This is a genomic window from Bradyrhizobium sp. MI1.11, assembly GCF_055811255.1.
Genome location: NZ_JBVVPM010000003.1, coordinates 57,672 through 276,490 on the forward strand (window position 1 = coordinate 57,672; position 218,819 = coordinate 276,490).

Here is a 218,819-nt window from a genome sequence, read left to right on the forward strand (position 1 = left end):
GGTCGCTGCGCTTTTTGGGCTGGCGTTCGGTCAAAGCGTCTCCGGTGCAGGCCGTGAGGCCATATCCTTGGAATCGAAAGAGGCTTCGGACTGGATGGCCGGTCCAGCTCCGGCGTCTCGTCCAAGGCTCGCGCCGGCGTTTGCCATCCCATGGCCGCGCGCTGCTCTGGCGGTGCTTGGAATAGCGCTGATCATACAGACGATATGGATGGTCCTCCCTGGCCGGTATCTCGGAGGTCAGTCTTCTTTGTCGGCAGCTGTTTCGGCCGCAGCAGCATGGCCAAACGGGATCTCGAAACCAGTTTCAGCTGCGGCAGCGCATGAAGACCTTTGGATCCGAGGGGAATCACGATCCCGTGGAGATCCGGCTCTCGCCGCGGACGAGCAAAAAACGGAACTTCCGGCAGCGTCGAATGCGTTTGCCCGCGCGCTGCGCTCGTCGCCGCTCCGCGGCGACATTTGGCTCATGCTCGCGGCGGCGCCGAAACAGAATTCGATCCAGACGGCAGCCATGCTCAAGATGTCGTACTATACTGCGCCGAACGATCTGGATCTGCTTCCGTTGAGGCTGTCCGTCGCGCTCGCTACAGATGCTGTGGTACGCGAGCTTGAATTTCGGGACTTGATCAAGCGCGACGTCAGCCTCGTCGTTACGCGTCGACCTGCTATCAGACCAGCGCTTGTGGCCGCGTACCGGTCAGCCTCGGCCGAGGGGAAGATCTATCTCGAGAACTTAATTTCGGAGCTCGATCCGACCTACCTCGACAACATGCGCGCGCGGAATTCCCGACAGGGATCTCGATAGGATCCTCTGAGCAGTGCGACATATTAAATGGCGGGAACCAGGATTTTTCTCTTGATAAATCGGATTAATTAATAATATATTAAATATTAACTCGCGGGTGTCCCGACAATGAATTTCGTGAACCGACATTTCCCCGATCGGGAAGTTACGGATCGTGTCAGTCCCGGGCCGATAGTATCCCGCCAGCACAAATGGCCTCTCCGTTACGACTCGATCGAATACGTGGCGCTCTGTGCGGATATTGCGACCGTTGTTTTTGCGAGCGTCGTTTCGACGTGGCTGTGCCAAGCTCAGGATGGGTGGGCCGCAGGCGACTTAAGCAACGCACTTGGCCTGGCGCTAGTCAGCGCAACATGTCTCGTTTGCCTCTTGAAGACGCACGGCCTTTATCGGCCAGCCGAGCTCCTCGTCCTGCGAAGTCAGATGCGCGCCGTCTGGATTGCATGGGCGTCATTGTTGTTCTTGATATGGGCCGGGTACGGTTTTGCAATTGGTTCGGGCTCTTCTCACCAAGCGGGCACACTTTTCGCTGTCCTGGGCCTGGGCTTGCTTATGGCCGAGCGGTGGGGAGTGAGAGCGCTTCTCGGGAAGGGCCTGAGCGGCAGAAAATTCGCCAGCACAAACATTGTTCTGGTCAGCGACCAGCCGCTATCGAAAAACGCCGGACTGTCTGAAACGCTGGCGATGCATGGTTATTGTGTCCGAGGCCGGTTCAGCTTGCCCCCAATCGGCTTCGGTCCTGCCTGTCGAAGGCGGCTCACGGCTCGCGTGATTGACTACATTCGCAGCTCCGAGCTCGACCAGGTGGTTGTGGAAGCGAACCCGGAACGATGGCCCGAACTCCGGGCCTTCGTTGCCGATTTGCGGGTCTTGCCGCTACCGGTTGTGTTCGTGCCGGTCGGTACGGCATCCGAATTGCTTCGACACCCGACGCGAAGCCTTGGAAGTGCGGTTTGTGTTGAACTCCAGCGTGGGCCGCTTACGCAGCTGGACTGTGCGACCAAACGAATCATTGATCTTTTCGGCGCCGCGCTCGCCTTGACGATACTTGCCCCGCTGCTTGTGCTGGCCGCACTTGCAATCAAGCTGGACTCGCCCGGCCCCATATTCTTTCGACAACAACGCTGTGGTTTTAATGGCCGGATCTTCCAGATCCGCAAATTCCGGACGATGCATGTGCTCGAGGACGGACCGGCGATCCTTCAGGCCCATCGCCTCGACCGACGGGTGACGCGCGTCGGCAAATGGCTGCGTCGAACAAGCTTCGATGAACTGCCACAGCTGTTAAATGTTCTCGACGGCAGCATGTCGCTGGTCGGTCCGCGTCCTCATGCCCTGGCTCACGACGGAGAATTTGACAAGCTCGTGCGGAACTACGCCCTACGCCGCAGGGTTAGGCCAGGACTGACCGGATGGGCCCAAGTCCATGGCTGCCGCGGTCCAACCCCCACAGCCATCACGGTCGAAACACGCGTACAATACGATCTCTGGTACATCGACAATTGGAGCCTTCGGCTTGATCTCGTAATCCTGCTGCGAACTCCCCTCGAAGTGCTGCGGGGACGCAACGCCTATTAGGCGCACAGCATCACAGCGCTGCGCGGGCCATTTGACCGCAACCATCCCACGATCAATGCAGATTAGGTCACGCGCGCTGACGAAGCTTCGGAGTTGCATCCCCTATGCGAAAGTCCTCAATCCTCCGGCCAGACTTCACGGCAGCAACCAACCACCGCGGCCGCTTGCCACGCCCCGACCAAGTCTCGGAGGTCTGGGGGTTCCGGTATTTCGGCAGCACCCGCGGATATTTGCGTCTCGCTTTGGCAGTCGGAGACACGCCCGGTCCGCTTGAGTCCGCCAAAACAGCCACCCCGCCCCCGAGAACCGCCAAGCGCTTCTCCAGTTCGTGCTTTTCTGCCTTAATCCGGTCCGATAAGATCCCGCTAATTTCCTCATGAAGCGACCAGAGATCGTCAAGGGACATTGATTCTAACTCGAGTTTCTTAGCTGGCATGCTCGCACCCTGTAGTTGCGCCAAACTTAATATGCCCCAGATCGACATTTATCAAGATGGTGAACTCGATTTACCCAAGAAAATACATGGAACCGAACTGAAATCCGCAGTTCCAGATAACTGCGTCGCAACAGTCAATCAAGCCGAAAAAATGGACTATCCGCATAATTTAATCGCGGACGGGGTAAATTCACACGCCCTGCGTGCAGCCACGCAACCATTCAAGCGAGACCCGACGTGACGGACCACATCAAGTGGCCGCACGGGAATCTGCAACGCAGTATTCTCCATGAATATGGTTGGGCGTAGGCTGTCCCTCGTTCTAGTCTCGTATTGCAGGGCTTCGGATATGCATAACTCGACGCGGATAAACTCAATATCCCTCAGCGCTAGGTTCTGTACCTATAACCATTGAGCGTTTGCGTTTGTCGTGATTCAAGCGTCCTAGGAGGACCTTGATCATGGCCCGGTACGATGTTTCGGACACCGAGTGGCGTTTGATCGCACCGCTGCTGCCCAACAGACCGCAGGGCGTGGCACGGGTGGATGGACCGACGGATCATCAATGCGATCTTTTATGTTTGAGGACGGGCTCGCCCTGGCGCGATCTACCCAGTCGTTAAGGGCCTCGACTGCTATAATCGCGACAATCGCTGGTCAAAAGCTGGCGTCTGGCTACGGATTTTTCACTTGCGGCGCAATCACCCGGATCCCTGCACCTCATAGACGCCTCGATCATTCGCGCTCACCAGCATGCAGCCGGTGGTAAAAAGGGGGCCCGGATCACGCCATTGGCCGTTCTCGTGGAAGACCGAGCACCAAGATCAATGCCGTCGTGGACGTGAATGGCCTTCCATTGCGGATCGTGCTCTCCGCCGGCCAGGCATCCGACAAGACCGCCGTGGCAGCCCTGCTTGAAGGACTGCCGCCCGCCCGCGCTCTCATTGCCCATCGCGGCTCCCAGGCCATTGTCGCGAGCATGGCGGCGAGGCGCACATCCCGACCCAGCGGGAGGGTAGCGTTCAGCGCTCGGTCGACCCTGGCCTTTATCGCCAGCGCAACATGATCGAGCGCTTCTGCTGCAAAATCAAACACTTCCGCCGCGTTGCTACGCGCTTCGACAAACTCGCTAGAAACTTCCTCGCCGCTGTTCTGCCGGCATCAACTAGACCTTGGCTCAGAGCTTATGAGTCCACCACCTAGTCGCCTGAGCTCGATTTGAGCCTTCAGGTCCCCAATGTCCGACCGTGCAGCCGCGGGAAGAACGCTCCGAATGTATCTTGAAAAGTTGAAAATGCCCAAGAGGAACTCGATTGTGATTTCCTCTTTGTTCTTGCCCTGCAGCAAATCATTGGATCTGCCCGTCCCATTTAATGAAATAACCCTCGCAATAACTATTAAATAATATATTATTTATTTATTGTAGCGTAAATTTGAAGCACTGACTTTGCTCTATCGTTGATCCGCTGCTCGGGCAACGATGCCTCGAAAGCTGAGGATGACAGATGCATCAGGCGTCGATCGAACGGTGACGAGAATGCTGCGTCGGCAAGATCTCGAAGCCATGGACTTTGAGGAACTTTGGCTCCTTCACGAAGAGCTGACAAAGATACTTGCCGAAAAAATCACAGTCGAGAAGCGGGAGCTCGAAAAACGTCTTGCGCAACTCAACCAGCCGGACCAATTCGGTGAAACTGAAAGCCGGGCCGCCAGCGCCGGAACGAGCGAGCCGCCGCGCCGCAAATACCCAAAAGTCGTGCCAAAATACTTCAATCCACTCCACCCGACAGAGACCTGGTCCGGACGTGGTAAACAGCCGCGCTGGCTAGTTGCCGCGCTCCAATCCGGGCACACGCTCGAAGAGTTCAGGATTCGCGAGAACGGCGAATCGTCCGATCGGAATGCCGGCGGTCAAGGACATTAGCTCCGCGCAACTGCAGACATGTCGTTTGCTGAAACCGTTTGGCCTTGAAGGCGTGCGAGCGTTGCTGGCTTTACACCTTTCCCACACGAACCGCGGTGGCCGCCCTCAACAGAAGCTTCAATGTGTCCGTTCTTGGCACGGACCACAATCCAGGCCGGCGCATGCCGGTTTGCGTGTACCCAGAGGTCGCCTCCCTCCGGTAATTTCTGAGGTCCAGGACCGTCATTGCGAGGAATGGCACCCGTGTGGCCGGAAAGCGCGCTTGCATCAATTGTCGCATGAACTGCAGACGAGGAACCAGTCGGGAGCGCATTGAGCGCGGGACCTCGATCCCAAGCAGCGCAGCGAGAGCGAGCAGTTGGGTTTCGACCGCGTTCTTCATCAATTCGCCCGAGACATGAGAGGCAAGTTCCTGCCAATCCAGCCCTTCGGAATCGTTCAAGTCGCGCAATTCAACCAGATGCCGCAGATCGAGTTCGCCAAGCCAGTAGCCGTAGTCTTGAAACTGATCGTGGATGATCAACATCAGCGCTCGATAAGTGGGCGTCGGGACGTACACGCGTCCCCGCCCCAGCAGCGCGGGGACGCAGTGGTTCAGAACATCTCCGGGGCCAGCATAGAGGTACGCGGGACCTGGAGCGGCCCGCTGCAGATCGATGGTTCCGACGTCCCGCGATCGACTTAGCTCGACATACCACCTCCCGCTTTCGGGGTGCGCCTGATGATCAATTTCATAGCCAATCGCACCCAGAGCGGCGACCGCCCTGTCGGCGTCGTCCGGCAAGACCATGATGTCCAGATCGGACATCAGCCGAACTCCCCGCCGCTCGACAGGTGCTGTGGCTAGCATTGCCGCACCCTTGAGCAACACCGGCGTAACTCCCTGGCCATTCATCGCAATGACGGCCTCTTCCAATTGACCGGCCAGCCGATTGTTGCGCAGCACGTTTCGGCGATGGATCTGGCGGATATAGGTGCACACGTCCTCCGGCAACACCGATGCAAATTGATCGACGAAGTCAATGAGCGCAGGCGTCGTTAACGTCTGGTTTGCGAGCCCGATTACCGAGGTCCACTCCACTTCGGCGGGCGGCAAGCCTCGCAAGCAGTTGCAAAGGCTTGTCAGTGCCGCACTATGCCTTGTCATTGGATAAGTCCATCAGCAGTCGCCGAGCCTCCGCCGATTCGGAAAAAGTAAGTTGAAACGATCGCGCGCCCGCAACAATCCGCTTCAAAGCGAAAAAGCCGGGCTGCGACAGCTTCCCGTCTGCGGCAAAAGCGCCCTCAATGAGCCGCTTGATCGAATCAAGTTGATCCAGGGGGGTCAGCTCGACGGGGCCGCTTGCAACCCGGTTCAGAAAGATGATCCAGTTGGCAGAGAGGCTCCCATTGTGCGCATCCGGAATCGGCAAATACCGCACTTCGGCGCCATCGGACCGGCGGTGCGTCACGTCGTTCCAATCGCCATACAGTCGGGATAGCAACCGCCACGATCCCTGCTTGAGGGTGAGGGCAAATGGGATGCCGCAGATCGTTCCGTCAGCCCCAATTAGCGCAACGTCATCGCCAGCATACTGAAATCCAGCGTCGACCAGTTCTAGTGCAAGAGTCGACTTGCCGGCTCCCGGTTGGCCGCACAGCAGCAAGCCCATGCCGCACTTTACAAGAGAAGCGGCGTGGAGCGCGAAAGCCCACTGATTGCTTCGGATAAGTCGCTCGGTGATGTGAGCTTTGATTGTAGGGGCCAGAGCTGCGGCTTCACATCTTTGGATGCTCGCGTCATTCCCGCGGAAGAATACTCGATCGCCGAGCGTCATTGTCTCGATCGCAATATCCTCCTCCTCCTCGCCGCTGTCGTCCGTAACGCAAAAGAGCGAAATCAACTGTTGCGAGAGGTCCCGATTTGCAGCCCGGACGCTGATCCTGCGCTGACCAAGAACCGTTGAGAAGGCACAATCGGCCGACATTCGCCAGTCGAGATCGAGCACCCCTCGATCGATCCAGACGTTCATCGCCTGCCATGTGACCTCGCGCGCTGCGCGCTCGCCAATGCCTAGCTGCCCAAGCTCCTGATGGACGTCTTCCAAAGAAGCGCCTTGTGCCAACTTGCACCAAATGAATGCCCCTAGCTGGTCCAACTCATAGAGCTTCTGCCTTGTCTCGCTGAAAAGCACTGATCGACCGTCCACCAGCGCGAAGACTGCACCCGCGGCGGGTCTCAACACGATCTCTGCCGATGTCTTTGTTTTTTCCAGCATGGCTATGCCCGATAGCGACGATATTTGTTTCGCCGCCGTGTCGACGCGGCGGCGACAACATTCTGATCCTGCAATGTCCTGTTCGCGGCGCGTTCAAACGAGCTGCAGTTGCCGAGGAAACTCGGCTTGATCGCCGTGCTACAGCGGCGCAAATCCACCTTCAGTGCGGATGCACATCGCCTGACTGGGATTCGTCTCGAATGACCATACGGCCCCGGGTCACGCCGCCAGCTGACCACCCTCGTTCACCCCAGATGGAGAAATATTCAACACTTGTCCTCCGAGAAAGGTCGCCGGCGCGGTCAACCGGTGAGAGTCCAGCAGATAGCGGTAAACTTCGCGAGCAGCACTCCGCTCTCGTAGAACGCGCTCCCTCTCGCTGATGCTCGCTAGTTTCTCGCGCATTTGAGCCAACTGCTTCGCAGCCGAGGTGGAGTTGCGCTTCTTCTGGACTGATTCCCGCATCGTCTCCTCCGACCAAAAAAATGACGAAAACAGCTTACGTCATTGACAACAATTAACAACGAGATTTATATGATATCAATATAATCAATATTTATTTCATGTTTGAACCGGATGCAACCATTCAAATACCAAGAAGCGGGCCCTGCGTCGAAATAACAGCCGACCGAGAACAGCGTCGCAGAAATCGCCGCGATGATCTTGGCCTCCTGCGTGCAGGACAGAAAAAAATAAAACTTGACGAGAGTCGCAAACCAGACCGACAGCGCAAGGCTAAATTTGCAGGATTAAATCCTAACGAAGAATATTTCGCTGACGAGAGTGGAGTGAAACCGGTGATCGAATTAGCCAATTTGCCCATCACGGGCGACATGATCGTCTTCGTCGCGAGCGGCATAGCACGCGCAAAACTCCCACCCGCTCAGATTGGCCCATTTTCAGTGGCGCCCCAGGAGCTTTCGAGAAACGCATAATCAACGCCCGCGCTGCCGAGCCAAAGAGCGGCGGCGTCCAAGGAATCGCTCAAGCAGCGATCCGGCCGGTTGGAAAAACGTCGTCACGAGCAACCCGCCCTGCTCGAACAAGCACTCCCAGTGTGCGATGCCCCCCAAGTAACCCACACTGAGATGACGACGCACTCCAGCCGGCCGGTTCTCTTTCGTTCGACAACGAATAATTTCCTAGGGAGGCTCGCATGGGAATGATCATGGTCAAATGTCCGCAAACCGGTCGCGCGATTCCTACTGGTATTAGGTCGGACCGTGAGGCTTTCCTGCGGAGCGTTGTGTTTTATGGCAATACTCGATGCCCGGTCTGTCGCGCCAATCACAACTGGTTCGCTCGCGAGGCCTGGGTCGATGAGCAGGTCGTGCGGCCCAGGGAGATATTCGAGGAAGCGCCGCTGTGCTGATGCGTAGCGGGCTTCGGTACAGACGCGGAGCCGAACTGACCAGCACTACACGAGCTTGGGCCGACCGCCTCATTATGACGCCGCGTGTGCGGAGTTGACCTGTTGCGGCATAGCTGCCGCCCCGGCTGGGAACTCGTCTTGGTACGGACCGGTTGCGCTCAATCATGGCGCAGCGTTCATCCAGAATCCTGTCTTGGCGGCTATTTCTGCCAGGGCTTACCGGAGGGATGCGAAATATTTTGGTCTATCGTCGTAAAGCGAACTGACGCCCTCATGAACCGTAAGTTAAGCGTCGCACCGGCAGGTCGGCGCAAACTAACGCTTCCGATCGCTGATCCTGCAAGGGCCTGTTTGGGGGTATTGTAGTGAGTAGTGGGGTTTGCGGCCGCTTGGCTGTTCTGCGTCAAACGGCGATGGAGCTCGTTAGCCTGCTTGCCCAATTGCAGAGGCTACGAGAGCAAGTGCGAAGGGCGGAAGGGCGAAGCCTCGGAGAAAGAGCGAGATTAGGGCCGGCGTCACGGATGCGTAGGCCCCGGTTTGGGACGAGTTGCCGCACGCGGATTCAATGATGGCGAGCGGCGCGCGTAATTTCAGCGAACTCGAAGACGATCGTCTCACGGATCGACCCTGAAGCCTCTGATAACCCTTTGGCACAGCTCCAAGCCGCCCGATCGCTCCTCAATGAGGCGTGCGCGCAGCGGAGTTTCAAGGCAGGCCGATGCGAGTGAAGGCTCTGTGCCAGGAAAAGTGCTGCGCTTGATCCGGCGTCCCTTTCCGGCTCTGACCGAGATCATCCACGAGCGGCATGCTACGGATCATGTCTCGCACCTGAGTTGTTTAAGCCCCGGCTTTTTATCTGTTTTTAGGTTTATGAAGCAGCGCTTCATCTGAAAGACAATTTGAAAGCAAAGCGAAAGTTGTTCGCGTCAAATCATTTCGGTAGTTGCGCCATGGGAGGCAAATTTAGTTATCTGATGTAATCATAATTAATAAGACGCAAAACAGGAAATAAGGTCAGAGAAAACCAATGGGAGGAGTGGATGGAGACCGTACGCCGCTTGCGCGCGATGGCGTCGCTGTGCCGACAGACTTCTGCGCATCATCCTGATCGAAGCTGGAAGCTTCTCGCCGAAGCTGAGTTCTGGGAGCATTTGGCTAATGACATGCTTCGCGAGCATTTCGAACAATGCACGGCTGGCTCCTCGCTCCGACCGATCGGACATGATCCGAATGCCGCGGAATCGAGCGCTCGCATAACCGCGTGAATGCTCTCGTTTAGCCCGAATCCCGCTCGGCCGTGTGCCGGGCGTCAGTCCTCTTCAAGGCGCCCCATGGAGAACCAAGCCCTGCCGGCGCCTTTGTCTGGCGGCGCGCAGACCGGAGCAGGGACGCCAAAGCGCGCTCGCTGCCCGGCTCGGGCCGCTCAGACTACCGAGTTCTGTTTTCTGGGTCGGGAATGCGCTTATGCGAAACTGTCGTTCGCCGTTGGACTTGCGCTTTGGCGTCCAGCACCTTTTCCCCAGCTCGTGAGGCGCGCGGCCGGCTCACCTGGTCCGAAAGGCTGGAGCCCCTACCAACTATTCCGGCGATATCACCGTCGACCTTCGCTGCCGGTATTTTCCGGTTAGGTGACGGTCCAACGATCATCTGCTCCTCGTTGCTCGTGCCGGTGCCAATAGCTCCGATCGGCAGACCATTTTGAGCATGGCCAGCGCCGGCATTTCTTTTGGCCTGCGCCGCCGCCCGCGACTTCGACGTGGCGGGTTGAACGTCCGGGCTGTTGGTTTGACTGGCGCGGTCCAGGTTTGCACCGGCACCAACGTCTCGTGTCCCCATTCCTGGAGGCGCCGATGGACCAGGGTTGGCGCTGCTCGCATTTGTACCCATGCCGGACGGAGCTGACCCACCAGTGTTGGCGCTGCCCGTGCCCGTCCCAGTGCCGGCACCCGCGGAGCCCGCCACTGCGCCACCTGCTTGGGCCAGGGCCAGCACAGATACGCTCATGATAATCGCAATGATCAACGAAGGGATTCGGTGGAGCATTGGACGATCTCCTTCTCAAGCGACCGGCCGCATCGGCCGAAACTTTAATTAGCGATATAAATCATTGAATAAAATATAATATGGTTTATTTTTGCCTATGGATAAATTGCAATTGGGAAGCGGATTGACGCATTAATGTCGCGGATGTGGGCACAAGCGCCGATGCAGGCAGGGTCGGGCCTTGGATCGCCCGTTCGCCGCACAGACGTGTGGATTGTCTCGGATTGTGTTCGTAGCTGTGCGCGCACCTGCGCAACAAGGTCGGCCTGGGTTGCACCGACTGTCCTGACGGTAATATCGGTATTGACCATACCCGTTCTCGCGCAGCAGCCAAATCAGCCGGCGAGCGACGCCCATGTCATGGCGACGCACTTGCGCGGCACGACCGGCTCGGACGGGTGGCGCACGGCGCGGCTGAAACCATCTGCCGACACGACACCCCTGAAGTTCGCACAAGCCACAATCAGCAATACCGAGCGATCGCGGCAAGTGCTCGCCGCAGAACAGGAGAAGATACAGGCCCTTGCTGCTGACCTTCGAACATGCCGACGGGAGCAGGATACCGTGCTGGGGCTGTTGCAGCATGCACGCGAGCAATGGACCAGCATTGCGGAGGCCACCGAGAATGAAACCTATAAGCTGCAGAAATCGCTCCGGGAGGAGCGCTTGCACACGGAGCGTCTGGAACGGGAACTTGTCAACACGCGCAACGATTTCGAAGTGCAGGCACGGCTAAGCCGCGAAATCGGCACCGAAGGTCACGAACCCGAACGCCGGGCACAGAGTGATCCGGGAGAGCTGCAACAAGCTGTCGAGCGGGAGAAAGATCGGGCAAACCGGCTGGAGCAGAATCTGACAGCCGCTCATCACGACCTGGAGACCCAGTCGGCAGAGGTAACCAGACAAGCCGCAGAGATCAGTGCAAAAGAGGCAGCGGGGGCTCAGGTACAGGCAAGCCTCCGACAGGAGCACGATCGTACCAAACAGCTGGAGGAGACGCTCGCGACGACGCGAATCGAGCTCGACAACCGATCCCAGCAGATCGCGAAGGCAATCGAAGAGACGGCGCAGGCCAACCGAACGGCGGAGAATACCTCGGCCAAACTGAAGCTCTCATTGAGGGAAGAGCACGAAAGAGCAGATGCGCTGGCGCAAGAGCTCTCGTTGGCGCGTTCCAAGCTGTTCGCGTATGAAGCGCAAGCCGCGGCAAACGATGATCGAGCCGAACAGTTGAAAAAGCAGCTCCGGCGAGAATGCAACCAATCCGACCGAGATGAGCAAGAACTTACCGCAACACGCCCGAATGTCGGACCGTGGCTACCCGCCCGGGTGTCGGGTGAAGGCGGAGCCGGCAATTCGCCAACAAGGGAACTGCTCCGAACACTGCTGCTGGGATCGCCGCAGGCGCCGCCCGCGCAATTCGCGCGAGAGCTCGTGGTCACAGCAGCTGAGCCGAAGGCGCCATCCCCGGTTCTCGGCAACGAAAACGCAGCCGCGCTCGTGCGATTGATCGCTCGCGCAACCGGATTGCTTCGACAAGGCGACATTGGCGCGGCACGAGTTGTCCTGGAGCGTGCTGCTGAATTAGGGAGCGCACCGGCAAGTTTCGCGCTCGCCGAAACGTATGATCCGAGCCTGCTTGCCAAATGGGGCGCGAGCGGAACGCGCGGCGACACGTCCAAGGCGCGAGAGCTTTACGCCAGAGCAGCAGCCGGAGGGGTCAAGGAGGCAAGGGAGCGGTTCGACGCACTTGGTCGTTAGCAGCATCGGTTCAGACAAATGGTCGTGCGCTGTATCGACTAGTCAGATCGAATTTAAACTTACATGTCGAAGTGAAGAGCGCAGCGGACAAAACAGAATAGACGTTCCTAGGGGAGCCGGATCGATGAAGCAGCTGGTTGGAATACGCTCTTGGTTTCTCCTCATCGTGATAGCCCCGCCGCTTTTGATCATGGGCTATGGCCTGGCAATGGCCCAGCAGACTCCGCGGGCGCGTGCGGATCATGCAAGGACTGAAATTGCGGCCATGAACGATTGGACTGTTGGAATTGCCGGAGGTCTGCTGGAAGGAGCTCCCATTCGGCTTGCCGCGGAAATGGCGCGAGTGGCCGATGATGGAACGGACCTCCACGTGCTGCCCATCGTGACCCGTGGCGCAACCGAAAACGTCAATTCGCTGCTGTATTTGCGGGGCATTGATGCAGCAATCATCAATTCCGACGCACTTGACGAGTACAAGAGCCAAGTGCCGGACATCCAGCGACGGATCACCTATGTGCTCAACCTGTTTCCATCTGAACTGCACGTATTCGTCAGGCCCGAAATTCAGAGCTTGAGTGATCTGGTCGGAAAGAAGGTCAATTTCAACACCCAAGGTACCGCCGCAGCTTATTCGGGTCCGCTGATCTTCAGCCGGCTGGGGATCGAGGTCGATAAGACATTCATCCCTCATCAGGTTGCGATGGAACAAATGCGCAGGGGTGAGCTGGCCGCCGTCGTTTTCATAACATCGAAGCCGGTGGATGCATTCATACGTGGTCGCTGGGATGTCGGCTTCAAGTTCCTGCCGGTCCCCTACGAGAGCAAGTTCGAAGATTATTATCTGCCATCTTGGCTGGACGCAGCTGATTACCCGAACTTGATCAGGCAGGGGGAACGCGTGGCAACTATTGCCGTTCCAACCGTGCTGGTCGCTTTCAATTGGCCGATCAAATCCAATCGCTTTCATCGTGTGGCGCGCTTTGTTGACCGCCTGTTCTCGCGGATCGACAAGCTGCAGGAGCCCGGTTTCGATCCGAAATGGAAGTCGATCAACTTGGCGGCGACGGTCCCTGGCCTGACGCGCTTCCCCGCGGCGCAGGCCTGGCTCGATCGTCTTCCGCGTTCGAGCCAGGCGGCACAATGACGTTCACCCTGATCGCTCTCGTCGTGACGCTCGCGATCGCAAATGACCTCGCTCGGGCCCGAGGCGCCGAAGACCCCGTGGCGCCGGTTCGCGTCTCTGATCGGCCCGCAAATGGAGTCGGGGCGTGGATCGTCAGCGAGACCACCTCGCCAGTCGATTATTCATCGATCATCAAGGCTACATTACCATCTCAAGGGGGCAGTTCCGACGCAGCAATGAGCCTGTCGATACGGTGTCGCGGCGGCCTGACCGAAGTGTTGCTTGATGGAGCCGGCCTATCGGGCCGCCGCGAGGACTACACCCTTTCCCTACGCATCAATGATGATCCACCGTTTCAGGTCTCGACAATCACGTCGACGCGCGGTGTCGTGCTTGAAAGCGATGTCGTTCGCCTGTTGCAATCGATCCCCGGCCACAGCGAACTTTCTGTGCATGTGTCACGCCGGACGGGGGCCGGCGCCGGTGCAGTGTTCGCTCTCGATGGTATCGAGAGCGTGCGTGCAAAATTGGCGGCAACATGCAAATGGCCACGCGTGATCGCGAAGCCCAACCATTGATCATGAACCTCAGCTTGCTTGGAGAAACAACATAATGCCCAAATTTCCGAAGATTATCACAGCGATGATCGCGACAATCATCTCGCTCCTGGTCGGGCTGTCTAGTTCCGCGGCACAGGAGACTCGCCTGCTCCCGGCACAGCCTAGTTTGCCTGCAGCCTCAACACATGGCGTGGCAAGAACGCACGCGAATTCATCGGCGCGGGCCGCGATGCCAAAACAATTTGAGCTGGCGCGCATCGTGCCATCGTCTGCTGCCAAGAAAGAGCACCGCTTAATCCTTCAGGTCAACACAAGCGACTCCGCGTCAATGAATCTTGCGTTGAACAATGCACTCAACGTCGCGCAATACTACAAGGAGGTTGGTGAAGGGGTGAAAATTGAGGTGATTACCTTCGGCCCCGGCCTCCATATGCTCCGCGATGACACGTCGCCGGTGAAAGCACGAATCGAGGAAATGGCTCTGAGCACGCCGGAAGTATCATTCAAAGCCTGTGGAAACACGCAAGAGAAAATGCAAAAGGCCGAAAATAAAGACATTCCGATCGTTGCCCAAGCCCAAGTGGTGAGGTCGGGCGTCGTTAGGGTGATGCAGTTGCAGGAGCAGGGATGGACCTACGTCAAGCCATGAAATGGCGACCAGACAGTGCCCTATCGAGCGCCTAGGTGCCGGCCTGCGGTCGCGACACCCCGATCGAGTGGGTCGCCGCAGCCGATGCAAATTGAACTGGCCTCGATCGGGGACAGATCTATCGCGCGCTATTCACCGGGCAGCGCCAGACCGACTGTCTGATTACGAGAGCGACTTCGGGAGAGGGTTGAGCGAACATCGGTCGTCTCAGTCACTTGCGAGGTCTGGTAGCAATTTTGCGGGGCAGCCCCTGGCCCGCCCATCCTACTCGGCCGCCTGCTAAGGTCGATTGTCCCGTAGCAGCATAGGGTATCGGAGACGCAGGAGGGCGCGAACTGTGACGTATGGTGCTTCGATTTACGTCAGTTCTGATGACCTCTTTTTCGAAGGCAAGCGATTAAATTCCACTGGATTTTATTTTGTTAACGCGTCAGATTTCTAGACTTAAAGCGAGTCGATTTTACGTTGGGGAATGTTAAATGGCAAAACCTGCCGTTTCCCGTAATACCTTTCGAGGGTTATTCGCTTTTTATGCGAAAGCTGATCACAAGCACGATGGCGATTATTGTGTGCTGAAGCTGTTTGGATCCGCTCAAAACATTCCTGATCGGCTGCTACAGCAGTGGTCGCACCAGGCTGATCTACCCGGCGCGGAAGCCATCGCCAGCACACTGGAGCCGCGCACCCGCGAGATCGTGAATGGTCGTAAATGCTATGACCACGCCAGCGACTTTCTCCACGTGCTGCTGAGAGACCTAGAGCTAAGGGAACACTAAAGAGGCGTCGCTGCGTCAGGCTCCGCGAGGTCTTGCAGACCTGAATGATAATGCCTTTTGCCTCCGCGCTCTATATGCACCAGACTGCTATTCCAATGCCGGGCAGCCGGCCCATTTTGTCGATATAGTGCTCGCATGCCGAGGTCGATTTACCAGCCATTGCATGAAAGGCTGCGAACGGAGAACGGTCAAAGTCTCCGCCTGACCTTTTCAGAAATTGAAGCGATCTTGGGGAAGCCTCTGCCGAGATCGGCCTACACCTTCACTGCGTGGTGGAGCACACTGAAGAGAGCAGGTCCTCAAGCGAGAGCGTGGATATCCGCTGGTTATCGTGTCCGCGTCTCAATGAAGCACCGCATCGTCGAATTCTATCGTTCTGATGTGAACACCAATGATCGTCATGGAACGCCCTGGCTGCATTGAAGCTTCCCATGATGGCGGACCTATCAACTTCGGTGTTCGGGACCAACTGCGAGAATAAGCTGGCGCAGAATCAAGTTGCAACTTCAGGGCCGCAGCGAAAACTGCTGCGGCCCTGTTTTTGAGCGGAAGCCGCGAGCCGGATGCTCCGGAACGTGGCGAGAAAAATCTAATGGGAACGCTGCGCGATGGCCCTAGGCCGCATGAGGGTTGACGATGGTGTACCCTCGCAGGGAGCGCGGGTGAATTCGCGTTGCGTGCCCACCTGAGTTGGCATCGTACGCCTTCCAGATGTCACCGGCGATGTGCTGTTCAAGGACGAAGACGTGTCCACGTCGCGCGGCAACCATTCCCGGTGCTGGCGAGGTGCGGGGAAAGCGCAGCCAATTGGCTGCGAGGTTCAGTTCCGGTACTACCCGACCAAACACTCGGATCGCCGCACCACATCCGCAGAACGATCGAGGGCAACCGGCCGGACGACCGCTGACGATCTCACTACTTAAGGCCCCTGAGCTGGCCACAGACATCCGTAGGCTAGCAACGGCACCTCGCTGCAGGCGCGGTGCCGGTCTCGTGTATCTCTGCGCCTGCACCAGCGAAGATGAAAAGTCGCATGGCATAATCACGTTGCATTCAGGTGGCGAAGCGGCGCGCAAGGGGCGTGCTTCAGAAGAAATGGATGTCGCAAAAGCGAGCAATAAAGCTACGACTACTCGATTGAACATGCAGGACTCCGGGTTAATAGCCCTGCCCCGACGCGCAGAAAGCGCGTTGTAATTTGGCGAAATTAAGCCACTGAAACAGAATTAAATGAAATTTTGAGACCAATTAAATCGAGACGGGAACGTTTCGATTTGCCTCGAGTCGTGCTTGCGCGACCGATCCCTTATTGTTCGTGGATCGACAGATGGAAAAGGCAGTCGCCTACGCAATCTCAGCGGCCCTCGTAGGTATCGGTGTTTTGATACTGGTCGTCGGCCTGTCCTCCAGCTCGCCCGCTCTGTGGGTGGTGGTCGCACTCGTGCCGATCACGATCGGGATCGTGAGCGCTTTTGGCCCCGTGTAAGGATGGGGAAAACGGCCGATGGGTCAGATCGTCTGCATTTTCCGAATCGGGCCTCTGTGCACGCTCTCAACTGGTTTCAGATTTACGGATACACGCGCGTGAGCCATTTCGTCTCTATGCTTCTGCTTGCCCTCGCCCTGACGCTGACCTTGTGCTTCGGGGTGGCAGCCTGGCGCGTTTCGGCCGGCAATGACGTCGAGATCACCGCAACGATTCCGCATGAGGAATACGGATGGAGAGCGCGGTCGAAGAAGTGAATGCCTTGGGCTCGCCTTCGGTTACATCCTGGCGAGGATGAACATTGATCTTGACGAATCGCGAATGAGTGAAGGCTGCCCGGCGGCTCCGACTGTTACTGCCTCGAGCTCACCAGCAAGCATTTAGGACCGCGGGTCGTCCGTTCGCAACATAGCGATCAGGTTCGCGATCATTGCCTCCAGGTGCGGCAGGCATCGCAGGGCTCAGCGGCGTCGAGGTCGGTCACGTGCCAATATTGGACCCGGTCCGCGACGGCCAGAAAGCTGCGTTCGACCATCGATCGATGCTCCGCCTCTTTCAATCGTATGACAATATCTGCTTGCCGGCAGTCAGCTGAGGCGCACGGCTGCGGAAGTTCATCGACATGGCAGCTCCCAACACAACCAGACATAACAACGGGATGGCCTAATACCGCACCAAGCTGTCGCCTCACGCCTCGCCGCGGTAGCTTGTTCGTTCGTGCTGTCGCATCATCCTCATCTCTGATAAGCTGGTGAGACTGGCGCAAACTAGGGTACGGCGGGCACCACAATCAACTCCTTCCAACTCTCTCGATGAATTCCAACGCGGCTGGGGCAATGTCATCGAACTCGACAAAGCAGCGGCGCAGTTCATCTGCAATCTCTACAGTTACATCACGGGACCAACCCTCTACCGTGTTGAAGACTACGATCCGAGCAGGATGCTTGTATTGGCCTTCCATTATTTGGCGCATCAGCGTCGCTCGACTAGCGTCCTCCTCGGAGGTTTCGCTCCAGGCACGTCCGAGCCCACCTCCGAAATCCTCAAGCACAATATAGACGTCACGTGGATATGGATGGGGCACGATGGACGGAGACTGAGGCATGATTCCGAAATCCCGAAAATACCAGCTCGATTTAATGTTCGATATTAAACTAGATTAAAGATATAATTTCAACCTCATTTATAGTCGTCAGGCTGCGCTTTCGATCGGTCGACACTGCTTATCGATCGACCACTCCCCGGCGCACGTGCTCATGGAGGCGACGAAGAAGCGAGCCGTGAGGTAACGGCGACGGCGATGGCAGCCCCAACGGCAAGGACGACAAACATTTTCGGGGGCACGGCAGTCGGAACGGCTCGCCGGTTACCAAATTTTCCCAACGCCCATCCCCAAGTGGGTAATGCAGTCGGCCCCAGCTTTCCCCGTTGCCCCGCGGGCCTGGAGCTCATTTTTGTTCGGCTTGGAACGACTTGCCGATTGCCAAGTTTTCCCGGGCCCTCCCCAAGGGGCGACTGCCTTCGCCAAGGCAGCTCAACAGCCCCAGCTTCACCCGCCCCGAGGCTGGGTCCTTTTGCTGTCTGGATAGCTGCAGACTCAGGAGGGCGTTGATGCAGGGTTATCGCTCGGTCCTTCTTGTCCAACGGTTGAACGACCTCGTTTGTCAACTGTCAGAGCTGGAAGATCTCCGGCTTAAAGTCAAAAAGGCGGAGCGAAGCGCCTCGGCTGTACCTGCATTGCGGTCGCCTCCGAGCACTCGATCGCAGCGACGGCGAGCCGCGGGGGAGCAGACCCCCGAGGACTGACTGGAACCCGATCTAACCTGCGTTAGTGAACGAGGTAGAGACTGTGCAGCTCGACTGCCCTGAAGGGAGTGAACTTCACTGTCCTCCCGCGGTGAGGCTTGAGCAAGGTGCTGCACATTTCGCATTTAAGTGTCTACCGCCCGGGCCGTTGCTATCTTCGGCTTTCTCGCGCGCGACAACGCGCTCGAGCGGTCGATGGGCGCAAGCGTGCATTAACGGACTAGCTGGGTGCGCAGGCCGCACGCGACAGCAATAGCGATGAGGCAGCGTGGCGTCTGAAGCCTTGCCGCACGCTGATGTTCGTCACGGAGCCGGCGAACTCGACCAAAAGCAGGACCAGGACTTACGTGATAACTGAGTCATGCTGCTCGATCGGGCAGGCTGAGACTTGCTGACGATCTGCGACATCACTGGGCATTCAAACCGAAGTGCGCAGACCATCGTGAAGCACTACCGCGCCCGCAATGCGGCTCGCGCCGATTCCGGCATCGACAGGCTTGAATTGCAGGTGCGGAAGGAAGGCATGAAGAGCTGAACGCAGACCGGTAGGGCTCGTGTTACAGTAGTGGATGGGCTTCGGTCCTAATTATCCGCCTCGTCGCACGGCGTGCGACGTACGACCATTAAGAGCGTCGTACGAGACCCGGTTTGGTCTGCCGAGGAGTTTAAAAGAGCCCTTGCGGGCCAATTTCTTAAGGATGGTGGGCGCACCAAGGGCTCGAACCTCGGACCCGCTGATTAAGAGTCAGCTGCTCTGAGAAACTTCGCTGGTGGATTCACCCACTGTGAAAATCGGAAGCGCCAGGCGCGCTAGCCTCGCCACCATAGGAACGTAGCGGACGAACTGAATTGTATCCCCTAAGCCTTCATCCGCAGCGATCAAGATCGTCTTGCCTTCGAGACTCTCGTTTCCAAGCCAAATGGGCTGCTGGACTTTTGCATAATCCCCTCCAAGAGTAGAACTCTTCCAACGCACCTCGGGGCCAGTCCAACCTGCCTCGAAGTCTCCCATTAACAAATGAAGATGCGCAATTCCCAAATCTGCCATGACGTCGTTTGGATCAGAAGGTTTTAGGCGATCATAAATCGCGAAAGCCTCCTCGAATTTATGCATCTTGGTCAGCGCGACGGCCTTATTGTGAAGCGCATCTCCGAAGTTTGATTGAAGCTCCAAGGCCCGGTCGAACCATTGCAACGATTCCTCATCTTCCTTCAAAAATCTTAGTGCAATACCGAGATTATTGCAGATGTTGGCGTTGTCGGGGTCGAGTTCATACGCATCGCGGCAGATCGCTAGTGCGTCCTCGAACCGCTTCAAGCCGTGCAGCAATGCGGCTCTCTGTTGCAGGGTTGGAATTGATTTGGCCGCAACTGGTTGCATATGTTGATATATGAAAGCGACTCCTCGGTTCGCCCCAGTTGATGGAGAAGGATCCCACACTGGTTCGCAGCCTCCCAATATTGTGGACTGAGCTTGAGCGCGTGCTGAAAGCTGATCAGAGCGTCGCCAGGTCGTTCCAGTTTCACCAGGGTCTGGCCGTGAGACAGCCACAGACTGGGATCGTCTAATCCCAGCTCGAGCGCCTTATCTAAGGCCTTCAGCGCCTCGTTGTGATCTCCTTGCGACAGAAAGGCGATTCCAAGGCTGAGGAAGTATACTGGCTTGGGATCCTGTCGGATTGCGCGAGAAATCCAATGGTGTGCGTGGTCATAGCGCTTGACCTGTTGGAATAGTAAACCCATCAAGTGGAGCGAGTCTGCGTGGTTGGCGTCCAGTGCAATAGCCTGGCGGCAACAGACCTCCGCGTCGCGAAATTGTCAGGCTCGCATGTGGACGAACCCAGACTCAAAAAGCGCAGCGACCGGTGTGGTAGAATCTGCGCGGCCTTTGGATTTGCGAGATTCTCGAGCAGCAGCCCGGCGTTCCTGACGATTCATGGCGCGTTCAGAGCGAGATTCCCAAAAGCAACCTTTAGGTGATTCGATGCAATCTGTGCACCGTCTTGGATGGTCTTCAGTGCAGGACATCCAGGGGCACTTTCCCGATCTCCTCACCCTCCTCGTTCGTGACCAGGATGGAAAAATGACGATTCCTGAGTTCGGGACGCTCCGCAAGAAGTCTCCTCGCGATCTCCTCGGCAACATCCAGCGCCATGATGTCGTCGGGTAATTCAGCACCTCCCTCGTCTGCAACGGTCTTGGAGTCGACCAGATCGAAATGATAGCGCGGCACGTGAACCCTCAAATTCGTCGCAGGAACGCGCGATCTCGAGCCTTCGTTCCGGCGCTCGCATATCAATCCCCGGCAGGCCCGCAGGAACCCTCAGGGTGATCGCGGCATTGCTGCGTTTTGGAGCCAACAAATGCTTGGACAGCTGCGCGTGCTTGCCCAGCCGGGCGCGGTCATCGCCGGTCTCGCCGTCCTGTTGCTGATCGCCGCTGGCGACGCGGCGATCGTGATCGCCGTGAAGGGCTGGCCATTCTAGCCCGATGATCGATGTCGGACATGTCCTTCTTCGGCCAACCGTTCCGGTTAGCCCATAGGAACCTTTGTAGGCCTGCCCGGTTCCGCCTGTGAAGCGGAGTGCGACAAAGCGTCAATGCAGGTCTGGGTGCGAAGGGTTCTGGTGTTGTGCATGACCTGGCCGCTTGCTGCGTGCGCGGGCCAGCAGTCGGCGCTTGACCCTCAAGGGCTGCAGTCTGAGCAGATTCGGCATACGCTATTCATCTTCCTCATTGTCGCGGCGATCGTCTGGACCGCCGTCGTCATCGTTCTGGGCCTGGGGCTATTACGCCGGAAGCGCACAGCCGATCAGCCGCTGGACCTCCACCAGCCCTTCGAACAACGCTCCGGGCGCGTCGTCCTGGCGCTTGGGATTGCGACCACCGTCGTCGTGCTCGGTCTCTCCTTCGTCAGCTATGCCGGACAACGCACCGTCTTCGCCAAGGACGAGAATGCCCTCACGTTGAAGATCATCGGCCATCAATGGTGGTGGGAGGTTCGCTATGAAGCCGACAGTCCGCACCAGAGTTTCGTGACCGCCAACGAGATCCGGATCCCGACCGGCCAGCCGGTGAAAGTCGAGCTGGAATCCGCCGACGTGATCCACAGCTTCTGGGTGCCCAGCCTGACCGGCAAGATGGACTTGATCCCCGGGCAGAAGAACGAGCTGCAATTCACGGCGAAGAACGCGGGCATCTATCGCGGGCAATGCGCCGAGTTCTGCGGGATCCAGCACGCCCATATGGCGGTCGCCGTGATCGCGATGTCGCCCGACGAGTTCGGGCGCTGGCGCGATCATGAAAACCAGAGCGCGAACAGCCCTACCGATCAACTCGGCAAGCAGGGTGAAGCTCTGTTCCGGGCGCGCGGCTGCGCACTGTGTCACAACATCAGCGGTACGATGGCCGGCGGGCAGCCGGGTCCGGACCTCACGCATATCGGCAGCCGCACGACGATCGCGGCGGGAACGTTGCCGAATACGTCGGCCACGCTCGGCGCCTGGATCGCCGATCCCCAGCACATCAAACCCGGCAATCTGATGCCGAAGATGCCGCTGCAATCGGACGAAATGATCGCGATCATTCATTATCTGGAGCAGCTCAAGTGAGCATGGCCGCTGAACCAAATGAGTTGCGGGACGACGTCCTGAACGGCCTGCAGCTTTCGATGCAGCTCGAGCGGGTGTGGCGCACGCCGTCTGGACTTGTCGGTGCGCTCATGTCGGTCGACCACAAGGTCGTTGGACGCCGCTATATCCTGACCGCATTCGCCTTCCTGCTTCTCGGCGGCATTCTCGCGATCCTGATGCGTGTTCAGCTTGCCGGGCCGGAGAAGACGTTTCTCTCCGCCGACAAGTACAATCAGGTCTTCACGATGCACGGCTCGACGATGATGTTCCTGTTCGCCGTCCCGGTCATGGAGGCGGTCGCCGTCTATCTGGTGCCGTTGATGGTCGGCACGCGTAACATCGCGTTTCCGCGCCTGAATGCCTTCAGCTATTGGATGTTTCTGTTCGGCGGTTGCTTTCTGTGGATCTCGTTCCTGTTCAACGTCGGTCCCGATGTCGGTTGGTTTTCGTACGTTCCCCTCTCGAGCCTGCAGTTCACACCGACGAAGCGGGCCGATGTCTGGGCGCAGATGATCACCTTTACCGAGGTCGCGGCGCTCGCAGTCGCCGTGGAGATCGTCGTCACCGTGTTCAAGCTCCGCGCGCCCGGCATGACGCTCGACCGCATTCCCCTGTTCGTCTGGGCCATGCTGGTGACGGCCTTCCTTGTGATGTTCGCGATGCCGTCGATCATGGTCGCATCGACGTCACTGATCCTTGATCGGCTCGTCAATACGCGCTTCTACGACTCCTCATCGGGTGGGCATCCCCTGCTCTGGCAGCATCTGTTCTGGTTCTTCGGCCATCCCGAGGTCTACATCATCTTCATCCCGGGTACGGGAATGGTCTCGGCGATCCTCGCGACGTTCGCGCGGCGGCCGGTGATCGGCTATCCCGTCGTGATCCTCTCCTTGATCGCGACCGGCTTCCTGTCGTTCGGCCTCTGGGTCCACCACATGTTCGTCACGGGCCTGCCCCAACTCGGCGCGGCCCTCTTCACGGCCTCCAGCATGCTGATCGCGGTGCCGAGCGGGCTGCAGATTTTCTGCTGGCTGGCAACGCTCTGGGATGGACGTCCGGTGTACCGGACGCCGCTGCTGTTCGTGATCGGCTTCATCGTCATCTTCGTGCTCGGCGGGTTGTCCGGCGTGATGGTCGCCTCGGTGCCGATCGACACCCAGGTGCACGACACCTATTTCGTCGTGGCCCACTTCCATTATGTCCTGATCGGCGGCGCAGTCTTCCCGCTGGTCGGCGCGGTCTACTATTGGTTTCCCAAGATCGCAGGCCGCATGCTGAGCGAAAGACTCGGACGCTGGAATTTCTGGCTGGCCTTCATCGGCTTCAACGTCGCCTTCTTCCCGATGCACATCCTTGGGCTGATCGGAATGCCGCGCCGGGTCTACACCTATACCGCCGACATGGACTGGGCGCACCTGAACCTCGTGTCCAGCGGCGGTGCTCTCGTTTTCGCGTTTAGCTTCGCGGTTCTTCTGGCCAATGTGATCTACAGCCTTCGCAAAGGCGCGCTTGCAGGCGACAATCCCTGGAATGCCTCGACGCTGGAATGGGCGACCTCGTCGCCGCCTCCGCCGCAGAACTTCGACCGCATTCCGGTTGTCAAGCACCGCGATCCGCTGTGGGCCGATAGCGAGAGCCTGTCTGTGGTCGCGGGTCTGAGTGCCGAGCGGCGCGAGGTCCTGCTGACCTCGCTTGCGGAAGCCGAGCCCCAGATCCGCGAGGCTTCGCCCGAGCCGAGCATCTGGCCCCTGCTCACAGCCATCGCAACGACGATCTTCTTCATCGGATCGATCTTCACGCCTTGGGCGGTGCTCTGGGGCACGCCGCCGATGGCCGTGACTTTGATCGGCTGGTTCTGGCCGAGCGGCAGCAAGGAGGACGAGGAGTGAGACAGACCATCGTCCACGACGTCTCGGACCTGCCGACTTACGGCTACGGCCCGCGCAGTGGCCCGTGGTGGGGCGCCATGGGTTTCATGGCCCTCGAAGGCATGGGCTTTGCCGTTGCAATCGGCGCGTACCTTTATCTCTACGCAGTTAACCCGAGCTGGCCGATCGGAGCCTCCCCGCCGGATCTCTGGCCGGGGACGGTCGAGACCGTGATTTATGTGTTGAGCATCATTCCCAACGAGTTCACCAACCGCGCCGCGCACCGCCAGGATCTCGCGAAGGTGCGGATCGGTCTCATCGTGATGGCCCTGATCGGCATCGCGCTCCTAGTGCTGCGCGGCTTCGAGTTCGCACATCTCAACACCCGCTGGGACAATTCAGCCTACGGCTCGATCGTATGGCTCATTCTGGGGCTGCACACGACCCACCTTGCCACCGATGTCGGCGACACGGTCGTGCTGGCAGTGTTGATGTTCACGCGTCATGCGAAACCGCGCCGGTTCAGCGACGTGACCGACAACGTGTTTTATTGGAACTTCGTCGTGCTCGCCTGGCTGCCGCTCTATGTCTTGCTGGATTGGGTGCCACGCCTATGACCGCAACCGATCAACAATCCAGACTGCTCTACTGGGCCGGCGTTGCGCTTGGGCCCATCGCGTGGGGTATCAATTTGCAGGGCGCCTACGTGCTCGCGCACTTCTCCTGCGAACAGACCAGGATCAGCGGCACGATCATGAGTGCGGTTCTGGCTATCGTCGCCCTCGCAGGCACTGTCATTTCGGCCCGCGCGGTTCGGCGCGGCGCGGGGGCTGAATGGGCCGATGCGCGGGGTGGCGGGCCACGAACGTTCATGGCCTGGCTTGGCGTCGGCTCCGGCGTGCTGTTTGCGTTGGTGATTGCGAACCAGTTCGCCGCCTCGCTCATGATCAGCCCATGCCTGCGCTGAGCCTTGCAGCACTGCTGCTTGCGCTGCTCGCGGGACCGGCCGCCGCGCACGGACTATCGGAGGTCGATCCCGGCTCGCTGTGGAGCTACGATCCCTGGCTCATGGCCCCGCTCTATGCCGTCGGTATCGCCTTCTATGTCGGAACGCAGCGGCTCTGGCATCATGCGGGCGGCGGCTACGGCGTCAGCTTCCGCCAGGTGGCCGCATTCTGGACCGGATGGCTGGTGGCCGCGCTCGCCGTGACCTCGCCGCTGCACTGGCTCGGCGAGCGTCTGTTCACCGCGCACATGGTCGAGCACGAACTCCTGATGGTGGTCGCGGCACCGCTGATGGCGTTCGCCCGGATCAATGGTCCGCTGCTGTGGAGCCTGCCGGCCCGGCTCCGCCCTGCGGCGGGTCGCGTGCTCAATCTGCCGATACTGGCGTGGCCGTGGCGGCTTGTGAGCCATCCGATGAGCGCGACCATCCTCCACGGCGCAGCGCTCTGGGTCTGGCACGCACCGCCCTTGTATGCGTGGGCGCTCGAGAATACGGCGATCCATCGTCTCCAGCACATCAGCTTCTTTGCAACCGCGCTGTTGTTCTGGTGGGTGCTGCTGCATGGCCGCGGTCAGGGCCGCAGCACACGAATTCGCGATGGCATCGCTGTCGCTTGCCTGTTCATCACGATTTTGCATTCGGGGGTGCTCGGCGCTCTGCTGACCGTGTCGCCGCGGCTTTGGATCCCAGGCCAGGGCACCCTCGCCGGTGAATTCGGCCTTTCGGCACTTGAGGACCAGCAACTCGCCGGCATCCTGATGTGGGTGCCCATGGGCATACTCTATACCGGCGCGGCTTTGTTCTTCGCTCACCGGTGGCTGATCGCAAACGGTGGGGGGACGCGCCTGCTCCTTCAACATCCGGGCTGAGCGACGCTGCATAGGAACCGCAACTTCTCTTCGAACGTTCGCCTGCCGACTGCGACACTCCACGGAGGCCACATGGAAAAACGATCGCTCATAGCGGCAACGGCTATCCTCACCGCGACATTCGTGATGCCTGCAGTCTTGAACGCGCAGGATCAACCCCGGCCGGGGGTGTCGTGCCCGGTCGACCATGACAAGCTCGCGGATATCCTCAAGAAGAGTGTCAAGCCGGGCGGCGGCCCGAGCAACGGAGGTCTCGACAACAACGAATGGGCTGCCGTCGTCAATCGGCAGGGCGTCGTCTGCGCAATTGCCTACAGCGGCGGCAAGGTCGACGACCAGTGGCTGGGCAGCCGGGCCATCGCGGCCGAGAAGGCCAACACGGCGAATGCATTCAGCCTGAAGGACAAGGCGATGGCGACGGCCAATCTCTATGCCGGTGCGCAGCCCGGCGGGTTCCTGTTCGGCGCGGCACTCGGCAACCCGCCGTCTCCGGAAGCCTTGTACACCGGATCTCCGGACAACTTCGGCACGGCCCAGGATCCGATGGTGGGCAAGCCGGTCGGCGGCACCATCGTGTTCGGAGGCGGGCTGGCGCTCTATGACGGCAACGGCGTGGCCGGGGCGCTGGGTGTGAGCGGTGACAGTTCCTGCGCGGATCACAATGTGGCCTGGCGCGTGCGTCACCAGCTCGGGCTCGACCGCGTGCCGGCCGGCGTCAGCCCCAACATGAAGGACGCGATCATCTTTGACATCGGACCTGACGGCAAAAGTCCGTCTGGATTTGGTCACCCGAAGTGTAACGGCAAGGAAGATCAGATCGCAGTCGACCTCGGCGCCGGCGTATCCGGCAACGTCGTGAGATAGCTCGTCGATCTCACCATTTTGGAACCAAGCGAAGGCGGAACGTTTGTAGGTTCGTAAACCGGCCTGCAACGCAGCACGGTCTCGTCACTGCCGTGGAGATCTTTACATATGTTAGTGCGTGGTCTCACGCGTTTGCTGGGCCTGTTTCCGGGCATCCTTTGTGCTCTTTGCGCCAGTTGCGCGGTGCTGTCGTCCGCGTCAGCACAGAGCGATCTCGCCAACCGCATGAAAGACCCGGCCCAGTGGCCGATGGCGGCGCGCGACTACGCCAACACGCGCTACAGCGAACTCGACCAGATCAACGCCTCCAATGCATCGCGGCTGCAGCTCGCATGGACGTTCTCGGTCGGCGCCGATCGCGGCCAGGAGGCGGCGCCGCTCGTGATCGACGGCACCATGTATGTGGTCGGCCCCTATGCGGGCCCCTACCCCAACCGTGTGTTCGCACTCGATGCCACGACCGGTGAATTGAAATGGTCCTACGCGCCGAAGCCGGAGCCCGCTGCCGCGGGCGTTGCCTGCTGCGACGTCGTTAATCGCGGACTCGCTTTCGACAATGGCAAGATTTTCCTCAACACGCTCGATAACCATACCGTCGCCATCGATGCCAAGTCCGGCAAGGAGCTGTGGCACACGAAACTCGGGGAGATCAACAAGGGCGAAACCATCACGATGGCTCCCGTGGTGGTGAGGGGCAAGATCCTTGTCGGCAACAGCGGCGGCGAGATGGGCGTGCGCGGCTGGGTCACCGCACTCGACGAGACCACCGGCGCGATCACGTGGCGCGCCTATTCGACAGGTCCCGACAAGGACGTGCTGATCGGAGACGATTTCAAGCCGTACTACGACAGCCTGAAAGGCAAGGATCTCGGCGTGAAGACCTGGCCCGCCGACCGCTGGCAGATTGGTGGCGGCACAGTCTGGGGCTGGATCTCCTACGATCCCGAGCTGAACCTGATCTACTACGGCACGGCCAACCCTAGCCCCTGGAATGCGAACCAGCGCAGCGGCGACAATCTCTGGAGCACGACAATCTTTGCCCGCGATCCCGATACCGGTCGCGCCAAATGGGCCTACCAGATCAACCCGCACGATCTGTTCGACCACGACGAGATCAACGAGAACGTGCTCGTCGAGCTCGAACTGAACGGAAAGCCGCGCAAGGTTCTCATCCACCCCGGCCGCAACGGCTATATGTACGTCATGGACCGCGCCACCGGCGAGGTGATCTCGGCGGACGCGTATGACTTCGTCAACAGCTACAAGGGCGTCGATCTGAAGACCGGCAAGATTATCCCGAACGAGGAGAAGACGCCGCTTGTCGGCAAGACGGTCGAGAACATCTGCCCGAGCGCGCCGGGCGCCAAGGATTGGCAACCGACGGCGTGGTCGCCGCGCACAAAACTCCTCTATGTGCCCCATCAGCATCTCTGCATGAACTTCAAGGCTTCTCAAGTCGGCTACATCGCCGGGACACCCTACGTCGGTGCAGACGTAGACATGTATGCCGGCCCCGGCGGCTATCGCGGCGAGTTCATGGCCTGGGACCCGATCGCGCGCAAGAAAGTCTGGGAGATTCACGAGAAGCTGCCGGTCTGGAGCGGCGCACTGGTCACAGCAGGCGATGTCGCCTTCTACGGCACCATGGATCGCCTGTTCAAGGCAGTGGATGCCAAGGACGGGCACGTGCTCTGGCAATTCCGTGCCGGCTCCGGCTTCATCGGCCAACCGATCTCCTATCGCGGCTCCGACGGACAGCAATACGTCGCGATCCTGTCGGGCGTCGGCGGCTGGCCGGGCGTCGTCGCCAATGCGGAGGTCGATCAGCGCGTGCGCAACGCCGCACTGGGCTTCACCGGCGCCACCCAGGACCTGCCCTTCTATACCGCGGGCGGGAGTGAGCTGCTGGTATTCAAGCTCGGCGGCGCGTTTGGTGAGGACACCAGCCATGCGCCTTCCAAGTAATCGCCTCGGCTTCACCCTTGGGCTTCTTCTCGCGTTCGCGACCACGGCTGCGCCGGCCACGGAGGGCGGGCTTCGCGTCTGTGCCGATCCCAACAATCTGCCGTTCTCGAACAGCGCCGAAGCGGGATTCGAGAACAGGCTAGCGGCCATGGTGGCCGAGCATTTGGGCCTGCAGGTCTCCTACAGCTGGTGGGCGCAGCGCCGCGGCTTCATCCGCAACACACTGAAAGCCGGCAGATGCGATGTCGTCATGGGCGTGCCGTCCGGCTATGATCTCGTCGAGACGACCAGGCCCTATTATCGCTCGAGCTACGTGTTCGTCACGCGGCAGGACCAGCACCTTGACCTTTCGTCCCTGCTCGATCCGCGCTTGCATCACCTCGCGATCGGCGTGCATCTGATCGGCGATGACGGCAACAATCCCCCGCCGGCGCAGGCGCTCGGCGAACAGGGCATCGTTGATAATGTTCGCGGGTATTCCATCTACGGTGACTATCGCCAGGCCGATCCGCCCGGGCGCCTGATCGAAGCCGTCGAAAGCGGCAGCCTCGATGTCGCCGCCGCATGGGGGCCGCTGGGCGGTTATTTCGCGCAGCGCTCTCCGGTGCCGCTGACGGTTACGCCGATCAGGGATTACGAGCGCTTTTCGCCCCAGCAATTCCAGTTCGCCATCGCGATGGGCGTGCGCAAAGGCGACCACGCCCTGCGCGACCGACTCAATGCCTTCATCGACGAGCACCGATCCGAGATCAACGCCTTGCTGCGAAGCTACGGCGTACCTCTGGTCGAGCTGCCGGTCACGGCATCGGGAGGACATGAGTGATGTCTGGTCCAGTACTGCGCGCGAGCGCCCTATCGTTGCTGCTGGTGGTCGTGTCGAACGGCTCGGGATTAGCCCAGCAGACTTTGCCGCAGTCGCAGGAGGCGCAGATGCCGACGCTGTCTCCCCGCCCGAATTTCGGTGGCAACGTCGGCAATGGCAGGCCCGGCGTCTTCATGCAGGTCCCGGTCAGTCACCTCCATCCCGGTGCGCAGCCGGACCCGCCGCAAATCAAGAATCCCGTGCAGGGCGATCCTAATGCGGAGCAGCGCGGGATGACCTACTATGTCAACTTCAACTGCATCGGCTGCCACGCACCCAATGGCGGCGGCGGCATGGGTCCGGCACTGAGCAACAACAACTTTACTTACGGCTCGCAGCCCGAGAACATCTTTCTCTCGATTTACCAGGGGCGGCCGAACGGAATGCCAGCCTGGGGCGGCGTATTGCCCGACAGCGTGATCTGGGATCTCGTCACTTATATCGGTAAGATCAGCAACGAGCCGAGCCACCAATGGGGCCGCACCTTTTCTGCGAATCTGCCATCGCCCGAGGTCGAGCAAGTCCCGAGCGAGCAGGTCTCGACGACCGATCCCTGGTCTGCCACCAAGTCTTTCAATTTCGGCCAGAAGCCCTGATCGGCCGAGCGGAGCAGCGATGGTGAATCCGATCACGAGATTGCTAGTCACTGCACTCCTGGCTACCGCTACCGCCGCCTGCAACGCTGCGGGCCCGGACAATTTCATGGGCGACGCGCGCCGTGGCGCCGACCTCGTCAAGCAGTACCACTGCGGCGGCTGTCACGATATTCCTGGTATCGCCGGCGCCGAAGGCAATGTCGGCCCACCCTTGCATCGGATCGGCACGCGAAGCTACATCGCCGGTTACATCCACAATTCGCCGGATAACATGGCCGACTGGATCGAGGATCCGCAGCGGGCGTTGCCGGGCAATGCCATGCCGCGAATGGGCATCCCGCAGAAGGACGCGCGGGACATCGCGGCGTTTCTCTATACGCTGAAGTGACCATCATGACATCGACGCATCGTTCAACGAACTGGTTCCGTGAGGCGCCATTGCTGGCCATCACCATTGTGGTCGTCGCCATCATGGGATTGGGCCTCCTGGCTGGCGGTGCCTGGCTCGCGGCCCTGGGTGGCTCGTCTATTATCTGATCGCGGGCATCATGCTTCTGCTCACGAGTTGGCTGCTCGCGCGCCGTCGCGCCGAGGCGCTCTGGACCTATGCCGCGCTGCTGGCGGGAACGTTGGCCTGGGCGATCTGGGAAGTGGGTTTCGATTTCTGGTCGCTGGCGCCGCGCGGCGATGTGCTCGTGCCGCTTGGCCTGTGGCTAATGCTGCCCTTCATTGCCTCCCGCCTAGCGCCTCGCTTGCGCGCAGCGCGATGGGCGCTTGGCCTTGTGTTGATAGCCGCAGCCATCGTCGTCGGCATTTCCTTGACGAGTGATCGCCGCGATCTTGCCGGCACGATACCTGAGGGCGAAACAACCGGGGCCATCGCGGCTCCCGAACCGGACCAGCCCGCTGCCGCCGGGCAGAACTGGACGGCCTACGGCGGCAGCGCCTTCGGTACGCGCTTCTCGTCGCTGAGCCAGATCACCAAGGACAACGTCGAGAAGCTCAAGCTCGCTTGGGAATTCCGCACCGGTGACCACAAGGGCCCTGATGACCCCGACGAGATCACCAACCAGGCAACGCCGCTCAAGGTGGGCGATCTCCTCTACACCTGCTCGCCGCACCAGATCGTGTTTGCGCTCGAAGCCGCGACCGGAAGATTGCGCTGGAAGTTTGACCCGCAGGTCCAGCACAACAAGGCGTTCCAGCACATGACCTGCCGCGGCGTATCCTATCACGCGACCATGCCCGGCGCGGTAACTGCCGACGGCACGCCGGCGCCGAGCGATTGTGCGGCGCGCATTTTCGTCCCGACCAACGACGGACGGATGTTCGCGCTCGATGCGCAGAGCGGCTCGCCTTGCGAGAGTTTTGGCAACCAGGGACAGATCGATCTCAAGCAAGGCAGCGAGATCCAGACGCTCGGCTTTTACGAGGGCACCTCACCACCCGTCGTCACGGACAAGGTGCTGATCGTCGGCGGCGCGGTGATCGACAACTATTCCGATCGCGTGCCGTCGGGCGTCATTCGTGGTTTCGATATCTATTCCGGACGGTTGATCTGGGCGTTCGATGCCGGCAACTCCGATCCGAACGAAATGCCTTCGGCCTCGCATCATTTTACAGCCGGTTCACCCAATTCGTGGAGCATTTCGGCGGTCGACGAGAAGCTCGGGCTCGTCTATGTCCCGCTCGGCTCGAGCTCTCCGGATATCTGGGGCGGCGGCCGTTCGCCCGAAAACGAGCGCTACGATTCGGCGTTGATTGCCCTCGATCTCATGACCGGGAAACTGCGTTGGTCGTTCCAGAATGTGCACCACGATCTCTGGGACATGGATATGCCGTCGCAGCCCAGTCTGGTCGATTTGCACTCTAACGGCGGCGTGACGCCTGCGATCTACATCCCGGCCAAGACCGGCGACATCTTCGTGCTCGACCGCCGCGACGGGCGTCAGTTGGTGCCCGCACCGGAGAAGCCGGTGCCGCAGAGCGCCGCGAATGGAGATCGGCTATCGCCGACCCAGCCTTTTTCGGAATTGAGCTTCCGCCCCTCCGGCAAACTCACGGACGCGCAGATGTGGGGCAGCACGATGTTCGACCAGCTCGCCTGCCGGATCAAGTTCAAGCGCCTGCGCTATGAGGGGCCGTTCACGCCGCCGTCTGAACAAGGCACGCTGGTGTTTCCCGGAGACTTCGGCATGTTCGAATGGGGCGGCATCGCCGTCGATCCACAACGCCAGATCGCGATCGCGAACCCTCAATCGATTCCCTTCGTCTCGCGGCTCGTGGCGCGCGGGAAGGACAATCCGGCCGCGCCGAATGCGGCGCATCCACCAGGAACCGAGCTGGGTGTGCAGCCGATGTACGGCGCCCCCTACGGCGTTGATCTCGGCATTTTCCTCTCACCGCTCGGCATCCCCTGCCTTGCTCCGCCATGGGGCAACATCGCAGCGATCGATCTGAGGTCGCACAAAGTGGCCTGGCAACATCGCATCGGCACGATCCGCGATCAGGCCCCGCTGCCGCTGCCATTCAAGCTCGGCGTTCCCATGCTGGGCGGTCCGATCGTCACCGCGGGCGGCGTCATCTTCATCACGGGAACGATGGATGACTATATCCGCGCGTTCGACGTTCGCGATGGCAGACAGCTTTGGCAGGACCGCCTTCCTGCCGGCGGCCAGTCGACGCCGATGACCTATGAGGCCGGCGGCAAGCAATACGTCGTCACGGTCGACGGCGGCCACGGCTCGTTCGGCACTAAACTCGGCGATTACGTGCGGGCCTACGCGCTGCCCTGATCTGCCTCGGCAGGACTTGTTTGTGCTTGGCGACGCCTTGTCCCGATCTGCCGGCGCGACGCGCAACTGCTGAAGCCAGGAGAGCCACGCCCGCAGCTAGTCCCAGTACCGCGAGCCCCTGACTGATGACATCGGCAGGTGGAAGCTGCTTGCGTGACAGCCAACCGCCGTCGATCGACGTGCCCTGCGGACCAGCTTCGATCATGGTACCCTCGCTGCTCTTCGCCGGGCGCGCGCGCGACAGCAGGTAGCGGAAGGCAGCTCCCACGAGGTTCTCGGTGATCTGCGGAGCCATCGCGTAGGCAATTTGGCCGGCACGAGCCGGCCAGCCCACGGCGACTTCGTCACGGGGTGCGCGAACGAGGCTCACGAACGTCTCGGCAACGTCCTCCGCCTGATACAGCAGCGGACCGGGATCGAGCGTTCGGCCGGACATGTTGGCGCCGTGGACGAAGCCCGGCGTGTCGACCATGGCCGGGAAGACACCGCAGACATGGATGTTGCGGTGAGCCCTGAGCTCCTGACGCAGGCTCGCGGTGAAGCCCCGCAGGCCGAACTTGCTCGCGGTATAGGCCGCAGCAAAGGGCGTCGGCGCCCAGCCGCCGAGCGAGACGTTGTTGATCAGGATGCCGCGGTTCTGGCGGAGAAAGATTGGAAGCACCGCGAAAGCGCCATGCATGGTGCCGAGGAGATTGACCTCGATCGTTCGGCGATGAAGCGCGATATCCGCGTCCTGATAGGCCCCGAAAACGCCGGTGCCGGCGTTGTTGATCCAGACGTCGATGCCGCCGAACGCGTCTTCGGCCTCTCGGGCCAGTCGCTGCACCGCCTCTGCATCGGTGACATCGGTCGGGATCGCCAATGCGCGGCCTCCGAGCGCCTCGCATTCTGCGGCGAGGCTCGTCAGGACTTCAGCACGGCGTGCCGCCAGGACCACGCTTGCGCCCTTGCCGGCGAAGGCCAGCGCCGTAGCACGCCCGATTCCGCTCGAGGCACCGGTTATGACGACGCGCGTGCCAGTCATTTGCCGCGGCTCAGATCCGGAGCCGCCCGCCGGAAGCAGCCAGTGCAGGGATCGCCGAAGGCGCTCGGTTCCGTTCGCTTCGAACCAGTCCCCATGCGCGAAGATCACCCGCTCCGGCGACAGCCGTATGAGCCGCTCGGCTGCGGACCGCACCGAACGGCCGCCGAGGCGCAGCAGCAGTCTCAGATAGACTGGCGCCATTCCGTTTGGCTTGGAAATGCCGAGGAGGTTTGCCGCGGCCTCGTTTGGCGCGCTGAGATCGTTGGGATCGAGATTTTGCACGAGATCCGTCAGGATCAGTGTCCGGCTGCGCTTGTCGAACAGCTCGATCTCGGAGAACATCGGAGCGTTCACCGAGACGGCTTCGAGGTCGGGCCTCCATTCCTCAGGCGTCGTGTCTCCGATCTCTCTGTCGATACGGATGCGTGCTGCTCGAATTTGCCTGCGCGCCGCAAGGCCGCGCGCCGCGAACGTTGTCACCTGCGGCAGCTCCCTCTGCCACTCGGACAGGAACATCCAGTGCGCGATATTCGGCGCGAGCAAATACTTTATCGCGCCTAGCCGCTCCAACTCACCGCGGAGGGCCGGCGAATATCTCACCGGCGAATGCAGCACGAGATCGCCGTTCGACAGCCGAATGACGGTCATGCGCACCGGGAGTTTCAAACCCGTGGCGCTGATCGGCGCGTCGTCCACGACCCAGATATCGTCCGTCGCTCGCGACAGACGGGCCGTCGACAACGTGGAGTCGGAACTTTGCATGAGCGTCTTCCATCACAAGGCGTTTGCTCAAGCTTCGGGAGCGACGCTCGTTCCTCGCTAGGAGGCCCGAGCCTGCTTGCGGGCGTTGCGTCGGCGACGGCGCGCCGCAAGTCGTCCTCGGCCCCTCTCCGCCGGAATGTGCCGCGAGATCGCCGGTACGAGCTCCGACTCTGAGGAAGGTTGTTGGGCGGCAATCGGCGCGTGGTCCGGACGAGCTTCCATCAGATCAAGCACGGCGCGGCCCTTGGCCGTGATGCGCCACCCGCCATTGGTCCGGTCGATCAGCCCTTGCGAAAAGATGTCCAGCCCCGGCGCTCGCCCGGCGAGCCGCCGGGTGCGCTCGCTCCAGTCGCGACCGCTGGTCGCAAGAATGGCCATATCCCGCTTGAGATCCTCCATGGCGGCGAACCCATCCGGGTAGCTCACCAGGATCTTGAGGACCGTCACGTGGAAATTCACCCCCGCCCCCACATGACCGTCGTCACATCGTCGGGACTTCTGAGAGAGCATTGCGGGCCGCTTGTTTGAGGCAATCCGCAGAGATGTCACCCCTGCTTGCAGTCTCCAGAAGCTTCGAGGCTACGCGGGTCCTGGCGCCGATCTCACAGCGTGGAACACCTTCACACACCTCGTCGAGAACGGTGCGCAACAACGCCTTGGTCGCGGTATCGATCATGGAAAGCCCCAGCGGAAAGGTTCACGGTAGAGCAATGGCTCCGGCCTGTGATTCAACATTGTTAATGATTTGAGAAATTCACGGGTCTGGCCACCCACCACCCTGGCGGTCTCGGGGTTGCCGAGTGCGCGACCTTCCTGCCTGGCATTGTGCGCGAGGCCGTGGAACCTCCCTCGCCAGCGGGCGGGCCGGATATTCCGACGGCGCAAGACCTGTCTCCGTCGATCGCGAGAATCGGATCATCCAGATCGATCCCCCCGTGAAAACCATCACGCGCCTGCGGCGGATCAATCCGGGCCTGGTCTTTCAGCGGATCGCTAGGCGTGCCAGTCAGCATGGGTGATAGCAAACCGCGCAGTTTCGCGTCCTCGCGACGCGTTTCGCCCGAGCTTTGCTTCGTCATTCCACCCTCTTGTCCAAGAGGGCGCAGGGAAGGCCGGGTGCCGGCTGGCACCCGCGGTCCGCTGCGCGAAAAGCACACGCAGGAAAACCGCACAGCAGCATACAGGTGGTGCCAATCACTCGGCCTTCCCTGCGCGATGGTTGGACGGCTTATGCCGTGCTCTCCCGGGAGCCGAGTTCTCTTTGGCCTCCCTCGCCTTCGCGAAATTCACCGGCACCGCGCCGGTTGACGCAGATGCCGCATTCGCCAGGGCTTGACCGTAGCAACGACGGCCAGGACCACACGGTTTTGCCGTACGCACGGCCCGCCATTTCGCCGCAGTTTTTCCAGCCCTGTCGACGGAGCCGGAAACTTACAGACGAGACGAAGCCTAGCAGCGCCGCTCGTCGGAACGAAGCCTTGGGCTCACGGAGAGCAATCCGCCCTGCCCTTGGCCACTCGCACCCGAACGCTGCCGCGTCCACCGCAAGCCCGGCTCGCGAACGTGACGACCACAAGATCGCCCCTCAAGGATGAGCCGGGATGAGCGACATATACGCTAAAACCGAATTTCGGTAAAGTGGAATATTTTTGCAAAGAGGGGTTGACGGCGCTGGCGGGTGTTTCGCTCGACGAGTCCCGCGGCTTTAGTTTAATGCGCAGCCTCATACTGGAGGGCCCCATGGCATGGAATCCGAGTCACTCTTGGCGACGTACGCGGAGCGTGTCCATCGGGAGCACACCATCCGCACCATTGGCGGGAGCCCCCAGTCTATATCCACCTCTCAATCAGGCGCTTCACTGAGGGCGTTTAGACGAGTAGGATGTGTCTCGCGGTGCTCCGGAGGCGGCATGAGCCAGCGCAAGTTCATGGGACTTGGCGGCGGTGCGACAGCATCAGGGCCGGGCATTGCGCTAGCGAGCGAGCGATTGGCCAACGCAGCCGCCGAGCCCGCTTACGATGATGAGCAAGAATTCCCATTGGTCATCGCGAACATCCCCGCAACCCCCCGCCAAAAGGCCTGGGCCGTGGGTGTCGCCGTCTCGCTCATCGTCCTTGCAGCGGTCATCGCGCCGTTCGCCCGGATCCAATTGGGCCAGATCAATGGTTTCGTTCCAGTCTTGCAGACCGCGTTGGCCCTGGCCGAATTCATCACGGCAGCCCTGCTGTTTGCTCAATTTTCGATCCAGCCTCAGCGGGCACTTCTTGCACTCGCAAGCGGATACGTTTTCAGCGGATCGTTCGCATTCTTGCAAACGCTCGCCTTTCCGAACGGATACGCTCCCGCGGGTCTCATTGGGGACGGACTGAACAGCCCCGCTTGGCTTTACGTGCTTTGGCACACGGCTTTTCCCGCAGCGATCCTAGTGTACGGATTCACAAAGGATCGTTCCACCGCCGGCAGACCAGGCAGACCTGCGATAGCCGCGATCGTGTTAGCATTCGGCTGCATCGCCGCCACGGTGGCGGGACTGACGTGGATGGTGACCGCGAAAGCCGAGTTTCTCCCGAGCTTCTACGTGAATGACGTCAGGCATCAGACGCCTCTCGGTAATCAGGTCAACCTGATACTTTTGCTTTGGAATGTGACTGCTCTCACCGTCCTGTTTGCGCGCATGCGCACCATTCTTGACCTTTGGTTGATGGTGACTTTGCTCGCCTACCTGCCCAATTTCCTGGTGGCGATCATCGGCAGCTCGGTTCGATTCACCGTGGGTTGGTACGCAGCACGCGGTTTCGTTCTGGTCGGCAGCTGCATGTTGCTGACCATATTGCTCATCGAAACGATGTTTATCTATTCGCGCCTCGCCAGCGTCATCGCCCTGCAGCGACGCGAACGAGCGAACCGGCTTCTCAGCATCGACGCGGTCACTGGTGCGATCGCCCATGAGCTGAGATCGCCGTTAGGGGCCATCTCGCTCAATGCTGCGACAGGGCTCAGTCACCTCCGAGCGACCTCGCCTGAACTGGAGGAACTCGAGAACATCCTCTGTGACATCGAAGCCGATGGCAGCCGGGCCGCAGACATCATATCGAGCATTCGCGAGATGACGATCAAAACGGCGCACGGCGGCGCTTCGGCAAACGTCGAGGATGTCGCCGAGTTGGCGCGCAGGCTGCTGAGGCACGATCTCCTGGCCAACGGCGTATCAGTAACGACGGAGTTTCAGGGCAACATTCCTCCAGTCGTCCTGGACGGCACTGAGCTCCAGCAGATTCTCCTGAACCTCTGCAAGAACGCGATTGACGCAATGAGCTCTGTCCCCGCCGATCAACGAGAGCTGCGTATGAAAACCCGTCTTGATGGAGGCACAACGGTCCATTTGTCCATTGAAGACTCGGGCGCCGGCATTTCGCCACGTGATCAAGAGCGCATCTTCGATCCGTTCTTCACGACGAAACAAGGCGGTATGGGATTGGGGCTGGCTATCTCCTGCAATTTGGCCGCAAGGTGTGGAGGAAAGCTGAGGCTGATCAAATCGGACGTCAAGGGCTCCATTTTCGAGCTTGAAATTCCAATTTCCGCTCCCGCTTCGGCGCCATGACGGTACGAGACCGTCACGACCGTTCCGCATTTCGCTCACTTCATAGAGATCATGATCGTGCTGAGGTTGGCGATCGATACGAGGGTGCCAGACGCAGTATCTCCGTCAGTCGCTCAGGGTTTTACACCATCGACCTTCTTCCAGGTCTGGTCGGGGTCGAATGCGGTGATACGGGAGGCGAGGACTTTGGTTCGAGGCCCGAGATCCTTCTGGTAGACAACGCCCCCATGGTTGACCAGGAAGGTCATGACGCCGGAATTGCCGTACTCGGCAGGCCAGGCGATGAGCGCGAAACCTCCGATCATCTTGCCCTTGGCCACATAGTTGAGCGCGCCACCTGGCACGTTCGACCCCTGCCCCTTCAGGATCCGGAAATAGTAGCCGTGATAAGGCGCCGCACCCTCCTCGGGCTTGTAGCCTTCGGCCGAAGCCTGCGCCGCCAATGCACCGAGCGGGCTCTGGTCGTTGTCGTCGCGCCAGAACAGTCCATCCTTCTTGCCGGCACTGCTGACGATGCGCTGCGCGTACACGCCAATACCCTCACCGCGATCCTTGTCGGCGTATTCGTTCTCGGCATCGACAAAGGCGAGACTGGTCTGGATCGCGTCGAGTTCATTGCGGCCGATGCGGCGATACAGCACCTCAATGCGGCCTTCGGCGGTATCGAATTCCCAGCCGGTCCTGGTGTTGACGAGCGGGATCGGGAATGGGAAGTCGTCCGGGCCCAGCACCAGCGTCGCCTTCTTGTTGCCCTCCGCCTTGATCGAATGCTTGGCCTCATACATCGAGGTGAAGCGTTGCCGGATATCGGCATCGGCGACTTCGTCGCCGGACGAGACGATGTCCTCGGCAGCGCTGCCGAGGACTTTCAGGATGGCCCGGTCGGGCCCGCTTTTGACGGCGGCAGCGAGCGCCGCCGCTGCATCCTCCGGTGTCGGGTAAGATTGCTGCGCCCGGGATGGCGAACTCATGAGCGCCAGCGCCATGATGGCCGGCAGCGCGACGCGATGAAGCGACTTAAAGCTCATCATGGCATCACCTCCGCAGGAATCGTTGCGCCGCCGGCGAGCCAATCCCGATACGTACGGAATTTTAGACCGAGCTTCTCGTAATAGACCCGGAGATAACCATCGGCTCCGCGGGTAACGGCTTCTGGCTTCACCTCTTCGACTTCCTGCGCAATGACCCCGACATAGGCCTTGTCGCTGCCAATATAGCTGAAGCGGTAGTAACCAAGCCCGTTGGCGAGATAGCCGAGCAAAACGACATCGTGCTTGAGCACGATGTCGGAGCGGCGCCCGCCGCCGCCACCGCCCCGGCCGCCGCCACCACCGCCCTGGAATCCGCCACCGCCGCCACCACGACCGGCGAAGCTCGCGCCGCCACCGCCGCCACGCGGTCCCATGCTCGCCATGCTGGCGTGACCGCGGGCCGATGCTGCGGCCGCCGAGCGGCCAGACGATACGTTCAGCGCACTCCCGCCGCGTGGGCTGCCGCCAGCTCGGTTCGCGGCCTTGGCACCGCCGCCCCCCTTGGTCCCGGCGTTCTTGGCGCCCGCGTTTTTGGCACCACCCGCCTTGCCCGCGCGATCGCCGCCACCTTTGGCGCGATCGCCTCCCGCCTTGGCGCGATCCCCGGCGCCTTGACGGTCGCCACCTCGGTCGCCAGCGCGATCTCCCGCACGGTCACCGGCGCGATCTGCGCCACCAGGCCGATCCTGTCCCGGCTTCTGCTGTCCGTCGCGGCCGCGGAAATCCATCCGGTCGGCGGCGCCGGCCTTCAGATTGCTATTGCCGAAGCGCTGCTGAACGTTGGCGTTGTTGTAGCGTACCCCTTGGCGATGCGAGGGATTGTGCTGCCAGCCATTTCCGATGTTCGTGGTCCGGTGATTGATATAGACGTTGCGGTTGCCCCAGTTGCAGCCGCCGCCCCAATAATTGCCCCAGCGACCGATGGCCCAGGCCGTGCCGAAGGCGAGACCCGCCGCGACGACGCCTGCGCCGATGTAGGATGGGTAGCCGAAGTAATATGGTGGATACTCGTTGTAGGGCCACGCGCCGTAGACCGTCGCAGGCTCGTAGTACGGCACGTACATCGTATCGGGAACCGCCGGCTCGATCACGACCACCTGCCTGCTTTCCTCGGTCTTGACGCTCACCTTCTGCTGCTTGGTGGTCACCAGCTTTTTGTTGTCATAAGCCTTGGTCCGCAGCCGCTGGACCGCATCCATCACATCCGGCTGCTGTGCCAGCACGGCGTCGCCCAGCGCCTTGGTCCAGTCGAGCTTGTCGCTCATCATGGTCAGGACCTCGGCGGTCGAAGCTAGTGCCTTGATGCTGTCATCCCACGGCTGCTTCTCGACTTCCGTCTTCAGGGCATCACCCTTCAGAGTCTTGCGCTCTTTCAGCCAGCGATCGGCCTGAACGACTTCCAGAGGATAGGTGGACGCGGCCAGCACGTTAGCAAGCAGTTCGTCCGGATAGAGCGCAATCGGTGCGACCAGGGCTTCGAGCTGCTCCGGTTTCAGAAGCTCTGCGGCTTGCCCGGGGGGATTTGCCTGCTGTGGGCTGGAGGCCGGCGCCTTATCTGCGGTCTGCGCCGCCGCCGCCAGCGGAATCGCGATCACGAGCGCAAGCGCCATCAAGGTCCTGCCGCAGCAAAACATCAGATCCTCCATACACATGTCCGGCGATCATCAAACCCGAGAGCTGGCGTTTGTTGATCGAGATCAACGAAACGCTGCCTCATCCCCCGCCACGCCCGAGCAAGCTAGTCGATCAGCTCAGCCTCCATGAGCAATCGCTCCGGGATTGCCAGTCCGAAGGCGTGGACGGCTCTCACGTTGATAACGAGATCGAACCTCGTGGCGAATTGCACCGGAAGACTGCGGACCTCGGCGCCGCGAAGGATGCGAGCCACATAGCCAGCGCCATCGCGAAACTGCTGCGTCAGGTCGGCGCCATAAGACATCAGCCCGCCATTCACAGCATAGAAGCGGACGGCAAAGATCGCCGGCACGCGGCGCTGGGCCAGCAACGGGATTGCCATTGCGCTCTGAGTACTGAAGAAACCGCCATCCGGCAGCACGACGAGCCCGCTACCATTCCGCGCCGCCGTCTCGATGACCCCCGCGATCTCGGCGCCGCTGCGGACGGAGGCGCCGGTAACCGTCATGCGGAGGCGATTTTCCACCTGGTGTGCGGCCTGAAGATAAAGCGGCGCGTATGGTGCGGTCTCGGGATTGTACAGAAGCATCGCACTGCTCATGCTGGGTACCAAGTCCTTTAACAAGCTCAGCCATTTCCCGCTCATAGCATGCTCGTAAAGCGAGAAGCCGGTAAGATTGCTGGTCGGCCTTGCCAGATCGACGACGAGGCCTGTCCCGACCGGATCCGAGAGCACGACAAAGATGATCGGAATGATCTGCGTTGCAGCCCGCAGCGCCCGTGTCGTCGCCGTGCTGGTCGCAAACAGCACGTCGGGTCCGGTGGCAACAAGTTCGCGAGCTTCACGTTCCTGCCATGTCGGATTGGAGCCCGGCCAGCGCACATCGAGTCGGTAGTTCTGATTGGCGATCCAGCCGAGGTCGGCGAGACCCTGCTGAAAGGCATTGACGCGCATCTGTGCGCCGCCATCGCCCACCAAATTGCCAGTCAGCACGCCGACCGACGGCATCGGCCGCGGTGCCCCATCCTGAGCGCGCGCGAAAACCGGACAAGCAACTGCAGCCCCGATCAAGGCCATGAACTCACGGCGCTTCATTGCCCGTCCGCTATCCCCCTGATGTCCCGCACCTTTCGCATGACGCGATTGCTGAAGGAAACGGGGTTGGCGGCCGGAGGGTTTGATCAAGATCAAGGTCGCTGAGCTTGGGGTCGGCCGTGATTCGACTTGGTCTGGAAGTGACCACCGTCAGGTGCGGTCAACTGGCTGACCGAGCGCTTGCTCATGTCCGTACGCGGACAGCAGGATCCGACGGTCGTGAATCAGGCTCTGAAGACGATGCGCAGCGACATTCAATGTCGTGACATCGAGCGCATTCTCGTCTCCTGCAGCGGCCTTGGCGCGCTGGCCCTGGAGCACCCGGTCGATCTCGACCTCGATATCGGACAGTTCGGCCTCCGCCTCCGTCCTGCGTATCCGCGCGCCCAGCGCATACAGCGAGTCCAGGCCCCGTTCATCCTTAGAGGGATCACGCACCTGAAGGAATTTCCAGGCCGCGGCCAGCACCGAGATGAGGCCGCCCAAAATCATGGGCGCGAGAAAGATGATGTTTCCCCATTCGTCCAGAAAGCTCTGCTGCGTTCCGTTGTAGAATGCTGCGGCGCCAGGATGAACCGGGAGGAAGGCGTCCGAATCCGTGCTCGGCGCGGTCATTTGAGAGAGTATCGGCAATTCCCCCAGCAGATCCCTGCGTGCCTTCATCAGGGCGTCGGCGAGGCTGCCGGCCACCTCAGCGCTGAGCTGCTTTCGCGCGACCACGTAGAAAGAGACCCGCAACGTGGTCAGATCCTCGCTCGGGATAGGCGGCGAACCGCGCAGCGTGCCCTTCGGGACATCGAAGCTTTCATAGGCGCGCTGCTTCTCCGCGATGGCACCGGCCGCATCGATCGGAAGCAGAACCGGCGCGGTCTTGGGCGTCTGCAGAAAAAGGCCGCGTAACAGAGCAAGATATTTTTCGGCAAGAGGAACGACGACCAGGATCGCCCGCACCTCCTTCGCATCGAGTGCACGCCGCGCATCGGCCGGCTGGAGATTGCGGAACGTCACATTGGCACGTCCCAGACCGTATTCGTCGCTCAGAACGTCGATGAGCTTGCGATTCATCTCGCCGCCGATCACGCCGACGCTGGTGCGCTTCAGACCAGCGATTTCGGTAATGGAGGAGCCCGGCGGCGCAACCAGCAGGACAACGGCGTGGGCGAGAACCACGATAGCCTGCGCCTGCGATAGGTCGCCGACGTCGCCCCGGACGACAGCAAGCTCGACCTTTTCCGCCGCAAACTGCTCGGCAGCATCAACCGCGTTGGTCGTTTCCACCAGTCTGAGCCGGACCGGGGCGTTCACCACGGCAAGCCGGCTCGCCAGTGCCGAGACCAGACGCGCGGCCTCACCGTCCAGCGATCCGACGGCGATGGTCAGCGTCGTGGGGCGAGAATACCACCGGTAGCCGAACAGGCCAGCTCCAAGCACGAGCACGACAGCGCTGGCGACAATGAAGGAACGAAGCCAGATCGGCATTTTTGCGGGGACCATGTGGCGCTCACAGTGAATATGCGCTGACTGGTCGGACTGGCTCATGACGCCAGACCGGCTCAACTGAGGCGCATCGCTGAACCGAAATGCGATTCAAGCCAAAGCGATGCCGGTCAGTGCCCGCTGAGCACCAGCGTCTTGATCGGCAGCAGCAGCGCCTGAATTCGCAAGAGCATGGCGTGCACGAGTCCGACACCATCGACGACGTGCAAGGCAATTGCCCGGCCTGTACCGGTCTCCTTGGCCGAGATCTCCTCGTGATTGCTGGTGTAGGCATTGACGATGCAACTGCTGCCCGGCGTCACGCCGTCGAGGCCGCCCTTGTACAGCGGCTCCAGGAAGGCGAGTATCGAACCCGGCTTACGTGCATTCTGAGCTTCAATCAATTCCTGGCCAGCCTGCACCTGGCCGGCGGCGATGTAATCCTGCACATCGGTGACAAGGAGCGGAATGATCACCCATGGCTTGGAGATGCAGGTCGCTTCTGCGACCATCCCTACCTTCACCACCCCCGCTTCAATCTGTCCAAACCCGGCCTGCAGCCTACCCCTGCCGGCATCCGCCGGTATCAACACGCCGGCGGGTCGCATGATCTGGGCAACGAGATCGCCCGTCCGAACGAGGAACTGCTCGACCCGACCGTCGACGCCGGCGCGAACGAAGGTCTTGTCGAGATCGACCTGCGCTTCAGCCAACGCCGCCTGGCCGCTCGCTTTTTCAGCCGGCAACAGCGTTGAAAGCCGCAACATCGCCGACGTCTTGGACGCGGTGGCCGAGTCCACACCAGCCTGCCGCTGGTTGACCACGACCTGTAATTTCTCGATATCGCGTTGCGGGACGATACCGGGATTGCGGCGCTGCAGCTCCGTCTTGACGTCCAGCTCGTCCTTGGCCTGCTGAAGGCTGGCCTTGGCTTCCTGGATCTGCGCTTCGGCCTTGACCACGTCGTTTTCGGCGCTTGTCATCGCGGCGTCGACCTCGGCGATCTTGCGCGTGGCCGTCTCCAAGGCGGCCTTCTGCTTCGAACTGTCCAACCTGAACAGCACGTCGCCTTTCTTCACTGCCTCGCTGTAGCCGACATTGACTTCCGCGACGCGGCCGGAGCCTTCAGGAAGAATGGGGACCGTCCGAAAATAGAGCGCGGCCGAGGTCGTTGACGGGTGAAAGTAGAAGATCATCGTGATCAGCGAAATCGTCAGCATCAAGCAGCCGGTGATACCCCATCGCAATTCGTACCAGATGGAAAAGAAGGTGATTTCCTTGCCGAACCGTTTGCCTTGGGCATAACGTCGGTAGAGGTAGTCCGGCAGGATGGTCAGGATGGAGCAGAACATGAGCTCAAACATGGCTGTGCTCCTTCCCCTTGACGATCGGCTTCTCGACCGGCGGCAAGCTGGGGAGTTCTGGCTCGCGACCCTCGCCGGGCGCGGCGTCAGCGATCCTCTCAACCGAGCCTGCGATACTCCGCAGCGGCGTGCCGAAATCTGGCAAGTCGATCATCGCGAGCAGAAGGCCGGCCACCCAGAAAATGTGCATGTGCGTAAAGAGCGAGATGATGCCCAGCACGGCCACGATCTCGAACTGCAGCTTCTGTGACTTGTGCGCCATCCGTTCGGGCAGGCTGTGCAGCTTCCAATAGAGCGTGCCAACCCAGAGTACGGTGCCGATCAGGAAGATCCCCATCACCACCATCAGCACGTCCGTGCCGCTTCCCGGCGCGAGATAGAACGGCAGATGATGCGGGGCCATCGGATGAAGTTGCTCGCTCAATGGTCGCCTCCACGGAAGGGATCAGGGCGGTCTGCGCGCCGGCTCGTTACCGTGGCCGCGCAGGTGGGAAAATTGCTTGATATGAATCAAAGGTCCGAACGGCGCGAAACCTAGCTTAGCCCTGACGCCGACCCCACAGCAAGCCAGGAACGCCCCAATCATGCCCGGCATCGATGAGCTCATTCCCAACGCACTGCAAATTCGCAAGGAAGCTGCGCTCGAGGAAGCCAGAAAGGCCGAGGAATATGTTCGCCTCGCCGCCGCGGCCGAAGCCGAGAAACGCGCTCTGATCGAACGGCTGAGCAGACCGTCCGGCAAATCCGAGGAGGAGAAAATCAAGCTCGCCTCGACCATCATCCAGCGCGCGGTTCGCAACGGCCTGACCGAAGTGCAGGTCTATCGCTTCCCGAACACCCTGTGCACCGACAAGGGCCGCGCAATCAACCAGATGGAGGCGGGCTGGGAGAAAACGCTGACGGGAATTCCAAAAGAGATCTTCGAGCTCTGGACCGAATACCTCAAGCCTCGCGGCTATCGCATCGGCTATCAGGTCATCGATTTTCCTGGCGGCGTGCCCGGCGACATCGGCGTCATCATTTCCTGGGGCGACTGATCACGTTTCGGCCGAGTTAAGAGAAGGCGGAGCGGCATGGCAAAGGGCGAAGCCTCAGAGCGGATGAAGCGCAAGGACTACGAGAAGGAGCTCGAAAAGCTCCAGATCGAGCTTTGCCACCTCCAGGATTATGTGAAGGAAAACAAGCTTCGAGTCATCGTCCTGTTCGAAGGCCGCGATGCGGCCGGCAAGGGCGGCACGATCAAGGCGATCACAGAAAAGGTCAGCCCGCGCGTATTCCGGGTGGTGGCGCTGCCGGCGCCATCGGATCGCGAAAAGACCCAGCTTTTTTTCCAGCGCTACATGAAGCAGTTTCCGGCCGGCGGGGAAATCGTGATTTTCGACCGCAGCTGGTACAATCGCGCCGGCGTCGAATATGTCATGGGGTTCTGCTCGCCCGCCGAGCACGATCGTTTCCTCTCGCTCTGCCCGCAGATGGAAAAGTACGCCATCGACGGCGGCATCATCCTGATCAAGATCTGGCTCGAGGTCGGGATGGAGGAGCAGGAGCGCCGCTTCAACGCCCGCATCGACGATCCGGTGCGGCAATGGAAGCTGAGTCCGATGGACCTCGAATCCTTCAAACGCTGGTATGATTATTCCCGCGCGCGCGACCTGATGCTCAAGAAGACGAGCACGAAGGAGGCGCCTTGGTACATCATTCGCTCCGACGACAAGCGGCGGGCGCGGCTGAACTGTATCGCGCACATCCTGGAGGCTATCCCGCACAAGCGGATCAAGAAGGACAAGGTGAAGCTGCCGAAGCGCTCCGACAAAGGACGCTACAATGACCAAGCGGTCCTGCGCGGGATGAACTTCGTCGCCGAACGTTATTGACGAGGTGATCGAACGCACTGCCGGTGCGGTCTGATCCTTGACCGCGCTGCTGACGGTCCGCTGGGTCCGTCAGCAGCGCATTCTTTCAATACGGGTACTGGTTGGGACAGACCCAGTTGCCGTACGTGTCCTGATAACAACCGTTGTTGTAGTTGTTGTTGTAGTACCCGTAGGCGCCCGCGGCGGCCGCACCGACGGCAGCAGCACCGTAAGCCGCGCCTCGATAGCCATATCGCGGATAGCCTCCGGGATAACCGGCGACGGGACGGCCGGGACGGCCCGCAACGGGGTAACCGGGGCGACCCGGACGACCGGCGATGGGATGGCTTGGCCGCGGACCTCCTGCGTAATGGCGTCCGCCTCCGCCATGGATCCGCCCCGCGTGAACGGCGCCGCCACGATAGCCACCGCCATGAAAACCTCCGGCGCGCATGCCCCCTCCACCTCCGCGATAGCCACCACCGCCACCTCCGCGGCGGGCATAGGCATCATCGGGAATGAGCATTGCCGTGAGAAGAACGACGGCCGCAACAAGAGCCAGAAGATAACGAAGCATGGCATGTCCTCCCTCGATATGGGTACCGTGATCCGCTTTTCGACGATGCCTCGCGAAACGCGGCTGGCATCCGAACCTGGCGCTGATTTGCCGCCGCTTCCTGACTTACGTGCATGAGAGAAGCAGCCGTCATTCAGCTAGAGCGGCGCGAGTGCCGCTCTACCGCTTCAAAGCTATCGTCACGCCCCCCACAGCGGCCGACAGCTCCGCACCGACCTTCGGTCCGCTAAGCTGCAGAATCACGCCGTTGCCGTTTTGGAGCTGAACGGCACCTGCGCCGGCAGCGATAGCACCGCCCGCACCGCCGACAGCGTAGGAGCCTTCGATCGACTCCGGCCCCCTCAGGTTGAGGGCGCGACCGACCAGCTTGGTGGTCGAAGCGCCGATCGTGAAGCCGACGCTCATACCCGAGACGGTGAAGGGATATTTGTGGCCGCGATACAGCAGAACGCCCTCGCCGCCACCGACGCCAACGATGAAACCGCCCTTGGTGAAGACAACGGCGACCTGGCCGGTCTCTGCCCGCGACGGCGTGCTGAAGCCGGCGACGCCTGCCAGCGAAGCGACCAGGGCGGCATAGATAGCGACTTTTCTCATGAGTCTTATTTCCTCTGGTTGTGACGCCGAGCTATTGAGCCAGGATCATTGCGAAGTAGCCGAACACGGTGAGCAGAATGCCGGACACCGCGTACCCGACCGGGAACCCAATCCAGGGCACGGAGCTCTGGATTTCCACCGCGGCCTCACGGCACGGCCCGGAGTGAGATCGCGCACCGGCAACGCCGCCCATCAACACGGCCGGGTTGATCTTGAAGACGTGGAAGCCGATCGCCCAGACGATGAACGGCGGAATCGTGCAGGCAATGAAGCCGGCGATGAAGATCTTCAACGCGACCGCACCCGTGAGCTGCGCCAACAACCCGGCGCCGGCATTGATGCCGACGATGGCGACGAAGACCACGAGGCCGAGATCCTCCAGCACGTTGCGCGCCGCGTTCGGCGTATTGCCGAAGAAGCGCAGTCGCGAGACCAGCGATGAGACGATCACGCCGGACAGCAACAGACCGCCAGCATTGCCGAGGCCGATCTTGGCGCCGAAGGCCGGAAATTCGATCATGCCGATCAGGAAGCCGATGATCATGCCTGAGGCGAGCGTCAACAGATCGGTCGAGGTGTTGGTCCGCGCAATGCGTCCCCACATGTCGCCGAGCTCGTTGACAGCCGACTTGATGCCGACCACCGAGACGATGTCCATCCGCTGCAACTCGGTCTTGAGACCGGCCGGAATCTGCACGCCGCCACGTTCCACCTTGGTGACCTGCAGCTGGCCGGCGATGGCCGTATCGCGGAAGGATTCAAAGGTCCGTCCGGCCATCTCCTTGTTGGTGACGAGGATGTCCGCCTGATCCATGGGAATACCGAGTGCCTTGGCGTCGGCAACCTCCGGACCGAGCAGGCCCATCTTGTCGGTGAGATGCTCGGTCGAGCCGCCGAGCGCGACGACGTCGCCCTTTTGCAGAACGAGTTCGGGGTCGGCACCCAGCGGTTCTCCTCGGCGCGCCACATTGACGATGCGGTATTCGGGATTCATCGCGCGGAATTTGGCAATGCTCATGCCGACCTGGGCCGGATTATCGAGCCGGTAGGCACGCAGGCCGAACTGCCGGTAACCGGTCAGGCCACCACCCTCGAGGTCCTTGACGCCAAACTCCTGCTCGTACTGCTTGGCTGCAGCCTTGGCGTCGACGCCCCACCAGCGCGGCAGATATTTGCAGATTAGGATGATGCCAACGGTGCCCCAGATATAAGTGATGCCGTAGGACAGCGCGATCATGCCCGACGCGTCTTCGGGCTTCATGCCTTCGGGAAGCTTCACGACGCCCGAGGTGATGGCCTGCTCAGCCGAGCCAATCGCGGCGGACATGGTCTGCGATCCCGCCAGCATGCCGCCGGCAGCGCCGATCGGCAGCGCAAAGAGCTTCGAAAGCATAACGACAAGCGCAAGACCGAGAACGCTCGACACCAGCGCCAGGATGCAGAACTTGAGACCATCGCCCTTCAGGCTGTTGATGAAGGACGGTCCCACACGTAAGCCGACGCCATACATGAACAAATAGTAGAACAGGCTCTTGGCGAACGCGTTCAGCTCAAGCTTCACGCCGTAGACCGACGCCCAAACCGAAAGGGCTGCGCCCACCACGATGGCGCCGGCGACCATGCCGAGGCCGTAACCCTTGATGCTGGCCCGGCCGATCCAGACGGCGAGCCCAACGACGAAGAACAGCAACAGAAACGGGTTCTGCTGCAAGAACGTGAAAAAGCTCTGCATATCCCTCCCCTTTATTACGATGCCGCCTTCAGCTTCGGCGCGGCGCCGGGCTTGGGCCGCCCAATCTTCGCCAGGGCTTCGGCACGTACGAGCTTCAGCCCTTCCTTGGCGTCGTAGCCGTGGATTTCCTTCACATCGAGCTTGCGCATGAAGTCGATGGTTTCCTGGGTGATGACCTGCCCCGGCACCATGATCGGGAAGCCCGGCGGATACGGGATCACGAAACTGGCGGAGACGAGGTCGGGACCGGCCTTGAGACGACGGTCGATCTCGGAATCGCCGAGCCGGATATATTCGCATCCCGCTGCGTCATAGGCCGAGTAGAAGCCGCTACGAATGTCGCCCTCGTTGGTCCTGGTGCCGGCATCGCCACGGAAACTGTCGTGGAACTGCGAGAAGTTCGGCAAGTCGGGCACATCGGTCATCAGGCTCTTGACGCGCGCCTCGAAGGTCTTCTTCGCATTGGCGCCGCCCTGAACCAACCCGCGGTCGACCTCTCCCGCGATCTCGGCCAGCACCCTCACCAGATGCGCGACGTCGCTGCGGGTATTGTTGATGTTGGACTGGAACAACACAGAATTGCGCGATGTCTTGTTGATCTGGATGTTGTAGTCGTTGGCCAGGATGCCCTTGAACTGCGTACCGTCGTAGCCGGCGGTGCCGCAGACCAACGTCATCCGGGTCGGGTCGAGGCAGAACTCGTCGTCGTCCAGGCTCTTCAGGACACTCGCCCAGTTCATGCCTGTTGCGAGATAGTCGGTGAAGCCGCTCTGGCGATATTGCGCCGGCACCATCGCGTCCGCACCGAGAATCCGGAAGTATTTCGAGATCAGCGGATTGCTGTTGACCGCTTTGCGGATCGCGAACGCAATTTCGATCGCGTTGGCGACGAGACCGTAGCCCTCAAGCTCCATCTGGCGCCGCGAGACATCGAGGCTGGCGATGAGCTGCTGGTTCGGGCTGGTCGACGCGTGCGTGAACACCGCCTCCTTGAACTGCTGCTCGACGGTGTGGAATTCGACGTCCTTGACCGACAGCATCGAGCCCTGCCGGATCGCCGACATCGACTTGTGGGTCGAGTTGGTCTGGTAGACGCGCAGGCGGATCTGACGCGGATCCGGGATCAGACGAGTCTTGAGCAGCACCTCGTCCGAGGGGGTCTTGCCGAGGTCGGCCTGCTGCTTCTCGTAATCCGCGACCGATTTCGGATCATGCATCCAGGTCTCGATCTCGTTGGCGGCGCCCATCGCGGTCCGTCGCCGCAGGAACGGAGAGAAGCGCGCGAAGCCGAACCAGGCTTCGTCCCACAGGAAGATCAAATCTGGCTTGATCGCGAGACATTCCTCCATCACCCGGCGGGTGTTGTAGATGTGGCCGTCGAAGGTGCAGTTGGTCAGGTCAAGCATCTTGACGCGGTCCAGGCGGCCGTCGGCTCTGGCATTCAGCAGGGCCTGCTTGATGGTCTTCAGCGGCACCGCGCCATACATCGAATATTCGGTCATCGGGAACGCTTCGACGTAGATGGGCTGAGCACCGGCCAGAACCATGCCGTAATGGTGCGACTTGTGGCAGTTACGATCCACGATCGCGATGTCGCCTGGCCCGAGCAGCGCCTGCACCGCCATCTTGTTGGATGTCGAGGTGCCGTTGGTCACGAAGAACACGCGATCGGCGCCGAGCGCGCGTGCCGCCTTATCTTGCGCTCTCTTGATGGTGCCCGTCGGCTCCAGCAAACTGTCGAGACCGCCGGTGGTCGCGCTGCTCTCGGCCAGGAACAGGTTCAGCCCGTAGAATTCGCCCATATCGCGGATCCAGTCCGACCTGAAGACAGATTTGCCGCGAGCGATCGGTAGCGCATGAAACGTCCCGATCGGGCGTTGCGCGTATTTCTTGAGATTGTCGAAGAACGGTGTGTCGAAGCGATCCTGGATCCCTTCGAGGATGGAGAGATGCAGCTCGAGGAGCTCTTCGATGGAGTAAAATATCCGCCGAACCACATTGGCTTCGGGGTTCCCCGCCATTGCCTCCACGTCGCGATTCGACATCAGGTAGATGTCGAGCTCGGGACGTACCCGCTTGATGACGTGCGCCAGCCGGAGCGCGGACGCGTCCGCCTCGTCCTTGATGCCCGCGGCGGCGGTCATGGTGCGGAGTATCGGCGCATCGTGGCGCGAGCGCAGGCCGAACCCTTCGTTGATGACGACGGCGGCGATATTGGGGTTGAGCATCGTCGCGCAGAAGGCGTCTTCAAGACTACCGACGATCACCGGCTCATAGACGAAAGAATCGACCGGACGGCGCAACTTGCGCCATTCGGCGGCGAGCGCCGGCCAATGGTTGGACGAAAGGCCGGTGACGATCAGTGTCTCGAAATAGGGTCGATGGCCCTCATGCGATCCGAAAGTTGACGGCACAAGCTCGGGCGCATCACCGTTGCCGTCGTCCTTGGCATTCCAGTCGCCGGCAAGCTGGCGGAAAGATCTCGTCATCAACGCCTGCGTGATGCGCGTCGCGAGAGCAAGTGAACCCGCCGCATCCCCGGCCGAGGCCGCTTCCCGCAAAGCCGCCATCAACTGCAGCCCCGGATAGCCGTGAAACTCCTCTATCACGGAGAGATCCGCCAGCGCCGCATCGTACTTCGTGCGGTCACCGCCGCGCGCCCATGCCTTCGCTGCCTCCACCAGATCGCGCCAATCATCCGCCCGTCCGCCGGGCCCGGAAATGAACTGATCGATGCGCTTTTCTGTAGCCTTGGCGTCCTTGGACATGTCTCTCTCCGGATCTTTGCGACGTCTCGGCCGGGATCGTGATGCCCGCTCACCTCGGCCCATTGATCCAAGTCAAGGGTCGAGCGCCTTGAAGAGGCCCGGAACAATTTGCGATGCGGACATCGTCCAAGGCGCTACCGCGTGACCGATTGAGGATGATGGTGAGATCGCGTCAGAGCCGGCCCGCCCATAGGTCGGGCGTATCTTATGGATTGGGATCAGATGATTGCCCGGTCATGGTTTCCCCGAGTACGCTGTCAACCGAACGAAGCCACGTCCTGCTGTCGGTCTTTTCCGCCAAGCCTTCAGCCCGCAGCAGATCGCGTAATTGTGCGTGCGCGCCGACGATGCGGAAGGTGATATTCCGGGAGGCGAGTTCGTCATAGAGATCGTGCAGCATGCGCGCGCCGGCCAGATCGATGTAGGGCGCGGCCGACAGATCACAGACAACGAGCTTGACGCCGGCCGACAGCGGCAAGGTGCCTAACACTGTCTCCAGGATCGTTTCGGCATTGATGTAGAGCAGCGAGGCTTCGGGTCGAAACGCGATGATGCCGACCAATGGCTCGACGCCCTCGTGCCTCGCATTGTCGGAATAGCGGCCGGTACCGGGCAGCCGGCCGAGGAAAGCAACATTCGGACGCGAGGCTCGCCCCAGGAGCAGGAAGATCGACGCGACGGCCGCCAGCAAGACGCCCTGCAGGATGCCCAGGAGCAACACTGACAGGAGGGCAATCGCCGCGGCATAAAAGTCGATGCGGCTGACTTGCCACATTCGCAACAGCGCGCGGATGTCCACCAGCCTGTAGACGGCGGCAAAAACGATCGCCGCCAGGACCGCCTTGGGCAGGTTCGTCAAAAGCCCCGTGAAGAACAGCAGGCACAGCGCAAGCGCCGCCGAGCAGATCACCAGGGCCAACGGCGTGCGCGCCCCGGCATTGTCGTTGACCGCAGACTGCGACAGCCCGCCGGCCACGGGATAGCCGTGGCCGAAGGCGGTGACGAGGTTCGCCGCGCCGAGCCCCAAAAGCTCCTGCCGGACATCGAGGGCATAGCCGTGCTTGGCAGCAAAGCTGCGTGCGGCGGAGACGCCTTCGATATAGGCCAGCAGCACGCATCCCGCGGCCAGCGGGAAGAGCTCGTCGGGCTCCAATAGACCAAAGCTGGGTAATCCAAACGCCGGCAATCCCTCCGGAATTTTGCCGGTCACCGGCACGCCAAGCGACGGAAAGCCAAGCAGTGTCGCCAGCATGATCGATAGCGCCATGATCGTGAGCCCGACCGGCCTTCCCGGCAGCCGCCGCTCTCCCACCAGCAGGAACAAGAGCGCGATGGCTCCGATCGCCAGAACCAGCCAATTGACGCCGCCGAGCTGGCCGGCGAGCTTGATGGCGCGATCGAAGAAATTGTGACCGCCTCCGGCGACGCCGAACAGGCTCGGCAACTGGCTCATCATGATGGTGAGTCCCGCACCGGCCTTGAAACCGACCAGGATACTGTCGCTCACCAGGCGGACGAGAACGCTGAGCTTGAACAGCCACGCGATCAGACAAAGCAGCGCTACCGCACAGGCGGCTAGGCTCGCGATCTCGGCGTATTTCGCCGCGTCTCCGCCGGCCAGCGTCCCGACGGTCGCCGCAATCATCAGCGAGATCGCCGAGGTCGGACCGATTGCAAGCTGGCGCGACGACCCCAGCAGCGCATAGCCGACGCCGCCGAGCATGTAGCCGTAGATGCCGATTTGGGGCGGCAGGCCCGCCAGCGTGGCATAGGCCAGCGACACCGGAATGGCGTAGGCCGCGAGCGTGATGCCGGCGATGGCGTCCGAACGCAGCCAGGCGCGGTGATACCGCGCCAACCAGGTTGCGGGCGGAAACAGGAAGATCCAGCGCCATTTCCGCCCGGAAGACATCAGAGCCTGCCCTCCTCGCTTGAGACTTCGCAGAGCAACAGCACGACCAGCAGTGCGATCACGGGAAGACCGAGCGCCAGATTCGGGATTTGCTTGGTCGCGAAGGCGCCCACAGCCGCCCCTAGACCAAAGGCGACGCATAACGTGGCGAAAATGCCGGGGGGACGGAGCGTCCCATTGCCGGAGGCCGCAGCGAACAGCCCTTCAATCGCCTGCCGCATGTTGCCCGTGATCATGACGGAGCTGTAGAGCGCGCCCTCGACCCTCGTGAAGACCGCGCTCTGTACGGCGGCGACGAAGGAAATGCCAAGCGTTCCCGCGAGATCCGGCAGGCGATTGTGCAGGATGGCGATGGTGACCAGCAGCAGGATTTCGATCAGTGTACCGATCGCGCTGGCGCGCCCTCCGGTCGCCCGGCGCAGCCATGCAGCGACCAGAATACCGGCGGCGAATGCAAGGATCGGCGGGACGAAGTGCAGCGCCTTCGTCCAATTTCCGATCGAGCCATAAACCCACAACAGCACAAGGTTTGCGGTCTGGGCATTGGCCATCACGCCGTGGATGATCCACGTATAGGCGTCGATATAGCCGCCGGCGAAGGCAAGCAGCAGCGCAATCGGCGCCGTTTCGTCGCGGCGTATCGACGAAGCAACGGCGGTATCCATCGTGCTCAGGTCCCCACGTCAAATCCTGCGGCTCAACACGGAGCGGGTTAACCCCCGGCAGGGGTTGATCTGAATCAAGCATCGCCAGGTTTGACGAACCAGATTTAGCACAAATCGCTGGAGGGCATGCGCCATGAGCACGGTCAGATGGATCATCTCCGCCGCTCCGGAAATTTTCCTGCTGCTGTCGGTTGCGCTGGGCACCATTCTTGGCCGCGTCAGAATCCGCGGTTTTTCGATCGGCACCACGGCCTGCACGCTCATCGTTGCCGTCCTGATCGGGCAGCTTGGCACCTTCACGTTTCCGTCCTTGCTCAGGGTCATCCTCTTCAGCCTGTTCGTGTTCACGATCGGCTACCGGTCCGGACCCGAGTTCTTTGCCTCGTTGAGCATCCGGACCCTGGCGCAGGTTGCGCTCGCACTCGTGCTTGGCGGCACCGGCCTCGTCATCGTTCTCGTATTTGCCCATGTGTTCGCGCTCGGTCCCGGCACCGCTTCCGGTCTTGCTGCGGGAGCCCTGACACAGTCGTCGGTCATCGGCACCGCATCTGGCGCATTAGCTCAGCTCGGACTCCCCAAAGAGTTGCTGCAGCAGCAGGACGCCAATATCGCGGCCGGCTACGCCGTCACCTACGTGCTCGGCTATATCCTCACGCTCCTGTACGTGCCGTTCGTCGCGCCGAAATTGATGCGGATCGATTTGAAAGCGGAAGCTGCAAAGCTCGAGGCGGAGCTGTCGGGTGGCAACCCGCCGCAGACCGAAAATCTGCATTATCGAAAGTTCCAGGCGCGCGCGTACCGGGTGTCGGCAGCGGCGGGACGGACCGTCGGCGCCGTCGAAGACCAGATCGGCAGCCGCAGCGTGATCGAGCGGATCGTGCGCCAGGGCGCTGACGTCGAACCGCATCGCGACACCGTTCTTGAAGCGAACGACGACATCGTTATCGCAGGCCGCACCGCCGCCATCGTCGCTGCAAAGCCGATTGTTGGCACAGAAATCGACGCCGACGAGATCCTGAAGGCTCTTCCAGGCAACGTGGTCGACGTCCTCGTCGACAATCGCAAGCTCCATGGCCGCTCCGTCAAGGACATGGCTGAACGCGTCGGCGACGCCGCGCGCGGCGTGTTCCTGCGCACCCTGACGCGGATGGGACGCGAGGTCCCGTTGAGCGCGGACACCCGCGTCTATGTCGGTGATGTCATGACGCTGGTCGGCAGCACCCGCAACATCGAGCGCGCCGCCTCGCAGGTTGGACAGATCCTGAGCTCCGAAGACCGCACCGACATCGCATTCCTTGCCGCAGGCATTGCCATAGGTCTGCTCGCCGGCCTCGCGAGCGTCAAGATCGGTTCAGTGCCTCTGACTCTGGGCGGCGGCGGCGGTGCCTTGATAGCGGGACTTTTCTGCGGCTGGCTGCGCTCGCGCCGGCCGACGATGGGTGCAATGCCGCCCGCCGCGCAGCAAACGCTGAGCGACCTCGGGCTCGGCGGCTTTATCGCCGCGATCGGGCTCGGCAACGGCCACGCGGCCTGGGTCGCAATCCAGTCGCACGGCATGCTGCTGGTGGGCATGGGCCTGGTCGTTACGCTGGTGCCGCTGATCGTGACGACCCTGTTTGCCCATCGCGTGCTCCGCATGAACCCGGTCATCATTTGCGGCGCGCTGGCCGGCGCCATGACTGTCGACGCCGCGGTGACCGGGGCCTGCGAAGTTGCAGAAAGCCAAACGCCGGTGCTTGGGGTCGCTGTGCCCTACGCGGTCGGCAACGTTGTGCTGACTGTGCTTGGCCCGATCATCGTGGCCAGCACTTTCGCCGGTTGAAGGAGGCGCACGTGAATTTGCGGCATGCTTCAACAGTGACCTACCTGGCGGGAGCACTGAGCATCCTGGCCTGCTTTCTTGCCCCTGTGCGCGCCGACGACAATGTTCGGATCCAGGAAGAGGTCTGGGCCCTGCCGCTCCCGCTGCCGATGTTTGCCTATGTGGTGCGGCCGGTCGGCGATGGCCCCTTCCCGCTGGCGATCATGAACCATGGCGTCTCGCTCAAAGCGGTCGACCGAAGCTTTTTCCCGCTGGTGGAATTCCGCAATGCCGCGAAGTGGTTCGCCAGCCGCGGCTATTTCGTCGTAGCGCCGGTCGGAACCGGCTACGGCGCGGCCGCCATCGATATTCCCGAGCACGGTCTTTACGGGCCCTTCTTCTCCAAGGTCGGAAGCTGCACCAATCCGAACTTCCACGACGCCGGGCGTGCGGTGGCACAAGTCGATCTCTGGATCATCGACTACATGGTGGCCGAGAAGCACGTTCTGCCGAAGGACGTGATCGTCATCGGACAGTCCGCAGGCGGCTGGGCTTCCATTGCGCTCTCGAGCGCAAACCCTCCGCAGGTCAAGGCGATCATCACCTTCGCCGCAGGACGCGGCGGCCGCGTCGATGGCAAACCCAATAACAATTGCGCACCGGACAAGCTGGTCGAAGCGACCGCCGATTTCGGCCGGACGTCGCGGGTGCCAATGCTGTGGTTCTATATCGAGAACGACACGTTCTTCGGCCCTGCCCTATCGAAGCGCATGCATGAGGCCTTCACCGCGGCCGGCGGCAGGGCCGAATATCATCTGATGCCGCCCTTCGGCAGCGAAGGACATTTCTTCATCGGCTCGCCCGACACGATCCCGATGTGGTCACCGCTCGTCGAACGATTTCTTGACGCGCAGAAATAGCCGCAGAGGCTGACGTGGAGGCAGAACATGATTGACACAACTTCAGTGCTTTCGTCTGGGCGTGCGCTCGTCTGCGTGTCGATATTGTTCGCGGCGGCTCTTGCCGGACCAGCTTCGGCGCAGAATGCAGTCGCGCCCAAGCCGGCTCCAGAGGCAAAGTCCGCCGAAATCGCGCCTCGCGGACAGCGCGAAGCCAAGGACATCACCTATAGCGACTGGCGGAAGCTTTGCGTCAAGCCCGGCGGTGCGCCGATGCTGTGCCGGACCTCGATCACCGGCAAGTTTGCAACGGGCCAGATGGCGGTGCGCGTGGACCTGATCGAGCGCGACGGCGACCGCACTGCCCGGCTGCAAGTGCTTGTCCCCGTCGGGATGTATCTGCAACGGCCTGCCAAGCTGACCGTCGATCAGGGAACTTCCAGATCGTTGCCCTACACCTGGTGCCTGACCAATACCTGTATCGCCGCAGACGCCGCCGATCCCAGGTTCATCGAGGACATGGACGCCGGCAAGACTCTGGTGCTCGAGGTCACCGATTCCAACCTTCTGTCTCTGACGACATCGTTGCCGCTGGCACAGTTCGGCTCGGCTCACAACGGCGCGCCCGCACAGACTCTGGAGCAGGACATCGACGAGTGAGCAGCGGCGGCTTCAGCCATGCTCGGCGCAGGCGCGTTCAATGGAGTCGATGAGTGCGCTTGCTGCAAAGGGCTTGGCCAGATAGGCGGCGCACCCGGACTGAATCGCGGCAGCCTGATTTGCCTGGCAGTCGTTGCCGGTAATATAGATGATCGGGACACTGGCACACTCGGTCGCGAGCCTGCCGCGGAGTGAGATACCCGACTCTCCGTTCAGATTGATATCCAGAACGATGCAGCACGCCTCTTCGATGCAGCCATAACGAAGCAGCGCAGCGGCGGAATCAAAAGCAACCGCTTCAAACCCATGCTTTCGAAGCAGCCGCTCCAAGCTTCGGCGCATCGATAAATCATCATCCACGACGTAAATCGGCTTACGTGCAAACAATGGGCCCGTCTTTCTGATTGGAAACCTGGCACTCGCGTCGCAACGACGCTACGCGGCAAAGGTTCCTGCGCTAATCCGACGGCTAACGACGCCGGTATGTAGGCGGCCCAGGGCGAATTATGTCAATAACATTTCATATTGTCCCATCGTACAGGTCTGATCGCAGACCTGACGAAGCGCACGAAAACCGGCCTGCGTCACACCTTTGCCGAATCCAGCAGGCCGAGCCGCTCGGCAGCGGACACCAATTCGGCAAACGATAGTACCTGCATCTTTGTCATCACTTGGTGGCGGTGCGCCTTCACCGTGCGTTCGGTCGTTCCAAGCTCGTAGGCGATCTGCTTGTTGATCTTCCCGCGCACGATCAGGTCGAAGACCTGTCGCTCGCGTCGCGATAGAGACCTCAAGCGAGAACGTACCGAATCGAGCTTGCTTTGTTGGCTCCGCGCCACCTCCTGTTGAGCCATTGCCCGCTCAATCGCATCGATCAACTGTTCCGACGACACCGGCTTGGTCAGAAAATCCTCTGCGCCGGCCTTGATTGCACGGACCGTCGTCGCGGTATCCGCATGTCCGGTCAGAAAGACGATGGGCAGCGGCGAATGGCATTGGACGAGCGAGGCTTGCAACTCCGGCCCGCTCAGGCCCGGAAGCTGCACATCGAGCAAGATACATCCCGGATGGTCGGCCCCTGGCGGATCATCCAGCAGCTGCTGGGCAGACGCGTAGGTCACAACTTCATACCCAGCCAGTTTGAGCCGACGCTGAATCGCCATCCGAAAGGATGCGTCGTCGTCCACGACATATACGAAGCCGGACAAGTTTTTTCCCCTCGATGGGTACTTCAAATGCAGAAAGACCAGACGTGCCGTTGATGCCTAAGCAAAGCAGCCCAATTAGGATGCTGCAATCGGGAACGAAGCGTCCGTTTTCGGCATATTGCCGCACCATCTGACAGACACTCTGACGGGTTCTCAGTCAGCGCATCGAACCCCTCCTGTACCTTGGTACAATGCACCTACAGACAATGGTTGAAAACCCCAATTATCGCCTAAACAACCTTCGCGGGAAGCGGATTTTCGGCGGCTCCTTATTCCCGCGATGGAAATACCGCGTCACCATCAGTTCGGGAGTTGGCCATGTTCGTTCGCACCGCTGCCGACGCCTCCTCGCGGCTTCATTCGCTCCGCGAGCTAGGGTTAAACACCGATTCAAACCCGATCATCAGTTTAAACGAGTTTACCTATAAGAAGGGCTCCGAAGTCTACGGCGAAAAGGAGCCCGCAGAGTACGTCTATCAGGTGAAGAACGGCGCTGTGCGGAGCTACAAGCTGCTGTCGGACGGCCGCCGCCAGATCGGCGCATTTCATCTTGCGGGCGATATCTTCGGGCTGGAAAACGGCAGTGCGCACAGGTTCACGACGGAAGCGATCGTCGATACCACGGTTCGCCTGGTGAGGCGCCAAAGTCTCGAGCTGGTCGCGCAGGACGACGCCGTGGTGGCTCGCAACCTGCTGAGCATGACCACGACCAACCTTCAGCATGCGGAAGACCACATGCTGCTGCTCGGCCGCAAGACGTCGCTGGAGCGGGTCGCAGCCTTCCTGATCGAGATGGACAAGCGGCTGACAGCCGCCGGGATCATGGCGCTGCCGATGTCGCGGCGCGATATCGCCGATTATCTCGGATTAACGCTGGAAACCGTCTCCCGCGCATTATCGCGGTTGCATGAACTCGGTATCCTCGGCTTCGTCGGAAATACCCAGCGCCAGATCGTGCTGCTGGACCGGCTGAAGCTCGCTAGCCTCGATCTCCAGAACTAGACTTAGGCGCCGCAATCGCCGCGAGATGTTCAACCGTCTTGCGCAGGACCTCGAAAAGAACCGCGGTCGACCAACCAAACATCAGGATGCCGTTCATGGCGGTCATAGGTCCGGTCAGCCGCCAGCCCGCCACGGGCGTGATGTCCCCATAGCCGAGCGTGGTGTAGTTCACGAAGGTGAAATATAGCAGATCGCTTCCCGGAGGCGCCGCGCCGACCGCCGCATAGGCGAGCGCCCAAATGAGAACCTCGACGACGTGCGCGACCATCAAAATGACAGCAGTGATGACCATCACGGCCATCAGGTGCGACCGGGGCCGCGCCGTATGCTTCAATCCGGCGGTACGGGCGATGTCGATGGCCGCAACGGTCACCAGCGCGTGAATCATGATGTTGATCACGCTGATCAAGGTACCGAGCAGGAATTGAACCGCCAATACGCACTCCTGGTGCCGACATCGAAGAAGCCGTCCGATGATCCCGCAAGCGCCGACCACGGGACCCCGTTGACGCTTGACCGCAACCCCGATCAAGGGGAACCGATCACGACGCCCCCTTTGATGCTGTCGAGCTGCTGTTCATTAGCAGCGCCAACGTGTGTCTCGCGATCATAAGATCCACGTCGGACGGCAAGACGTAAACCGGAATGCGGCTCGCGGCAGACGATATCAACTGCGATTGCCGCGCGTTCTGCGCCACATCAAGCTTGACACCGAGCCATGCGAGCCGCTCCGCCACGCGCAAACGGATCGACGCGGAGCTTTCGCCGATCCCGGCGGTGAAGACGAACGCATCGAGCCCCTGCAACGCAGCTGCGAGCATACCAGCGTTAAGGCTGACCCAGTGAACGAAATAGTCGATCGCAAATTTCGCGTTGACGTCTTTACTTGCCTCGAGCTGACGCATATCGCAGCTGAGGCCCGAGAGGCCGTTCAGCCCGCAATCTCCGTGGAGAAGCTCCTGCACTCTGGATGCTGCCATTCCCTTCTCCGAGATGAGATAAAGCACAACTCCCGCGTCGATCTGCCCTGGTCGCGCTTCCATCGGCAGTTCGTCAATCGCGGTGAAGCCCATGGTGCTTTCGACGCTCCGCCCTCCATCGAGCGCGCACATTGATGCCCCGCTCTCGAGATGCGCGACGATCACGCGTCCCATCGCGATTTCCGGCGCAACCCTCAGCAAGGTCTTCGCGATGTATTCGTAGGAAAGGCCATGAAATCCATAGCGCGGTACGCCCTCTGCATGAAGCCCACGAGGGATCGCGTCGTGGTCGGCCACCGCAGCATGTGTTCGATGAAATGCGGTCTCGAAGCAGGCGACCTGCGGAAGCGTCGGGAAGTCAGCCAGGATCGCTCGAATGGGCGCCAGATTGTGCGGTAGATGAAGCGGCGCCAACGCCGTCAGTCCTTCCAGGCGAGCCAGCATCCCCTGATCAATCAGGACCGGCCGGTCATGCTCCGCACCGCCGTGAACGACGCGGTGCCCGACAGCGATGGGGCTGATATGAAGCTCATCCCGCAACCAGGCGCCTGCAATGTTCAGTGCGGCCGGAATATCCCGCACTGCTTCGATCGGATAGGCGCGATTGGCAAGCGGATCGCCACCGGCGCTGCTCGCCTGCAGTCGCGGGCAACGTCCGATCCCGTCGATCCGCCCCTTGATCTGCTGCCGTAGGCTTCCTTCTCCTTCGACCGAATAAATACGGAATCTGAGGTGGGAAGAGCCGGCATTGATGACAAGAATGGTATCCATGGCGCTCACGTCGCACTCGTTGGAGCATGCCGAAGTCCTGCATCAATACCGGCGGCCACAGCAAGGGGACCAGGCGGGCCAGATATTTCCACCACCACGTTCCGACCTCGTTGTCGTATCGCTTTGCCAAGGCTCAGTCGAATTGATATGCGTCAACGCTCGATCGCCAGTTTCGCCGGCACAGCACGTTCGGTACGAATCCAGGCCACCGTCAGCTCCCAGACCACAGATAGAATGATAGGTCCGATGAAGAGGCCGATGATCCCATGGAAGAGGGTTCCTCCGATCACCCCGATCAGGATCACGAGCGCCGGCGTGGTCAGGCCGCGGCCCATGACAAGCGGTTTCAGGATATTGTCGAGCACCGACACGATCACTAGAAACACCGTCAGCAGGAGCGCGATCGGAAATTCCTTGTCGGTCCAGATCCAGATGATAACCGGCAGGATGACGATGGTCCCGCCGATCTGCACGATCGACAGCAACAGCACCACGAAGGCAAGAAGGCCCGCGCTGGCGATGCCGGCGAGCTTGAAACCTATTCCCGCCAGCAAGGCTTGGATGATAGCAACGCCGATCACGCCTTGAGCCACCGCACGGATCGTGGCTCCCGCCAAGTCCAGAAAATGCTCGCTTTGGTCCGGCACGATGCGCGACAGAAAGCTGCGCCCTGCGGCCACGAGCTGAGGTCCATACGGAAACAGCACGCCGGCCACCGCCACCGACAGCAGAAACTTGACCGTTCCCACACCGGCATTGCCGGCAAACCCAAGCAAGGTGGTCGCGAATGGCTTCAAATAGGGCACGACCGCGCGCAAGAGCGACCGGAGGTTGGTCGTCGCCTGATCCCAGAGATCGAAGAGCTGAGGCCCGATGACTGGCCACTCCTTGAGCGACTGCGGCGGCGAAGGCACATGCAATTCACCGGCCGTCACCTGGGCGGCAAGATCGGTGATCCCGTCGACCGCGCCCATGCCCAGCCAGGTCGCCGGTCCGATCACCACAGCCAGGTTGACGAGCGTGAGGATCGTCGCCGCAAGCTTCGGCCGCCCACCGAGAATGTCGCTGAGGCGCCGAAAAACCGGGTTCAGCGCAGCAGCAAGCACGACACTCCAGGCCAATATGGGGATGAATGGACGGACCAGGAGGAGCGCCCAGACGAGCAGCAGCCCGAGCAATCCGAGCCGGATCAAAAGCTGGATGATCTCGTCTCCAGAGAATATCTGACGGAGTGTTTTCACGGACGCGCCTTCAGTCATGCCGCGCATGCTGAGGCGAACTAGCCCCTGCTCTCACGCCGCACGCTTGATCCAGATCAAGCGTCGAGCCTCTTCCAGGGCTGTGGTCCGGTCTAGGGCTGCGGTCCGGAGAGAGTCAGCTCACGCTCGGCCCGAAATACGTTGCCGTAGAGACTCGCTATCCATTGCCGGCCTCGAGACGTCACGTTGAGATAACGTATCGCCGGTTGGATCTGGGGAGCTACGTTACTCCAATAGAATTGTGGATATTTGTAAACGATGTCCGCTGGCGTCGCGTAGCCCAAGGTCTTGTTGAGGCCGATCTCCTCGAACTCGTAGAACAGCGCGTTGGACTTCTTCAGATAGTTGGGATCGCCGAGCTGACCGATGAGATCGGCGGCCCGCAACAGCAATCCCTCCTCTTCAATGAGGCTGTCATTCGAAGACATCGTGTAAGGAAACCGGGTATATTCGATCGCCCGAGCGACCCGATCGGCATCCACCTGCTCGACGGAATCCAACCGTTCCAGCACGAACAGTTTCGACCGATCGACATGGTATGGCGCGAGAGCCGCATCGGACGATCCTCGCGGCAGACGAACCGTGTTGCCGGTGACGTCCGCGATGAACAGATCGTCCTCATCGCCCTGAACGACGCCGCGGACGTATCCGATGTCGTGGGCAAGGCACGCCAGAATGAAATTCGCATAGTCGTTTGCCGTGGTGGGCCGGAGCAGCGCGCGGCCTGTCAGGATATCGTGCCCGGCAAGGGTCACGAGCAACGTATGCTCGATGTTGTGATAGAGAGCATCGCTGTTGCCGATGCACTCCATCGTGAGCTTGGCTGCAAATGGAAGCAATTCGGTCAGGCCGGCATGCGAGGCGCCGAACCGGTCCTTGGTTTCCGTCGTCAGAAACGCGCCCAGAGCTTGCGACACCAGTTCCGGAACTGTGATCATCAGGCCGCTCCACTATGCAAGTGTCGACGATATGCAGATCGAGCCGTTGCGATTAATGTTCGCTATATTCGCAGGTTCTTCAAGCCCGCCGCGCTCTGCGACTTAAGGACGATCCATCTGGTGCCGCGCCTCGGGCAAGCGGGCCCGTGACCGGCCGGAGCCGCTCACGGCCTCCAAGCTCGCTCGTTGATTCAAATCAAGGCCAAGCCGGTAACGACCGCAAACATTTCATGTGCGCGGTCGTGCCGCCGGCGTGACGGAATTCTTCTCTCGCCGGTCAGTCGAGATTTAAACCAGTGGAGGATATGATGAGGTTCATCAAAGGAGCATTTCCAGCAATTCTTACTGTCGCGACCACCATGATTTCTGTAGCCGGAAGCGAAGCAGCGCCCTTGCCGACCAACGTCGGCGCCATGAGAGCCACGCTCGATAATGACGTGGTGAAAGTGCGCTACGGAGGCTGGGGTTATCGCGGCGGATGGGGCGGAGGCTACCGCGGAGCGGGATTGGGCTATCGTGGTTTGGGCTATCGCGGCGCCGGATATGGCTACAGAGGTTACGAATATCGAGGCTACCGTGGCTGGGGCGCCGGCGCGGTGGTTGCGGGCGCTGTCGTGGGTGGCGCGATCGCAAGCTCCGGCTACTATGGTGCATATCCTTCCTACGGCGGCGGATACTCCTCTTACGGCGGAGGATACGGCTATGAATATTGTCCGCCCAGTGCCTACAGCGCCTACGGTAGCTATGGCGGTTATGGCGGCTACTATGCGAGGCGGAGCTACTATTCCGGCTGGTAGATCTGCCCCGGATTTTCCTGAGCACGCGCTCTTGGTGCCCGGGCTCGTCTTCGCGAGTCCTGAAAGCGCCAACGCGGCCGTATATTGCCAATATGTGGACTAGCCCGCGCATTGCGTTGCAAGACCGGGCGTCGTCTTGGGAGTGCGTCCCGTCGCGCGCGCTGCCGCACGAGAAGCAGTGCGGTCCGGCACTCCGACCAACCGCGGCGGTCCGGTCGATCGCGCCGGCAGACGCTGACTGGCTTGCACGATGAGACCACAAAAATGAGGGCCGACATGACTGCCGGCCCCCTGAAGACATCAGACCGGGAGAGTTCAGTACCTCGCGACGACCGGGTTGGCCCCTCCGAAGCGGTAGTTGAAGCGCACGGTGAGCATATCCACGTCCTGGGTGATCCGGTCGTTTACAAAAGCGGCAAGGCGCGGATCGGCGGCCGTGAACGAATTATTCCGATGCCCCATGAACAGATGGTCGTATTCGAGCCCCACCGACCAGTTCGGGGTGAAGCCATACTCGTATCCGACACCAATGACACCACCCCAGCGGGTTGCGCTTTGCGCCGCGAGCTCGGCGCCGGACGCAGTATCAAGCACGCTGAGACGATTGTCTGTTACCGCAGCGCCACCCTTCACGTAGAACAGTGACGCATTCCAGGCGTAGCCGATCTGGCCGGTGAAGAGGCCGATGGCGCTCGTTTTGGCGCGCGTGGAGAGCGCCGGATTGAACAGGCTGACGCGCTGGTTGCTGAGATCCGCCCAATCGCCCTGAGCCTCCAGACCAAACACCCACTGGCTGGCCTGCCAGCGATAACCGAGCTGGCCACCGATGACACCACCGGAACGATCGCGGCAGCCAGAGGCGACGGCGACTCCAGCCGCGTCAAGGAAATCGACGCAGTTGTGGTTCTGCGCCCAGCCACCATTGCCGCCGATGTAGAACCCCGTCCAATTGTAGATCGGAATGATCGGTGCCGGTGGAGGCGCCTTTACGGCCATATCGGCAGCCATGGCGGTCCCCGCCGTGCACAGCGCCACCAGACCAACGGTTGCTAGTAGAAGTCTTTTCATCATGCTCTCTCCTTGCCGGCCGCTTTTGATTGCCCGATCGGCGGCTTGTTGCACTGCAATCATCCCCCAACTTCCAGCTGAAACTCTACGGGCGACGCCACAAACTCCACGTGCCATAATGGCAACACTCAAGACATTTCGACGCGACATCGGCATGAGCACCAAGACATGCTGCCTATTTCTCCGGGGCGCGCTTGGCATCGTGGCCGGCAACCTCGTCGCCTCGGTCTTGCTCTATCCAGGACGGGATATCGCTCGAGGGAATCAGCCGTCGCGGCAAAAAGGGATTGAGCGTGCCTGCAAACACGATCAATCCCTCATTGAACTTCGCTCGCGCGAAAGCCCGCGCCTCGGCTTCGCTCTCGAATGTGCGTGTCTCCCGTGGACTTCGCCGCTTCGGCAAGGTCCCACGCTTGTGCAACTCGAATGTTACGTACCAGGTCTGCGGCATCCGCCAGCTTCCGGATCGCGATCAAGCAGACATCTGCCGGCGAACGATAATCGGTGAGGTCATGTCGGCGTCCTAATTGCGCCGCTCTTCACGGCGCTCCGTGCGCCCTGTACGCCTTTCCTGACGGCGTTCAGTCCGGCCCGCGCGCCGTTCCTGACGCCGCTCGTGGCGGGCTCCGCGCCTCTCCTGGCGTCGCTCCATGCCGATCGTCTGCGCCGGCGCTTCTGCTCCGAACAGGAACGTTCCGGAGGTCGCCAATCCGAGTACCGCGGCCCATCCGAGCAACGAAAGAGCCCGGCGACGATCGATTCGCTCAGACCTTGACGTTTCACTCATGTCAGTTACTCCCGATCTTCAAGGACGTTTGATTGGGCAATGCCTCGACGTGCACTCGTTGATAGTATCAATGGCGGGCGCCCCACTCCGAAGACGACGATAGGAGACGCTCACCAAACCTGGTTGCCGAACCAGCCGTATTGCGGCGGCCGCGCGACGAGCCGGATATTTTTTTCGATGTGCCTCCTCGCACTTTTGTTTTGGCGCTGCGGCTTCACATCCGCCTTTGTCGACGGACGCGCTGGCGGTCGTTCGGCATCGGGGGCTCCTAGCTGAGCAAAGGCCTCGCGAGCGCGCCTCTGTGAGACGTCGGCGCCGGGCAGGATACCAAGCTCGACCCTGGCGATGTCGGTTGCGACAATCGTCGGCAGGCTAGTGTCGAGAACGACCCGCTCGGGTAATTTCCAATCGGAATGGATGCGGATGGTCGCGGAGCGCGCAGCTCCACCGTGGATGGCGGGCCGATCCGGCACCAGTGCGTCCACAACAAAGAGCATCGCGAGCAACGTACTGCCGACATAGAGCAGATATCGTGAGATGGGCATTGTCGGCGCCATTGCCGCCGCAGATCTTCGCCGGGCAAGCAACGGGCCACGGCGGCAGAATTGGCGAAGCAATGCAACCTGCATGGCATGGCTGCCTAAATCGAGCCGCCGCTTCTGCCGCGGCGCGCCCCTGGTGAAGCACTTGCTGAGGCATGGCGGCGCTTCGTCGGTAAGCGCACGCACGCTGCAGCAGGCGAATATTCACCGCGTCCGAACGCGGCTTCGCTTGAGCCAGATCAACGAATTGAACTATCGCAACACGGCCTCGCATAGTATCGCACGGCTTGGTCAGTGGCCGTGACCTGCCCCTTGGTACAATGACCGGAAGGGCAATTGCAGAGGTGTGGCACGCAACGCAGAATTCTCACCGTGTACATCGAGCTTCTGGCAGGGAGGGCCGATGATGAGTCAATTCGAGCTGAGTTCGCGCGCAGCACTTTGCCGGCAGCTTGCAAGCCAGGATCCGGCAAACCAAACGGTCTGGATGGCCGAGGCAAGAAGCTGGTCACGGCTGGCCGCCGAGATGCTTCCTGATGAGCACCAATTGAAAGGCGGCATCACCGCCCGGTTATTCTTCGCCTTCAACAAATTGGTCGCGGCGCAACACGAGCCTGCGAACCAAACGGCAGAAATGATGAAAAGTAGATCCAAACGCGTCATACCGCCTCGGAGCTTGTCACCGACTGCCTGACGCATTCCAGCGAGAAGCGTTCGCACGATTGCATACATGGCTCAAGTATGGAGAGAGCCGGTGCACCACGTGACAGCATGCTTTCCGATGCGACCCGGCGGGCTGCACTCGTCGGACGTCAAAGCGTCGTCATCCAGATTCCCTTAACTCGATCTGAACTTGACCCGGTAAAATCGAAGACGAAGCAGATGCGATTTGTTGAATCCCTTGATCTAAAGCAAGCCGCAGCCCTGGTGCTGCGTTGGTGTGGTGGCGTTGAAGTTCATTTTTGGAGAACGTCCATGAAGTCGATAAGCGCAAGGAAGATTGCCGTTGCCGTCGCCGCGCTCGTATGCGGCACGACGCTGTCCATCGGCTGGACCGATCAAGGCGGAGTTTCGCTGGGGCTCGACAAGGCGCAAGCGGCGACGAGGTTGTACGTCACTCCCTATTATCGCGGACACTACTACACTAACGAGGGTCTGCCCTGGTACGCCGTGCGAGCCTATTACTTCGGCGGACCGTGGAGCTATGGCTATAGCGGCTGGACCGACTATGCGGCGCGCAACGGCATCGGTTGCGTCCCAGGCTCGTTGGTGAAGGGCGGCGATGGCATCATGTACGTGTGCCAATAGAGCTTGATGATGGCGCGATGGGCGGCGCTCATTAAGCCGCCTGTCGCGCTAATCTGAGCTCAGGAGATCGACGGCTGAGGGGGAGGATACCGTGACCTATGTTCTGGTCGTCATCAGCTGGCTCGGCGTCGCGAATGGCGCCGTCATATCGACACAAGAATTTTCAAGCGCAGAGCGTTGCGAAGCAGCCCGGACGGCGCTGATGGAATACGCGAAAGCGCGCAGCAGCGACGAGACACTGAGGCCGCTCTGCATACAGAAGTAAAAACGAGGCGAAAAGGGTGACGCATGTACCCGAACCCGACTGAATCGTTCTGGTGGTTCGCCTTCGGTTACCAGCTTACGATTTCGACGGTTCCTTGATCTTGATCAATGGTCCGAGCCCCAGTCCATGGAGCGTCCAAATTCACTCTCACAGGCGGAGACTATTATGAAGCTTGGTTTGGTCACAAAATTATCACTCGCAGTTGCCGTGGTCGCCCTCGGAGTGTCCGGCTCGATGGACTGGTCGGTGGACGAAGGCCTTTCGCTCTCGCTCGGCCGGGCTGAAGCACGGGTCGGGCGGCCCTTGACGCCCGTATCAGTCGCCGGCGTAGCACGGCGCACCACCAGGCGCGCGGTCGTCGGCGGCGCAGCAGTTGGTGCAGCCGCTGTCGGTACGGGATGTGTCCGCGTTCTGGTCAATGGCAGCTACGTCTGTCGCTGATAGCCGTCGTAGCCGGCTCTGAACATCGTATCCTGCCGGACGATTTTTCTGCAGCATGTACTGTTCAGGTTTCGGAGCGCGATGGACGTTGCCACATGCGAGCGGCGATGCACCGAACAAATCCTCGTCGGGCCACTGGGAGATTTTTCAGTCTCCCAGCGGCCCTTTGGCGTCCCCGTCGCTTCCCTTCAGCAACTCGTATTTGATCCGCCGCATGCGTGCCTGGGCTTCGAGCGGCTTGCAATAGGCGGTTGACGCTGCGAGCAGATCGATGGTGGCGAGAAATGCATAGCGCGACGCCGTCGGCTTGAGCGCGTCGGGCGCTTCCGGCACGTGCACGCCGAGCGCAATATCGGCGATCGAGGCCAGCCTGCTTTGCGGCTTGGTAATTGCGACGACCAAGGCGCCGTATTGCTTGGCGATACTGGCTGCCTCGATCACCGCGTTCGCTGCACCGGTGGTCGAGATGGCAACGACGACATCATCCCGTCCGAGGGTCGCGGCGATCATCCGCATCAAGCTCGGATCGGAGGCATGCGAGACGGCAACCCCAAGACGAAAGAACCGGTTCTGAACCTCCGCCGCCGCAAGAGTGGAACCGCCCCCAACCCCGAACGCGGCAAGCTTCGAACAGCGCGAGATAGCTTCGGCAGCCCTCTCGATGTCTTCCTTGCGAAGTCCTTCCTCGGCGGCGGCAATTGCACGGCGAATTTCCTGAAACACCGACCGCCAGAGCGCGGGGCGCGCCAGATCGGTCCCGACATGCGGGGGAAGCTCAACGTAAATCCGCCCGACCGCCATTGCTTGAGCCAGCCTCACCTTGAGGTCGCGGACGCCCCGACAACCGACGGAGCGGCTGAACCGGGTTACCGTCGGCTCGCTGACGCGCGCCCGACGGGCCAACTCGGAATTGCTGGCGTGAACGGCAAACTCCATATCGGCCAGCAGCACCGTGGCAACGCGTTGCTCCGAGGGGCTGAGGCTTGGAGCGCTTTGCCTGATGAGGGAGATGATGTCGCCGGCCACGACATTGTCGTCGCCCGACGGCTTCGAGATCGCTGTACCAACGGCTCTCGCCGGATGATTTCGCTTTGCACGCGCCATTGCCCGCCCTTCCCCAGGTCAGATCAACCTGCGCCCTTGGCAAGAAGCTGCCGTAAGAAACCTTCAGCATCGACCAAACGTATATCGGCATGCCCCATCAAGAACAGCATTTTCCGCTTGATAATTGCCAAATTGTGTATGTAACTTTCGAACAACCAATAGCGTGCCATCAGCCCAACAGCTGAAAGGCACATCCCCTGCACCGGGACGCAGGCGGTTCAACAAGGCGGGAGGGCGATCATGAGATACGGTCCAAGTGTCTTGATGCGTGGCGTCATGGGGCTGGCCACTGCGTCGTTTTTGATTGCGCAGGCCAATGCCGCCACCCTGCTCCGCGAAGCCACCATCGGAGAACCGCCGCCGCTCGATGTCATGCTGACGACAGCCGACGTCGCATCGGTCATCGGCCGCCACATCTTCGAGACCCTGTATGCCCTGGACTCGACCTATACGCCGCGTCCGATGCTGGCCGAGAGCGATCGCACGGAAGACGGCGGTCGGACCATCGTCATCAAGCTCCGCGAAGGTGTCCTCTTCCACAACGGCAAGGAGATGACCGCCAAGGACGTGGTCGCCTCGATGACGCGATGGGGCAGTTTCGGTGCGCGTGGCAAGCTCCTGATGGCGGCGGCTACCTCGGTCGAGGCGACCGGAAAGTATGAAGTCACGCTGAAATTGTCCGCGCCGAACGGCGCCTGGAAGGCTCTCATTGCGGACGTCAATGGCGGCCTTGCGATCTATCGGGAAGACATAGCCGCCAAAGCGGGAAACCGGCCGATCGAGCAAAAGGACTATATCGGCACCGGACCCTACAAGTTCGTGGAGTGGCGGCCGAACCGCTATGTCGAGGTGGAGAGGTTCGAGGGCTACAAGCCAGTCAAGGAAAAGGGGGACGGCTTCGCCGGCGCCCGCGTTGCGAGCTTCGACAAGATCCGGTTCATTCCGGTGCCTGACGTCGGCACGCGCGTGAGCGGCGTGCAGGCGGGCGACTACGACTACGCGGAAATGATCTCCGGCGATCTGTACGAGTCCCTGAGCAAAGATCCATCGGTTCAGGTGCGGCGTACCAACGCGCCGATCTTCGGCCTTTTCTTCATGAACTCGAAGCAGGGAATCCTGAAGGACAATTACAAGCTCCGCCGCGCCATCCAGACCGCGCTGGACAAGTCGCAGGCATTGCGCGTCGCCTTCGGTCCCAAGGACCTGTGGAATGCCGAAGGATCGATCTTTCCCAACGGCACACCCTGGTACTCGACCGAAGGCGCCTCCAATTACAGTGCGCACGATCCGAAGAAGGCCAAGGAGCTCGCAAAGGAGGCGGACTACACGGGGACGCCGATCCGCCTGCTGGTCTCGACGAACTACCAGGCACACTATGATGAAGCCTCTGTCTTCACCCGCCAGCTGGCCGACGCCGGCATCAATGTTCAGATGATGGTCGTCGATTGGGCGACCCTTCTGAAGATGCGCGGCCAGCCGGAACAGTGGGACATCTTCGTCACCCACCATTCCTTCGCGCCCGACCCGCTGCTGCTCACGTTCCTGAATGCGAGCTATCCCGGCTGGTGGGACAGCCCCGAGATCGGCTCGCTTCGGGCAGAGTTGATCAACACGACCGATCCAGCTGCGCGCAAGTCGACATGGGACAAGATCCAGTCGCTGATCTATGAGCAGGTACCGGTGATGAAAGTAGGCGATGCCTACACCTATGACATTGCGTCTCCCAAGCTCAAGGGGCTCAATCCAAACGGTCCCGTGTTCTGGAATGTGTCCACGAAATAAGGACGGACAATGAGGCCGCGAGGACTGTCGAGCGCCGGCGCCGGCGCGCATCGTTGCCGCTGACCAGGCGCCCAATCACATGTGGTCTTACGCATTCAAGCGCGCAGGAACGACGGCGGTGACGCTGCTGGCAGCGTCCATCATCATCTTCGCGTTCATCCATATCGTGCCGGGTGACCCGATCTATGTTCTGCTCGGTGACACCGCGACGCCCGACCAGATCGACGCCTTGCGACACCAGCTCGGTCTCGACCAGCCGATCATCCTGCAATATCTCACTTGGGCCGGCCATGTGCTCGAGGGCGATCTCGGGCGGTCGATCTTCTTCCAGGCGCCCGTGCTGTCGGTGATTGCCGATGGCGCCGAGACCAGCATCTTGCTCGCCACCATGACGATGATCTGGGTTGCGGTCATCGGCGTGCCGATCGGCATGATTGCGGCGGTCCGGCACGGCACGTGGCTCGACCAGGGATTGTCCGGTGGGGCGATGCTGATGGCCTCGATACCCACGTTCTGGGTCGGGCTCTATCTGATCCTGATCTTCGCCGCCTGGCTCGGCTGGTTTCCGAGCTCCGGTTATCCGTCGATCTTCGAAGGCGGTGTCGTCAATCTCCGCTATCTCGTCCTCCCCAGCCTGGCGCTTGCGGCTCCGAATGCCGCTTTGATCCTGCGGCTGACGCGCGCCAGCATGCTCGACGTCTCCCGGGAGGACTACGTGCGCACGGCGCGTGCAAAGGGAATTAGGCCGTGGCAGGTCGTGCGTCGTCACATCTGGCGTAATGCACTGCTGGCGGTCGTCTCGGCCTTCGGCTTCACTTTCGCCGCACTGTTGTCCGAAGCGGTGGTGACCGAAACCGTGTTTGCCCTGCCCGGCATCGGCCGCCTCGTCGTTCAGTCGATCCTTCGCCGAGACTACCCTGTGATCCAGGGCGTCATCCTAGTTATTGTCGTGGTTTATCTCCTGATCAATCTGATCGTCGATCTGAGCTATCGTCTGCTCGATCCGCGGGTTGAACTTCAATGAGCAGCAACAGCGTGACATTGTGGCTCAAGCCGTTCATCGCCCGTCCGATCGCACTGGCCGGGCTCGGGGTCCTTCTGGCGACCGTGCTGGCCGCGATCTTCGCACCCTGGCTGTCGCCTTACGATCCGTATGCCATCGATCCCCTGATCCGCCTGACGCCCCCGAACGTGACCCACTGGTTCGGCACCGACCAATTCGGCCGGGATACCCTGTCGCGCACCATTCATTCAGCACGCATGGCTCTTCTGATCGGCTCGGGCGTGGTCGTCTTCGCTCTCGCGACCGGCGTTCCGGCCGGCGTACTTTCCGCTCTGTTCCCGCGGCTGGGTCACCTGCTGATGCGCATGGTCGACGTGCTGATGGCCTTCCCGACTCTGCTTCTCGCACTCGGCCTGATTGTCATCTTGAGCCCAAGTGTGGCCACCGTCATTCTGGCCATCGGGATCGGCTACATGACGACGACGACCCGGATCGTCTACGGACTGACACTGCGCTTGCGCGCGGAAACCTATGTCGAGGCGTCGCGCAGCATGGGCGCCGGAGCGGCATGGCTCATCAGTCGGCACATCTTGCCGAACCTGGTCTCACCACTTCTCGTGCAGGCCAGCTTCGTCTTCGCGTTCGCGCAGCTCGGCGCGGCATCACTCGATTTCCTGGGCCTCGGCGCCCCGCCGGACATTCCGAGCTGGGGCAATATGCTGGCGGAGTCGCGGACCTTCATCACGCGCGCTCCGTGGCTGCTCTTCTTTCCGGGCATGATGATCGTGGCGACGGCGTTTTCTCTGAACCTGGTCGGCGATGCATTGCGCGATCGACTTGATCCGCGATTCCGTCAGGTCTTTGGTGAGAAGGGTTAGGCCGTGCTGACAGTTTGCGACCTTACGGTGTCAGTGGGGCCGGAAACCTCGCCGGTCGACATCGTCGCGGGCGTGTCCTTCGGCTTGGCCAAGGGCGAGATCCTTGGTCTCGTCGGCGAGTCCGGTTGCGGAAAGAGCATGACCTCGCTTGCGGTCATGGGATTGCTGCCGCAGCCCGGTCCCCGGGTTCGCGCCGGGCGGGTCCTGTTGGAGGGCTGCGACGTAACGCAGCTGCAGCCCTGGCAACGTGTCGAAGCGGGCCACGGCCGCATGGCAATGATCTTTCAGGAGCCGATGACCTCACTCAACCCTGTTCGTCGGATCGGCGATCAGATCGCCGAAGCCGTGCGCGTGCATGAGGGAATTTCGGGCGCGGCGGCGCTGGTCCGTGCGCGCGAACTGCTCGAACTGGTACGTATGCCCGACCCCAAAATGCAGCTGTCCGCGTATCCGCATCAATTGTCCGGAGGCCAACGCCAGCGGGTCATGATCGCGATTGCGCTGGCCTGCAGGCCACAGGTGCTGGTCGCCGATGAACCGACCACCGCGCTCGATGTCACCATACAGGTTCAGATTCTCGGGCTCTTGCGCGAGCTCTGCAATCGGCTGGATATGGCGATATTGTTCATCACCCACGACATGGGAGTCATTGCGCAGCTCGCCGATCGCGTCGCTGTCATGTACGCCGGTCGGATCGTGGAAACCGCTTCAGTCGATGCGCTGTTCGGCGCACCGCGTCATCATTACACCCGCGGATTGATGGATTGCATGCCGTCGCGAAATTCCGGCGCGCGCCGGCTGCCAACCATTTCTGGTCAGCCGCCGCTGCCAGGTACGGTCGCTGCCGGCTGCGTGTTTGCCTTGCGTTGCGCAGCGGTGCGCGATGAGTGCCGCGTGGCGACCCCGCCTCGCCTGGAGGTCTCCCAAGAACACGAGGTGCTCTGCGCATTTCCGCTGGCCGGCGGGGGGCTGCCATGAGCGGCAATGTCATCCTCGACGTCCGGGACATGATGGTCTCGTTCAGTGCCAGGCGAGCCGGTCGGAAATACCGGGTGCAGGCGGTGGATGGTGTATCGCTGTCGCTGGCGGAAGGCGAGGTCCTCGGGATCGTGGGCGAATCCGGCTGCGGCAAGACCACGCTAGGCCGAACCCTCGTCGGGCTGGTCCAGCCCGACAGCGGCAACATCAATTTGAAGGGAACCGAATTGATCGGAGCCGGCCGCTCCGGCCTGCGCGAGATGCGTCTGAACGTCCGGATGGTTTTCCAGGACCCCAATGCATCGCTCAACCCGCGGCGCGCAATTGGAGATTCGGTGGCGGAGGCGGCCGACATCAGCGGCATCTTCAAGAGCCGCGCCGAGCGCAGCGCGGCCATAGCCGCCACCTTGACGGCCGTCGGGTTGAACCCGTCTTTCGCCGCTCGCTACCCTTACGAACTGAGTGGCGGGCAACGGCAACGGGTCGGAATTGCACGCGCCATTCTTCCCACGCCGTCCATCATCGTCGCCGACGAGCCGGTCTCGGCCCTCGACGTTTCCGTGCAGGCCCAAGTGCTCAACCTGATGATTGATCTGCGTGACCAATTGAGACTGTCGATGCTCTTCATCTCGCACGACCTTGGCGTGATCGGACAGATCAGCAGCCGCGTTGCTGTCATGTATATGGGCCGGATCGTGGAGCAGGCCGGGACGCGGACGGTCCTGGATCATCCGCTCCACCCCTATACGCGCGCGTTGGTGGCGGCAATTCCGAAGCCCGATCCATCGGAACGGATCCAGGGCGCGATCGAAATGGGTGAACCGCCAAGCCTCTTCACGCGACCGCACGGCTGTGCATATGCGCCCCGCTGTCCTATGGCGAGCGATCGCTGTCTCGTCGATGTGCCACAACTTCGATCTGTCGGTGCGGACGGTCGGACGATCGCCTGCCACAACGTATAACCAGCGAGTGCCGCGCGCGGCGAAATCACGCAACGCCTACGATTGATTTCTCCTCTATTCGAGCGATCCCTTCACACGGCGGCAGTCCGCGACCGCCATGCGGCTGGCGGGTGCAAATTCGGGAAGCCTGACGCCTGTTGCACTGCGATCTTAATCGCGACGCAGCATTCAAAATGAGACTGCCCGTTAAGCCGCGCGCGGCTCCGGCACGTGCGCTGCATCGGAGTTCAGTTAGCCTCCATTTCAAGAACCGTTGGCCTTGTCCGAACGCCGCACCGCGCGGCGGGCGCGTCCAGGCGCGGTGAAAAACAGTGACAAGAACGCCCAGGGAGCAGAGCAATGTTGAAAGGCAGTCTAGGACTGATCGCGTTGAGCAGCCTGTTACTTTCGGGCACCGCCTTCGCACAGGAGAAGATCAAGGTCGGCGTCACCGCGACGCTCGAAGGCACCTACACCGTGCTCGGCGAGGACGGCATCCGCGGCTTCCAGACGGCCCTCAACGTCCTCGGAAAGAAGGTCGGCGACAAGGAACTCGAATTTGTCATCGCCTCGACCGACGCGACGCCGGACTCCGCCGTACGAGCCGTGCGCAAGCTGATCGAGCAGGACAAGGTACAGATCCTGCTGTCGCCGCTCTCTGGCGACGAAGGCATCGCGGTCAAGAATTTTGCAAAGACCCATCCCGAACTCACTTTCATCAATGCCGCCTCCGGTGCCCAGGAAACGACCTATGTCGATCCGGCTCCGAACTTTTTCCGCTACAACATGGACGGCGCGCAGTGGCAGGTGGGCCTCGGCAAATACGCTTATGACCAAAAGAAGTATCGCAAGATCGCGACCGTCGGCGAAGACTACTCCTTCATCTATACGCAGGTGTTCGGCCTCGTGCTCGAGTTCTGCGGTGCTGGCGGACAGGTCACCAACCGGCAATGGGTGCCGCTTGGCACAAAGGACTTTGCCTCGGTTATCGCCGCACTGCCCGACGACGTCGACGCAATCTATCTCGGCCTCGGCGGCGCCGACGCCGTCAACTTCCTGAACCAATACCAGCAGGCCGGCGGCAAGGCGCATCTGATGGGCGGCTCGATCATGATCGACCAGACCATCCTGTCGTCCAAGGGAAACGCCAAGAATGCCCTGATCGGCACGCTGGCCGCGAGCGGCCAGGCCGACACCTGGGAGAACCCGAGTTGGCAGAAGTTCGTGAAGGACTATCAGGACGCCTTCCCGCCCAACAAGCGCTTCCCGAGCCCATCGCTGCTCGCCACCAACTATTATGGCTCGACCATGGCGCTGATCCTGGCGCTGCGTCAGGTCAACGGAGATCTCTCCAACAATCAGGCCAAGTACAAGGAGGCGCTTGCCAAGATCGAACTCGACGCACCCAACGGCAAGATCAAGCTGGACTCCAACCGCCAGGCGATCGGCACCAACTTCGTCACCGAGGTCGTCGACGACGGCAAGGGCGCGCTGTTCTCAAAGGTCGTGAACGTGATCCCGAACGTCAACCAAACGCTGGGCTACGATCCCGCGGTGTTCGCCAAAATCGGTTTACCGAGCCGCACAGTACCAGAATGTAAGAAATACTGACCTAGTCTCGTTCGCGAACGATGACCGGCCGGGGAGAGATTTGCCAGAAGCGCGACACGTGCGCCCTTGCATTCTCTCCTCGGTTGTTGAACGCTACCAAAAAATACCAAGAGCTTTTGGGAGGAGAGGCATGAGCCGGGCGCTCGCCGTCTTCCACGGCCGCTTTGGTCGGGCGACGGTCTATCAGTTGAACCGCCCTTTCAACATCCACGCACATCGCGAAGGTCATTTGATCTTCCATGTCGGCGGGCGTTCCGCATGCATCGATGTCAGCGATGGACGCTACGAGCTCACCGAAGATTCCGTCGTCGCGGTCAATCCGTGGGAGCCGCATAATTTCCTGCCGTCCGATCTCGACGGCGGTGCCGTTTTCTTCGTGCTCTACGTCAATGCGGAGTGGTTTGCGCCCGATGCGCCCGGCGCCGATCGCCTGCGCTTCGGCCGCACCCAGTTCACGCGGTCCGTTGCGCTGGACAAGCATATCAGGCACGCAGCCGCCCTCGTGTGCGGCGCTCCCTCGCTCAACAGCCTCGATGGCGAGCTGAGAAGCCTGATCGACATCTGTTATGACGAAAGCTGGCAACAGGCGGCGACCGCGCGCGATCCGCGCACAAACGGTTCCATCACTGATTTTCGCGTGCGCAAGTGCATCAAGATGATGTCGGAGAGTCCTGGCGCCGAGATCGAGCTCGACACCATCGCGCGCGAATCCGGCCTGTCGCGGCCGCATTTCTACCGGCTCTTCCGCACCCAGACCGGCGTCACGCCACACCTCTATCTCAACACGCTGATGATGGAGCAGGCGCTGGAGGCACTGGTGGCGAGCGAAGCGCCGATCGCTGATATCGGCTTCGATCTCGGCTTCTCGTCGCAGAGCGGATTCACCCGCTTCTTCGCCGCCAATGTCGGCATGGCGCCGACCGATTATCGCCGCGCGGCCAAGGTTTTGCGCGCCTGACCGCACGCGAAAAGATACTCACGATCAAACACCTCCCTTACAGCCGCATTAGGATGCGCCAAACGCGATCCCGAAAAGAGGATCACGCGCAATAGGGAGCGCACGTTCATGGCAGGGCTTGCGGCCGGCAACGGTCTGCGTGCCTCTCCGCCCCGCTTGCGGGGTGAGAGATGGGGTGACGTGAAGACGGAGCGGCGATCATGACCCGCTTTGTCGAGCGCCATCCTGCCTGGGCACTGATTGTCATCATCGTGATTGCGGTGGCGCTTTGGCTGATTTTCGCAGTGTGGCCGCAGGGCGTCGAAGATGCGTTCGGCCGCAAGCGGGTCTTCCTCAACGCCCTCTTCAACGGCATCACGCTCGGCGGTCTCTATTTCCTCGTCGCCAGCGGCTTCACGCTGATCTTCGGCCTGATGCGCAACGTCAACCTCGCGCACGGTTCGCTCTATTTGTTCGGCGGCTATGTCGGCTATGCCATCAGCGCCGCTACCGGTTCATGGGTCCTCAGCTTCATCGTCGCTTTCGTCCTGACGGCACTGGTCGGCGTCCTGCTCCAGGTCCTCGTCTTCCGCCGTATGGAAGGCCAGGACCTGCGCCAGACCATGGTGACCATCGGACTCTCGATCGTGTTCGCCGATCTGATGCTGTGGGCCTGCGGTGGCGATTTCTATCAGATCCAGACCCCGAACTGGCTGATCGGACCTGTGGAGCTGCCGCTGGTCACCGCGATCAAATCCTCAGGCGAGCCGGTCTATCTCCGCTATCCCTTGGTTCGACTCGTGATCTTCGCCGCCTCCGTCGTGATCGGCATGGCGATGTGGCTGGCGCTCAACCGCACGCGCATCGGCATGATCATCCGCGCCGGCGTCGACGATCGCGACATCTTGGCTGCGACCGGGGTACGGATCCAACTCGTTTTCGTGGTGGTGTTTGCGCTCGGCGCCGGCCTCGCCGGCGTCGCTGGCGTCGTCGGCGGAACCTTCCAGTCGCTCTCGCCAGGCGAAGATATCCGCTTCCTGCTCGCCTCCCTCGTCGTCGTGATCGTCGGTGGGATGGGCTCGATTCCTGGGGCTGCGCTGGGCGCGCTCATCATTGGCCTCGCCGAACAGCTCGGCTCGGTCTACATCCCGACCTACGCCATCGTCGTGACCTTCCTGATCATGGTTCTGGTGCTGGCAATTCGGCCGCAGGGCCTGTTGGCGAGGCGCTGACATGTCCCTCGCTCACGACGCCCGCGTCCCGGTTCGTCCCGCCACTGCGGTGCAGCGCTCGAAATTGCGCGGATGGCCGGAGATCGACAATCCGGCAGCCTGGACCGTCGCGGCCATTCTCCTGATCATGCCCCTGATCGCCAACGGCTTCTTCCTGATCGAGATCTTTGCGACCACGCTGATCCTCGGAACCATGGCGCTGAGTCTGATGTTTCTTGCCGGCTATGGCGGCATGGTCAGCCTGATGCAGCTCACCATCGCTGGTTTCTCCGCCTATATGGTCGCGGTGTTTGGCGTCAGCGGCAACGCCAATATCAGCCTGGGCTGGCCGTGGTGGCTTGCGGTCCCGATGGCACTTGCGCTCGCGACCATCTTCGGCACGCTCGGCGGCGCGCTGGCGGTGCGCACCGAGGGCATCTACACCATCATGATCACGCTCGCGATCGGCGCGGCGTTCTATTATTTCACCAACCAGAACTGGGCGATTTTCAACGGCCATACCGGCATCAATACCGTTGCCACGCCGCATTTCTGGGGCGTCAACTGGCGCGCCGACATTCCCTTCTATTATATCGTCCTCGCGGTAGCCGCGCTGTGCTACTTCGCCGTCGACTACATCTCCCGCGCGCCGTTCGGCCTCGCGTTGCAAGGTGTCCGCGACAATCCCCGCCGCATGGCGGCGCTCGGCTTCAACGTCAATGCGCATCGCGTCGCGGCCTACGTCTTCGCGTCGTTTGTCGCGGCGCTGGCAGGGGTACTCCAGGTCTGGAATTACCGGCAGATTTCGCCGGGATCCGTGAGCGTCGGAGCCTGCATCGATATTCTCATCATCGCAGTCGTCGGCGGCATCACGCGCCCCATCGGACCCTTTATCGGCGCGCTGATCTTCGTGCTGCTGCGCACTTTCGCACTCGATTTCCTGGTCAAGCTGGGGCTCGACGGCAACCGCTTTCGGCTCCTGATCGGCCTCGGCTTCCTCGCCATCGTGTTCTGGTCCTCGGACGGCGTCATCGGGCTCTGGCAGAGCTGGCGCCGCCGCCAACGCTCCGGCGCGGCAAGTTCAAGCGGACGACGTGGCCGAGACTCTGGCCAAGGATCTAGTCAAGGATCTAGTCAAGGATCTAGTCAAGGATCTAGTCAAGGATCCAACCATGGATAGCGTAGCGCAACGCCTCTCTGTCGTGGGCGCCGGCGCGGCGCTGGAGCTGCGCGGCGTGACACGTCTGTTCGGCGCGCTGGCGGCACTCACCGACATCACCATTACCGTCCGCCCCGGCGAACGGCGCGCCGTGCTTGGCTCCAACGGCGCCGGCAAGACCACGCTGTTCAACTGCATCACCGGCGACTTCCCACCTTCTTCCGGCACCATCCGCTTCTTCGGCGAGGACGTCACGCACTTCCCGCCCTATGAGCGCATCCGCCGCGGCCTGCGCCGGACTTACCAGATCTCCGCGCTGTTTCCCGGCCTTACCGTCCAGGACAATGTCTACCTCGCCTGCCGTGGCGTCTCACGGGGGCGCTTCTCGTTTCTCCGCCCCGGTCAAAACGATGCGTTGATGCACGCAGCCGAAAATCTCGTGCAGGCCGTCCATCTCTCGGGCGTGAAGGATCAGCGCGTTGCCGAACTCGCGCATGGCCAGCAGCGCCAGCTCGAGATCGCACTTGCGCTTGCCGGCGCACCGCGATTCGTCCTGTTCGATGAACCGGCCGCGGGACTGTCGCCGACCGAGCGTGCCGAGCTGATCGAGATATTGACCTCCCTGCCCGCGCATATCGGCTACATCATCATCGAGCACGACATGGACGTGGCCCTGCGCGTCGTCGAGAGCGTCACGATGATGCACAACGGGCGGATCTTCAAGGAAGGCCGTCCGCAGGAGATCGAGTCCGATCCCGAAGTGCAGGAGCTTTACCTTGGAGGCGGCCATGAATGAGGTCCGCCGTACCGCCGCCGCGCTCGAAGTCCGCGGCCTGGACGTCTATTACGGCCATTCGCATGCGTTGCAGGGCGTGGACCTGACGCTCGAGGCCGGCGTGTTCTCGGTCGTCGGCCGCAACGGCATGGGCAAGACCACGCTGTGCAAGGCCATCATGGGGCTGGTGCCGGTCAGCGGCGGCTCGATCCGCATCCGCGGCGATGACATCACCCGGCAGCCGCCTGCCCACATAGCCCGACTCGGCGTCGGCTACGTTCCGCAGGGACGGCGGCTGTGGCGTTCACTCAGCGTCGACGAGCATCTGCGGCTTGCCGCCGGCTTGCGCCGCGGCGCCTGGACGGTCGAGCGCATCTACAAGACGTTTCCGCGGTTGGCCGAGCGCAAGGATCACGGCGGCGGCCAGCTCTCCGGCGGCGAGCAACAGATGCTCGCGATCTCGCGCGCGTTGCTCACCAACCCGCGGCTCCTGATCATGGACGAGCCCACCGAGGGGCTCGCGCCCGTCATCGTGGCCCAGGTCGAGGAGATGCTGCTACGGCTTGGCGAGGACGGCGACATGTCCGTGCTCGTGATCGAGCAGAATATCGGGGTGGCGACCGCCGTGTCGGGCAACGTCGCGATCATGGTCAACGGCCGCGTCAACCGCATCATCGATTCGGTGCGGCTTGCCGCCGATCGCGAGCTGCAGCAGCGCCTGCTCGGTGTCGGAATGCACGCCGGACTCGAGCTCGACCTCGACGTGCCGCCGGCGGATACGGAAGCGAAACCTTCTCCGCCGCAAACGCGGCCGGGCGGCGCGATCCGCATCTACATCTCCAACCCGACGCCGCCGACTCGCTGGTCGCAACCGGTGCCGATCGCCCGCATCGAGGCCGCGGCCCGCACGTTCTCGACACAGGTGATGCGTCTCGACGAGACGGCACGGCGAGCGCGCGAACCGGTTGCGACGCAAACGCAGGGCCCTCCGGTCGTGCTCGTCGTCGGTACGCTCGACACCAAGGGCACGGAGCTCCGCTTCATCCGCGACATCATCGCCGGGACCGGCCTGCGAACCCGATTGGTCGATATCTCCACCAGCGGCAGACACGCGGCCAGCGACGTCTCCGCCCAGGAGATCGCCTTGAACCACGGTCGCGGCGGATCGGCGGTATTTGGAGCCGACCGGGGCGCCGCCGTCACCGCGATGGCCGAGGCCTTCGCCAGCTGGCTGCGGCGCCAGAGCAATGTTGCCGGCGTGATTTCGGCGGGCGGCTCGGGCGCAGCGTCACTGGTCGCGCCCGGTATGCGGACCCTTCCCGTCGGGGTGCCGAAGCTCATCGTCTCGTCCGTCGCCTCCGGTGACGTCGGGCCCTATGTCGGCCCCGCGGACATCACCATGATGCATTCGGTCGCCGACGTGCAGGGCCTCAACTCGATCTCGCGCGCCGTGCTGGCCAACGGCGCCAACGCGCTCGCCGGCATGGTCAAGGCGCGCCTGGATCAGCATGCACGAAAGGATCGCGACGAAAGCGGATTGCCGTCGGTCGGCATCACCATGTTCGGTGTCACCACGCCGGCGGTGCAGAAGATCGCGGCCGACTTGCGCGAGGATTTCGAGTGCCTCGTCTTCCACGCCACCGGCGTCGGCGGACGCTCAATGGAGAAGCTCGTCGATTCCGGGCAGGTCGCAGGCGTCATCGACCTCACGACCACGGAGGTCGGGGACCTCCTGATGGGTGGCGTGTTCCCGGCCACCGACGACCGCTTTGGCGCCATCATCCGCAGCCGGGTGCCTTATGTCGGCTCGGCGGGCGCGCTGGACATGGTGAATTTCGGCGCTCCTGAGACGATCCCGGAGCGCTACCGCGGCAGGAAATTCCACGTCCACAACCCGCAGGTCACACTGATGCGGACCACGGCGGAGGAGAACGAGCGCATGGGGCACTGGATCGCCGATCGACTCAACCGGATGGACGGGCCGGTGCGCTTCTTCCTGCCCGAGGGCGGCGTCTCCGCGCTCGACGCGCGAGGACAGCCATTCTGGGATCCGGATGCCGATGCGGCGCTGTTCCGCACGCTGGAGCGCAACGTGCGGCAGACCGCCAACCGTCAGCTTATCCGCGTTCCCAAGAACATCAATGACCCCGAGTTCGCCTCCACCATTGTCAGCGCGTTCCGAACATTGTTCGGCCGCATTGGGGCGCGCCGGAGACTAGCGAGGTGACCGATGGCACGGTTTGAACGCGCTGCACTGTTGAAGCGCTTCCGCGACATGGCAAGGCGCGGCGAGCCGATCGTCGGCGGCGGCGCCGGCACCGGCCTTTCGGCCAAATGCGAGGAGGCTGGCGGTGTCGACCTCATCGTCATCTACAATTCCGGCCGCTACCGCATGGCTGGCCGAGGCTCACTCGCGGGATTGATGGCTTACGGCGACGCCAACGCCATCGTGCTGGAGATGGCCGGCGAAGTGCTGCCCGTCGTCTCCAGGACGCCAGTGCTCGCCGGCGTCAATGGCACGGATCCGTTCCGCGACATGGATCTTTTCCTGGACCAATTGAAAGCGCTCGGCTTCGCCGGCGTGCAGAACTTTCCGACCGTCGGCCTTATCGACGGCGTGTTCCGCGCCAATCTCGAAGAGACCGGCATGTCCTATGCGCTCGAGATCGACATGATTGCAAAGGCGCGTGAGAAGGACCTGCTGACGACGCCCTACGTCTTTAGCGAGAAGGAAGCTGCCGCGATGGCGATCGCGGGCGCGGATATCATCGTCTGTCATCTGGGCCTGACGACCGGGGGCACCATCGGCGCGCAGACAGCGCTCAAGCTGACGGATTGCCCAGCGCACATCGACACCTGGGCCTCCGCCGCACTCGGCGTCAATCCGGACATTCTGGTGCTCGCTCACGGTGGACCAATCTCCGATCCGGATGATGCCGATTTCATCATGAGGAACACACGCAATTGCCACGGCTTCTACGGCGCCTCCTCGATGGAACGGCTGCCGGTCGAGCGGGCGCTGACGGATCAGGTTCGCAAATTCAAGGCGATCGGCGCGCGATAACGCCGAGAGGTCGAGGGAGAGAAACATGTCAGGGACTCTGGTCGGTGAATTGATCCTCTGGCTGATCGTCGCCGTCGTGGTGATCGTGGTCGGCGTCTACATCGTGAACTGGCTCTACCACCGCTCGTCCAAGGAGACCTCATTCGTCCGGACCGGCCTGCTCGGCGAGCGCGTCGTGATCAACGGCGGCGCGTTCGTGCTGCCGTTCATCCACGACTACACGCCCGTCAACATGAACGTGCAGCCGATGGGCATCGTGCGCTCCCGCCAGGATGCCGTGATCACCCGAGACCGCATGCGCGTCGACATCGAGGCCGATTTCTATGTCCGCGTGCAGGCGACCCGCGAAGCCGTGTCTATCGCGGCCGCCACGCTCGGCCGCCGTACCATGGAGCCCGAACAGCTCCACGCCCTGCTCGCCGGCAAATTCATCTCGGCCATTCGTTCCGTTGCCTCGGAGATGACCCTCGAGCAGATGCACGAACAGCGCGGCGAGTACGTCGCCCGCCTCAAGGCAAACGCGGCAGAGGCCCTCGCCCAGAACGGACTCGAGCTGGAGTCAGTCGCGATCACCGATCTGGACCAGACCGATCTCGAATTCTTCAACCCCTCGAACCGTTTCGACGCCGAAGGTCTGACCCGCCTGATGGAGGACATCGAGGCCAAGCGCAAGCTGCGCAACGACATCGAGCAGGATTCGATGATCAAGATCCGCTCTCGCAACCTGGAGGCCGAGCGGCAGGCTCTCGAGATCGAGCGCGAAAGCGAGACGGCGCGCCTCGAACAGGAACGTGACATCGAGATGCGCCGCGCCCTGCAACGCACCGAGGTCGCGCGCGAGCGGGCCCTGCGCGAGACCGAAGCGGAACAAGCGCAGATTTCCGCCCGTGAAACCATCGAGAAGGCGCGAATCGCCAACGACCAGGCGATCGCCGAAGCCCGCATCGCCTCGGAGCGTGAGACCCGTCAGCGGGAGATCGAGCGCACCCGCACCATCGAGGAGAAGGAGCTGCTCGCACGGGAGGAAATCGAGAAGACCCGGATCGCCAACCAGCGTTCGATCGATACCAGCCGCATCGCCTCCGAGCGCGAGGTGCGCCAGCGCGAAATCGAGCGGATGCAAACCATCGAGGAAGCCGAGATCGCCGCCCGCGAGGCGATCGAGAAAGCGCGTATCCAGCAAGACCGCGTCGTGACCGACGCCCGCATCGCCAACGAAGAGGAGACCCGGCGCCGCGAGATCGACCGGACGCGCGCCGTGGACGAAGCCGAGATCGCTGCCCGCGAGACGACCGAGAAGGCCCGCATCGCCCAGACCATGATTGTCAATGTCGAGCGCATCGCATCCGATGAGCGCACCCGTGCGCTGGAGATCCAGCAGGTGCGTAACATCCAGGAAGCCGAGATTGAGGCGCAGCGTGCGGTCGAGGCGGCGCGCATCGACCGCGAGCATAGGCTCGCCGTCGAGCGCATCGCGGTCGAGCAGAATACCCGGCAGTTGGAGATCGAACGCAATCAGACGCTGGAAGTCGCAGAGGTCACGGCACGCGAAGCCACGGAAGCTGCCCGCATCACCCAACAAGAACGCGTTCGGTCGCTGGAAATCGCCCGCAACCGCGCCGTCGAGGAAGCCGACATCGCCTCACGCGAAGCCATCGAAGCCGCGCGGATCGCGCAGGAGAAGTCTGTTGCAGCCGAGCGTATTCAGGCGGAGCGTGACACACGCGCGCTCGAGATCGAGCGCACAGCCGTGCTCGAGGCGGCCGAGTTGAAGCGGCGCGACACCATCGAGCGCCAGCGGATCGGCGTCGATCTCGCGCTCGAAGCCGAGCGGATCACGTCATCCAAGAAGCGCGAAGTCCTCAACATCGAGCACAAGAAGGCGATCGAGATCGCGGATGAGGACCGGGTCATCGCGCTCTCGACCAAGAAGTCCGAGCGCATCGACGCCGACCGCCAGGTCAGGCAGGCCGAGATTGTCGCGCGCAAGGAGGTCGAGACCACGGACGTCTCGCGCGAGCATGCGCTGGAGGCGGCGCGGATCGAACGTCGCCGTTCGATCGAACAGCTCGAAGTCGCTCGCGTCCAGTCGCTGCAGGAAGCCGAGATTGCCGCGCGTGAAGAGGTCGAGCGCTCCCGCATTGCCTCCGATCGCGGCCTCGACGAGGCCCGCATCGGCCGCGAGCGCGAGCTGCGCAAGCTTGAAATCAATCGTGAGAAGGAGGTCGAGACCGTTCTGATGGAGAAGGCGATTGCCATCCACCTGAAGTCGTTGGAGGAATCCGCGGCCAAGACCTCGGCCGAGGAGGCGCGGGTGCATGCCACTGAGGCTACCGAGCGCGTCATTACCGCGCGCGAGAGCGAGATCGCGAAGCGTCGCAAGACCGTGGAGATCCTGATCGCCGAGAAGCAGGCCGAGGAGACGCGAATTGCCGCGGAAGCGGAACGGATCCGCGCCGCGGTCGAGGCCGAGGCGCAGCGTATGCTCAACGAGGCCGAGAACGTGCTGACGGACCAGGCGCGCTACTCGCTGTTCCGTAGAAAGCTGCTCGACCGCATCGAGGGCATCGTCCGTGAGAGCGTCAAGCCGATGGAGAAGATCGAGGGCATCCGCATCCTCCAGGTCGACGGCCTCAACGGCAACGGCCATGGCGGCAATGGCGGCCGGAGCGCGACCGACGAGGTGATCGACTCGGCGCTGCGCTATCGCGTCCAGGCGCCGCTGATCGACTCGCTTCTTGCGGACATCGGCGTCGAAGGCGGCAGCCTCGCCAAGATGCCAGGCCTGATCCGAGAAGCTCGCGACATGCAGGGCATCAAGGACTCCGCGCGCAAGGGCGGCGGCGGCGAGAAGCCAACCGCTGCGCCCTCGCCTTCGTCCGACGGCGAGCCGCCCGGCGAGCGCAGCCCTCGGAAGAAGAGCTGAGATCGCACCATGGCCCGGGTCTATGTCTCAACCGTCGTCAACGCACGCAACGATCGCGTCTGGGCGCGGGTACGCGACTTCAACGGTCTGCCGAACTGGCATCCCGCGATTGCGGAAAGCCGCATCGAGGGCGGCGAGCCCTCCGACAAGATCGGCTGCGTCAGGGATTTTCGCCTGCGCAACGGCGATCGTATCCGGGAAAAGCTGCTCGGCCTGTCCGATTACGACATGTTCTGCACCTACTCGATCCTCGAATCCCCGATGGGGGTCGAGGACTACGTCGCGACGCTTCGGCTGACGCCGGTCACGGATGGCGACCAGACCTTCATGGAATGGACCGCCGAGTTCGACTGCGCACCCGAGCGGGAGGCGGAGCTCGTCGCGAATATCGGCGGCGGCGTGTTCCAGGGCGGCTTCGACGCCCTCAAGCGCCAGTTCGGAGGCTGAGCGCCGTGCCGCATATCGTCAAGAGCACGATCCTGGATGCGCCGACCGGCTCCGTGTGGGCCGTGCTGCGCGACTTCAACGGGCACGATCGCTGGCATCCGGCGGTCGCGACCTCCACGATCGAGCGCGCGCAGGCTTCGGACAAGATCGGTTGTGTCAGGCGCTTCAAGCTGCAGGACGGCTCGGAGCTGCGCGAGCAATTGCTGACGCTGTCGGATCTGGAGCAGACCTTCAGCTATTGCCTGCTCGATACGCCGGTCCCGATGTTCAACTACGTGGCCCACGTCCGCCTGCTGCCCGTCACGGATGGCGACCGCACCTTCTGGCACTGGGAATCCCGCTTTTCGGCACGGCCCGAGGACAAGGACCGGATCACCCACATGGTCGCGGAAGATATCTACCAGGCGGGATTCGAAGCGATCCGGCGGTACCTCAAGGAGGCTGTGTCAACATGACTGTGACGGTGAAGACCTTCACGAGCTCGAGCGATGCCGGGGCCGCGCTGTCGTCCGATCGCAACGCACGCTATCTCGGTGGCGGCACGCTGGTGATGCGCGCACTGAACGAAGGCGACATCTCGATCTCAACCGTCGTGCGCGCCAATGACCAAGCCTTGACGCGCATCGATCCCTCCGGCCCGCGGATCACACTGGGTGCTGGCGTAACTTTCGCCAGGATTCTGGGTGAGCGCGACCTCGCTTTCCTGCACGCTCCTGCCCGCTCGATCGGCGGCCCGGCGGTGCGCAACATGGGTACGGTGGGCGGCAATCTGTTCGCGCCCAACCCCTATGGCGATTTCACCGTCGCCATGCTTGCGCTCGATGCCACCGTAGCCCTGCAAGGCGGCTTTGGATCGCGCGACATTCCAATTGAGGAGTTCTTGCAGTCACGTGAAAGGCAGGCGGGTGCGCTCGTGCTGTCGGTGTCGTGCACGCGACCGACAAACGCGGAGGCTTTTCGCTACCGCAAGATCGCACGGATCAAGCCCAAGGGCGGCTCGGTCATCACGCTCGCCGCGCATCTGCCTATCAGTGGCGGACGGATCGCCGGGGCGCGAATTGCATTGGGATCGATGGCGCCGACGCAAATACGTGCGCGGGCGGCCGAACGCGCCCTGGAAGGCCGCGCGCTCGATGCCGCGACGGTAGCGGCCGCAGCCTCCGCAGCCGCGGAAGGAACATCGCCGTCCGACAACGCGCTCGGCAGCGCCTGGTACCGCCGCGAGATCGTCGGCGTCCATCTGCGTCGTCTTCTCTTGGGTCAGGAATAGATCGTATGGCCAAGACTGCCCTGCAATTTCGTCACAACGGCAGCGATGTCGCCATTTTCGTCGATGGTGGCACCAACCTGCTCGTCGCGCTTCGCGAATTGATCGGCGACATGACGCCGAAGTTCGGTTGCGGCCAGGGGGGCTGCGGCACCTGCAGCGTCCTGATCGACGGCGAGCTTCATCTCTCCTGTCTGACGCTGGCCGAGACCGTTGCCGGCCGCTCCGTCGAGACGCTGGATAGCCTGAAGCAGGGACCGAACCTCCATCCGCTGCAGCGCGCCTTCGCCGAGAATTTTGCTGCCCAGTGCGGTTATTGCACGCCGGGCATGCTGATGGCTGCCAAGGCATTGCTTGATCGCAATCCCTCGCCGAGCCGCGCCGAGATCGTCGAGGCGATCTCCGGCAACATCTGCCGGTGCACCGGCTACGAGCCGATCATCAACGCCATCCTCGCCGCTTCCGGCGGCCGGGTGAGCGCCTGAAGGACCAGATCATGCTGGAATTGCGCAAAGACATTTTCGCCGACGAGCGCGACGACAATCTCAACGAGATCGGCAAGGGCACGCAGCGCCAGGACATGCTCGGCCATGTCACGGGGACGTCGAGCTATTTCAACGACCACAAGCTTCAGGGCATGCTGCACCTGAAAGTCGTTCGCTCGACCCATTCGCATGCAAGAATCCGGCGGATCGACACCGCGGACGCCGAGCGCTCAGCCGGCGTGCGCCGGATCATCCGCGGCTCCGACGTGCCCCGCAACCTCAATACGCTCTTGAGCCTGATCAATTTCGGCAGGGACGACGAGCCGTCGCTGGCTGTCGACAAAGTTCGCTACAAGGGGGAGCCGATCCTGGCCATCGTCGCCGATAGCGAGCGCGCGGCGTTCGAGGCGATCGCAAAGGTGCGGATCGACTATGAGCCGCTGCCGACCGTGTTCGACGTTGAAGATGCGTTGAAGGCCGGCGCGCCCGTCGTCAACGAGACCTATCCGAAGAATGCCTTCATTTATCACGACACGTACGATCACCAGAAACTCCGCTTCGGCGACGCCGATGCCGCACTCGCGAGCGCCGATCACGTGCTCGAACAGCGCTACCAGATGTCGCCTATCGAGCACGCGCCGACCGAAACCAACGGCTCGATCGCGGCGCCCGACACCAACGGTCGGTATGTCGTCTATACCTCGACCCAGGCGCTGTTCTTCTCGGTCGACACCTGCGCCAAGATTCTCGACGTCCCCTCCAACACCTTCCATTTCATCGGCGGCACCGTCGGTGGCGGCTTTGGCGGCAAGGTGGACACGCTGACCGAACCTTTATGCATCCTGGGTGCGATGCTGACGGGACGTCCCGTGCGCTACGTGTTCGGACGCGAAGAAGAGATGCAATACGGTCCGCCGCGCGGCGCCGAGCGCATCTACATCAAGGATGGCGTGATGCGCGACGGCCGCGTCGTTGCGCGAAAGATCCGCGCATATTTCGACAGCGGTGCATATACGCGGCTCTCGAGCTATGCCGCGGTGAAATGCGCAGCCCACCTGCCAGGACCCTACACCATCCCTAACGTCTATGGCGACGTCTACTGCGTCTTCACCAACCGTACGCCGGCAACCGCGATGCGCGGCTTCGGCGTCACCGCCATGGATTTTGCGATCGAGTGCCAGATGGACAAGCTCGCGAACCTCGTCGGCATGGATCCGATGGAGTTCCGCATCCTCAATGCCTATCGCGACGGCGACATGAAGGCGCACCGGCGCGAGGCCAAGAACACGGCGCTGATCGAGTGCGTCCAGGTCGCCGCCGAAAAGGCCAAATGGCCGATCCGCGACGAGTTCAAGCGTGCCTCCTCCCGCAAAGACGGCGGCGGCAGCCGCGCCGCCGTCCCGCGGACGCCGACTGACACCCGCGGAGGTACAACTGCGCCAACGCAGCAGCGCACGACTTATGATCGCCAGCCGACGACCGCCTTGCGCGAACCACCGCGTGAGCCCCCGCCGCCCCCCCCACAGCCACCGCGACCGGCAGCGCCCTCGCATGGGGCGGGCCGATTCTCATCCGTGTTCGGCACCAGGAGGCGTTGAGATGACCCGACATCGCGGACGCGGCATCGCGTCGGTCAATTATCCCATCGGCATGAACCTCGGCGGCGATCCCAGCCAAGCCCTGGTTCACTCCAATCCGAGCGGTAAATTCACCGTGGCGCTTTCCTCGATCGATCTCGGCCAAGGCATGAAGTCGGTCACGCGGCAGATCTGCGCAGAGACGCTCGGCGTACCCGTCGAGGACGTCTACGTCGACACCGCCGATTCCGACACCGGTCCGCATTGCATGGGCTCGTTCGCTTCGCGCGGCACCCATCGCGTCGGCAATGCCGTGATGGCGGCAGCGCGCGAGGCGCGCGGCGTGATGATGGAGGCCGCCGCAGAGGAACTCGAGGTCAACGCCGCCGATCTCGAAACCGACGGCCGGGGGAACATCCACGTCAAGGGCGCGCCGCACCGCTCGATCTCCACCAAGGACGTCGCCATCGCGGCGCAGTTCAAGCAGGGCAAGACCATCTCTGGCCGTGGCATCTTCCTGGTTCCTCTGTCCAATGTCGATCCGGAAACCGGCGAGATGTCGCCGGCGACCTGCTACGCCCATGCCTGTCTTGTCGCCGAGGTCGAGGTCGACGACGAGACCGGCGAGGTCACGATGATCCGCATGGACTCTGCCTACGAGCTCGGCCGCGCGCTCAACCCGCGCCTGGTCGAGCAACAGCTCGTCGGCGGCGCCTGGATGGGCGTCAGTCACGCGCTCTACGAGACGCCTGAACCCTATTATCCCGACCCTGTCCACGGCCCTCGCGACTTCGTCGAATATGTCATGCCTGGTCCTGGCGACATCTGCCCACACGACATCGCCGTGTTGGAACGCCCCGCTCCCGATGGTCCCTTCGGCGCCAAAGGCCCCGGGGAAATGTGCGCGAATCCGGTATTGCCGGCCGTTGCGAACGCCATCTTCAACGCCGTCGGCGTTCGCATCGACGATCTGCCGATTACGCCGGAGAAGGTGCTGCGCGCGATCAAGGCCGAGGGCGGCGCGCGCCCTCAGGCGCGGCGCTGAGGTCGCGATGGCCGTCCGCAGCAACATCGTCGGCATCGACAGCCCCGAGGCACTGGAGAAGGCGCTTCGGGCCGCCTATTACCTCGCCGACGAGGGGCTGGCGACCGCGGCCTATCTCGGGCTGGCGCTGGGCAAACCATTGCTGCTCGAGGGTGCGCCGGGCGTCGGCAAGACCGAAGCCGCCAAAGCCATCGCCGCCGTCCTCGGCCGCCGCCTGATCCGCCTGCAATGCTACGAAGGCATCGACGCATCCGCAGCACTCTACGAATGGAACTATCCGCGCCAGATGCTCGCCATCCGCCAGGCCGGCGATGAGAGCATCGACATCTACGACGAAACCTTTCTGATCGAGCGACCGATGCTGGCGACACTGCGCGCGCCTGACTCGACTGTGCTGCTGATCGACGAAATCGATCGCGCCGACCAGGAATTCGAAGCCTTCCTGCTCGAGTTTCTGTCCGACTTTCAGATCTCGATCCCGGAGCGCGGCACGGTGCGGGCTTCTGAGCGCCCGGTCGTCGTCCTCACCTCAAACCGCACGCGGGATCTTCATGAAGCGTTGCGGAGGCGGTGCGTCTATCACTGGATCGACTATCCCTCGGCGGAGCGCGAAGCCCGCATCGTGATGATGCGGGCCTCCAGCGTCGCCGAGGGGACCGCGCGGGCCGTCGTCGCCGCCGTCGAGAAGCTGCGACGCGAGCCGCTCAGCAAGGCGCCCGGGATCGCCGAGGCCGTTGACTGGGCTGAGGCCGCCACGCTGCTGCACAAGGGCGGCGCACGGTGGCCCGATGCCTTCAGGCGCTCGATTGGGGTTGCCCTGAAAGACGAGGAGGATCTGCATTTCATTTCGCCGCGCCTCGACGCCCTGCTGGCGGAGGCCTCTGCATGAGCGCCGAACCCGAACTGCCGCGCGCTGCGCGTGTTTTCATCTCGTTCGTCGGCTTGTTGCGAACCAACAGGTTTGCCGTCGCACCGGAACAGACGACCTCGTTCCTGGCCGCGATCCAGTTGCTCGGTCCCCGCAGCCTGGAAGACATTCGGCAGGCGGCCCTTGCAACACTGGCCCCTCCACCGGAGCGTCGCGCAACGTTCGACCGGCTGTTCGATCTGCACTTTCGCGGAAACGAGGCAATCGAGCGCGTCGATGACGGCGAGGACGACGAGACAGTTCGGCTCCAAGAGGAGGCCCGTGGAAACGACGAGCCACTGTTGTCGGACGAAGCCAATCAGTCCGGTCTCGCAGCTGCGCGCGCCGAAGCGCTGGTCGAGCGCCGCTTTGCGCAGCTCTCCACCACCGATGCGCTGCGCCGGCTGTCCAGCGAGGCGCCCAGGCGCCTGCCGAAGCGGCGCGGCCATCGCCGCATGCGGGCTCGCAGCGGACCCTACGCGGATTTGCGCCGCACTCTCCGCGACTCCATTCGCAGCGACGGCGAAATCCTCCGGCTGGGACGTTTGAAGCGGCGGCACCGCCCACGCAAGGTGTTGCTTCTGATTGACGTCTCCGGCTCGATGAAGACGCGCACAGAAGAGAATATGAAGTTCGCGCACACGCTGGTGCAGGCGGCACCCAATGTCGAGGTCTTCACCTTCGGCACGCGGCTGACCCGCATCACCCGCCCGTTGCGTCTCAAGCGCCGCGAGCAGGCGCTCAAGGCCGCGGCCTATGTGGTCAGCGACTGGGACGGCGGCACCCGGATCGGCGAGGCGCTTCAGGCCTTTCTCGCCGTGCCCCGCTTTGGCGGATACGCGCGAGGAGCTGCCGTGATCATTATTTCCGACGGCCTGGAGCGGGGCGAACCCGACGCGCTGCGCGATGCGGTCGAGAAACTATCGCGCCGTGCGTGGCGCGTGAGCTGGCTGACGCCGCTCGCGGCCGGTCCCGGCTTTCGGCCGCAGACCGAAGCGCTGGTCGCGATCGAGCGCTTCGTCGACGACCTGGTCGATGGTGGATCGAGCGCGTCGATCGTCGCGCATGTGCTGGCGCTGGGACAGAGGAGAGTTGCGTGACGGACATCGTCGATGGGCACCATCATATCTGGCGCCAGGCTGACCTGCCCTGGCTGGTCGGTCCGATGCAGCCGCGCATCTTCGGTCCATACGAGCCGATCCGGCGCGATTACCCGATCGGGGAATATCTCCGCGACCTCGAAGGCAGCGGCGTCACCCGCTCAGTCTATGTCCAGACCAACTGGGCCAATGACCGCTTCGAGGACGAGGCCGCCTGGGTGCAGCAGACCGCCGAGGAGCACGGCTGGCCGCATGCCATCGTAGCTTACGCCGACTTTTCAGTGGATGACGTGCGTCCACAGCTCGATCGCCTGAAGCGCTATGCCCTCGTACGCGGCGTTCGCATGCAACTGCATTGGCACGAGAACCCGCTTTATCGCTTCGCCGCGCGGCCGGATCTCTGCACCGATCCCATGATCCAGCGCAACATCGCCCGCCTTGCGGATTATGGCTGGAGCTTTGACCTTCAGGTGTTCACGCCGCAGATTCCGGACGCCGCGCGCCTTGTGGAATCTTGCCCGAAGGTGACCTTTATCCTCCAGCACGCCGGCATGCTGGAGGACCTTTCACCCCCAGGCCGCGCTGCGTGGCGCGCCGGCATGGCCCGCCTCGCCGCATGCCCGAACATCGTGTCGAAACTGTCGGGGCTCGGAACCTTCATCCACCGCAACGACCCCGCGCATATCGCATCCGTCCTGACCGATACGATTGCGATCTTCGGCGCCGAACGCTGCCTGTTCGGCTCGAATTTTCCGATCGAGAAATTGTGGACCAACTACCGCGAGTTGATTGATGCATTCCGTGTCGCCGCGGCGCCGCTACGCGATGATCAGCGCGAAGCCGTTTTCAGAACCACTGCCATGCGCGTCTATCGGCTCTGAGCGCCGAGGAAACAACGAGAACGGACACAGGGAGGGACGGAATGCCGCTGGAGATCAAGATTCTGGACTATGGCGATATTGAGCTGGAATCGAGCTTTTTGGTTCTCGGCCGCGATTGCGGCCGCACCCGCCGCGTCCTCACCCTCGGTTTCCTGATCCTCGGCGGCAAGGATCCGGTGGTGGTCGATACGGGTTACCGCTCCAACCAGATCATGGAAACGCTGGGCATGCGCGGCCTGCAGTATCACGAGCACATGATCGAAAACCAGCTTGCACGGCACGGCGTGCGGATGGGCGATGTGCGCTTCGTCTGCCACACCCATCTGCACATCGACCACGCCGGCAAGGACGATCTGTTTCCGATGAACACGACTGTCGTCCTCAACCGTCGGGAGCTTGAATACTCCGTGTCCGGCCTGATGCATCCGCAATATCCGGCGCCGGATATTAAGCATCTGATCGACCGTCTGCACACCAAGAGTGCCCTGCGCTTTCTCGACCTTGAGATCACAGGTCCCATCGAGCTGATGCCGGGCGTCTACTGCGACGCTGCGAATGCGCATACCGAGGGCTCGATGAACATCATCGTCGAAACCGCCGACGGCATCGCCACGATCTGCGGCGACGTCATCTATGATTTCAACGACCAGATCGTGACGCCCTTCAACGAGATCCACGACTGGGAGCCGCGCACCACCGGCAATCACGGCACCACCAAGCGCGCCGAGAAGGCCGCCATCAAGAAGCTGCTCAGCAATTCGCGATATCTGCTGCCGGTCCATGACCGTCCCGCCAAGATCGAAGGTGGCAACGTCGTCGGCCGACTCCACGACCAGGTGCCTGGGCCGGTCGTGCAGTCCCTGCCCCAGCGCAACTGGTTTCCAGCTTAGACGCCAGAGGATGGATGATGACGCACGTCACCTTACGCTCCGAATTCGAGACCCTGATTGACCCCTACGCACCAGTCGCGCAGATCGGCACCGGTTTTGACTTCACGGAGGGACCGATCTGGCATCCGGTCGATCATTATCTGCTGTTCTCGGACATGCCGGCCGACGTGCGTCGGCGCTGGGATGCGCGGCGAGGCGTCGCCGAGGTCAAGCGTCCCTCGAACAAATGCAACGGCATGACCTATGACGCCGAACTCAGTTTGATCGTTTGCGAGCACGCGACGTCGTCATTGATCCGCGAGCGGCCGGATGGGCGGCGCGAGGTGCTGGCCTCGCACTTTGGGGGACAGGAGCTCAACAGTCCCAATGACGTCTGCGTGCACTCCTCGGGCGCGATCTATTTCTCGGATCCCTGGTATGGCCGCATGCCGGTCTATGGCGTCGAGCGGCCAAGGCAGCTCGGTTTCCAGGGCGTTTATCGCGTGGTGCCCGGCGCCGAGCCGAAGCTCGTCGTGGACCGCAATCTGTTCGACCAGCCGAACGGGCTGTGCTTCTCGCCCGACGAGAAACTGCTCTATGTCAACGACACCGTGCAGGCACTGATCCGCGTATTCGATGTCAACGGCGACGGCTCGCTGTCGAGTGCGCGTGTGTTCGCGAGCGGCATCCGCTCCGAGCTCGAGCCCGGCTTGCCCGACGGCATGAAGTGCGACCAGCACGGCAACATCTGGGTCACGGCACCCGGCGGCGTGTGGGTCTATTCGCCGCGCAGCGAGCTGCTCGGCAAGCTCCGCCTGCCCGAGCTTGTCGCCAACCTTACCTGGGGCGGGCCGGATTTCCGCACGCTGTACCTGACTTCGACGCACTCGGTCTATGCCATTCCCACCAAGGTCGGACCGCGCCACGAGCCCTATATGAGCGGCAAGCGAGGCGGCGGCACAGCGGCGGCCGGCTCTGCTTCCGCTGCACCCGTCCTCGCCGACGGCGAGATGCAGCTCGACCCGCGACGCTGCGCCATGATCATCCAGGACCTCCAGAACGACGTCATCATGGACGGTGGCGCCTTTGCCGATTCCGGCGCGCCCGGGCATGCGCGCCAGCAGCATGTCGTCGAGAACGTCCGCCGCGTGGCCGAAACCGCGCGGGCGCGCGGCGTCGCCGTCATCCATGTCTGGTTCGTCGTTGAGCCCGGCGCGCCCGGCGTGACTCTGAATGCGCCACTGTTCGAGGGTCTCGTCGACAGCAAGGCGATGGTGCGCGGAAGCTGGGGCGCGGCACCGGTTTCAGGTCTCGAACCACGGCCCGGCGATTTCGTGGTCGAGAAGGTGCGAATGAGCGCCTGGGAAGGCACGAAGCTCGAAACGATCCTGAGAGCCACCGGCCGCGACATGATCATCAACACCGGCGCCTGGACCAACATGTCGGTCGAGCACACGGCGCGAACCGGTGCCGACAAGGGCTACTTCATGATCGTTCCTGAGGATTGCTGCTCGACCATGAACGCCGATTGGCACGCCGCGTCGATCAACTTCGCCATGCAGAACGTCGCCGTCGTGACCAGGGCCGATGCGGTCATCAAAGCGCTGGGATGAGCGGTGGCGAAGCTCCTGCACCTGTCCTGCTCGCCCCGCGACGACTCCTGGTCAAGCGCCGGCGCCCGCGTTTTCCTCGATGGCTTTCGCCAAGCTCGGCCCGATTGGGACGTGGACGTCATGGATCTCTGGCGCGAGCGCCTGCCGGAGTTTTCAGGCCCTATTGTCGAGGCAAATATGCACGGATGAAGGCGCAGTCCTTTAACGACGCGCAGCGGGACAGCTTCGCGGAGGCCGAGCGGATGGCGGTGCGCTTGGCGCTTGCCGAGCGGGTGTTGATTTCCACGCCCATGTGGAATTTCGGCATTCCCTATAAGCTCAAGCAATGGTTCGACGTCATCGTCCAGCCCGGGCTCACCTTCCGGTTCGATCCGTCGCTGGGGTATGTCCCGTTGCTGAAGGACCGGCCGACCATCGTCATCATTGCCAGTGGCAGCGATTTCGCCACTGGAATGAACCGCGGGCGCATCGACATGGCAACACCTTACCTGCGCGAAATTTTGCGTTTTGTCGGGATCAACAATGTCCGTTTCATTCCAATCGGACCAACCACCGGACCGCAACAGCCGATCGAGGCGGCCCGCGAACGCGCCCACCAACGTCTGGCCGCAATGGCCGCGAGCTTCTGATGCGCTCCGCAGGCGACTCAAAGGTTACGGCAGATTGTCCCGCAGAAAAATGTCGATGCGGATGCGCTCCTGGTCGGGGCTGATGGGCTCACCCGAACAATGCGCGAGCAGGACTCGCGCCGCAGACCGTGCCTCGTGGCCGGGATCCTGGTTGATGATAGCATCGAGCGCGCCGCGGACCAGGAAACGCCGTGTGTATTGAGTCAGCTCATGGGCAATCCAGACCACCTCGCGCGCGCGTCCCGAGGCCTCGAGCGCATCGGCGATGCCACGGTTGCCGGCGCCGCAGCAGTATATGCCGCGCAGATCGGGCTGGCGCGCGAGCAGTGCCGCAGTGAGCTCCCGCGTGCGCTCGCTGTCGTCGCGGCCCTCGATCACCGGCAGCGCGAGCAGGTTCGGATACTCGCTGGACAGGATCTGGTGGAAGCCGAATTGCCGCTCGGTGTGATCGCGCAGCGACAACGATCCCGCGATCACGGCCACCGTCCCCTCGCGACCAGTGAGGAACCGTCCCATCAGCGTTGCAGCGGTGCGGCCTGCCGCCGGGTTGTCGATGCCGACATAGTGCAGCCGGCGCGAGCTCGGCGCGTCCGACACAAGGGTCACCACAGCGACCCCGCGCGTGGTGAGTTCGTCGATCGCGGCGCGCACCCTGGGATGATCGAGCGCGATGACGGCGACGCCCTGATACACCGGCGAGAGATTTTCCAGTGCGGCAGCGAGTACGTCCGGATCGAACACGTCGACATGCAGGATATCAATGAAGCCGCGCTGGCCGGCGAGCCAGTCCGCGGTGCGCTGGACCTGCTCGGTCAGGTTGGTCATGAAGCTGTTGCTACCCGTCGGCAGCACAAAGGCAAAGCGGAACGTCTGCCCGCGGGCAAGCCGCGCGGCCGCGACGTCGGCTCGATAGCCGAGTTTTGCCACCGCGGCCTCGACCCGCGCGACGGTCTTGGCGCGCACGCCCTCGCGCCGGTTGACGACGCGGTCGACGGTGGCGAGCGAAACACCCGCCGTGCGCGCGACGTCCTCGAGCGTGGCACGAAGCACCGGCTGGGTCGCACCAGCATTCATTCGCGGGCCGCCCACAGCATGCCGCGGATCATCAACGTACGGATCTCCGGTACGTCGAGCTCGTAAGCGCGGTGGCCGAGCGAGGAATAGAACACCCTGCCCGCGCCGTATCGCTTCCTCCAGACCACGGGCATCACCACGCCCTCGATCCAGGGTGCGTGCTCGCCGGTGAAGGTCGTCGTCGCCAACACCTCGTTGGCGGGGTCGACATGCATGTAGTACTGCTCGGAACGATGCTCGAAACTCTTCAGGCCCTTCATGATGGGATCATCCGGCTTCGTCAAGTCGACCTTGTAGTCGATGATGTTGCCGGGATGCGCAACCCACTGCCCGCCGCACAGGAATTGGTAGTCGACAGAATCGCGGAAAGCGTCGCCCATGCCGCCATGGTGGCCGGCGAGCCCGACGCCGCTACGGACCGCAGCGCAGAGATTGAGCGCTTCCGCCTTCTCGATCTTCGACATGGTGTAGATCGGGATGATCAGTGACAGGTCGTGAATCGCGGGATCGGCGAACGCGGCGGTGGTGGTTTCGATCCGCACCTCGAAGCCTTCAGCCTTCAGCCAGCCCCGGATCATCGAAGCACAGAGATCGGGATCGTGCCCCGGCCAACCGCCCCATACAATCATTGCCTTGCGCATGGTCATTCCCTCAGTCGATCTGTCCGGTTTCACGCCCGGCCGGCAGCATCGCCGGCCGTTCGACGCAGCTCTCGATCTTGACGCGTCGCCCTTCGTCGGCAGAGGTCTGGAACGCTTCCATCACCTCCAGCACGTGGAACGCGAGCGCACCGCTGGCACGATGCGGCCGGTTGTTCAGGATCGCGGAGGCCATGTCGGCGACACCGATGGAACGGAACTCGCCGTCGACATGACCGTGGGTCAGCGGCACCGGCTCCCACTCGCCGCCGGTCTTCGCGACCTGCACCTCGCCGCCAAAGCGGTTCGGGTCCGGTACCAGCATGCTGCCCTTGTCGCCATAGATCTCGATCGGCGCATGTCGGTGCTTGGGCACATCAAAGCTCATCGCGATCGAGACGACCGCCCCGCTCTCGAATTCGAGCGTGCCGGCGACATGGGTCGAAACTTCGACCGGGATCAGCGTTCCGTTCATCGGCTGACTGGTGACCAACCGCTCGGATTTCGGACGCGCCGTCGAGCCCATCACGCTCGCCACCGGGCCGAGCAGTTGCACGAGATCGGTGATGTAGTACGGGCCCATGTCAAGCATAGGCCCGCCGCCGCGCAAATAGTAGAAACCCGGCGCCGGATGCCAGCGCTCATGGCCGGGGCAGCCAAAGAACGCGCTACCGGCCACAGGCCTGCCGATCGCACCATCGTCGATCAACTTGCGCGCCGTCTGGTGCCCCCCGCCGAGGAACGTATCAGGCGCGCAGCCGACACGAAGACCCTTTTGCGCGGCGAGCTCCATCACCTTGCGGGCTTCCGTGACGTTGATGCCGAGCGGCTTCTCGGAGTGAACGTGCTTGCCGGCGTTCAGCACCGCCAGGCTGACGTCGGTGTGGGCGAGTGGCACGGTGAGATTGATGACGATCTCAACGTCGTCCCGCTTGAGCAACTGATCAACCCGCATCGCTGGCAGCCCGAAGGCGGCGCCTTGCCGCTCTGCGATGTCGCTGCGCATATCGGCGAGCGCCTTGATTTCCATGACCGGGAAGCGCTGGGCCGCCTTCAGATAAGCGGTGCTGATATTGCCGCAGCCGATGATGCCGATGCCGACTTTTCTCATTGTGATCTCCGTGAGGTGCCGTTCATCCCTTGACCGCGCCGGCAGTGAGGCCTGCGACGATGTGTTTCTGCGCGAGAAGGAAGATAATGATCGTCGGCAGGATGGTCAGTGTGATGAAGGCCAGGATCAGATGCCACTCGGACGAATACTCGCCCTGATAAACCATGATGCCGAGCGGCCAGGGATAGAGCGCGTCCGTGTTGAGCATCACCAGCGGCAACAGATAGGCGTTCCAGCTGTTGACGAAGGTGATGGTACCGACGGTCGCCAGGATCGGCCGCGATAAGGGCAACGTCACATAGCGGAAGAATTTGATATAGCTGCAGCCGTCGACCAGCGCGGCTTCCAGCAGTTCGTACGGGATGTCCTTGAAGAAGCGCCGCAGCAGCAACACGCTCATCGCAAGACCGAAGGCCGCTTGCGGCAGGGCAACGCCAAAATATGTATCGAGCAATCCGAGATCGCGCACCTTGATGAAGAGCGGCAGCACCGCTGTCGCCGCCGGAAACAGCAGGCCCAGCGTCAGGTAGCTCAGCAGCATCGAGCTGCCGAAGAACCTGATATGGGCAAAGGTGAACGCCGCCATCGAGGCGACGATCAGGGTTAGGGCCACCGTGAGGGTCGAGATGATCAGCGAGTTGCGCAAGAGCTGCCAGTAACGCGCCGAGAACAGGATATCAGCATAGTTCTGCCACTCCCAGTGACGTGGCAGGCCGAACGGATTGACGCGCAATTCGCCGAGTGATTTGAAGCCACCGAACAAGGTCGCGAGCAGCGGCACCAGTACGATGATGGCAACGACGGCGAGGAACACCAGCTTGAACAGCATTGCGGGATCGAACGGCGCGCGGATGATCCTGGCGTTACTCATCGCGCATGAACCATCGCTTGTACGTGAAGGCAAAGGTCACGCAGATCGCAAACAGGATGACGCCGATGGCGCTGCCGTAGCCGACCCGCATGCGCGAGATGCCGTTGTTGTAGAGAAAGCTCACCATCGTGTTCGAGGAGTCCGCTGGCCCCCCGCGCGTCAGCGGCATCACGAGGTCGAACAGCTGCAGCGAGCCGACGATGGCGAAGAACACGGAGAGCCTTATCGTCGGATAGAGCAAGGGAATGACCACATGTCGCAGGGCTTGCGATCGGGTCGCGCCGTCGATGCGTGCCGCCTCGACCAGGCTCTTGTCGAGACTCTGGAGCGCTGCGATGAAAAGCATCATGTGGAAGCCAAAGTACTTCCAGACGATCACGATCAGCACCGCCAGCATCGCCGTATCGGTCGAAGCCAGCAGATGCGGAGGCTCGGCGCCGAAGCTGCGCCAGATCGAAGCCACAAGGCCGTAGTCGCCGTCATAGACGAAGCTGAAGATCAACCCGGTCGCGATCTCCGCCAGGATATAGGGCATGAAGAACAGCATGCGCAGCGCCACCGCCCCTCGAAAGCGCTCGGCGAGCATCAAGGCCAGCGTCAGCGCAAGCGGCAGCTGGATGGCGAGCGAAACAGCGATGATCAGGCCGTTGTTACGCAGCGCGAGCCAGAAGGCGCGGGTCTCCAGCACGAAGCGGTAATTGTCCAGACCGATCCAGTGGGTCGGCCTGCCGAACCCGTTCCAATTGAAGCCCGAATACCAGGCTGCTTCGCCGATCGGCAGCACAACGAACAACGTGAACAACAGCAGCGCCGGCGGCAGGAACAGGATGAGCACCGTCAGCCTGCCGTCCCAAACCGGGCCACGGACCCTGACTTGCGGTACCATCTCGCCAGCAGCACCGATCGCCGACACGCTCGCGGTCCGCCGCGCCACCGTCAGTTGCCCTGCTTCCACGCCGCCTCGATTGCCTTGGCAGCCTCTTGCGGGCTCATGCTGCCGCCGGCGATCTCGGCCGTGACGTCGTTGACGACGCGGCCGACCGACGGACCCAGGCTCTGGTCATAGAAGTTCTGGTGGTAGTTCGAATTCGCCAGATTGGCGGCGATCAGCTTCATGAAGCTGTTGTTCAGCCCTGCGTCCGCGCCCTGCACCACCGGGATGATGAAGTTGCCGGCGGCAAGCCGCGTCTGCACCTCTTTGGAGACGAAGTATTTCAGGAAATCGACGGCTTCCTTCGGCGAGCCTTTCGTAATCAGCCAACCGGTGATGCCGCCGAGCGTATCGGTGGGCGCACCCTTGCCGCCGGTCACGACCGGGAAGTCGAACCAGCACATCTTGTCCTCGGTCAACCCGACCTTGTCGGCGGCGAGAGCGCGCTGCAGATGATAGACCGTGCTGATCGCCAGCGTCATCGCCGCCTTGCCGTCGCCGAAATAGCCGACCGCCTGCGGATTCTTGAAGCCCAGGAAGCCATTCTGGAACGGCTGGAGATCGACGAGCTGCTTGAACAGCTCGCCGGATTTCTGGAAGGTTTCCCCGGCAAAGCCGCCGTTCTCGCCGCGCAGCGCCGTATCGAACGCCGCCTTGCCGCCGATGCGCACAGCAAGATGGGTCCAGTAGAAGTGCAGTGGCCATTTATCGGCGCCGCCGACCACGATCGGGGTCACGCCGGCGGATTTCAACGCCTTCACGGCAGCAAGCAGATCGTCCCAGCTCTTGATCCCGGCAGGATCGACCTTCGCCTTGGCCATCAGCTCCTTATTGCAGAGGAAGCCGACCTGCGAGAGCGCCGTGGGCAGGCCATAAACGCGGCCGTTGCTGGTGAAGGCCGCGAGCGCCGCCGGTGTGAGGCTGTCGCTGTAGCCCTTCACAGAATCGGTGATGTCGTCGAGCACGCCGGCCTCGATCTGCGTCTTCAGGACACCGCCGGCCCAGCTATAGATGATATTGGGCCGGTCCCTGGATTGCAGGATGGTCGGCAGCTTGGCCTTGTAGGCCTCGTTCTCGAGGAACTGCATCTCGACCTTGACGCCCGGATGCGACCCCTCATAGGCGCGCGCAACCTCCTCCCAGATTTTGACCTGGGCCGGGTTGGCCTCGATGTGCAGCCACTTGACCGTCGTGTCGGCCGCAGCGAGGTTCGCTCCGAACAGGCATGCGACAACGGCCAGTCCCAGTTTCCCGAGCAGTCTCATCACATTCCTCCCAACGGCTCTTATTCTTTGGTGCAATCCTGCCTTCGATTTTTGAGGTACGCAACTGAAATTCTGATCTATGCACCTCACGAAGGAGATCGCTAAGGTGCGCGGGAGAATCGGGCCGCGCGTCGTGCGGCCCCAACGCAAATCGAGGGATATCCATGGCTGCCGTCTATTCCGACCTCGCCGGCAAGGTCGTTCTCGTCACCGGTGGCGCATCTGGCATTGGCGCTGCAATCGTGCGGCGCTTCGCACAGCAGAAATCCAATGTCGTGTTCTTCGACATCAAAGCTGACGAGGGCCAATCCTTGGCACGCGAGCTATCGGGCCAAGGTCTTAGCGCGCATTTCATGCGTATCGACTTGACCGATATCGCCGCGTTACGTGCCGGTGTCGCGGAGGCGCGCAACGTGCACGGCGCGATCAGCATCCTCGTCAACAACGCCGCGCATGACGAGCGGCACAGCACCGAGGAAATGACACCGGAGTATTGGGACAACCGCATCGCGGTCAACTTGAAGCACCAGTTCTTTGCTGCGCAGGCCGTGTTGCCGGACATGAAGACGGCGAACTCTGGCGCCATCATCAATTTCGGCTCGGTGTCGTGGATCGCCGGACAAGGCGGCATGGCCGCCTACACCGCCAGCAAATCAGGCGTGATCGGTCTCACACGCTCTCTGGCGCGCGATTACGGCGCCTACAACATCCGCGTGAACGCGATAGCGCCGGGATGGATCATGACCGAGCGCCAGCTCGACAAATGGATGACGCCCGAGGGCGAGGTCGAGCTGATGCAACGACAATGCCTGAAGCGCAAGCTCATGCCGGACGAGATCGCGAAGTTCACCATCTTCCTCGCTTCCGACGAGGCTTCCGCCTGTACAGCCCAGCACTACATCGTCGATGGAGGCTGGGTCTGAGGCGGAGCAGGCGAGATCGTGCATTGGCGCGCCGCTACTTTGCCAGGCGGAACTTCCCGCCTTCGACCTTGATCAGGAAGGCCGAGCGCTCATCATAGCCGTTGTGATCGGCCTTGCTCATGTTCGACAGCCCATTGTTGAGATAGATGTTCTGCCCTCGCTCGAGTGCGTCCCGCAGGGCCGCGCGAAATTCGATTGTGCCAGGCTTTGCCATCTTCAGCGCATCCGGCGAAGCTTTTCCGATCAGCGCGACGACATCCCAGAGGTGAGCAGCGAACATGTTGGGCTTTTGCCCGTTTGCCGCTTCATACGCGGTCACGAACTCCTCCGTCGAGCGACGAAACGGATCTCCCGTGGGGAGGTCGGCGGCAATGGTAAAGGCCTCGCCCGCGAATACGGCACCTTCGACGTTCGCGCCACCAAGCTTGATGAATTCCTCACTGGCCACGCCGTGAGTCTGAAATATCTTCCCGGCGTATCCGCGCTCGCGGAGCGCCTGCTGCGGCAAGACCGCCGGAGTTCCCGCGGACGCGATGAAGACGGCATCCGGATTGGTCGACATCACCTTCAGCGCCTGACCGGTGACGCTGGTGTCGGCTCGCGCATAGACTTCGTGTGTGGTTACGGTCAGCCCCAGCGCGGGCGCGAGGCGGCTCACCTCCTTGTAGTAGCCCTCGCCGTAGCCATCCGAAACACCGATATAGCCGAGCGTCTTCACGCCTGAATTCGCGATATGCTTGAGGATGGCGGCCGCCATGAGGTCGTCATTGGGAACGACCTTGAAAGCCCAGGCGCGCTTCTCATCCATCGGTTGAACGATGGCGGTAGCGGCAGCGAGCGACAGCAGCGGCGTCTTCGATTCGAGCGCGACATCCAGCATCGGCATGGTCACCGGCGTCAGAGAGGAGCCGACCAGCACATCGACCTTGTCCTGGATCACCAGCCGGCGTGCGTTCTGGACCCCTTTTGTCGAATCCGACTCGTCGTCCAGGACGATATAGGTCACTTTCTCTCCACCGATCTCTTTCGGAAGAGCTGCAACCGTCTTGAGCTGCGGTTGTCCCAGTGCGGATCCCGGGCCACTTGCCGAAATCACAATTCCAATTTTGATGTCCGCGTGAGCCGCATTTCCATAAAGGACGCATGCCACAAGAAGCGAGGCTCGCGCGAAACCGATCTTCATGTCCTGTTCCTCCCTGTCCGCTTTGACGATTCCGCCGGCTGCGTCGGCGCCCCGGCTCGAGCTTGCAGTGCTCCCCACGACACCGTCGCCGCTCAAGAGGCATGTCGTCCGACATACGCGTTTCCTCCTGCGGTCCCGAGCAACCGGGCGGGCCATGCTAAGCGGATCGCAGCAACGTGTCTGTCCCTAGCGTTAGGGACAAGTCATCGGTGCCCGAACCGGAATATTGGGGTTGGCGGACGCACCGCCGCGTTCTCGCGGCGAAATTCGCCCGAGGTTTGCCTGGTCACTCCACCCTCAAATCCAAGAGGGCGCAGGGAAGGCCGGGTGCCGGCTGGCACCCGCGGTCCGCTGCGCGAAAAGCACACGCAGGAAAACCGCACAGCAGCATACAGGTGGTGCCAATCACTCGGCCTTCCCTGCGCGATGGTTGGACGGCTTATGCCGTGCTCTCCCGGGAGCCGAGTTCTCTTTGGCCTCCCTCGCCTTCGCGAAATTCACCGGCACCGCGCCGGTTGACGCAGATGCCGCATTCGCCAGGGCTTGACCGTAGCAACGACGGCCAGGACCACACGGTTTTGCCGTACGCACGGCCCGCCATTTCGCCGCAGCTTTTCCAGCCCTGTCGACAGAGCCGGAAACTTACAGACGAGACGAAGCCTAGCAGCGCCGCTCGTCGGAACGAAGCCTTGGGCTCACGGAGAGCAATCCGCCCTGCCCTTGGCCACTCGCACCCGAACGCTACTGCGTCCACCGCAAGCCCCGGCTCGCGAACATGACGACCACAAGATCGCCCCTCAAGGATGAGCCGGGATGGCCGATACATACGTCAAAACCGAATTTCGGTAAAGTGGAATATTTTTGCAAAGAGGGGTTGACGCGGTGGCGGGTGTTTTGCCCGACGGGTCAAGGCCCGACACTCCTTCCGTTACATGAGCGGGCTTGGGACCCGACTTCAACGCGTCGGCGGCATCAGCGCACGCAGAATACCTGGCTTCCAGGCCTGACGCACGCTGTCGAAGGCGGCAAAGTCGTGATCGAACTGCCAGTAGGCCCATGACCAGCCGAGCCTGTCGGCGCTTCTCGCCACGAATGACAAATATCGCTGCCGGCTGTCGGATGGCGCACGCTCGTACACTCCGAACTCGCCGACATAAACCGGGCGCTGTTCTTTCTCCGCCCAGAGGCTCATCTTCCTGAAGTCCGCGGCAGCCTTCGCTTCATCCTCCGGGCTGCCCCAGTCCAGGGGCCCGATCCGCGAAAAAGTCGGAGACCACGGCGCGCCCTGATGGGTGAACCGTATCGGCGCGTAATAATGAAACGTGACGATGAGATGCCTGTCCTCTGGCGGCAGAACCAGCGCGTCGACAGGGATCTCGTCGGTGTTGAGAACGGCGGCGATGACCAGCCGTTCGGGATTGGTGCGGCGGATAATGCCGAGACATTCATTGAGGAGCGAATTCCAGCCGGCGGACGTCATTTCCCCACCAGGCTCGTTCAACACCTCGAAGACGAGTGCCGGATATTTTCCGGCATAGCGCTCGGCGATCTGCCGCCAGAACGCCTTGAGCTTCTCGGCGCATTCGGAAACGTCGCGCTGGCAAAGATGAGTATCGTGCTCGTCGACGATGGGAACGAGCTTCCTCGCGAGAACCTCCTCGATGACGGCGTCGAGCCGCCTCAGGACGATTTCGTCCATGACATTCCCCGGCCCCATGAACTTGAAGCCGAAGAAATTGATCCTGACATGCGCGAACCCGGCTTTCTTGATGGCGGTCAGATTGTCCAGGCGAAATGGCGCGTTTTGGCCGCCTTCCCAGATACCGTCGTAGCCGAGAATGTTGATACCGCGACCCAGTTTTGGCATGTCACGGGCGGCGGTCTGCTCGGCCCCGTGGGCGTGGGAGAACAGCGATGCAAGGAAGAACGCCGCTACCGCGAGATTGAAGCTTCTCGACCAGCGAGCGCGCGTGGCGGTCATACCGCTTCCATTCCTAGAGCCTGGAATTCCGTCGGTCGCACCGGCCTGCACGTCGCGAAGAAAAATCCCACCAGGAGCACCGATGTGAACATCGTCGAGCGAAGGAACGTCGTCTCCGTAAAATTGGTCTGAAAGCTGAGGACGACAAATCCGATGATGAGGGCACAATGCGATCGGTCGATCGTGCGAGCGGAAATCAGATGAAGGATCTTGTGCGAAAACAGGAGGACGCTCGCAGCAAAGAGCATGTACCCCAGGAAGCCGGTTTCCATCAGGATCGCGATGTAGCCGCTGTGATAATTGTCGAGCACCCAGCCGTGATTCTGTTCGAAATAATCGTAGATCGACGGGATGGTCCAGAAGCCGTTGATGCCGAAGCCGAGCAGCGGCGCATCGTTGAAATGGCTTATCGCGTAATGCCAGATGAAGGTTCGTTCGGTGAAATCGATACTGGTATCGCCGATATGGATCGCGTCGTATCCCGTCACGTAGAAATACAGGATCAGAAGTCCGGCCAGAACGCACATGACCGACGGCAGGAGCGCATAGAGCCTCATGCAGCCGACCGACCACATCGAGGTCACGAGCATGGCGCAGGCGGCCAGGGCGACAGCGCCGGCGCCGCGCGATTCCGACGCGAGCACACATGTCGACGCCAACAGGAACACGGCGAGGAAGGCCAGCCACCCCTGCCCCGTCATCTTTTGATAGCAGGCCAAGAACATCAGATACGCGCCGACGAAGCCGAGCGTCTGCTTGGATTCGTAGACGCCCTGCCATTGACCGTTGTGCATCCAGCTGTGGTCGATCCCGATGTCGGGCACGGCCAACGCACAGACAGCCGACGCGGCGACCAATATGAAGAGCCCAAGGGCCGTGGCTCTCACGATGTCGTCCACGTCGACGCGCGTGACGAGGCAAAATGCGCCGAACGTCGTCATCGCAAGCGCCGCGCTCTTCATGATCGCCGCGACGCTCAGGCTGGACCAGAACACCGAGAGAATAGCGAAGGCATAGAATGCGACCAGCGCCACCAGATCGGGATTGACCTGCAACCGCAGGCGCGGCTGCACGAATGCACTTGCGTAGATCAGGATAGCCCACATCAGAAGGGCTATGGCCTGTTGCAGAAAGCTCAGCTCCGCCGGCACTAGCGCAGCGTTGAAGATGCCCATCGATGCGACCACGTTGATGGTGATCGAACAGCTGATCGCGATCCTGGCTATCCTCTCGACGCCAACGCTGCGCGTCGTCCAGATCGCGCGCCCGGGTGCCCCGGAATCCACCTCGGTCTGCAGGCTGGCCATGAGACGACCTTCGTTAAGCGCGGTTAATAATTCGCTAGCGCAGGTCGATCTTCACCCCGCGAGGCGGCGCCGTTGCGAGAAATTAACGGTTTGGTAACGATACGAGCCCTGCTTGAAGCATTAGCGCAAATCACACGCCGCCGGTGTCTCGCCTGTAATGACCCTGCTATAAAGCGCAGATCCGGTTCGATCGACGGTCCCGAGCTATCCGGCTTCCCTGGTTATCATGAACAGACCTAGCAACACATTCGACATCGCCATCGAGCAGGGATTCGACTTCCTGTCGCCTGATTACGCGGAGCTGTTCGACAACTCGGCCGCCACCGCGTTCCAGCATCCGCTCTGGCTCGACACCCTCTATACCAGGCTCGCGTCTCATGCAGGCGCAACGCCTCTGGTTGTCGTGGTCCGCCACCGCGCGACGGGCGCCCTTGCGATGGTGCTGCCCTTGCTGCGGATCCGGCGCGGCCCGATACGGACCGTCGAATTCGCCGACCTTCGCGTCTCCGACTATCTGGCTCCGGTGTGCAGTCCGCAGGTCTTTTCCGAGCTGCTCAAGGACGAGAGCGCGTGCGCAGAAATCAGGTACCTGGTCCGCCCGTTCGATCTGCTCCGAATGACCAAGCTCCCGGATGGACGGCTTCCGATCGAGAACCTCCTGGCTACGCCCCGCCGCGCCGCGATGGACTCCAACGCCTACGCGACCGTTCTCGTCGCGCCGTTCGAGCAATGGCGCGCCAGCGCGATGGATCGTTCCTACCAGAAGGAGCTCGCAAAAAAATCCCGGCAGCTCCAGAAGAAGGGCGATCTGAGTTTTTCATGCTGCGGCGACAGCGCCTCCGTGATCGAGGCGCTGGACGTGATGCGAAAATTCCGCGGTCCGCGCTTTCAGGCGCAAGGCGACGGAGATCTGCTCCAGCGCTCCGAATATTACGGCTTCTATTCCGAGATGGCGCAGCGCGGCCTCGGCTCCTTTGTCCGGCTCTATGCCATGAAGATGGATGGCGAGGTGATTGCCGCCGTGCTCGGGCTCTGCCATCGAGGCAGCTTCCTTGTTATCATGAGCGCCTTCGACATTGCCGGATACAAGAGCCAGTCCCTGGGCGCGCTGATGTTCGAGCAAGTCGCGAAGGACTGCATTGAGCGCGGGGATCAGATGCTCGATTTCACCATCGGTGACGAGCCCTACAAGAAGCAGTTCGGCGCACAGCCCGCGCCGATGTGGGTGGTCACGCAGGCCGGCAGCACCGTGGGCGCCATTTCCTTGTTCGCACTGAAGCAGGCGCCATGGCTCAAACTGGCCGCCAAGCGAATGTCGGAGTTCCGGCTCCTGCCGACCCGGACCTCAACGCCCACGCGCTGACCGGCGCGAGGCCCCGATGAGTGCGGCTCTCAGGCGCGTAGCGCGCCTCGAACATGCGCGAGCCAGCCCGGCCGCATTTGATCGACCCGGTGGGTGATCCTGCGTCGCAGGAAGTGCAGGCGCCGTCGCACGTCCCAGCCGATATCGTTGCGGGACGTCAGCGCCTGCCGGAAGTGCGCCATCTTCAGCGACTGCTGGTCCGCCGCGACCTTGTCGACATCGGAATAGAATTCCGAAATCTTGTCCTGGCTCATGCCTTCGGTCACGAGCCAACGCGGCGCATATTCGGTGCAGAGGCGGTCGACATCGACCAGCAGGCGGGCAACGCCGGTGCCGGCGGCAGGGCAATTGGTCTGGAACGCATCGCCGATGAGCACGACGCCGGGCTGGAGATGTCCTTCCACGACGGACAGGTCCATCACCCAATTCTGCACCCGGTCGATCACGTGGAAATCGCCGAGGTAAGGCCGCAAACCCGGCAGCAGGCGCAACACCGTCGCTTCCGGTTCGCGGCGCAGCTCGCGCATGATCGGATCGGCCGCGTCGCGGAACATGAAGAGATTTGCCCGCATGCCGGCACGCACGGGAAACAGGCTGAGATAATCGATGCCGTCCGCCGTGCGCTCGCCGTAACAGGTCAGCGCCTCGAAATCGAACGGCGCATCGTCTCGGCGCGCGATCGTGAATCCGAACGTGACCGAATGACGCTCGGCCAGCACCCGCCGCTTGATACCGAGCTTGTAACCGAGAACGCCCGCCATGCCCGTGGCCAACACGACGAGGCGCGCTGTCATGCGTCTCCCGGACGCGAGCTCGATATGCTGGATATCGTCGCTACAGTTGACGGCAGTGACCTCGTCGACGATCAGGCTGGACGGATCAGGCAGTTGACTGCGCGCCATGGCGACGAGATCGGCATACGGAAGTCCGTAAGCCCGGCCGACGCTGATATCGACCACCTTGCCTTCCCTGATATTGAGCACCTGATCATATCGGCAGGCGACGCTGTCGAGCGCGTCGAGGAAGCCCAGCTTGCGCAACATCTCCAGCTGATGGCCGCCAATTTTCTCGACCCGGAACTCGTCCGGATAGACCGCGCGCTTGTCGACGAGCGCGACACGATGCCCTGACCGCGCGAGCACGGCCGCCGCGAGCGAGCCCGCGAGGCCGCCGCCAACGATCACAATGTCGGCGACGATCGTCGAAGGGCCGGCTGCGGCAATCGGCTCGGGCGCGTTGCTATCCGCCGTCATGGTCCAGGCTCCCACGGTCAACGATGATTGCCCGTGCAATTCTCTCGCCTGATGTCGCATCGCAGGACCAAACGCGATCATTTCTCGATATCTCGGTTAATGCAGCGGAGACCGGCCCGGCCCGACGAGATCCGGCATGCGCCTTGCTCGGGGTAGGCATTCCCGGCGAGCCGGTCCGCATTCCAGCGGCTCATCTCGCCTCATTGGCCGTCGATGCGGCGCTATGCCGCCACGCGATCAGGCCGCACTTTGCTCTATCTGGGACAATGGGGTCAGCGATGTTCCATAGTGAAGCAACAGGCATGCCGCGACATCGCCGCGGTCGGCAGGATCATGGAGGCCGTCCATTAACACTCGCGGTTTTTCGGCATGCTAGGCTTTTGCAGGTAATCTGAAATGTCTCTTCAGGGGAAGTTGCCCCTTAAATCTCCATGATCGAATCCATCGTCCAATTCATGCGGCGCGACGTGACGCGCGGTGTTGCCGGAACCATCCTTCTCAAGGTTGGTAGCGGCGCGCTTGCGTTCGCGTTGTTCTCGCTTGCGGCACGAACGATGTCGCCCGATGGGTTTGGTATCTTTGCGACCTGGCTTTCGGTCGCCCAGATGGCAGCGGTCGTCGGACTGGTGGGCCAGGAATCGCTGCTGGTGCGATTTCTGAACGAGTATCGGGTGGGAAATCAGCCCGATCTCACCAAAGGCGTGCTGCTATCGAGCCTCAAAATTTCCTCCGTCGCGATGCTGATCGCGATCGGCACAATGGCGATCGGCGCGAACATCAAAGGCGCCTCTTGGCTGCTGGTTCTCGCGGTGTCGGCCTACACGGCCGTGAATGCGGGACTGATGCTTGGCAGCCAGATCGCACGCTCCCTGGTCAGCATTCTCATGGGAGAAGGAAACAGGGAGTTCTTCTGGCGCGTCAGCGTCGTGCTGTTCCTGCTCGCAATCATGTTCGGCCATCGCCAGCTCGATCCCGCCGAATTGATCGCCGTGATGACGATTGCCATGTCGGTCGGACTGATTGCACAGATCATCGCGATTGCGCGAACCCTGCCGGATTTCCGCGGCACGGCGGTGGGGTCCGAGACGTCGCGCTGGAGATCGAGCGCGCTTCATTTCTGGGTCGCATCCATCCTCGAAGCCGCGAACCAGTATTTCGACGTCATCCTGGTCTACTGGATGCTGGACCCCACAACCGCCGGAATTTACTTTGCCGCTTCGCGGCTGGCCAACATCTTCGCCATGCTGTCGGCCGCACTGTACAGTTTTGGCGCACGTCGGCTTCCCTCACTGTACTTCAGCAAGAACCATCAGGAATTCGAGCGAACGTTGCGGCTCATGGCGGAAGTAACCGCGGTGTGCGTGGTTAGCGGACTTCTCCTGATCTGGGTTGGAGGTCCCCATCTGCTCAACCTGTTCGGGCCGCATTTTGCTGCGCAGCACTGGGTCCTGATCGTGCTCGCGATCGGAACAGCGTTCCAGGCGGCGGGCGGTCCTTCTGCGGCAATCTTGCAGCTGACCGGCTATGAGCGCGAGTATGTCCCCGTGATCGCCGGGAACGTAGCGCTGCGGCTGGTCGGATTTCTCGTCCTCATTCCCTGGCTCGGCGTTCTTGGCGCAGCGATCTCGGCCACTGTGTCGCTGGCGCTGGCGACCATCGCTCTCAACATGCTCTGTCGCCGGCGAACCGGGGTCGATCCTTCGATTTTGGGGCTTTTGCGCTTCTCGGCATCGAAGCCTAGCGCCTACGCGGTCCGTGGCGCGGACTCCGGCGAATAGGCGTCGGTTCAGCCGAGACAATTGCTCGGCTCGGCAATCCGTTGCCGGGTGGCGTCAACCAGCCAGGCCCAGCACTTCGCCGCGACGCGGCGCCGACGGGCCGGCCGGCACACGATTGACGACGATGCCCGTCGGCACGCCGGCAAACCGGGAGAGCGCAGCGATCGCCCGGCGCATTGCGGCCGAGTCGACTGCGTCTTCGCGCGCGACCAGCATGACAAGATCGGCGTGAGCAGCCAGCGCCGCCGCCTCCGGCTGCAAGGCCAGGGAGGTGGCGTGGACGACAATCAGATCGAACTCCGAACGAATATCGTCCGCGGGCTGTGGCTGGGGCTTCTTGCTGGCGTTCAGGAGCTCATCGACGCTGCGGAAATCTGCGGTGGTCATGCCGTCGGCCTGGCCCTTGGCGAGGCCAGCTCCGGCACCGCCGAGGTCCGGCTCGACCCGGATCAACACGCTCAGCCTGCCCGTGTTCACGGCCCATCGATTCAGCGACCGCGCGACGGTGTTGCCGCCGGCGCGCTTCCCGACCGACATCACGAGGACGACCTTGCCACGAGGTCCCGGCACTTTCTCCAGCCGCTCCAGCAGCGGACGCAGGTGGAGACCGAGATCGAGTTCGGTCGTCGCGGACACCGGAGCTTGCCAGATGTTTCTGGGGGCTTCGCCTGGCGCCAAGTCGGGAATGCGGGCCCAAATGGGCGGACGCGACCACGTCGCGGGCTGGCGCGGAGCCGGTTCGGGGTCGCGGATATCGGGAGCGGATTTGTCCGATCCGCGTCCCGTGGCGGCAACGACCGCCGTCGATGTCAGCAGCGAACCGATCGCGAGAGCGGCGAGCAGCAAGGACAGCGGTGGAAGGGTCGAGCGCAGCGGCGGAATGGCGGACGACGCAATCTTGGTCTGGGAGCTCTGCAAGAGGCGCTGCTCGTTCGTCGTCTTGGAGCGCGAGAGGAACTGCTCGTAGATGTTTCTGTTGGCCTCGGCGTCGCGCTGCAGCTCCTGGAGCCGGACCAGTGCCTGACCATCGACCAGAAGCTGCGATTCCGCCGCCTTCATCTGGCCTTCCAGCGCCTTCTGCTGTTCGCGCTGGGCCTCGTATTCCGATTTTGCGGTGTCGATGCCCTTCGTCCGCTCAACCTCGATCTGCCTATTGAGATCGGTCAACTGGCTGTACGACATGACGAGGTCGGGATGGCGGTCGCCGAACACCGCCCGCTTCTGCGCAATCTGGTCATTGAGCGCCGACCGCTGCGCGCGCAGGGCGCTCAGCAGATCCTGCTTGACGGGACTGTCGACATTCGCCTTCACGTCGCGCTGTGCCTGCTCGTAGCGGGCCTTCGCCTCTTCGGTCCTGGCGCGCGCAGCGGCAACCTGCTGCGACAGTTCGGTGACCCGCAATTGCTGGGTGGTGGAATCCTTGCCCGCGTTGACGATCCTGTGCTCGAGCTTGAACGTGGCCACGGCGTCCTCTGACGCCTTCAACCGTTCGCTCAATGATTTGAGCCGGCCACTGAGCCAGTCGGCGGCCTCGTCGGTCGCATCGGTGCGGCTGCGGCCCTGGCTGGCGACGAACGCCTCGGCGATGGCATTGGCGTAGTAAGCGGCCCGCTCCGGCCGGTTCGACGTGAAGCGGATGGCGATGACATAGGTCAGCCCGCGCCGGGAAATGTCGAGGCGGTTGCGGAATCTCTCGAGCAGGCGCGCGGGGTCGGTATGTCCCCCGGAAATGTCCTCGTCGTCCCGAATCTTGAGCTGCTCGATCAGCGGCTTGAGAAAGCCGTCGGACTTCGCCACTTCGACCAGGCTTTGCAGCGCAGCGCTATCCTGCCCGATGCCCGGCAGAACGTCCTGCTCCGAGGTCACGCGTTGCTCGCGTGGATCGACCACCACCAGCGCGGTCGCCGCAAATCGCACCGGGATCACCAAGAGAACGATGACGCCAAGGGAAAAAATCGCCAGAGCAAGCGTCAGGATGCGGCGAGCGTTGTTCCGCATGAAAGAGAGCGCACCCGCGGCCGTGAGCGCACCGCCCAAGCGCGCGGCGGATTCGCGCGACTCGCCGTTTGACGCATGTCGCGTCTGCCACGACGCGGCGGCAGCGGTCGATCCGGAACTTGTCGGGTCTGCGCGGCGACCGAACGTCATGGATTTTACTCGGATTCAACTGGCGAACACTGTTCAGTGCCTGCTCCAACGTAAATATCTATGGTTAATCCGCGGTTACCCGCGCCTGGCGCGGCCGTGACCAATTGGTTAACGCGCGCGCTTCATTTCGTCGGGAACCAGCGGAATTCCCTCGCGAACGATGCCCTTGCGACAGGCCGCGCATTAACTCCGTTTATTGCTAGTCGGTGTCCGCGCGAGGCCTCCATGGTAAGCACGGGGTTAAGAATGTGAAAAATTCGTTTCTCTAGTGGGTCGGGATCCGTGCTCCATTACCAGCCAAACAAGGCGTTGGGCGAGACGACTGCGACAGCACTCCCGCCGCCCAACGGTGGCGGACGAAAGCCGCACGTGCTTCTCGTACAGACCCAGGCCGAGAACGCGGGCGCGCAGGAGATCTCGCGCCTGCTTGGCGCCAGGCTGACCGCCCGCGGCTATCGGGTCACCAATCTGTTCTTCTTCCGCAAGTCGGATTCGTTCGATGAGCCCCCCGACACGATCTATTGCGCGTCGAGCCGGCCGGGAAATCCGCTGGCGCTGCTGCAAATGCTGTGGACGCTCGGCGGCCATATCAGGGCCACCAGGCCCGACGCCGTTCTGACGTTTCAGCACTTCGGCAATGTCATCGGCGCCGGCGTGGCGCGCCTCATCTGCCGCGCGCCTGTCATCGCCAATCAGGTTTCATCCGCGCTGTCGATGAGCTGGCCGGTCCGTATGGCCGACATCGCCATGGGCAGCCTCGGCTTCTTCGACCGCATCACGCTCAACTCGCTGGACATGCAACGCGAGTATTCGCGCTACCCCAAGGCTTATCGCGCGCGCATGGTGCATGTCCCGCACGGCTTCGACGACAAGGCGCTCACCCTGACGAAGCAAGCTGCGCGACAGAAGTTCAATCTGCCGCCGGATCGCACCCTGCTCGGCTGCGCAGCAAGATTGCACCCGCACAAGCGGCTCGACGCGGCGATACGTCTGTTGCCGGATCAACCATCCTGGCACCTCGCGCTGGCCGGCCAGGGAGCCGACGAGGCCCGGCTGCGGCAGTTGGCGGATGAGCTGAGAGTATCGGACAGGCTGCATCTGCTCGGCGAAATCACCCCGCGCCAGATGGCGGAGTTTCTCGCCGCTCTCGACGTATTCGTATTTCCGACGCAGGCGGAGACCTTCGGCTTGGCCGCTGTGGAGGCCGCAAACGCCGGCGTTCCCTCGGTCGTCACCGATCTCCCGGTCTTGCGCGAGGTGTTGTCCGTCGAAGGAAAACCGACAGCGCTGTTCGTCGATGCCTCCGATCATACCAAGCTGTCGGCCGCCGTCTCCAGGCTCCTGACGGACCAAAAACTGAGCGACGAACTGCGACAAAACGCCAAAGGCCTGAAGCTGCGCTATTCAGTGGACGCCATGGTGGAGGAATACGTTCGAATTCTCGGCCAGGTCATTTGATCGGGGCGCATTTAAACGGATCGACTGGCAAACGGATCGGCTCGACATGATCATCGAGTTTCGCTGTGAAATTGAGCATGCGCGGCGGTGGATGGGCCGCGAGACGCTGTCGATCGACTGCCGGGATGTACCGGTCCAGATTGCATGGACGGCAACGGCGGAGCCGCGGCCGACGGGTCTCGACATGCTGTTCGAGCTCGAACGTCTGGTGTTGCACAAGGGCAAACACAGCGGCGCCGACAGGCTGAAGATCAGTCCCGAACGGATGCAGGCTCGCACCGGCACAGCGGACGTCATTGTCGATTTCACCGGTGCCGCGCGGGATCCGAACTGCTCCGCCCGGCAGTATCTCCGTCCGCTGTTCAATGGAGCCGCAGGCGAAAACGCAGCCCTTGCCGCCATTCTCGCCGGCGATCTGCCGGTGATCGAAATCGTTGACGAGGTCGACGGCGCCGTCCTCGATCGCGGCCACCCCTCCGCCGAAATCGCGGCCGGTCTGAGCGGCGGCCTAGAAACGGTCATCGCGCGAACCCTGACCATGGTGGCGGCCATCCTGTCGGGACGGCCGCGCATCGTGCCGCAGCTGGCACGCCCCGGCCTAATTGGTAACGGCCGCCTGCCGGCGGCGTACGTCGCGCGCGGCCTAGCGACATCGATCGCCAAGGAGATCTATCGCCTCTGCTGCTATGCCCCGCATTGGCATGTCGGGTGGCGCTTCAATGATGGTGCCGGCGTCTGGCAGACCGGAGATCTGTCAGGGCCCCGCTGGAATGTCCTTTCCGACCCCGGAAATCACTTCTACGCCGATCCTTTCCCCATCACATGGCAGGGAAGAACATTCGTCTTCTTTGAAGATCTCGATCACCGGGTTGGGAAAGGAATCATTTCCGCGATCGAGTTCGACGATACGGGCCCGGTCCGAGCGGTCGTGCCCGTACTGGACGAGCCCTGGCACCTCTCCTATCCCTTCCTGATCGAGGACGATGGCGCGTTGTGGATGATCCCGGAGAGCTCGACCAATGGGGACGTCGCCATTTACAAATGCGTTCGGTTTCCAGACAAATGGGAGCGGCACGAGACGCTGCTTTCGGGACTTGAACTCGCCGATGTGACGATCACGCGGCACAACGGCCTGAACTATCTGTTCGGAGCCTGGCGCGACGGCACCGGCGGATATTCGGATTCGCTGGCGATCTATTACGCCGAGCACCTCATGGGCCCGTGGTTGCCGCATGCCAGCAACCCCGTCCTCATCGACCGCGCGAGCACGCGGCCTGCGGGGAATTTCGTCACCATCAATGGCAAATTGTGGCGGCCGGTCCAGGATTGTGCCGGCGGATACGGCGCAGCGCTCGCCCTGGCGGAAATCGTCGAACTGTCGCCGACGACGTTCAAGCAGATTGTCCGCCACTCTCTGCGGCCCGGATCGGCATGGCCCGGCAGGAAGTTGCACACCTTGAACCGCTACGGCCGGCTCGAGGTGATCGACGGATCGCGTGTCCAACCCAAGACCCGCGCCTTCGGAGGCAAATTTCCATCGGCCGTTTTGTCGCCGCGAACCAGTCCCTCTACCGCCAGCTAGCGCGGGTGGCTGAACAAGTCCGTCGTGGCGTCGTCGACGGCGATATCGACCAGCGCGGGACCAATCGATGCCAACGCTTCGGTCAAGATGGGATTGACGTCACCGGCATCGGTCACGCGCCGCCCCGGACAACCCATTCCCCTTGCGAGCGCCACGAAGTCGAGCCCGGGCAGGTCGATCCCGGGCGGGCGATGCGCCTGCATCAGCTGGCTGAAGGCGCGCATCGCGCCATAGCCTGAATTGTTCATGATCACGAAGGTGATCGGCAAGCGGCGTTGCACCGCGGTCCAGATCGCCTGGATGCAATACATCGCCGATCCGTCACCGATCAGGGCGACGATGCGGCGACCGGGCCGCGCCAGCGCCACGCCGACGGAGGCCGGCAGGCTGTAACCAAGTCCGCCGCTCGCCATCGTATAGAAGCTGTCCGCACCCGGCCGCGGCAGGAATTGTTGAATGGCGGGACGATGCGACGGCGCTTCCTCGACCACGATCGCATCGCCCGGCATCAACGCCGAGAGCCGGGCGAGCGCATAGCCCGGCGGAATCGGATTTTGCGCGGCAGGAGCGGCAGGCCGCATCCGCGCGGCCGGCACTTCGCGCTCCGCGATGTCAGGCATCGCCGACAGCAGCCCAGCCAGCGCCTTCGGGAGCGTGCTGATGATGGTGTCGCCGACAGAAGCGGTTGCGGCTTCCGTCGGATCATCCGTGATCTGCCAGACCAGCGTTCCGTCGTCGAGCAATTCGCATTGTCCTTCGACATGGAAAGTAAACACCGGCGCGCCGACCACGACGATCAAATCGGCGCCGCGCAGGGCGCGGGCGAGCCCTCCTGGTGCTGCCGGAAGGAAGCCGGCAAACAGCCGATGCAATTCCGGAAAGCTCGAACGGCTCGACATCGGGCTTGCCCAAACGGCCGCGCTCGCCTGCTCGGCCACAGCGACCATCGCGTCGACGCAGCCGCTGCGATCGATCTCGGGTCCGACAACGAAGATAGGTTTTTTGGCGGCCCGGATCGCCGCGCCGAGCCGAACGATCGCCGCCGGATCGGGCGCAAACTCCGTCGCGATGTGGCGGACCGGCGGTGCGATTGCGGGCCGCGCCCAATCATCCGACGGGACCGACACGAATGTCGGACCGCGCGGATGCTGCATGGCGGTGAGGAAGGCCTGCGCGATCGCCGCTGGAACATCTTCGGCCCGCGCCGGTTCGGCGCTCCATTTCACATAGGGCTTTGGAAACTGTGCGGCGTCCTCGGCGAAGAGATAGGGTCGCATCCGCAACAGGCTGCGCGCCTGCTGCCCGGCTGTCACGACCATCGGCGTCTTGTTGCGGAACGCGGTGAAGAGATTGCCGAGGGCATGACCGAGTCCGGCCGCCGAGTGCAAATTGACGAAAGCCGGACGTCCGGTCGCCTGCGCATAGCCATCCGCCATGCCGACGACGCAGGCTTCCTGCAGACCGAGCACGTAGTCGATGTCGTCGGGCCAGTCGCCGAGGAACGCAAGCTCGGTCGAGCCCGGATTGCCGAAAACGCGATCGACGCCAAAGGAGCGAAGCACACCGAGGGTCGCTTCCCGAACCGTGAGAATTTTCGAATTCATGAATGGACGTCCGGGTGGCTTCGCTTGCTGCGCGATCAGAAAGGATAGTGCTGCGGCTGGGTCTCGATGGTGATCCAGCGCAGATCGGTGAACTCGGCGATCCCGGCCTGGCCGCCGAAGCGGCCGTAGCCCGATCCCTTGACGCCGCCGAACGGCATCTGCGCCTCGTCATGCACGGTCGGGCCGTTGACGTGGCAGATACCGCTTTCGATCCGCTGCGCCACCGTCAACGCACGCGCGACGTCGCGGCCGAACACGGCGGCCGAGAGGCCGTACTCGGTATCGTTGGCGAGCCGAACGGCATCGTCCACGCCACGCGCGCGTACCACCGAGACGACGGGACCAAAGCTCTCCTCGGTGTAGATGCGCATGCCCGGCACCACGCGGTCGAGCACGGTGGCTGGGACGACCGTGCCAACCCGGTCGCCCCCCGCGAGCTTGACGGCGCCTTTCGCGATCGCGTCGTCGATCAGGGCAACGACATCCTTGGCCGGCGCCTCGTCGATCATCGAGCCGACCACCACCGGACCGCGGCGCGGGTCGCCGGCCGGAAGCGCGCCTGTCTTCTTGGCAAGCTTCGCGACGAACTGATCGGCGACGGCCTCGTCCACGATTACGCGCTCAGTAGACATGCAGACCTGGCCCTGGTTGATGAAGGCGCCGAAGGCCACGGCGGCGACGGCGGCATCGAGGTCGGCATCGTCGAGCACGACCAGAGGCGCCTTGCCGCCAAGCTCGAGCAGCACCGGCTTGAGGTGCCGCCCGGCGAGTTCGGCGATGACGCGGCCGACCCGGGTTGAGCCGGTGAAGTTGATCCGCCGCACGGCCGGATTGGCGATCAGGCGCTCGACCAGAGCAGGCGCATCGGCCGGTGCGTTGGTCAGAACATTTACGACACCGGGCGGAAAGCCTGCATCCTTGAAGACCTCGCCGATCAGCCGGTGCGTTCCCGGGCAAATCTCGGACGCCTTGAGCACGACCGTATTGCCGCAGGCAAGCGCCGTCGCCACGGCGCGAACGCCGAGAATGATCGGCGCATTCCACGGCGCGATACCGAGGCACACGCCGGCCGGCTGGCGAACGGACATCGCGAGACATCCCGGCTTGTCCGACGGGATCACCTCGCCGGCGATCTGCGTGGTGAGCGACGCCGCTTCGCGCAGCATGCCGGTCGCGAGCTTCACGTTGAAAGCGGACCAGATCTCCGTCGTGCCGATCTCGGCCATCATGATCCGGATGAAGGCATCGCGCTTCGCCTCAAGCGCATCTGCGGCCTTCAGCAACAGAGCGCGCCTCGCATTCGGGCCAAGTGCCGACCATCCTGGCAATGCGGCGGAAGCTGCCGCCACCGCGGCGTCGGCATCGAACGCCGTCGCGGCGGCCGCGCGGCTTGCCACCTCCTGCGACAGCGGATTGCGGCGCTCGATCACCTTGCCGCCGGAAGCGGCCTGATCCTGCCCGTTGATGAGAAGACTGACGTCCATGGAAACCTCCCTGATGTTGGTGATGGCGCTTGCCCTAGCCGAGCAGCCGCGACTTGCCGGTTTCACGCGCGAAGCCGAGCGCGATCATCGCTGCGAGCGCGAGCGCGACGTAGTATCCCGTGATCGCGTAGGTGGAGCCCGTCTGCGCAAACAGGCTGGTGGCGACCAGCGGCGCGATGCCGCCGCCCAGCACCGTCCCGAGCTGCTTTCCGATCGACACGCCCGTGAAGCGAATGCGGGTCGGAAACAGTTCCGGGAAATAGCTCCCTTCGCTGCCGAACATCAGCGGATGGATCACCCCCGCGGCGAGGATCACCGCGCCCGTCACCAACATCGTGTCACGGCTCGCGACTACACCGTAGAATGCAAACATCGAGATGGCTGCGAGCACGATTCCGGTCAGGAACAGACGCTTCCGTCCGATACGGTCGGACCATGCGCCAATGAGCGGCATCGCAACAAGCCCGACGAGATTGGCGAACAGCACGGCCTGCGTGATGACGTCCTTCTGGACGCCGAGCTGACGGGTCGCGAAGGAGATGGTGAAGATGGCCGTCAAATAGAAATAGGATGTCTGCGCCATTTCGGCGAAGAACACGATAAGGATCGGCCGCCAATGCTCCCGCAGTGCCTCGACCACAGGCGCCGCCTCGGTCACCTTCGCCTTTCGGAACGTCGCGCTCTCCTCGATGCGCAGGCGCATGTAGACGCCGAGCGCGACCAGCACCGCGCTGATCAGGAACGGGACGCGCCAGCCCCACGACAGCAGATCCGCTTCCGGCAGCCGCGAGATCGTGAGCGCCGCGAACGAGGCGAGCACGACGCCGACGGGTCCTGCGGCCTGGATCACCGCAGCCGAGAAGCCGCGCCGGTGCCCGGGCGCCGTCTCGATCGCCATAAGGATCGCCGCGGTCGACTCGCCGCCGAGTGCAAACCCCTGGACGAAGCGCAACGCCACAAGCGCGACGGTCGCGGCCACGCCTGCACTGGCGTAGGTCGGCAACAATCCGATCGACATGGTCGCAAGTCCCATCATGAGCAGCGTACACAGCAAGACGGACTTTCGGCCGAGGCGGTCGCCGAAATGACCGAACACCAGTCCGCCGAGCGGACGCGCCAAAAATCCGACAGCAAACGTCGCGAACACCGCAATGGTCGCCGTGAGCTGGTCGAACTTCGGAAAGAACAGCTGATCGAATACCAGCGGCGCGATCAGGCCGTAGATGAAGAAGTCGTACCATTCGATCGCGGTGCCGATGGTGCCGGCGATCAGGATACGCCGGCGGCTGCTCGCCGTCTGCTCGGCAGTGGCGACGGTCGCAACGTCGTAGTCCTCCAATGCTCTTATCGTCACGGCTTCCTCCTCCGATGTCATTTGTCGTTTTGTTGTCTTGTTGTTATTGGCCGCGCCGCCGCTGATCGGATGCGACGGCGAGAGTCGATCAGCTTGCCAGCCGTGCGCTGTCGCTCGCATTGTGTCCGAGTGCGCGGGCAAGGACGCGCCCCATCGGGCCAGCCTGTGACGCGCTGCCGCGCCAGGCCACGATCTGGTCGGGGCGTATCAAGGCGAGATCGGCGGCGTAGAGATCGCGCAGCGATTTCGGCAGCGTGACGAGTTTCACATCAACCCCGATCGCGCGGATGGTCTCGGCGAATGACGCATGCGCGGACACGACCTCGCCGAACTGGAGCAGCGTCCACTCGAACCCGAACAGATCGTACAAGGAGACGCCGTCGTCCAACCACGCATGCGGGGCGCGCCCGCCGGGACAGGCGCTCGGAACGTAGACGTTCGCGGCGTCCGGCGGCGGCTGGCTACCATCGGAGACGATGATCGGCGAGCCGTCGTAACGCCCGCCGAAGGTTATGCCGGGGATGTTGAATTCGGCGCGGGCGTGCTGTTCGAGATAGACGCCAGCGATCCGCCGCGCCTCGTCGCCGGCCTCGGTGGGGTCCTCGATCTCAGGCGCGGGAGCGAACAGACCGAGCGAGTCGGCAAAGCGACGCGCATAATCGGTGTTGCGCAGCGCCACCGGACGCCGCTCGACCTCATAGCTGTCGAGCAGCCCCGCCGGGCTCACACCCCTGACGACGCTTGCGAGCTTCCAGCCGAGATTGACCGCATCCTCGATCGCGGTGTTGTAGCCGAGGCCTCCGGTCGGCGTGAACAGATGCGCCGCGTCGCCGCCCAGGAACACCCTGCCCCGCTGCATGGCATTCGCAACCAGCGCGTGGCCGGCGGTCCAGGTCAGGAACGACAACACTTCGCAGTCAATCGGCGCGCCGCAGGCGCGCTGGAACGCCGCTTTGGCTTCGTCGATCGTGATCGCATTTTCGTTCTCATCGGGCCGAAGCTGCGTGTGAAACGCGAATTCGTCGCGACCGTTCACCGATGCCATGAAGGCGCGGCGGTCGCCGTTGAAGCAATTGTACATCCACGCCTTGGCGTGCGGGATGCTCGCGTAGAAGCCGGGCGAACGGAGATAGACCGCCAGCATGCGGCCGCCCATGAAATCGCGCTGCGTTCCGGTTTCGCCGCCGTAGACAATGCCGAGCGACTGCCGGACCATGGAGCGCGGCCCGTCGGCCCCGACCAGGAAGTCGGCCCGGACCTCAAAGCGGCTGTTGTCATCGAGACGTTCGATCTGGGCGACGACGCCGTCATCGCTCTCGACGTAGCTGATCAGACGATGACCGTAGCTGAGCCGTATTCCGGGAAGCCGTTCGGCATGGCGGCGCAGCACCGCCTCGACATATTTTTGCGAGACCCGATGCGGCAGCTCGGCCGCGCTCCAGGAGCCCGACATGCCCTTGACGAGCTCGCCCGCGCGTGACGATGACGGCAATTGAAATCGGGCCAGCTCGTATCCGGTGTAGCGCGTGAAATATGCAACGTCGGTCGGATAATCCGCAGGCAGTCCTTCGCGTCGGATCTCGTCGGCAAAACCCAGCCGCCGATAGTGCTCCATCGAGCGGGCCTGCGTCGCATTGGCTTGCGGGTTGAAGGCGGTGCCCGGCTTTTCATCGACCAGGATCGCGGACACGCCGCGGCGGCCGAGCTCGTTGGCGAGCATCAGGCCGCAGGGCCCCCCGCCCACGATGAGCACCGAGGCCTTCAGACATGTTTCCAAGACGCTTCTCCCTACCAGCATTATTCTGCATGGTAAGGTCGCCTGACGATATCGTCAAGTAGCCTGACTACTCGGGTTCGTGGAGCGTGTCGAATTGCGCGCCATAGACCTCCAGCCCCTTCACGATCGCATCCATCGTGGCCTTGCCGAGCTCGGCGCGCATTTCCTGCTCGGCGACGTCGACCGCGTCGCGGAACGCATCGAGCCATTTGCGCCCGGCCGGCGTGAACATGACGATGCGCGCGCGCCGATCGGTGGGATCGGCGATGCGATCGACCAGGCCGAGATCGGCGCATTGATCGACCAGCTCGCCCATCGCCTGCTTGCTCATGGAGGCGCGGCGGGCGAGCTCCGTCAGTCTGGTCCCCTCCACGTCGAGATTGCGTGTGAGGCCGACATGCGCGATCCGCGTTTCGCCATGCCCCTTCTCGCTCATCAGTTCGAGCACACGACCTTCGAAGCGCCGCACTGCGTTGTTGAGCAGCCGACCGATGTTGGCATGCCGCCATGCGGTGCCGGATGTCCTGGCTTTCAATGGATGTGCCTCCTGCAAAGCCGCCTGAATTCGAAAATGTCGCTCACTTCGCCGCGTCGATCCAGATCCCCGGCTGCGAATGCTCGCGGATGTGGCTGACCAGGAAGTCGGAAAAGACCCTGATCTTGGCGGGCAGTCCGGCACGGTTCTGGTAGGCGATGTTCATCGTCAGCAGCGGCAGCTCCCAGTCCATCAGAACCTGGACGAGACGGCCCGCCGCGATATCGCTTTGCACGATATAGAGCGGCTGGATGAGGATGCCGAGCCCCGCCAGCGCGGCGCCGCGGATGACCTGGCCGTCATTGCTGTCGAGCGTCGGCGTGACGCGGACAGTCTGCGCGCCGTTGCCTCTGCGCAGGCGCAGCGAATAAGGATCGTTGGCGAGATTGTAGACCAGCATGTTATGGCGCGCGAGATCGACGGGCTGTTCCGGCTCGCCGCAGCTTGCGAGATATGAGGGCGCAGCCGCGAGCACACGCCGCATCTGGCCGATGCGGCGGACGATGATGTTCGAATCCGGCTCCTGCTCGCGCGTCCTGATCGCCACGTCGATGCCGGCCTCGATGAAATCGGAATACCGATTGGCGGTGGTGATCTGCATGTTGAGCTTCGGATAGCGCGCGCGGAAGGCCGGCAGCATCGGCGCCAGATAGATCACCGCAAAGGACAGCGAGCTCGTGACCCGCAGCGTGCCCTGCGGCGACAGCGCGCGATCGCTGACGATGTCCTCGGCCTCCGCCAGTTCGCTCAAAACCCGGCTCGAGCGCTCCAACAACTCCTGCCCCGCCTCCGTCAACCACAGCCGACGAGTGTTGCGCTCGATCAGCCGGACCGCAAGGCGCTCCTCGAGCGCGCTGAGATGGCGGCTCGCGGCCGCATTCGACATGCGCAGCGCTTCGGCAGCTTTGGACAGGCTGCCGAGCTCGGCCGTCTTGGCGAACACTTCCAACTGGAGCAGGCGGTCCATTTTTTCGCAAACAGGAAAAGAGACTTGCGATTATTGACCTTTATTTCCGTATCCCGCAAGGCAAAATGGGCCAAACACAAGCAAGATAGCAGGCGAGGAAACAGGGAAATGTCGGGCCCGATCAGGCACATCGTGATGTGGCGGCTGCGCGGGGAGACGCCAGCGGAGCGTTCCGCCGCCCGGGTCAAGGTCAAGACCCTGTTCGAGGGGCTGCGCGGCCGGATCGACGGCCTCACCCATATCGAAGTCGGTCTCGACGTGAGCGATGTCGACTACGCCTGCGACGTCGTGCTGTTCTCCGAATTCACCGACCACGCTGCGCTCGCGGCCTACGCCACCCACCCGGAACATTTGCGCGTGCGCGAGGCCTTGGGCGACTTGCGGATCGGACGCTTCCAGGTCGATTATCCCATCAAAGAGACCGGCACATGATCGGTTCGTTCACCTTTGAAAACCTGCCCTGCCGCGTCGTGTTCGGCAGCGGAACGTTGGCTAGCGCCAAGGCCGAGGTCGAGCGTCTCGGCGGCAAGCGCGCGCTGGTACTGACGACGCCGCAGCAGGAGGCGCAAGGCAAAAGCTTGGGCGCGGCGCTCGGTCCGCTCTACGCCGGCATTTTTCCGGGCGCGACCATGCACACGCCGGTCGAGGTCACGGAGCGGGCGCTCGCGGCGATGAAGGCGTGCGAGGCCGACTGCGTCGTCTCGCTCGGCGGCGGATCCACGACCGGGCTCGGCAAGGCGCTGGCCTTGCGCACCGGAATCAACCAGCTTTGCATTCCCACCACCTATGCCGGCTCGGAGATGACGCCGATCGTCGGCCAGACCGAGAACGGCCTGAAGACCACGGTACGCGACGCCGCCATCCTGCCGGAGACGGTGATCTACGATGTCGATCTCACTTTGACTCTGCCGGCGAGCCTGGCCGCGACATCAGGCATCAACGCGATTGCGCATGCGGTGGAGGCGCTCTATGCGCGCGATGCCAATCCGGTGACGTCGCTGATGGCGGAGGAAGGCATCCGCGCGCTCGCCCGAGCCCTGCCCGCGATTGCCACGAAAAGCGACGATCGCGATGCCCGCACGGAAGCGCTCTATGGCGCCTGGCTGTGCGGCGTCTGCCTCGGCACCGTCGGCATGGCGCTGCATCACAAGCTCTGCCACACGCTCGGCGGCACCTTCGACCTGCCGCACGCCGAGACCCACACCATCGTGCTGCCGCATGCGCTGGCCTACAACGCGCCGGCCGTGCCCGATGCGATGGCGCGGATCTCACGCGCAATCGGCGTCCCCGATGCATCGCAAGGACTCTTCGAGCTCGCGAAGCGGCTGGGTGCGAAGGTTGCATTGCGCGACATCGGCATGCCCGAAAGCGGCATCGACAAGGCCGCGGATCTCGCTGTCACCAACGCCTACTGGAACCCGCGCCCGCTCGAACGCAACGCCATCCGCGACCTGATCGCGCGCGCCTGGGCCGGCGAGCCGCCCGGCGCCATCAAAGCGGCAGTTTGATTCGATGCAGCGCACGCTGATCAAATCCGCGGTCATCATCAGCATGGATGACACGATCGGCGATTTACCTGGCGGCGATGTGCTGATCGAGGGGAACCGCATCGTTGATTTGCGTCCATCGATTGATCTCGGCAGCGGCGCGACTGAAGCCGAGATCATCGACGGCAAAGGCCGCATCGTCATCCCCGGTCTCATCAACGCGCATATGCACACCTGGCAGACGGGTCTACGCGGCTATGCCGCCAACTGGACGCTGCTGGAATATTTCCGCCGCATGCATGCCGGGCTCGCAACGGTGTTCGGGCCCGAGGACATCCATATCGCGACCTTGGTGGGCGCGCTGAACCAGATCAACCAAGGTACCACCACGCTGGTCGACTGGTGCCACAACAATCCGACGCCCGATCATACCGACGCCGCCGTGCGCGGCCTGATCGAGAGCGGTATCCGCGCGGCCTTCTTCCACGGCTCGCCCAAACCTGAACCGAAACCGGGCGAGCCGCATTTCTCGGAAATCCCGCATCCACGCCGTGAGGTCGAGCGACTGCTGGCGGGGCCCCTCGCCGACCGCGACGGCCTCGTCACACTTGGGCTCGCGATCCTCGGCCCGCATTATTCGACGCTCGACGTCGCCATGCACGATTTCCGCATGGCGCGCGAGTTCAAGCTGATCGCATCCATGCATCAGGGCGGTGGTCCCGCCAAGACGCCTGGTGGCTGGGAGAAGCTGATCGGGGCCGGCCTCGTCGGCGCCGGAATCAACATCGTCCATGGCAACGACCTGCCTGACGAGCTCCTGGACCGGATGGTCGACCTCGGCGTCTCCTTCTCGGTGACGCCGGAGAACGAGATGGTCCAGGGCCACGGCTTCCCGATCACCGGACGGCTGCTCAAGCGCGGCGTGCGGCCGACCATCGGCATCGATCTGGAATCCGTGCTGGCCGGCGACCTCTTCTCCGCCGCGCGCGTTGCGCTCTCGATGCAGCGGGCGCTCGACAACGCCGAGTCGCGCAAGGTCACCAGCACCATTCCAGCGACGACCACGATCCCCGTCCGCGAGGCGCTACGCTGGATTACGACGGAAGGCGCCCGCATGCTCGGTCGCGAGCACCAGATCGGCTCGCTGACACCGGGCAAGCTCGCCGACCTCGTCATCATCGATTGCTCCGATCTCAACCTCGTCCCAGTGCACGATCCCGTTGCCACCGTGGTGATGCAAACGAGCCTCGCCAATATCGAGGCCGTGATGATCGGCGGCGTGTGGAAGAAGCGGAATGGACGGTTGCTGGCCGACGGTCTGGAGGCGAAAAAGCAATTGCTCGCGCAATCCGGCCGGCGGCTGGTGCACGACATCGAACGACAGGGACACGCCGCCTGAGGGCGTCAAGGACAACAACAATGACTGACACGCCAAAGAACGTCGCTTTCATCGGGATCGGCAAGATGGGCCTGCCGATGTCGGTGCTCGTCGCCAAGGCCGGTTATGTCGTGACCGCGTTCGACCGGAGCACGACACGGCTCGACGAGGCGCGCGCGCAAGGCATTTCGATTGCCGCTTCGCCGGCGGAGGCCGTGGGCGGCAAGGTCGCGATCATCACGTCCTTACCCGATGACGCTGCCTTGCGCGGCGCGTTGCTCGGCTCCACCGGCCTCATCGCCGCGATGGCTGCCGGAACTGTCCTGATCGAGACCAGCACCGTGAGCGTCGAGGCGTCCGCAGAGGTCGACGCAGCTGCACAGGCGCGCGGTGTCTTCTACCTGCGGGCGCCGGTCTCGGGCAATGCCAGCATCGTTCACACCGGCGCGCTGAGCTGCTTCGTCTCGGGCCCGAAGGACGCCTACGAAAACGCAAAGCCGCTGCTCGCCGCCTTCACCCGCGCCCAGACCTATCTCGGGCCCGGCGAGGAAGCGCGATATGCGAAGCTTGCGGTCAATTTGATGATCGCTGTCTCGGCCGCCATGATGGCGGAAAGCCTGGCGCTGGCGCGCAAGGGCGGCATCGGCTGGCAGGACATTCTGAAAGTTCTCGACGACAGCGCGGTGGCCTCACCGATGGTGAAGTACAAGACCGCGCCGCTGCGTAACCGCGATTTCGACTCGACCTTTTCCTGCAGGCAGATGGCCAAGGATCTCGATCTGATCCTCGGCGCCGGCCACGCGGTCGGCGTGCCGCTTCAGCTCGCCGCCCAAGTGCGGGAGACCTATGGCTCGCTGGTCGCGCAAGGCGACGGCGACGCTGACTTCATCGCGACTGTCAAACACATCGAGCGGCTGTCCGGCCTCGGCGAGCCCAAACTCTGAGTTACGGAGGCATCTATGCGCAATTTCAACGAGAACACCATCACCGACGCCGTGCTGGAGCGGATCGCGGGCGCAACCGATCCGCGCATCAGGCAGGTCAGCGAAGCGCTGGTGCGCCACCTTCATGCCTTTGTCCGCGAGGTGCGGCCGACCCAGAAGGAATGGGAATACGGCATCGACTTCCTGACCCGCACCGGCCAGATGTGCGACGACAAGCGCCAGGAGTTCATCCTGCTGTCGGACGCGCTCGGCGTCTCCATGCTGGTCGACGCCATCAACCATCCGGTGCCGGAAGGCGCGACCGAAACCACGGTGCTCGGTCCGTTCTTCGTGCAGGCCTCGCCCGAGAAAGACAACGGCGCTGACATCTCCGGCCCGATGGAGGGCGATCCGATGCTCGTCACCGGCTCGGTGTCGACTGTCGACGGACGGCCGCTCGCGGACGCGGTCGTCGACGTCTGGCATTCCGACGATGACGGCTATTACGACGTGCAGCAGCTCGACAAGATCGGCGATCTTGCGATGCGGGCGCGCTTCCACACCGACCAGAATGGCCGCTTCAATTTCTGGTCGATCAAGCCGGCCGCCTATCCGATCCCGCATGACGGCACGGTCGGCGACATGCTGGAGGTCCAGGGCCGCCATCCCTGGCGCCCGGCGCATGTGCATTTCATGATCTCGGCGCCCGGCTTCGAGCAACTCGTGACCCATGTGTTCGTGGCCGGCGACCAGTATCTCGATAGCGACGTGGTGTTCGGCGTCAAGGACAGCCTGATCCGCGAATTTGTGCGGTGCCCGCCAGGTCGTGCGCCCGATGGTCGCATGGTGGACAGCGAGTATTTTCATCTCAACTATGATTTCGGCCTGAAGCAGGTCGCAAGCAGCGCAAGAGCCGCCTAAGCTGAACGACGGCGGACCAACAAGAGTCCGGCAGGGCAAGACAGGGAGCAAGGATGGGACCACGGGTCAGCACGGGCATATTGGCCGATCGCCTCACAGGCTTGATCGGCCCGCGCGCGAGCGTCGCGCGTGGCGTGCTCGATCAGCATGGGCAGAGCGAGTCACATTATCGCAGCCTGCCGCCAGACATCGTCGTATTCCCTGAAACCACGCAGGAGGTCGCGGAGATCGTCAAGCTATGCGCGGGCGCGAACATGCCCATCGTTCCGTTCGGCGCCGGGACCTCGCTCGAAGGCAATGCGGCCGCGGTCGCGGGCGGAGTCTGCTTCGACTTCGCACGCATGAACAAGGTGCTGACGGTGCACGAGAGCGACATGGACGTCGTGGTCCAGCCCGGCATCACGCGAAAGCAGCTCAATGCGGCGCTGCGCGGCACCGGACTTTTCTTTCCGATCGATCCCGGTGCTGACGCCTCGATCGGCGGCATGACGTCCACGCGCGCCTCCGGCACCATGGCGGTGCGCTACGGCACCATGAAGGACAATGTCATCGCGATGGAGGTGGTGCTGGCGGACGGCCGCGTGATCCGGACCGCCCGGCGCGCGCGCAAGTCAGCCGCCGGCTACGACCTGACGCGCATGTTCGTCGGCGCCGAGGGCACGCTCGGTGTCATCACCGAGATCACGCTCAAGGTGCATCCCGTGCCGCAGGCGATCTCGGCCGCGGTCTGCAGCTTCGACACCCTGCAGGACGCCGTGGACACCGCGATCTCCGTGATCCAGTCCGCGATCCCCGTGGCGCGCATCGAGCTGCTCGACGACGTCATGATGCGCGGCATCAACGCCTATGCGAAGCTCGGCTATCGCGAAGCCCCGACCCTGTTCTTCGAATTCCATGGTTCTGAGACTTCCGTCGCCGAGCAGGCCGAGGCCGCACAGGCCATTGCCGCCGACCATGGCGGTCATGGCTTTGCCTGGGCGAAGGCACCGGAGGATCGCAGCCGTCTCTGGCACGCCCGCGACAACACGCTCTATGCCGGCCTGGGCCTCCGCCCCGGCGCGCGTGCCGTGATCACCGATGTCTGCGTGCCGATCTCGCGACTGGCGGAATGCCTCACGGAGACCCGGCGCGACGCGGACGAGCATGGTTTTACGGCGCCGATCGTCGGCCACGTCGGCGACGGCAATTTCCACATGCTGATCCTGATTGACCCGGCAAGGCCGGAGGAAGTCGAAGGCGCCAAGGCGCTCCAGGCTCGCATGGTCGCCCGCGCGATTGCCATGGACGGCACCTGCACCGGCGAGCACGGCATCGGGCTCGGCAAGATCGATTATCTCGCTGATGAACTCGGCGAGGCCGTCGATGTGATGCGATCGATCAAGACCGCGCTCGACCCCAAGGGCCTGATGAATCCCGGAAAGATCTTTGCAAGCGGAGCGCAGGCATGAGCACCGCCGCATTGGCCGTCGAGCCCTCCTCGCCTGTCCCGCTCCTCGAGCTGCGCGGCATCAGCAAGGAGTTTCCTGGCGTCAAGGCGCTGGATGACGTGTCCTTTGCCGTCTTCCCCGGCGAAGTCCATATGCTGCTGGGCGAGAACGGCGCCGGCAAGTCGAGCCTGATGAAGGTGCTGTGCGGGGCCTATCGCGCCGATGCCGGCGAGTTCTACTTCAAGGGCGAGCCGGTCGCGATCAACTCGGCCGCAGACGCGCAGAAGCTCGGCATCGCCGTGATCTTCCAGGAATTCTCGCTGGTCCCCCATCTCGATATCGCCCAGAACATTTTTCTCGGCCGCGAGCCGAAGGGCCGCATCCCCGGCACCATCGACCGCCGCAAGATTTTGGCCGACGCCGCGCGCGTGCTTGGCACGATCGGCTTTGACATCGACCCGTCAACCATCGTCGACAAGTTAGGGGTGGCGCAGCAGCAGATGGTCGAGATCGCCAAAGCGATCAGCCAGAACGCCCGCATCCTGGTGATGGACGAGCCGACCGCGGCGCTGTCCGATCGCGAAACCGAGCTGCTGTTCGCGCTGATCGCGCGGCTCAAGGCCGACGGCGTTTCCATCGTCTACATCTCGCACCGCATGGCCGAGGTATTCGCGCTCGGCGACCGCATCACCGTGCTGCGCGACGGTCGTCGCATCGACGGCGTTCGCCCGGCCGACGTCACGCCGGACCAGCTCGTCCGCATGATGGTCGGCCGCAATGTCGACATGACCTACCCGCGCAATTTTGCCGACGAACCCGGCGAAGTGCTGCTCGAGGTCAAGGGCCTGAGCGCCTCCACCGGAATCTCGGACATCAACATCGAGGTGCGGCGGGGCGAGATCGTCGGCCTGTGTGGCCTGGTCGGCTCCGGTCGTAGCGAGGTCGCGCGCGCGATCTTCGGGGCCGATCCCGTGACATCAGGCGAGATCGTCTTCGACGGCAAGACTATCTCCGGCGAGCCTGATCTTGCCGCCCGCTGCGGCATTGCGCTGATCCCGGAGAGCCGCAAGAGCGAGGGCCTCGCACTGTTGCGGTCGGTGGGGGACAATCTGGTGGTGTCGGCGTTGCGAAAGCTGTTTCCGAGCGGTCTGTTCGATCAACGCAGCGCGCAGCGCACTGCCGACGGCCTGATCCGGCAGTTGCGCATTGCGACGCCCAGCGCGCGCCAGACCGTCGGTCTGCTCTCCGGCGGCAATCAGCAGAAGGTCGTGATCGGGAAGTGGCTCGCTGCCGGCTCGAAGCTCTTCATCTTCGACGAGCCGACCCGGGGCATCGACATCGGCGCCAAGGCCGAAATCTTCGCCCTGATCGACCGACTTGTCGCTGAAGGCGCGGCCGCGCTGATGATCTCGTCCGAACAGGTCGAGATCTGCCATGTCTGCGACCGCGCCTATGTGATGCGCGAGGGGCGTGTCGCCGGGCACCTCGCGCGCAACGAGCTGACGGAGGAGAACATCGTGCGACTGGGGATGCATCATGCGTGAGGCCGCAGTCGTCTCTCAACCCAATCCATTGCAACGCATTCCCGGCGTTGCCATCGTGCTGGTGCTGCTGATCGCGCTGTTCAGCACGATCGCGCCCGGTTTTCTGTCGGTCGCCAACCTCTCCAACGTGCTGGTGCAGTCGACGATCCTGACCATGCTCGCGCTGCCGATGACCTTGATCATCATGACCGAGGGGCTGGACCTGTCGATGGGCGCGGTGCTGACCCTGACCTCGCTCTGCGTCGCCATCGTCTCGCTCGCCACCCACTCGATGTCGCTCGGCCTCGGTGCCGGGCTTCTCGTCGGCACAGCCTTCGGCTTCGCCAACGGCTGGCTGGTCGCCATCGTGGGCATCCCACCTTTCGTCGCGACCTTGGGCACGCTTGGCATGGCGCAAGGCCTGTCACTGATCGTCAGCGACGGCCAGAGCGTGGTCGGCATCCCCCACAGCGTACGCGACATCTATTCGGCGACGCTGCTGGGCGTTCCCGTGCCGATCGTGATGGCGCTGGTGACCTATGCAACGTTTCACGGCCTGCTCTATCACACCCGTTTCGGCACCTACATCTTCGCGCTCGGCGGCAACCGGGAGGCGCTGCGCTATGCCGGCCTGTCACCCAACCGTCTGCTGATCATGGTCTATGCGATCGGTGGCGCGATGGCCGGCATTGCCGGCCTGCTGATGACGGCGCGGATGAATTCCGGGCATCCAACAGCCGGCCTCGGTCTCGAATTCGACGCCATCGCGGCCGTCGCCGTCGGCGGCACGTCGTTCGAGCGCGGCAATGGCTGGCTGCTCGGCACTGTGCTCGGCGTGCTCTCCGTCGGCGTGCTGCGCAATGGGCTGAACCTGATCTCGCTGCCGTCCTCGGTGCAGGTCGCAAGCGTCGGCGTCCTCGTCATCGTCGCGCTGTTCCTCGACGGGCTCAGGAGCCGCGCATGACCGACCTCAGCAAAGAGGCCATCGCGCCGCCGCGCTCGTTCCTGTCGCAGGATGCGATCCAATTATTCTATCGCCTGCTTGCGGCGCTGCTGATCTGTGCGGTGCTTGCCGTGCTCAGCGATTCCTTCCTGAGCCTCGGCAACATCCTCAATGTGCTCAGGCAGGCGAGCCTGACCTTCTTCATCGCCTCCGGCCTGACCCTGGTGGTGCTGACCGCGGGCCTCGATCTCTCCGTCGGCGCCAATGTCGCGCTGTCCGCCTGCATCGCCGGGACCGTGATCCACAAGACCGGCTCGCCGGCGCTTGGCATCCTCACCGGGCTTGCCTGCGGCGGCATCGTCGGCCTGCTCAACGGCGTCATGGTCACCGCGCTTCGTATCCCCTCCTTCATCGCCACCTACGGCATGCTCTGGGTGCTGAACGGCCTCACCTACTGGTACATGGCGGGCGAAACCCTTCACGGCTTTCCGGCAGGCTTCCGCCAGATCGGCAGCGGCTATCTGTTCGGCCTGCCGATCCCGGTCTACCTGCTGCTGGTGTTCCTCGGGATCGGAACACTGTTTGCGCAGCGAACGATCTGGGGCCAGGAGATCTATGCGATCGGCGCCAATCCGGTCGCGGCACGGCTCTCCGGCATTCCGGTCGCGCGCCGCCTGCTGCTGGTCTATGCCGTCTCCGGCACCATGGCGGGGCTCGCCTCGATCATCTTCCTGTCGCGGCTCAATTCGGCAGAGGCCGACATCGGCGAGAGCCTGACGCTGCCCGCCATCGCCGCCGTGCTGATCGGCGGCACCTCGCTGTTCGGCGGCGTCGGCACTGTGTTTGGCACCTTCATCGGCGCATTGATCCTGACGCTGGTGCTGAACGGCATGAACCTCTTGTCGGTCAGCGCCAACTGGCAGCCGCTGGTCACCGGCATCATCGTCATTCTCGCGGTCTGGCTCGACATGAAGACCCGGCGCCGCGCGCAATGAGTTCTTGAACGACCAACAAGCAAAACGAGGGATGGAGGCAACATGAAACAGAAACTGGGTTATTTGGCGCTGCCGCTGCTGATGGCGGCCGCGCTCACCACGCAAGCGCGCGCCGACGGCGAGACCATCGCCGTCTTCACCAAGAACCAGACCAACCCGTTCTTTCAGACGGTGCGGGTCGGCGCCGACAACATGGCCAAGACGCTAAACGCGAAGACGCTGCAGTACATTCCGACCAAGCCCGACAGCATTCCCGAGCAGCTCAGCCAGATCGAGGACGTCGTGGTGAAGAAGCCGAGCGCCATCGTCTTCACGCCGGTCGACTACAAGGCGATGGTACCGGGTGTCGAGAAGATCAACGAAGCCAAGATCCCCGTCGTCAACATCACCGACCGCTCGGCCGGGGGCAAGTTCCTGTCCTTCGTCGGCGCCGACGATTACAGCCTCGGGCTCGAGACCGCGCGCTTCCTGCTCAAGACGCTGGGCGGCAAGGGCAACATCGTCATCATCGAGGGCGTCAAGGGCTCGCTGACCAATGTCGACCGCGTCCGCGGCTTCAACGACGCACTGAAGGAAAACGCCGGTGCCAAACTGTTGGCCTCGCAGCCCGGCAACTACCAGCGGCTCCAGGCGCTCCAGGTGATGGAGAATCTGATGCAGTCGAACGCGCAGATCGACGGCGTGCTCGCCGCCAACGACGCCATGGCCGTCGGTGCGATCGAGGCGCTCGACGGCGCCAACCGCAAGGCGCAGGTGATCGGCATCAACGGCACCAAGGAAGCGATCGACGCGATCAAGTCCGGCAAGCTGCTCGCGAGCGGCGACTACAACGGATTTTTTCAGGGATGCCTTGGCACCATGATGGCGATCCGCTCCCTGCGCAACCAGCCCGTCATTGCCGAGATCGTGCTGAAGCCGACCGTGATCACCAAGGACAATTACCAGCCGTTCGACGTGCCGCTGGAGCAACGGAGCTGCCCGACTTTCGAGGAAGCCAGCAAGCTCGGCGGCAAGTAACCAGGCGCACCCATCGCGACAAGCCCGGACGGCCGCAGCCGCGGCCGTCCCAAGAAAACGAGACATAAACGGAGACCATCATGCTGTTCGCCATTCACGCCGTCGACCGCGCCGGGGCGTTGCCGACCCGGCTCGCCAATTACGACGCCCACAAGGCTTTCCTGAGCGACACCTCGCGCTTCAGCGTCGAGATCGTGATGTCGGGACCGCTGGTCTCCGACGACGGCGCGACCATGATCGGCAGCCTGTTCCTGATCGAGGCGCCTGGCCGCAGCGAGGTCGAGGCTTTCAACCGAGCCGATCCGTTTGCAGCGGCCGACATCTGGGACAAGGTCACGATCACGGGCTTCCTGCGCCGCCAAGGCTGAAAGGCGGCTCAACAAAAACGCGAAAACAACCCCATGCACAGTAAGAACGGGGTTGTTTTTACACATGAATTTTCGTCGCAAACGTCTTTGACTCGTCGGGCAGAACAGGAGCGGAGTGCCATCCTTGCCCGATTGTCGCCCCTACGCCTCGATCCAGAGCTTCGCCGCGGCCCCAACGGCTAGCCGCTCGCCACCGCGGCACCTTCTTCGAGATGACAGGCCACCCACTGCTCGGGGCCAGCCGCGCGCAATGTCGGCTCCTCGGTCCGGCAGCGATCGAACACGAGCGGGCAACGGGTGTGGAAGCGGCACCCGCTCGGCGGGTTGATCGGACTCGGCACGTCGCCCTTGAGGATGATCGGATTGCGCTGGGCCCCCGGCTCCGGCAGCGGGACCGCCGAGAGCAGCGCCTTGGTGTAAGGATGCTTTGGCGCGGCGAAGATCTCGTAGCGCGGCGCCACCTCGACGATCTTGCCGAGATACATGACCGCGACGCGATGGGTCATGTGCTCGACGATCGCGAGGTCGTGGCTGATGAACAGCAGCGCCAGGCCGAACTCGCGCTGGAGATCCTGCAGCAGATTGACGATCTGGGCCTTGACCGAGACGTCGAGCGCCGAGACCGCCTCGTCGCAGACGATCAGCTCGGGCTCGGCGGCGAGCGCCCGCGCGATGCCGATGCGTTGGCGCTGGCCGCCGGAAAATTCATGCGGCCTGCGGTTCAACGCCTCGCGCGGCAGGCGCACGGTGTCCATCAGCGCGGTCACGCGGGTCTCGAGGTCGATTGCGGATTTGGCGAGGCCGAAATTGCGGATCGGCTCGGCCAGGATGTCGCGCACGCGCATGCGCGGATTGAGGCTCGAGAACGGGTCCTGGAACACCACCTGCACACGGCGGCGCATCTGGCGCATCGTGCTCGGATGGGCGTCGTCGATGCGCTGGCCGTCGAGGATGACCTGCCCCGACGTGATGTCGAACAGTCGCAGGATCGCACGGCCGACCGTCGATTTGCCGCAACCGGACTCGCCGACCAGAGAGAGCGTCTCGCCGCGCGCGATCTCGAACGACACGCCGTCCACCGCATAGACCCATTCGGACTTGCGGCTGAACAGGCCCTTTTTGACCGGGAAGTGCTTCTTGAGGTCGTTGACCTGGAGCAGCGGGGGACTCATGCCGCGACCGCTCCCTTGGCCGCATAGTGGCAGGCCGCGACGTGACGTGGCCCCTTCTCTTCGAGCCCCGGCGCGTACTGCCGGCAGAGATCGGTCGCGAGCGCGCAACGTCCGGCGAAGACGCAGCCGACGATGGGCTTGCGCAGATCAGGCACCTGCCCCGGAATTTCAGCCAGCCGTCTCGCGGTGCCGGTCAGCGACGAGCCGAGCCGCGGCACTGCGCCGAGCAGGCCCTGCGTATAGGGATGACGCGGCGATCGGAACAGTTCCGCCACCGGCGCCTCCTCGACCTTGCGGCCGGCATACATGACCATGACGCGCTCGGCGATCTCGGCGACGACGCCGAGATCGTGGGTGATCAGGATGATCGCTGCGCCAACCCGGTGCTTGAGGTCCAGCATCAATTTCAGGATCTGCGCCTGGATCGTCACGTCGAGCGCGGTGGTCGGCTCGTCGGCAATGAGAAGCTTTGGATTGCAGGCGAGTGCAATGGCGATCATGACACGCTGGCGCATGCCGCCGGAGAGCTGATGCGGATATTCGCGCACGCGACGCTTCGGCTCGGGAATGCCGACCAGAATCAACATCTCGATGGCGTGCGCCTCTGCGGCCTGCTTGTCCAGGCCCTGGTGGATCATCAGCGTCTCGCGGATTTGACGCCCGACGGTCAGGACCGGGTTGAGGCTGGTCATCGGCTCCTGAAAAATCATCGAGATGTCGTTGCCGCGGATCGCGCGCATCTCGCGGTCGGACATTTGCAGCAGGTCCTTGCCCGCGAAGCGGATGCTGCCGGCGATCCTTCCCGGCGGTTCCGGGATCAGCCGCATCAGCGACATCGAGGTCACCGACTTGCCGCAGCCGGACTCACCGACGATCGCGAGCGTCTCGCCCTCGTTGACATGGAACGACACGCCTTCAACCGCGCGGTTGATGCCGCTGGGCGTCCGGAAGTGGGTCTGGAGGTTCTCAACTTCGAGCAGCGCCATCGTGATCAGCCCCTTGACATCAGAGGCTCTTGGCCATGCGCGGATCGAGCGCATCGCGAAGGCCGTCGCCGAGCAGGTTCACGGCAAGCACGGTGACGGACAGGAAGGCCGCCGGAAAGAACACGATGTAGGGTTTGACCTGCCACAGCGCCCGCCCCTCGGCCATGATGTTGCCCCAGGACGGAATGGTCGGCGGCGTACCAGCGCCGATGAAGGACAGGATCGCCTCGGTGATCATCGCGCTGGCACAAATGTAAGTCGCCTGGATCAGCATCGGCGCCAGCGTGTTGGGCAGGATATGGCGCAGGATGATCATCGGTGTGCGCGTGCCGCAGGCCACTGCCGCATCCACGTAGGGCTGCTCGCGCAGCGAGAGCACGACGCTGCGCACGAGGCGGGAGACGCGCGGGATTTCGGCGACGGTGATCGCGAGAATGACGTTGCCGACGCTGCCGCGTGTCAGCGCCATCAGCGCGATCGCCAGCAGGATCGGCGGGATCGACATCAGGCCGTCCATGAAGCGCATCAAGATGCCGTCGGCCCAGCGGATGAAGCCGGAGACAATGCCGATGGCGAGACCGGCCGCGGAGGCGAAGATCGCAACGGACAAGCCGACCGTGAGCGAGACGCGCGCGCCGAACAGCACGCGTGAATAGATGTCACGGCCGAGAACGTCGGTGCCAAACCAGTAAAGCGCCGACGGTGCGCGGGTCCGCTTGGCCGGCGCAAGTGCGGTCGGATCCACCGTTCCAAGATAAGGCGCAAAGATCGCGATCAGGACGAGCAACAGCAGCAACGTGCCGCCAATGGCAACGGTGGGATGGCCGCGCAGCAGCCCGACGAAGCCGCGCCGGATCGTAACCGGCCGGAGGATCTCAGGCAGTTGCGGCGCGAGGACGAAGCCCGCCGGCAGCGCTTGCGGATTGACGGTCGTATCGGTCAATAGCGGATCCTCGGGTCAACGAGCGTATAAATGACGTCGATCATCAGATTGACGAGGACGTAGACGAAGCTGAACAGCAGCACGATGCCCTGGATTACGGGATAATCGCGGCGCAGGATCGCGTCGATCGTGAGCCGGCCGAGGCCGGGAATCGCGAAAACGCTTTCCGTGACGACCGCGCCGCCGATCAGCAGCGCGATGCCGATGCCGATCACCGTGACGATCGGCACCGCCGCGTTCTTCAGCGCGTGGACGAACAGGATGCCGCCCTGTCCGAGGCCCTTGGCGCGCGCGGTGCGGATATAATCCTGCTGCAATACTTCGAGCATGGTGGCGCGCGTGATACGGGCGATCAGCGCGATGTAGACACAGCCGAGCGCGATCGCCGGCAGGATCAGGTTTTGCAGCCAGGGCCAGACGCCCTGGGCGAGCGGCGTATAGCCTTGCACCGGAAGCCATTCGAGCTCCAGCGCGAAGACGTAGGCGAGGACATAGCCGACGACGAAGACCGGCAGGGAGAAGCCGAACACGGCAAAGGCCATGATGGCCCGGTCGATCAGGCTTCCCGCCTTCCAGGCCGCCAGCACGCCGAGCGGCACCGCGACCACGATCGTGAGCAGGAGCGTGACCATCATCAGCGACAGCGTCGGCCCGAGACGCTGCCCGATCATGGTCGAGACCGGCAAATTGGTGAAGATCGAGGTGCCGAGATCGCCGTGCAGAATGCGCCAGACCCAGCTGCCGAACTGGATCAGGAAGGGTCGGTCGAGGCCGAGGCTCTGCCGGATGCGCTCCACATCCTCCGGACTTGCCTGATCGCCCGCGATCACCACGGCGGGATCTCCCGGCGCGATGTAGAGCAGGCTGAACACGAACAGCGCGACGATGGCCATCACTGGCAAGGTCGAGGCGATACGCCGGAGGATGTAGGATAGCATCTGGCTTCAGCGCAAGGTCATGCGGATTTCGACACGCCCCAGAAGAACGGCAGCGGCCCCTTTGTGATGCCGGAGACGTTCTTGCGCCAGGCCGTGTAGCTGAGGAAGAAGCCGGTCGGCGCGTAGACGACGTCCTCGAGCGCGACCTTGTTGAGACGAGCGACCGCGGCCTTCTCCTCGTCGAGGCCCTTGGCCTCGAACCAGGACGTGACCTCCTTTTCCGTGCCGGGGCTGTTCGGCCAGCCGAACCAGGCCTTGTCGCCGTTGGCGCGAATGGCGGTATAGGGCGCCGGATTGATGCAGTCCGAACCCGCATGCCAGGTGTGGAACATGTTCCAGCCGCCCTGTCCGGGCGGCGTCTTTTGCGCGCGACGCGAGCCGACCGTGCCCCAATCGGTCGCGACGAAGTCGACATTCATGCCGAGCTTCTTCAAGAGATCGGCGGTCACATCGCCGAACGCCTTGGTGATCGGCTGGTCCTGCGCCACCAGGCAGGTCACCGGCTGGCCGGAATAACCGCTCTCGGCGAGCAGCTTCTTGGCAGCGTCAAGATCGCGCTTGCCCTTGAGGACCTCGCCGCCCGCCTCGGTGTAGAGCGGCGTATCCGGTGTGAAGAAGCCGGGCAGCGACTTCCACAGCGAATTGTCGTCACCGACGAGCGCGCGCATATAGTCTTCTTGGCTCATCGCCATCAGCACTGCGCGCCGCGCCCGCACGTCGTTGAAGGGCGGATACAGGAAGTTCATGCGGAACGAGCCGACATTGCCGAGCGGATCGCCGATGTCGACGCTGATGTTCTTGTTGTTCTTGAGGACCGGGACGAGGTCCGCGATCGGGTTCTCCCACCAGTCGATCTCGCCGTTTTGCAACGCGGCCGCGGCGGTCGCCGGATCCGGCATCACGATCCATTCGACGCGGTCGAGCAGCATCTGCTTGCCGCCGGCGAGCCACGACGCCTTCTCCTGCCGCGGTACATAGTCGGCAAACTTCTCGAACACGGCTTTCGCGCCGGGGACCCACTCGCCCTTGGCAAACTTCATCGGCCCCGAGCCGACATAATCGCCGATCTGCTTGAACGGGTCGGTCTGCGCGATGCGCTCCGGCATGATGAAGGCGCAGGGCGAGTTGTTCTTGCCAAGCGCATAGAGCATCTTCGGGAACGGCTGCTTCAGCACCCATTTGAAAGTGCGATCGTCGACAGCAGTGAGTTCCTGCTGCAGTGCCTTGAGCATCAGCCCCATCGGATCGCGCGCCGCCCAGCGGGTGAGACTCGCAACGACGTCCCTGCTCCGCACCGGCTCGCCGTCGTGGAATTTGAGGCCCGGCCGCAATTTGAACGTCCAGGTGGTGCCGTCGTCGGTCACTTCCTCGGACTCGACCATCTGCCGCTGCGGCTGGAGCGCGGAATCGACGCCGTAGAGCGTATCCCAGACCAGCGCGGCGGCATTGCGCACGACATATTGCGTGCCCCAGATCGGGTCGAAATTGGCGAGGTTTGCTTGCGGCACGAAGCGCAGGGTGCGCGCGGAGGCGCCTTGTGCGATCGCCGGGGCCGAGAGGCCGCTCAATGCCAGACCGCCCGCGCCGGCAAGTCCCTTCAATACGGTCCTGCGATCCATGAAATCCTCCCAATAGTGCCGTGATGCCGGCCATCGTTGGCCAAGAACAGGTGAAACCAGAGCTCATTGGCGTGCAAATGGTATGCCACTAACCGGACCTTCGCCAGCGGGATATCCGCACCATTTGGGCCGGGCGAGACCTCAAAGCGCAGCCGCCAGCACTGGCCCGGTCTCGATATGCGGAATCGCCTCGACGAGCTTGCGCGTGTAGTCGGTCTTGGGATTGTCGAACAGCGCCCGGCTCTCGCCCTGCTCCACGATGCCGCCATTGCGCAGCACGATAGTGCGATCGCAAAGCATGCGCACCACGTTGAGATCGTGGCTGACGAACAGCAGCGCGATGTCGTTCTCGCGCCTGAGACGATCGAGCAGTTGCAGTACCACCGCCTGAACGGATACGTCGAGCGCGGCGGTCGGCTCGTCCAGCACCAGGAGCCGCGGCCGGCAGGCGATGGCGCGCGCGATGCCGACGCGCGCCTTCTGGCCGCCGGAGAGCTGATGCGGAAAGCGCGGCAACAGATCCAGCTGCAGCCCCACACGCTCGGCGCAATCCTCCACCCGCTTGCGCAGCGCATCGCCCCCACGCATACGATCGAGCCGCATCAGCGGATGGGCGATGCAATCGAAGGCGGTGAAGCGCGGATTGAGGCTCTCGTTCGGGTCCTGGAACACCATCTGGATGTCTTTGCGGAAGCGCGAGCGATGAAAGTCGCGCGACGCCACGTGGCCGATCGACTGCCCGTCGAACACGATCTCGCCCTCGCTCGGATCGATCAGGCGGCAGATCATGCGCGACGTCGTGCTCTTGCCGGAGCCGGATTCGCCGACGAGGCCGACGCTCTCGCCGCCGGCCATCGTCATGGAGAAGTCCGCCACCGCCGCAGCGCCCTCGTCGAAGCGTTTTGCGAGCTTGCGCACCTCCAGCAGCGGCGGAGTCCCGTGAACGGGCTCCTGCCTGGGCCTGCTGACGACAGCCGCGTAGCCTTCCCGCTCCTCTTCCGTTACGAGGTCCGCGATCCCGGAGGTCGCGGTCGGCGACGCCGCCACCAGACGCCGGGTATAGGCGTGCTGCGGTGCGCCGAACAGCGTCCTGGGGCTAGCCTCTTCGACGATACGGCCGCGCTCCATCACCGCGATACGGCGACAATATCGCGCCGCTAACCCGAGATCGTGCGTGATCAGGACCGTCGCCATGCCGCGCGCGGCGGCAATCTCCGCCAAAAGGTCCATCACCACCTTCTGCGTGGTGACGTCGAGCCCGGTCGTCGGCTCATCGGCGATCAAGAGCGCGGGATTGCAGGAGATCGCGATCGCGATCATCACGCGCTGGCACATGCCGCCGGAGAGCTCGTGCGGATAGGCGTTCATCCGCGTCTCGGGGTCGCGGATCTGGACGGCGCGCAACAGCTCCAGCGCCTCGGCGCGGGCGGCGTCCTTCGATATCCGCTTGTGCGTGAGGATCGCGTCCGCGATCTGCAGGCCGATCGCGCGGATCGGGTTGAGCGCCGCGCGCGGGTTCTGAAAGATCATCGACATCGCGGCGCCCTGGAGCTGACGGAGATCGTCACGCCTGAGTTTTGTGACGTCTTGGCCGCGAAACAGGATTTTTCCGCCGGTGACGCGCCCGGCTGCATCGAGCAGTCGCGTCGTGGCAAAACCGGTGACCGACTTGCCCGATCCGCTTTCGCCGACGAGGCCAAGCATCTCGCCGGCCTCGACCTTGAGCGTCACGCCGCGCACGGCCTCGACCATTCCGCGCCGCGTCGAGAACGAAACGTGGAGATCGTCGATCCTGAGCAAGTCCTCGCTCATGTGCGCATGCGCGGATCGAGAATGTCCCGCATCCCGTCACCGAGGAGGTTGAAGCACAGCACGGCCATCATCAACGCGAGGCCCGGAAAGGCCACCAGCCACCACCGCCCCGTCGAGATGAAGCGGGCGCCCTCCGCGACCATGATGCCCCATTCCGGTGTCGGCGGCTTGACGCCAAGGCCAATGAAGGACAAGCCGGCGGCGTTCAGGATCGCCCAGCCGAGGTTGAGCGAGATCTGCACCGCCATCGCCGGCAGGATGTTCGGCAGCAGGAAGCGCAGCACCACCGAGAAATGGCTCTCGCCACAGGAACGCGCCGCCTCCACCCAGCCGACATTGCGCCGGACGTTGACCTCGGCGCGCGCGAAGCGGATGTAGAACGGCAGATTGATGATCGCGGTCGCAATCACAATGTTCTCGATCCGGTTGCCGAGCGCCGCAACCATCGCCATGGCCAGAACGAACAGCGGAAAGGCCATCATGACGTCGACGAAGCGGCCGACCGAACGGTCGAGCCTGCCGCCGGCATAGCCGCAGAAAGAGCCGATGACGGCGCCGATCACGAAGGAGATGCCGACCGCCGAGACCGCGATGGCAAGGTCGAGCCGCGCCGCAACGACGATGCGGCTGAACACGTCGCGCCCGAGCTGGTCGGTGCCGGCAAGATGCGCCGCGCTCGGCGGCTGCAACGCCTCCGAGACATTGGAGACGACGGGATCATAGGGCACCAGCCACGGTCCGAAGATCGCGACCAGGACAAACAGCAGGACACCCGCCGCGGCGACTCCGGTCAGCGGGTTGCCGCGCAAAATCCAGACCGAATGGCGGAGGGTTGCGCTGGTCATCCGATCGACACCCTGGGATCGGCGATACCGTAGCAGATGTCAACAACGAGATTGACCAGCACGAAGATGCCAGCCATCAGCAGGACGAAACCCTGCACCGGCGCATAGTCGGACGATAGCAGCGCGTCGAGCGCGTAGGAGGCAACGCCCGGCCAGGAGAACACCTTCTCCACCAGGACATTGGCGCCAAGCATGGTCGAGAACACGATGCCGGCAATGGTGATGACGGGCAGGATCGCATTACGCAGCGCATAGGTGACGACGACCTTCTGCCAGGACAATCCGACCGAGCGCGCCGTGCGCACGAAATCGCTGCCGAGCGAGACCAGCATCGAGGCACGCGTGATCCGCGCCAGCGGCGCGATCACGAACAGGGCCATGCTCAGCGCAGGCAGGATCAGCTGCTTGCAGGCCGCCCACCAGCCCTCGATGTCTCCCGCGAGCAGGAAATCGATCGACAGGAATCCGGTGCGCTGCGGCGGCAGCGAGGTGAAGACGTCGATCCGCCCGGTCGGGTCAGGCGCAAGACCTAGCAGATAGTAGAACACATAGATCAGCAGCAGGCCCGACACGAAGGTCGGCACGCAGACGCCGAGCGCACAGAACAGCCGCACGCCGTGATCGACCAGCGATCCCGGCTTCAAGGCTGCGACCACGCCGAGTGGCACCGCCGCGATCAGCGCGATCAGGAGCGCCGTGAAGGTCAACTCCAGCGAGGCCGGCAGCCGTTCGCGCAGATCCTTCAGGACCGGCTGTCCCGTCATCATGGAGCGGCCGAGATTGCCGCGGCCGATATCGGACAGATAGAACACGAGCTGCTCCGGCACCGACTTGTCGAGCCCCATCTGCTTGCGGATCTGCTCGATCTCCTCCTTGCCGGCATTGGGCCCAGAGGCGAAGAACACCGCGGGATCTCCGGGGAGGACCCGCATCAGGAGAAAGGTGAAGACCAGCACGCCGAACAACGCCGGCAGCGACGACAAAAGCCGCCTCCCCGCCCGCACCACCGTCGCACCAAGTCCGGTCATCACCTTTCAGAGCTCCTCCAATTTTTCGGATGTCACTTGCGGCTGACGTCGCGATAGTCGACCTGACGATGGAATTCGTAGGTATAGCCCTCGATCGAGGCCGCCATTACGGCGTCCTGATTGGGCTGCCACAGCGGGATCTGCGGCATCTCGCTGAAATGGATCGCGTTGAGCTTGCGGCCATCCTCCTCGTACTTGGCCTTGTCGGGCTCGAAGCGCGCTTCCTGCGCGATCGTCGCCAGTTCCGGATTGTTGATCGAGCTGTAGTTCCAGCGCTGATTGCCGGTGTAGAAGTTGCGGTAGAAGTAATCGGTCGAGGGCAGCCAGGCGACGATGCCTTCCGTGAACAGGGGCAGCTTCTTCTCGTTGATCTGCGTCGACATCTGCGCATCCGGCAGCTTCTGGATGTCGACCTTGATCCCGATCTTGGCAAGCGATTCCTTCACGAGGGCCGCCATCGGCTCCGCGGTCGAGGCCTGGCCGACGTTGAAGCTGAAGGTGGTTGAAAAACCCTCCGGGAGTCCCGCGGCCTTCAGATATTCCCTCGCCTTGTCGAGATCGGTCTTCACCGGCGCCTGGAACGGATAGATCCCGTTCAGGGGCTTGCCATCCGGCCATGTCGCACCGAACAGCGGCGCGCCGCGACCGAACAGGGCAGCCTTGAACATATCCTCATAAGGCAGCGCGAAAGCGATGGCGCGGCGGACGTTGACGTTGTCGAAAGGCGGGATCTGGTTGTTCATCGAGACGAAGGTGATCGAATTGTATTGCGGCGTCGAGATCACCTTGAGCTTGCCCTTGGCCTCGAGCGATTGCACGTCGCTGGCCTGGAGATCGACGACGAGGTCGGCGTCGCCGCGCTCGACAAGATTGGCGCGGGTCGCGGGCTCCGGCACGGACTGCACGATCACGCGCTTGAAGAAGGCCGGCTTGTTGGGCGAGCCGCGGTTCCAGTCCTCGTTGCGCTTGATGATCACCTGCTCGCCGGGCTTGAAGCTCTCGATCACATAGGCACCGCTGCCGGCAGTGTGCTCCTTCAGCCAAGCGGTGGCCCAGGGATCTTCTGGGGTCGCGTGCTCCTTGGCGACCTTCGAGTTGATGATCAGCGGGTAGACCGTCGCGAGATTCGGCAGCGCGAGCTTGTCGGGCTTCGGCAGCGTCACTTCGATCGTGAGGGGATCGATCACCTTGAACTGGTCGGCCGACGTCAGCGATCCCGTCAGCAACTGTGCCTTGCCAAGGATCGGCGCGGTGACGCAGCGGTCGAGCGACCATTTCACGTCCTCGGCGGTCACGGGCGAGCCGTCCTGGAACTTGGCATCCTTGCGCAGACGGAACGTCAGCTTCAGTCCGTCCGGGCTGACGTCGTAGGATTCGGCGAGTTCGCCGGTGATCTTGTCGAGATCGAACACCCATTTGCCGTTGAGCTGCTTGCGGCCGAACGCCACCAGGCGGTCGTAGGTGCTCATGCTCAGCGCGAAGGATTCGCGCGTCGAGCCCGGGATGTTGGGATCGAGCGTGTTGACGGATGCGCCGGTGACATAGCGCAACGTCTCGGCCCTGGTCTGCGCTTGCGAAGGCGCAGTGGCGATGAGCAACAACGCGGTGGTGGCGAGCACGGAGGATGCCGACCTGAAAGACACAATACGCATTGGTTTTCCCCAAAGATCTCGACAAGAACGCCGACAGGACAGGTTAAGAAAGAAGCAAGTTGCGCGCCAGTCTCATGATGCGCCGTTGTGGACGCTTTGTCGCGGCGGCGTATGGACGATCATCGCGATTCTTCCATTTTTCGCGCTGGCCGCGTGACCACGGCCTGCGGCACGTCATAGGCGCGAAGCGAGGCCCAGTGCCGTTCGACATCGGCACGAAACAGGCCGCGCGTCAGGCCATTCACCAGCTTCGGCACCGCGGTCGTCATCGCGTTGATCGACGATCCCGACGGGCCAAAACTCATGGTGGAGGCGATGGCGAAGAGATGGATGTTCGAGATCCACGGCGTCTCGCCCGCGACGCGCTCGGTGAAGGCGTAATCGTCGGCGAGATAGGGAAAGCGGCCGAGCCGCGCGTTGCGCTCGGTCTCCGGGGGCTGGTAGCGGTCGGCCCAGATTGCGATATTGCCGGCAAATGCGCGCAGCTCGCCACGGCCGGCAAAATCCATGTCGATGCCGGTGCCGCAGATGACGAAATCCGCAGGTATGGCGCCGCGCGGCGTTTGCAACTCAATACCCTTGCCGGTCTCGCGTGCGGCCTCAAGCGGCGCGCCCTCGTGCAATGTGAAATTGGCGTGATTTGCGCAGCGATCGTAAGTCGCCTGCGGAAAGCCTTCGCGCATCTCGAGGATGGTGCGCATGAAGCGCCAGCGCCAGGCATCGTCGAGATCGCTGAGATGCCGGAGGAAGCCGCGAAAGGTCAGCCAGCGATAGGGCTGGATTACCTGGATCTGCGCACGACGGCACAGCAGGTGCACCTCGGTCGCGCCCGCTTCCAGCGCGGTTGCCGCGTTGTCGAAGGCCGATGCTCCGGCGCCGATTACAGCAACGCGCTTGCCGCGCAGGTTTTTGAAATCGATGTCGTCGGCGACGGTTGCGACCGAGCTCGTCGGCAGATGGCTCAGCGGCTCGGGGATCATCCAGTTCCCCATTCCCTCCTGCCCCGTCGCCAGCACGATCTTGCGCGCATGGAGCGTCTCGACGCCATCGCCACGCTTCACGCGTGCGGCCAGCAACCCGTCTGCGGCCGGCCGGATTTCCAGGAGCTCGCAGCCGTTGCGCACGGGCAGGCCGATCGTCCGCCGTAGCCAGAGCAGATACTCAGCCCAGTGCCCGCGCGGGATCAGGTCGAGTGTCTGCCAGCTCTCCTTGCCGAAGCGGGCCTCATGCCAGGACTGATAGGTCAGGCTGGGGATATCGAGGTCAGGACCGGTATAATCCTTTGGGCTGCGCAGCGTCGGCATGCGGGCATAGGTGAGCCACGGGCCTTCCATCCCCTCCTCGGCCTTGTCCAGCAGCAGAATGTTGCTGACACGGGAGCGCATCAGGCCGAAGCCGATGGCGATGCCGGATTGGCCGGCGCCGATCACGAGCACATCCAGCGCCGGCTTGCCGTCCGGTCCCGTCTTCGGTTCGAGCCAGGCGGCACCGGGATGCGCGATCCGCGCGATATCGGCGCGAACGTCAGCTTCGAGCTCTGTCAGTGTATCGCTCATGCCGCGAGCCAGCCTCCGTCGACCACCATCACGGTGCCGGTGGTAAATGAGGACGCATCGCTTGCGAGATGCAGCGCCGCTTGCGCGATCTCCTCGGCCTGACCGAACCGCTTCATGGCATGGCGATTGCGGGAGGTTTCGCGCACCTCGTCCGCATTGGCGTGACGGGCAAAGCTGCGGCGAAGCATCGGCGTGTCGATCGCACCGGGTGCAATGGCGTTGACGCGAATGCCGTCGGTCGCAAAGTCCACCGCCATCGTCCGCGTCAGGCCGATAATCGCGCCCTTGGCGGCGATATAGGCGCTGTTGCCCTTGCCGCCGGCGATCGCAAGCTGCGATGCCAGCGTGATGATCGAGCCGCCCTTCTGCCGCTGCATCTGCGGCACGGCCGCCCGCGCCCACAGCCAGGTGCCACCGACATTGGTGCGGAACACCGCATCCCAATCTTCGGGACTGGTTGTCAGCACCGTGCCGCCGCAGGAAAAGCCGGCGGCGGTCATCAGGATATCGAGCCGGCCGTGCCGGGCCACGACATCGCCGACTACGGTCTCGGCAAAACTGGCATCGCCGGCGTCACCGACATAGGTCGTTGCCTCGCCCACCAGGATCAGCGTCTCCTCAAGCCCCGCGACATCGCGATCGACCAGAGCGAGATGCGCGCCTTCGTCGGCAAACAGCTTCGCGCTGGCGCGGCCGATGCCGGAGCCTGCGCCCGTAATGATGGCCGTGCGCCCCTGCAGCCGCATCAGAGACTCTCCTTGTGCTGCGTCCACCAGGCGCTCATGGCTGCGGCGGACTCGGTACACCCGAACCGCGCGCGCCAGCCGAATTCCTCCGCCATCCGCGCGACCGAGAGCGGCGCACGATCCGGCCCATGGAGCTTGATGAAGGTCTTCTCTCCCGGTGCCGCCAGCCGGCATTGCAGGCCGGGATGCAACGCCGCAAAGGTCTCGCCCCATTGCAGCGCGGACCACGTTCCGCCGCCGGAGATGTTGTAGAGCCGATGGCGCGGCCGCTCGGCTTCGATCAAGACGGCCACGGCTTCAGCGGCATCGAGGGCGTAAATCCAGTCCTTGACGCCCGCGCCCGGCATGAGCGCCAGCCCGCAGCGGGCGAACTCGGCCAGGATTTGAAACTGAAGGCTCGGCGTATCCCGTACCTTGCCGATCCGTTCCCACGGACCGAACACCGCGCTCAAACGCACACTGAGAAAGTCACCATCCCACAACTCGGCGAGCCGAGCCACCGATCGTTCCGAGGCGAATTTGCTAATCGCGTAGAAAGAGACGGGATCGCAGGGCGTCTCCTCGTCCAGCACCGCATGACGCTGCCCCGCAGCGCCATAGGCGGAAGCGGATGAGAGATTAATCACGCGCCGAATGCCACGGCGGACCGCCGCGCTCAAGATCGGGATCTGAGCCATCACGTTGATCTCAAGGATACTCGAGGTGGTGGTTCGTTCGAGCTGATCCCCGGCGGTTATGGCGGCGCCAAGGACGATCGTATCAAACCTCTGCTTTAGAAGCGCGTCGATCCTTTCGACGTCAGTGATCTCACCCTGAACAACCGTGCACCGCTCGCCATAGTCGGCAAACGATCGCTCCGCTCCCGCCGGCAATTGCTTACGGTCATAAAGCGTGACGTCATGGCCGCGCGCGAGTAGCGCCTCCGCAACATTGAGGCCGACAAAGCCGGTACCGCCGAAGATGACGATCTTCATCGCGCGCGATCCACCATCACAGTAGCTTCGCTCCAAAATTGCGTTCAGGGTCCATGTCGGCGACGAGCCGCCCCGTCGGCTTGGCCGCCTCGCCCCCGCTGCGGGCCAGGAACTGTCCGCTGCCAGCGCTCGCGAGGCACTTGTTGCCGTCGATGATCACCCGACCGCGCGACAGCACCGACATCGGCCAACCCTTCAGCTTCCGTCCCGCAAACGGTGTGTAGCCGGCGAGATCGTGCATCATCTCGTCGGCGATCACGGTCTCACGATCGGGATCCCAGATCGCGATATCGGCATCGGCTCCGACTACGATCGAGCCCTTGCGCGGATGCAGATTGTAGATCTTGGCCGGCGCCGTCGAAGTCAGCTCGACGAACTTTTCCAGGCCCAACCGCCCCTTCGACACCATTGCGTCGAACAGTAGCGGCAGCCGCAACTCCAATCCCGGGAGGCCATTGGCGACCTGCTTGAAGTTGGGATTGGGACCGGCACGCAGCTTGCCGGTCTCGTCGTAGCGATACGGCGCGTGATCCGACGAGATGGTCTGGAGATCGCCGAGCGACAGCGCCTGCCACAGCGCCTCCTGGTCGGCATGCGTGCGCGGCGGCGGGCTGCACATCCACTTGGCGCCTTCCGCCCCGGGCTTGTCGAGATCGGCGGCGGTCAGGAACAGATATTGCGGACAGGTCTCGGCAAACACCTTCAGCCCCTGCCCGCGGGAGTCGCGGATCACCTTGGCGCCTTCGGCAGTCGAGACATGGAAGATCATGATGGGCTGGTCGATCAGCGCGGCCATGCCGATCAGCCGGGTGAAGGCCTCCGCCTCGGACACGCGGGCGTGGCTGACGGCGTGATATTTCGGCATCGTGTAGCCGCGCGCGAGCAAGCGCTTCACCATCCAGGCGATGATGCCGTGGTTTTCGGCATGGGCGCACAACATCGCGCCGGACTGGCGCGCGGCCAGAAGGATATCCAGCAGCGGCTCGTCGTCGACCTTGAGCCGGTCATAGGTCATGAAAATCTTGATCGAGGCATGGCCCTGCTTCACCAGCGCGGGGATATGCTCCTCGACCGTTTCTTTGGTCGCATCGGCGATGATCATGTGAAAGGCGTAGTCGATCACGGCGCCCTTCTTCGCCAGCGCGTGATAATCCTCGACCACCTGCGGCAGCTTCATGCCGACGTGCTGGGCGGCGAAAGGAATCACCGTGGTCGTGCCGCCAAAGGCAGCCGAGACGGTCGCGCTCTCAAAGGTGTCGGCATTCATGATGCCGGCCGCGGACAATTGCTCGATATGGGCGTGGCTGTCGACGCCGCCGGGCAGAACCAGCTTTCCGCGCGCGTCGATCTCGCGCTTCGCCGCCGGAAGCCCGCGGCCGATAGCGGCGATGGTCTCGCCGGAGATCGCGACGTCGGCCTCGAACACGTCGGTCGTGGTGGCGACGCGGCCGCCGCGGATGATCAGGTCGTAAACTGGTTCAGTCATGAGGCACTCCGTGATAGCCTAAAGCCAAGTGATCGCCATTCCGCAGGAAAACCATCATGGCCCGGCCGCGCATTCTCGTCATCAATCCGAATTCCAACCCCGCGGTCACGCAGGGGCTGGAGGACGCGCTGAAGCCGCTCGGTTTCGAGGGCGGCCCCGAACTGGTCTGCCAGACGCTGGCGGAGGGACCGTTCGGCATTGAAAGCCAGGCCGATGTCGATGGCGTCGCGATGCCGCTGCGCCGGCTGGTCGAGGGCGACAACAGCTCGGCCGCCTTTGTCATCGCCTGTTACAGCGATCCCGGGCTTCAGGTCTGCCGTGAAGGCACCGACCGGCCCGTGTTCGGCATCGCCGAGTGCGGCGTGCTGACGGCGCTGGCCCGCGCCGAGACCTTTGGCGTCATCGCGATCGCCCAGCGCTCGATCCCGCGTCACATGCGCTATCTCAGGCAGATGGGACTGACCGAACGCCTCGCCGGCGAGCGGCCTCTCAACATGAGCGTCGCCGAAACCGCCTCGGGCGAAGGCACGCTGGCCAGGATGATCGAAATCGGCCGCGCGCTGCGCGACGAGGACGGCGCCCGCGCCATCGTGATGGGCTGCGCCGGCATGGCGCGCCATCGCCGTCCCCTCGAAGACGCGCTCGGCATTGCCGTGATCGACCCGACGCAGGCGGCCGTCACGATGGCGCTGGGTACGGTGCAATTCTCGAATCACTAGGCGTCCTTCAGCTCTTTGGCGTCCTGCCGCGCGATCCATTGCGCGTGGCTCTCGCGGACAAGCGTGAACGTGTCCCGCTGCGTCGTATAGAGATTGCCGAACATGCGGCCGATCGGGCGGTAGGCGTCGAGGTCGACATACATGTTGGCCTCGTTGACGAGGCCCTCGCGGGCGTGAACCCGGAGCACTTCGCCGACGAGCAGTTCGCGATCGGGCGAGAAGGTCAGCGCGACATGGCGCCGGCATTCGAGCGCGAAGGGCGCTGCGGCGAGGCGCGGTACCTTCACGTTGATTGAGGGAAGGGTCGCGAGCCCTGCCGCAGCGACCTCGCTGTCACCGGACGGGAAATCGACCGCGCAGTCATTCATCGCTGCGGAGAGCGCCTCATCAACCATGTGAACGACGAACTCGCCGTCGCGATGGATGTTGCGGGTGGTGTCCTTCGGGCTGTGATCCGGCTTGTGTTGAAGCCCGAGCACGATTAGCGCCGGACTCTCCGAGAACACGTTGAAGAAGCTGAACGGCGCAGCGTTGACCGCCCCGTTCGCATCGAGCGTCGTCACCAGCGCGATCGGCCGCGGCACCACCACGCCGCAAAGCAGCTTGTAGCGATCGCGCGGATCGAGCTCGCGTAACAATATGCTCGATGTGGTCTGGCCAGTCATCGACGTTACTTCTCCGGCGGCGGCACCGCGCCGGTTCGGCTGGTGATCAGGCCGTAGTGCTCGATGCGGCGGTGCTGTGCGAAATTGAAGATCGTGGTCTTGCCGAAGGTGGTGGCATCGAGGTCGCAGGCGTGGACCAGCAGCTCGTCCTCCTCCGTCTTCGCTTCGGCGACGATTTCGCCATTGGGATCGACGATCAGACTGCCGCCGAACAGCGGGTGTCCGTCCTCGTTACCGGCTTTGGCCACCGCGACGACCCAGGTCGCGTTCTGATAGGCGCCGGCCTGCGCCGAGAGGCGATTGTGGAACAGGCGTTTCTCGACGCCCTCATCGCTCCTCTCCGCATTCACGGACGGCGTGTTGTAGCCGATCAGCACCATCTCGACGCCCTGCAAGCCCATCACGCGATAGGTCTCGGGCCAGCGGCGGTCGTTGCAGATGGCCATGCCGATGATGCCGCCGAGCTCGCGCCAGACGTTGAAGCCGAGATCGCCCGGCTCGAAATAGCGCTTTTCCAGATGCTGGTGCGAGCGTTTGGTGTCGTATTCCACATGGCCGGGCAAATGGATCTTGCGATATTTGCCGACGATCTTGCCCGACTTGTCGGTGAGAACAGCGGTGTTGAAGTGATGTCCATCAGGCGTCAGCTCCGCATAGCCAAAATTCATCGCCATCTGGTGCTGCGCCGCGCGCTCGAACAACGGCCTCGTCGCAGCGTTCGGCATCTCGCGCTCGAACCAATTGTCGAACTCGGCCCGGTTCTCCACATACCAGCGCGGGAAGAAGGTCGTCAGCGCCAGTTCCGGATAGACGATCAGGTCGGCGCCCTTGCTCTTGGCTTCATCCATCAGCGCGATCATGCGCTTGACCACGGCCTCGCGGCTGTCGGCTTTCTGGATCGGGCCCATCTGGGCGGCGGCAACATTGACGATACGCATCAGCGATTTCCTGGTGATGTCTTCGAAGCTACAATTTCAATCACTTGCCGGCACGCGGCTGCATAACGCAGCGTCGCCCGGGCTTTCCGGCCGCCGCCTGCCGATCATCATAGTGTGCGCTGCACGATCCGCGCTCATTTTTGTTCCGCATCGGCAACATCCAGGCCGTGGTCCAGTGCATCCAGAAGCTGCTCGGCCTCATGCTCGGAGATCACGAGGGGCGGAGCGAGGAACAGCGAAGTCTGCTCGCCGCTGGTGCCGATCACGGCGCCTGCCTCCAGGGCCCGCTCCGCGACGCGCGAGGCGATCGGCACCTCGGTGGTGTCGGCGTGCCAGGAACGCCAGTCCGGCCCGTGCAGCTCCACGGTCCAGTGCAGCCCCTGCCCCGCCACGCGCTGCACGCTTGGATGTCTCTGCGCGATGGCGAGCAGGCGGCGGGCGAACAGCTTTTCGAGGTTCTTTACGTGCTCAAGAATCTTCTCTCCGCTGACGACCTTCAGGTAAGCGCTCACGGCGGCCATGCTGATCGGATGGCCGCGCAGCGTTCCGTAATTCTGCCAGCTCGTGCCATTGAGCCGTTCGACGATGGCTTTCGACACCACCACCGCGGCAACCGCCGCCGCGCCGCCGCCGAGCGATTTTCCGAGCGTCACGATGTCAGGGCGGCTTTCGGCGCCCTGGAATGCGAACCAGCGCCCAGCGCGGCCGGTGCCGGTCACCACTTCGTCGGCGATCCAGTAGGAGCCAGCCTGCCGCGCGCAACGCGCCACCTCGTCCTGATAGGCGCCGTCGTAATAGATGCCGCCCTGCGTGTAGTCGATGATCGTCGCTGCGGTGTCCGAAAGCAGGCGCGTGGCATCGGCCAGATATTCGCGTGGGGGAACATTGTTGGCGGGCGCACCATAGATCGCGCCATCCGGCGCCGGCAATATCCGCACCGGCGCCATCGGCGCCGGCAGCTTCGAGCCGCCTGAGTGCACCGCGAGGCCGCCATGCCATTGCGGCTGCACGGTCATACTGCGCGACAGGCCTGTAATGCCGTGATAGGCGCGTTCGCGCGTTGCCAGCGCGGACCGCTGCGTCAGCGCCTGGCAAAGTGACAGCGCCATGTCGTTGGCCTCGCTGCCGCTGATGCAGAAGCGCACCGCACCGACCCAATCCTCTTCGCCCTTGAAGGCGATGGCCATCAAATCGTCAGCGGCCTGCTCGCGGCCGACCCAGGTCCACCCCTCGTTCACGACGGGCGTATCCGCGGCGCGGCGGATCGCCTCCACCATCGCGGGATGACGATGTCCGAGACCGCCGCCGGTGTTGCTGCCGTCGATGAGCTTGCGACCATCCGACAGATGAAAATAGACGCCCTCGCCGCCGACCACGGCCATGGGCGCGCTGTCGCCGGCATTCAGCCCGGTTCGCAACAATCTGCTCATTGCAATCCCTTCATTCCGCAGCCTCGGCGCCGTAGCCACCGCCGCCGCAGGTCTCGATGTTGACGAGATCGCCTTGCTGCAGCACCAGGTTCGACTTGCCGTCGATCGCGACGTTCGCGCCCTGCCGGATCAGCGAGATGCGGCAGGGCTTGCCGGGTTCGCCGCCCTGCATGCCGAACGGCGCGATCACCATGCGCTCGATGCAGGTGGTCAGATGCATCGACGGCGCCAGGATACGATAGGTGCGCACGACTCCGTCTCCTCCGCGATGGGCGCCCGCGCCGCCGGAATGCCTGCGAATGGCCTGCTGCTCGACTTGGATCGCGTAATTCGCCTCGATCACCTCGACCGGCGTATTCGAGGTGTTGGACAGATGCACCCGCGTCGCTGAGATGCCGTCCCGATCATGCCGCGCGCCCTCGCCACCGCCGTGGACCTCGTAAAGCATCTTCCATGAACCGTTTTGCCGCGGTTCGGCAAAAAACAGGACGCCCGCCGTGGTCGCCCCGCCGGCCGACAGACGCTCGGGAATGGTATCCTGCATCGCGCGGAAGATCGCATCGACGATGCGCATCGAGGTCTCGTGGTTGCCGGCCGCAACCGAGGCATTCCACCCCGGCTCCAGGATCGAGCCCGGGCGCGTGATGATGGTCAGCGGCCGCAACGCGCCCGCGTTCTGGTTCATGTCGCGCCCGCTCATGATGCGCGCGGCATAGGCTACCGCCGAGCGCGCCATGAACGGCGTGGTGTTGCAGAAATTCGAGACGCGGTCGCAGCTTCCCGAGAGATCGAAGGTCGCTTCGTCGCCTGCAATGGTGATCTTGACATGAATGCGCGCTGGCGCGGCGTTGACGCCGCCGTCGTCCAGATAATCCTCGCCCTCGTAGACGCCATCCGGCAGATCGCGCAACGCCTCGCGCATCTCGATTTCGGAGAGATCGTGCAGGCGCGCCTGCGCCGCCGTGAAGACTGCCTTGCCGTGCTCGCGGCAAAGCTCGAAGATGCGCTTCTCGCCGGCTTTCGTTGCGGCGATCTGGGCGAGAAGATCGCCCTCGCAGGATTCGGGATCGCGAACATTGGCCTTGAGCAGCTGCACGATCGGCGTATTGACGCCCGCTGCCGTGGCGATCAGAACCGGCGGAATGCGCATCGCCTCCTGGAAGGTGTCGATCGCTTTCGCAAAATAGCTGCCGGGCCAGGTGCCGCCGATATCGGGCCAATGCGCGAGGCTGACCGCGAACGCCACGATCTCGCCGTCGACGAAGACGGGGCGCACGACCTTGACGTCGTTGAGATGATTGCCGCCGAGCGGGCCGACATTGTAGATCAGTGCATCGCCTTCGTTCAGGCTGTCCCGCGGCACCACCTTCAACAATTCGAGAACCGTATAGGCCATCGCGCCGAGATGGATCGGGATGTCGCGGCCCTGCCCGACCAGGTCGCCCCGGCCGTCCGTGATCGCCGACGACAGGTCGCCGGCCTCGCGCAGCAGCGGCGAGCGCGCCGAGCGCGTCATCACCAGGCTCATCTCCTCGGCCGCGGCCGAGAGCCCGTGCCTGATGACCTCGACGACGAACGGATCGATCTTCATGGGGCCACCCGCGTCAGGAACAGATTGCCTGAAACGTCGGGCCGCGCCTGCCAGCCGGGCGGGACCACCACGGTCGACCATGCGTCTTCAATGATGGCCGGACCACTGACAATCTCGGTCAACGAGGCGCGGTCGATGATGCTTGTTGCGATGTCGTGAAAGCCGTCGAACGAGCAGATGCGCTCGCCGGTGGAGACCGCCCTCACCGCGACGGACGGCCGGCTCACGACGGTGCGCGACGGACGGCGCGCCTGCACCCGCACGGATTCGATGACGCAGCTCTCGCCGGTCGCATAGCCGAACAGCTCGTGGTGCCGGGCCAGAAAATCCTTCTTCAGCGTGATGACGTCGAGCGGTCGCGCGAACGGCACCGGAATGGCGTCGTTCTGCGCGGCGTAGCGCATCAAGGCCACCAGCTCGACCTGGATCTCAGTCGCGGCAACGCCGTTGGCGATGAGCGGCGCCGAAGCATCGTCAATCAGCACCCCGATCCGCTCCGACACACGGGCGAGGTCGATGCCGTCGAGCGCAGCCCGCAGGGTTTGCTGCTGGAGGAAGCTGAAATCGGCGGTGAGACAGCCCAGCGCCGAAAACGCACTTGATGCGCTGGGAACGACGACCTCGGCAATCCCGTAGAGATCGGCCAAGCCCGCGGCATGCATCGGGCCACCACCGCCAAAGGCGAGCAGCGTGCAGTCGCGCCCGTCGATGCCGCGCTCCACGGTGACGCGGCGGAGCGCGCGCGCCATTGTCGCGTTCGCGACCTTGATGATGCCGAGCGCGGTTTCGGTCAGGCTCAGCCCCAGAGTGCGCGCGATCGGCGCGATGACGTCACTGGCTGCCTTGATATTGATTCCGATCCGATCGCCAAGCCTGGTTTCGGGATTGAGATAGCCGAGCACGGCGTTGGCGTCGGTGATGGTCGGCTCGGTACCTCCGCGGCCGTAGCAGGCCGGTCCCGGCTCGGAGCCGGCGCTTTCCGGTCCGACGGTCAGGCCGCCGGGACCATTGCGCACGATCGAGCCGCCGCCCGCGCCGATCGAGTGAACCGCAAGCATCGGCTGGCGCAGCGGCTTGTCGCCGAGCATGCGGCCGTCTGTCATCTCGGCCTGGCCGTCGACGATCAGGCACACGTCGGTCGTGGTGCCGCCCATGTCGAACGTCAGCATCCGCGATGTGCCGAGCTGGCGCGCGATGCTGACGGATGCGGAGACGCCGGCGCCGGGCCCGACATCGCCATCACCAGCGGCCGCCGCTTCACGGCGGAGATCGGGACCATGGCGCCGGCCGAATGAAACACCTGCAGGCCGGGACCGATCGGCAGTCGCAGTTCCAGTTCGCTGAGATACTCCACCGCGATCGGCATGGCGGCCGCGTTGAACACGGTCGCCGAGGTCCGCTCGTATTCGCGCGCCTCGGGATTGACCTCGTGCGACAGCGAGACGTGGGCAACGACGCCCTTGAGCCGCTCGCCGAGCATTTTCTCGTGGACAGGATTGGCATAGGCGTGAAGCAGTGCGACCGCGACGCTCTGCACGCCGGTCCCCTTCAGCCAGGCCACCAGGCGCTCGATCTCCGCTTCATCCAACGCCTTCAGCACCTTTCCCTCGTGATCGAGGCGCTCGGCAAGCCCAAAACATCGTTCCGGCGGCACGAGCGGCGACGATTTCGGCGGAATGTCGAGACGGTAGAGATCGCGGCGGCGGTAGCGCGCGATCTCCAGCACGTCGACAAAGCCTTCGGTCGCCACCAGCGCCACTTTCGGCAAACGTCCTTCGACGATGGCATTGGTTACGCGCGTGGTGCCGTGGACGAAGCGCTTGACCTCGCTCTTGCGCAGGCCCACCGCCTCGATTGCCTCCAGCATCGCCTGAACCGGAGCTTGAGGTCGCGACGGCACTTTCGCGATCCGCGCCTCCGCGGGGGAGTGCCGGATCGCGATGATGTCGGTGAAGGTGCCACCGATATCGGTGCCGACCTCCCAGTGATTTTCGTCAGTGTTCATGCGTGGGTCAGCTGCGGACGACGTTCGAACCGGACGCCGGGTGCTTCCCGTCCTTCGCGAGGTTCAATCGCAAACCGAGAGCGCTCATCGTCATCCCCTGTCATGCCACTGCTTGCGAGCGTGCGACAGAGCGATGGGCTTCGGATAGGGCCAGCGTTGTCGCAACGCACAGGACCAGCACGCAACCGGCGCTGCCCGCCGAGGCACATTTTAGTGCAGCGCTGCCCGCAGGGAGTGCACATCGGTGTGGATCGTTCCACGCGCGCTAAGTGCAGCGCACCACGAGTTTTCCCGGACGAAACGGCACATCCGCTGCACTGCAATCCACGCGCCGCGGACGCACTGTCTAATTTGCAGGCGATCGATCGGCGCTACGGACCATACGATTGCTTATGAGCTATGCATGGCAGTCGGCTCAGCCTCTCTTTATTGTACGATCAGTAAGCGGTCGTTTTGCCCACTCAACGCCTCGCGACCAGGCGACGCGAGCCGATGACGATGCCCGTGATGGAGAACAGAAAGCCGAGGGCGCAGAGCCCGACGACCAAGCCGTCGCGCAGCAACGGATGCGCGACCAGGACCGGAAAGTCCAACGTGTGCAGCGCGCCGTAGGACCAGCGATAAGCCCGCCGCGACGAATCCAGCCTTTGCAGCAAATTGCCGTCGGCGCCGTCGATGTCGAACCAGAGGTCGCCGCAGTAGGAGCGGTAGACCGGGGCGCCAGGGACGGTGGACTGCGCGGGATAGTTGTCGTTGTCGGCAAGTACGGACGGTACGCCGCAGCCGGCTGCGAGGCGCGCCGTCAGCCCCTGGACCTCGTGGACATCCAGAGATCCCGTTGGTCCGTCGCGCGGCGCATCCCCTGCCTTGATCAAGGTCTGCGCGGCAAGATCCGTGCGATCCCGCCGATAGAGAGTGCCGTTGAAGGCAAACCATTCGATCTCGTGGACCGACGGCGATACGGGCTGGCGATCGAGCGATCGGGCCGCCGTCCAGTTCGGTGGGGCGTTCATCACGCTGGATTCAGTCGAGGTCAATTGCCCACGCGAGAACAGCCGTCCGTGATCCATGGAGAGCCAGCCACTGAAAATCCAGCTCAGCACGAAGACCATCGCCGCGAGGCCGATGAGATGATGCAGCGCATGCCAGCCACGATAGGACGACCCGATCAGACCGCCCCGAGGTTTGATCCGCGCAAGCCCGAGCACAGCGCCAAGCAAAGCTGCGATCAGGGCCAGCAGCGACAAGGTCCAGACCACGCGATCCCACAGCGACCAGTTGCTTCGCAGGATCGTTGGATAGATCCAGTGCAGCACGCTCCCGACGAGATTCCATCCGCGCTCGCTGCGCGTCGTATCCAGGACGATCTCGCCGGTGAGCGAGGAGACATAGACCTCCGTTCCGGCGGCGTCGCCCAGGCCAACCCGAAACAAGGGCCGGTGGCGGTCGAAGCCGTTCGGCACGCTCCATTGGTCATAGTCCGAGCGCGCAACGATCGCGGCACGCGCGGCATCCAGCCCACGGCTGCGGGCGTGGTCTCGCGCGATGGCCAGCGCGACCTCGGAAAACGCGACCGAGGCGCCGACCCCGTCGGAGGCGCGGACTGCGCCCGCGCGCGACGGCCCCGCGACGACATAGACCGGTCCATCACTGCGCTGGATCAGGCGAACGCGCGTCGCATCCGCAATCCCGCTCGCGGCAACGGCATCGGCGACCGCAAGCCCCGTCTCCGCGCTAGCCAACGGCACGAGCCCGGCAAAGCGTTCCGCTTCCGTCAGGGACGGAAACGGAACGAAGTGCATCACGATTCCCGTCGCGAACCACATCGCGAACAGCAGGCAGAACGCGATCCCGAGCCATCGATGCAGCAGGACGATCGCGCGCATCATCGATCAGCGTCCTACCATTTGAACGCGGCCGAGATCTCGTAGGTGCGCGGCGCGCCCAGCAGGATCTGGTCGGGATAGAATGGATCGCCCCAGATCGCGTAACGCTTGTCGGCGATGTTGCGCACCCGGAAGGTCAGGCGGGCCTGCTCGACGGCGTTGAACACGGTCTTGGGGATGTCGACGAAAGCGTAGACGTCCGCAACAGTGTAGGCCTTCAGCGTCACGGTGTTGGCATCGGTGTTGTAGCGGTCGCCGACATGGCGGCCGGTGATACCGAACTCGACCGCCCAGGGCGTGAAGAACCGGTATGACGCGCCGGCATTGGCGACGACGCGTGGCACGTTCGGCGGCGTGTTGCCGGAGAACGAGCCGCCGACAAAATTGTAGTCGGCGTAGCGCGCATCGACATAGGCGATGTTGCCCCAGAGACGCAGAGGCTCGATCGGACGCACCGAGGCGGCCAGCTCGACGCCCTTCGACTCCTGCCGTCCGGCCAGGTTGAGCTGCATGCCGCCTGCCGCGGCATAGACGTTCTTGCGCAGGATGTCGTAGGCCGAGAACGACCATTCCGCCCGGTTGTCCCAGAACAGGTGCTTGACACCAGTCTCGTAGGTGCGCGCGGTGGTCAGGTTGAGCGGATCGGTCGGATTGAGCAGGAAGATGTTGTTGGCCGCGATGTCGGCGCCGGTCGCATATTGGCTGAAGAAGGTCAGGCCCGGAACCGCTTCCCACGTGTAACCGATGCGCCCCGTCGTCGGGACCCAGGATTGCGAGAACGGGAAGTTCGCCTTCTCCAGACCGAACTTGTCGGTCGAATTACGGTCGAGCCCGATATGCTCGACGCGCAGGCCGCCAACCAGCGCGAAGCTGCGCGTGAGCTTCAGCCGGTCCTCGAATGACAGCGCCTCATTATCGATGCGCGCAGTCTGCTGCTGAATAGTGAGCAGGCCGTAGTACCCGCGAGGCGGATCGACCAGCGGAACGGAATCGCCGGGGAAATTTGCGGCGCCCGGCCTCACGAAATCAAGGTAGCTTGAGGACAGCGTCGTGACCAAACGGTTGTCAAAGCCGGCGATATTCGCATCCCAGATCAAGTCGGTGACGTTGCCGACCAAGCGTTGGCTGTGCGCGACGTAGAAACGCTCGCGATCCACCATGTTGGTACCGGAATTGAACGCCTCGACCTCATTGTTGAACCACGTGCGCTCGGCGCCGTAGCCATAGGCCTGACTCTTCAGCGTCAGGTCTGGCGCGAGCTTCAGCTCGAAACCGCCGCGCAACCAAACCTCCTGCGCGACGTTCCTGTTGTCGAGGACGTTGTAGTTGGTGTTGAAGGTGCGGTCATCGATCGTGACCGCACCGAGATTGGTTTTGTTATAGTTCGAGACGTAATTGCCGGAAACAATCCCCGTCGTCGCATGCGAGCCGCTGAAGGCGATCGGCGCCAGCGGCGCGCCCCAATAGGCTTTCGAGCGGTCCTCGCGGTACTCGATCGCGCCCCAGACTTTGAGGCTATCGGAGATGCGGTAGTTGAGCTGGCCCGAGACGTCGAGCGTCTTGGTGTTGGTGTCGTCGGCAAAGCCGTTGAGCGAGGAACGGCTGACGTCAAAGCGATAATCGAGCCCCTGCACATTGGTGCTGCCGCCCGAGCCGTAATGCGCGCGGAACGAGTTCAGCGAATCCCAGGAGAAATCCGCCTCGTTCCGGATCGGACCGGTGTGCGGCTGCTTGGTGACGAAGTTGATCGCGCCGCCGGCGGCGCCCTCGCCCGACATCAGTGACGCCGGCCCCTTCAGGAATTCGACAGCTTCCAGATTGGCCGTGTCGGTGATCCGCGAGGTCATGTTCTGCGGACCGATCTTGATGCCGTTGTAGAGCGTGTTGATTTGGCTGTTGGTGAAACCGCGCATCGAGAAAGCCGAAGGCTCGGCCGGATTGTCGCCGGCTGTGACGCCAACCGCTCCCTGCGCGACGTCGGACACGGTGCGGTAGCCCTGCTCACGCATGGTTGCGGCCGAGATCACCTCCACGGTCGCGGGCGTTTCGCGCACGGTCAGGCCGAGGCGAGAGGCGCTTTCGGGGACTGCATTGGTGTTGAGCGGCGTCTGTGCTGCCGCGGTCGGCACGACGGGCTTGGGCGCTACAGATGCAGCCGCCGGCCGGCGCGCAGCTGCGCGGCGTGGGCCCTGCGCCTCCCGCGCGTCGGGCCTGGCCGGCTTGCGGGATTGGGCGGGCGTTACCTCGACCGGCGGCAGAGGTTCGCGGGTCTGCTGCGCCAAGGCCGCTGGCGTGTCGATGGCGACAAAGGATGTCAGCGCGGCGGATGCGAGCAGGAACGCGCGCGGTCGTACGATACGAACAGGAGACACGGTTGTGGACCTCGGTATGACGTCAGTGGCACGTCACAGCGAACCAAGGTCCCATCTTCCGGCTTGTCAGCCTTCCGATGAAGCCGAATGTCTGTACTCCCCGACCGACATCTTCGCGTGTGACCACGGCTGACGGCAGGTCTCCTGGCTCGCGGGTCAATACCTTGTGTCGCCTTCCCGGGACCGAGACACCCAGTGGCACGTGACGCAAGATTCGCCGCTTACAGTTGCGGGGGCAGCCACGGCATTGGGGACAATGTCCCCGCACCGCATTCCCTTTTCATCCCCTCTCAGGGAAACCGTCGCGAGCATCTAGGATTACGATCAAGACAGAGTCAATGTGCCAGTTGCGGCGTTATTGCCACAGCGACCAATTCCTTGGAGATAAGCATGGAGGGCGAGACCTTCCTCTGGGTGATACGGCACGCGCCCGTCGATGGGGTCGCCGGGACGATCCATGCAGCCGACGCCCCGGCCGATCTCGGTGATCGCGCGCAGCTGGAGGCGCTGCGGCAGCGCTTGCCGCGGGACGCCGCGAGCTATGCGAGCCCGTCGCGTCGCACGGTCGAAACGGCCCGCGCGCTGGGGCTCGAGCTGCTGCAGCTGGACGAATTCAGCGAGCAGAATTTTGGCGACTGGACCGGTCGTCGGCATGACGAGCTCGCCGCGACCGGTGGCGAAGCCTATGCACGGTTCTGGAGCGATCCGGCGCGCGGACGGCCGCCGGGCGGCGAAAGCTTTGAGGAACAGGTCGCGCGCGTCCGGCTGGGTCTGTCAAAGATCAGCACCGGGGCCGCAACGCTCGTCGTGCATTCCGGCACGATCCGCGCGGCGCTGTGCATCGCGCTGGATCTGACGCCACAAGCGGCCCTGCGCTTTGTGATCGATCCGCTGTCGCTGACCCGGATCGACCGGCTCGCGACCGGCTGGCGCGTCCTCTCGGTCAATCAGCGGATGATTTGATCAGGCCGGACGATCAGGCACATTGGCCTGCGCAAAGGTCGCCATCCCGTTGTGGAGCGCACAGGCCGACCGCACCAGCGGCAGCGCGATGGCAGCGCCCGATCCTTCGCCGAGCCTGAGATCGAGGCTGATCAGCGGCTGCACATTCAGCGCGCGAAGCACCAGCCGATGCCCCTGCTCCGCGGACTGGTGCGAGGCCAGCAGGAACGGCCGGCACGAGGGATTGAGCCGCGCCGCCGCAAGTGCCGCGACCGATACGATGAAGCCGTCGATCAACACGGGGATGCGGCCCTGTGCAGCCGCGATAATGGCACCGCAGATGGCCGCAATCTCGAGGCCGCCGACGGCGCACAGGATCTTTTCGGGCGACGCGCCCGTAATGCCATGACGTGCGATCGCGGCGTCGATCACCCGCGCCTTGTGCACACGGCCGGCCGCGTCGATGCCGGTGCCGCTGCCCGCGATCTCTTCCGCGCTCACGCCGAGCAAGGCGGCCGCGATCGCCGCCGATGTCGTGGTGTTGCCGATGCCCATCTCGCCGAAGATCAGAAGATCGGGCTGCCCGGCCTGCGCGCGCGTCACCGCACGTCGGCCGGATTCGAAGGCGAATGCCAGCTCTGTGGAGGTGAGCGCAGCTTCGACGCTGAAATCGCGCGTGCCGCTGCGCGGCTTGTCGGTCACGATTCCAGCCATCTCCTCCTGCGCCAGCGTGCCGGCGTCGACGACCTCCAGGCTGGAGCCCAGCTCACGCGCCAGCACCGAGATCGCGGCACCGCCGGAGGCGAAATTCGCCAGCATCGCGATGGTCACTTCTTGCGGATAGGCCGAGACGCCCTGCGCGACGATGCCGTGATCGCCGGCGAAGATGATGATCGGAACCCGGGCCGCGCGCGGTTGCTCGGTTGCTTGCAGGCCCGCAAGCTCAATCGCGAGCTGCTCGAGCCGGCCGAGCGCGCCGGTCGGTTTCGTCAGTTGCGCCTGTCGCGCCACTGCCGCGTCGCGATGGACTGCCGAAATATCAGGGCATTGTTGGGTGATCCATTCGGGGAGCATGCTGCCTCGCTTGCCTCACGACCTGCGCTTGAGGATGTAACTGTCCATGATCCAGCCGTGCCGTTCGCGCGCCTCTTGCCGCACCGCGACGATACGCAGGCCGATCTCGGCCAGCGCGCCGGACATGACGATCTGATCGGCCATGCCGAGATAGGCGCCCCACCAGATGTGCAGGCCTTCCGGATCAAGCGACTGGAACGCCGTGCCGCCGTCGAGCATCACCACCACTGTATCGACACCTTGCGGCCAGCCGCCATCGCGCAAGCGACGGCCGGTCGTGACCAGAAATGGCTCGCCGATATCGTTGAGCGGCAGCGCATGCGCCGCGCACAGCGCCTGGATCGAGGTGATGCCGGGAACGACCCTGATGTCAGGCAAGGGATCGAGCCGCCGCGCGATGCGCAGCGAGGAATCATAAAGCGAGGGATCGCCCCAGATCAATAGCGCGACATTGCCCTCGCCTTCGAGATGATCTGCGATCGTCTGCGACCAGGCAGCGGCCACGGCATCGTGCCAATCGTCCACGCCCTTGCGATAGTCCGCTTCAGCGGCGTCGCGGACGGGCAGATCGAACTCGGCAATGCGCGTCGTGTCGCTGGCGAGCACATCGGCGCAGATCGTCCGCCTGAGATCGGCGAGATCGGACTTGGCCGTCCCCTTGCGCGGGATCAGGACGAGATCAGCCGCGTTGATGGCAGTAATCGCGGCGCGCGTGAGCTGCTCGGGATCGCCGCAACCGATGCCTATCAGGGAGAGCGTGAGCATCGTGCCTGCGAAGGGCGGCCATGACGGCCGCCCGTTCGCTTGTCACTTAAGCCGCGTTGTGCAAACGCGGGGTGACGAGGCCGGGCGCGGTGACGCCGCGCAACGACTTCGCCAGCGCCAGCACGCCGACATCGGCGAGCGGCTCGATCACGATGACCAGCGCATAGGACGCCGCGAAGGTCGCGATGTTGACGAGGTTGGTCGCGCCAAAACCGGCGCCATAGACCGCCCAGAACGCCACCCAGGCGATGACGCCCGCCTGATAGGTCGTCGAAAGCGCCAGCGCCTGGCGATACTTCAGATCGACATAGGCCGTGTTGCGCGCAATGATCCGCGTGGCGATCGCCTGGATTCCGAACAGCGGCACCAGCAGCGTGGTGACGTTCATGCCATATTGCGGCAGGTCGGGCGGCTCGAAGAAGATGCCCTGGAACAGCAGGCCGAACGCGAGGCCGAAGGCCGCAGGCGCAGCGCCAAACAGCAGGAACAAGGTCGAGCCGAGGATGAAGTGCACCTCGGAGACGCCGACGGGGAAGTGCGGCAGGATCTCGAAGAAGATAAACACGAGTCCCGTGGTGGCGAGCGTCCGCGCCGCGAACGACGTGATGCCCTGCTCGCGCACGGTCTCGACCGCGAGCTTCAAGGCAACACCGCCGACGGCGATGCCGGTTGCGTAACTCAGCACGAGCTTGGCGTCCGAGACTAGTCCGGGTTCGATATGCATGGCTCAGATCCTTCTTGCCGTCACACCCGACGGCCTTGGCCTCAAAACGTGCACGGCCGGTCTCCTGGCTCGCGGTTCACTGGGAGTCTCCGGCCTTCCCGGGCCTTGCGGCCCAGTGGCTGATCGAAGTCCCTCACCGCTTACAGTCGCGGGGGCGGCTGGGGTTTTGAGCGCCGCAACTGGGTCCGCCCATCCCCATTCCCGATTATGCTCCGGCGCTTTGCGCCGCGTCGAGCACCATGCCTCTCCTGTGTGCCCCTTTCGCCGGCCGGGCGTCAAGGGGCGAAGGGCGGACGAGGCGGTCATGACGGATAATCCCCCGCCAGCGCGCCGAACAGGATCACGGCCGCCGTCGAGGCCGCCCCGCCCCGCGCAAGTTGCTCGGCAAGTTCCGAAATGGTGGTGCGGACCAACCGCTCATCGGGACGGCCGAGCGATTCGGCAAACACCGCCGGAGTGGTTGGGGAGAGGCCGTGCTCGATCAATTTGACGACAAGCGCCGGGAACGTCCGCCGGCCCATATAGACCACGGTCGTCGCCTCCGGATCGGCCAGCGCCACCCAATTGAGATCTGGCGGCAGCTCGCCGGTGACGTCCGCCCCGGTCACGAACTGCACGCGGCGGGAGGTGTGACGCCGGGTCAGCGGAATGCCGGCCTGGGCCGCAGCCACACAGGCCGAGGTGATGCCGGGAATGATCTCGAAGCCGATGCCCGCTTCGCGCAGCGTCTCGAGCTCCTCCTCGAGCCGGCCAAAGATGCCGGCATCGCCCGACTTCAATCGCACCACGCGCGCGCCTGATGCGGCATAGTCGACCAGCAAGCGGTTGACATGGTGCTGCTTGGTCGAGGCCCGTCCCGCCCGCTTTCCCACCGCGACGAGATTGGCGCCGGGCCGGGCCAGATCGAGGATCTCGCCCGAAGCAAGATCATCATAGAGCACGACGTCGGCCTCGCGCAGCCGCGCGGCACCCTTGAGCGTGAGCAGCTCGGGATCGCCGGGGCCGGCGGAGACGAAGGAGACAAAACCGCTCACCGGTCCTCCGCGATCAGATGGAAGAACGTGCCGGTGGCTTGTCCCCGGCGCGAGCCGGTCTCGGCGATGACGGCGCCTGTCGCGTCGTGCACGACCGCCAGCGGCGTGTCGGGCTGCGCGAGGATCGTCGAATAGTGGAATTCATGGCCACGCAGGCGTGCACCCGCCCGATGCCCCGGCATCGGCGCTGTGAGCTCGGCGAGGCGATAGCCCAGATGCATGCGGCGCTTGGCAAAGCTTGTTTCCAGGCCGAGCAGGCCCGTCATCTCGTGGCTGATGCCGTCGGCGTCGGTCAAAGCGGTGCCCAGCACCATATAGCCTCCGCACTCCCCGTGCACCGGGCGCGTTTCGGCGAATGCGCGCAATCCGCTGCGGAAGCGCGCATTGGCCGCGATCTTGCCGGCGTGCAGCTCGGGATAGCCGCCCGGCAGCCAGCACACATCGGCGCCCGGATCAGGGTCCTCATCAGCCAGCGGCGAGAATGTCGATATCTCCGCACCCGCCGCGCGCCACGCTTCCAGCATATGCGGATAGACGAAGGAGAACGCGGCGTCACGGGCCAACGCAATGCGCTGACCGGGCGGCGTCACGTTGACGCCGCTCGCGGCAGGTTGCGGGGACCAGGTGGCGGCCGAACACAGCACTGCGTCGAGATCGACATGCTCGGCGACAAAGCGCGCGGCCTCGTCGATCAGCTTGCCGATTTCCGCCTGCTCCTCGGCCTGCACCAGCCCGAGATGCCGCTTCGGCAGGCTGATCTCGGCGTGTCGCGGCAGCGCACCGAACACGGCGATGCCGACATCCAGCAGCGCACGGCGCACGAGGGCTTCGTGGCGTGGACTCGCAACGCGATTGAGCACGACGCCTGCGAGGCGAACACCCGCGCGGTAATCGCGAAGGCCTGCGGCGATCGCCGCCGCCGTCTGTGCCTGTCCCGAGGGATCGATCACCAGCAGCACCGGCCAGTCCAGCATCTCTGCAATGTCGGCGGTCGCTCCGGTGCCGCAGACGCCGCGCGCGGCGACGCCGTCGAACAGACCCATCGAGCCTTCGGCCAGCACGACATCGGCGTCAATGCCGCGGCTGACGAGATGCGAGATTGTCCCGCGATCCATCGCCCAGCTGTCGACGTTGACCGAGGCGCGTCCCGTAGCGGCTGCATGAAACGCGGGATCGATGTAATCGGGGCCGCTCTTGAAGCACTGCACCCGCAATCCGCTGTTGCGCCAGGCGCGGGCGAGCGCCAGCGTCAGCGTCGTCTTGCCGACGCCGGAGGCCGGGGCGGAGATGACGAGCCCTGCTGCCATCACGACACCTCCGGAAAGCGCGGCTCGGCGCCGACCGGCCGGTAGCGGCGGTCGTAATCGGCGGCATAGAGACGGCTCTCGGAGAAATCCGCCGAGCCCAGCGTCTTGCCCACCAGGATCAATGCGGTGCGCTCCATCTCGCTGCCGACAGCAGCGTCGAGTGTTGCGAGCGTGGCGCGGACGATGCGCTGGTCGGGCCAGCTCGCACGCCAGACAATCGCGACCGGGCAATCCGCGCCGTAATGCGGCGTCAGCTCGGCGACGACCTTGTCGAGCAGATGGATCGACAGATGGATGGCGAGCACCGCGCCGGTGGCGGCGAAGGCGGCGAGGTTCTCGCCTTCCGGCATCGCGCTGGCGCGGCCCGGCGTGCGCGTCAAAATCACCGTCTGGGCAAGGCCGGGCAGCGTCAACTCGGCCTCCAGCGCAGCCGCGGCGGCCGAGAAGGAGGGAACACCAGGCGTCACCGTGTAGGGAATGTCGAGCGTGCGCAGGCGGCGAAGCTGCTCACCCATCGCCGACCAGATCGAGAGATCACCGGAATGCAGCCGCGCAACGTCCTTGCCATCAGCATGTGCGGCGGCGATCTCCGCGACGATCTCCTCGAGCGACAGCGGCGCGGTGTTGACGATCCGCGCACCGGGCGGGCAATGCGCCAGCACGCCTTCGGGCACCAGCGAGCCGGCATAGAGGCAAACCGGACAGACGGCGATCAGGTCGCGGCCGCGCAATGTCAGCAAGTCAGGGGCGCCCGGCCCCGCCCCGATGAAATGCACCGTCATGCGCCGTCTCCCTCCGCGATCGCCGCGGTCGCGGTGCGATCCTGCGAGACCACCCGCGTCGCAATCAATCGCGCGCGAGGTCCAGCCACCGCGAGAGCCGCCGCTTCGGCGACCGATCCCGTCCCGAATTTTTCGGCAACGAGTTTTGATTGGGTCGGCGTGTCGATGCCGGCCAGCATTTCGGCGGCGACCGCCTTGATCGGCACGCCGCATTCGCGCGCGAGCTGCTTCAACACCTCCGCGTCGGCCCTGTCGCTGACCGTTGCCAATGCTGCGAGGCCTTCGGGACCGCCGGCCGCCAGAAGCGCCTCGCGCAGCGAGGCCAGCGTGACATCCTTTTTGAATCCGAGCCCGGCGACCTTCATCGGACCGCACTCCATTGCACCACGGGCCGCACCGCCTCCCAGGACCGGTAGCGCCCGAGCGGAGTGGCATGCGCAAGCTCGACCCGGATCAAGTCGCCGCCGTGGCGCTGGTGCAGCTCACCCAGCAGCGCTTCCGTCTCCAGCGTCACTGCATGGGCAACCAATCGCGTTCCGGATGCGAGCCGCGACCAGACGGCGTCGAACATCGCGATGTCGAGCCCGCCGCCGATAAACACGGCGTCAGGCCCGTCCAGCGCAGCAAGGGCTTCAGGCGCCTTTCCCGCGATGACTGTGATCCGATGCGCCAACCCGAACGCCGCTGCGTTGTTGCGAATGTTCGCGGCGCGATCCTCGTGCGCCTCGACGGCGTTCGCCGTCCCGCCGCTCAGCGCCCACTCGACCGAGATCGAACCCGATCCCGCGCCAATGTCCCACAGCCGTTCACCGGGACGCGGCGCCAGCGCCGAGAGCGCGAGCGCACGGACCGGACGCTTGGTGATCTGACCGTCATGGACGAAGAGTTCGTCCGATAGTCCCGAGCTGCGGGGAAGGCCCTGCGCTCCTCTCGCCTCCACCGCCACCGTGACCAGACCTCCGGCAAGATCGCCTGCGAAGCCATCGGCGCGATGCGCGTTGATACTTTCGCGCGGCCCGCCAAGCGCGGTGAGCGTCCAGAATGCCGAGGCACCCCATCCGCGCGCCGTCAGCCATTTCGCGAGATCGCCGGCCGCCTTCGCGTCGCGCACGAGGCAAATGATGCGTGCACCGTGCGCCAGATGTGGCACGAGACGCTCGAATGGCGCGGCGTGCAGGCCGAGACAGGCAATCGCTTCAAGGCGCCAGCCTAGTCGCGCGGCGGCGAGCGAGAATGTCGAGGGAGCCGGATGCGCGATCCATTCGTCGCCATGGAGCTTCTCGGCAAGGCTCGCGCCGGCGCCAAACCAGAACGGATCGCCGGAGGCGAGCACCGCAGTCGGACGGCCGCGGCAGCTCAGCACGACATCTGCATCGAATGGCACCGGCCATGGACGGCCGCACCCGGTTACACCGGCCATTGCAAGATGCCGTTCACCGCCAAAGACAGTTTCGGCATCATCGAGCGCCTTTCGGCTTGCCTCGGACAGCCCGGCAAGGCCATCTTCGCCGATGCCGATGATGGTCAGCCAGGGATCAGCCATGACACGCGCCCTCATTCTGGGCGGAACGGCCGACGCGAGCCTGCTCGCGGCGGAGATCGCGCGCGCCGGCATCGCTGCCGTGTATTCCTATGGCGGCCGCACCCGCGCACCCGCCGCTCAGCCGTTGCCGACGCGTATTGGCGGTTTTGGCGGCGTGAGCGGTCTTGTCGATTACATCCGCAGCGAGCACATCACGCATGTGATCGACGCGACGCATCCCTTTGCTGCCGAGATGAGCCGCAATGCGGTCGCGGCATGCGCGGAAACCGGCACGCCGCTGATCGCCCTGGAGCGCGCGCCCTGGACCAAAGCGCCCGGCGACGACTGGATCGACATACCTGATGTCGACGCCGCGGTCGCCGCACTGCCCGAGGCGCCGGCAAATGTGTTCCTCGCCATCGGCCGTCAGCACATCGCCCCGTTCGCGTCCAAGCCGCAGCACGCCTACACGCTGAGATTCGTCGATCCGCCCGAAGCGCCGCTGCCCTTCGCCGCGGACGTCATCGTGTCGCGTGGGCCGTTCACGCTTGAGGGCGAACTGGAGATGCTGCGCGCGCGAGGCATCACTCGGATCGTCGCCCGCAATTCGGGCGGCGACGGCGCGCGCGCCAAGATCGACGCAGCCCGCAGGCTCGGCCTGCCCGTGATCATGATCGCGCGACCGCAACTGCCGGAACGTTTGCGCGTCGAGAGCGTGGCCGAGATCATGCAGTGGTTCGGTCATCGGGCCTGCCTCGGCGCATAGATCCAGCGGCCGACGCGGCGTGTCTGCGAGTTGCCGACGATCACCAGCGTGCGCATGTCGGCCATCTCAGGCCGGGCTTTGTTCAGCCTGACGGTCTCGATCTTTTCATCGACGGCGCTGATCGCGTGCGCGAAGATCACGAGGCGGTCGCCGCAGCCGGCCTCGTTCAGCACCGCGAGCGCGCGGCCAAACCCCTCCGGCCGGCTCGCCGAGCGCGGATTATACATGGCAATGGCAAAGTCGGCTTCCGCGGCGAGCCGCAGGCGCTTCTCGATCACCGCCCACGGCTTGAGGTTGTCGGAGAGATTGATCGCACAGAAATCATGGCCGAGCGGCGCGCCGGCGCGCGCGGCAGCCGCAAGCATCGCAGTGATGCCGGGCAGCACGCGGATCGGCAGCTCCTGCCATTGCGGCGCCTGTTCGAGCGCCTCGAACACCGCGGAGGCCATCGCGAAGACGCCGGGGTCGCCGGAGGACACGATGACGACTTGCCCGCCTTCGGCCGCGAGCCGCAAGGCCTCGCTCGCGCGCTGTAATTCTTCGCGATTGTCGGAGGGATGCAGCTTGAGTCCCGGTCGCGGCGGCACGCGCGCGACATAGGGCGCGTAGCCCAGAATGTCGGTCGCGGCGGCAAGCGCGGCAGAGACTTCGGGCGTCACCAGCGCGTCGCTGCCCGGCCCGAGCCCCGCGATGGTCAGCGTGCCCGTCATTCGGCGGCGTCCGGATGCCGGCCCTTGCCGTGCACGAGCACGATCGCGAAATAGGGGCAGTCGGCGGCGTCGATCTCGGCGAGCCGCACCACGCGCTCGCCCGGCATGGTGCCGCGCTCGACCAGCCAGGCGTCGTCCAGCCGTCCGGCGGCAGCGAGCGCCCGGCGGACCTTTGCGAGATTGCGCCCGGTCTTCATGATCACGAGCGCATCGGAATCGCGCATGCGGCGTTCGAGCTCTGCTTCGGCGAGCGTGCCCATGAGCACCGTGGTCACGTCGTCACCGAGCGCGATCGGCTGTCCCACGCCATTCCAGCAGCCGACCATGCCGGGAATGCCGGCGATCACCTCGATCTCGACGCGGCCCTGCAGGCGGGTGTGCAGATGCATGAAAGAGCCGTAGAAGTAGGGATCGCCCTCGCAGAGCACGACCACGTCGACTGCGCGCGCCAGCCGCGCCAGACGTTCCGACCATTCGTCGTAGAAGCCGGCAAGCAGCTGGACATATTCAGGCGTGTCGAAGGCGATCTCGGTCGTAACAGGATATTCCATGGGATATTCGGTGACGTCGGTAGCCAACATGCCCTCGACGATGCGGCGCGCCTGGCCGGGCCGACCCTTCTTGCGAAAATAGGCGACATGCCTGGCGCCGCGCACCGTGCGATCGGCGCGCACGCTCATCATATCGGGATCACCGGGGCCGAGACCGCAGCAGATGATGCGTCCCATCGCTATTCGCTCCGGCTCGCCAGCGCGTTCACGGCGGCGACCGTGATCGCGGAACCGCCGAGGCGGCCCTCGACCGTGAGCGCCGGCACCTTCGGATCGGCCATCAGCGCCGCCTTCGATTCGGCCGCGCCGACAAAGCCGACGGGACAGCCGATGATCGCCGCGGGCCGCGGGCAGCTCCGGTCCTCCAGCATGTTGAGGAGATGAAACAACGCGGTCGGCGCGTTGCCGATCGCCACGATCGCGCCGTCGAGATGCGGGCGCCATAGCTCCAGGGCCGCGGCCGAACGGGTGTTGCGCATGGACTGCGCGAGCGCGGGAACGGTCTCGTCGCCCAGCGTGCAGATGACGGCGTTGGCCGCGGGAAGCCGCGCCCGCGTAATTCCTTCGGAGACCATGCGCGCGTCGCACAGGATCGGTGCGCCCTTCTGCAGGGCCGCGCGTGCGGCGGCCGCCATGCCCGATGTGAAGCGGATATGCGCTTCGAGGCCCACCATGCCGGCGGCATGGATCATCCGCACCACCACCTGCTCCTCGTCCGGCGTGAAGCGCGCAAGATCGGCTTCGGCCCGGATGGTCGCAAAGGACTGCCGGTAGATCGCAGCGCCGTCAGTCTCGTAAGTATGCGGCATCAGTGCCCTCCCATCAGGATGGAGGGATTTCCGACGATGTCGTCGCGGTTCAGCCCCCGCAGGATGGGCTCATCGCGTGTCGACCCGGCGCGCACGAGGTCGAAGCCGGCGCCGGTCGCGACCAGAGTGATGGCGGCGGGACCGGAATGGGCGCAGCCCTTGGCACAGCCGGAGACGTGGAGCCGTGCGGCCGCGCCGATGTTCGGGGCCAGGGCCGCGGCAAGGCCACGCGTATCGGCATGCGCCTCGCGACAGCGTGGCGCGCCGCTGCAGGCGATGACGCGCAGTGCGGGATCGTAGGCCTCGGTGATAAGACCGGTCACGTTCGGCATGGCGCGCTTGCCTTCGCTCAAAACCATCCGCCATGGCGTCATGCGCAGCGCATGTCCGCAACCGGCGAACTGGTTGAGCGTCGCATGCGCCATCTGCCCGAAGGCGACCCCGACCATCGCACCTTGCGCATAGAGGCCGGGACGCGCCGTGGCCATGATCGGCGCCGGCTCGGCCTCGCCGCGCAATGCCGCCGGCAAGATTGCACCGGCTGAAAGATGCGCCGCCATCCGCCCTCGCCCCCCTCTGGCGCCGCCTGAGGTCACGAACCAGTCGGCGAATGCGAGCGCGGTGGTCACGGCCTCGCCACGCGCGACGGAGCGGCCAAGTTTGTCGCCATCAGCCCGCACCAGCAGGCCGCCGGAACGATCGCGCTCGATCCGCACGTCGGCGGAATCGCCCGCAAGCACGCGTGAGGTGCCGTCATCGATGGCGAAGCCGAACTTGGTTGGAAGTTCGAGCTTGCTGTCAGCGAGCGCCTCCTCGAGCTCGGCGGCGAGCGATTGGGTCGCGTCCCCCGCACGCCAGAACGGCGTCACAAGGATGTTGCGACGGGATTCGGTCTCAGCATCCGGGTCGAGCAGCGCCAGTTGCGCAAGGCCGTCGAGCAGCAGCCTGTGGCTGGTCTCGTTGACGCCTCTGATCTGGAGATTGGCCCGGCTGGTCACGTCGATCAGGCCGTTGCCATGGCGTTCGGCGAGATGGGCCAGTCCGGATATCTGGGCAGCTTCGAGCCGGCCGCCGAACGGACGCACGCGGACCACGAGCCCGTCGCCCGATTGCATCGGGCGCAGCGCGCCGGGACACCAGCCCTTGACCACGGAAGCGCTCATGACGCCTCCCGCAGCGCAGCCGCAATCGAATTGCGGCGCGTCCGCCAGAGCGAGGCTTCATGCAGGCGCGCGAAACACGTCTCCATCGCCGCGAGTGCCGCCGGATTTTCGCGAGCCATGAAGGCGCGGACGTCGTCATGGCCGAGCGTCGCATCGTAATAGAGGTCGAACAGATGCGGCGGCACGGCGCCGGCCAGATGCGCGAAGGCGGCCATGTGCTCGAGCGTTGCGGTGATCTCGGCCGCCCCGCGAAAACCGTGGCGCATCATGCCCGCGATCCAGGCCGGGTTGGCCGCGCGCGCGCGGACGACACGGGAGATTTCCTCGGTCAGCGTACGCGCGTGCGGCTGCTCGGGGCGCGTCGCGTCGAGATGATAGAGCGATGGCCCTGTCGCGCCGAGATGGGCTGCGGCGGCCGCAATGCCGGCCTCATGCGCGGCATAGTCGGCCGCGAGCAGAAGATCGGTTTCCGGCAAATCCTGCACGTGAACAAAAGCATCGGCGGATGCGAGCCGCTTCTCGATGCCGGCACGATCGAGCCTGATCTCGCCGTCCGCCGAGAACGCCCATGACGATGCCGACAGCCAGGCTTCGCCGGCGGCGTGGCGCGTCTCGGGCGTGAAGTCGTCCGGGATTGCCGAGAGGCCGACGCCGTATTGTCCGGGACGCGGGGCGAACACGCGCGATGTGCGATGGCGATATGGATTTTCGTCGCCCTCATCCTCGCGGGCCGACAGCGCCTCGGCTGCCGCCTCGAACAATTGCGCGAGGCCTGAGAAGACGTCGCGAAACAGGCCCGAGACGCGCAGCGTGACGTCGATGCGGGGCCGGCCAAGCTCGGCAGGCGCGATGATGTCGTAGCCGGTCACACGGCCGGAAGCATGATCCCAGCGCGGTGCGAGGCCGGCCAGATGCAGCGCCATGGCAAACTCCTCGCCCGCGGTGCGCATCGTCGCCGAGCCCCAGAGATCGACGACAAGGCCCTTCGGCCAGTCGCCATGATCCTGCAGATGACGACGGAGTAATTCTTCCGCGAGCTTGATGCCTTGCGCATGCGCGGACGGCGTCGGCACCGCGCGCGGATCGACGGCAAAGAGATTGCGCCCGGTCGGCAGCACGTCCTGACGGCCGCGATACGGTGAGCCTGACGGCCCCGGCGCGACGCGCCGTCCTGCAAGCGCGGCCCGCAACGCGTCGCGTTCCGCTTCACCGCAGGCGCCGCGGCCGAACACGTGCAGGCCGTCGCCGAACTGGCTTTCCTTGAGATCGCAGACGAAGCGGTCGATCCGCGGGATCGCTTCGGCCGGTGCGGCCGCTGCATCGAGGCCAAGATCGTCTTCGAGGCCAGCCGCGCGTGCCTCGTCGCGGATCGCGGCGATCAGACGCTGGCGGCGGGCGGGATCGAGGCCATCGGCCGTCGAGTACTCGTCGAGGAGCTGTTCGAGCCTGCGCAGCCCGTCCGGCACCGCCGATGCGGCGAGCTGCGGCGGCAGATGGCCGATCGTGACGCCACCCAGGCGCCGCTTGGCCTGCGCGGCTTCGCCGGGATCGTTGACGATGAAGGGATAGATGACGGGCAAATCGCCAATCAGGGCTTCCGGCCAGCACGCCTGCGACAGCGCCACGGATTTTCCGGGCAGCCATTCCAGCGTGCCGTGCGCGCCCATGTGCACGACGGCATCACAGCCCTGCGCTCGGAGCCAGAGATAGAACGCGACATAGGCATGGCGCGGCGTACGGGCGAGATCGTGATACTCGGCATCGCGCCTGGTCGCATCGCCGCGCTCCGGCTGAACCGCGATGATCGACCGGCCGCATGGAATCGCGGCGAAATGGAACGCGCCGTCGCCGCAACCCGGATCGGTCTCCGGCGCGCCCCAGGCTTGCGCGAGATCATCCTGCAGGACTTGCGGAAGGCACGAGAGCGCAGCGCGGTAATCGGCAACGCTCCAGCTCAAGGTCTGCTTGAGCAGCGTCTCACCGAGCGCATGGACCGGATCGACATCGAAGCCGGTCTCCGCGAGGTCGGACGCCAAAGCCTCGACCGAGGCCAACGCATCGAGCCCCACCGCATGCGCGATCTGATGCGGGCGGCCCGGATAGTTCGAGAGCACGAGTGCCATCCGCTTTTCGGCGGCCGGCTTCTCCGCAAGGCGCTGCCAGGCCGCAACGCGCGCGGCCACGGCCTTCACGCGCTCCTCGTCGGGCCTGTGTGCCAGATGCGAAAATTGCAAATCGGGATCGCGCATCGCGGCCGATTTGAAGCTCACCACGCCCGCAAACAGGCGGCCATCGACCTCGGGCAGCACCACATGCATCGCGAGGTCGCCGGGCGACAGGCCGCGGAGCGAGCTCGCCCAGTCCTCGCGCCGTGCCGTGGAGAGCGCGACCTGGAACACCGGGCAGGATGCGGCGTCGAACGGCGTCGTGCCGTCGTCGCTCATCGCCGAGAACGCCGTCGCATTGACGATCGCGGCCGGAGGATTTTGCGCAAGATGCACCCGCAACCAATCCGCAACGCCTGGAGCCTTCAGCGAGGTGACGAAGACGCCGTGCGCGTCGAACCCCTTCTCGCGCAGCGCCGCGATCAGGGCATCGACCGGGCCAGTGTCCGCGGCGGTGAGATAGGAGCGATAGAAGATCACCAGTGCGTGCGGCTTCCCTTCGCGGGCCTGCGGCGTCGCCATGACACCGCGCGCCGGATCGTAAAAGCCCATCTCCGGCACGGTCATCTCGCCGATAATAGGTCCCGCATAGAGGCCCGAAGCCAACGCAAGCTGCGCGATTGCGGCTTGCGACGCGACAGGGCCACCGGTGTCGCAGAGCACCTTGAGCCGCCGCAATGTCGAGACCGGCAGGGTCGAATAGGCATCCAGCCGCGTGTCATCGCGGCCGTCGGCCGGCAGCACGGCCAGCACGATGCCGCGCTGCTTCGCGAGTTGCTGCAGGGCCGCGAGCCCATATGGCCAATAGGATTCCCCACCGATCAGACGCACGAGGATGCCGCGCGCCTGCGCAAGCGTGCGCTCGATATAGGTGTCGACCGAGAGCGGATGACGCAGTTCGGCGAGATTGACGAGGCGTAGCGACGGCAGGCTGTCGCGACCACGGCGCCAACCGGCCGCGAACGCCGCTAGATCGGAATCCGAATACGAGAGCACCACGAGATCGGCCGGGTCCTGGCCGATGTCCCTTGGTATCGCGGTCTCCTCGAGACCGCGGCTCTCGCGGAAGACGACGTGCATCAGATACCAGATCCTGAAAGACCAAGTCCCGCCTTGATTGCGGCCTCGTCGATATCGCCGTGCTCGCCGATCACGACGAGCTTTGACTGCCTCGCACCCGCGCCCCAGGGCTTGTCGAACTGGTGGCGCACGCGCTCGCCGACCGCTTGCAGCAAGAGGCGCATCGGCTTGCCTTCCATCGCGATGTAACCCTTGACGCGCAGCACATTCTGCTCGCGCGCCAGCCGCTGAACGGATGCAACCAGCGCGTCGATATCGGTGACCTCGGGAAGATCGATCACGACCGACGCAAAATCGTCGTGCTCATGATCCTCCTCGCCGTCGTGATGCGAGGGACGCGCGGCGAGATCGTTCTCGGCGGCAGCACCGAGGCCGAGGATGAGGCGCGCGTCGATGGCGCCGTCGGTGATCGCCAGCATCGGCACGCGGCGCGGCATCTCGGCGGTGATCGCCGCTTTGGCGGCTTCGAGCCCTGCCGCGCCCGCAAGATCCGCCTTGGTCAGCAGCACGATGTCGGCGCAGGCGATCTGGTCCTCGAACACTTCCGACAGCGGCGTCTCATGGTCGAGATTCTCGTCCGCCGCACGCTGCGCCTCGACGGCGTCAGGATCGGGCGCGAAACGGCCGGCGGCGACAGCTTCGGCGTCGGCGAGCGCGATCACACCATCGACCGTGATCCGCGAACGGATCTCCGGCCAGTCGAACGCCTTCAACAGCGGCTTGGGCAGCGCCAGGCCCGAGGTCTCGATCAGGATATGATCGGGGCGCACCGGGCGCGACAGCAGCTTCTCCATGGTCGGAATGAAATCGTCGGCGACGGTGCAGCAGATGCAGCCATTGGCGAGCTCGATGATGTTCTCTTCCGGGCAATTCGCATCGGCGCAGGATTTCAGAATCTCGCCATCGACGCCCTCGCTGCCGAACTCGTTGACGAGCACCGCGAGCTTCTTGCCGTTGGCATTGGCAAGCAGATGCTGGATCAGCGTGGTCTTGCCGGAGCCGAGAAAGCCCGTGACGACCGTGACCGGGACTTTTGCGAGCGAATTCATTCGGCGGCCTCCGGCACGACGGCCAAGGTGGGAATGGGGGGAATGCGGGCAAGCGATTGCTTGCGGAAGATCTCCGGGCGGCTGCGCCAGGGCACGAGGCCGTCGGGCGCGGCCGCATAGGCCGCGGCGCCCGCGACCACGTCGCTCGCATTCGCATCCGACAGACGGCCATAAACATAGGACCAGCGGCCGGGCGCGCTGAGCGCGACCGAGCAACCCTGGTTGCACGCAGACAGGCATTCGACGGGAACCACGCTGACGCCGTCGGGCACGCCGGCCTCGAGGATCGCACCATGGAGGCGCTTACCCGGCGTCGTCTCGCCCTCGCCAAGCGTCTGGCCGGCGCGGCAGGTGATGCAGACATGAAGTGTGACGGTCATCGCTTCTTCCAGAATAAACAGCGGGAAGCGATGAGGCCCACGAACCGTTCTTGCGAAGGTCCGTTTCCCCGTCGCGGAACACCCCGTCCGCCGGTCCAAAATCGTCCGCGCTGGCAGGTCTCCCGGCTTCCGGAGCAGGGTTTCCCCTTCGATCCCCGCCTTCCCGATCCCCTAGGGGTCAGTGGCTTCGGGCATCTCTCCGGTCACGGTCGCGGGGGCGGCTGCATTTTGGAACCAAATCTTGCCGATTCGGACCCTATCGCATTCCCTCTTCGCCTGTCGTAGGACAGGAACCAACGCCGGGTCACCATTTGCCCCCGACCGCCTCTTGTCAAGCCGAAGGACCCCGTCCGATGACGTCCGAACCGGATACCCAGACGGCCGACGAAACCGACGCCCGTCACGCCTCGAAAATGGCGAAGAAGAAGGTCGCCCGCGACAAGATCATGGCGACCAAGAGCGGCGAAAAGGGCCTCATCATCGTCCACACCGGCGCCGGCAAGGGCAAGTCGTCCTCGGCCTTCGGCATGATCGTCCGCTGCGTCGCCCATGGCTTCCCCTGCGCGGTCGTGCAGTTCATCAAGGGCGCCTGGGACACCGGCGAGCGCCGCATGCTCACCGGTCATTTCGGCGACCTCTGCCAATTCCACGCCATGGGCGAGGGTTTTACCTGGGAAACGCAGGACCGCGCCCGCGATATCGCAGCCGCGCGCGCCGGCTGGGAAAAGGCCAAGGAGCTGATCCTCGACCAGAATCTCCGCATGGTCGTGCTCGACGAGATCAACATCGCGCTGCGCTACGACTATCTCGACATCGCCGAAGTCGTCGATTTCCTGGTGACCTCGAAGCCACCGATGACGCATGTCGTGCTCACCGGGCGCAACGCCAAGGACGAGCTGATCGAGATCGCCGATCTCGTCACCGAGATGACGCTGATCAAGCATCCCTTCCGCTCCGGCATCAAGGCGCAAGCCGGCGTCGAGTTCTAAGAAACTCGCGATGGCGCGCGCATTGATGATCCAGGGGGCCGGCTCGGACGTGGGCAAGTCGCTCATCGTCGCCGGTCTCGCGCGCGCCTTTGTGCGACGCGGCCTGCGCGTGCTCCCGTTCAAGCCGCAGAACATGTCGAACAATGCTGCCGTCACGGTCGACGGCGGCGAGATCGGTCGCGCGCAGGCGCTCCAGGCGCTCGCCGCCGGCGTCGAGCCGCACACCGACATGAACCCGGTGCTGCTCAAGCCCGAGACCGATGTCGGCGCGCAGGTGATCGTGCAAGGAAAACGCATCGCGACCGCGCGTGCGCGTGAATATGCGGCGATGAAGCCGTCATTGATGGGCGCCGTGCTGGAGAGCTTCGAGCGGCTGAAGGCGCGCGCCGATCTCGTGCTGGTGGAAGGCGCCGGCAGCCCGGCCGAGGTGAACCTGCGCAAGGCCGACATCGCCAATATGGGTTTTGCGCGCAAGGCTGGCGTGCCGGTCGTGCTGGTCGGCGATATCGACCGCGGCGGTGTCATCGCGCAACTCGTCGGCATCAAGGCGGTGATCGACCCGGATGATGCCGCGATGATCCAGGGTTTTGTCATCAACAAGTTCCGCGGCGATCCCACGCTGTTCGACGACGGCTATAAGCTGATTGAAGAAAAGACCGCATGGCGCGGCTTTGGCGTGCTGCCCTGGTTCGCGCGCGCCGGCGAGCTGCCGGCTGAGGATGCGCTGGGCCTGAGCGATGCGCGCAAGCCGGGCCAATGCAAGATCGCCTGTCTCGCGCTGTCGCGGATCGCCAATTTCGACGATCTCGATCCGCTCAAGCTCGAGCCTGGCGTCGATCTCGTGATGGTGCGGCCGGGCGAGGCAATTCCCGGCGACGTCAGGCTCGTCATCATTCCCGGTTCGAAATCTACGCGCGGCGACCTCGCCTTTCTGCGCGCGCAGGGCTGGGACATCGATCTCCTGGCGCACTACCGCAGAGGCGGCCATGTGCTCGGCCTCTGCGGCGGCTATCAGATGCTCGGACGTAGCGTCGCTGATCCCGAGGGGATCGAGGGACCCGCGGGCGATACACCGGGTCTCGGACTTCTGGACGTCGAGACGGTGATGACCCCGCAGAAGACGCTGACGCGTGTCGCGGCCGTGCATGCCGCGACGGATCAGCCGATCGAGGCCTACGAAATCCACATCGGCCGCACCGATGGGCCGGATCGCACGCGGCCATTCGCAAGGCTGAACGGCGAACTGGAAGGCGCGATCTCACGCGACGGACGCGTGCAGGGCAGCTATCTGCACGGCCTGTTCACGTCGGATGATTTCCGCAAGGCGTTCTTGGCGAAGCTCGACATTCCCGCAGGCAACGAGCCCTATCACGCCAGGGTCGAGAGTGCGCTCGATGCGCTTGCCGATCACATCGAGCAACATCTCGACGTCGACGGCCTGCTCGCGCTAGCGCGCTAGCGCCTCGGCCAGGCGCGTCCATTCGGAGTCGCCGCCCGGAAGCCCGAGGCGCAGCCATGTCGGCTCCCGCGCGAACACGCGCGACCAGATATGGCGACGCGCCAGTCTCTCCTGCGCCGCAAGCGCGTCAGGCGTCTCGTAGAGACGAAACAGCTGCGTGCCGCCAACGAGCGTCCAGCCTTGCGACCGCACCATGCCGTCGAGGCGAACGCAGTCTCGCGCCAGCCGCGCGGACGTGGCCTCGGCCCAGGCATCGTCATGCAGAGCGCGGCAACCGATCGCGATCGCCGGTCCCGAGACCGGCCAAGGCCCCGACATCGATGCGAGCCTGGCGATGTCGGAGGAATTGCCGAGCGCGAAGCCGAGCCGCAGGCCGGCAAGGCCGTAAAACTTTCCAAAGGAGCGCAAAATCAGCAGCCCCGGCCGGTCCTCGGATGCAAGCGAAAGCTGCGGTGCCACATCGGCAAAACTCTCGTCGACGACGAGACGGCCGACGCGCGGCAGCAGTGACAGCAAATCCCTTGGTGTGTGGCATCGGCCGTCGGGATTGTTGGGATTGACGACAATGGCGAGGTCCGCGCCCGCCAGTGCGTCGAGCTCCCTGACCTCCTGGACCTCCCAGCCCGCAGCCGAGAGGACCCCGGCATATTCGTTGTAGGTCGGCGCGAGGATGCGCGCGCGGCCGGGCGGCGCGAGTTGCGGCAGCAGTTGAATCGCGGCCTGTGCGCCGCCGAGCGCGACAACCGCCGCGCTCGTGCGGTAAGCGTGCCGCGCCGCCTGATGCAGCGCCTCGATTTCGCCGCGCGAGGGCAACGCGCTCCACGCGCGCGAGCTCACCTCGCCCACGGGATAAGGCAGGCGGTTGATCCCGGTCGACAGATCGATCCAGTCCTCCGCGCGACCGCCGAACCGCTGCAGGGCCTGATCGAGATTTCCACCGTGCTCGCGCATGCGCTGTTCTTTCACGCGAAGGCCAGGATCGCAAGGAGGCCGGCGAGCAGCAGCATGGCGCGGCGGTAGACCGTCAATCCCCGATCGATGTCGGCGGCAAGCGGATCGCGCGCACCTTCATTCAGCCATGGCTCGTTCGTGGTGCTGCCGTGATAGATCCGCGGACCGCTGAGCCGCACACCAAGCGCACCCGCCATCGCTGCTTCCGGCCAGCCGGCATTGGGCGAACGGTGACGGCGTGCATCCCGCGTCATGCAGGACAGCGCCTCTGATCGCCGTGGCGCCAACAGCACGAACAGAAATCCGGTCAGCCGCGCCGGAACGAAATTGGCGACGTCGTCGATGCGCGCCGCGGCCCAGCCGAAAGCTTCGTGGCGTTCGGAGCGATGGCCGATCATGGAGTCCAGCGTGTTGATCGCTTTGTAACCCAAAATGCCGGGAAGACCGAACAGCGCGCCCCAGAACACGGGTGCGACGATCCCGTCGGACGCATTCTCGGCGAGGCTCTCGATCGCCGCGCGCGCGATGCCGGCCTCGTCGAGCGTCAGGGGATCGCGGCCGACGATGCGCGAGACCGCGTCGCGCGCGGCGGCGATGTCACCGGCCCGCATGGGATTTGCGACGGCAGCAACGTGGTCGAGCAACGAGCGCAGCGCGACCAGCGGCCAGGCGAGGACGCCGACCAGCACGACCTGGATCTCCAAGGGAAGCAGGGACTGAAGCGCCCAGCCGAGCGCGACCGAGAGCGCGATCACCGCGAGCGCTCCGGCGAGACCCGCGGCGCGGCGAAATGCCGGCGGATCGGACGGTCGATTCCAGGCGGTGTCGATGGCAGAGATCAGCCGGCCCAGCCAGGTGACGGGATGGCCGATGCGCGCGAACAACCACGACGGCCAGCCCAACAGGGCATCCGCCACCATCGCAACCGCCATCGCACCCGCAAAACCCACACCGATCTCCTGTCCCGCCCCTGTTGCGCAAACCACGACCAGAGCGCAAGCCCCCGGCTGGCGGATTTCGGCTTTGTTTTTGGCTGCGTTTGGTGATTAGTGCTGGGCTACAGGAGACCTTTATGGCCGTCATCTTGATCACGGGCGGAGCGCGATCGGGCAAGAGCAAGCGTGCGGAAATGCGCACGCGCGCCTTTCCTGGGCAGCCGGTCTATGTCGCGACGGCCGAGGCTCTCGATGCCGAAATGGAGGCGCGCATCGCCAGGCATCGCGCGCGCCGCGGAACCGACTGGATCGAACACGAAGTGCCGCTCGAGCTCGTTCCCGCGCTGGTCGCAAGCGACGGCGGCGGCGCGCGGCTCCTCGATTGCCTGACGCTGTGGCTCTCTAACCTCATGCATGCGGAGCGCGACTGGGAACGCGAGATCAAGGAGCTTGCCGGTGCCCTGCCCCGGCTCAAAAGCCCCGTCGTTCTCGTCACCAACGAAGTCGGCCTCGGCATCGTCCCCGACAATGCGCTGGCGCGCAGCTTCCGCGACGCCGCCGGGTTCATGAACCAGGCCATCGCGGCCGTCGCCGACGAGGTCGAATTTATCGTCGCCGGCCTACCGATGAAACTGAAATGATGCCGCGCGCCGAATTCTTGCAGGACGTCATCGCCGATCTCAGGATGGCGGCATCGTTCGTGACGATCCTCCCCGTGGCACCGTCGAAGCCCGCAGCTGACGGCGCCGTCGCGCGCGCGACCTGGGCGCTGCCCGTGGCGGGACTGCTGGTCGGCCTTGCCGGCGCCCTGGTCTACAAGGTCGCGAGCCGGTTCGGTCTGACACCGAACCTTGCCGCCCTGCTCGCGCTGGCCGCGACCGCCCTTATCACCGGCGCGCTGCACGAGGACGGCCTTGCCGACACGGCCGACGGGCTCGGCGGCGGCCGCACGCGCGAGCGCAAGCTCGAGATCATGCGCGACAGCCGGATCGGCACCTATGGCGTCTGCGCGCTGATCCTGTCGTTCGGCCTGCGCTGGAGCGCGCTCGCGGCGATCGCCAATCCGTGGGCGGTCGCGCTCGCGCTGTGCGCTGCGCATACTGCGGCCCGCGCGGGCTTGCCGGCCTTCATGTCGCAGGTCGCACCTGCGCGACCTGATGGCCTATCGGCGAGCGCCGGATCACCGCCGGGCGGCAGCGTTGCGATCGCATTCGCTGTTGGAATCCTCACGCTCACGCTCACGCTTGGGCCCGGCAAGGCGTTGGTGAGCCTGATCCTGCTCTCCCTCGCCGGCTTGATGCTGGCGCGACTTGCCATCCGCCAGATTGGCGGGCAGACCGGCGACATCCTCGGCGCGTTCGAGCAGACCGGCGAGATTTTGATCCTCCTGGTTGCCGCAGCTTTCCAGATCGGAGGGTGACGCGATGGTCGAATTCGACGACGCCTTCCGCCAGCACTTGCGCGAGCTGTTCGTGTGGCGCCGCGACGTGCGCCGCTTTCGCGCCGATCAGTTGCCTGACGGCGCCATCGATCGCCTGATCGAGACGGCCTGTCTCTCACCCTCGGTCGGCCTCAGCCAGCCCTGGCGTTTCGTCATCGTCGACGACGCCGCGCGGCGTCGCGCCGTGATCGACGACTTCAAGGCGTGCAACGCCGACGCGTTGAATGCCTATGCCGGTGAGCGCGCAGCGCGCTATGCCACGCTGAAACTCTCGGGTCTCGAACAGGCCCCCGGCCACCTCGCCGTGTTCGCCGACAAGGCCAGCGATGTCGGTCACGGCCTCGGCCGCGCGACGATGCCGGAGACGACGGAATATTCCGTGGTCGCGGCGATTACCGCGATGTGGCTCGCCGCGCGCGCCGAGGGCATCGGGCTTGGCTGGGTATCGATCCTCCATCCGGATCGCATCCACGCCATTCTTGACGTGCCGGACACCTGGAAATTCATCGCCTATCTCTGCATCGGTTATCCGGAAGTCGAATGCGACCGGCCCGAGCTGGAACAGGCGAAGTGGGAGCAGCGGCGCGGCGCGGAAGAATTCACACTGCGGCGTTAAGCGCGTGCCCCATACGCCCTACGACTTGCTCCTGCCGGCAACCGCCGCAACCGGCGCGGGGCTTTCCTGCTTCTGGAACATCAACAACGGCCGGAGAACGACGCGGCCATAGGCCTCGTAGTGGTGCTGGGTCGAGACGGCCATCTTCAGCGGCGTCGCGTAATTCGCCTCGAACGTCATGAACGAGGCGTAGGTCCAGGAGAAGCCGACGCCGACCGAGCCCAGTTCGGTGATTCCCGGAAACGTCGAGTACACCGCCCCCCAGTCGGTGAAGATGTAAGTGTCGAAACCCCTGAGCCATTGCGACCAGTTGTAGTGCAGCTCGGCGTTGAAATAATAGCCGCTGTCGCCGGAGGCCGAGTTGGAGGGATAACCGCGCACGGTGGTGGGACCGCCGATCGAGAAGATCTGGTCGCCCGGCAGCAGCTTTTCCTGTGTGTACTGCCAGCTCGCCAGCACGTTGGTGCTGAAATTTGCAGGCCCCGCGGCGCTGGTCGCGAACATGGAGCCGGTATAGGTGTTGAACGCGCGGTTGTTGCCGAGCACGTGGTCTTGCCATGCGATGTAGTTCACCGCAGGCGAAACCGTGATCGAATAGGTATTGCCGGAATTGGTCACCGAGAGGCCGGCCGTGGCCTTGTCGTAATGGTCCTGGGTCACGGCCACCGTTGCGAAGCGGCTGACCGTCTTGCCCTCGGTCTCCGCGGCGTTGAGCAGCACCAGCCAGTTCTGGGTCACCCAGACCGGCTGGCTGAAATTGACCGCGGCCTGGCTCGAGCGTCCGGTGACGTCGAGCGCGACGAACGGTCCCTGGATGATCTTGATCTTGCCTTCGGTATAGCTGACACCGGCGCGGCCGCCCCAGGGATTGACCGGGATGCTGTAGGCGACATTGCCGTTGAGATTGCCGTCGGAACGGACGCCGTAGAAGGTCAGGCGGTCGTCGACACCGAACAGGCCGTGGCGCTTGTAGAAGGCCCCACCCTCCCAACGCCCGGTATTCTCCGCGCCCTGGTTGTCGGTGAAGAGCTGCAAGGTGTCGACCGGCGGCTCGATCACGGCGAACTGGAGATCGGTCAGGCCGAAGCTGGTGCCGGGCTGCAGCAGAGCCTTGATCTGCACGTCGTTGGTCCGGTTGAACCAGATCACGTCGCGATTGAGTTTCGGAACGTCGAGCACCTCGCCTTCGGGCTCCTTCACGCGCTGAAGGATGTAGTCGGGGCGGGTCTGCTTGTTACCCTCGATGGTCGTCTTTTGGAGCCGGCCTTCGGTCAGCTTGATGCGGACGATGCCGCCCTTGGCATCCTGCTCGGGCAGCGTCGCAATGCCCGTGACGATGCCGCGCTCGGTATAGAGGGCGTTGATGTCGGCGACGAGCTGCAACAGCGAGGCGATGTCGACGTTCTTGCCGACGTACTTCTTCGCGATCTCGTCGAGCTCGGCCGGCGTAATGAACTTGGAGGCGTCGAACTCGACCTTGTGCAGGCGGAATTTCGGCCCGCCCGGCTTCAGGAGCTGGGACTTCTCCCGCTCGCCGCCAATCACCGCCGGCCCGTTGAGCTTGGGCGGCGCGCTCTGCTGTTCGAGCTGCCGGCGTTGCCGGTCGACGTCGTTCTGGATCACGCCGGGATTGATCGACGGAATCTGCGCCCGCGCGGGGACGATGCACGACGCTGCCAGCCCAAGCCCTAACGCTGCCCCCAGAATCCGCATCCCTGGTCCCGTTACCATGCCTGTGCGAGACGGCCAATGGCCGGCTTCGCCGCCCCGATCGCCGCGTCCTTCCAGCCGGTGCGTCCCACGCGCTGACCCTGCCGGCGCAGCTTGCGCATGTCGCTCAATCCCTCGATGTTGACGGCGGGTCCGGCCCCGATGGTTTCGACGGGTCGCGGCGTCAGCAGCGCATCGAGCCGCGCCTTGCCGGAGAGACCGAGCAGGTAGAACGTCCCCCCGTCCTTCTTCGCGAGCCAGGTCTCGATGTTCTCGTTGCCCTCGCCGTCGACGGAGATGTTGCGGATCATGCTGGCGCCGGTGAAGTCGTTGCAGCAGGTGTGGGTCGGCCCGTAATTGGTGACGGTCGCGGAGACGCCGCCGGTGTAGAACACCACATAGGTGTTGCTGACATTGGCGTTCCCAACCTGGCTCATCGTGAACACGCCACCCGGCTGGTAGAGCTGGAGCGACGGCCAGTTGGACGGCGCCGGCGTACGGTTGTTGAGCAGCACCTGCTGGGTTGCCGTCGTCAGCATGAGCTGACCCGGGACATAGCCGTTCAGGATCGCCACGGCGTGGGCGTCGGTCCAGAAGTTCGCATCCACCACCCTGAACTGGTTGATGATGATGCCGTCCGGATCGATCGAGACGTTGGCCGAGGTCGCGGTGCCGCCGTTGTAGCCGGTCACGTTCATGATCAGCGGGACCTGCGGCGTCGAGCGGATCTGCTCGCCATTGACCTTGATCGTATCCGCCGCAAGGTCGAGCTCCCTCACCACGCTGACGAAACCGATCGTCAGGTCACCCGGCGAGGACAGCTTGACCGTGTTGCCCCTGATCCGGTCGAGCGAGACCGAGCCCGCCGAAGCGAAGTGCGTGTCGCCGTTGGCGAAGATCGATCCGCCCCGGATCGAACCGGCATCGGAGCGCAGGTCGATATCGCCGGCATCACCCGGGATGCCCGCCGTGGTGAGCTGGTTGAAGACGATGTCGTTGACGGCATGCAGGGTCTGTGTGCCGCCGCTGATCGCGGTGCCGAGAGTGATTCCCCCGACAGTCGCGGTGACGTCGAGCGTGCCGCCGGCCGTGAGATTATCCCAACGAACGACAGTGCCGCTCAAGACAGCGCTGCCGGTCGTGGCCGTGAGGTTATGACCGGTGTTGGTGCCCGCCGCGATCAGCCTGGCCGAGCCGTTGGCGGAGACCGAGCCGAGCGTCGTCACACCGCCCGACATCACCGTCTGCGCCAGGATGAAGCCGTTGTCCGCATCGACGTTGATGCTGCCGGCGTCGCCGTTGATACCGGTGGACGTGAGCGCGTTGAAGCTGACGTTGTCGTGGGCGCGGATGGTCTGTGTGCCGCCGCTCTGCGCGGTCTTGAAGCCGATGCTGCCCTGGCCCGCGGTCGCGTCGAGCGTCGTGCCGACGTTGAGAACGTTCCAGTTGATCGCGCCGCCGGCGGTCAGCAGGCCCGCTCCGGTGGTGGCGGCGAGCGTGTTGCCGGTGATGGTCGAGGTTGCGACCAGCGTCGCCCCGCCATGGGCGGAGACCGAGCCGAGCGTCGTCACGCCGCCCGACATCACCGTCTGCGCCAGGATGAAGCCGTTGTCTGCATTGACGTTGATGCTGCCGGCATCGCCGCTGTAGCCGGTGGACGTGAGCGCGTCGAAGCTGACGTTGTCGTGGGCGTGGATGGTCTGTGTGCCGCCGCTCTGCGCGATCTTGAAGCCTATGCTGCCTTGGCCCGCGGTCGCGTTGAGCGTCGTGCCGACGTTGAGGACGTTCCAGTTGATCGGCCCGCCGGCGCTCAACAGGCCCGCTCCGGTGCTGGCGGCGAGCGTGTTGCCGGTGATGGTCGAGGCTGCAACCAGTGTCGCCCCGCCATGGGCCGAAACCGAGCCGAGCGTCGTCACGCCGCCCGACATCACCGTCTGCGCCAGGATGAAGCCGTTGTCGGCCGTGACGTTGATGTTACCGACATCACCGCTGTAGCCGGTCGTAACCAGCGACTTGAACGTCACGTTCTGGCTGGCGTGGACCGTTTGCGAGCCGCTGCTGTCGGCCGTGCCGATGACAATGCTGCCATTGTTCGCGACGGCGCTGAAGCTGCCGCTCGCACCCGTGGCCGTGCCCGCCAGTACTTGGTCGAGCGTCAAGCCGCCTGAACCAACCAGATCCACGCCACCCTTCACTGCGGACAACAGGCTTGCCTCGGTGTCGGTGAGAGCCTTCAGGTAGATGCCACCGGCGCTCGTGCTCGCCGAAAGCCGAGCCGCGCTGAGGATGAGGCGGGCCGCCGCACTGCCGATGCCGTTCGATGCGTCTAGCGAGACTTCTGCCCCTGAGCCGGACGCGACGATCTTCGTTTGACCGTCGCCGTTGTCGATGATCGCTCCGGGCGAAGCGACGCCGCCGGCGGTAACGACGATCGACGGCGCGTTCGAGGCCGCCGCATAGGACAGCGACGAGTTGAGCTGGCCGATGGTCGCGTTGCCCGTGGTGATCACTGAGATCACGCCGGCCGCGTTGATGGCCGAATAGGCGCCCATCGACAGTGAGGCGGAAGCCAGCGTCACCCCGCCCGAGGAGCTGCTGGCCACCACCGGCGCCGCGCTGGTGCCATCGGCGAAAGTCACAGCGCCGTTTGCGAGCAGCTGCATCAGGCCAACGCTGGTGACATCGGCATTGATGCTGATCGCGCCGTGCGGCACGTTCAGCGTCAGTGTCCCGCCCGCAGTCAGCGCGCCGTAGGTGCCGGTCGCACCCACCGCGAGATCGTGCGCCACGACCAGGATGCTGAGGTCGCCGACCGCGGAGCCTGTGAGCGCGCCGGAGAGCTGCACCTGAAGCGGCTGGAACGTCGCGCCGTTGAAGCTGATATCGCCGCCGGCGCGCAGATCGAGATCCGTGCCGACGATATGCACCGCCGTGCGATCGGCGAAGTTGGTTCCAGCCTCGGCATAGATGCTGCCTGTCGCGGCCAACTGGATGGCGCCGGTCGCTGAGACGTTGCCGAGGACCAGGTCGCCGGTGGTCTGCTTCACATAGACGCCCAGTCCGGACGACACCTGATCAAGATGATCGCTGGTCGGGCTCGCGAAGGCGATCTGGATCGCGTTCGCGTTGGCCGCCGGGTCGGCTCCGGCCGCGCCAGCGCTGCCGATGTTGCCGTGCTCGGCGATCAGGGAGAGGTTGGGAATGTCGCCGGAGATCACAGGAACCCCGCTCACGCCCGCGGAGATGCTGCCCACCGCATCGAGCTTGACGTCACCCCTGCCGGTCACCTGGATGCCGCCGGCCTGCGCGGCAGCGATCGGACCGTAACTCGCGGCCGCAATGCCGCCGAGCACGAGGCTGTTCTTGCTGCCGAGATAGACCTCCGACAGCGCCTTGGCGGTGACCGCGGTTGGATTGTCCAGAATGACGAGGCTCTGTTGCGACAGCGTGACGTTGTAGGTCACGACGCCGGTCGTCGGGTCGGTCGAGGAGTTGACGACGAGCTGTCCGGGACCGGCCGAGGCGAGCAGTCCCTTCTGGGCGGACGTCAGCGACGAGGCATTGACACTCGTGAACGTGAACGTCTGAGGCGCCGCGAGCTGGCCGACCGAACCGTTCGGTGTGTACAGCATGACCTGGCTGGCCTTGATGTTGGCCGCGACATCCTCGCTGATCGGCGGTGGCGGTGCACCGACCGCTGAGGAAGAGACGGTGTAGGCGAGCTGGCTCTGAGTCCATTGCGAGCCCGCTGTGATCATCCCGTAGAGCTTTTCGGTCGGAGCGAGCGTATAGGCATAGTTCGAGCTGTAGGTCGCAAGCGCCGTCTGCAGGGCCGTGTTGGTCGGCATAAGCTGATGGCCAGTTGCCACGCCGTCGAACAATCTGGTGAACAGGTTCGACGAGAGCGTGCTGCCGAACAGCGTCGCCAGAGGGTCAGAGGGCGCGGTGCCGAGCAATGTGGTCAGCGAGGCCTTGACCTGAACCGTGTCGATCATGCCGAGCAGGAACTGGTCCTTCAGCAAGCGCGTCGTGGCCTCATTCTGCATGTCCGTCGTCGAGACCGCGGAAGGATCGATGCCGAGCTTGGCGGCTACCTGCGCCCGCAGCACGGTCAGGCCCACCGAGGTCGGGCTATAGGTGTTGCCGTTCGCGAAGGCGACGTTCTTGAGCTGGAAGTAGTCGTTGTAGGCCGCCGTGACCATGGTCTGGTAACTGTTGACGGCTGCGGTCGCGCCGTTGCCGCTGAGGAGGTCCAGGCTGGTCCAGACATCCGCCAGATGCGCGCTCTGCTCGGCCGTGAGGCCGCCGGACGACAGGCCGTTCAATATCCTGGCTTGCGCCCCATCGGAGGCCCCGGCCTCGAGGAACACCGGGCCGCTCTTCGACTCGACCGTGCCGAGCCGCAGATCGCCCTTGGACTGCACGATGTAGGTTCCGGTCGTCGAATAGCTGTTGAGCATGCCGCCATCGACGCTGCCGTCGACCAGCGTCGTGCCGGTCGCCTGGATCACGAGCGGATTGATGTTGGTGAGGACGGTCGCGCCGTTGCTGACGCCGGTCACCGCGCCAATCGCACCGCCGGTGGACCTGATCTCGATGTTCTTGCCGACGACGACGGGGTTGGCGACGCTGTAGGCGGACGCCGAGTTGATGTCGCCGGTCGCCGAGATGAAGACGCTGCCCTGCGGCGCGTCGCCGGCCACGGTCGAGTTCACCTTGACCTGGTTGATCGACAGCGAGCCCACGGCCGCGATCGCAATATCGTGGTCGATCGAATTGGCGGTGAGGCTGCCGCCATAGACCTGCACGGAGACCGGCGCCCCGCCGGCACCGATGCTGCCGATGCCGCCCGCCGCCGACAGCGACACACTGGTGCCCGATATCACCGGGTTGTTGGCGTTCGCGCCGACCGTGATGGCCGAACTGGCGCCCGTGGCCACGACCGAAGTCGCACCCTGAAGGTTGTTGATGGGGCCGTTGATGACGATGCCGGAGTTCGACGTGACCGCGACCGTGCTGGCGCCGCCACCGTTGAACTGGATGTTGATGGGGTTCGATGCCTTGACGGTGTTGGTCAGCGTCAGCGTCAGGTGATCGAAGATCTCCTGGAACCAATCGTACTGTCCATCCGCGCCGCAGCACTTGTCGGAATGGGTGTTGCCGCCGCCGCCGTGAGCCGAACCGGTCGCGGTGACGACCTCCTGGTAATTCGTGCTCTGCAATTGTCCCGTGGTGGCGCCGTTGGCGACCTGCTGCACGTCCGAGACCAGGCTGGTGGTGCGGACGAAGGAGCTACCGCTGTTGGGATCCCGCGAGGTGTATTGCCAGCCATAGTCGAACTGCGTGCTCGTCGTCGAACGATCCAGCCGCGCGGTGTCGACCCACTGGTAGTACATGTTGGCTTGCGGCGCGTACTGCAGGCCGGCCGTGCCGCTTGTCGCGGCAAGCATCGAGCCGTCGTACTGGCTCGCATTGACGCTGTTGGTTCGATACGTCGACACCTGCTGGCCGCCCGGGGCGGCAGGATTGTAGACGTACCACGTCGTCTGCGCCTTGAGCTGATCGACGATCTCGATCACGCTGGCTGCGCTGACGCCGGTATTGATCGTGTTGGTGACGAGTTGAAGGCCGGTGGTGTTGTTCACCGTGATCGTGCCGGCGCCCCCGTTGACGATGATGTTGCCCTGCGGCGTGCCGTCGGTCGAGGTCGAGATGATCTTGCCGTTCAGGTAGACGTAGCCGCCGGACCCCTGCACCACGCCGTTCAGGAGGATCTGGTCGGTGGCGGCATTGTACCTCGCGCCGACCTGGACGTCGCTGCCACTTACCTTCGACAGATACTGCGTCAAATCCACATAGCTGCCGTGCTGCGCGTTGGTCTGGGCCTGGGCAAAGGCCGAGCTGTCGGCCTTCAGAGCGTTGATGGCGTTCAGCGCGCCGGTGCCGATATTGACCGAATAGTTGCTGCTCGAGCCGCTTTGGATGGTGCCGTTGATGTTGAGAACCGATGCCGACAGGATGATCGCCTTGCCGATGATGAAGGGCGCATTCGCCGGCGGGTTGGTCGCCGTGTTCGCCGTCTTCGGCGTGATCACATCGGGCTGGATGTTGATGACCTGGAAGTAGGCGGAGCAATGCGAGCAGTTGAACGGGCTGGAGCCGCTATAGACGCCCTGGCCGTCATAGGTGCTTGCCTCCCATGGGGCGGTGCTGATGGTCTGCCTGGTCGGCCCCTCGATCGTCGCGAGCGTTGACGCGTCGGGAGTGCTGCCGGCATGTTCGTTGCCGTTGCCCGGCGCACCCGAACCCATCGGCAGGAAGATCGCCGAATAGAGCGAAAGGCCGTCGTAATAGAGATCCAGCAGCCGCGCCGTAAAGACAGTGCTGTTGCTCGCCGTACCGGCGACGCCCGCGCTGCCGGAGGCGCAGCAATAATAGGAATACGGGTGATTGCCGCCGGAAGCGATATGCACGCCGCTGTCGTAGGCACCATAGGCACCGAGATAAGTCGCCGCCGCCATCACCGCCGTCAGCGTGTCGTTGTCAGCCGGCTTGTACTCGGTATTGGTCCATTGCGAGGCCACGTCGTGGTTGGAGCTGAAGATGCTGCCGACGCCGCCATTGAAGGTGAAGGAGCCGTTCGGCACCACCATCTGGATTGTCGCAGCATCGAACGTCTGCGATGCGACGACGTTGCCGAGATTGTTGGTGATCTTGAGCAGGCCGTTCTCGTTGGTGACGACGCCGTCGAAGTAGATGTCGGGCGTGCGCGTCAGAGTGTTGCCGTTCTGGTCGACACCGAGACCCGTGTTGGGATCCTTGCGGTTATAGACCGCCGAGATGTCGATGATCGGCGTCGCGCTGTTGTTCGACGTGAAAGTCACGTTCGACGACGACCCCGGGTCGACCTGCGGGTGCGTGACCAGCCCCCCCGTCACGTTGGTGATCGTGAGGTTCGACAGCGCGACGAAATCGAGGCCCTGGTTTTCAATCTTGATCATGGGCGAAGAGCGCGCGATCACCGATGGTGCGGCAAGACCTGCGCCACCTGCCCCGGACAGCCTCTGCGCCAGGATCGAAACGTTGCCGGCCGACACCATTATATCGCCGAACGCGAAGGCGTTGCCGGATGCATTGGCAGCGAACGGCGCCTGCTGGATCAGGGTATTGATCTGGCGCTGGATCTCGCCGGTCGGATCGGTGCCGCCAAACGTGATCGAGGGCTGCGTGGCGGAAAGCGCCGTCTGGACCTGCGTCGACGTCAGGCCACTCAGAGATGCGAGTTGAGCGACGATCGTTTGGTAAGGATTGAAGCCGCCCACGATGGTGTACTGGATCGTCTGGTGGTTCCAGCTCATCACCCGATTGAAATGATCGACGTCGGAGACGTATTCGAGCGAGAGCGGATCGTAGGGGCTCGTCGTAGACAGGGTCGGCGTGCTCGCGCCAAGCGCGATCGTGATCGTTTCGTCATTGTGGATGCCGGCCACCACGAGGCCGTTGAGCGCGACATTGCCGGTCCCGCCGCTGTTGTCGTTGCTGTGGTTGTCGCTGTTCTTCGCGCTGAAGATCTCCAGGTACGGATTGTAGTTGCTGCCGAGGCCGGAGGCCGTAACCTGGCCCGGCGTCGCGGTGAGCGAGATGTCGTTGGCGCCGAGCACCTTCGAGCCGATGGCAAGCGTCAGGCTGGTGTCGTCGTCGGCGTTGGCGGTGCCGCGATAGAGGCCCGAGATGGCAACGACCGTGTTGTTGTAGACCACCGTCGTCGCGTTCGCGGCCACGCTGCTGTAGACGCTGCCGTCGCCGGCCAGGCCTGCGGCGATGTTGATCTTGCCCCAGGCCTCCACTGTCGAGGTGCTGCCGACATTGACGTTCTGCGTTGCATGCACCCATGCGTTCGTGCTGGCACCGACTCCGCCGACCGCACCATAGAGGCTGGCGTTGGCGTAATTGTTTGCCGCCATCCGCGACGCCGAGCCGATATAGATGTTGCCGGCGCTGAACAGCTCTCTGGCCTGAATGTTGACCGTGAGCGTGGCATTTGCCGTCATGTCGGATTCGGCGCCGCCGCCGGCGAACAGGCCCGCGGCGCTCAAATTGACCGTGTCGGTCGTGCTCAGCGTGTTGTAGGCCTCGATGTTGATTGCGCCCGTCGTCGTTCTCGGATCGGCATTAAGGCTCAGGATCGTACCGGCGTCGATGTTGGTCGTGACGGTCTGCGTGACCCTGGACTTGCTGAGCACCGCCGCGCCGGCAAACACGCCGCCGGAACCAGACCGCGCCCCGCCACCAGCCTGGTTGACCACGTCGTTGGCGATCACAACCATATCGCCGCCGGCCGAGTTGACGATCAGATGCGTGCCGATTTCAGCGGTGGTCGCCGACGTGACATCGTTCTGCGCGCTACCACCGGAGGCGCCCGCCGTAGAGGCCTGATAGGCATCACCGCTGCCGGCATAATTCGTCGTATGTTTGGCCTTGATGTTGAGGCCGCCGAAATAAAGCGTGTTGTCCGTCGCCTCGCCATAGAGCATGGCGTCGGTGACCGCGGTGGTGGCCGTCGTCGCAACCGCTGCTGCGCCGGCATAGGTGCCGCCCGCACCGACGAGCGCGCTGGCGACGTTGGTATCCGTGCCCGTGGCGGTGATCTGGAGAACGCCCGTGTTGGACGCGGCGGTGACCGCGCCGGCCCCGAGATAGGCGTAGGTGTGGGCGCTCGAGGAGACCTGTGCGACGGTCGCGCCAATGGCGAGGAACCCGGTCGAGAGGCCAGTCGACTCGGCGTACTGGCTGCTGTCGTTCTCTGCGGCAATGACCACGTCGGCATTGGGAAGATGGATCCCGATGCCGCCATACGCACTCACCGTCGCGTTCTCGGACGCCCTGGCATAGCTGCCCTGGGCACCGATCAACGAGCCGCCGCCGCCCGCGAGCGACCAGGCGTAAGTCGTCGTGCCGCCGGTCGGCACCAGCGCCATGGCGGTCACACCGAGCGCACCGCCCGAGAAGGTGGTGTTGTCGCCGACATCGGCCGTGACGGTGGCCGTCACCATCGATTCCGCGACGGACACGCCGATGGCGCCGCCGCCGACCGCGACACCGATCGCCTTGCTCGAAAGCTTGGGCGTGATCGATGCCGACACCAGCGTGCCGGCGCCCGTCGCCGACGTGGTGATCGATGAGCTGGAACCGATCTCTGCCAGGACCGTCGAATTTTCCTTCGCTGTCGCAACTGCGCCGTCACCGGCGACGATACCGCCGGCGACCGCAGTCGCGGAAGCGGACATTGCGCCGGCCTCGGCGGCGCCAACCGCAAGGGTCGAGCTGTTCACCGTCGCGTTCGACAGCACCTTTGCCGCGACTGAACTGGACCGTCCCGTGGTCGCGATCGACACCCCGATGGCTGCAAGGCCGCCGGTGCCGCCGCCCGCGGTCACGCTCTGAGTCGAGCTGTCCATCGCCATCACGGCGACGCCAGTCGCGCCGGTGCCGCCCGTTCCGGTCACGGAGCCGCCGAGTTGGGCCGTGACGGTATTGGCGACGTTGCCGACCGCCACGGCCGCATCCGCGCCGAAATAGAGCGCTGCACCGCCGGCGATCGCCTCGCTGTCGACGGTCTTGCCCGAATAAGGTCCGGTATCGGCGTCCTTGACCCGCGCCGCAACCGTGACGGACGGCGCGGAGACGATCGCGCTCAGATTGGCGAGGACGCTGCTGTCGACGCTGGTGTAACCGATGCCGGCGCCGATGCCGACGTTCTTGGCAAAGCCCGCGCCGAGCAGGAACATCTTGGTCGCGTTGGCGCTGGTGGCGGCGACGTTGACCTGCGTGCCGGTCACATTGCCGCCCGCGATCTGGGCGGTGACGCCGTCATTGCCGCCGGTCAGGACGGTGCCGACGTCGTAGGTCGAGGTTGCGTTGGCGTTGCTCGGATTGCCCGAGGTGCCGCCCGCGACCGCGTCGCTGCCGTGCGAGGAATTGGTGCCCGCGTTCACTGATGCGAGGGTGCCGTTGTTGCCCTGATTGAGCTGGCCGGTCTGCTCGCCCTGCGTATCCGGATCGGCGGTGTTGGTGCCGATGATGATGACGCCGACGGTCGCACCGATGCCGACGCTGCCGCCGATGCCGGCGGTGACCGCGTAGGACAGGACTTCCTTGGTGCTGAGCGCGCCGACGTTGATCGCGCCGGACGAATTGAGGTCGCTGTTGCGGCTTTCCGCAATGGTCTGGCTCTTGAAGACGATCACGTTCGCCGCCGCGCCCACGCCGACGCCGGACCCGCTGGCGGCAATCGAAAGCGCGCCGGCGATCTCCTTGATCGCCACGTCCTCGGTGGCGTTGATCGTGACCGCACCAGCCGAACCGCCAGTGGGGGACTGCAGCGTGGTGTCGTAGACGCCAGCGATGGTGGTGTTGTTGGCAATCTCGATGTTGGCCATGCCGGCGATTGCCGCCGTGCCGGTCGAGAGTGCCCCGCCAATCGAATAGGCCTGGAAGCGGTTCTTCGTCGTTGCCTCGACGTCGAGCGCGCCGCTCAGATTGACCGCAGTCGTGTGTGCCGCGCCGTTGCCCTGATAGTGGAACTCGTCGCCGACATAGGCTTCGGTCCGGTTCGCCGAGACCTGAACCAGGAACGCCGCCCCGATCGCGGCCTGGCTGCCATAGGCGCCCGAGCCGTTCGCCGACGCGATACCTGTGGCGTCGTAGGCGTTGACCGTGAGCGACGACGCCGTGAGGGAGCCGCCGTCGACATAGGCCTCGGTAGTTGCGACGAAGACGTTCAGCCCGACCGAGCCGGTGCCGAAACCGACCGCGATCGATGATGCGTCCTGCTCGGCATTGGCCTTCACGGTGACGGCGCCCACCGTTGCGCTCGCCGACTGCACGCCACCAACGGTCGCATTGGTGATATCGGCCTCGGTGTCGCGCGACATCGTCGTGCTGAGAATGGTCGCACCGCCGCCCCCGCTCCCGGTTGGCGGCACCACGCCGGCGCCGAACGCGCCCGAATAGGAGAAGCTGCTGGCGGCCACATCGATCTGCGGGTCCAGCGTCGAACTTGCCAGCCGAGTGTCGATCGCCGCGCCGTCGATATAGGCCCTGGTGGATCCGCTCATCACATTGGTGATCGGATTGATCATGATGGAGATGCCCGAGCCCGCGGACAGGGTGGCGACGTTGGTGACGACGGCCTGGTGCGAGCTGGCGACGACGGCGAGGCCGCGCACACTCTCCTGGGTCTCGCTCAGATCGGGCGTGGTGTCGGTGGGCGCGCTGAAGCCGCCGAGATCGATCGCGTGCGCGAGCGTGCCGCTGTTGACGGAAAGCACGTCGCTCGTGCTGGTTCCGCGCGCATCCACTTTGGTTGTCGTCCCGCTGATATAGGCCGCGGTGGTGCCGGTGATCTTGTTCGTGACCATCGAGCCCGCGCCGCCTGCCGCGCCCTTGCTGATGGACACGGCGCCGGCGAAAACGCCGGCTTTGTCATTATTGCCAGCAATCACGGCAACGTTGTCGTTCGCAGTGATGTCGGCTCCGCCGGCGATGCTGGCGGTGACGTTGGTTCCCATCAGATTGGTGGCGACCGAACCGGCAAGGCCGATCTGCGAGGAAATCGCAATACCGACGGCAACCGTCGAGATATCGGCATTCGAGTTCGCGTTGACGACGACATTGCCGGAGGCGGTCAGCTTGGAGCCGGTGACGCCGGCACTGACATTGTTGGCGATGCTGCTGTAGACGAGGGCCAGGCCCGCTGCGCTGCCTTGCGTCGAGGCGCCAGCGACCGCGGCGGCGCCGGTGATGCTGGAATTGTCGGTCGCGGTGACGGAGATGTTGGAGGCCGTCACGGTCGATTGCGTCGTGTCGGACTGGTTGTTGCCGATTGCCGCCGAAACATTATTGGCGATCGAGCTGATTGTCATGCCGCCGACGCCGGCAAACTGACCGGTCGCCAGACCGAAGCCAATCGTGACCGACTGGATCTTCGTGGTGTCGACCGCATTCACACTGACGCTGCCGATCGTCGACATCCGGACGTTGGCGATATAGGCCGAATGCGTCGTCGCGATGGTATCGTACACCATGGAGGCGCCGACATTGTTCTTGCCGGCCTGGATAATGCCCGCAACGGAGATGATGCTGGCGCCCGGACCGTTCGCCGTGCCGTCGTTGAGCGCCGCCGCGCCAAAATCTATGCAATTCGCCGTGCCGTTGCCGGCGGCGGCCGTGCACGTGTCCGACGCGAGATGATTGTTGTTCGACTTCTTGACGAGATTCCCGAGCGCCGTATCGAGGTCCGACACAGCGCCGCTGTCCGCCAGCACCGTCACGCGCCCGACGTTGATGTTCACCGTCGAGTTGCTGCTGATATAGGCCGTGGTCGTGGACGTGATTTCGTCGACGACGATCGAACCCGACAGACCGTTGGACCCCACCTCGGCCGACGCGGCACCGGCCGCGATGATGCTGGCATTGTCCGCGAGCACCAGAAGCGAGTCGTAATTGCTGATCGACGTGGACTTGATGTGCGCGTCAGTCGCGTTGCCGCCGGAGGGATCGCCGATCGAAGCATACGTCATGGCGAGGCCGAAGCCGCCCTGTCCGCCGGAAATATAGAGCGAACCGCCGCCGACCGCGATGTTGCTGGTCTGATAGGCATCGACCTCGAGAGCCCGCTGGACGCCTGTGCTCCCGCCGGCGATCGTCGAATTTTCGATATAGGCCTGCGCACTGTCGGTGATGATGCCGACGGACAGCGCGATCGAGGCGGCGTTGGACCGCGTTGACGCGGCAAGGCCGATCGCCACGACGGTTTCCGATCCGCCGTTCAATGCCTGCACGGTCACGGACTGCTGGTTGTTGACCGTGGAGTTGGAGATGAACGCTTTGGTCACATTGTTCGAGATCGCCGCGGCGATGGTGCCGTCGACGGCCACGCTCGTCGAGCCGGCGCTGCCTCCCAGATTGGCGGCGGCGCCGCCCGAGCCGTTGTTGAGAATGGTGTCGTTGAGCGCCTGGACCAACAAGGTGGCCGTTGGGCTCGGCGAGTAGCGGTTGATCGTGACGCCGGTGATCGAGGCGGTCGTGCCAAGGCTCACATCGCTGATGGAGGAGCTGCCGGCAAGATCGATCGTGAAGCCGCTGCTGGAGGCGCCCGACGACGAGCCAACCTTGGCCAGCGCGGTTGAAATCCCGCCCGCTCCGCCGGTCGCGGCTGCGCCGACGGCACCGGCCTTGGTGCCGAAGTCCGAAACCGAAGGTTCCGAGATCGCAGCCGCAATCGACGCCGCGGTGATCCGGCCCGCCGTCGTCGCGGAAATCGCCAGATGGTCGGCCGTGACCGACCCGTTACCGCTGCCAGTTCCCGAGAACGGATCGTCCGAATTGAACGGGCCCGGGCGGATGTCGCTGTGATTGTCACCGACATAGGCGGCGGTGTCGGTGGTCGCGCCGAGATAGGCGACGGCGAGGCCGACGGCGGAGTTGCCGCCGGCTGACACCGCGCCGGCAACCGACAGCATCGACAGATCCTGCTGGGCGAGCACATTCACCGTCGGAGCCGACACCGTCGCGCCGATGCCTATCGAGGCATGCGTCGTGTTGTTCACGAGCGCGATGGACGTGATGCCGTTCAGCGCCAGGGCGCCGGCCGCCTTGCCGGATGTCGGCGCAACGCCGAAGAACTGGTCGGTGGTCGATGCCGTGATGGAGACGTTGTCGGTCGCGCCGAGCGAAGCGCCGGACGCCACGCCGGCGACCGTGTTATTCCAGAACTGGACCAGATTGAGCGCGCCGCCCAGCGATGAGCCACCCGAGGTGTTGCCGGGAAGGAAGCCGAGCGTGCCGACGTTGCCCGCAGCGTCGATCGAGGCCGAATAGGCCGTCGCCGCGATGGCGAGCGTCGCGTCGAAGGCCTGCGTCGCCCCGCTGTCCAGCGCAGCCGTCCACGCGCCGCTGCCGCAACTCGCAACCGTGCAGGTCGACGTCAGGCTGGCACCGGTCGCGACCCAGGCCGTGGTGTTGTTGTGAACCATGAAATTGTTCAACGACCCTGCGATGCCGACGGTGTCGCCGGCGTCCGCGGTCGAGTTGGCGTAGCTGGTCAAGATGCTGCCGCCGACGCCGAGATTGCCGTTGAGATGCCTCAGCACATCCGTCAGCGAGGCCCATTGCAACCAGGTGTTGGTGATCGGCATATAGGTGTTTGCCGAGACGCCGATCTCCGGCGCATTGATCAGGGTCGCGTCGCCGATATAGGCGTTCGAATTGTGCGTGAAATCGCCCCACGCGACCGCTGCGGCAACGGCCGTCGACTGACCATCGACCGGGCTCGAGCTGATCGCCGAGGCCGTCGCAATGCTGCGCACGCCCACGTCGATCACGTTGCTGATGACGGCGACGTTGCCCGACGTATAGATCGACGGCGCGCCGCCGCTGGGGTTTTGCGCAATCGCCGCCGTCGCGCTCTCCGTGCTGCGCGCGATCGTCAAGGCCGCCGCCGCCTTCAGGTTCAGATCCGCGGTGAAAAGCGTGCTGAACTGCTGGGAGAACAAGTTGGGATTCATCGTGCCCACGACCAGGGCACCCTGGAGTCCGGCGATCAAAGCCGGCGTACCTGTGATGGTCGAGGACATCGTCGAATTCGACGTCGTGTTCGAGGTCGCCTCGACCGTCACCGCGCCGTTCATCCGGTTCGAAGTGCTGGACCCCAGCGACGACCCGAGGGTCGCGGTCGCCGAGGTGTTGACGTTGCTGATCGCGACGGCACCGCCGACGCCGCCGTTCAGGGCCGGATTATCCAGCCCCACGGAGGTCGCGGACGTCGAGAAGCTGTTGTTATTCAGCGCGCGCAGCGCGAATCCACCGGTCGATCCGCTCGCGGTGCCGACGCTCAGGTGGGCGCCGGTCGCGACGTTTGCCGTGGTCGTCACCGACGCCGTCGAATAGGCCACCGTCGCCACGAGAACCGCGCTCGAGGTCAGCGATACGGCCGTGACGTTCATCGTGGCATCGTTGGTGGCCTTGATGCCGAGGCTACCACCTGCGCTGATCGTCGCATTGCTTGCTACGTTGGTGGTGACGTTGCCGGCGATGTTCCCGACCACGACCGCAGCGCCGACCGGCGATACGCCGAGGAGCGACGAGGCGATAACGGGATCCTCGGCCCTCTCCGACCCGTACGCGCTGATCGAGACGTTGCCGCTGCCGGAGATATTGGCATGGCCGTTGATGTTCACGGTCGCGGTTGCGCTCGCCGCGACATAGCCTCCGTTGAGGCCCAGGATCATGCCGGGGACCGATTCGCCGACAAGCGCGAACGTCGAAGCGAGCGAACTCGTGAAGCTCGCCACCGCCGTAGAGCTCGCGCTGATCGAGATCGCGCCGCCGTTGATCGTGCCGTCAACGGTGATGCCCGTGGTCGCATGGGCGTGGCCGGACATCAGGGTCTGGCTCGCCGCGGCTGCAAGCGTGACGCTGCCGCTGGTGTAGGTCGTTCCACCAGTGTTGATCGCCTGGGCGAGGATCTGCGCTCCGTTGACGATGCTGATGGTGGGCGCGTCGATCTCGACGTTGATGGCGTTGCCGACGGAATGAGTCTTGGTGGCGTCGAGGTTGCGGGCATCGATCACCGCATGCGCGGCCAGCGTGACCGAATTGTCGGCCTGAACCAGATAGGTGCCACCGGCGCTGAGCGCCGCGATGGCGTTGGCGACGGACGTGTTCCCGAGGGTTACGCCGACGTCGCCCTGGCTGGCGTCGCCGATCACCACATCGGTCGGGTCGATCAGCAGCGTCCCGGCCCGGCCGTTGGGGGCGGCGAGATTGATCGTAACGCCGCTGCCGACGTCGATGACGCCGTTTCCGCTCAGCTCGACCAGGCCCGCATTGCCGGTTTTCGAGCTGGCATTGATCTTCGCGCCGCTCTTCACGGTGACGTCGTTGCCGGCCTTGACAAGGACGCCGCCGGCATCCGCAGTCCTGCTCGCCGTGCTCAACCGCGCATTCTTGCCGAGTTCGGCTTGGTTGCCGGCCACGATCGTGATGTTGCTCGGCGTCGTGGTCTTGCTGCGCGCGGTCAGCCGTCCGTTGACGCTGGCGTTGTTGACGGCGCCGATGTGAATGGAGCCGTTGCGCACGGAAATCGCGGCGGCGCTGCGCAGCCCCTTGGAATTGACCGAGGCTGCGAACTTCGCGGCGTGATCGAGATTGGCAATGTCGCGCTGGCTGGCACCACCGACAAGGACGTTCTGCCCGGTCAGGCGCACGCCGTCGATGGCATTGACCCGGCCGTAGATCCGGATGTTGCCGTCCGGCGAGACCGGGAACGACCCCGCCATCAGATTGGCGACGGCCGAACCGTTGATCTGCCCCTGCACGCCGATCAGACTGTCGGTGAACTCGCGCGTCGGCGTCGAGACGTTGAGGCTGCCGACATTGACCGTGCCGCTGCGGCCGACCACGAAGCCCTTGGGATCGGCGAAATAGACGTTACCGCCGATCGCGCCGTTCATGTAGGAGTTCAGCGTGCCGTTGACGTAGACCGGAGCGTCGCGAACGATGTTGACGAGATTTTGCGTACCGGTCGGCAGTTGCAGATTGACGGTGTTGCCCTTCCCGACGCTGAACTGCGAGAACGAGTTGAAGGCACTGGTGCCGGAGACGGTCGACGTCGTGACGTTGGTGACGCTGCCGGACGTCTGAAGGCTGGTCCCGGTGCGGCCGTCCGGCGTGATCACGTTCGCCGGCTGCGCCTGCAGGCGGACGCTGAACACCGGCAGGAAGACCATCTGCATCGCGCAGAGCAGTGACATCGAACGGAAACGCGCAAGTCCCCGCAGCGTCACCTTGTCATTCTCTCGCCTTGCAGATGGTCGGCGCATTTCAGATCCTCTTCATCGGCACTGGGGCCGATCCACAACCGGGTGGGAGAATGTCGTGGCAGCGCGGCATCAGAACTGGCCGGGCGGCAGCTTGAAGATGTCGGGGCTCTTGGCGTCGGCCACGTAGAACAGCAGCAGGCTGGTCGGCGTCAGCACGCGCTGGTTGTTGTCCTTGTTCTCGAACGTGCCCTGGAGAAGCAGGATGACCGAGCGATCCTTGGCGTCACTGCCGCGGAACATCACGATGCCGCCGTTGACGGGCATGTTGACCGCGATGGAGTCGGGCTTGAAGCCCTCGCTGAGGAAATGGGCGCGCAGGATGTTGGCGTTGGAGAACAGCTTCTCCGGCGTGATCGTCGCGTCGGTGCCTTTCGACCAGACCGCGCCGACCTGGATCAGAGATTTGGACTTGTAGCCGAACACGTAGGAAAGCTCGGCGGTGCCGCCGTTCGGCAGCAGTTCGGGCGCCGAATAGAGCAGACTGTGCGTCAGCTCGGACGCATTGTCCTGCGCCCTGACGGCGTCGGGCTTTGCGCCGAAGTCCTTGGCTATCGCCGCGCGCACGTCGGCCTCGTTCATTCCGAACTTGGCGGAGCGGAAGCCGTCGATCGCCTTGGAATCGGTCGCCTTGGACTTGTCGTCCGGGGCCGCTGTCTCGGCCGCGGCTGCCGACGTCGCGCCGGCGGCGACCGGCGTACCGGCTGCTGCGGGAGCTGCACCGGCGGCTTTCGGTGCCGGCGCAGCTTTTTGCTTCGGTACGGCGCCCTGGGCCGCAAGGGGTCCCGCTGCAACGGTGGTGAGCAGGCCGACGAGGGCCGGAACGAGATAGATTTTGCGCATCGAAAACCTTCGAAAAAGTATGAAACAACGCTTCAAAAATCGGCAGCTACGAAATCGGCCTCCCCGAACCGTCATCACGACCGAGACGGAAATGTTGCAACGCCGCGGTGCGTTACAAGGTGTCACGGAGGAGACGAGGCTCGAAACGGCGACTCTTTGGCGGCGTAGGAATACGGTATCGGGCCGCCAAACGCTGCGAACGAGCAGTCACAAACGCATTTTTTCATCAATTGTGGATGCCGGCCGTTCGCGCTAAGCATCGGGTTGGGGCAAGCCACCATGCAAAGAATGTCATGACCGAACGGCCTTCCGCTCTCGCGGTCGATCGCCGCGGGTTCATTCGCCTTGCGGGCACAACCGCCGCGGGGTGGCTGGCGCTCGGCGCAGCATCTGATCGCGTGCGGGTCGTGGCATCGCTGACGGCATTGCCGCTCGACGACGAACTGACCAGAAGGAGCATGATCGACAGCCCGACCTCCCGCCTGGGCGGCCTCATCGTGGGCTTGAGGCAGCGAGGCTGGGTCGAAGGCGTCAATTTCCGCCTCGAGCTCCGTTCGACCTTCGGTGCGCCGGATACACTGAAAACCGCGGTCCAGGAATTGCTGGCGCTCAAGCCGGATGTGATCCTGACCGGCTCAACCGTCGAAACCGCAGCAGTCCTGGCGGCCACCAAAACCATCCCGATCGTGTTCGCGACCGCCAACGATCCCGTCGGCAACGGCTTCGTCGAAAGCCTCGCCCATCCCGGCGGCAACGTGACCGGATTCACCAACAGCAGCGCCGAGATGGGCGGCAAATGGCTTCAGCTCATCCGGGAGGCCGTGCCGGATCTTGCGCGCGTCGGTATCCTGTACAACCCGGCGACCACGCCTCGCGGCGGCCGCTTCTTCCTCGATTCCATCGAGCAAGAGGCAGCACTGTCCGGCGTGTCCGTGGTCCCCGCCCCCGTCAGCGAGCCATCGGAGATCGACGAAGCCGTCAGGCCCTTTTCCGAAGCGCCCAAGGCGGCGATGATTGCGCTGGTCGACAGCTTCCTGGTGGTCCACCGGCAGGCTGCGGTGGCCGCGGCGGCCAAATATCGCGTGCCCACGATTTACCCGTTCTACTATTTCATGGATGCGGGCGGGCTGATGAGCTACGGGCCGACGCTCGAAGTGCGCTCGGCTGACTATGTCGATCTCATCCTGCGCGGCACCAAGGCCGGCGATCTGCCGGTGCAGTCGCCGCGGAAATACGAGCTCCTGATCAACCGCACGGTCGCCCGCACGCTGGATTTGACGATCCCATTCACGCTGCTCGCGCGCGCCGACGAGATCCGCGAGTGAACGAGACGATCGACCAGGGAGATCTGCGGCCACCTCCCGGCCGGCTGTTCCGCAAATATCTCTACTCGATCGTCGCACTCGCTTTTGCCGCGCTCGCCATCAACACCGGCTTCGACGTCTGGTTCTCCTATCGCGAGCAGAAGCAGCTCCTGGCGGCGACCCAGCGCGAGCAGGCAGCAAGCGCCGCCATCCAGATCGGCCAGTTCATCGGCCAGATCGAAAACCAGATCAGGTGGCTCTCGCGCCTGCCCCCCGAGTTGTCCACGAACGAGGACCAGCGTCTGAACGCCATCCGCCTCCTGCGCCTCTCGCCCGCGATTGCGGAAATCGCCGAGCTCGACGCCCAAGGCCGCGAGCAGGTGCGCGTGTCGCGCCGTGTCGCGGACAGGATCGGCAGCAAGGCCGACCTCTCCGCTTCGCAGGCCTTCCGCGGCGCCAATGAAAGCCGCGCCTATTACGGGCCGGTCTACTTCCTCGGCGACACCGAGCCGTTCATGACGCTCGCCACGCGCGGAACGGGCCTCACGCCGGATGTGATTGTCGCCGAGGTCAATCTTCGCTTCATCTGGGACCTCGTCGCCGGGATCAGAGTCGGCAACACCGGCAAGGCCTATGTGGTCGATCGGATGGGGTTGTTGATCGCGCATCCCGATTTGTGGCCGGCATTGCGTCGCAGCGATCTCTCCGGCCATGCCGACGTGCGCGCCGCGCTCGATGGCGTCGGGCCGCCCGCCGGCGGCCTGGTCAAGGAAGATCCGTCCGGTCAACGCGTGCTGTCGACCTACGCGACGGTCCCCTCGCTGGGCTGGCTGGTGTTCGTCGAGCTGCCGCTCACCGAAGCCTACGCGCCGATCTATGCGTCGATCGGACGCTCGACTTTTCTCCTGGTCATCCTGCTGGCATGTGCGGTGCTGGTCTCTCTGTTTCTAAGCCGGCGCATGACCGTGCCGATCCAGATCCTGACGCAAGGCGCGCGGCGGATCGGCAGTGGCGACCTCGGCCTGCGGCTCGCGATCAAGACTGGTGACGAGCTGGAGGCGCTGGGCGATCAGTTCAACCGGATGGCCGCTCACTTGCGCGAATCCTATGCGACGCTCGAGCGCAAGGTGATCGAGCGCACCTCCGAACTGGAAAAGACCCGCGACCAGGCCCTTGCCGAGCACGATGCCGCCGAGCGCGCGCGCAGCGCGGCGGTCGCGGCCAACGAGACCAAATCGCGCTTTCTCGCGGTCGTCAGCCACGAGCTGCGCACGCCGCTGAACGGCGTCATGGGCGTGCTGCAAACGCTCGACGACGGCAGCCTCGGCGAAGCGCAGCGGCGCCACCTCACGACCGCGGCCGCGTCGGGCGAAACGCTGATCGCGCTGGTCGACGGCATCCTCGAATATGCGCGCTTGGAGGCCAGCGCCGAGACTCTGGAGACCCGCGATTTCCGCCTCGACCAGCTCATCGAAACGGCCGCCGATCTGATGCGTCCGCAGGCCTTCGGCAAGGGCCTGACCTTCGATCTCGCCTGCGATGCGACGGTCAATACCTCCGTGCATGGCGATCCGGTGCGGCTCAATCGCATTCTGCTCAATCTGATCGGCAACGCGATCAAGTTCACCCCGCGCGGCGGCATCGGCTTGAGCGCAACGGCCGACGGACATGACGATCATGTCCTGCTGCGCATCACCGTTCGCGATACCGGCATTGGCATCGCGCCCGACATGCACGAGCGGATTTTCGAGGATTTCGTCCAGGCCGACGACAGCATCGCGCGGCGGTTCGGCGGTACCGGGCTCGGACTGGCGATCGCGCGGCGCCTCACCCGCCTGATGCGCGGCGAGTTGACGGTAGCGAGCACGCCGGGTGCGGGCAGCTCGTTCATGCTTGAGGTCCCGCTTGGCCTCGCCGCGAGCGGCATCGCGCAAGGCGCGGACCAGCCGCCATCGCGGCAGCTCCGCGTGCTGCTGGTCGACGACGACCCCGTCAATTGCGAGGTCGGCGAAGCGATGTTGAAGAGGCTCGGCCACCACGCCACCATTGCCACGAACGGCGCGTCGGCCATCGCACTCGCCCGCGATCACGCGTTCGATATCATCCTGATGGATCTGCACATGCCCGACATGGACGGCGTCGAGGCGGCATCGCGAATCCGAAAGCTCGGTCTGCCGACCATGCCGCGCATCATCGCGGTAACCGCCGACATGTCGCGCCGCGCCCGCGAGCGGCTTGCAGACGCAGGCATTGCCAGAATCGTCAGCAAACCGATCCTGATCAATGCGCTGCGCGAGGCGATCGAGGACGATGCCCAGAACCAGCCAGCCGCGGCGCAACTCGCCGCAGGCGCATTGATCGACCGGCATTTCCTCGCCGACCAGAAGGAGCTGCTGGGCGCGGCACAGATCGCAAAACTCCATCATTTGTTGCGGGAGACCAGCGAGAAGTTGATCACGGACATTATCGAAGCCGCCGCAGCCGGCGATCGCAAGCAGCTCGCGCGGTCCACGCACCAGCTCGGCAGCGCCGCCGGCGCGCTCGGCCTGGTCCGCCTGTTCGAGCGCTGCAGCGAGGTCGAGCAAGCAGCAGCCTCGATGTCCTCGCCCGAATCCCAGAGCGCCGCACGCGAGCTCGCCGCGATTCGAAATGCTTCGATGAGTACGCTGGATGAATTGCTCTGGCCTGCCGAAGATCGTACGGTCAACTAGACGATCCCCCCGGTAATGACGATGCACGAAATAAAACTCGACGGCAGCAGCTGGAAAACTGTTCAGGACTTTCGACTGGCGCTTAAGATTGCGATAGGGGCGCCCGAATGGCATGGCGACATTGTGGGAGCTTTTCTAGACTCGATTTTTGGAGGCGGGATGAACGCCCTCAAACCTCCCTATGTAATCAAAGTCGTGAACACGGCCAAATTGGTGCCCGAAGTCAAGGAGATGGTCCACGACTTTTCATCTGCGATTGCGAGGACACGAGCGCGTAGGCTTGCGCGCGTTGGCGAGGATGTCGCGGTTCGGTTCGAGATCGAAAACTAGGGAAAATCTGGTCGTGCGCTCATAGCCCTGCGCCCCGTTAGCGGGTTCGCACACCCGCTTCGTCATCCCGGCCAAACCGCTCCACCAGGAAATCGATGAACAGCCGCACCTTCACCGACAGATGCCGGGTCGGCGGATAGACCGCATAGAGCGCGAGCGGCGGCGCGGAATACTCGTCCAGCACCGTTCGCAGTTCGCCCTTTCGCAAAGCATCCGCGGCGATGAACTCCGGGAGCAGCGCGAGCCCCCTGCCCTTGATCGCGACATCGCGCAGCACTTCGGCATTGTTGACGCAGAGCGACCAGGCCGGCTGGATCCAGTGATCGCCGTCGATGCCGGTGAGCTTCCACTGATTGCCCGTGAGCAGGAAGCCGTAGGTCAGCGAGGCGTGCCCGCGCAGATCCTGCGGATGTTTTGGGGTGCCGTGACGCGCGAGATAATCGGGTGAAGCGCAGATCATGCGCGCCACCGGCATGATTTTTCGCGCGATCAAGCTCGACGATTCCAATTCCGCGATGCGCAAGGTCACGTCAAAACCGTCCTGGACGGGATCGAGCAGATCGTCGCTGAGCACGAGCTGGAGCTGCAGCTCCGGATACCGCGCCATGAAATCGGCAAGCACCGGCCCGAGCCGCAGGGTGCCGAACGACATCGGCGCGTTGACGCGTAACAGGCCGCGCGGCGCCGACTGGGCTTGCGTCACGGCCTGGTCGGCCGCCTCGATCTCCGAGAGAATCACAACCGCGCGCTCGAAATAGCGCTGGCCGTTCTCGGTCGGGCTCGCATGGCGCGTGGTCCGGTTCAGGAGCTGCACGCCGAGGCTTTCTTCGAGGTCGGCGATGTATTTGCTGATCGCCGAGCGCGACAGCCGTAACTGCCGGCCCGCCTCGGCAAAACTGCCGCTTTCGACCACCTTTACGAAGGCCCGGAGGCTGGCGACCTTATCCACGGGCCGGCGCCGGCAATTGTTTCCAAATCGTAGACATAGACGTCATATTTGCATGGATTGTCTCCAATCCAAAGCGGAACGATATTTCCGGTCAGAGCAAGACCGCTCCCCGAATTCAGGAGGACGACGATGTCTGGACTGCACCATGTGACCGCGATCGCGGGCGACCCCATCAGGAACTTCGGCTTTTACACCCGTGATCTCGGCCTGCGCTTCGTCAAGAAGACGGTCAATTTCGACGATCCCGGCACCTATCATTTCTATTATGGCGACGAGACCGGCCGCCCCGGCACCATCCTGACCTTCTTTCCCTGGGCCGGCGTGCCGGCCGGGCGCCGCGGCGTCGGCGAGACGCACCAGACCGCCTTCCGCGTGCCGCAAAGCTCGCTCGGCTATTGGACGCAGCGCTTCGTCGAGAAGGGCATCGCTTACGAGGCGCTGGAGAAGCGCTTTGGCGAATCCGTGCTGCCGTTCACGGACCCCGATGGCATGGCACTCGCGCTCGTGGGCATTCCCGGTGCCGAGAGCGAGCCCGGCTGGAGCAATGGCGACGTCCCCGCCGAGCATGCGATCCGCGGCTTCCACGGCGTGACCTTGCTGCTCGACAGCGCGGCAAAGACGGCGGCCGTCCTCACCGACGTGTTCGGCTTCAAGGAGACGGCGCGCGAAGGCTCGGTGATCCGCTTCAAGGCGCCGGGCGACGTCGAAGGCAGCGTCGTCGACATCTACGAGGCCAAGGGCTTTTTGCGCGGGCACCAAGGTGGCGGCTCCGTGCATCACATCGCCTTCCGCGCGGCCGACGATGCCGAGCAGGGCAAGATGGCGCAAAGGCTCGTGAGCAATCACGGCCTGCATCCGACCGAGCAGAGGGACCGCAACTACTTCCGCTCCATCTACTTCCGCGAGCCTGGCGGCGTGCTGTTCGAGATCGCGACCGATATCCCCGGCTTCGCCGTCGACGAGCCCGTCGCGACGCTGGGACGCGACCTGAAGCTGCCGAGCTTCCTCGAAGCGCAGCGCAAGCAGATCGAGGGTGTTCTGCCCAATTTGGAAGAGAGGGTGTCGTGACCGAGAATTCATTCGTCCATCGCTTCGAGCCCGCGACCGGCGCGGGCTCCCCTCCGCTCCTGCTGCTGCACGGCACCGGTGGCGACGAGAACGATCTGCTCGGGCTTGGCAAGATGATCTCGCCCGGCTCGGCCCTGCTCTCGCCGCGCGGCCGCGTGCTGGAGCACGGCATGCCGCGCTTCTTCCTCCGTCTTGCCGAAGGCGTGTTCGACGAGGACGACGTGCGCCGCCGCGCGCACGAACTCGGCGATTTCGTCAGCGAGGCGCGGCAGCGCTACGGCATCGCCGCGCCGATCGCGGTCGGCTTCTCCAACGGCGCCAACATCGCAACCGCGCTGTTGCTGCTGGAGCCGGATGTGCTGGCAGGCGCGATCCTGCTCCGCGCCATGGTGCCGCTGTCGGATCCGCCGAAGGCCGAGCTCGGCGGCAAGCCCGTCCTGCTTCTGTCAGGGCAGGCTGATCCGATCGTTCCGGCGAACAATTCGGCGAAGCTTGCCTCGCTGTTGTCGGAAGCCGGAGCGCGGGTCGAACACAAGGTGTTGCCGGCCGGCCATCAATTGTCGCAAGCGGATGTGACGCTCGCCCGCGACTGGATCGGCACATTCGCCGTCGAAATCGCCTGATCCCGAAGAGCGGCGCACCGTTGTCGAACGGTGCGCCGCTATTTCATTCGAACCAGCCGCGCCGCTTGAACCAGATCAGCGGCAGCACGCCGCTAGCAATGATGGCGAGCCAGGCCAGCGGATAGCCGAACGTCCAGTCCAGCTCCGGCATGTGCTTGAAGTTCATGCCCCAGATGCCGACCAGGATCGTGGGCGGCACGCCCACGACTGAGACGATCGTCAGGATCTTGAACAGCTCGTTCTGCTGGATGTTGATAAAGCCGAGCACCGCATCGAGCAGAAGCTGGATCTTGTCCGACAATCGCGTCTCGTAATCGCCGAGCGAAGCGACATCCTTCGAGACGGCCTCGAGACGCTTTTTCGACGCGGGCGTGATCCACTCGCTCCCGACATCGCCGGCAAACGAGGCGACGCGGCCGACGCCAAGCAGGACATCGCGCGCCTTGGCGAGCCGATCGGCCAGCTCTCCGATGTTCTCCAGCGCCTCGCGCATCCGCCGGCTGGAGCGGACCGGCCGCTTGGTGCGGACGAGCCCGCCCTTGAAGACGCCCCGCGAGAGCCTGTCGACCTTCGCGCCGAGATGCTCAAGAACATCGGCCCCGCGGTCGACCATGGCCTCGACCAGGCTGGTGAACACGCACATGCCGTTCTCCAGGCTGTCATCGGAACCGATACGCTTGCCGATGTCGTCGAAGATCGGCAACTGCGCGAAGCGCACCGTCACCAGCACGCGCGGGCCGATGACGAATCCCACCGGCGTGATCTCGGCCTCGCTGTCCTCGTTGAGCCGGACCGCCGGCGAGCTGAGATAGAGCGTGCCGTTGTCGAGGATCAGGCGGCTCGACGCTTCGATCTCGCTGAGCGAATCCTCGGACGGAACGCGTATCCCGAGCAATCGTTCGACGAACTGCTTTTCCTCAGCGGTCGCGTCCAAAAGATCAGCCCAGATGATCTCGGACGGCATCTCCGCGCCGATCTTCTGCCAGTCGTCGGATGGCCACCTGTACAGCTTGAGCAAGAATCGAACTCCGCATACCCTCGCGCCGGATCGCACGGCCTGCGGCCATCCTGCGCCGAGCTAACGCATGAGGGTTCCGAACGTTCAAAGTCGGGGGAGCATCGGGCCGGCGCAATCAAACCAAGCGGCCGCGGCCTTCTTCGATCATGCCATCATGCCAGTGTTTTGCCCGACGCGTCAACGGCATCGCCGCAAACCATTTCAATTCGCGTGACGCGCAAGCCATTGAAATGACTATCCCCGGCTACTGTGCATGGGGTTGTTTTTCAGGTTTTTGTTTGGACCGGTCTCGTGACGATCTCTTCCTTTGGGAGAGATCGTCACCGAAATCGCGCAATCGACCTGCGCGACGCTACTCCCACCTCCATGTCGAGAAATCGTTCTCGAACTGCGGGACTTCCTTCCAGACGCCTTTCAGCTTCTTGCTGACGACGGTGGGCCATTGCGGCTGGAACAAGTAGGCGGAGGCTGCGTCGGTTGCCAGCATACGCTGGGCGTCGCCGAGAAGCCTGGCACGCGCCGTGTCGTCCGGCGTTGACACGATCTGCTTGTACAATGCGTTGAAGGCCTCGTTGTTGTAGCCGAGATAGTAGTCCGGCTCGGTGACCTTGACGAGGTCGAAGGGCTCGACGTGGCTGACGATGGTGAGGTCGAAATTATGCGGGCCGTTGGGCGCGAACACCTGCGACAGCCATTGCGCCCATTCCACGTTCTCGATCTTGGCGATGATGCCGACCTTGGCAAGCTGGGCCGCGACAATCTCGCCGCCTTGCCGCGCATAGGGCGGCGGCGGCAGCTTCAGCGACAGCTCGAGCGGCGCGGTGATTCCAGCCTCGGCGAGCAGCTTCTTGGACTTTTCGGGATCGTAAGGGTTGATGCCGGTGGTGTCGACATAGCCGAGCGATCCCGGCGTGTAGAAGCTGCCGATCGGCGTGCCGAATCCTTCGACGGCCCCCTCGATGATCGCCTTGCGGTCGATCGCAGCGAGAATCGCGCGGCGAACGCGGACGTCGTCGAGCGGCTTCTTCCGATGATTGATGGCGACAATGGTCTTGGCCTTGGAGCCGCCGATCAGCACCGTGAAGCGCGGGTCGGCCTTGAACTGGGCAACGACGCGAGTCGCGATGCGCGGAAAAGCGTCTACGTCGCCCGAGAGCAGCGCCGCGGCCTGAGCCGCGGGATCGGAAATGAAACGGATCGTCACCTTGGAGAGCTTGATCGCGGATGCGTTGCGATAGTCGGCCCATTTGTTCAGGGTCATCGACGACCCCTTGGCCCAGGCGCCGAACTGGTAAGGTCCGGTCCCGACCGGCTGCGTGACATTGGTTGGCGCGCTTTTCGGCTCGACGATCGAGGCGCTTGCCTGCCCCATCAAGAACGGGAAGTTCGGCTCGGGGTTTTTCAGGGTGATCACGACCGTGTCGGCGTCGGGCGCGGCAACGGACTCGAAGCTCTGGAACAGGCTCTTGTCCTTGTTGGTGCTGGTGGCACCAGCATTGCGTTCGAACGAGAACTTCACCGCGGCGGAATCGAACGGCTCGCCATTGTGGAATTTGACGCCCTTGCGCAGCTTGAACGTATAGGTCTTCAGATCGGGCGAGGCCGTCCAGCTCTCCGCCAGCAATGGCGAGGTCGAGCCGTCTTCGTTGATCTTGGTCAGCGTCTCGTAGATGTTGTAGAGCGTGACTTCGGCGATCGCCGCTGCGGCGGCGTTGGTCGGATCGAGCCCGGGGGGCTCCAGCGTCATGCCCATGACGACGCTGTCCTTCTTGCCTTGCGCCAGTACCGGCAACGGTGCCGCAGCAAACGCAGCGGCACATGCAACGACGAATAATTTCCTGAGCATGCGTAACTCCCCGACCTTCTGTTGTCCCAACCTACGCCAATCCCGGCGCGGACGCTAACCTTCGACGGGCAATTGCGGCAACGCCATCACGGCTTCCGCCTTGTGACAGGCGGCCAGATGCGTCTCGCCCACCTTGCGTAGCTCAGGCAGAACCTCGCAGCAATGCTGATCGGCCAGCGCGCATCGCGAGACATAGGGACACCCGGTCGCGACCGCCGATTGCGAGGCGATCGCCTGGGCCCCGCGCCGGCCCCCGCCCCCCCCCGCGCCCCCCCCCCCCCCCCCCGCCCCGCCGGGCGGGGGGGGCGGGGGGGGGGGTTTTGAGAAAGGCCGGGCCCCCCGCAC

General features: G+C 63.6%; 180 protein-coding genes, 7 pseudogenes and 3 riboswitches (1 of these 190 only partly in view). Of the genes and pseudogenes, 92 read left to right on the forward strand and 95 right to left on the reverse strand.

Annotation, left to right across the window (positions count from 1 at the left end):
* Both AC0L30_RS03815 and AC0L30_RS03820 read left to right on the forward strand, forming a co-directional pair.
* Positions 1-805, forward strand: the 3' end of a protein-coding gene (locus tag AC0L30_RS03815) for a hypothetical protein (RefSeq protein WP_473403801.1). Its footprint begins 1,202 nt before the window's first position; only the last 805 of its 2,007 coding nucleotides appear in the window; its start codon lies off the left edge, out of view; it ends in the stop codon at positions 803-805.
* Between the two features lie 108 nt (positions 806-913).
* Positions 914-2,383, forward strand: a complete 1,470-nt coding sequence (locus AC0L30_RS03820; protein WP_473403802.1) for an exopolysaccharide biosynthesis polyprenyl glycosylphosphotransferase — start codon at positions 914-916, stop codon at positions 2,381-2,383.
* A 67-nt stretch (positions 2,384-2,450) separates the two neighbouring features.
* Here AC0L30_RS03820 and AC0L30_RS03825 read toward each other — a convergent pair whose 3' ends face one another.
* Positions 2,451-2,819 carry an H-NS histone family protein gene (locus AC0L30_RS03825; RefSeq protein WP_473403803.1) on the reverse strand — a complete coding sequence of 123 codons (369 nt, stop codon included), beginning with the start codon at positions 2,817-2,819 and terminating at the stop codon, positions 2,451-2,453.
* 31 nt (positions 2,820-2,850) lie between these two features.
* Here AC0L30_RS03825 and AC0L30_RS03830 point away from each other — a divergent pair, with 31 nt between their 5' ends.
* From AC0L30_RS03830 to AC0L30_RS03840, 3 genes and pseudogenes are all read left to right on the forward strand, one after another.
* Positions 2,851-3,060: a hypothetical protein gene (locus AC0L30_RS03830; RefSeq protein WP_473403804.1), complete on the forward strand. Its 210-nt coding sequence runs from the start codon at positions 2,851-2,853 to the stop codon at positions 3,058-3,060.
* Positions 3,061-3,280: 220 nt separating this feature from the next.
* Positions 3,281-4,022: pseudogene (locus AC0L30_RS03835) on the forward strand (IS5 family transposase).
* 361 nt (positions 4,023-4,383) lie between these two features.
* Entirely contained in the window at positions 4,384-4,743 is a 360-nt protein-coding gene (locus tag AC0L30_RS03840) for an H-NS histone family protein (protein ID WP_473403916.1), read from the forward strand.
* Positions 4,744-4,813: 70 nt separating this feature from the next.
* Here AC0L30_RS03840 and AC0L30_RS03845 read toward each other — a convergent pair whose 3' ends face one another.
* The 3 genes from AC0L30_RS03845 to AC0L30_RS03855 form a co-directional block, all read right to left on the reverse strand.
* A complete protein-coding gene (locus AC0L30_RS03845; RefSeq protein ID WP_473403805.1) occupies positions 4,814-5,839 on the reverse strand; it encodes a nucleotidyltransferase family protein in 1,026 nt (341 codons plus the stop codon).
* Between the two features lie 37 nt (positions 5,840-5,876).
* The gene (locus tag AC0L30_RS03850; RefSeq protein WP_473403806.1) at positions 5,877-7,001 is read right to left on the reverse strand and encodes a serine/threonine protein kinase; all 1,125 of its coding nucleotides are present in this window, start codon (positions 6,999-7,001) and stop codon (positions 5,877-5,879) included.
* 219 nt (positions 7,002-7,220) lie between these two features.
* Entirely contained in the window at positions 7,221-7,466 is a 246-nt protein-coding gene (locus tag AC0L30_RS03855; protein ID WP_007592890.1) for a hypothetical protein, read from the reverse strand.
* 98 nt (positions 7,467-7,564) lie between these two features.
* Between AC0L30_RS03855 and AC0L30_RS03860 the strand changes: the two genes are divergently transcribed.
* The 7 genes from AC0L30_RS03860 to AC0L30_RS03890 all read left to right on the forward strand — a co-directional run bounded on the left by AC0L30_RS03860 (position 7,565) and on the right by AC0L30_RS03890 (position 15,708).
* Positions 7,565-7,936 carry a hypothetical protein gene (locus AC0L30_RS03860; protein ID WP_473403807.1) on the forward strand — a complete coding sequence of 124 codons (372 nt, stop codon included), beginning with the start codon at positions 7,565-7,567 and terminating at the stop codon, positions 7,934-7,936.
* A gap of 2,783 nt (positions 7,937-10,719) precedes the next feature.
* Positions 10,720-12,177 (forward strand): coiled-coil domain-containing protein, encoded by a 1,458-nt coding sequence (locus AC0L30_RS03865; RefSeq protein ID WP_473403808.1) that lies wholly within the window; start codon positions 10,720-10,722, stop codon positions 12,175-12,177.
* A gap of 124 nt (positions 12,178-12,301) precedes the next feature.
* Positions 12,302-13,321 carry a TAXI family TRAP transporter solute-binding subunit gene (locus AC0L30_RS03870; RefSeq protein ID WP_473403809.1) on the forward strand — a complete coding sequence of 340 codons (1,020 nt, stop codon included), beginning with the start codon at positions 12,302-12,304 and terminating at the stop codon, positions 13,319-13,321.
* Positions 13,318-13,878 carry a hypothetical protein gene (locus AC0L30_RS03875; RefSeq protein WP_085383300.1) on the forward strand — a complete coding sequence of 187 codons (561 nt, stop codon included), beginning with the start codon at positions 13,318-13,320 and terminating at the stop codon, positions 13,876-13,878. The genes AC0L30_RS03870 and AC0L30_RS03875 overlap by 4 nt, the downstream gene beginning before the upstream one ends.
* Positions 13,879-13,912: 34 nt before the next feature.
* Positions 13,913-14,509 (forward strand): DsrE family protein, encoded by a 597-nt coding sequence (locus AC0L30_RS03880; protein ID WP_473403810.1) that lies wholly within the window; start codon positions 13,913-13,915, stop codon positions 14,507-14,509.
* A gap of 479 nt (positions 14,510-14,988) precedes the next feature.
* On the forward strand, positions 14,989-15,285 hold the full coding sequence (locus AC0L30_RS03885) for a hypothetical protein (RefSeq protein ID WP_473253306.1): 297 nt from the start codon (positions 14,989-14,991) through the stop codon (positions 15,283-15,285).
* A 135-nt stretch (positions 15,286-15,420) separates the two neighbouring features.
* Entirely contained in the window at positions 15,421-15,708 is a 288-nt protein-coding gene (locus AC0L30_RS03890; RefSeq protein WP_433994716.1) for a DUF7662 domain-containing protein, read from the forward strand.
* A 191-nt stretch (positions 15,709-15,899) separates the two neighbouring features.
* On the opposite strand, the pseudogene AC0L30_RS03895 reads toward AC0L30_RS03890, so the two are convergent.
* Positions 15,900-16,193 (reverse strand): annotated as a pseudogene (locus tag AC0L30_RS03895) (hypothetical protein); the annotation flags it as partial.
* Positions 16,194-16,612: 419 nt separating this feature from the next.
* Here AC0L30_RS03895 and AC0L30_RS03900 point away from each other — a divergent pair.
* Together AC0L30_RS03900 and AC0L30_RS03905 are read left to right on the forward strand one after the other, a co-directional pair.
* Positions 16,613-16,771, forward strand: a complete 159-nt coding sequence (locus AC0L30_RS03900) for a hypothetical protein (RefSeq protein ID WP_007592914.1) — start codon at positions 16,613-16,615, stop codon at positions 16,769-16,771.
* A gap of 98 nt (positions 16,772-16,869) precedes the next feature.
* A complete protein-coding gene (locus tag AC0L30_RS03905; protein ID WP_245285881.1) occupies positions 16,870-17,028 on the forward strand; it encodes a hypothetical protein in 159 nt (52 codons plus the stop codon).
* A gap of 2,294 nt (positions 17,029-19,322) precedes the next feature.
* On the opposite strand, the gene AC0L30_RS03910 is transcribed toward AC0L30_RS03905, so the two are convergent.
* The 4 genes and pseudogenes from AC0L30_RS03910 to AC0L30_RS03925 all read right to left on the reverse strand — a co-directional run bounded on the left by AC0L30_RS03910 (position 19,323) and on the right by AC0L30_RS03925 (position 20,810).
* Positions 19,323-19,907, reverse strand: coding sequence for a tetratricopeptide repeat protein (locus AC0L30_RS03910; protein ID WP_473403811.1), 585 nt, complete (start codon positions 19,905-19,907; stop codon positions 19,323-19,325).
* Positions 19,892-20,152, reverse strand: a complete 261-nt coding sequence (locus AC0L30_RS03915; protein WP_473403917.1) for a hypothetical protein — start codon at positions 20,150-20,152, stop codon at positions 19,892-19,894. Before AC0L30_RS03915 ends, AC0L30_RS03910 begins: the two co-directional genes overlap by 16 nt.
* A pseudogene (locus AC0L30_RS03920) lies at positions 20,147-20,383 on the reverse strand (CDC27 family protein); the annotation flags it as partial. The pseudogene AC0L30_RS03920 and the gene AC0L30_RS03915, both read right to left, overlap by 6 nt.
* A gap of 208 nt (positions 20,384-20,591) precedes the next feature.
* A complete protein-coding gene (locus AC0L30_RS03925) occupies positions 20,592-20,810 on the reverse strand; it encodes a DUF6894 family protein (protein ID WP_007592918.1) in 219 nt (72 codons plus the stop codon).
* A gap of 130 nt (positions 20,811-20,940) precedes the next feature.
* Between AC0L30_RS03925 and AC0L30_RS03930 the strand changes: the two genes are divergently transcribed.
* From AC0L30_RS03930 to AC0L30_RS03985, 12 genes and pseudogenes are all read left to right on the forward strand, one after another.
* Positions 20,941-21,063, forward strand: a complete 123-nt coding sequence (locus AC0L30_RS03930; RefSeq protein WP_473403812.1) for a hypothetical protein — start codon at positions 20,941-20,943, stop codon at positions 21,061-21,063.
* 150 nt (positions 21,064-21,213) lie between these two features.
* Complete coding sequence (gene coxB / locus AC0L30_RS03935; protein ID WP_473403813.1) at positions 21,214-22,188, forward strand: cytochrome c oxidase subunit II; 975 nt, start codon at positions 21,214-21,216, stop codon at positions 22,186-22,188.
* A 2-nt stretch (positions 22,189-22,190) separates the two neighbouring features.
* Complete coding sequence (gene ctaD, locus AC0L30_RS03940) at positions 22,191-24,098, forward strand: cytochrome c oxidase subunit I (RefSeq protein WP_473403814.1); 1,908 nt, start codon at positions 22,191-22,193, stop codon at positions 24,096-24,098.
* Complete coding sequence (locus tag AC0L30_RS03945) at positions 24,095-24,694, forward strand: cytochrome c oxidase subunit 3 (protein ID WP_007592926.1); 600 nt, start codon at positions 24,095-24,097, stop codon at positions 24,692-24,694. The genes ctaD and AC0L30_RS03945 overlap by 4 nt, the downstream gene beginning before the upstream one ends.
* Complete coding sequence (locus tag AC0L30_RS03950) at positions 24,691-25,044, forward strand: hypothetical protein (RefSeq protein WP_007592927.1); 354 nt, start codon at positions 24,691-24,693, stop codon at positions 25,042-25,044. Before AC0L30_RS03945 ends, AC0L30_RS03950 begins: the two co-directional genes overlap by 4 nt.
* The gene (locus AC0L30_RS03955; RefSeq protein ID WP_473403815.1) at positions 25,032-25,952 is read left to right on the forward strand and encodes a cytochrome c oxidase assembly protein; all 921 of its coding nucleotides are present in this window, start codon (positions 25,032-25,034) and stop codon (positions 25,950-25,952) included. Before AC0L30_RS03950 ends, AC0L30_RS03955 begins: the two co-directional genes overlap by 13 nt.
* A 72-nt stretch (positions 25,953-26,024) precedes the next feature.
* On the forward strand, positions 26,025-26,816 hold the full coding sequence (locus AC0L30_RS03960; protein ID WP_007592930.1) for a GlcG/HbpS family heme-binding protein: 792 nt from the start codon (positions 26,025-26,027) through the stop codon (positions 26,814-26,816).
* A gap of 108 nt (positions 26,817-26,924) precedes the next feature.
* Positions 26,925-28,781: a methanol/ethanol family PQQ-dependent dehydrogenase gene (locus AC0L30_RS03965; RefSeq protein ID WP_473403816.1), complete on the forward strand. Its 1,857-nt coding sequence runs from the start codon at positions 26,925-26,927 to the stop codon at positions 28,779-28,781.
* Positions 28,765-29,604: a substrate-binding domain-containing protein gene (locus AC0L30_RS03970; RefSeq protein ID WP_473403817.1), complete on the forward strand. Its 840-nt coding sequence runs from the start codon at positions 28,765-28,767 to the stop codon at positions 29,602-29,604. Before AC0L30_RS03965 ends, AC0L30_RS03970 begins: the two co-directional genes overlap by 17 nt.
* Entirely contained in the window at positions 29,604-30,239 is a 636-nt protein-coding gene (locus AC0L30_RS03975; protein WP_473403818.1) for a c-type cytochrome, read from the forward strand. Before AC0L30_RS03970 ends, AC0L30_RS03975 begins: the two co-directional genes overlap by 1 nt.
* 106 nt (positions 30,240-30,345) lie before the next feature.
* The gene (locus tag AC0L30_RS03980; RefSeq protein WP_354128834.1) at positions 30,346-30,627 is read left to right on the forward strand and encodes a c-type cytochrome; all 282 of its coding nucleotides are present in this window, start codon (positions 30,346-30,348) and stop codon (positions 30,625-30,627) included.
* Positions 30,628-30,632: 5 nt separating this feature from the next.
* Positions 30,633-33,034, forward strand: a pseudogene (locus tag AC0L30_RS03985) (glucose/quinate/shikimate family membrane-bound PQQ-dependent dehydrogenase).
* Here the strand turns inward: AC0L30_RS03985 and AC0L30_RS03990 are convergent.
* Genes AC0L30_RS03990 through AC0L30_RS04000 form a run of 3 tightly spaced genes read right to left on the reverse strand, consistent with a single transcriptional unit; the run spans position 32,994 to position 35,496 of the window.
* A complete protein-coding gene (locus AC0L30_RS03990; protein ID WP_473403819.1) occupies positions 32,994-34,820 on the reverse strand; it encodes an SDR family oxidoreductase in 1,827 nt (608 codons plus the stop codon). The pseudogene AC0L30_RS03985 and the gene AC0L30_RS03990 sit on opposite strands and share 41 nt — an antisense overlap.
* Positions 34,821-34,877: 57 nt before the next feature.
* Positions 34,878-35,279: a hypothetical protein gene (locus AC0L30_RS03995; protein ID WP_473403820.1), complete on the reverse strand. Its 402-nt coding sequence runs from the start codon at positions 35,277-35,279 to the stop codon at positions 34,878-34,880.
* 22 nt (positions 35,280-35,301) lie between these two features.
* The gene (locus AC0L30_RS04000; RefSeq protein WP_083869813.1) at positions 35,302-35,496 is read right to left on the reverse strand and encodes a hypothetical protein; all 195 of its coding nucleotides are present in this window, start codon (positions 35,494-35,496) and stop codon (positions 35,302-35,304) included.
* A 1,234-nt stretch (positions 35,497-36,730) separates the two neighbouring features.
* Between AC0L30_RS04000 and AC0L30_RS04005 the strand changes: the two genes are divergently transcribed.
* Positions 36,731-38,425 carry an MASE4 domain-containing protein gene (locus AC0L30_RS04005; protein WP_473403821.1) on the forward strand — a complete coding sequence of 565 codons (1,695 nt, stop codon included), beginning with the start codon at positions 36,731-36,733 and terminating at the stop codon, positions 38,423-38,425.
* Between the two features lie 113 nt (positions 38,426-38,538).
* Here AC0L30_RS04005 and AC0L30_RS04010 read toward each other — a convergent pair whose 3' ends face one another.
* The 6 genes from AC0L30_RS04010 to AC0L30_RS04035 form a co-directional block, all read right to left on the reverse strand.
* On the reverse strand, positions 38,539-39,456 hold the full coding sequence (locus AC0L30_RS04010) for a DUF2950 domain-containing protein (protein WP_473403822.1): 918 nt from the start codon (positions 39,454-39,456) through the stop codon (positions 38,539-38,541).
* On the reverse strand, positions 39,453-41,090 hold the full coding sequence (locus AC0L30_RS04015) for a DUF3300 domain-containing protein (protein ID WP_473403918.1): 1,638 nt from the start codon (positions 41,088-41,090) through the stop codon (positions 39,453-39,455). The genes AC0L30_RS04010 and AC0L30_RS04015 overlap by 4 nt, the downstream gene beginning before the upstream one ends.
* Before the next feature lie 104 nt (positions 41,091-41,194).
* Complete coding sequence (locus tag AC0L30_RS04020) at positions 41,195-42,187, reverse strand: ABC transporter substrate-binding protein (protein ID WP_473403823.1); 993 nt, start codon at positions 42,185-42,187, stop codon at positions 41,195-41,197.
* Between the two features lie 150 nt (positions 42,188-42,337).
* Positions 42,338-43,681: a TAXI family TRAP transporter solute-binding subunit gene (locus tag AC0L30_RS04025; RefSeq protein WP_354127626.1), complete on the reverse strand. Its 1,344-nt coding sequence runs from the start codon at positions 43,679-43,681 to the stop codon at positions 42,338-42,340.
* A 113-nt stretch (positions 43,682-43,794) separates the two neighbouring features.
* A complete protein-coding gene (locus tag AC0L30_RS04030; RefSeq protein ID WP_007592953.1) occupies positions 43,795-45,027 on the reverse strand; it encodes an HlyD family secretion protein in 1,233 nt (410 codons plus the stop codon).
* Positions 45,020-45,430 (reverse strand): hypothetical protein, encoded by a 411-nt coding sequence (locus AC0L30_RS04035; RefSeq protein ID WP_007592955.1) that lies wholly within the window; start codon positions 45,428-45,430, stop codon positions 45,020-45,022. Before AC0L30_RS04035 ends, AC0L30_RS04030 begins: the two co-directional genes overlap by 8 nt.
* A gap of 181 nt (positions 45,431-45,611) precedes the next feature.
* On the opposite strand from AC0L30_RS04035, the gene AC0L30_RS04040 reads away from it, so the two are divergent.
* Positions 45,612-46,064 carry a hypothetical protein gene (locus tag AC0L30_RS04040; protein WP_354127611.1) on the forward strand — a complete coding sequence of 151 codons (453 nt, stop codon included), beginning with the start codon at positions 45,612-45,614 and terminating at the stop codon, positions 46,062-46,064.
* A 36-nt stretch (positions 46,065-46,100) separates the two neighbouring features.
* Positions 46,101-46,901 carry a polyphosphate kinase 2 gene (ppk2, locus tag AC0L30_RS04045; RefSeq protein ID WP_473403824.1) on the forward strand — a complete coding sequence of 267 codons (801 nt, stop codon included), beginning with the start codon at positions 46,101-46,103 and terminating at the stop codon, positions 46,899-46,901.
* An 85-nt stretch (positions 46,902-46,986) separates the two neighbouring features.
* Here ppk2 and AC0L30_RS04050 read toward each other — a convergent pair whose 3' ends face one another.
* The 6 genes from AC0L30_RS04050 to AC0L30_RS04075 all read right to left on the reverse strand — a co-directional run bounded on the left by AC0L30_RS04050 (position 46,987) and on the right by AC0L30_RS04075 (position 55,131).
* Complete coding sequence (locus tag AC0L30_RS04050) at positions 46,987-47,457, reverse strand: hypothetical protein (RefSeq protein WP_473403825.1); 471 nt, start codon at positions 47,455-47,457, stop codon at positions 46,987-46,989.
* Positions 47,458-47,616: 159 nt separating this feature from the next.
* On the reverse strand, positions 47,617-48,054 hold the full coding sequence (locus tag AC0L30_RS04055) for a hypothetical protein (RefSeq protein ID WP_007592965.1): 438 nt from the start codon (positions 48,052-48,054) through the stop codon (positions 47,617-47,619).
* 31 nt (positions 48,055-48,085) lie between these two features.
* Positions 48,086-49,786: an aspartate:alanine exchanger family transporter gene (locus tag AC0L30_RS04060; RefSeq protein ID WP_354127608.1), complete on the reverse strand. Its 1,701-nt coding sequence runs from the start codon at positions 49,784-49,786 to the stop codon at positions 48,086-48,088.
* A 14-nt stretch (positions 49,787-49,800) separates the two neighbouring features.
* Positions 49,801-52,554 (reverse strand): decarboxylase, encoded by a 2,754-nt coding sequence (locus AC0L30_RS04065; RefSeq protein ID WP_473403826.1) that lies wholly within the window; start codon positions 52,552-52,554, stop codon positions 49,801-49,803.
* 205 nt (positions 52,555-52,759) lie between these two features.
* Entirely contained in the window at positions 52,760-54,466 is a 1,707-nt protein-coding gene (locus AC0L30_RS04070; RefSeq protein WP_354127607.1) for a SulP family inorganic anion transporter, read from the reverse strand.
* Positions 54,466-55,131, reverse strand: coding sequence for a YoaK family protein (locus AC0L30_RS04075; protein ID WP_007592969.1), 666 nt, complete (start codon positions 55,129-55,131; stop codon positions 54,466-54,468). The genes AC0L30_RS04070 and AC0L30_RS04075 overlap by 1 nt, the downstream gene beginning before the upstream one ends.
* A 133-nt stretch (positions 55,132-55,264) precedes the next feature.
* On the opposite strand from AC0L30_RS04075, the gene aspT reads away from it, so the two are divergent.
* From aspT to AC0L30_RS04090, 3 genes are read left to right on the forward strand one after another with little or no spacing between them, the layout of a single operon-like run.
* Positions 55,265-56,953, forward strand: coding sequence for an aspartate-alanine antiporter (aspT, locus tag AC0L30_RS04080; protein WP_007592970.1), 1,689 nt, complete (start codon positions 55,265-55,267; stop codon positions 56,951-56,953).
* A gap of 56 nt (positions 56,954-57,009) precedes the next feature.
* Positions 57,010-57,852, forward strand: a complete 843-nt coding sequence (locus AC0L30_RS04085) for an alpha/beta hydrolase family protein (protein ID WP_473403919.1) — start codon at positions 57,010-57,012, stop codon at positions 57,850-57,852.
* Between the two features lie 27 nt (positions 57,853-57,879).
* Positions 57,880-58,491, forward strand: coding sequence for an invasion associated locus B family protein (locus AC0L30_RS04090; protein ID WP_473403827.1), 612 nt, complete (start codon positions 57,880-57,882; stop codon positions 58,489-58,491).
* A gap of 12 nt (positions 58,492-58,503) precedes the next feature.
* Here AC0L30_RS04090 and AC0L30_RS04095 read toward each other — a convergent pair whose 3' ends face one another.
* Positions 58,504-58,878, reverse strand: coding sequence for a response regulator (locus tag AC0L30_RS04095; RefSeq protein WP_473403828.1), 375 nt, complete (start codon positions 58,876-58,878; stop codon positions 58,504-58,506).
* A 197-nt stretch (positions 58,879-59,075) separates the two neighbouring features.
* On the reverse strand, positions 59,076-59,699 hold the full coding sequence (locus AC0L30_RS04100; RefSeq protein ID WP_007592977.1) for a response regulator transcription factor: 624 nt from the start codon (positions 59,697-59,699) through the stop codon (positions 59,076-59,078).
* 318 nt (positions 59,700-60,017) lie between these two features.
* Here AC0L30_RS04100 and AC0L30_RS04105 point away from each other — a divergent pair, with 318 nt between their 5' ends.
* On the forward strand, positions 60,018-60,701 hold the full coding sequence (locus AC0L30_RS04105; protein ID WP_007592978.1) for a helix-turn-helix domain-containing protein: 684 nt from the start codon (positions 60,018-60,020) through the stop codon (positions 60,699-60,701).
* Here the strand turns inward: AC0L30_RS04105 and AC0L30_RS04110 are convergent.
* The 4 genes from AC0L30_RS04110 to AC0L30_RS04125 all read right to left on the reverse strand — a co-directional run bounded on the left by AC0L30_RS04110 (position 60,679) and on the right by AC0L30_RS04125 (position 64,649).
* Positions 60,679-61,137, reverse strand: coding sequence for a potassium channel family protein (locus AC0L30_RS04110; protein ID WP_354127603.1), 459 nt, complete (start codon positions 61,135-61,137; stop codon positions 60,679-60,681). The genes AC0L30_RS04105 and AC0L30_RS04110 overlap by 23 nt on opposite strands.
* 106 nt (positions 61,138-61,243) lie before the next feature.
* Entirely contained in the window at positions 61,244-62,452 is a 1,209-nt protein-coding gene (locus AC0L30_RS04115) for an acetate/propionate family kinase (RefSeq protein WP_219684393.1), read from the reverse strand.
* 152 nt (positions 62,453-62,604) lie between these two features.
* On the reverse strand, positions 62,605-63,720 hold the full coding sequence (locus tag AC0L30_RS04120; protein ID WP_007592983.1) for an AI-2E family transporter: 1,116 nt from the start codon (positions 63,718-63,720) through the stop codon (positions 62,605-62,607).
* Positions 63,721-63,803: 83 nt separating this feature from the next.
* Positions 63,804-64,649: an HD domain-containing protein gene (locus tag AC0L30_RS04125; protein ID WP_219684394.1), complete on the reverse strand. Its 846-nt coding sequence runs from the start codon at positions 64,647-64,649 to the stop codon at positions 63,804-63,806.
* 308 nt (positions 64,650-64,957) lie between these two features.
* On the opposite strand from AC0L30_RS04125, the gene AC0L30_RS04130 reads away from it, so the two are divergent.
* Positions 64,958-65,446: a hypothetical protein gene (locus AC0L30_RS04130; protein WP_473403829.1), complete on the forward strand. Its 489-nt coding sequence runs from the start codon at positions 64,958-64,960 to the stop codon at positions 65,444-65,446.
* 315 nt (positions 65,447-65,761) lie between these two features.
* On the opposite strand, the gene AC0L30_RS04135 is transcribed toward AC0L30_RS04130, so the two are convergent.
* The 3 genes from AC0L30_RS04135 to AC0L30_RS04145 form a co-directional block, all read right to left on the reverse strand.
* Positions 65,762-66,517 (reverse strand): outer membrane protein, encoded by a 756-nt coding sequence (locus AC0L30_RS04135; RefSeq protein ID WP_007592988.1) that lies wholly within the window; start codon positions 66,515-66,517, stop codon positions 65,762-65,764.
* Positions 66,518-66,689: 172 nt separating this feature from the next.
* On the reverse strand, positions 66,690-66,965 hold the full coding sequence (locus AC0L30_RS04140) for a hypothetical protein (RefSeq protein WP_473403830.1): 276 nt from the start codon (positions 66,963-66,965) through the stop codon (positions 66,690-66,692).
* A 446-nt stretch (positions 66,966-67,411) separates the two neighbouring features.
* On the reverse strand, positions 67,412-67,930 hold the full coding sequence (locus AC0L30_RS04145; protein WP_007592992.1) for a hypothetical protein: 519 nt from the start codon (positions 67,928-67,930) through the stop codon (positions 67,412-67,414).
* Between the two features lie 316 nt (positions 67,931-68,246).
* On the opposite strand from AC0L30_RS04145, the gene AC0L30_RS04150 reads away from it, so the two are divergent.
* The 4 genes from AC0L30_RS04150 (at position 68,247) to AC0L30_RS04165 (ending at position 69,857) form a co-directional block, all read left to right on the forward strand.
* A complete protein-coding gene (locus AC0L30_RS04150; protein WP_157158565.1) occupies positions 68,247-68,537 on the forward strand; it encodes a hypothetical protein in 291 nt (96 codons plus the stop codon).
* 281 nt (positions 68,538-68,818) lie between these two features.
* Positions 68,819-69,151 (forward strand): hypothetical protein, encoded by a 333-nt coding sequence (locus tag AC0L30_RS04155; RefSeq protein ID WP_007592996.1) that lies wholly within the window; start codon positions 68,819-68,821, stop codon positions 69,149-69,151.
* Between the two features lie 91 nt (positions 69,152-69,242).
* On the forward strand, positions 69,243-69,416 hold the full coding sequence (locus tag AC0L30_RS04160) for a hypothetical protein (protein ID WP_007592998.1): 174 nt from the start codon (positions 69,243-69,245) through the stop codon (positions 69,414-69,416).
* A 165-nt stretch (positions 69,417-69,581) separates the two neighbouring features.
* Positions 69,582-69,857 carry a hypothetical protein gene (locus AC0L30_RS04165; RefSeq protein ID WP_007593000.1) on the forward strand — a complete coding sequence of 92 codons (276 nt, stop codon included), beginning with the start codon at positions 69,582-69,584 and terminating at the stop codon, positions 69,855-69,857.
* Positions 69,858-70,004: 147 nt separating this feature from the next.
* Here the strand turns inward: AC0L30_RS04165 and AC0L30_RS04170 are convergent, their stop codons facing one another.
* Entirely contained in the window at positions 70,005-70,883 is an 879-nt protein-coding gene (locus AC0L30_RS04170) for a MurR/RpiR family transcriptional regulator (protein WP_311985924.1), read from the reverse strand.
* A gap of 318 nt (positions 70,884-71,201) precedes the next feature.
* Here AC0L30_RS04170 and AC0L30_RS04175 point away from each other — a divergent pair, with 318 nt between their 5' ends.
* The 25 genes and pseudogenes from AC0L30_RS04175 to AC0L30_RS04295 all read left to right on the forward strand — a co-directional run bounded on the left by AC0L30_RS04175 (position 71,202) and on the right by AC0L30_RS04295 (position 99,046).
* Positions 71,202-72,743, forward strand: coding sequence for an ABC transporter substrate-binding protein (locus AC0L30_RS04175; RefSeq protein WP_473403831.1), 1,542 nt, complete (start codon positions 71,202-71,204; stop codon positions 72,741-72,743).
* A 79-nt stretch (positions 72,744-72,822) separates the two neighbouring features.
* Positions 72,823-73,767, forward strand: a complete 945-nt coding sequence (locus AC0L30_RS04180; RefSeq protein ID WP_007593006.1) for an ABC transporter permease — start codon at positions 72,823-72,825, stop codon at positions 73,765-73,767.
* Between the two features lie 11 nt (positions 73,768-73,778).
* On the forward strand, positions 73,779-74,624 hold the full coding sequence (locus tag AC0L30_RS04185; RefSeq protein ID WP_473403920.1) for an ABC transporter permease: 846 nt from the start codon (positions 73,779-73,781) through the stop codon (positions 74,622-74,624).
* A gap of 3 nt (positions 74,625-74,627) precedes the next feature.
* Positions 74,628-75,602: an ABC transporter ATP-binding protein gene (locus AC0L30_RS04190; protein WP_354127596.1), complete on the forward strand. Its 975-nt coding sequence runs from the start codon at positions 74,628-74,630 to the stop codon at positions 75,600-75,602.
* On the forward strand, positions 75,599-76,564 hold the full coding sequence (locus AC0L30_RS04195; protein ID WP_473403832.1) for an ABC transporter ATP-binding protein: 966 nt from the start codon (positions 75,599-75,601) through the stop codon (positions 76,562-76,564). The genes AC0L30_RS04190 and AC0L30_RS04195 overlap by 4 nt, the downstream gene beginning before the upstream one ends.
* 339 nt (positions 76,565-76,903) lie before the next feature.
* Complete coding sequence (locus AC0L30_RS04200) at positions 76,904-78,154, forward strand: ABC transporter substrate-binding protein (RefSeq protein WP_007593010.1); 1,251 nt, start codon at positions 76,904-76,906, stop codon at positions 78,152-78,154.
* A gap of 130 nt (positions 78,155-78,284) precedes the next feature.
* Entirely contained in the window at positions 78,285-79,112 is an 828-nt protein-coding gene (locus AC0L30_RS04205; protein ID WP_219684401.1) for an AraC family transcriptional regulator, read from the forward strand.
* A 200-nt stretch (positions 79,113-79,312) separates the two neighbouring features.
* Complete coding sequence (locus AC0L30_RS04210) at positions 79,313-80,323, forward strand: branched-chain amino acid ABC transporter permease (RefSeq protein WP_354127595.1); 1,011 nt, start codon at positions 79,313-79,315, stop codon at positions 80,321-80,323.
* Position 80,324: 1 nt separating this feature from the next.
* A complete protein-coding gene (locus AC0L30_RS04215) occupies positions 80,325-81,482 on the forward strand; it encodes a branched-chain amino acid ABC transporter permease (RefSeq protein ID WP_473403833.1) in 1,158 nt (385 codons plus the stop codon).
* Positions 81,475-82,257 carry an ABC transporter ATP-binding protein gene (locus AC0L30_RS04220; RefSeq protein ID WP_007593014.1) on the forward strand — a complete coding sequence of 261 codons (783 nt, stop codon included), beginning with the start codon at positions 81,475-81,477 and terminating at the stop codon, positions 82,255-82,257. The genes AC0L30_RS04215 and AC0L30_RS04220 overlap by 8 nt, the downstream gene beginning before the upstream one ends.
* A complete protein-coding gene (locus AC0L30_RS04225; RefSeq protein WP_473403834.1) occupies positions 82,250-84,463 on the forward strand; it encodes a Tm-1-like ATP-binding domain-containing protein in 2,214 nt (737 codons plus the stop codon). Before AC0L30_RS04220 ends, AC0L30_RS04225 begins: the two co-directional genes overlap by 8 nt.
* Positions 84,464-84,466: 3 nt before the next feature.
* On the forward strand, positions 84,467-85,300 hold the full coding sequence (locus AC0L30_RS04230) for a phosphoenolpyruvate hydrolase family protein (RefSeq protein ID WP_007593017.1): 834 nt from the start codon (positions 84,467-84,469) through the stop codon (positions 85,298-85,300).
* Between the two features lie 25 nt (positions 85,301-85,325).
* Positions 85,326-88,226: a flotillin family protein gene (locus AC0L30_RS04235; RefSeq protein WP_473403835.1), complete on the forward strand. Its 2,901-nt coding sequence runs from the start codon at positions 85,326-85,328 to the stop codon at positions 88,224-88,226.
* Between the two features lie 9 nt (positions 88,227-88,235).
* Entirely contained in the window at positions 88,236-88,673 is a 438-nt protein-coding gene (locus tag AC0L30_RS04240; RefSeq protein ID WP_007593021.1) for an SRPBCC family protein, read from the forward strand.
* 5 nt (positions 88,674-88,678) lie between these two features.
* Positions 88,679-89,128, forward strand: coding sequence for an SRPBCC family protein (locus AC0L30_RS04245; RefSeq protein ID WP_354127592.1), 450 nt, complete (start codon positions 88,679-88,681; stop codon positions 89,126-89,128).
* On the forward strand, positions 89,125-89,943 hold the full coding sequence (locus tag AC0L30_RS04250) for an FAD binding domain-containing protein (protein WP_473403836.1): 819 nt from the start codon (positions 89,125-89,127) through the stop codon (positions 89,941-89,943). Before AC0L30_RS04245 ends, AC0L30_RS04250 begins: the two co-directional genes overlap by 4 nt.
* A 5-nt stretch (positions 89,944-89,948) precedes the next feature.
* Positions 89,949-90,425, forward strand: a complete 477-nt coding sequence (locus tag AC0L30_RS04255; protein WP_007593025.1) for a (2Fe-2S)-binding protein — start codon at positions 89,949-89,951, stop codon at positions 90,423-90,425.
* An 11-nt stretch (positions 90,426-90,436) separates the two neighbouring features.
* Positions 90,437-92,023 carry a xanthine dehydrogenase family protein molybdopterin-binding subunit gene (locus AC0L30_RS04260; protein WP_473403837.1) on the forward strand — a complete coding sequence of 529 codons (1,587 nt, stop codon included), beginning with the start codon at positions 90,437-90,439 and terminating at the stop codon, positions 92,021-92,023.
* Position 92,024: 1 nt separating this feature from the next.
* On the forward strand, positions 92,025-93,047 hold the full coding sequence (locus tag AC0L30_RS04265; RefSeq protein WP_007593027.1) for a xanthine dehydrogenase family protein molybdopterin-binding subunit: 1,023 nt from the start codon (positions 92,025-92,027) through the stop codon (positions 93,045-93,047).
* Positions 93,048-93,054: 7 nt separating this feature from the next.
* The gene (locus tag AC0L30_RS04270) at positions 93,055-93,936 is read left to right on the forward strand and encodes an AAA family ATPase (RefSeq protein WP_473403838.1); all 882 of its coding nucleotides are present in this window, start codon (positions 93,055-93,057) and stop codon (positions 93,934-93,936) included.
* Entirely contained in the window at positions 93,933-95,054 is a 1,122-nt protein-coding gene (locus AC0L30_RS04275) for a vWA domain-containing protein (RefSeq protein WP_473403839.1), read from the forward strand. Before AC0L30_RS04270 ends, AC0L30_RS04275 begins: the two co-directional genes overlap by 4 nt.
* Positions 95,051-95,935 (forward strand): amidohydrolase family protein, encoded by an 885-nt coding sequence (locus tag AC0L30_RS04280; RefSeq protein ID WP_219684412.1) that lies wholly within the window; start codon positions 95,051-95,053, stop codon positions 95,933-95,935. The genes AC0L30_RS04275 and AC0L30_RS04280 overlap by 4 nt, the downstream gene beginning before the upstream one ends.
* A gap of 41 nt (positions 95,936-95,976) precedes the next feature.
* Entirely contained in the window at positions 95,977-96,825 is an 849-nt protein-coding gene (locus AC0L30_RS04285; RefSeq protein ID WP_354171404.1) for an MBL fold metallo-hydrolase, read from the forward strand.
* A 17-nt stretch (positions 96,826-96,842) separates the two neighbouring features.
* A complete protein-coding gene (locus AC0L30_RS04290) occupies positions 96,843-98,417 on the forward strand; it encodes an isochorismatase family protein (protein WP_473403840.1) in 1,575 nt (524 codons plus the stop codon).
* 3 nt (positions 98,418-98,420) lie between these two features.
* Positions 98,421-99,046, forward strand: a pseudogene (locus tag AC0L30_RS04295) (FMN-dependent NADH-azoreductase).
* A 24-nt stretch (positions 99,047-99,070) separates the two neighbouring features.
* Here AC0L30_RS04295 and AC0L30_RS04300 read toward each other — a convergent pair.
* From AC0L30_RS04300 to AC0L30_RS04325, 6 genes are read right to left on the reverse strand one after another with little or no spacing between them, the layout of a single operon-like run.
* Entirely contained in the window at positions 99,071-100,120 is a 1,050-nt protein-coding gene (locus AC0L30_RS04300) for a LacI family DNA-binding transcriptional regulator (RefSeq protein ID WP_007593037.1), read from the reverse strand.
* Complete coding sequence (locus AC0L30_RS04305; protein ID WP_473403841.1) at positions 100,117-100,761, reverse strand: ThuA domain-containing protein; 645 nt, start codon at positions 100,759-100,761, stop codon at positions 100,117-100,119. The genes AC0L30_RS04300 and AC0L30_RS04305 overlap by 4 nt, the downstream gene beginning before the upstream one ends.
* A 10-nt stretch (positions 100,762-100,771) precedes the next feature.
* Positions 100,772-101,869, reverse strand: coding sequence for a Gfo/Idh/MocA family protein (locus AC0L30_RS04310; RefSeq protein WP_473403842.1), 1,098 nt, complete (start codon positions 101,867-101,869; stop codon positions 100,772-100,774).
* 22 nt (positions 101,870-101,891) lie between these two features.
* A complete protein-coding gene (locus AC0L30_RS04315; RefSeq protein WP_219684416.1) occupies positions 101,892-102,740 on the reverse strand; it encodes a carbohydrate ABC transporter permease in 849 nt (282 codons plus the stop codon).
* Positions 102,733-103,674, reverse strand: a complete 942-nt coding sequence (locus AC0L30_RS04320) for a carbohydrate ABC transporter permease (protein WP_473253413.1) — start codon at positions 103,672-103,674, stop codon at positions 102,733-102,735. The genes AC0L30_RS04315 and AC0L30_RS04320 overlap by 8 nt, the downstream gene beginning before the upstream one ends.
* A 2-nt stretch (positions 103,675-103,676) precedes the next feature.
* Positions 103,677-104,936, reverse strand: coding sequence for an extracellular solute-binding protein (locus AC0L30_RS04325; protein ID WP_473403843.1), 1,260 nt, complete (start codon positions 104,934-104,936; stop codon positions 103,677-103,679).
* A 164-nt stretch (positions 104,937-105,100) separates the two neighbouring features.
* On the opposite strand from AC0L30_RS04325, the gene AC0L30_RS04330 reads away from it, so the two are divergent.
* A complete protein-coding gene (locus AC0L30_RS04330) occupies positions 105,101-105,859 on the forward strand; it encodes an SDR family NAD(P)-dependent oxidoreductase (RefSeq protein WP_473403844.1) in 759 nt (252 codons plus the stop codon).
* Between the two features lie 34 nt (positions 105,860-105,893).
* Here AC0L30_RS04330 and AC0L30_RS04335 read toward each other — a convergent pair whose 3' ends face one another.
* The 3 genes from AC0L30_RS04335 to AC0L30_RS04345 form a co-directional block, all read right to left on the reverse strand.
* Positions 105,894-107,042, reverse strand: coding sequence for an ABC transporter substrate-binding protein (locus AC0L30_RS04335; protein WP_007593050.1), 1,149 nt, complete (start codon positions 107,040-107,042; stop codon positions 105,894-105,896).
* Between the two features lie 955 nt (positions 107,043-107,997).
* Positions 107,998-109,023 (reverse strand): glycoside hydrolase family 5 protein, encoded by a 1,026-nt coding sequence (locus tag AC0L30_RS04340; protein ID WP_473403845.1) that lies wholly within the window; start codon positions 109,021-109,023, stop codon positions 107,998-108,000.
* On the reverse strand, positions 109,020-110,330 hold the full coding sequence (locus tag AC0L30_RS04345) for an O-antigen ligase family protein (RefSeq protein ID WP_473403846.1): 1,311 nt from the start codon (positions 110,328-110,330) through the stop codon (positions 109,020-109,022). Before AC0L30_RS04345 ends, AC0L30_RS04340 begins: the two co-directional genes overlap by 4 nt.
* A 226-nt stretch (positions 110,331-110,556) precedes the next feature.
* Between AC0L30_RS04345 and AC0L30_RS04350 the strand changes: the two genes are divergently transcribed.
* Entirely contained in the window at positions 110,557-111,693 is a 1,137-nt protein-coding gene (locus AC0L30_RS04350) for a GNAT family N-acetyltransferase (protein ID WP_007593053.1), read from the forward strand.
* A 29-nt stretch (positions 111,694-111,722) separates the two neighbouring features.
* On the opposite strand, the gene AC0L30_RS04355 is transcribed toward AC0L30_RS04350, so the two are convergent.
* Positions 111,723-112,946 (reverse strand): FAD-dependent oxidoreductase, encoded by a 1,224-nt coding sequence (locus AC0L30_RS04355; protein ID WP_473403847.1) that lies wholly within the window; start codon positions 112,944-112,946, stop codon positions 111,723-111,725.
* Positions 112,947-113,377: 431 nt separating this feature from the next.
* Between AC0L30_RS04355 and AC0L30_RS04360 the strand changes: the two genes are divergently transcribed.
* Positions 113,378-114,724: a lipopolysaccharide biosynthesis protein gene (locus AC0L30_RS04360; protein WP_473403848.1), complete on the forward strand. Its 1,347-nt coding sequence runs from the start codon at positions 113,378-113,380 to the stop codon at positions 114,722-114,724.
* 54 nt (positions 114,725-114,778) lie between these two features.
* Here the strand turns inward: AC0L30_RS04360 and AC0L30_RS04365 are convergent, their stop codons facing one another.
* Entirely contained in the window at positions 114,779-116,872 is a 2,094-nt protein-coding gene (locus AC0L30_RS04365; protein ID WP_473253349.1) for a GumC family protein, read from the reverse strand.
* 282 nt (positions 116,873-117,154) lie between these two features.
* Here AC0L30_RS04365 and AC0L30_RS04370 point away from each other — a divergent pair, with 282 nt between their 5' ends.
* Both AC0L30_RS04370 and AC0L30_RS04375 read left to right on the forward strand, forming a co-directional pair.
* Entirely contained in the window at positions 117,155-118,330 is a 1,176-nt protein-coding gene (locus AC0L30_RS04370; protein WP_007593057.1) for a glycosyltransferase family 4 protein, read from the forward strand.
* Between the two features lie 46 nt (positions 118,331-118,376).
* A complete protein-coding gene (locus AC0L30_RS04375) occupies positions 118,377-119,912 on the forward strand; it encodes a glucosamine inositolphosphorylceramide transferase family protein (protein WP_473403849.1) in 1,536 nt (511 codons plus the stop codon).
* Here AC0L30_RS04375 and mdlC read toward each other — a convergent pair.
* The 6 genes from mdlC to AC0L30_RS04405 all read right to left on the reverse strand — a co-directional run bounded on the left by mdlC (position 119,909) and on the right by AC0L30_RS04405 (position 127,633).
* Complete coding sequence (mdlC, locus tag AC0L30_RS04380) at positions 119,909-121,516, reverse strand: benzoylformate decarboxylase (protein ID WP_473403850.1); 1,608 nt, start codon at positions 121,514-121,516, stop codon at positions 119,909-119,911. The two genes, AC0L30_RS04375 and mdlC, sit on opposite strands and share 4 nt — an antisense overlap.
* Before the next feature lie 35 nt (positions 121,517-121,551).
* Complete coding sequence (locus AC0L30_RS04385; protein ID WP_473403851.1) at positions 121,552-123,000, reverse strand: aldehyde dehydrogenase; 1,449 nt, start codon at positions 122,998-123,000, stop codon at positions 121,552-121,554.
* A gap of 34 nt (positions 123,001-123,034) precedes the next feature.
* Positions 123,035-124,354 carry an MFS transporter gene (locus tag AC0L30_RS04390; protein WP_473403852.1) on the reverse strand — a complete coding sequence of 440 codons (1,320 nt, stop codon included), beginning with the start codon at positions 124,352-124,354 and terminating at the stop codon, positions 123,035-123,037.
* A gap of 88 nt (positions 124,355-124,442) precedes the next feature.
* Positions 124,443-126,152, reverse strand: a complete 1,710-nt coding sequence (locus tag AC0L30_RS04395; protein WP_473403853.1) for an FAD-dependent oxidoreductase — start codon at positions 126,150-126,152, stop codon at positions 124,443-124,445.
* A 46-nt stretch (positions 126,153-126,198) separates the two neighbouring features.
* Entirely contained in the window at positions 126,199-126,666 is a 468-nt protein-coding gene (locus tag AC0L30_RS04400; protein WP_007593065.1) for a MarR family winged helix-turn-helix transcriptional regulator, read from the reverse strand.
* A gap of 43 nt (positions 126,667-126,709) precedes the next feature.
* The gene (locus AC0L30_RS04405; protein WP_007593066.1) at positions 126,710-127,633 is read right to left on the reverse strand and encodes a LysR family transcriptional regulator; all 924 of its coding nucleotides are present in this window, start codon (positions 127,631-127,633) and stop codon (positions 126,710-126,712) included.
* Between the two features lie 108 nt (positions 127,634-127,741).
* On the opposite strand from AC0L30_RS04405, the gene AC0L30_RS04410 reads away from it, so the two are divergent.
* The 11 genes from AC0L30_RS04410 to AC0L30_RS04460 all read left to right on the forward strand — a co-directional run bounded on the left by AC0L30_RS04410 (position 127,742) and on the right by AC0L30_RS04460 (position 138,615).
* The gene (locus AC0L30_RS04410) at positions 127,742-128,065 is read left to right on the forward strand and encodes a Dabb family protein (RefSeq protein ID WP_007593067.1); all 324 of its coding nucleotides are present in this window, start codon (positions 127,742-127,744) and stop codon (positions 128,063-128,065) included.
* On the forward strand, positions 128,062-129,141 hold the full coding sequence (locus AC0L30_RS04415) for a maleylacetate reductase (protein WP_007593068.1): 1,080 nt from the start codon (positions 128,062-128,064) through the stop codon (positions 129,139-129,141). The genes AC0L30_RS04410 and AC0L30_RS04415 overlap by 4 nt, the downstream gene beginning before the upstream one ends.
* Before the next feature lie 4 nt (positions 129,142-129,145).
* Positions 129,146-130,519 carry an amidohydrolase family protein gene (locus AC0L30_RS04420; RefSeq protein ID WP_473253356.1) on the forward strand — a complete coding sequence of 458 codons (1,374 nt, stop codon included), beginning with the start codon at positions 129,146-129,148 and terminating at the stop codon, positions 130,517-130,519.
* 20 nt (positions 130,520-130,539) lie between these two features.
* The gene (locus tag AC0L30_RS04425) at positions 130,540-131,442 is read left to right on the forward strand and encodes an NAD(P)-dependent oxidoreductase (protein ID WP_354127570.1); all 903 of its coding nucleotides are present in this window, start codon (positions 130,540-130,542) and stop codon (positions 131,440-131,442) included.
* 15 nt (positions 131,443-131,457) lie between these two features.
* Positions 131,458-132,342: an intradiol ring-cleavage dioxygenase gene (locus tag AC0L30_RS04430; RefSeq protein ID WP_473403854.1), complete on the forward strand. Its 885-nt coding sequence runs from the start codon at positions 131,458-131,460 to the stop codon at positions 132,340-132,342.
* A gap of 53 nt (positions 132,343-132,395) precedes the next feature.
* Positions 132,396-133,790 carry an FAD-linked oxidase C-terminal domain-containing protein gene (locus AC0L30_RS04435; protein WP_473403855.1) on the forward strand — a complete coding sequence of 465 codons (1,395 nt, stop codon included), beginning with the start codon at positions 132,396-132,398 and terminating at the stop codon, positions 133,788-133,790.
* On the forward strand, positions 133,787-135,313 hold the full coding sequence (locus AC0L30_RS04440) for a sugar ABC transporter ATP-binding protein (RefSeq protein WP_007593075.1): 1,527 nt from the start codon (positions 133,787-133,789) through the stop codon (positions 135,311-135,313). Before AC0L30_RS04435 ends, AC0L30_RS04440 begins: the two co-directional genes overlap by 4 nt.
* Positions 135,306-136,256 (forward strand): ABC transporter permease, encoded by a 951-nt coding sequence (locus tag AC0L30_RS04445; protein WP_007593077.1) that lies wholly within the window; start codon positions 135,306-135,308, stop codon positions 136,254-136,256. Before AC0L30_RS04440 ends, AC0L30_RS04445 begins: the two co-directional genes overlap by 8 nt.
* On the forward strand, positions 136,253-137,230 hold the full coding sequence (locus AC0L30_RS04450) for an ABC transporter permease (protein WP_354127565.1): 978 nt from the start codon (positions 136,253-136,255) through the stop codon (positions 137,228-137,230). The genes AC0L30_RS04445 and AC0L30_RS04450 overlap by 4 nt, the downstream gene beginning before the upstream one ends.
* 42 nt (positions 137,231-137,272) lie before the next feature.
* Complete coding sequence (locus tag AC0L30_RS04455) at positions 137,273-138,247, forward strand: sugar ABC transporter substrate-binding protein (RefSeq protein ID WP_473403856.1); 975 nt, start codon at positions 137,273-137,275, stop codon at positions 138,245-138,247.
* 80 nt (positions 138,248-138,327) lie between these two features.
* The gene (locus tag AC0L30_RS04460) at positions 138,328-138,615 is read left to right on the forward strand and encodes a YciI family protein (protein ID WP_007593082.1); all 288 of its coding nucleotides are present in this window, start codon (positions 138,328-138,330) and stop codon (positions 138,613-138,615) included.
* Positions 138,616-138,794: 179 nt separating this feature from the next.
* Here AC0L30_RS04460 and AC0L30_RS04465 read toward each other — a convergent pair whose 3' ends face one another.
* The 13 genes from AC0L30_RS04465 to hydA all read right to left on the reverse strand — a co-directional run bounded on the left by AC0L30_RS04465 (position 138,795) and on the right by hydA (position 154,372).
* Positions 138,795-139,787, reverse strand: a complete 993-nt coding sequence (locus AC0L30_RS04465; RefSeq protein ID WP_007593084.1) for an ABC transporter ATP-binding protein — start codon at positions 139,785-139,787, stop codon at positions 138,795-138,797.
* Positions 139,784-140,773, reverse strand: a complete 990-nt coding sequence (locus tag AC0L30_RS04470) for an ABC transporter ATP-binding protein (RefSeq protein ID WP_007593086.1) — start codon at positions 140,771-140,773, stop codon at positions 139,784-139,786. The genes AC0L30_RS04465 and AC0L30_RS04470 overlap by 4 nt, the downstream gene beginning before the upstream one ends.
* A 19-nt stretch (positions 140,774-140,792) precedes the next feature.
* Complete coding sequence (locus AC0L30_RS04475) at positions 140,793-141,716, reverse strand: ABC transporter permease (protein WP_007593091.1); 924 nt, start codon at positions 141,714-141,716, stop codon at positions 140,793-140,795.
* Positions 141,713-142,654, reverse strand: coding sequence for an ABC transporter permease (locus tag AC0L30_RS04480; RefSeq protein ID WP_007593093.1), 942 nt, complete (start codon positions 142,652-142,654; stop codon positions 141,713-141,715). Before AC0L30_RS04480 ends, AC0L30_RS04475 begins: the two co-directional genes overlap by 4 nt.
* 17 nt (positions 142,655-142,671) lie before the next feature.
* On the reverse strand, positions 142,672-144,273 hold the full coding sequence (locus AC0L30_RS04485) for an ABC transporter substrate-binding protein (RefSeq protein ID WP_473403857.1): 1,602 nt from the start codon (positions 144,271-144,273) through the stop codon (positions 142,672-142,674).
* A 141-nt stretch (positions 144,274-144,414) separates the two neighbouring features.
* The gene (gene nikE / locus AC0L30_RS04490) at positions 144,415-146,085 is read right to left on the reverse strand and encodes a nickel ABC transporter ATP-binding protein NikE (protein ID WP_473403858.1); all 1,671 of its coding nucleotides are present in this window, start codon (positions 146,083-146,085) and stop codon (positions 144,415-144,417) included.
* Entirely contained in the window at positions 146,082-146,930 is an 849-nt protein-coding gene (locus AC0L30_RS04495; protein ID WP_473403859.1) for an ABC transporter permease, read from the reverse strand. The genes nikE and AC0L30_RS04495 overlap by 4 nt, the downstream gene beginning before the upstream one ends.
* Positions 146,927-147,961, reverse strand: coding sequence for an ABC transporter permease (locus AC0L30_RS04500; protein WP_473253362.1), 1,035 nt, complete (start codon positions 147,959-147,961; stop codon positions 146,927-146,929). Before AC0L30_RS04500 ends, AC0L30_RS04495 begins: the two co-directional genes overlap by 4 nt.
* A 29-nt stretch (positions 147,962-147,990) precedes the next feature.
* Positions 147,991-149,610 carry an ABC transporter substrate-binding protein gene (locus AC0L30_RS04505; protein ID WP_007593103.1) on the reverse strand — a complete coding sequence of 540 codons (1,620 nt, stop codon included), beginning with the start codon at positions 149,608-149,610 and terminating at the stop codon, positions 147,991-147,993.
* Between the two features lie 119 nt (positions 149,611-149,729).
* The gene (locus AC0L30_RS04510) at positions 149,730-151,166 is read right to left on the reverse strand and encodes an NAD(P)-binding domain-containing protein (protein WP_473403860.1); all 1,437 of its coding nucleotides are present in this window, start codon (positions 151,164-151,166) and stop codon (positions 149,730-149,732) included.
* Positions 151,163-151,912, reverse strand: a complete 750-nt coding sequence (locus AC0L30_RS04515) for an SDR family oxidoreductase (protein WP_473403861.1) — start codon at positions 151,910-151,912, stop codon at positions 151,163-151,165. Before AC0L30_RS04515 ends, AC0L30_RS04510 begins: the two co-directional genes overlap by 4 nt.
* Positions 151,912-152,886, reverse strand: coding sequence for an NAD-dependent epimerase/dehydratase family protein (locus AC0L30_RS04520; RefSeq protein ID WP_473403862.1), 975 nt, complete (start codon positions 152,884-152,886; stop codon positions 151,912-151,914). Before AC0L30_RS04520 ends, AC0L30_RS04515 begins: the two co-directional genes overlap by 1 nt.
* 16 nt (positions 152,887-152,902) lie before the next feature.
* A complete protein-coding gene (gene hydA, locus AC0L30_RS04525; RefSeq protein ID WP_473403863.1) occupies positions 152,903-154,372 on the reverse strand; it encodes a dihydropyrimidinase in 1,470 nt (489 codons plus the stop codon).
* A 56-nt stretch (positions 154,373-154,428) separates the two neighbouring features.
* Between hydA and AC0L30_RS04530 the strand changes: the two genes are divergently transcribed.
* Positions 154,429-155,091 carry an aspartate/glutamate racemase family protein gene (locus tag AC0L30_RS04530; RefSeq protein ID WP_007593113.1) on the forward strand — a complete coding sequence of 221 codons (663 nt, stop codon included), beginning with the start codon at positions 154,429-154,431 and terminating at the stop codon, positions 155,089-155,091.
* Here the strand turns inward: AC0L30_RS04530 and AC0L30_RS04535 are convergent.
* The 7 genes and pseudogenes from AC0L30_RS04535 to AC0L30_RS04565 form a co-directional block, all read right to left on the reverse strand.
* Positions 155,088-155,756, reverse strand: coding sequence for a flavin reductase family protein (locus tag AC0L30_RS04535; protein WP_473403864.1), 669 nt, complete (start codon positions 155,754-155,756; stop codon positions 155,088-155,090). The two genes, AC0L30_RS04530 and AC0L30_RS04535, sit on opposite strands and share 4 nt — an antisense overlap.
* 5 nt (positions 155,757-155,761) lie before the next feature.
* Positions 155,762-156,694, reverse strand: coding sequence for an N-carbamoyl-D-amino-acid hydrolase (locus AC0L30_RS04540; RefSeq protein ID WP_354164644.1), 933 nt, complete (start codon positions 156,692-156,694; stop codon positions 155,762-155,764).
* Positions 156,695-156,828: 134 nt separating this feature from the next.
* On the reverse strand, positions 156,829-158,124 hold the full coding sequence (locus AC0L30_RS04545; protein WP_473403865.1) for an aminotransferase class III-fold pyridoxal phosphate-dependent enzyme: 1,296 nt from the start codon (positions 158,122-158,124) through the stop codon (positions 156,829-156,831).
* A gap of 10 nt (positions 158,125-158,134) precedes the next feature.
* Entirely contained in the window at positions 158,135-159,715 is a 1,581-nt protein-coding gene (locus AC0L30_RS04550) for a hydantoinase B/oxoprolinase family protein (RefSeq protein ID WP_354127553.1), read from the reverse strand.
* Positions 159,712-161,720 (reverse strand): annotated as a pseudogene (locus tag AC0L30_RS04555) (hydantoinase/oxoprolinase family protein). Before AC0L30_RS04555 ends, AC0L30_RS04550 begins: the two are co-directional and overlap by 4 nt.
* Before the next feature lie 461 nt (positions 161,721-162,181).
* A complete protein-coding gene (locus AC0L30_RS04560; protein ID WP_473403866.1) occupies positions 162,182-163,609 on the reverse strand; it encodes a PepSY domain-containing protein in 1,428 nt (475 codons plus the stop codon).
* Positions 163,610-163,620: 11 nt separating this feature from the next.
* The gene (locus AC0L30_RS04565) at positions 163,621-165,978 is read right to left on the reverse strand and encodes a TonB-dependent receptor (protein ID WP_473403867.1); all 2,358 of its coding nucleotides are present in this window, start codon (positions 165,976-165,978) and stop codon (positions 163,621-163,623) included.
* A gap of 117 nt (positions 165,979-166,095) precedes the next feature.
* Positions 166,096-166,297: riboswitch (cobalamin riboswitch) on the reverse strand.
* Positions 166,298-166,368: 71 nt separating this feature from the next.
* Here AC0L30_RS04565 and AC0L30_RS04570 point away from each other — a divergent pair.
* A complete protein-coding gene (locus AC0L30_RS04570) occupies positions 166,369-166,941 on the forward strand; it encodes a histidine phosphatase family protein (protein WP_473403868.1) in 573 nt (190 codons plus the stop codon).
* On the opposite strand, the gene cobT is transcribed toward AC0L30_RS04570, so the two are convergent.
* From cobT to cbiE, 8 genes are all read right to left on the reverse strand, one after another.
* Entirely contained in the window at positions 166,942-167,994 is a 1,053-nt protein-coding gene (cobT, locus tag AC0L30_RS04575) for a nicotinate-nucleotide--dimethylbenzimidazole phosphoribosyltransferase (RefSeq protein WP_473403869.1), read from the reverse strand.
* A gap of 15 nt (positions 167,995-168,009) precedes the next feature.
* Positions 168,010-168,759 (reverse strand): precorrin-6A synthase (deacetylating), encoded by a 750-nt coding sequence (gene cobF, locus AC0L30_RS04580; protein WP_473403870.1) that lies wholly within the window; start codon positions 168,757-168,759, stop codon positions 168,010-168,012.
* Positions 168,760-168,805: 46 nt separating this feature from the next.
* Entirely contained in the window at positions 168,806-169,483 is a 678-nt protein-coding gene (locus AC0L30_RS04585; protein WP_473403871.1) for an energy-coupling factor ABC transporter permease, read from the reverse strand.
* A gap of 37 nt (positions 169,484-169,520) precedes the next feature.
* Positions 169,521-169,740, reverse strand: a riboswitch (cobalamin riboswitch).
* A gap of 45 nt (positions 169,741-169,785) precedes the next feature.
* Complete coding sequence (gene cobA, locus AC0L30_RS04590; protein ID WP_473403872.1) at positions 169,786-170,517, reverse strand: uroporphyrinogen-III C-methyltransferase; 732 nt, start codon at positions 170,515-170,517, stop codon at positions 169,786-169,788.
* A complete protein-coding gene (locus tag AC0L30_RS04595; protein WP_473403873.1) occupies positions 170,514-171,824 on the reverse strand; it encodes a cobyrinate a,c-diamide synthase in 1,311 nt (436 codons plus the stop codon). Before AC0L30_RS04595 ends, cobA begins: the two co-directional genes overlap by 4 nt.
* A complete protein-coding gene (gene cobM, locus AC0L30_RS04600) occupies positions 171,824-172,606 on the reverse strand; it encodes a precorrin-4 C(11)-methyltransferase (RefSeq protein WP_007593150.1) in 783 nt (260 codons plus the stop codon). Before cobM ends, AC0L30_RS04595 begins: the two co-directional genes overlap by 1 nt.
* Positions 172,603-172,971, reverse strand: a complete 369-nt coding sequence (locus AC0L30_RS04605; RefSeq protein WP_219681041.1) for a cobalamin biosynthesis protein — start codon at positions 172,969-172,971, stop codon at positions 172,603-172,605. The genes cobM and AC0L30_RS04605 overlap by 4 nt, the downstream gene beginning before the upstream one ends.
* Positions 172,968-174,149, reverse strand: coding sequence for a precorrin-6y C5,15-methyltransferase (decarboxylating) subunit CbiE (gene cbiE, locus AC0L30_RS04610; RefSeq protein WP_473403874.1), 1,182 nt, complete (start codon positions 174,147-174,149; stop codon positions 172,968-172,970). Before cbiE ends, AC0L30_RS04605 begins: the two co-directional genes overlap by 4 nt.
* On the opposite strand from cbiE, the gene AC0L30_RS04615 reads away from it, so the two are divergent.
* The gene (locus tag AC0L30_RS04615; RefSeq protein ID WP_473403875.1) at positions 174,148-174,894 is read left to right on the forward strand and encodes a cobalt-precorrin-6A reductase; all 747 of its coding nucleotides are present in this window, start codon (positions 174,148-174,150) and stop codon (positions 174,892-174,894) included. The genes cbiE and AC0L30_RS04615 overlap by 2 nt on opposite strands.
* On the opposite strand, the gene cobJ is transcribed toward AC0L30_RS04615, so the two are convergent.
* Genes cobJ through AC0L30_RS04650 form a run of 7 tightly spaced genes read right to left on the reverse strand, consistent with a single transcriptional unit; the run spans position 174,870 to position 182,801 of the window.
* The gene (cobJ, locus tag AC0L30_RS04620; protein ID WP_473403876.1) at positions 174,870-175,604 is read right to left on the reverse strand and encodes a precorrin-3B C(17)-methyltransferase; all 735 of its coding nucleotides are present in this window, start codon (positions 175,602-175,604) and stop codon (positions 174,870-174,872) included. The genes AC0L30_RS04615 and cobJ overlap by 25 nt on opposite strands.
* Positions 175,601-176,332 (reverse strand): precorrin-2 C(20)-methyltransferase, encoded by a 732-nt coding sequence (locus tag AC0L30_RS04625; RefSeq protein WP_473403877.1) that lies wholly within the window; start codon positions 176,330-176,332, stop codon positions 175,601-175,603. The genes cobJ and AC0L30_RS04625 overlap by 4 nt, the downstream gene beginning before the upstream one ends.
* Positions 176,333-176,334: 2 nt before the next feature.
* Entirely contained in the window at positions 176,335-176,964 is a 630-nt protein-coding gene (locus AC0L30_RS04630) for a precorrin-8X methylmutase (RefSeq protein WP_473253386.1), read from the reverse strand.
* A complete protein-coding gene (gene cobG, locus AC0L30_RS04635; protein ID WP_473253387.1) occupies positions 176,964-178,127 on the reverse strand; it encodes a precorrin-3B synthase in 1,164 nt (387 codons plus the stop codon). The genes AC0L30_RS04630 and cobG overlap by 1 nt, the downstream gene beginning before the upstream one ends.
* Positions 178,124-181,372, reverse strand: coding sequence for a cobaltochelatase subunit CobN (gene cobN, locus AC0L30_RS04640; protein ID WP_473403878.1), 3,249 nt, complete (start codon positions 181,370-181,372; stop codon positions 178,124-178,126). Before cobN ends, cobG begins: the two co-directional genes overlap by 4 nt.
* The gene (cobW, locus tag AC0L30_RS04645; protein ID WP_219681027.1) at positions 181,372-182,421 is read right to left on the reverse strand and encodes a cobalamin biosynthesis protein CobW; all 1,050 of its coding nucleotides are present in this window, start codon (positions 182,419-182,421) and stop codon (positions 181,372-181,374) included. The genes cobN and cobW overlap by 1 nt, the downstream gene beginning before the upstream one ends.
* Positions 182,418-182,801 carry a DUF1636 domain-containing protein gene (locus AC0L30_RS04650; RefSeq protein WP_354127539.1) on the reverse strand — a complete coding sequence of 128 codons (384 nt, stop codon included), beginning with the start codon at positions 182,799-182,801 and terminating at the stop codon, positions 182,418-182,420. Before AC0L30_RS04650 ends, cobW begins: the two co-directional genes overlap by 4 nt.
* A gap of 95 nt (positions 182,802-182,896) precedes the next feature.
* Positions 182,897-183,114, reverse strand: a riboswitch (cobalamin riboswitch).
* Between the two features lie 40 nt (positions 183,115-183,154).
* Between AC0L30_RS04650 and cobO the strand changes: the two genes are divergently transcribed.
* Both cobO and AC0L30_RS04660 read left to right on the forward strand, forming a co-directional pair.
* Entirely contained in the window at positions 183,155-183,790 is a 636-nt protein-coding gene (cobO, locus tag AC0L30_RS04655; protein WP_007593167.1) for a cob(I)yrinic acid a,c-diamide adenosyltransferase, read from the forward strand.
* Between the two features lie 10 nt (positions 183,791-183,800).
* Positions 183,801-185,249, forward strand: a complete 1,449-nt coding sequence (locus tag AC0L30_RS04660) for a cobyric acid synthase (protein WP_473403879.1) — start codon at positions 183,801-183,803, stop codon at positions 185,247-185,249.
* Here AC0L30_RS04660 and cobD read toward each other — a convergent pair.
* Positions 185,238-186,200: a threonine-phosphate decarboxylase CobD gene (cobD, locus tag AC0L30_RS04665; protein ID WP_473403880.1), complete on the reverse strand. Its 963-nt coding sequence runs from the start codon at positions 186,198-186,200 to the stop codon at positions 185,238-185,240. The two genes, AC0L30_RS04660 and cobD, sit on opposite strands and share 12 nt — an antisense overlap.
* 11 nt (positions 186,201-186,211) lie before the next feature.
* The gene (gene cbiB, locus AC0L30_RS04670) at positions 186,212-187,150 is read right to left on the reverse strand and encodes an adenosylcobinamide-phosphate synthase CbiB (RefSeq protein ID WP_473403881.1); all 939 of its coding nucleotides are present in this window, start codon (positions 187,148-187,150) and stop codon (positions 186,212-186,214) included.
* Positions 187,151-187,272: 122 nt separating this feature from the next.
* On the opposite strand from cbiB, the gene cobU reads away from it, so the two are divergent.
* The 3 genes from cobU to bluB are packed head-to-tail and all read left to right on the forward strand — an operon-like array spanning position 187,273 to position 189,192.
* Positions 187,273-187,776, forward strand: a complete 504-nt coding sequence (gene cobU / locus AC0L30_RS04675; protein WP_473403882.1) for a bifunctional adenosylcobinamide kinase/adenosylcobinamide-phosphate guanylyltransferase — start codon at positions 187,273-187,275, stop codon at positions 187,774-187,776.
* On the forward strand, positions 187,773-188,555 hold the full coding sequence (gene cobS / locus AC0L30_RS04680) for an adenosylcobinamide-GDP ribazoletransferase (protein WP_354127534.1): 783 nt from the start codon (positions 187,773-187,775) through the stop codon (positions 188,553-188,555). The genes cobU and cobS overlap by 4 nt, the downstream gene beginning before the upstream one ends.
* A gap of 4 nt (positions 188,556-188,559) precedes the next feature.
* Positions 188,560-189,192 (forward strand): 5,6-dimethylbenzimidazole synthase, encoded by a 633-nt coding sequence (gene bluB / locus AC0L30_RS04685; RefSeq protein WP_473403883.1) that lies wholly within the window; start codon positions 188,560-188,562, stop codon positions 189,190-189,192.
* 18 nt (positions 189,193-189,210) lie between these two features.
* Here the strand turns inward: bluB and AC0L30_RS04690 are convergent, their stop codons facing one another.
* The 3 genes from AC0L30_RS04690 to AC0L30_RS04700 form a co-directional block, all read right to left on the reverse strand.
* Complete coding sequence (locus tag AC0L30_RS04690) at positions 189,211-190,905, reverse strand: ShlB/FhaC/HecB family hemolysin secretion/activation protein (protein ID WP_473403884.1); 1,695 nt, start codon at positions 190,903-190,905, stop codon at positions 189,211-189,213.
* Positions 190,906-190,916: 11 nt separating this feature from the next.
* Complete coding sequence (locus AC0L30_RS04695) at positions 190,917-207,785, reverse strand: leukotoxin LktA family filamentous adhesin (RefSeq protein WP_473403885.1); 16,869 nt, start codon at positions 207,783-207,785, stop codon at positions 190,917-190,919.
* Positions 207,786-207,854: 69 nt separating this feature from the next.
* Positions 207,855-208,625, reverse strand: coding sequence for a hypothetical protein (locus AC0L30_RS04700; RefSeq protein ID WP_473253398.1), 771 nt, complete (start codon positions 208,623-208,625; stop codon positions 207,855-207,857).
* Between the two features lie 293 nt (positions 208,626-208,918).
* On the opposite strand from AC0L30_RS04700, the gene AC0L30_RS04705 reads away from it, so the two are divergent.
* From AC0L30_RS04705 to AC0L30_RS04715, 3 genes are read left to right on the forward strand one after another with little or no spacing between them, the layout of a single operon-like run.
* Complete coding sequence (locus tag AC0L30_RS04705; RefSeq protein ID WP_473403886.1) at positions 208,919-209,950, forward strand: ABC transporter substrate-binding protein; 1,032 nt, start codon at positions 208,919-208,921, stop codon at positions 209,948-209,950.
* A complete protein-coding gene (locus tag AC0L30_RS04710) occupies positions 209,947-212,640 on the forward strand; it encodes a hybrid sensor histidine kinase/response regulator (RefSeq protein ID WP_007593183.1) in 2,694 nt (897 codons plus the stop codon). The genes AC0L30_RS04705 and AC0L30_RS04710 overlap by 4 nt, the downstream gene beginning before the upstream one ends.
* Before the next feature lie 15 nt (positions 212,641-212,655).
* Positions 212,656-212,970, forward strand: coding sequence for a hypothetical protein (locus AC0L30_RS04715; protein ID WP_035993050.1), 315 nt, complete (start codon positions 212,656-212,658; stop codon positions 212,968-212,970).
* A gap of 37 nt (positions 212,971-213,007) precedes the next feature.
* Here AC0L30_RS04715 and AC0L30_RS04720 read toward each other — a convergent pair whose 3' ends face one another.
* On the reverse strand, positions 213,008-213,919 hold the full coding sequence (locus AC0L30_RS04720; protein WP_007593186.1) for a LysR family transcriptional regulator: 912 nt from the start codon (positions 213,917-213,919) through the stop codon (positions 213,008-213,010).
* 129 nt (positions 213,920-214,048) lie between these two features.
* On the opposite strand from AC0L30_RS04720, the gene AC0L30_RS04725 reads away from it, so the two are divergent.
* On the forward strand, positions 214,049-214,987 hold the full coding sequence (locus AC0L30_RS04725; RefSeq protein WP_007593189.1) for a ring-cleaving dioxygenase: 939 nt from the start codon (positions 214,049-214,051) through the stop codon (positions 214,985-214,987).
* Entirely contained in the window at positions 214,984-215,610 is a 627-nt protein-coding gene (locus tag AC0L30_RS04730; RefSeq protein ID WP_007593191.1) for an alpha/beta hydrolase, read from the forward strand. Before AC0L30_RS04725 ends, AC0L30_RS04730 begins: the two co-directional genes overlap by 4 nt.
* 43 nt (positions 215,611-215,653) lie before the next feature.
* On the opposite strand, the gene AC0L30_RS04735 is transcribed toward AC0L30_RS04730, so the two are convergent.
* The 3 genes and pseudogenes from AC0L30_RS04735 to AC0L30_RS04745 form a co-directional block, all read right to left on the reverse strand.
* Entirely contained in the window at positions 215,654-216,628 is a 975-nt protein-coding gene (locus tag AC0L30_RS04735) for a magnesium transporter CorA family protein (protein ID WP_219680993.1), read from the reverse strand.
* Positions 216,629-216,980: 352 nt separating this feature from the next.
* Entirely contained in the window at positions 216,981-218,474 is a 1,494-nt protein-coding gene (locus AC0L30_RS04740; RefSeq protein WP_473403887.1) for an ABC transporter substrate-binding protein, read from the reverse strand.
* 54 nt (positions 218,475-218,528) lie between these two features.
* Positions 218,529-218,723: pseudogene (locus AC0L30_RS04745) on the reverse strand (peptide ABC transporter ATP-binding protein); the annotation flags it as partial.
* Between the last annotated feature and the right edge of the window lie 96 nt (positions 218,724-218,819).

Coding starts and splice junctions, on each gene's coding strand:
- AC0L30_RS03850 (WP_473403806.1), bottom strand. CDS start 7,001: ATGCTGGAAAAAACAAAGACATCGGCAGAGATCGTGTTGAGACCCGCC.
- AC0L30_RS04360 (WP_473403848.1), top strand. CDS start 113,378: ATGATCGAATCCATCGTCCAATTCATGCGGCGCGACGTGACGCGCGGT.
- AC0L30_RS04540 (WP_354164644.1), bottom strand. CDS start 156,694: ATGCGTATCGTCAATGTTGCCGCCGCCCAGATGGGCCCGATCCAGAAA.
- AC0L30_RS03830 (WP_473403804.1), top strand. CDS start 2,851: ATGCCCCAGATCGACATTTATCAAGATGGTGAACTCGATTTACCCAAG.
- AC0L30_RS04560 (WP_473403866.1), bottom strand. CDS start 163,609: ATGATGCGCGCGATCGTCCTGCTGCATCGATGGCTCGGGATCGCGTTC.
- AC0L30_RS04530 (WP_007593113.1), top strand. CDS start 154,429: ATGGCCCGGCCGCGCATTCTCGTCATCAATCCGAATTCCAACCCCGCG.
- AC0L30_RS04455 (WP_473403856.1), top strand. CDS start 137,273: ATGAAACAGAAACTGGGTTATTTGGCGCTGCCGCTGCTGATGGCGGCC.
- AC0L30_RS04060 (WP_354127608.1), bottom strand. CDS start 49,786: ATGCAGAGCTTTTTCACGTTCTTGCAGCAGAACCCGTTTCTGTTGCTG.
- cobS (WP_354127534.1), top strand. CDS start 187,773: ATGATGCCGCGCGCCGAATTCTTGCAGGACGTCATCGCCGATCTCAGG.
- AC0L30_RS04195 (WP_473403832.1), top strand. CDS start 75,599: ATGAGCGGCAATGTCATCCTCGACGTCCGGGACATGATGGTCTCGTTC.
- AC0L30_RS04550 (WP_354127553.1), bottom strand. CDS start 159,715: ATGAAGATCGATCCGTTCGTCGTCGAGGTCATCAGGCACGGGCTCTCG.
- AC0L30_RS04070 (WP_354127607.1), bottom strand. CDS start 54,466: ATGTCTTCCGGGCGGAAATGGCGCTGGATCTTCCTGTTTCCGCCCGCA.
- AC0L30_RS03870 (WP_473403809.1), top strand. CDS start 12,302: ATGAAGCAGCTGGTTGGAATACGCTCTTGGTTTCTCCTCATCGTGATA.
- AC0L30_RS04180 (WP_007593006.1), top strand. CDS start 72,823: ATGTGGTCTTACGCATTCAAGCGCGCAGGAACGACGGCGGTGACGCTG.
- ctaD (WP_473403814.1), top strand. CDS start 22,191: ATGGCCGCTGAACCAAATGAGTTGCGGGACGACGTCCTGAACGGCCTG.
- AC0L30_RS04520 (WP_473403862.1), bottom strand. CDS start 152,886: ATGAAGATCGTCATCTTCGGCGGTACCGGCTTTGTCGGCCTCAATGTT.
- AC0L30_RS04220 (WP_007593014.1), top strand. CDS start 81,475: ATGGATAGCGTAGCGCAACGCCTCTCTGTCGTGGGCGCCGGCGCGGCG.
- AC0L30_RS04140 (WP_473403830.1), bottom strand. CDS start 66,965: ATGCCGCAGACCTGGTACGTAACATTCGAGTTGCACAAGCGTGGGACC.
- cobO (WP_007593167.1), top strand. CDS start 183,155: ATGACGTCCGAACCGGATACCCAGACGGCCGACGAAACCGACGCCCGT.
- cobW (WP_219681027.1), bottom strand. CDS start 182,421: ATGAATTCGCTCGCAAAAGTCCCGGTCACGGTCGTCACGGGCTTTCTC.
- AC0L30_RS04135 (WP_007592988.1), bottom strand. CDS start 66,517: ATGATGAAAAGACTTCTACTAGCAACCGTTGGTCTGGTGGCGCTGTGC.
- AC0L30_RS04025 (WP_354127626.1), bottom strand. CDS start 43,681: ATGGTCCCCGCAAAAATGCCGATCTGGCTTCGTTCCTTCATTGTCGCC.
- aspT (WP_007592970.1), top strand. CDS start 55,265: ATGAGCACGGTCAGATGGATCATCTCCGCCGCTCCGGAAATTTTCCTG.
- AC0L30_RS04460 (WP_007593082.1), top strand. CDS start 138,328: ATGCTGTTCGCCATTCACGCCGTCGACCGCGCCGGGGCGTTGCCGACC.
- coxB (WP_473403813.1), top strand. CDS start 21,214: ATGACCTGGCCGCTTGCTGCGTGCGCGGGCCAGCAGTCGGCGCTTGAC.
- AC0L30_RS04545 (WP_473403865.1), bottom strand. CDS start 158,124: ATGAGCAGATTGTTGCGAACCGGGCTGAATGCCGGCGACAGCGCGCCC.
- AC0L30_RS04040 (WP_354127611.1), top strand. CDS start 45,612: ATGCCCGGCATCGATGAGCTCATTCCCAACGCACTGCAAATTCGCAAG.
- AC0L30_RS04495 (WP_473403859.1), bottom strand. CDS start 146,930: ATGACCAGCGCAACCCTCCGCCATTCGGTCTGGATTTTGCGCGGCAAC.
- AC0L30_RS04450 (WP_354127565.1), top strand. CDS start 136,253: ATGACCGACCTCAGCAAAGAGGCCATCGCGCCGCCGCGCTCGTTCCTG.
- AC0L30_RS04165 (WP_007593000.1), top strand. CDS start 69,582: ATGAAGCTTGGTTTGGTCACAAAATTATCACTCGCAGTTGCCGTGGTC.
- AC0L30_RS04020 (WP_473403823.1), bottom strand. CDS start 42,187: ATGAAGCGCCGTGAGTTCATGGCCTTGATCGGGGCTGCAGTTGCTTGT.
- AC0L30_RS04430 (WP_473403854.1), top strand. CDS start 131,458: ATGCGCAATTTCAACGAGAACACCATCACCGACGCCGTGCTGGAGCGG.
- AC0L30_RS04420 (WP_473253356.1), top strand. CDS start 129,146: ATGCAGCGCACGCTGATCAAATCCGCGGTCATCATCAGCATGGATGAC.
- AC0L30_RS04055 (WP_007592965.1), bottom strand. CDS start 48,054: ATGAGAAAAGTCGCTATCTATGCCGCCCTGGTCGCTTCGCTGGCAGGC.
- AC0L30_RS04350 (WP_007593053.1), top strand. CDS start 110,557: ATGAACAGACCTAGCAACACATTCGACATCGCCATCGAGCAGGGATTC.
- cobD (WP_473403880.1), bottom strand. CDS start 186,200: ATGCGCGAGCACGGTGGAAATCTCGATCAGGCCCTGCAGCGGTTCGGC.
- AC0L30_RS04230 (WP_007593017.1), top strand. CDS start 84,467: ATGGCACGGTTTGAACGCGCTGCACTGTTGAAGCGCTTCCGCGACATG.
- AC0L30_RS04255 (WP_007593025.1), top strand. CDS start 89,949: ATGGCCAAGACTGCCCTGCAATTTCGTCACAACGGCAGCGATGTCGCC.
- AC0L30_RS04465 (WP_007593084.1), bottom strand. CDS start 139,787: ATGAGTCCCCCGCTGCTCCAGGTCAACGACCTCAAGAAGCACTTCCCG.
- AC0L30_RS04385 (WP_473403851.1), bottom strand. CDS start 123,000: ATGGACGTCAGTCTTCTCATCAACGGGCAGGATCAGGCCGCTTCCGGC.
- AC0L30_RS04270 (WP_473403838.1), top strand. CDS start 93,055: ATGGCCGTCCGCAGCAACATCGTCGGCATCGACAGCCCCGAGGCACTG.
- AC0L30_RS04210 (WP_354127595.1), top strand. CDS start 79,313: ATGACCCGCTTTGTCGAGCGCCATCCTGCCTGGGCACTGATTGTCATC.
- AC0L30_RS04700 (WP_473253398.1), bottom strand. CDS start 208,625: ATGCGCAAAATCTATCTCGTTCCGGCCCTCGTCGGCCTGCTCACCACC.
- AC0L30_RS04050 (WP_473403825.1), bottom strand. CDS start 47,457: ATGCTTCGTTATCTTCTGGCTCTTGTTGCGGCCGTCGTTCTTCTCACG.
- AC0L30_RS04235 (WP_473403835.1), top strand. CDS start 85,326: ATGTCAGGGACTCTGGTCGGTGAATTGATCCTCTGGCTGATCGTCGCC.
- AC0L30_RS03820 (WP_473403802.1), top strand. CDS start 914: ATGAATTTCGTGAACCGACATTTCCCCGATCGGGAAGTTACGGATCGT.
- AC0L30_RS04240 (WP_007593021.1), top strand. CDS start 88,236: ATGGCCCGGGTCTATGTCTCAACCGTCGTCAACGCACGCAACGATCGC.
- AC0L30_RS04345 (WP_473403846.1), bottom strand. CDS start 110,330: ATGGCCAGCCTGCAGACCGAGGTGGATTCCGGGGCACCCGGGCGCGCG.
- AC0L30_RS04005 (WP_473403821.1), top strand. CDS start 36,731: ATGAGCCAGCGCAAGTTCATGGGACTTGGCGGCGGTGCGACAGCATCA.
- bluB (WP_473403883.1), top strand. CDS start 188,560: ATGGTCGAATTCGACGACGCCTTCCGCCAGCACTTGCGCGAGCTGTTC.
- AC0L30_RS04535 (WP_473403864.1), bottom strand. CDS start 155,756: ATGACTGGCCAGACCACATCGAGCATATTGTTACGCGAGCTCGATCCG.
- AC0L30_RS04130 (WP_473403829.1), top strand. CDS start 64,958: ATGAGGTTCATCAAAGGAGCATTTCCAGCAATTCTTACTGTCGCGACC.
- AC0L30_RS04105 (WP_007592978.1), top strand. CDS start 60,018: ATGTTCGTTCGCACCGCTGCCGACGCCTCCTCGCGGCTTCATTCGCTC.
- AC0L30_RS04405 (WP_007593066.1), bottom strand. CDS start 127,633: ATGGACCGCCTGCTCCAGTTGGAAGTGTTCGCCAAGACGGCCGAGCTC.
- AC0L30_RS04305 (WP_473403841.1), bottom strand. CDS start 100,761: ATGCGCAAGGCAATGATTGTATGGGGCGGTTGGCCGGGGCACGATCCC.
- AC0L30_RS04515 (WP_473403861.1), bottom strand. CDS start 151,912: ATGCGGCTGCAGGGGCGCACGGCCATCATTACGGGCGCAGGCTCCGGC.
- cobJ (WP_473403876.1), bottom strand. CDS start 175,604: ATGACGGGCACGCTGACCATCGCGGGGCTCGGGCCGGGCAGCGACGCG.
- AC0L30_RS04000 (WP_083869813.1), bottom strand. CDS start 35,496: ATGATCGATACCGCGACCAAGGCGTTGTTGCGCACCGTTCTCGACGAG.
- AC0L30_RS04615 (WP_473403875.1), top strand. CDS start 174,148: ATGACACGCGCCCTCATTCTGGGCGGAACGGCCGACGCGAGCCTGCTC.
- AC0L30_RS04120 (WP_007592983.1), bottom strand. CDS start 63,720: ATGCGCGGCATGACTGAAGGCGCGTCCGTGAAAACACTCCGTCAGATA.
- AC0L30_RS04310 (WP_473403842.1), bottom strand. CDS start 101,869: ATGAGAAAAGTCGGCATCGGCATCATCGGCTGCGGCAATATCAGCACC.
- AC0L30_RS04260 (WP_473403837.1), top strand. CDS start 90,437: ATGCTGGAATTGCGCAAAGACATTTTCGCCGACGAGCGCGACGACAAT.
- AC0L30_RS03840 (WP_473403916.1), top strand. CDS start 4,384: ATGGACTTTGAGGAACTTTGGCTCCTTCACGAAGAGCTGACAAAGATA.
- AC0L30_RS04290 (WP_473403840.1), top strand. CDS start 96,843: ATGACGCACGTCACCTTACGCTCCGAATTCGAGACCCTGATTGACCCC.
- AC0L30_RS03880 (WP_473403810.1), top strand. CDS start 13,913: ATGCCCAAATTTCCGAAGATTATCACAGCGATGATCGCGACAATCATC.
- AC0L30_RS04365 (WP_473253349.1), bottom strand. CDS start 116,872: ATGACGTTCGGTCGCCGCGCAGACCCGACAAGTTCCGGATCGACCGCT.
- AC0L30_RS04200 (WP_007593010.1), top strand. CDS start 76,904: ATGTTGAAAGGCAGTCTAGGACTGATCGCGTTGAGCAGCCTGTTACTT.
- AC0L30_RS04725 (WP_007593189.1), top strand. CDS start 214,049: ATGTCTGGACTGCACCATGTGACCGCGATCGCGGGCGACCCCATCAGG.
- AC0L30_RS04315 (WP_219684416.1), bottom strand. CDS start 102,740: ATGAGTAACGCCAGGATCATCCGCGCGCCGTTCGATCCCGCAATGCTG.
- AC0L30_RS04510 (WP_473403860.1), bottom strand. CDS start 151,166: ATGAGCGATACACTGACAGAGCTCGAAGCTGACGTTCGCGCCGATATC.
- AC0L30_RS04250 (WP_473403836.1), top strand. CDS start 89,125: ATGACTGTGACGGTGAAGACCTTCACGAGCTCGAGCGATGCCGGGGCC.
- AC0L30_RS04275 (WP_473403839.1), top strand. CDS start 93,933: ATGAGCGCCGAACCCGAACTGCCGCGCGCTGCGCGTGTTTTCATCTCG.
- AC0L30_RS04010 (WP_473403822.1), bottom strand. CDS start 39,456: ATGATGAGCTTTAAGTCGCTTCATCGCGTCGCGCTGCCGGCCATCATG.
- AC0L30_RS03890 (WP_433994716.1), top strand. CDS start 15,421: ATGCCGAGGTCGATTTACCAGCCATTGCATGAAAGGCTGCGAACGGAG.
- AC0L30_RS04695 (WP_473403885.1), bottom strand. CDS start 207,785: ATGCGCCGACCATCTGCAAGGCGAGAGAATGACAAGGTGACGCTGCGG.
- AC0L30_RS04570 (WP_473403868.1), top strand. CDS start 166,369: ATGGAGGGCGAGACCTTCCTCTGGGTGATACGGCACGCGCCCGTCGAT.
- AC0L30_RS04205 (WP_219684401.1), top strand. CDS start 78,285: ATGAGCCGGGCGCTCGCCGTCTTCCACGGCCGCTTTGGTCGGGCGACG.
- AC0L30_RS04065 (WP_473403826.1), bottom strand. CDS start 52,554: ATGTCCAAGGACGCCAAGGCTACAGAAAAGCGCATCGATCAGTTCATT.
- AC0L30_RS03885 (WP_473253306.1), top strand. CDS start 14,989: ATGGCAAAACCTGCCGTTTCCCGTAATACCTTTCGAGGGTTATTCGCT.
- AC0L30_RS03990 (WP_473403819.1), bottom strand. CDS start 34,820: ATGCAAAGTTCCGACTCCACGTTGTCGACGGCCCGTCTGTCGCGAGCG.
- AC0L30_RS04015 (WP_473403918.1), bottom strand. CDS start 41,090: ATGTTTTGCTGCGGCAGGACCTTGATGGCGCTTGCGCTCGTGATCGCG.
- AC0L30_RS04605 (WP_219681041.1), bottom strand. CDS start 172,971: ATGAAGGTCGCCGGGCTCGGATTCAAAAAGGATGTCACGCTGGCCTCG.
- ppk2 (WP_473403824.1), top strand. CDS start 46,101: ATGGCAAAGGGCGAAGCCTCAGAGCGGATGAAGCGCAAGGACTACGAG.
- AC0L30_RS04035 (WP_007592955.1), bottom strand. CDS start 45,430: ATGGCCCCGCATCATCTGCCGTTCTATCTCGCGCCGGGAAGCGGCACG.
- cobN (WP_473403878.1), bottom strand. CDS start 181,372: ATGCACGTCGTCTTCCGCGAGAGCCGCGGTCTCGAGGAGACCGCGATA.
- AC0L30_RS04595 (WP_473403873.1), bottom strand. CDS start 171,824: ATGGCAGCAGGGCTCGTCATCTCCGCCCCGGCCTCCGGCGTCGGCAAG.
- AC0L30_RS04125 (WP_219684394.1), bottom strand. CDS start 64,649: ATGATCACAGTTCCGGAACTGGTGTCGCAAGCTCTGGGCGCGTTTCTG.
- AC0L30_RS03980 (WP_354128834.1), top strand. CDS start 30,346: ATGGGCGACGCGCGCCGTGGCGCCGACCTCGTCAAGCAGTACCACTGC.
- AC0L30_RS04285 (WP_354171404.1), top strand. CDS start 95,977: ATGCCGCTGGAGATCAAGATTCTGGACTATGGCGATATTGAGCTGGAA.
- AC0L30_RS03950 (WP_007592927.1), top strand. CDS start 24,691: ATGACCGCAACCGATCAACAATCCAGACTGCTCTACTGGGCCGGCGTT.
- AC0L30_RS04150 (WP_157158565.1), top strand. CDS start 68,247: ATGATGAGTCAATTCGAGCTGAGTTCGCGCGCAGCACTTTGCCGGCAG.
- AC0L30_RS04470 (WP_007593086.1), bottom strand. CDS start 140,773: ATGGCGCTGCTCGAAGTTGAGAACCTCCAGACCCACTTCCGGACGCCC.
- AC0L30_RS04705 (WP_473403886.1), top strand. CDS start 208,919: ATGACCGAACGGCCTTCCGCTCTCGCGGTCGATCGCCGCGGGTTCATT.
- AC0L30_RS03955 (WP_473403815.1), top strand. CDS start 25,032: ATGCCTGCGCTGAGCCTTGCAGCACTGCTGCTTGCGCTGCTCGCGGGA.
- AC0L30_RS04115 (WP_219684393.1), bottom strand. CDS start 62,452: ATGGATACCATTCTTGTCATCAATGCCGGCTCTTCCCACCTCAGATTC.
- AC0L30_RS03860 (WP_473403807.1), top strand. CDS start 7,565: ATGTTTGAACCGGATGCAACCATTCAAATACCAAGAAGCGGGCCCTGC.
- AC0L30_RS04625 (WP_473403877.1), bottom strand. CDS start 176,332: ATGGGACGCATCATCTGCTGCGGTCTCGGCCCCGGTGATCCCGATATG.
- mdlC (WP_473403850.1), bottom strand. CDS start 121,516: ATGAATTCGAAAATTCTCACGGTTCGGGAAGCGACCCTCGGTGTGCTT.
- AC0L30_RS04075 (WP_007592969.1), bottom strand. CDS start 55,131: ATGGATACCGCCGTTGCTTCGTCGATACGCCGCGACGAAACGGCGCCG.
- AC0L30_RS04425 (WP_354127570.1), top strand. CDS start 130,540: ATGACTGACACGCCAAAGAACGTCGCTTTCATCGGGATCGGCAAGATG.
- AC0L30_RS04355 (WP_473403847.1), bottom strand. CDS start 112,946: ATGACGGCGGATAGCAACGCGCCCGAGCCGATTGCCGCAGCCGGCCCT.
- AC0L30_RS03900 (WP_007592914.1), top strand. CDS start 16,613: ATGGAAAAGGCAGTCGCCTACGCAATCTCAGCGGCCCTCGTAGGTATC.
- AC0L30_RS04660 (WP_473403879.1), top strand. CDS start 183,801: ATGGCGCGCGCATTGATGATCCAGGGGGCCGGCTCGGACGTGGGCAAG.
- AC0L30_RS04485 (WP_473403857.1), bottom strand. CDS start 144,273: ATGGATCGCAGGACCGTATTGAAGGGACTTGCCGGCGCGGGCGGTCTG.
- AC0L30_RS04480 (WP_007593093.1), bottom strand. CDS start 142,654: ATGCTATCCTACATCCTCCGGCGTATCGCCTCGACCTTGCCAGTGATG.
- AC0L30_RS04740 (WP_473403887.1), bottom strand. CDS start 218,474: ATGCTCAGGAAATTATTCGTCGTTGCATGTGCCGCTGCGTTTGCTGCG.
- cbiE (WP_473403874.1), bottom strand. CDS start 174,149: ATGGCTGATCCCTGGCTGACCATCATCGGCATCGGCGAAGATGGCCTT.
- AC0L30_RS04155 (WP_007592996.1), top strand. CDS start 68,819: ATGAAGTCGATAAGCGCAAGGAAGATTGCCGTTGCCGTCGCCGCGCTC.
- hydA (WP_473403863.1), bottom strand. CDS start 154,372: ATGACTGAACCAGTTTACGACCTGATCATCCGCGGCGGCCGCGTCGCC.
- AC0L30_RS04715 (WP_035993050.1), top strand. CDS start 212,656: ATGACGATGCACGAAATAAAACTCGACGGCAGCAGCTGGAAAACTGTT.
- AC0L30_RS04585 (WP_473403871.1), bottom strand. CDS start 169,483: ATGCATATCGAACCCGGACTAGTCTCGGACGCCAAGCTCGTGCTGAGT.
- AC0L30_RS04440 (WP_007593075.1), top strand. CDS start 133,787: ATGAGCACCGCCGCATTGGCCGTCGAGCCCTCCTCGCCTGTCCCGCTC.
- AC0L30_RS03855 (WP_007592890.1), bottom strand. CDS start 7,466: ATGCGGGAATCAGTCCAGAAGAAGCGCAACTCCACCTCGGCTGCGAAG.
- AC0L30_RS04325 (WP_473403843.1), bottom strand. CDS start 104,936: ATGAGACTGCTCGGGAAACTGGGACTGGCCGTTGTCGCATGCCTGTTC.
- AC0L30_RS03960 (WP_007592930.1), top strand. CDS start 26,025: ATGGAAAAACGATCGCTCATAGCGGCAACGGCTATCCTCACCGCGACA.
- AC0L30_RS04630 (WP_473253386.1), bottom strand. CDS start 176,964: ATGCCGCATACTTACGAGACTGACGGCGCTGCGATCTACCGGCAGTCC.
- AC0L30_RS04340 (WP_473403845.1), bottom strand. CDS start 109,023: ATGACCGCCACGCGCGCTCGCTGGTCGAGAAGCTTCAATCTCGCGGTA.
- cobG (WP_473253387.1), bottom strand. CDS start 178,127: ATGAGCGCTTCCGTGGTCAAGGGCTGGTGTCCCGGCGCGCTGCGCCCG.
- AC0L30_RS04265 (WP_007593027.1), top strand. CDS start 92,025: ATGACCCGACATCGCGGACGCGGCATCGCGTCGGTCAATTATCCCATC.
- AC0L30_RS03970 (WP_473403817.1), top strand. CDS start 28,765: ATGCGCCTTCCAAGTAATCGCCTCGGCTTCACCCTTGGGCTTCTTCTC.
- cobU (WP_473403882.1), top strand. CDS start 187,273: ATGGCCGTCATCTTGATCACGGGCGGAGCGCGATCGGGCAAGAGCAAG.
- AC0L30_RS04650 (WP_354127539.1), bottom strand. CDS start 182,801: ATGACCGTCACACTTCATGTCTGCATCACCTGCCGCGCCGGCCAGACG.
- AC0L30_RS03965 (WP_473403816.1), top strand. CDS start 26,925: ATGTTAGTGCGTGGTCTCACGCGTTTGCTGGGCCTGTTTCCGGGCATC.
- AC0L30_RS04505 (WP_007593103.1), bottom strand. CDS start 149,610: ATGCGTATTGTGTCTTTCAGGTCGGCATCCTCCGTGCTCGCCACCACC.
- AC0L30_RS04335 (WP_007593050.1), bottom strand. CDS start 107,042: ATGAAGATCGGTTTCGCGCGAGCCTCGCTTCTTGTGGCATGCGTCCTT.
- AC0L30_RS04445 (WP_007593077.1), top strand. CDS start 135,306: ATGCGTGAGGCCGCAGTCGTCTCTCAACCCAATCCATTGCAACGCATT.
- AC0L30_RS03875 (WP_085383300.1), top strand. CDS start 13,318: ATGACGTTCACCCTGATCGCTCTCGTCGTGACGCTCGCGATCGCAAAT.
- cobT (WP_473403869.1), bottom strand. CDS start 167,994: ATGCTCCCCGAATGGATCACCCAACAATGCCCTGATATTTCGGCAGTC.
- AC0L30_RS04395 (WP_473403853.1), bottom strand. CDS start 126,152: ATGCTGGTAGGGAGAAGCGTCTTGGAAACATGTCTGAAGGCCTCGGTG.
- AC0L30_RS04215 (WP_473403833.1), top strand. CDS start 80,325: ATGTCCCTCGCTCACGACGCCCGCGTCCCGGTTCGTCCCGCCACTGCG.
- cobM (WP_007593150.1), bottom strand. CDS start 172,606: ATGACGGTGCATTTCATCGGGGCGGGGCCGGGCGCCCCTGACTTGCTG.
- AC0L30_RS03825 (WP_473403803.1), bottom strand. CDS start 2,819: ATGCCAGCTAAGAAACTCGAGTTAGAATCAATGTCCCTTGACGATCTC.
- cobF (WP_473403870.1), bottom strand. CDS start 168,759: ATGCTCACGCTCTCCCTGATAGGCATCGGTTGCGGCGATCCCGAGCAG.
- AC0L30_RS04300 (WP_007593037.1), bottom strand. CDS start 100,120: ATGAATGCTGGTGCGACCCAGCCGGTGCTTCGTGCCACGCTCGAGGAC.
- AC0L30_RS04175 (WP_473403831.1), top strand. CDS start 71,202: ATGAGATACGGTCCAAGTGTCTTGATGCGTGGCGTCATGGGGCTGGCC.
- AC0L30_RS04145 (WP_007592992.1), bottom strand. CDS start 67,930: ATGCAGGTTGCATTGCTTCGCCAATTCTGCCGCCGTGGCCCGTTGCTT.
- AC0L30_RS04030 (WP_007592953.1), bottom strand. CDS start 45,027: ATGTTTGAGCTCATGTTCTGCTCCATCCTGACCATCCTGCCGGACTAC.
- AC0L30_RS03975 (WP_473403818.1), top strand. CDS start 29,604: ATGTCTGGTCCAGTACTGCGCGCGAGCGCCCTATCGTTGCTGCTGGTG.
- nikE (WP_473403858.1), bottom strand. CDS start 146,085: ATGAGCGAGGACTTGCTCAGGATCGACGATCTCCACGTTTCGTTCTCG.
- AC0L30_RS04435 (WP_473403855.1), top strand. CDS start 132,396: ATGGGACCACGGGTCAGCACGGGCATATTGGCCGATCGCCTCACAGGC.
- AC0L30_RS04690 (WP_473403884.1), bottom strand. CDS start 190,905: ATGCGGATTCTGGGGGCAGCGTTAGGGCTTGGGCTGGCAGCGTCGTGC.
- AC0L30_RS04225 (WP_473403834.1), top strand. CDS start 82,250: ATGAATGAGGTCCGCCGTACCGCCGCCGCGCTCGAAGTCCGCGGCCTG.
- AC0L30_RS04415 (WP_007593068.1), top strand. CDS start 128,062: ATGATCGGTTCGTTCACCTTTGAAAACCTGCCCTGCCGCGTCGTGTTC.
- AC0L30_RS04330 (WP_473403844.1), top strand. CDS start 105,101: ATGGCTGCCGTCTATTCCGACCTCGCCGGCAAGGTCGTTCTCGTCACC.
- AC0L30_RS04375 (WP_473403849.1), top strand. CDS start 118,377: ATGATCATCGAGTTTCGCTGTGAAATTGAGCATGCGCGGCGGTGGATG.
- AC0L30_RS03930 (WP_473403812.1), top strand. CDS start 20,941: ATGCTTGGACAGCTGCGCGTGCTTGCCCAGCCGGGCGCGGTCATCGCC.
- AC0L30_RS04090 (WP_473403827.1), top strand. CDS start 57,880: ATGATTGACACAACTTCAGTGCTTTCGTCTGGGCGTGCGCTCGTCTGC.
- AC0L30_RS04410 (WP_007593067.1), top strand. CDS start 127,742: ATGTCGGGCCCGATCAGGCACATCGTGATGTGGCGGCTGCGCGGGGAG.